At 71.4% G+C, this 191,821-nt stretch carries 173 protein-coding genes, 8 tRNA genes and 1 other RNA gene (1 of these 182 cut by a window edge); 123 read left to right on the forward strand and 59 right to left on the reverse strand.

Going from position 1 to position 191,821, the window contains the following annotated elements:
• The 4 genes from lnt to IEX37_RS01750 form a co-directional block, all read left to right on the forward strand.
• A protein-coding gene (gene lnt / locus IEX37_RS01735) for an apolipoprotein N-acyltransferase (RefSeq protein ID WP_188754513.1) crosses the window boundary here: on the forward strand, positions 1 to 1,542 show its 3' portion. Its footprint begins 105 nt before the window's first position; 1,542 of the gene's 1,647 nt are visible here — the last part of the coding sequence; the start codon falls outside the window, past its left edge; its stop codon occupies positions 1,540 to 1,542.
• A 49-nt stretch (positions 1,543 to 1,591) separates the two neighbouring features.
• Positions 1,592 to 1,837, forward strand: a complete 246-nt coding sequence (locus IEX37_RS01740; RefSeq protein WP_188754514.1) for an SPOR domain-containing protein — start codon at positions 1,592 to 1,594, stop codon at positions 1,835 to 1,837.
• 90 nt (positions 1,838 to 1,927) lie between these two features.
• Positions 1,928 to 3,262: a type I glutamate--ammonia ligase gene (gene glnA / locus IEX37_RS01745; protein ID WP_188754515.1), complete on the forward strand. Its 1,335-nt coding sequence runs from the start codon at positions 1,928 to 1,930 to the stop codon at positions 3,260 to 3,262.
• 43 nt (positions 3,263 to 3,305) lie between these two features.
• Entirely contained in the window at positions 3,306 to 6,305 is a 3,000-nt protein-coding gene (locus IEX37_RS01750; RefSeq protein WP_188754516.1) for a bifunctional [glutamine synthetase] adenylyltransferase/[glutamine synthetase]-adenylyl-L-tyrosine phosphorylase, read from the forward strand.
• Between the two features lie 157 nt (positions 6,306 to 6,462).
• Here IEX37_RS01750 and glnA (IEX37_RS01755) read toward each other — a convergent pair whose 3' ends face one another.
• Complete coding sequence (glnA, locus tag IEX37_RS01755) at positions 6,463 to 7,887, reverse strand: type I glutamate--ammonia ligase (protein WP_188754517.1); 1,425 nt, start codon at positions 7,885 to 7,887, stop codon at positions 6,463 to 6,465.
• A 139-nt stretch (positions 7,888 to 8,026) separates the two neighbouring features.
• Between glnA (IEX37_RS01755) and IEX37_RS01760 the strand changes: the two genes are divergently transcribed.
• Positions 8,027 to 8,431 carry an RDD family protein gene (locus IEX37_RS01760; protein WP_188754518.1) on the forward strand — a complete coding sequence of 135 codons (405 nt, stop codon included), beginning with the start codon at positions 8,027 to 8,029 and terminating at the stop codon, positions 8,429 to 8,431.
• 29 nt (positions 8,432 to 8,460) lie between these two features.
• Here IEX37_RS01760 and IEX37_RS01765 read toward each other — a convergent pair whose 3' ends face one another.
• Positions 8,461 to 9,168, reverse strand: coding sequence for a DUF4191 family protein (locus IEX37_RS01765; protein ID WP_188754519.1), 708 nt, complete (start codon positions 9,166 to 9,168; stop codon positions 8,461 to 8,463).
• Between the two features lie 156 nt (positions 9,169 to 9,324).
• Here IEX37_RS01765 and IEX37_RS01770 point away from each other — a divergent pair, with 156 nt between their 5' ends.
• Positions 9,325 to 10,701 (forward strand): hypothetical protein, encoded by a 1,377-nt coding sequence (locus IEX37_RS01770; protein ID WP_188754520.1) that lies wholly within the window; start codon positions 9,325 to 9,327, stop codon positions 10,699 to 10,701.
• Positions 10,702 to 10,765: 64 nt separating this feature from the next.
• Here the strand turns inward: IEX37_RS01770 and sucB are convergent, their stop codons facing one another.
• The 3 genes from sucB to IEX37_RS01785 all read right to left on the reverse strand — a co-directional run bounded on the left by sucB (position 10,766) and on the right by IEX37_RS01785 (position 15,421).
• Positions 10,766 to 12,469 (reverse strand): 2-oxoglutarate dehydrogenase, E2 component, dihydrolipoamide succinyltransferase, encoded by a 1,704-nt coding sequence (gene sucB, locus IEX37_RS01775; protein WP_188754521.1) that lies wholly within the window; start codon positions 12,467 to 12,469, stop codon positions 10,766 to 10,768.
• 94 nt (positions 12,470 to 12,563) lie between these two features.
• Complete coding sequence (gene lpdA / locus IEX37_RS01780; RefSeq protein WP_188754522.1) at positions 12,564 to 13,931, reverse strand: dihydrolipoyl dehydrogenase; 1,368 nt, start codon at positions 13,929 to 13,931, stop codon at positions 12,564 to 12,566.
• Positions 13,928 to 15,421, reverse strand: coding sequence for a leucyl aminopeptidase (locus IEX37_RS01785; RefSeq protein WP_188754523.1), 1,494 nt, complete (start codon positions 15,419 to 15,421; stop codon positions 13,928 to 13,930). Before IEX37_RS01785 ends, lpdA begins: the two co-directional genes overlap by 4 nt.
• A 114-nt stretch (positions 15,422 to 15,535) precedes the next feature.
• On the opposite strand from IEX37_RS01785, the gene IEX37_RS01790 reads away from it, so the two are divergent.
• From IEX37_RS01790 to IEX37_RS01800, 3 genes are all read left to right on the forward strand, one after another.
• The gene (locus IEX37_RS01790) at positions 15,536 to 16,468 is read left to right on the forward strand and encodes a PAC2 family protein (protein WP_188754524.1); all 933 of its coding nucleotides are present in this window, start codon (positions 15,536 to 15,538) and stop codon (positions 16,466 to 16,468) included.
• Positions 16,469 to 16,700: 232 nt separating this feature from the next.
• Complete coding sequence (locus tag IEX37_RS01795; RefSeq protein ID WP_188754525.1) at positions 16,701 to 18,083, forward strand: RNA polymerase sigma factor; 1,383 nt, start codon at positions 16,701 to 16,703, stop codon at positions 18,081 to 18,083.
• Positions 18,083 to 18,781, forward strand: a complete 699-nt coding sequence (locus tag IEX37_RS01800) for a coenzyme F420-0:L-glutamate ligase (RefSeq protein ID WP_188754687.1) — start codon at positions 18,083 to 18,085, stop codon at positions 18,779 to 18,781. Before IEX37_RS01795 ends, IEX37_RS01800 begins: the two co-directional genes overlap by 1 nt.
• 40 nt (positions 18,782 to 18,821) lie before the next feature.
• Here the strand turns inward: IEX37_RS01800 and IEX37_RS01805 are convergent, their stop codons facing one another.
• Positions 18,822 to 19,844, reverse strand: coding sequence for a sugar-transfer associated ATP-grasp domain-containing protein (locus IEX37_RS01805; protein ID WP_188754526.1), 1,023 nt, complete (start codon positions 19,842 to 19,844; stop codon positions 18,822 to 18,824).
• Positions 19,845 to 19,913: 69 nt separating this feature from the next.
• Between IEX37_RS01805 and IEX37_RS01810 the strand changes: the two genes are divergently transcribed.
• Both IEX37_RS01810 and IEX37_RS01815 read left to right on the forward strand, forming a co-directional pair.
• Complete coding sequence (locus IEX37_RS01810) at positions 19,914 to 20,621, forward strand: alanine racemase (RefSeq protein WP_229663003.1); 708 nt, start codon at positions 19,914 to 19,916, stop codon at positions 20,619 to 20,621.
• Positions 20,618 to 21,652 (forward strand): alanine racemase, encoded by a 1,035-nt coding sequence (locus IEX37_RS01815; protein WP_188754528.1) that lies wholly within the window; start codon positions 20,618 to 20,620, stop codon positions 21,650 to 21,652. The genes IEX37_RS01810 and IEX37_RS01815 overlap by 4 nt, the downstream gene beginning before the upstream one ends.
• A 73-nt stretch (positions 21,653 to 21,725) precedes the next feature.
• On the opposite strand, the gene IEX37_RS01820 is transcribed toward IEX37_RS01815, so the two are convergent.
• Complete coding sequence (locus IEX37_RS01820; RefSeq protein WP_188754529.1) at positions 21,726 to 21,941, reverse strand: DUF7455 domain-containing protein; 216 nt, start codon at positions 21,939 to 21,941, stop codon at positions 21,726 to 21,728.
• 208 nt (positions 21,942 to 22,149) lie between these two features.
• Between IEX37_RS01820 and IEX37_RS01825 the strand changes: the two genes are divergently transcribed.
• The 3 genes from IEX37_RS01825 (at position 22,150) to IEX37_RS01835 (ending at position 25,503) form a co-directional block, all read left to right on the forward strand.
• Positions 22,150 to 24,237, forward strand: coding sequence for a DNA gyrase/topoisomerase IV subunit B (locus IEX37_RS01825; protein WP_188754530.1), 2,088 nt, complete (start codon positions 22,150 to 22,152; stop codon positions 24,235 to 24,237).
• A 59-nt stretch (positions 24,238 to 24,296) separates the two neighbouring features.
• On the forward strand, positions 24,297 to 24,596 hold the full coding sequence (locus IEX37_RS01830) for a hypothetical protein (RefSeq protein ID WP_188754531.1): 300 nt from the start codon (positions 24,297 to 24,299) through the stop codon (positions 24,594 to 24,596).
• A gap of 166 nt (positions 24,597 to 24,762) precedes the next feature.
• Positions 24,763 to 25,503: a YidC/Oxa1 family membrane protein insertase gene (locus IEX37_RS01835; RefSeq protein ID WP_188754532.1), complete on the forward strand. Its 741-nt coding sequence runs from the start codon at positions 24,763 to 24,765 to the stop codon at positions 25,501 to 25,503.
• Between the two features lie 48 nt (positions 25,504 to 25,551).
• Here the strand turns inward: IEX37_RS01835 and IEX37_RS01840 are convergent, their stop codons facing one another.
• Positions 25,552 to 28,008, reverse strand: a complete 2,457-nt coding sequence (locus tag IEX37_RS01840) for a DNA gyrase/topoisomerase IV subunit A (RefSeq protein WP_188754533.1) — start codon at positions 28,006 to 28,008, stop codon at positions 25,552 to 25,554.
• Between the two features lie 77 nt (positions 28,009 to 28,085).
• Between IEX37_RS01840 and IEX37_RS01845 the strand changes: the two genes are divergently transcribed.
• Positions 28,086 to 29,213, forward strand: a complete 1,128-nt coding sequence (locus tag IEX37_RS01845; protein WP_188754534.1) for an alkaline phosphatase family protein — start codon at positions 28,086 to 28,088, stop codon at positions 29,211 to 29,213.
• Between the two features lie 9 nt (positions 29,214 to 29,222).
• Here IEX37_RS01845 and sepH read toward each other — a convergent pair whose 3' ends face one another.
• Positions 29,223 to 30,329 (reverse strand): septation protein SepH, encoded by a 1,107-nt coding sequence (gene sepH, locus IEX37_RS01850; RefSeq protein ID WP_188754535.1) that lies wholly within the window; start codon positions 30,327 to 30,329, stop codon positions 29,223 to 29,225.
• Positions 30,330 to 30,548: 219 nt separating this feature from the next.
• Between sepH and IEX37_RS01855 the strand changes: the two genes are divergently transcribed.
• Positions 30,549 to 30,845: a DUF4193 domain-containing protein gene (locus IEX37_RS01855; protein WP_188754536.1), complete on the forward strand. Its 297-nt coding sequence runs from the start codon at positions 30,549 to 30,551 to the stop codon at positions 30,843 to 30,845.
• Here IEX37_RS01855 and IEX37_RS01860 read toward each other — a convergent pair.
• Positions 30,820 to 31,371, reverse strand: coding sequence for a DUF3093 domain-containing protein (locus IEX37_RS01860; RefSeq protein ID WP_229663004.1), 552 nt, complete (start codon positions 31,369 to 31,371; stop codon positions 30,820 to 30,822). The two genes, IEX37_RS01855 and IEX37_RS01860, sit on opposite strands and share 26 nt — an antisense overlap.
• A gap of 12 nt (positions 31,372 to 31,383) precedes the next feature.
• Between IEX37_RS01860 and dut the strand changes: the two genes are divergently transcribed.
• The 5 genes from dut (at position 31,384) to dxs (ending at position 38,317) form a co-directional block, all read left to right on the forward strand.
• Positions 31,384 to 31,878 carry a dUTP diphosphatase gene (dut, locus tag IEX37_RS01865; RefSeq protein ID WP_188754537.1) on the forward strand — a complete coding sequence of 165 codons (495 nt, stop codon included), beginning with the start codon at positions 31,384 to 31,386 and terminating at the stop codon, positions 31,876 to 31,878.
• Entirely contained in the window at positions 31,875 to 32,477 is a 603-nt protein-coding gene (locus tag IEX37_RS01870; protein ID WP_188754538.1) for a DUF3710 domain-containing protein, read from the forward strand. The genes dut and IEX37_RS01870 overlap by 4 nt, the downstream gene beginning before the upstream one ends.
• A gap of 11 nt (positions 32,478 to 32,488) precedes the next feature.
• Entirely contained in the window at positions 32,489 to 33,286 is a 798-nt protein-coding gene (locus IEX37_RS01875; RefSeq protein WP_188754539.1) for a DUF3159 domain-containing protein, read from the forward strand.
• A gap of 167 nt (positions 33,287 to 33,453) precedes the next feature.
• Positions 33,454 to 36,270 (forward strand): aconitate hydratase AcnA, encoded by a 2,817-nt coding sequence (gene acnA, locus IEX37_RS01880; protein WP_188754540.1) that lies wholly within the window; start codon positions 33,454 to 33,456, stop codon positions 36,268 to 36,270.
• An 88-nt stretch (positions 36,271 to 36,358) separates the two neighbouring features.
• Entirely contained in the window at positions 36,359 to 38,317 is a 1,959-nt protein-coding gene (gene dxs / locus IEX37_RS01885; RefSeq protein WP_188754541.1) for a 1-deoxy-D-xylulose-5-phosphate synthase, read from the forward strand.
• Positions 38,318 to 38,375: 58 nt separating this feature from the next.
• Here the strand turns inward: dxs and IEX37_RS01890 are convergent, their stop codons facing one another.
• The 4 genes from IEX37_RS01890 to IEX37_RS01905 all read right to left on the reverse strand — a co-directional run bounded on the left by IEX37_RS01890 (position 38,376) and on the right by IEX37_RS01905 (position 43,642).
• Positions 38,376 to 40,517 carry a 3-hydroxyacyl-CoA dehydrogenase NAD-binding domain-containing protein gene (locus IEX37_RS01890; protein WP_188754542.1) on the reverse strand — a complete coding sequence of 714 codons (2,142 nt, stop codon included), beginning with the start codon at positions 40,515 to 40,517 and terminating at the stop codon, positions 38,376 to 38,378.
• A gap of 14 nt (positions 40,518 to 40,531) precedes the next feature.
• Positions 40,532 to 41,743 carry a thiolase family protein gene (locus tag IEX37_RS01895; RefSeq protein ID WP_188754543.1) on the reverse strand — a complete coding sequence of 404 codons (1,212 nt, stop codon included), beginning with the start codon at positions 41,741 to 41,743 and terminating at the stop codon, positions 40,532 to 40,534.
• 71 nt (positions 41,744 to 41,814) lie between these two features.
• Entirely contained in the window at positions 41,815 to 43,068 is a 1,254-nt protein-coding gene (locus IEX37_RS01900) for an HRDC domain-containing protein (RefSeq protein WP_188754544.1), read from the reverse strand.
• On the reverse strand, positions 43,061 to 43,642 hold the full coding sequence (locus IEX37_RS01905; RefSeq protein ID WP_188754545.1) for a DUF3000 domain-containing protein: 582 nt from the start codon (positions 43,640 to 43,642) through the stop codon (positions 43,061 to 43,063). The genes IEX37_RS01900 and IEX37_RS01905 overlap by 8 nt, the downstream gene beginning before the upstream one ends.
• A 25-nt stretch (positions 43,643 to 43,667) precedes the next feature.
• On the opposite strand from IEX37_RS01905, the gene IEX37_RS01910 reads away from it, so the two are divergent.
• Positions 43,668 to 44,855: an alpha/beta hydrolase family protein gene (locus IEX37_RS01910; RefSeq protein ID WP_188754546.1), complete on the forward strand. Its 1,188-nt coding sequence runs from the start codon at positions 43,668 to 43,670 to the stop codon at positions 44,853 to 44,855.
• 30 nt (positions 44,856 to 44,885) lie between these two features.
• On the opposite strand, the gene IEX37_RS01915 is transcribed toward IEX37_RS01910, so the two are convergent.
• Both IEX37_RS01915 and IEX37_RS01920 read right to left on the reverse strand, forming a co-directional pair.
• Complete coding sequence (locus tag IEX37_RS01915; RefSeq protein WP_188754547.1) at positions 44,886 to 45,329, reverse strand: SufE family protein; 444 nt, start codon at positions 45,327 to 45,329, stop codon at positions 44,886 to 44,888.
• 18 nt (positions 45,330 to 45,347) lie between these two features.
• On the reverse strand, positions 45,348 to 46,244 hold the full coding sequence (locus IEX37_RS01920; protein ID WP_188754548.1) for a sulfurtransferase: 897 nt from the start codon (positions 46,242 to 46,244) through the stop codon (positions 45,348 to 45,350).
• Between the two features lie 168 nt (positions 46,245 to 46,412).
• On the opposite strand from IEX37_RS01920, the gene zapE reads away from it, so the two are divergent.
• From zapE to IEX37_RS01935, 3 genes are all read left to right on the forward strand, one after another.
• Positions 46,413 to 47,432, forward strand: coding sequence for a cell division protein ZapE (zapE, locus tag IEX37_RS01925; protein ID WP_188754549.1), 1,020 nt, complete (start codon positions 46,413 to 46,415; stop codon positions 47,430 to 47,432).
• Between the two features lie 185 nt (positions 47,433 to 47,617).
• Positions 47,618 to 48,853 (forward strand): ammonium transporter, encoded by a 1,236-nt coding sequence (locus tag IEX37_RS01930; RefSeq protein ID WP_188754550.1) that lies wholly within the window; start codon positions 47,618 to 47,620, stop codon positions 48,851 to 48,853.
• A 168-nt stretch (positions 48,854 to 49,021) separates the two neighbouring features.
• Positions 49,022 to 49,097: transfer RNA gene (locus IEX37_RS01935), tRNA-Val, on the forward strand.
• Between the two features lie 53 nt (positions 49,098 to 49,150).
• Here IEX37_RS01935 and IEX37_RS01940 read toward each other — a convergent pair.
• Positions 49,151 to 49,342 (reverse strand): hypothetical protein, encoded by a 192-nt coding sequence (locus IEX37_RS01940; protein ID WP_188754551.1) that lies wholly within the window; start codon positions 49,340 to 49,342, stop codon positions 49,151 to 49,153.
• A 161-nt stretch (positions 49,343 to 49,503) separates the two neighbouring features.
• Here IEX37_RS01940 and IEX37_RS01945 point away from each other — a divergent pair.
• The 7 genes from IEX37_RS01945 to IEX37_RS01975 all read left to right on the forward strand — a co-directional run bounded on the left by IEX37_RS01945 (position 49,504) and on the right by IEX37_RS01975 (position 52,895).
• A tRNA-Gly gene (locus IEX37_RS01945) sits at positions 49,504 to 49,576 on the forward strand.
• Positions 49,577 to 49,626: 50 nt separating this feature from the next.
• Positions 49,627 to 49,697: transfer RNA gene (locus IEX37_RS01950), tRNA-Cys, on the forward strand.
• Between the two features lie 25 nt (positions 49,698 to 49,722).
• Positions 49,723 to 49,794, forward strand: a tRNA-Val gene (locus IEX37_RS01955).
• Between the two features lie 28 nt (positions 49,795 to 49,822).
• Positions 49,823 to 49,895 (forward strand) — tRNA-Gly (locus IEX37_RS01960).
• A gap of 17 nt (positions 49,896 to 49,912) precedes the next feature.
• Positions 49,913 to 50,296, forward strand: a complete 384-nt coding sequence (locus tag IEX37_RS01965; RefSeq protein WP_188754552.1) for an ankyrin repeat domain-containing protein — start codon at positions 49,913 to 49,915, stop codon at positions 50,294 to 50,296.
• Positions 50,297 to 50,370: 74 nt separating this feature from the next.
• Positions 50,371 to 52,347 (forward strand): threonine--tRNA ligase, encoded by a 1,977-nt coding sequence (thrS, locus tag IEX37_RS01970; protein ID WP_188754553.1) that lies wholly within the window; start codon positions 50,371 to 50,373, stop codon positions 52,345 to 52,347.
• The gene (locus IEX37_RS01975; protein WP_188754554.1) at positions 52,344 to 52,895 is read left to right on the forward strand and encodes an HIT family protein; all 552 of its coding nucleotides are present in this window, start codon (positions 52,344 to 52,346) and stop codon (positions 52,893 to 52,895) included. Before thrS ends, IEX37_RS01975 begins: the two co-directional genes overlap by 4 nt.
• On the opposite strand, the gene IEX37_RS01980 is transcribed toward IEX37_RS01975, so the two are convergent.
• A complete protein-coding gene (locus IEX37_RS01980) occupies positions 52,892 to 54,238 on the reverse strand; it encodes an aminotransferase class I/II-fold pyridoxal phosphate-dependent enzyme (RefSeq protein ID WP_188754555.1) in 1,347 nt (448 codons plus the stop codon). The genes IEX37_RS01975 and IEX37_RS01980 overlap by 4 nt on opposite strands.
• A gap of 96 nt (positions 54,239 to 54,334) precedes the next feature.
• Here IEX37_RS01980 and pdxS point away from each other — a divergent pair, with 96 nt between their 5' ends.
• Entirely contained in the window at positions 54,335 to 55,225 is an 891-nt protein-coding gene (gene pdxS / locus IEX37_RS01985) for a pyridoxal 5'-phosphate synthase lyase subunit PdxS (protein WP_188754556.1), read from the forward strand.
• Positions 55,222 to 55,827: a pyridoxal 5'-phosphate synthase glutaminase subunit PdxT gene (pdxT, locus tag IEX37_RS01990; RefSeq protein WP_229663005.1), complete on the forward strand. Its 606-nt coding sequence runs from the start codon at positions 55,222 to 55,224 to the stop codon at positions 55,825 to 55,827. Before pdxS ends, pdxT begins: the two co-directional genes overlap by 4 nt.
• 12 nt (positions 55,828 to 55,839) lie before the next feature.
• On the opposite strand, the gene pdxY is transcribed toward pdxT, so the two are convergent.
• Positions 55,840 to 56,691 carry a pyridoxal kinase PdxY gene (pdxY, locus tag IEX37_RS01995; RefSeq protein ID WP_188754557.1) on the reverse strand — a complete coding sequence of 284 codons (852 nt, stop codon included), beginning with the start codon at positions 56,689 to 56,691 and terminating at the stop codon, positions 55,840 to 55,842.
• Between the two features lie 72 nt (positions 56,692 to 56,763).
• Between pdxY and IEX37_RS02000 the strand changes: the two genes are divergently transcribed.
• Together IEX37_RS02000 and IEX37_RS02005 are read left to right on the forward strand one after the other, a co-directional pair.
• Positions 56,764 to 57,699, forward strand: coding sequence for a L,D-transpeptidase (locus IEX37_RS02000; RefSeq protein WP_188754558.1), 936 nt, complete (start codon positions 56,764 to 56,766; stop codon positions 57,697 to 57,699).
• A 125-nt stretch (positions 57,700 to 57,824) separates the two neighbouring features.
• Positions 57,825 to 58,586, forward strand: a complete 762-nt coding sequence (locus tag IEX37_RS02005) for a YebC/PmpR family DNA-binding transcriptional regulator (protein WP_188754559.1) — start codon at positions 57,825 to 57,827, stop codon at positions 58,584 to 58,586.
• Positions 58,587 to 58,650: 64 nt separating this feature from the next.
• On the opposite strand, the gene IEX37_RS02010 is transcribed toward IEX37_RS02005, so the two are convergent.
• Complete coding sequence (locus tag IEX37_RS02010; protein ID WP_229663006.1) at positions 58,651 to 59,817, reverse strand: ROK family transcriptional regulator; 1,167 nt, start codon at positions 59,815 to 59,817, stop codon at positions 58,651 to 58,653.
• A 192-nt stretch (positions 59,818 to 60,009) separates the two neighbouring features.
• Between IEX37_RS02010 and IEX37_RS02015 the strand changes: the two genes are divergently transcribed.
• The 14 genes from IEX37_RS02015 (at position 60,010) to IEX37_RS02080 (ending at position 75,935) form a co-directional block, all read left to right on the forward strand.
• Positions 60,010 to 60,834 (forward strand): sugar phosphate isomerase/epimerase family protein, encoded by an 825-nt coding sequence (locus IEX37_RS02015; protein ID WP_188754561.1) that lies wholly within the window; start codon positions 60,010 to 60,012, stop codon positions 60,832 to 60,834.
• Positions 60,835 to 60,941: 107 nt separating this feature from the next.
• Complete coding sequence (locus IEX37_RS02020; protein WP_188754562.1) at positions 60,942 to 62,102, forward strand: substrate-binding domain-containing protein; 1,161 nt, start codon at positions 60,942 to 60,944, stop codon at positions 62,100 to 62,102.
• Positions 62,103 to 62,166: 64 nt separating this feature from the next.
• Positions 62,167 to 63,348: a levoglucosan dehydrogenase gene (locus tag IEX37_RS02025; protein WP_188754563.1), complete on the forward strand. Its 1,182-nt coding sequence runs from the start codon at positions 62,167 to 62,169 to the stop codon at positions 63,346 to 63,348.
• A complete protein-coding gene (locus IEX37_RS02030; protein ID WP_229663007.1) occupies positions 63,329 to 64,867 on the forward strand; it encodes a sugar ABC transporter ATP-binding protein in 1,539 nt (512 codons plus the stop codon). Before IEX37_RS02025 ends, IEX37_RS02030 begins: the two co-directional genes overlap by 20 nt.
• A complete protein-coding gene (locus IEX37_RS02035; protein WP_188754564.1) occupies positions 64,864 to 65,841 on the forward strand; it encodes an ABC transporter permease in 978 nt (325 codons plus the stop codon). Before IEX37_RS02030 ends, IEX37_RS02035 begins: the two co-directional genes overlap by 4 nt.
• A gap of 2 nt (positions 65,842 to 65,843) precedes the next feature.
• The gene (locus IEX37_RS02040; RefSeq protein WP_188754565.1) at positions 65,844 to 66,950 is read left to right on the forward strand and encodes a Gfo/Idh/MocA family protein; all 1,107 of its coding nucleotides are present in this window, start codon (positions 65,844 to 65,846) and stop codon (positions 66,948 to 66,950) included.
• Positions 66,950 to 67,999, forward strand: a complete 1,050-nt coding sequence (locus IEX37_RS02045) for a sugar phosphate isomerase/epimerase family protein (protein ID WP_188754566.1) — start codon at positions 66,950 to 66,952, stop codon at positions 67,997 to 67,999. The genes IEX37_RS02040 and IEX37_RS02045 overlap by 1 nt, the downstream gene beginning before the upstream one ends.
• Before the next feature lie 75 nt (positions 68,000 to 68,074).
• Positions 68,075 to 68,659: a crossover junction endodeoxyribonuclease RuvC gene (gene ruvC, locus IEX37_RS02050; RefSeq protein ID WP_229663008.1), complete on the forward strand. Its 585-nt coding sequence runs from the start codon at positions 68,075 to 68,077 to the stop codon at positions 68,657 to 68,659.
• 27 nt (positions 68,660 to 68,686) lie between these two features.
• The gene (gene ruvA / locus IEX37_RS02055) at positions 68,687 to 69,319 is read left to right on the forward strand and encodes a Holliday junction branch migration protein RuvA (RefSeq protein WP_188754567.1); all 633 of its coding nucleotides are present in this window, start codon (positions 68,687 to 68,689) and stop codon (positions 69,317 to 69,319) included.
• Positions 69,312 to 70,346, forward strand: a complete 1,035-nt coding sequence (gene ruvB, locus IEX37_RS02060; protein ID WP_188754568.1) for a Holliday junction branch migration DNA helicase RuvB — start codon at positions 69,312 to 69,314, stop codon at positions 70,344 to 70,346. The genes ruvA and ruvB overlap by 8 nt, the downstream gene beginning before the upstream one ends.
• Positions 70,347 to 70,436: 90 nt before the next feature.
• Entirely contained in the window at positions 70,437 to 70,865 is a 429-nt protein-coding gene (locus tag IEX37_RS02065) for a preprotein translocase subunit YajC (RefSeq protein ID WP_188754569.1), read from the forward strand.
• Between the two features lie 42 nt (positions 70,866 to 70,907).
• Positions 70,908 to 72,647 (forward strand): protein translocase subunit SecD, encoded by a 1,740-nt coding sequence (secD, locus tag IEX37_RS02070; protein WP_188754570.1) that lies wholly within the window; start codon positions 70,908 to 70,910, stop codon positions 72,645 to 72,647.
• Positions 72,647 to 73,624, forward strand: coding sequence for a protein translocase subunit SecF (gene secF / locus IEX37_RS02075; protein ID WP_188754571.1), 978 nt, complete (start codon positions 72,647 to 72,649; stop codon positions 73,622 to 73,624). The genes secD and secF overlap by 1 nt, the downstream gene beginning before the upstream one ends.
• 64 nt (positions 73,625 to 73,688) lie before the next feature.
• Positions 73,689 to 75,935, forward strand: coding sequence for a RelA/SpoT family protein (locus IEX37_RS02080; RefSeq protein ID WP_188754572.1), 2,247 nt, complete (start codon positions 73,689 to 73,691; stop codon positions 75,933 to 75,935).
• Here the strand turns inward: IEX37_RS02080 and IEX37_RS02085 are convergent.
• From IEX37_RS02085 to IEX37_RS02095, 3 genes are all read right to left on the reverse strand, one after another.
• The gene (locus IEX37_RS02085; RefSeq protein WP_188754573.1) at positions 75,922 to 76,473 is read right to left on the reverse strand and encodes a hypothetical protein; all 552 of its coding nucleotides are present in this window, start codon (positions 76,471 to 76,473) and stop codon (positions 75,922 to 75,924) included. The two genes, IEX37_RS02080 and IEX37_RS02085, sit on opposite strands and share 14 nt — an antisense overlap.
• Before the next feature lie 87 nt (positions 76,474 to 76,560).
• Complete coding sequence (locus tag IEX37_RS02090) at positions 76,561 to 77,988, reverse strand: DUF349 domain-containing protein (RefSeq protein ID WP_373286238.1); 1,428 nt, start codon at positions 77,986 to 77,988, stop codon at positions 76,561 to 76,563.
• 115 nt (positions 77,989 to 78,103) lie between these two features.
• On the reverse strand, positions 78,104 to 78,445 hold the full coding sequence (locus tag IEX37_RS02095; RefSeq protein WP_188754574.1) for a dioxygenase: 342 nt from the start codon (positions 78,443 to 78,445) through the stop codon (positions 78,104 to 78,106).
• A 169-nt stretch (positions 78,446 to 78,614) separates the two neighbouring features.
• On the opposite strand from IEX37_RS02095, the gene IEX37_RS02100 reads away from it, so the two are divergent.
• From IEX37_RS02100 to IEX37_RS02235, 28 genes are all read left to right on the forward strand, one after another.
• Positions 78,615 to 79,964: a replication-associated recombination protein A gene (locus tag IEX37_RS02100; protein WP_188754575.1), complete on the forward strand. Its 1,350-nt coding sequence runs from the start codon at positions 78,615 to 78,617 to the stop codon at positions 79,962 to 79,964.
• Between the two features lie 141 nt (positions 79,965 to 80,105).
• A complete protein-coding gene (locus IEX37_RS02105) occupies positions 80,106 to 81,080 on the forward strand; it encodes an HlyD family efflux transporter periplasmic adaptor subunit (protein ID WP_188754576.1) in 975 nt (324 codons plus the stop codon).
• A 2-nt stretch (positions 81,081 to 81,082) separates the two neighbouring features.
• Positions 81,083 to 81,799: an ABC transporter ATP-binding protein gene (locus IEX37_RS02110; protein ID WP_188754577.1), complete on the forward strand. Its 717-nt coding sequence runs from the start codon at positions 81,083 to 81,085 to the stop codon at positions 81,797 to 81,799.
• The gene (locus tag IEX37_RS02115; RefSeq protein ID WP_188754578.1) at positions 81,796 to 83,034 is read left to right on the forward strand and encodes an ABC transporter permease; all 1,239 of its coding nucleotides are present in this window, start codon (positions 81,796 to 81,798) and stop codon (positions 83,032 to 83,034) included. The genes IEX37_RS02110 and IEX37_RS02115 overlap by 4 nt, the downstream gene beginning before the upstream one ends.
• Positions 83,035 to 83,231: 197 nt before the next feature.
• Positions 83,232 to 83,861: a 30S ribosomal protein S4 gene (rpsD, locus tag IEX37_RS02120; protein ID WP_188754579.1), complete on the forward strand. Its 630-nt coding sequence runs from the start codon at positions 83,232 to 83,234 to the stop codon at positions 83,859 to 83,861.
• 121 nt (positions 83,862 to 83,982) lie between these two features.
• Positions 83,983 to 84,180, forward strand: coding sequence for a hypothetical protein (locus tag IEX37_RS02125; protein ID WP_188754580.1), 198 nt, complete (start codon positions 83,983 to 83,985; stop codon positions 84,178 to 84,180).
• A 94-nt stretch (positions 84,181 to 84,274) separates the two neighbouring features.
• Complete coding sequence (gene alaS / locus IEX37_RS02130) at positions 84,275 to 86,935, forward strand: alanine--tRNA ligase (protein ID WP_188754581.1); 2,661 nt, start codon at positions 84,275 to 84,277, stop codon at positions 86,933 to 86,935.
• Complete coding sequence (gene ruvX, locus IEX37_RS02135; protein WP_188754582.1) at positions 86,932 to 87,399, forward strand: Holliday junction resolvase RuvX; 468 nt, start codon at positions 86,932 to 86,934, stop codon at positions 87,397 to 87,399. Before alaS ends, ruvX begins: the two co-directional genes overlap by 4 nt.
• An 8-nt stretch (positions 87,400 to 87,407) precedes the next feature.
• Positions 87,408 to 88,772 carry an endolytic transglycosylase MltG gene (gene mltG, locus IEX37_RS02140; RefSeq protein ID WP_188754583.1) on the forward strand — a complete coding sequence of 455 codons (1,365 nt, stop codon included), beginning with the start codon at positions 87,408 to 87,410 and terminating at the stop codon, positions 88,770 to 88,772.
• 1 nt (position 88,773) lies between these two features.
• Entirely contained in the window at positions 88,774 to 89,634 is an 861-nt protein-coding gene (locus tag IEX37_RS02145) for a shikimate dehydrogenase family protein (RefSeq protein ID WP_188754584.1), read from the forward strand.
• A 5-nt stretch (positions 89,635 to 89,639) separates the two neighbouring features.
• Complete coding sequence (aroC, locus tag IEX37_RS02150) at positions 89,640 to 90,863, forward strand: chorismate synthase (protein WP_188754585.1); 1,224 nt, start codon at positions 89,640 to 89,642, stop codon at positions 90,861 to 90,863.
• The gene (locus IEX37_RS02155; protein ID WP_188754586.1) at positions 90,847 to 91,452 is read left to right on the forward strand and encodes a shikimate kinase; all 606 of its coding nucleotides are present in this window, start codon (positions 90,847 to 90,849) and stop codon (positions 91,450 to 91,452) included. The genes aroC and IEX37_RS02155 overlap by 17 nt, the downstream gene beginning before the upstream one ends.
• Positions 91,449 to 92,573 carry a 3-dehydroquinate synthase gene (gene aroB / locus IEX37_RS02160; RefSeq protein ID WP_188754587.1) on the forward strand — a complete coding sequence of 375 codons (1,125 nt, stop codon included), beginning with the start codon at positions 91,449 to 91,451 and terminating at the stop codon, positions 92,571 to 92,573. Before IEX37_RS02155 ends, aroB begins: the two co-directional genes overlap by 4 nt.
• A 125-nt stretch (positions 92,574 to 92,698) precedes the next feature.
• Positions 92,699 to 93,259, forward strand: coding sequence for an elongation factor P (gene efp / locus IEX37_RS02165; RefSeq protein WP_188754588.1), 561 nt, complete (start codon positions 92,699 to 92,701; stop codon positions 93,257 to 93,259).
• Positions 93,260 to 93,278: 19 nt separating this feature from the next.
• Entirely contained in the window at positions 93,279 to 93,689 is a 411-nt protein-coding gene (nusB, locus tag IEX37_RS02170; RefSeq protein WP_188754589.1) for a transcription antitermination factor NusB, read from the forward strand.
• A gap of 73 nt (positions 93,690 to 93,762) precedes the next feature.
• Positions 93,763 to 94,356, forward strand: a complete 594-nt coding sequence (pyrR, locus tag IEX37_RS02175) for a bifunctional pyr operon transcriptional regulator/uracil phosphoribosyltransferase PyrR (RefSeq protein WP_188754590.1) — start codon at positions 93,763 to 93,765, stop codon at positions 94,354 to 94,356.
• Positions 94,353 to 95,330 carry an aspartate carbamoyltransferase catalytic subunit gene (locus IEX37_RS02180; RefSeq protein ID WP_188754591.1) on the forward strand — a complete coding sequence of 326 codons (978 nt, stop codon included), beginning with the start codon at positions 94,353 to 94,355 and terminating at the stop codon, positions 95,328 to 95,330. Before pyrR ends, IEX37_RS02180 begins: the two co-directional genes overlap by 4 nt.
• A gap of 30 nt (positions 95,331 to 95,360) precedes the next feature.
• Positions 95,361 to 96,683: a dihydroorotase gene (locus IEX37_RS02185; protein ID WP_188754592.1), complete on the forward strand. Its 1,323-nt coding sequence runs from the start codon at positions 95,361 to 95,363 to the stop codon at positions 96,681 to 96,683.
• Positions 96,680 to 97,228: a PH-like domain-containing protein gene (locus IEX37_RS02190; protein WP_188754593.1), complete on the forward strand. Its 549-nt coding sequence runs from the start codon at positions 96,680 to 96,682 to the stop codon at positions 97,226 to 97,228. The genes IEX37_RS02185 and IEX37_RS02190 overlap by 4 nt, the downstream gene beginning before the upstream one ends.
• Positions 97,225 to 98,403, forward strand: a complete 1,179-nt coding sequence (gene carA / locus IEX37_RS02195; RefSeq protein ID WP_188754594.1) for a glutamine-hydrolyzing carbamoyl-phosphate synthase small subunit — start codon at positions 97,225 to 97,227, stop codon at positions 98,401 to 98,403. Before IEX37_RS02190 ends, carA begins: the two co-directional genes overlap by 4 nt.
• Positions 98,396 to 101,713: a carbamoyl-phosphate synthase large subunit gene (gene carB, locus IEX37_RS02200; protein ID WP_188754595.1), complete on the forward strand. Its 3,318-nt coding sequence runs from the start codon at positions 98,396 to 98,398 to the stop codon at positions 101,711 to 101,713. Before carA ends, carB begins: the two co-directional genes overlap by 8 nt.
• Positions 101,710 to 102,573, forward strand: coding sequence for an orotidine-5'-phosphate decarboxylase (gene pyrF / locus IEX37_RS02205; RefSeq protein WP_188754596.1), 864 nt, complete (start codon positions 101,710 to 101,712; stop codon positions 102,571 to 102,573). Before carB ends, pyrF begins: the two co-directional genes overlap by 4 nt.
• Positions 102,554 to 103,498, forward strand: coding sequence for a guanylate kinase (gmk, locus tag IEX37_RS02210; RefSeq protein WP_188754597.1), 945 nt, complete (start codon positions 102,554 to 102,556; stop codon positions 103,496 to 103,498). Before pyrF ends, gmk begins: the two co-directional genes overlap by 20 nt.
• A 79-nt stretch (positions 103,499 to 103,577) precedes the next feature.
• Positions 103,578 to 103,832, forward strand: coding sequence for a DNA-directed RNA polymerase subunit omega (gene rpoZ / locus IEX37_RS02215; protein WP_188754598.1), 255 nt, complete (start codon positions 103,578 to 103,580; stop codon positions 103,830 to 103,832).
• Between the two features lie 9 nt (positions 103,833 to 103,841).
• Positions 103,842 to 105,029 (forward strand): methionine adenosyltransferase, encoded by a 1,188-nt coding sequence (metK, locus tag IEX37_RS02220; protein ID WP_188754599.1) that lies wholly within the window; start codon positions 103,842 to 103,844, stop codon positions 105,027 to 105,029.
• A 3-nt stretch (positions 105,030 to 105,032) separates the two neighbouring features.
• Entirely contained in the window at positions 105,033 to 107,039 is a 2,007-nt protein-coding gene (locus IEX37_RS02225; RefSeq protein ID WP_188754600.1) for a primosomal protein N' family DNA-binding protein, read from the forward strand.
• Positions 107,040 to 107,077: 38 nt separating this feature from the next.
• Complete coding sequence (fmt, locus tag IEX37_RS02230; protein ID WP_188754693.1) at positions 107,078 to 108,007, forward strand: methionyl-tRNA formyltransferase; 930 nt, start codon at positions 107,078 to 107,080, stop codon at positions 108,005 to 108,007.
• A complete protein-coding gene (locus IEX37_RS02235; RefSeq protein WP_188754601.1) occupies positions 108,007 to 109,437 on the forward strand; it encodes an RsmB/NOP family class I SAM-dependent RNA methyltransferase in 1,431 nt (476 codons plus the stop codon). The genes fmt and IEX37_RS02235 overlap by 1 nt, the downstream gene beginning before the upstream one ends.
• Before the next feature lie 25 nt (positions 109,438 to 109,462).
• Here the strand turns inward: IEX37_RS02235 and IEX37_RS02240 are convergent, their stop codons facing one another.
• The gene (locus tag IEX37_RS02240) at positions 109,463 to 110,632 is read right to left on the reverse strand and encodes a hypothetical protein (protein ID WP_188754602.1); all 1,170 of its coding nucleotides are present in this window, start codon (positions 110,630 to 110,632) and stop codon (positions 109,463 to 109,465) included.
• A gap of 70 nt (positions 110,633 to 110,702) precedes the next feature.
• Here IEX37_RS02240 and rpe point away from each other — a divergent pair, with 70 nt between their 5' ends.
• The 17 genes from rpe to IEX37_RS15905 all read left to right on the forward strand — a co-directional run bounded on the left by rpe (position 110,703) and on the right by IEX37_RS15905 (position 127,648).
• Positions 110,703 to 111,392: a ribulose-phosphate 3-epimerase gene (gene rpe / locus IEX37_RS02245; RefSeq protein WP_188754603.1), complete on the forward strand. Its 690-nt coding sequence runs from the start codon at positions 110,703 to 110,705 to the stop codon at positions 111,390 to 111,392.
• A 42-nt stretch (positions 111,393 to 111,434) separates the two neighbouring features.
• Positions 111,435 to 111,698, forward strand: a complete 264-nt coding sequence (locus IEX37_RS02250) for a phosphoribosyl-ATP diphosphatase (protein ID WP_188754604.1) — start codon at positions 111,435 to 111,437, stop codon at positions 111,696 to 111,698.
• Between the two features lie 40 nt (positions 111,699 to 111,738).
• On the forward strand, positions 111,739 to 112,578 hold the full coding sequence (gene hisG, locus IEX37_RS02255; RefSeq protein ID WP_188754605.1) for an ATP phosphoribosyltransferase: 840 nt from the start codon (positions 111,739 to 111,741) through the stop codon (positions 112,576 to 112,578).
• Between the two features lie 2 nt (positions 112,579 to 112,580).
• Entirely contained in the window at positions 112,581 to 113,342 is a 762-nt protein-coding gene (gene hisF / locus IEX37_RS02260) for an imidazole glycerol phosphate synthase subunit HisF (protein WP_188754606.1), read from the forward strand.
• A 19-nt stretch (positions 113,343 to 113,361) separates the two neighbouring features.
• A complete protein-coding gene (gene hisI, locus IEX37_RS02265; RefSeq protein WP_188754607.1) occupies positions 113,362 to 113,757 on the forward strand; it encodes a phosphoribosyl-AMP cyclohydrolase in 396 nt (131 codons plus the stop codon).
• Complete coding sequence (locus IEX37_RS02270; RefSeq protein WP_229663009.1) at positions 113,754 to 114,341, forward strand: Trp biosynthesis-associated membrane protein; 588 nt, start codon at positions 113,754 to 113,756, stop codon at positions 114,339 to 114,341. Before hisI ends, IEX37_RS02270 begins: the two co-directional genes overlap by 4 nt.
• Before the next feature lie 114 nt (positions 114,342 to 114,455).
• Complete coding sequence (locus IEX37_RS02275; protein ID WP_188754608.1) at positions 114,456 to 114,686, forward strand: DUF6704 family protein; 231 nt, start codon at positions 114,456 to 114,458, stop codon at positions 114,684 to 114,686.
• Between the two features lie 2 nt (positions 114,687 to 114,688).
• A complete protein-coding gene (gene trpC / locus IEX37_RS02280; protein WP_188754695.1) occupies positions 114,689 to 115,465 on the forward strand; it encodes an indole-3-glycerol phosphate synthase TrpC in 777 nt (258 codons plus the stop codon).
• A complete protein-coding gene (gene trpB, locus IEX37_RS02285; RefSeq protein WP_188754609.1) occupies positions 115,462 to 116,700 on the forward strand; it encodes a tryptophan synthase subunit beta in 1,239 nt (412 codons plus the stop codon). The genes trpC and trpB overlap by 4 nt, the downstream gene beginning before the upstream one ends.
• The gene (gene trpA, locus IEX37_RS02290) at positions 116,697 to 117,509 is read left to right on the forward strand and encodes a tryptophan synthase subunit alpha (protein ID WP_188754610.1); all 813 of its coding nucleotides are present in this window, start codon (positions 116,697 to 116,699) and stop codon (positions 117,507 to 117,509) included. The genes trpB and trpA overlap by 4 nt, the downstream gene beginning before the upstream one ends.
• A 10-nt stretch (positions 117,510 to 117,519) precedes the next feature.
• Positions 117,520 to 118,545, forward strand: a complete 1,026-nt coding sequence (gene lgt, locus IEX37_RS02295) for a prolipoprotein diacylglyceryl transferase (RefSeq protein WP_188754611.1) — start codon at positions 117,520 to 117,522, stop codon at positions 118,543 to 118,545.
• A gap of 118 nt (positions 118,546 to 118,663) precedes the next feature.
• On the forward strand, positions 118,664 to 123,250 hold the full coding sequence (gene gltB, locus IEX37_RS02300) for a glutamate synthase large subunit (protein ID WP_188754612.1): 4,587 nt from the start codon (positions 118,664 to 118,666) through the stop codon (positions 123,248 to 123,250).
• Positions 123,243 to 124,709, forward strand: a complete 1,467-nt coding sequence (locus IEX37_RS02305) for a glutamate synthase subunit beta (RefSeq protein ID WP_188754613.1) — start codon at positions 123,243 to 123,245, stop codon at positions 124,707 to 124,709. The genes gltB and IEX37_RS02305 overlap by 8 nt, the downstream gene beginning before the upstream one ends.
• An 86-nt stretch (positions 124,710 to 124,795) precedes the next feature.
• Entirely contained in the window at positions 124,796 to 126,241 is a 1,446-nt protein-coding gene (gene pyk / locus IEX37_RS02310) for a pyruvate kinase (RefSeq protein ID WP_188754696.1), read from the forward strand.
• 71 nt (positions 126,242 to 126,312) lie between these two features.
• A tRNA-Leu gene (locus IEX37_RS02315) sits at positions 126,313 to 126,395 on the forward strand.
• Between the two features lie 69 nt (positions 126,396 to 126,464).
• Entirely contained in the window at positions 126,465 to 127,085 is a 621-nt protein-coding gene (locus tag IEX37_RS15900) for an ANTAR domain-containing response regulator (RefSeq protein WP_229663010.1), read from the forward strand.
• 32 nt (positions 127,086 to 127,117) lie between these two features.
• Positions 127,118 to 127,648 (forward strand): GNAT family N-acetyltransferase, encoded by a 531-nt coding sequence (locus tag IEX37_RS15905; RefSeq protein ID WP_229663011.1) that lies wholly within the window; start codon positions 127,118 to 127,120, stop codon positions 127,646 to 127,648.
• Between the two features lie 6 nt (positions 127,649 to 127,654).
• Here IEX37_RS15905 and IEX37_RS02325 read toward each other — a convergent pair whose 3' ends face one another.
• Together IEX37_RS02325 and IEX37_RS02330 are read right to left on the reverse strand one after the other, a co-directional pair.
• The gene (locus tag IEX37_RS02325) at positions 127,655 to 129,004 is read right to left on the reverse strand and encodes an HNH endonuclease signature motif containing protein (protein ID WP_188754614.1); all 1,350 of its coding nucleotides are present in this window, start codon (positions 129,002 to 129,004) and stop codon (positions 127,655 to 127,657) included.
• A 43-nt stretch (positions 129,005 to 129,047) separates the two neighbouring features.
• The gene (locus tag IEX37_RS02330; protein WP_188754615.1) at positions 129,048 to 129,467 is read right to left on the reverse strand and encodes a PaaI family thioesterase; all 420 of its coding nucleotides are present in this window, start codon (positions 129,465 to 129,467) and stop codon (positions 129,048 to 129,050) included.
• A 63-nt stretch (positions 129,468 to 129,530) separates the two neighbouring features.
• Here IEX37_RS02330 and polA point away from each other — a divergent pair, with 63 nt between their 5' ends.
• The 5 genes from polA to IEX37_RS02355 all read left to right on the forward strand — a co-directional run bounded on the left by polA (position 129,531) and on the right by IEX37_RS02355 (position 136,550).
• Positions 129,531 to 132,158 (forward strand): DNA polymerase I, encoded by a 2,628-nt coding sequence (gene polA / locus IEX37_RS02335; protein WP_188754616.1) that lies wholly within the window; start codon positions 129,531 to 129,533, stop codon positions 132,156 to 132,158.
• A 76-nt stretch (positions 132,159 to 132,234) separates the two neighbouring features.
• Positions 132,235 to 133,281, forward strand: a complete 1,047-nt coding sequence (locus IEX37_RS02340) for an LLM class flavin-dependent oxidoreductase (protein ID WP_188754617.1) — start codon at positions 132,235 to 132,237, stop codon at positions 133,279 to 133,281.
• Positions 133,282 to 133,309: 28 nt separating this feature from the next.
• Positions 133,310 to 134,695 (forward strand): MFS transporter, encoded by a 1,386-nt coding sequence (locus tag IEX37_RS02345; protein ID WP_188754618.1) that lies wholly within the window; start codon positions 133,310 to 133,312, stop codon positions 134,693 to 134,695.
• A 32-nt stretch (positions 134,696 to 134,727) separates the two neighbouring features.
• Positions 134,728 to 135,528 (forward strand): SGNH/GDSL hydrolase family protein, encoded by an 801-nt coding sequence (locus tag IEX37_RS02350; RefSeq protein WP_188754619.1) that lies wholly within the window; start codon positions 134,728 to 134,730, stop codon positions 135,526 to 135,528.
• Positions 135,525 to 136,550, forward strand: a complete 1,026-nt coding sequence (locus tag IEX37_RS02355) for an LLM class flavin-dependent oxidoreductase (RefSeq protein WP_188754620.1) — start codon at positions 135,525 to 135,527, stop codon at positions 136,548 to 136,550. The genes IEX37_RS02350 and IEX37_RS02355 overlap by 4 nt, the downstream gene beginning before the upstream one ends.
• Before the next feature lie 4 nt (positions 136,551 to 136,554).
• Here the strand turns inward: IEX37_RS02355 and IEX37_RS02360 are convergent, their stop codons facing one another.
• The 5 genes from IEX37_RS02360 to IEX37_RS02380 form a co-directional block, all read right to left on the reverse strand.
• Positions 136,555 to 137,052 carry a pyridoxamine 5'-phosphate oxidase family protein gene (locus tag IEX37_RS02360; protein ID WP_188754621.1) on the reverse strand — a complete coding sequence of 166 codons (498 nt, stop codon included), beginning with the start codon at positions 137,050 to 137,052 and terminating at the stop codon, positions 136,555 to 136,557.
• Between the two features lie 10 nt (positions 137,053 to 137,062).
• On the reverse strand, positions 137,063 to 138,046 hold the full coding sequence (locus IEX37_RS02365) for an arsenic resistance protein (RefSeq protein ID WP_188754622.1): 984 nt from the start codon (positions 138,044 to 138,046) through the stop codon (positions 137,063 to 137,065).
• 36 nt (positions 138,047 to 138,082) lie between these two features.
• On the reverse strand, positions 138,083 to 138,571 hold the full coding sequence (locus tag IEX37_RS02370) for a VOC family protein (protein ID WP_188754623.1): 489 nt from the start codon (positions 138,569 to 138,571) through the stop codon (positions 138,083 to 138,085).
• 66 nt (positions 138,572 to 138,637) lie between these two features.
• Complete coding sequence (locus tag IEX37_RS02375) at positions 138,638 to 139,312, reverse strand: esterase/lipase family protein (protein WP_373286239.1); 675 nt, start codon at positions 139,310 to 139,312, stop codon at positions 138,638 to 138,640.
• Positions 139,309 to 140,085, reverse strand: coding sequence for an alpha/beta fold hydrolase (locus tag IEX37_RS02380; RefSeq protein WP_188754625.1), 777 nt, complete (start codon positions 140,083 to 140,085; stop codon positions 139,309 to 139,311). The genes IEX37_RS02375 and IEX37_RS02380 overlap by 4 nt, the downstream gene beginning before the upstream one ends.
• Positions 140,086 to 140,403: 318 nt before the next feature.
• On the opposite strand from IEX37_RS02380, the gene IEX37_RS02385 reads away from it, so the two are divergent.
• Together IEX37_RS02385 and IEX37_RS02390 are read left to right on the forward strand one after the other, a co-directional pair.
• Positions 140,404 to 140,883, forward strand: coding sequence for a TetR/AcrR family transcriptional regulator (locus IEX37_RS02385; protein WP_229663012.1), 480 nt, complete (start codon positions 140,404 to 140,406; stop codon positions 140,881 to 140,883).
• A 224-nt stretch (positions 140,884 to 141,107) separates the two neighbouring features.
• Entirely contained in the window at positions 141,108 to 141,794 is a 687-nt protein-coding gene (locus IEX37_RS02390; protein WP_188754699.1) for a transglycosylase family protein, read from the forward strand.
• Between the two features lie 71 nt (positions 141,795 to 141,865).
• On the opposite strand, the gene IEX37_RS02395 is transcribed toward IEX37_RS02390, so the two are convergent.
• Complete coding sequence (locus IEX37_RS02395) at positions 141,866 to 143,098, reverse strand: DUF418 domain-containing protein (protein ID WP_188754626.1); 1,233 nt, start codon at positions 143,096 to 143,098, stop codon at positions 141,866 to 141,868.
• A gap of 52 nt (positions 143,099 to 143,150) precedes the next feature.
• Here IEX37_RS02395 and IEX37_RS02400 point away from each other — a divergent pair, with 52 nt between their 5' ends.
• Positions 143,151 to 143,576 (forward strand): pyridoxamine 5'-phosphate oxidase family protein, encoded by a 426-nt coding sequence (locus IEX37_RS02400; protein ID WP_188754627.1) that lies wholly within the window; start codon positions 143,151 to 143,153, stop codon positions 143,574 to 143,576.
• A 57-nt stretch (positions 143,577 to 143,633) separates the two neighbouring features.
• Here IEX37_RS02400 and IEX37_RS02405 read toward each other — a convergent pair whose 3' ends face one another.
• Positions 143,634 to 144,515, reverse strand: a complete 882-nt coding sequence (locus IEX37_RS02405) for a sigma-70 family RNA polymerase sigma factor (RefSeq protein ID WP_229663013.1) — start codon at positions 144,513 to 144,515, stop codon at positions 143,634 to 143,636.
• Between the two features lie 19 nt (positions 144,516 to 144,534).
• Complete coding sequence (locus tag IEX37_RS02410; protein ID WP_188754628.1) at positions 144,535 to 144,993, reverse strand: carboxymuconolactone decarboxylase family protein; 459 nt, start codon at positions 144,991 to 144,993, stop codon at positions 144,535 to 144,537.
• 278 nt (positions 144,994 to 145,271) lie between these two features.
• Here IEX37_RS02410 and IEX37_RS02415 point away from each other — a divergent pair, with 278 nt between their 5' ends.
• The 3 genes from IEX37_RS02415 (at position 145,272) to IEX37_RS02425 (ending at position 147,148) form a co-directional block, all read left to right on the forward strand.
• Positions 145,272 to 145,538 carry a type II toxin-antitoxin system Phd/YefM family antitoxin gene (locus tag IEX37_RS02415; RefSeq protein ID WP_188754629.1) on the forward strand — a complete coding sequence of 89 codons (267 nt, stop codon included), beginning with the start codon at positions 145,272 to 145,274 and terminating at the stop codon, positions 145,536 to 145,538.
• On the forward strand, positions 145,532 to 145,921 hold the full coding sequence (locus IEX37_RS02420; protein ID WP_268236508.1) for a type II toxin-antitoxin system VapC family toxin: 390 nt from the start codon (positions 145,532 to 145,534) through the stop codon (positions 145,919 to 145,921). Before IEX37_RS02415 ends, IEX37_RS02420 begins: the two co-directional genes overlap by 7 nt.
• 63 nt (positions 145,922 to 145,984) lie before the next feature.
• Entirely contained in the window at positions 145,985 to 147,148 is a 1,164-nt protein-coding gene (locus IEX37_RS02425) for a DUF4232 domain-containing protein (RefSeq protein ID WP_188754630.1), read from the forward strand.
• Positions 147,149 to 147,227: 79 nt separating this feature from the next.
• Here IEX37_RS02425 and IEX37_RS02430 read toward each other — a convergent pair whose 3' ends face one another.
• Together IEX37_RS02430 and IEX37_RS02435 are read right to left on the reverse strand one after the other, a co-directional pair.
• Positions 147,228 to 147,488 (reverse strand): Txe/YoeB family addiction module toxin, encoded by a 261-nt coding sequence (locus tag IEX37_RS02430; protein ID WP_188754631.1) that lies wholly within the window; start codon positions 147,486 to 147,488, stop codon positions 147,228 to 147,230.
• A gap of 3 nt (positions 147,489 to 147,491) precedes the next feature.
• Positions 147,492 to 147,749, reverse strand: coding sequence for a type II toxin-antitoxin system Phd/YefM family antitoxin (locus IEX37_RS02435; protein WP_188754632.1), 258 nt, complete (start codon positions 147,747 to 147,749; stop codon positions 147,492 to 147,494).
• A gap of 274 nt (positions 147,750 to 148,023) precedes the next feature.
• Here IEX37_RS02435 and IEX37_RS02440 point away from each other — a divergent pair, with 274 nt between their 5' ends.
• Positions 148,024 to 152,496, forward strand: a complete 4,473-nt coding sequence (locus IEX37_RS02440) for a phosphodiester glycosidase family protein (protein WP_229663015.1) — start codon at positions 148,024 to 148,026, stop codon at positions 152,494 to 152,496.
• Positions 152,497 to 152,593: 97 nt separating this feature from the next.
• Here IEX37_RS02440 and IEX37_RS02445 read toward each other — a convergent pair whose 3' ends face one another.
• From IEX37_RS02445 to IEX37_RS02460, 4 genes are all read right to left on the reverse strand, one after another.
• Positions 152,594 to 154,954: an ATP-binding cassette domain-containing protein gene (locus IEX37_RS02445; protein ID WP_188754633.1), complete on the reverse strand. Its 2,361-nt coding sequence runs from the start codon at positions 154,952 to 154,954 to the stop codon at positions 152,594 to 152,596.
• Between the two features lie 63 nt (positions 154,955 to 155,017).
• Positions 155,018 to 155,425, reverse strand: a complete 408-nt coding sequence (locus IEX37_RS02450) for a VOC family protein (protein WP_188754634.1) — start codon at positions 155,423 to 155,425, stop codon at positions 155,018 to 155,020.
• Between the two features lie 4 nt (positions 155,426 to 155,429).
• Complete coding sequence (locus tag IEX37_RS02455; RefSeq protein WP_229663016.1) at positions 155,430 to 155,879, reverse strand: helix-turn-helix transcriptional regulator; 450 nt, start codon at positions 155,877 to 155,879, stop codon at positions 155,430 to 155,432.
• A 51-nt stretch (positions 155,880 to 155,930) separates the two neighbouring features.
• A complete protein-coding gene (locus IEX37_RS02460) occupies positions 155,931 to 156,521 on the reverse strand; it encodes an LOG family protein (protein WP_188754635.1) in 591 nt (196 codons plus the stop codon).
• Between the two features lie 112 nt (positions 156,522 to 156,633).
• On the opposite strand from IEX37_RS02460, the gene IEX37_RS02465 reads away from it, so the two are divergent.
• On the forward strand, positions 156,634 to 157,572 hold the full coding sequence (locus IEX37_RS02465) for an AEC family transporter (RefSeq protein ID WP_188754636.1): 939 nt from the start codon (positions 156,634 to 156,636) through the stop codon (positions 157,570 to 157,572).
• A 4-nt stretch (positions 157,573 to 157,576) separates the two neighbouring features.
• On the opposite strand, the gene IEX37_RS02470 is transcribed toward IEX37_RS02465, so the two are convergent.
• The 3 genes from IEX37_RS02470 to IEX37_RS02480 are packed head-to-tail and all read right to left on the reverse strand — an operon-like array spanning position 157,577 to position 160,135.
• Entirely contained in the window at positions 157,577 to 158,785 is a 1,209-nt protein-coding gene (locus tag IEX37_RS02470; RefSeq protein WP_188754637.1) for an anthranilate synthase component I family protein, read from the reverse strand.
• Positions 158,782 to 159,354, reverse strand: coding sequence for an anthranilate synthase component II (locus tag IEX37_RS02475; protein WP_188754638.1), 573 nt, complete (start codon positions 159,352 to 159,354; stop codon positions 158,782 to 158,784). Before IEX37_RS02475 ends, IEX37_RS02470 begins: the two co-directional genes overlap by 4 nt.
• 4 nt (positions 159,355 to 159,358) lie before the next feature.
• The gene (locus IEX37_RS02480; RefSeq protein ID WP_229663017.1) at positions 159,359 to 160,135 is read right to left on the reverse strand and encodes an SDR family oxidoreductase; all 777 of its coding nucleotides are present in this window, start codon (positions 160,133 to 160,135) and stop codon (positions 159,359 to 159,361) included.
• Between the two features lie 243 nt (positions 160,136 to 160,378).
• Between IEX37_RS02480 and IEX37_RS02485 the strand changes: the two genes are divergently transcribed.
• The 4 genes from IEX37_RS02485 to IEX37_RS02500 all read left to right on the forward strand — a co-directional run bounded on the left by IEX37_RS02485 (position 160,379) and on the right by IEX37_RS02500 (position 162,763).
• Positions 160,379 to 161,137, forward strand: coding sequence for a glycerophosphodiester phosphodiesterase family protein (locus tag IEX37_RS02485; protein WP_188754639.1), 759 nt, complete (start codon positions 160,379 to 160,381; stop codon positions 161,135 to 161,137).
• Between the two features lie 116 nt (positions 161,138 to 161,253).
• Positions 161,254 to 161,634 carry an RNA polymerase-binding protein RbpA gene (locus IEX37_RS02490; RefSeq protein ID WP_188754640.1) on the forward strand — a complete coding sequence of 127 codons (381 nt, stop codon included), beginning with the start codon at positions 161,254 to 161,256 and terminating at the stop codon, positions 161,632 to 161,634.
• A 107-nt stretch (positions 161,635 to 161,741) separates the two neighbouring features.
• Positions 161,742 to 162,497, forward strand: a complete 756-nt coding sequence (gene ppgK, locus IEX37_RS02495) for a polyphosphate--glucose phosphotransferase (protein ID WP_188754641.1) — start codon at positions 161,742 to 161,744, stop codon at positions 162,495 to 162,497.
• A 71-nt stretch (positions 162,498 to 162,568) separates the two neighbouring features.
• Positions 162,569 to 162,763, forward strand: coding sequence for a glycine zipper domain-containing protein (locus tag IEX37_RS02500; RefSeq protein WP_188754642.1), 195 nt, complete (start codon positions 162,569 to 162,571; stop codon positions 162,761 to 162,763).
• Between the two features lie 2 nt (positions 162,764 to 162,765).
• Here IEX37_RS02500 and rnpB read toward each other — a convergent pair.
• Together rnpB and IEX37_RS02510 are read right to left on the reverse strand one after the other, a co-directional pair.
• Positions 162,766 to 163,141, reverse strand: an RNA gene (gene rnpB / locus IEX37_RS02505) — RNase P RNA component class A.
• Between the two features lie 35 nt (positions 163,142 to 163,176).
• Positions 163,177 to 164,628, reverse strand: coding sequence for a helix-turn-helix transcriptional regulator (locus tag IEX37_RS02510; RefSeq protein WP_188754643.1), 1,452 nt, complete (start codon positions 164,626 to 164,628; stop codon positions 163,177 to 163,179).
• 141 nt (positions 164,629 to 164,769) lie between these two features.
• Between IEX37_RS02510 and aceA the strand changes: the two genes are divergently transcribed.
• Together aceA and aceB are read left to right on the forward strand one after the other, a co-directional pair.
• Positions 164,770 to 166,080 carry an isocitrate lyase gene (aceA, locus tag IEX37_RS02515; RefSeq protein ID WP_188754644.1) on the forward strand — a complete coding sequence of 437 codons (1,311 nt, stop codon included), beginning with the start codon at positions 164,770 to 164,772 and terminating at the stop codon, positions 166,078 to 166,080.
• 165 nt (positions 166,081 to 166,245) lie between these two features.
• Positions 166,246 to 167,820, forward strand: coding sequence for a malate synthase A (gene aceB, locus IEX37_RS02520; protein WP_229663030.1), 1,575 nt, complete (start codon positions 166,246 to 166,248; stop codon positions 167,818 to 167,820).
• 27 nt (positions 167,821 to 167,847) lie between these two features.
• On the opposite strand, the gene IEX37_RS02525 is transcribed toward aceB, so the two are convergent.
• The 3 genes from IEX37_RS02525 to IEX37_RS02535 are packed head-to-tail and all read right to left on the reverse strand — an operon-like array spanning position 167,848 to position 170,844.
• A complete protein-coding gene (locus IEX37_RS02525) occupies positions 167,848 to 169,611 on the reverse strand; it encodes a bifunctional 3'-5' exonuclease/DNA polymerase (protein WP_268236509.1) in 1,764 nt (587 codons plus the stop codon).
• A 7-nt stretch (positions 169,612 to 169,618) separates the two neighbouring features.
• Positions 169,619 to 170,098, reverse strand: a complete 480-nt coding sequence (locus IEX37_RS02530) for a reverse transcriptase-like protein (protein WP_229663018.1) — start codon at positions 170,096 to 170,098, stop codon at positions 169,619 to 169,621.
• A complete protein-coding gene (locus IEX37_RS02535; RefSeq protein ID WP_188754647.1) occupies positions 170,095 to 170,844 on the reverse strand; it encodes a zinc ribbon domain-containing protein in 750 nt (249 codons plus the stop codon). Before IEX37_RS02535 ends, IEX37_RS02530 begins: the two co-directional genes overlap by 4 nt.
• A gap of 160 nt (positions 170,845 to 171,004) precedes the next feature.
• Between IEX37_RS02535 and IEX37_RS02540 the strand changes: the two genes are divergently transcribed.
• The gene (locus IEX37_RS02540; RefSeq protein ID WP_188754648.1) at positions 171,005 to 171,970 is read left to right on the forward strand and encodes an LLM class F420-dependent oxidoreductase; all 966 of its coding nucleotides are present in this window, start codon (positions 171,005 to 171,007) and stop codon (positions 171,968 to 171,970) included.
• A gap of 16 nt (positions 171,971 to 171,986) precedes the next feature.
• On the opposite strand, the gene IEX37_RS02545 is transcribed toward IEX37_RS02540, so the two are convergent.
• The 6 genes from IEX37_RS02545 to IEX37_RS02570 all read right to left on the reverse strand — a co-directional run bounded on the left by IEX37_RS02545 (position 171,987) and on the right by IEX37_RS02570 (position 176,977).
• A complete protein-coding gene (locus IEX37_RS02545; protein ID WP_188754649.1) occupies positions 171,987 to 172,625 on the reverse strand; it encodes a response regulator in 639 nt (212 codons plus the stop codon).
• Positions 172,622 to 173,896: a sensor histidine kinase gene (locus tag IEX37_RS02550; protein WP_188754650.1), complete on the reverse strand. Its 1,275-nt coding sequence runs from the start codon at positions 173,894 to 173,896 to the stop codon at positions 172,622 to 172,624. Before IEX37_RS02550 ends, IEX37_RS02545 begins: the two co-directional genes overlap by 4 nt.
• 3 nt (positions 173,897 to 173,899) lie before the next feature.
• Positions 173,900 to 174,640 carry an ABC transporter permease gene (locus tag IEX37_RS02555; RefSeq protein WP_188754651.1) on the reverse strand — a complete coding sequence of 247 codons (741 nt, stop codon included), beginning with the start codon at positions 174,638 to 174,640 and terminating at the stop codon, positions 173,900 to 173,902.
• Positions 174,640 to 175,560: an ABC transporter ATP-binding protein gene (locus IEX37_RS02560; protein WP_188754652.1), complete on the reverse strand. Its 921-nt coding sequence runs from the start codon at positions 175,558 to 175,560 to the stop codon at positions 174,640 to 174,642. Before IEX37_RS02560 ends, IEX37_RS02555 begins: the two co-directional genes overlap by 1 nt.
• A 157-nt stretch (positions 175,561 to 175,717) precedes the next feature.
• Positions 175,718 to 175,948, reverse strand: coding sequence for a divalent-cation tolerance protein CutA (gene cutA, locus IEX37_RS02565; protein WP_229663019.1), 231 nt, complete (start codon positions 175,946 to 175,948; stop codon positions 175,718 to 175,720).
• Between the two features lie 228 nt (positions 175,949 to 176,176).
• The gene (locus IEX37_RS02570; RefSeq protein WP_188754653.1) at positions 176,177 to 176,977 is read right to left on the reverse strand and encodes a helix-turn-helix domain-containing protein; all 801 of its coding nucleotides are present in this window, start codon (positions 176,975 to 176,977) and stop codon (positions 176,177 to 176,179) included.
• Positions 176,978 to 177,055: 78 nt separating this feature from the next.
• Between IEX37_RS02570 and IEX37_RS02575 the strand changes: the two genes are divergently transcribed.
• Positions 177,056 to 177,544, forward strand: a complete 489-nt coding sequence (locus IEX37_RS02575; protein ID WP_188754654.1) for a VOC family protein — start codon at positions 177,056 to 177,058, stop codon at positions 177,542 to 177,544.
• 156 nt (positions 177,545 to 177,700) lie between these two features.
• Here the strand turns inward: IEX37_RS02575 and IEX37_RS02580 are convergent.
• Positions 177,701 to 177,773 (reverse strand) — tRNA-Val (locus tag IEX37_RS02580).
• Positions 177,774 to 177,868: 95 nt separating this feature from the next.
• Between IEX37_RS02580 and IEX37_RS02585 the strand changes: the two genes are divergently transcribed.
• Entirely contained in the window at positions 177,869 to 180,523 is a 2,655-nt protein-coding gene (locus IEX37_RS02585) for a cation-translocating P-type ATPase (protein WP_188754655.1), read from the forward strand.
• A gap of 30 nt (positions 180,524 to 180,553) precedes the next feature.
• Here the strand turns inward: IEX37_RS02585 and IEX37_RS02590 are convergent, their stop codons facing one another.
• Positions 180,554 to 181,369: an MOSC domain-containing protein gene (locus IEX37_RS02590; protein ID WP_188754656.1), complete on the reverse strand. Its 816-nt coding sequence runs from the start codon at positions 181,367 to 181,369 to the stop codon at positions 180,554 to 180,556.
• 127 nt (positions 181,370 to 181,496) lie between these two features.
• Between IEX37_RS02590 and aceE the strand changes: the two genes are divergently transcribed.
• From aceE to IEX37_RS02620, 6 genes are all read left to right on the forward strand, one after another.
• Entirely contained in the window at positions 181,497 to 184,223 is a 2,727-nt protein-coding gene (gene aceE, locus IEX37_RS02595) for a pyruvate dehydrogenase (acetyl-transferring), homodimeric type (RefSeq protein WP_188754657.1), read from the forward strand.
• Positions 184,224 to 184,231: 8 nt separating this feature from the next.
• Positions 184,232 to 185,473, forward strand: coding sequence for a PucR family transcriptional regulator (locus tag IEX37_RS02600; RefSeq protein ID WP_229663020.1), 1,242 nt, complete (start codon positions 184,232 to 184,234; stop codon positions 185,471 to 185,473).
• 89 nt (positions 185,474 to 185,562) lie between these two features.
• Positions 185,563 to 186,474 (forward strand): ACP S-malonyltransferase, encoded by a 912-nt coding sequence (locus IEX37_RS02605; RefSeq protein ID WP_188754658.1) that lies wholly within the window; start codon positions 185,563 to 185,565, stop codon positions 186,472 to 186,474.
• Between the two features lie 32 nt (positions 186,475 to 186,506).
• A complete protein-coding gene (locus IEX37_RS02610) occupies positions 186,507 to 187,508 on the forward strand; it encodes a beta-ketoacyl-ACP synthase III (RefSeq protein ID WP_188754659.1) in 1,002 nt (333 codons plus the stop codon).
• 81 nt (positions 187,509 to 187,589) lie between these two features.
• Positions 187,590 to 187,835: an acyl carrier protein gene (locus IEX37_RS02615; RefSeq protein WP_188754660.1), complete on the forward strand. Its 246-nt coding sequence runs from the start codon at positions 187,590 to 187,592 to the stop codon at positions 187,833 to 187,835.
• 79 nt (positions 187,836 to 187,914) lie between these two features.
• Positions 187,915 to 189,156, forward strand: coding sequence for a beta-ketoacyl-[acyl-carrier-protein] synthase family protein (locus IEX37_RS02620; RefSeq protein ID WP_188754661.1), 1,242 nt, complete (start codon positions 187,915 to 187,917; stop codon positions 189,154 to 189,156).
• A 79-nt stretch (positions 189,157 to 189,235) separates the two neighbouring features.
• Here the strand turns inward: IEX37_RS02620 and IEX37_RS02625 are convergent, their stop codons facing one another.
• From IEX37_RS02625 to IEX37_RS02635, 3 genes are all read right to left on the reverse strand, one after another.
• Positions 189,236 to 189,739 (reverse strand): DUF3145 domain-containing protein, encoded by a 504-nt coding sequence (locus tag IEX37_RS02625; protein WP_188754662.1) that lies wholly within the window; start codon positions 189,737 to 189,739, stop codon positions 189,236 to 189,238.
• A 159-nt stretch (positions 189,740 to 189,898) separates the two neighbouring features.
• Positions 189,899 to 189,973, reverse strand: a tRNA-Ile gene (locus IEX37_RS02630).
• A gap of 29 nt (positions 189,974 to 190,002) precedes the next feature.
• On the reverse strand, positions 190,003 to 191,625 hold the full coding sequence (locus tag IEX37_RS02635) for an NAD-dependent epimerase/dehydratase family protein (RefSeq protein ID WP_188754663.1): 1,623 nt from the start codon (positions 191,623 to 191,625) through the stop codon (positions 190,003 to 190,005).
• Positions 191,626 to 191,821 lie beyond the last annotated feature (196 nt).

Consider the following 191,821-nt stretch of genomic DNA (forward strand, 5'->3'; position numbering starts at 1 on the left):
GAGCTCGGGATCTGGCCGCTCGCCTTCCTCGCTGTGGGGCTCTCGCTCGCCTCGCTCATCGGACGCCGAGTCGGCGGCGCGCTGCTCGTCGGACTCGCCTTCGGCGCCGCGTTCTGGTTCCCGCACCTCGACTGGGCGGCCCGCTTCCTCGGCGACCACCCGCTCGCCTGGGTGCCGTGGACCGCTCTCGCCGGAGTCCAGACCCTGTTCTCGGCGCTCGGGGCGATCCCGATCTCCCTGGCCTATCGGTGGTTCCCCGACCGGCGCGTGCCCCGGCTCACGCTGCTGCCGCTCCTGGTCGGAGCGGTCTGGACCGCGCGCGAGCTGGTGATGGGGAACTGGCCATACGGGGGATTCCCCTGGGCCAGGCTCGGGATGACGCAGTCGGAGGGGCCCTTCGCCGCCGTCGCGTCGTGGCTCGGCGTGAGCGGCCTGTCGTTCCTCATGGCGGTGCTCACGGCCGCGCTGCTCGAGCTCGCGCGCGTCCGCCCGGTTCGCCTGCGGTCGCTGCTGCCGGCGGTCGCGCTCGCTCTCGTCCTGGTCCTCACGCCGCAGTGGCAGACGGGCACCGCCGGGACCATGCGCGTGGGCGCCGTGCAGGGCAACGGGCCCGCGGCGTACTTCGACGAGCGCAGCCGGGGCGACATCCTGGCGGCGCAGCTGGAGGCGTCCCAGCCGTTGCGGCACGAGGACGTGGACGTCGTCCTCTGGCCCGAGGGAGGCGTCGACTCCGACCCCCGCGCGGACCGGGCCACGGCCCTGACCCTGAGGGTGGCGTCGCGCGCGTTCGGCGCGCCGATCCTGCTCAACGCCGCCTCGGAGGAGGGGGACCTCGTCTACAACACGTCGATGCTGTGGACCGAGGACGGCCTCGACGCCGACGGCGGCCTGCAGACCCACGCGAAGCGGCATCCCGTCCCGTTCGGCGAGTACGTGCCGGACCGCGAATTCTACGGCGCGATCGTGCCCGACCTGATCGGCCTCATCGGGCGCGAGTACACGCCGGGAACGGACGCGCCCGTGGTCGACGTCGACGCGGTCCGCATCGGCCTCGCGATCTGCTTCGACGTCATCTACGACGACGTCATCCGCGAGGGAGCCCGCGAGGGCGCGCAGGTCTTCATGTTCCAGACGAACAACGCCGACTTCCGCGGCACGGACGAGAACCTGCAGCAGCTCGCGTTCGCGCGCATGCGCGCGATCGAAACGGGTCGCACCGTCGTGAACCTCTCCACCGTCGGCACGAGCCAGGTGATCGCTCCCGACGGTACGACGATGTCGGCGCTGGGCGTGGACGAGGCGGGGCTCCTCGTGTCCGAGCTCGAGCTGCGCGAGGGCCTCACGCCCGCGGTCGTGCTCGGACCCTGGGTGCAGGCCGCGCTGCTCGCCGGCAGCCTCGCCGCGCTGGTGCTGCTCGGTCTCGCCCGGGCCTTCCGCAGAGGAGGAGCCCGGGACGGACGCGGAGGATCCCGCCGACGGCCGCGCGCCGCGCCGCGACGTCCCCGGAGCGACGTCGACCGCGTCGTCGCGATGTTCCGCTGACTCCGCAAGCCCCTCCACCGGAGCGGCGGGCCTGCCTAGGATCGGGCACATGAGTTCTGACACCACGCGATTCGACGGTTCCTTCGGCGAGCCGGAGGAGAAGTACTGGTTCAACATGCGCACGCGCGAGGTCGAGCACGGGCCCGAGTCGCCCGCTCCGGACCGCGTGGGCCCGTTCGACTCCCGGGAGGAGGCGGCTCGCGCGCCGGAACGGCTCCAGGATCGGGCGAAGGCCTGGGCCGAGGACGAGGAGCGGGAGCGCGAGGCCGACTGGCCTACCGGCAACCCGGGATGACGCGGCCCGCGCGACGCTGTCGACGCCACCGCGGGCAGTAGGCTGAGCGGGCGGGGACGCCCCGTCACCTGTTCCTGCAGAGGGGAATCGATGGACAAGCAGAGGGACTTCGTGCTGCGCACGATCGAGGAGCGCGGCGTCAAGTTCGTGCGGCTCTGGTTCACGGACGTGATCGGCACCCTGAAGTCGGTCGCGATCGCGCCGGCCGAGGTCGAGGGCGCGTTCACCGAGGGGATCGGCTTCGACGGCTCGGCGATCGAGGGACTCACGCGCACGTACGAGTCGGACCTGCTCGCGCATCCCGACCCGACGACGTTCCAGATCCTGCCGTGGCGCGGCGAGATCGATCCCACGGCGCGGATGTTCTGCGACATCACGACGCCGGACGGTCAGCCGGCGGTCGCGGACCCCCGTAACGTGCTCAAGCGCACGCTCGCCAAGGCCGCCGACGCCGGCTTCACGTTCTACACTCACCCCGAGATCGAGTTCTACCTCCTGAAGGCCGGTGCGAGCCCCGAGGCGATCGAGCCGGTCGACCACGCCGGGTACTTCGACAACGTCCCCGGCGGCACGGCGCACGACTTCCGGCGGCGGTCGGTGCGCATGCTGGAGGACCTCGGCATCTCGGTCGAGTACAGCCACCACGAGGGCGGGCCGGGCCAGAACGAGATCGACCTGCGCTACGCCGACGGCCTGACCATGGCCGACAACATCATGACGTTCCGCACCGTGGTCAAGGAGGTGGCGATCGAGCAGGGCGTCCACGCGACGTTCATGCCCAAGCCCCTCTACGGCGAGCCGGGCAGCGGCATGCACACGCACATGTCACTGTTCGAGGGAGACACCAACGCGTTCTACGAAGAGGGCGCCGAGTACCAGCTCTCCAAGGTCGGGCGGCAGTTCATCGCGGGACTGCTGCAGCACGCCAACGAGATCGCGGCCGTCACGAATCAGTTCGTCAACTCGTACAAGCGCCTGTGGGGCGGCGACGAGGCGCCGAGCTACATCACGTGGGGGCACAACAACCGCTCGGCCCTCGTACGGGTGCCCATGTACAAGCCCGGCAAGAGCCAGTCGGCGCGCGTCGAGCACCGCGGCATCGACTCGGCGGCGAACCCGTACCTCGCGTACGCGCTGATGCTCGCGGCGGGGCTGAAGGGCATCCAGGAGGAGTACGAGCTGCCGGCGGAGGCGGAGGACAACGTGTGGGCCCTCAGCGAGGGGGAACGGCGCGCCCTCGGCTACCGGCCGCTGCCCTCGAGCCTCGAGGACGCGGTCGAGTACATGGAGGAGAGCGAGCTGGTCGCCGAGACCCTCGGTGAGCAGGTGTTCCGCTACGTGCTCAGCAACAAGCGCCGCGAGTATCAGCAGTACCGCTCGCAGGTCACGCATTTCGAGTTGAAGCACAGCCTCGACATCATCTGATGCGGCCCGAGAGCGGCGCACCGGGCGAGCGTAGCGGGTCGACGTGAGCACGCGCGATCGTTCGTCGGTGCTGACGGAGCTGGCGCGGCTGGGGTTCTCCCGGCTGGGTGAGGCCGAGGTCGCCATCCAGGAGCTGCGCGAACTGGTCGGCCTCGACCGGAGCGAACTGCTCGCCGAGGCCGCGGGAGCGGCCGATCCGGACGAGGCGCTGGCCGGTCTGGTGCGCATCGCCCGGCGGCGGGCCGAGCCGGTGCGCGACGTGCTCGCGGATCCCCGGGGGCAGCGGGTCGCGTGGCGGCTCCTGGGCGCCTCGCGCGGCTTCGCCGACTTCTACCTGCGACGCCCCGAGCGCTTCGAGGCGCTCCGCGGGGCGGGCGAACGGCTCCCCGGCGCCGACGAGCTGCGCCGCGTGCTGCTCGCCTCCGTCGGCGCCGACGCGGAGGGCTTCGCCGCATCGGGCGACGACTCCGCGTGGGTGGGGCTGCGCGTGGCGTATCGCGCCGAGCTCGCCGGCATCGCGGCGTACGACCTCCTGCATCCGGAGCCGGTCGCCGCGGTCGACGGTGTGACGGCGGCGCTCGCGGACGCGGCGGGGGCCGCGCTGGAGGCCTCGCTCGCCGTCGCGCGTGCCAAGGTCGCGGGCGCCGGGGCCTCGCGCTCGGAGGTCGCGGCGACGCGCCTGGCGATCATCGGCATGGGCAAGGCCGGTGCGCGGGAGCTGAACTACGTCAGCGACGTCGACGTGATCTTCGTCGCCGGCGTGGACGCCCAGGGGGCCGGCGACGACGGCGTGGGCGAGGGTCGCGCCATCGAGATCGCGACACGGCTCGCCGTGCAGACCATGCGCGGGATCGACGGGATCGAGGCGGAGCCGCCGCTGTGGGAGGTGGACCCCAACCTGCGTCCCGAGGGGAAGCAGGGTGCGCTCGTCCGCACCCTCGAGTCGCACGTGGCGTATTACGAGCGCTGGGCGAAGAGCTGGGAATTCCAGGCGCTGCTCAAGGCGCGGCCGTTGGCGGGCGACCCCGCGCTGGGGGAGGCGTACGTCGCGGCCATGCAGCCGCGCGTCTGGGCGAGCAGTGCGCGCGAGGACTTCGTGGACAGCGTCCAGGCCATGCGCGAGCGGGTGATGGAGCACATCCCCGCGGAGGACGTGCCGTTCCAGCTCAAGCTCGGCCCGGGTGGCATCCGGGACATCGAGTTCGCCGTGCAGCTCCTCCAGCTGGTGCACGGACGTGTCGACGAGTCGGTGCGCCAGCGCGGGACGCTCGGGGCGATCGCGGCGCTCGAGGAGGGCGGGTACATCGGGCGTGCGGAAGCGGCCGCGTTCGGGAGGGACTATCGCACGCTGCGGCTCCTGGAGCACCGGCTTCAGCTGGCCGGCCTGTCCCGCACCCATCTCATGCCGCGCGACGACGACGGACTGCGCGCGCTCGCGCGGGCGACGGGACTGGCCGAGTCAGCCGAGGGCCTCCAGCGCGTGTGGGACGACATCCGGCGCGAGGTGCGCGAGATCCACGTGCGCCTGTTCTATCGCCCGCTGCTGGCGGCGGTCGCGCGGTTGCCGCAGGACGAGGCCTCGCTCACGCCGGACCAAGCGCGCGACCGTCTCGCCGCGATCGGCTTCCGCGAACCGGCGGTCGCGCTGCGGCACATCGCGGCCGTGACGAGCGGGCTGAGCCGGAAGTCGACCATCCAACGCCACCTGATGCCCGTCATGCTCCGGATGTTCGCCGAGGGCGTCGATCCGGACTCGGGGCTGATCTCCTTCCGGCGCGTCAGCGAGCGGCTGGGTGAGACGCCGTGGTTCCTGCGCATGCTGCGCGATTCCTCCGGAGCGGCCGAGCGGCTGACGAAGCTGCTGTCGGGGTCACGCTACGTGGGCGAGCTGATGGAGTGGATCCCCGAGTCCGTAGCCTGGCTCGACAGCGACGACCAGCTGCTGCCCCGCGCGTCCGCCTCGCTGCAGGAGGAGGCCCGGGCGATTCAGACCCGGCACGCCACGATCGAGGACGCGATGCGCGCCGTGCGGGCCCTGCGGCGCCGTGAGACGCTCCGCGCCGCGATGGGGGCGATGCTCGGCGTGACCACGATCGAGCAGCTGAGCGCGGCGCTCACGGGCATCACGGAGGTGACCCTCCAGGCGACGCTGCGCGCCGTGCGGCGCGAGGTCGTGCCCGCCGACGCCGACGACCTCGACTTCGCGATCATCGGCATGGGGCGGTTCGGCGGCGCGGAGCTCGGCTTCGGCTCCGACGCCGACGTGCTGTACGTGTATCGCCCCGAGTCCGTCGAGCCGCAGCGCGCGGAGAGCCTCGCACGCAAGATCGTGGCCGAGCTGAGACGGGTCTCGGAGGACCTGCGCCTGCCGCTCGAGCTCGATGCCGATCTGCGTCCGGAGGGCCGCAAGGGGCCCATCGTGCGGTCGCTCGACGCGTACGGCGAGTACTACCGGCGCTGGTCCCTGTCATGGGAGGCGCAGGCGCTTCTGCGCGCGCGGGGCGTTGCGGGCTCGACCAAGCTCATCCAGGCGTTCGAGGAGCTCGCCGACGCCGTTCGCTATCCCGCGGAGGCCGACCCGCAGGCGCTGCGGGAGATCCGGCGCATCAAGGCCAGAGTCGAGGCGGAGCGCCTGCCGCAGGGCGTCGACCGCTCGCGCCATCTCAAGCTCGGCCCCGGCGGTCTGAGCGATGTCGAATGGCTCGTGCAGCTGTTGCAGCTGCAACACGCCCACGACGTCCCGGCGCTGCGCACGACGTCGACCCTCGGCGCGCTGGGCGCAGCCGTCGACGCGGGCCTCGTGGGGGAGGAGGACGCGGGACTGCTGACGGACGCGTGGATGCTCGCGGCGCGTCTGCGCTCCGCCAACACGCTCCTGTCGGGCCAGACGAGCGACGTGCTCCCGCTCGACCGCCGCCGCCTCGACGGCATCGGCCGCATCCTCGGCTACCCGCCGCGCAGCGCGACGCGCGTCGAGGACGACTGGCTGCGCACGGCCCGCCGCGCCCGCCGCGTCTTCGACCGCCTCTTCTACGGCGACTGACGCCCCGCCGCGACAATTCGTCCTCGCGCCGACAATCCCTCCCCGCGCCGACAATGCGTGTGCTCGACGCATTCTGGGCGCACGGACGGATTGTCGCGGGATGCAGGGACGGCGAAGGCCCCGCTCCCGAGGGAGCGGGGCCCGAGGCACGGCGGGGTCAGACGCCGTAGTACAGCTCGAACTCGAAGGGGTGCGGGCGCTGCGCCATCGGCAGGATCTCGTTCTCGTACTTGTACTCGATCCAGGTGTCGATGAGCTCGTCCGTGAAGACGCCGCCCGCGGTCAGGAACTCGCGGTCCTTGTCGAGCGCGTCGAGCGAGTCGACGAGCGAGTTCGGCACCTGCGGGATGCCCTTGGCCTCCTCGGCCGGCAGCTCGTACAGGTCCTTGTCGACCGGCTCGTGCGGCTCGATGCGGTTCTTGATGCCGTCGATGCCGGCCATCAGCTGCGCCGCGAACGCCAGGTACGGGTTGCCCGAGGAGTCGGGGGCGCGGAACTCGATGCGCTTGGCCTTCGGGTTCGAGCCCGTGATCGGGATGCGGATCGCCGCCGAGCGGTTGCCGGCCGAGTAGACGAGGTTGACCGGCGCCTCGAAGCCCTTCACCAGGCGGTGGTAGCTGTTGAGGGTCGGGTTGGTGAACGCCAGGACGGCGGGGGCGTGCTTCAGCAGGCCGCCGATGTACCAGCGGGCGATGTCCGAGAGCTGCGCGTAGCCCTTCTCGTCGTAGAACAGCGGCTTGCCGTCGCTCCACAGCGACTGGTGGGTGTGCATGCCCGAGCCGTTGTCGCCGAACAGGGGCTTCGGCATGAACGTGGCCGTCTTGCCCCACTCCTGCGCGGTGTTCTTGACGATGTACTTGAACTTGAGGATGTCGTCCGCGGCGTGGACCATCGTGTCGAACTTGTAGTTGATCTCGGCCTGGCCTGCGGTGCCCACCTCGTGGTGCGAGCGCTCGACCTCGAGGCCGACCTCGATGAGCTTGAGCACGATGTCGTCGCGGATGTCGGCCTGCTTGTCGACGGGGGAGACGGGGAAGTAGCCACCCTTGAACGGCGTCTTGTTGCCGAGGTTGCCGCCCTCCTCCTCGCGGCCGGAGTTCCACGCGGCCTCCTCGGAGTCGACCGCGTAGAAGCTCTTGCCCTGCGAGACCTCGTAGCGCACGTCGTCGAAGATGAAGAATTCAGCCTCGGGGGCGAAGAACGCCGTGTCCGCGATGCCGGTCGAGGCGAGGTACTTCTCCGCCTTCTTGGCGACCTGACGCGGGTCCTTCGCGTAGATCTCGCCGTTGCGCGGGTTGTAGATGTCGAACACCATCACGAGCGTCTTGGCCTCGCGGAACGGGTCGAGGTACGCCGTGGTCACGTCGGGGATGAGCTGCATGTCCGACTCGTTGATGTTCGCGAAACCGCGGATCGACGAGCCGTCGAAGAGCTGGCCAACCGTGAAGAACTCCTCGTCGACGGTCGAGGCCGGGATGTTGAAGTGCTGCTGCACGCCCGGCAGATCGGTGAAACGGATGTCGAGGAACTTGACATCGTTCTCCTTGATGAAGGTGAGCACCTCGGACGAGTCGTTGAACATTGAGACTCCAGGTTGGTGGGACTTTGGTGGCATCACCCCGAGGAGGGGTGACGCCACGACGCTACCGGCGCGGGATTGCCCGAGGGTGTCCCTCATGTTTCCGGGATGTTACGCGGGGCGCTCCGCCTAAGCTGTTTCGGTGACCTCCGATGCTGCTGCCCAGGAATACCCCGGCCGTGATCTCGGCCTTCCCGCGACCGGACGGGGGAGCATCGGTCGACCGGGGCGGCGCTTCGCGGCGCTCGCGATCGACCTCGCGAGCGCGGTCCTGATCGGCGTGGCGTTCTTCGACTACAACCCCATCGCCACGAACGTCACGTTCGCCCTGCTGCAGATCCTCTTCATCCCCACGATCGGTGGCAGCCCGGGGCACCGCATCATGCGCATGTACGTCGCGCCTCTGCGCGGCGGCTGGGTCGGCCTGTGGCGACCGATCGTGCGGACGGCGCTGCTGTTCCTCATCATCCCCGCTGTCGTGTGGGACAGCGATCAGCGCGGCCTGCACGACAAGATCGCGGGTACCGTGCTCCTGCGGTCGTCCTGAGGGGCGCCCGCGGCGGCGGACGCCGGGGGTCAGCGGGGGCGCGGCGCGCGCACGCGGGAGGGGTCGATGCCCTTGGGAATGGGCAGTGACGCGAGCGACTGCGACACCGACTCGATGCGCTGGACGACCGCTGCCATGGTGGCGCGGTCGATCGCCTTGGGGAGCGACTTGATCGTCTTCACGAGCTGCGAGATCGGCACGTCCTCGGGCTCATTGCCGACGTAGAACTCGTGCACCGGCACGCCCGAGGCGACACGGGCCACCTTCATCCGCTCGTCGCGCATCAGCCGACCGAGCCGGCTGCGTGAGCCCTCGCCGACGAGCACGACGCCGCCACGCCCGACGGCGCGGTAGACCGCCTCCTGCGTCTTCGGGTTGACCCCGACGGGCATCTCGCCGCTGCGCCAGCTCCGGCCCAGCATGGTCGACAGCACGTGACCGGTGGCACCCGGCATTCCCTCGATGCGACGGTACATCGCGCGCGTGGAGATCCGCGTGAGCGTGATCATCGCCGCGAGCACGCCGAGCATGAGGCCCGACAGCGCCCAGAGGATGATGCTCCAGACCACGGGGTTCAGCAGGAAGCCCAGGAGCACGCCGAGGCCCAGGCCGGCGATCAGGATGCCCAGCAGCAGCCATCCGAGCCAGGGGAACGCCTCGCGCGTGAAGCTGTACAGGGACCTGATCTGCCGGATGAGGCCCGGGCGCTTCTCGGCCTCGGGGGTGCGTGCTGCCATGCCTTCCAGCCTACCGAGTCACCGCCTGGACGCGGACCGCGACGTCGCCCGGAGACGGGCCGGGACCCGTCGTGCACAGGACCGCGACGGCGCCGTGTATCCCCAAAGTCCGCATCCGCGGGCGCACGTGACGTGCCGCACGCCGAGGATGTGGACATGGAGGACACGACCGGCTCCGAGGAGCGTCCGATGACCGCAGCGGCCCTGACGCACGCCTACCGGGCGATACGGTGCGTGGAGCCGCCGCAGGCGCCCGTCCGCGGGCTGCTCGCCGCTCAGGGGGACCGGCGGGTGCTGCTCGCCGACATCGCGGACGCAGCGCCGGCGATGCTGTCCGGCGGAGCCGGAGCGTCCGCCGCGGCTTCCCCACAGCACGTGCTCGTGCCGCTGGATCTCGTACGCCGCCCGGACGGACACGACGTCGAACTGCCCTGGTGCCGCGAACGACTCGACCGACTGATGGCCGCCCGGGCGACGGCCGGTCCGCCGCTGTCGGGCGGCGAGCTGGTGACGCTCACGGTGAGCGTGCTGCGGGGAACGTGCGAGGCGTGGGCTCGAGGCCCGCAGGACGACGCGGGGCCGCGCGGGGTCTGGTGGGTGACCGAGGAAGGCAGGCCGATGTTCGCGGCCGATCGCGAGCATGGGGAGCCGGCCGAGGTCGCGGCACGGGGCATCCTGGGTCTCGCGCTCGAGCAGACGTCGGATCGGGTGCTCGTGCGGAGCATCGAGGAGGCACGCGCGGCGCTCGAACGGCCGCGGGGGCTCGCGCGGACGCTGCAGCGCCTGGAGGACGCGCTGTTCGACGCCTGCGCTCCGCAGCCGGTGCAGCGTCCGCACGCCCGCGACGCGGTCGACGCGGCGGACAGCGCACCGGACGTCCGGGCGACCGCATCTGCGCCGCCGCCGGCCCTCTTGACCGGCCTGATCGAGCGGTTCGTCGACGCGGGCGTCGCCGAGCTGGTGCGCGACGCGCTCGATCGCCTCCGCGACGGCGCCCGTCGCCTGCTCGCAGGACGTCGTCGTGCGCCGCTCGTCGTCGGCGGCGCTGCGGCGGCGCTCGTGCTGGTCGGAGGAGCGCTGTGGCCCTCGGACGCGGGGCCCGCCGCAGGCGACGCACTCCCCGCGAGCGCGGAGACCGGAACCGTCGGCGGTGACCGGAGCCAGCCGGGCGGCGCGGAGGGCGGGGCTCTCCGCGACGAGGATCCCGCGCGCGGGGATCACGCCGAACGCGCGGGGGAGGACCCCGTGGCGGCGACCGGGCGGCTGCTCGCCGAGGTGGCGGCGTGTGCGGCCGCCGGGGACGATTCGTGCGGCCGGGCACGGGACGTGGAAGCCGAGCCCGTCGCGGAGGAGGCGCTCGAGGCCGCGTCGGTGCCGCGCGACGTGCACCTCTTGGACGACTACGGCGACGTGGCCGTCACGCGGGCGGACGACCCGTCGGGCGAGCGTGCGGCGCTGCTCGTGCAGCTGGTACGGCTCGACGGACGGTGGCTGCTGCGCGCTGTGCACCCCCTCGCGGGCGCGGACGGCTGAGCCGACCGAAACGGATCGGGCCGCCCGTGCGCGAACGCGCGGGCGGCCCGATGTCGGCTGCTCGTCAGATGCCGAGGTCGGCGGCGAAGGCCGCCTCCTCCAGCCGCGACTTGACGGCCGACAGGAAGCGCGCGGCGTCCGCTCCGTCGATCGTGCGGTGGTCGTAGGACAGCGCGAGGTAGACGTACGAGCGGATGCCGATCGCCTCCACGCCGTCGACCTTCACGACACCCGGGCGCTTGAACACGACGCCCGTGCCGAGAATCGCGGACTGCGGCAGGAACACCACGGGGGTGTCGAACAGCGCGCCGCGCGATCCGGTGTTCGTCAGCGTGAACGTGCCGCCGGCCAGCTCGTCGGGCTTCAGCTTGTTCTCCCGCGTACGCGCCGCGAGGTCGGCGATCTCGTGCGCGATCTGCGCGAGGTTCTTCGAGCCGGCGTCGCGGACGACGGGCGTCAGCAGACCGCGCTCGGTGTCGACCGCGATGGACAGGTTCTCCGTCGGCGGGTACACGATGTTCTCGCCGTCGAGCGTCGCATTCACGATCGGGTACGCCTGCAGCGCCTCCGCGGCCGCGAGCGCGAAGAACGGCAGGAACGACAGCTTGTCGCCCGTCTTCGCCTGGAAGTCGCCCTTCACCTGGTCGCGGAACGCGGCGAGCTTCGTGACGTCGACCTCGACGACCGTGGTCAGCTGCGCGGTCGACTGCATCGACTCGACGGCGCGCGACGCGAGCACCTTGCGCAGGCGCGACATCGGCTGCGTCGTGCCGCGCAGCGGCGAGGTCTCGGGCTTCGTCGCGGCGGGCGCGTCCTGCTCGGCCGGCGCCGCCGCGGCGCCCTTCGAGGCCTCGGCGGCCTTCAGGACGTCCTCCTTGCGGATCCGTCCGCCCACGCCCGTGCCCGTGACGGCCGCGAGGTCCACGCCGTGCTGCGCAGCGAGACGGCGAACGAGCGGGGTCACGTACACCTTGTCGTCGTCGCCGGCGGGAGCCGCGGGCTCTTCCGCCGCGGGCGCCTCCGCCTCCGGTGCCGGGGCCTTCGGCTCGGCCGGCTGTGCGGGGGCCGGCGCGGCCGGCTCCTCCTGGGCGGCGGGCTCCTCGGCGGCCGGCTCCGCGGGCGCCGAGGCCTGCTGGTCCGGCGCGGGCGCGCCGCTGCCGACGCGCGCGAGGACCGCGCCGACCTCGACGGTCTCGTCCTCCTGGACGAGGATCTCCTGGATCACGCCGGCGACCGGGGAGGGGATCTCGGTGTCGACCTTGTCGGTGGAGATCTCCAGCAGGGCCTCGTCGACGGCGATCTCGTCGCCGGCCTTCTTCAGCCAGCGGGTGACCGTCCCCTCGGTCACGCTCTCGCCGAGCTCGGGGAGCACGATGTCGGTGCTGTCGCCGCCGCCGCTCGCGGTCTCGGCGGCCGGCGCCTGCTGCTCATCCGCCTCGCCCGCGTCGGAGGGCTCCGGCTCGGCCTGCTCGGCCTGGGCCTGGCCGCTCTCCTCGGCTGCGGGCTCTTCGTCGGAGGGCGCGGCGCCCGAGCCGTCGCCGATCTTGGCGAGGACGGCGCCGACCTCGACGGTCTCGTCCTCCTGGACGAGGATCTCCTCGATCACCCCGGCGACGGGGGAGGGGATCTCGGTGTCGACCTTGTCGGTGGAGATCTCCAGCAGAGCCTCGTCGACGGCGATCTCGTCGCCGACCTTCTTCAGCCAGCGGGTGACCGTTCCCTCGGTGACGCTCTCGCCGAGCTCGGGGAGGACCACGGAAGTGCTCATGTCGGAGTCTCCTTCAGGATGTGATGACGTTTACAGCTTAGTGAGTCGGGGGCTCGGGTCAGCCCCCAGCGGCGGATGCGCCGGGCCGGCGGGGTCAGAGGGAATGCAGCGGCTTGCCGGCGAGCGCGAGGAACGCCTCGCCGAGCGCCTCGCTCTGGGTCGGGTGGGCGTGGATCAGCGGGGCGATGTCCTCGGGGTGCGCGTCCCATGCCACGGCGAGCTGGCCCTCGGTGATGAGCTCGCCGACGCGGTCGCCGACGAGGTGCACGCCCAGCACGGGGCCGGCGGTGCGCCGCACGACCTTCACGAGACCACTCGTGCCGAGGATCTCGCTGCGCGCGTTGCCGGCCAGGTTGTACTCGTAGGACGTCACGGCGTCCCCGCCGTACTGGGATACCGCCTGCGCCTCCGTCAGGCCGACCGACGCCACCTCCGGCCGCGAGTACGTCACGCGCGGGATGTGGGTCTCGGGGACCGGTGTGGGGTCCAGGCCCGCGATGGTCTCGGCGACGAACACGCCCTGCTGGAACCCGCGGTGCGCGAGCTGCAGCCCGGGCACGATGTCGCCCACGGCCCACACTCCCGGCGCGCTGGTGCCCAGCCGCTCGTCCACGACCACGTGGCCGCCCTCGAGCCGCACGCCGGCCTCCTCCAGCCCGAGACCGGCGGTCGCGGGGGCGCGACCGACGGACACGAGCAGGTAGTCGGCGCGCAGCTCGTCGCCGCCGTCCAGCGTGACGGTCACCCCGGCCGCGTCCTGCTCGGCGCGGGAGAAGCGGGTCGCGAGCCGCACCTGGATCCCGCGTTTGCGGTACGCGCGTTCGAGCGCCTTGCTCAGCGCGGCGTCCTCCTGCGGGACGAGGTGCTCCAGCGCCTCGACGATCGTCACCTCGGCGCCGAGCGAGCGCCACGCGCTGGCGAACTCGACGCCGATGACGCCCCCGCCCAGCACGATCGCGCTGCGAGGGATCTCCTCGAGGGCGAGGGCGGTGTCGCTCGTAAGGATGCGCCCGCCCGGCTCGAGCCCCGGCAGGGTCCGGCTGTGCGATCCCGTGGCCAGCACCACGTCCGTGCCGGTGTACGCCGCATCGCCCACGCGCACCGTGCGGTCGGCCTCGAGCCGTCCCTCGCCGGTGACGACCGTGATGCCGCGGCGTGCGATGAGCCCCTCGAGCCCCTTCGCCTTCTTCGCGACGACGCCCTCGCGGTAGGCGCGCAGGGCCCGCGCATCGATCCCCGTAAGGGAGGCTTCGACGCCGTACGCCGCCGAGTCCCGCACGGTGTCCGCGACCTCTGCGGCGTGGAGGAGTGCCTTGGTGGGGATGCATCCCCGGTGCAGGCACGTGCCGCCCAGCCGGTCCTTCTCGACGAGTGCGACGCTCTTGCCCAGCTCCGCCGCGCGAAGCGCCGCGGCGTAGCCGCCGCTGCCGCCGCCCAGGACGACGACGTCGAAGGCGGTCACTGCACCTCTCCGCCCGCGGCCACGAAGTCGATCAGGGCACGCACGGTGGCCCCCGTCGGTCCCTTGTCCGTGAAGCCGTACGCGCCGGTCGCGCTCATGGCCGAGCCCGCGATGTCGAGATGGACCCACGGGATCCGGGGGGCGTCCTCGCCCTCGCCCGTGCGGCCCACGAAACGCTGTAGGAAGAGCCCGGCGTAGAGAGATCCGCCCGCGCGCGACCCCATGTTGGCGTTGCGCAGGTCGGCGATCCGCGACTCGAGCTCCTCGCCGATGTACTCCGGCAGAGGGAGCGGCCAGGCCAGCTCGCCCGTGCAGTCGGCAGCGCGCAGGAACGCGTCCACGGCGTCGCCGTGACCCATGACGCCGGTGTGTCGCGTGCCGAGAGCCACGAGGATGGCGCCCGTGAGCGTCGCGACGTCGACGATCACGTCGGGGTGCTCGCGGCTCGCCGCGACGAGACCGTCGGCCAGCACGAGCCGGCCCTCCGCGTCGGTGTTGGTGATCTCCACGGTGGTGCCGTCGAGCACACGGAGCACGTCGCCGGGGCGGGTGGCGCGGCCCGACGGCATGTTCTCGGCGATGCACATCCATGCCGTCACGTGCACCGGCAGGCGCAGCTCGGCCGCGGCGCGCACCACGGCGAGCACCTCCGCGGCGCCCGTCATGTCCTCGTTCATGCCCATCATGGATGCGGCGGGCTTGAGCGAGAGCCCGCCGGTGTCGAAGGTGATGCCCTTGCCCACGAGCGCGACGTGGCGCTGCGCCCCGTCGGGGGCGTAGTCGAGGCGCACGAGACGCGGCGGCCGATCCGAGCCGCGTCCCACGCCGAGGATGCCCCCGAAGCCGCCCTCCTCGAGGTCCTTCTCGTCGTAGACGGTGACGTCGATGTCGAGTCCGGCGACCGCGTCGACGGCGGCCTCGGCGAGCTGCGCCGGGCTCTGCCGGTCGGCGGGGGTCGACACCAGATCCTTCACGAGCGCGACGGCGGCGGCGCCGGCGCGCACCGCGTCGAGCGCGCGGTCGTCGGCGTGCGGGGCGCCGTGCACCAGCACCTTCGCCGCTCGGCGCCGCTTCGCGGCCTTCTCCTCGTCGTCGGACTTGAACGAGTCGAACGAGTAGCCGCCGAGGGCCGCTCCCTCGGCGGCCGCGCGCCAGGCGTCGTCGACGTCGGCGGCCACCATCACCGACACGGTGTCGAAACCGGTCAGCTGTCGCGCCGCGGTGCCGACGGCCTCGCGGACCGCGGCGGCGTCGGGGGACGAGCCCAGGCCGACGACGGCGAGGGGACGGTCCGTCACGTCGGGGGCGTAGACCCGTGCGTACGCGTTGCGCGACCCCGTGAACCCGATGGCGTCGAGCACGGGGCGAAGGCCGGTGAACCCGCTCGGCTCGTCGCGGTCGTCGCCGAGCGCGGGCAGGGCCAGGATCGCGGCATCCGCGCTGTCGGACGGGAACGGGTCGGCGGTCAGCGCGAGAGCGGGGAAAGGCATGCCGTCCATCGTAGGCGCCGCTCGCGGGGCGAGCCGCGACCGGCCGGGACGAGCCGAGCGCGGACGTCACAGCGGAAAGGCCCGCGGAGCCGCCGCGGCTCGTAGCATGGTGGCATGCCCTCGACTGGTGACATCTACGAGCGGGTCGCGAACGGCCCGGTCGTGCCGCGCGGTCTCCCGCTGGTCGTGCTGATGACCGGCTTCACCGACGCGGGCGGCGCGGTGTCGGGCCTCATCGACTTCACGCGCGAGCAGCTCGATCCGCGTCCCGTCGCCGTGTTCTCCAACGACGTGCTGCTGGACTACCGCGCGCGTCGCCCGATCGTCACGTTCGAAGAGGACCACCTGACCGACTACCGTCCGCCGCGGCTCGAGCTCTCCCTCGTGCACGACACGCTCGGGCAGCCGTTCCTGCTGCTCTCGGGGTACGAGCCCGACTTCGCGTGGGACGCGTTCGCTGCCGCCGCACTCGACTTCGCCGAGCTGTACGACGTCGCCTCGATGACGTGGCTGCACGCGATCGCGATGCCGGTGCCGCACACGCGCACCCTGGGCGTGACGGTGAGCGGCAACCGGGCGGACCTGATCGAGGCGCACTCCATCTGGCATCCGCGCACGCAGGTCCCCGCCACGGTCGGGCACCTGCTGGAGTACCGCTTCGTGGAGGCCGGCCTCGACGTGGCCGGCTTCGTCCTCCTCGTGCCGCACTACCTCGCGGAGACCGATTACCCCGCCTCGACCATCGCCGGCCTCGACAAGCTGATGGCCGCGACCGGTCTGGTCTTCACGATGGACGAGCTCTACGCCGACAATCGCGACTATCTCGGAAAGGTCGAGGACCAGATCGCCGGCAACGAGGAGCTCGGCCGCATGGTGCAGGGGCTCGAGGAGCGGTACGACGCGTATGCCGCGGGCCTGTCGACGGGCGGCGCGACCGCGATGGGCATTCCCGAGGGGGAGCTGCCCAGTGCCGACGAGCTGGCCGCCGAGCTCGAGCGATACCTCGCCTCCCGCCGCAACGGCGACGAGGACAAGCGCGGATCCTGACGGTCGGAGACGCTCGTCCGGCCCGGCCGGGGAATACCGGAGCGGTCCCGGGAGTTGATCCCTGGCAGGACCGTTCGCGCGCGTCCGGCGTGCGGCCGGACCTGTGAGACAATGGACGTCCGACCCGTTGTCGAGACGGCGCACGACGCGGCGCCGGACTTGACAAGGGTCGTACTAGTGCCCGAACACACCCGGGGGCGCGGCGCGAGGCGCCGCCGGTGAAAGGCGAAACGTGACCACTGCCACGAAGACTCCGCGGACGACCGCGAAGAAGAACTCTACCGAGGCGGACGCGGCGATCGAGCCGACGGACGTCCTCACCTCCGCCGAGACGGCGGAGGGGGCCGCGAAGCCGGCCCGCAAGACCGCTGCGAAGAAGGCGGCGAGCAAGACCGCGACGAAGAAGGCGGCGCCCAAGAAGGCGTCGAAGAAGGGCGCCGAGGGCGACGACGAGGACGACGTCGTACTGGGCGAGGACGCCGAGCTGGAGGTCGCCGTCGACGACGAGGTCGGCAAGGGCGACGTTTCCGAGGGCGAGACGGAGGTCGCGGAGGCGGACGCCGCGGAACCCGACGTTGCCGAGGGCGACGAGGACGAGGCGCCCAAGAGCGTGGCGACCGAGCCTCTTCCCACCGGCGCCATCGTGATCACCTCGAGCGACGAGGACGAGATCCCCGTCTACTCGACCCAGATCACGGGCGCCACGGCCGACCCCGTCAAGGACTACCTCAAGCAGATCGGCAAGGTCCCGCTGCTCAACGCCGCGGAGGAGGTCGACCTCGCCATGCGGATCGAGGCCGGTCTGTTCGCCGAGGAGAAGCTGTCGAAGATGTCGGCGGCCGAGAAGTCGAGCCAGCTGGGCCTCGACCTGCAGTGGGTCGCCCGCGACGGTCAGCGCGCGAAGTCGCACCTGCTGGGTGCGAACCTGCGACTGGTCGTGTCGCTCGCCAAGCGCTACACGGGTCGTGGCATGCAGTTCCTGGACCTGATCCAGGAGGGCAACCTCGGTCTGATCCGCGCGGTGGAGAAGTTCGACTACACCAAGGGCTTCAAGTTCTCGACCTACGCGACGTGGTGGATCCGCCAGGCGATCACGCGCGCCATGGCCGACCAGGCCCGCACGATCCGCATCCCCGTGCACATGGTCGAGGTCATCAACAAGCTCGCACGCGTGCAGCGGCAGATGCTGCAGGACCTGGGTCGCGAGCCCACGCCGGAGGAGCTCTCCAAGGAGCTCGACATGACCCCCGAGAAGGTCATCGAGGTGCAGAAGTACGGCCGCGAGCCGATCTCCCTGCACACCCCTCTGGGCGAGGACGGCGACAGCGAGTTCGGCGACCTGATCGAGGACACCGAGGCGGTCGTGCCGGCCGACGCGGTGGGCTTCACGATGCTGCAGCGGCAGCTGGAGAGCCTGCTCGACTCGCTGTCCGAGCGCGAGGCCGGGGTCATCCGCATGCGCTTCGGCCTCGGCGACGGGCAGCCCAAGACGCTCGACCAGATCGGCGACACCTTCGGCGTCACGCGCGAGCGCATCCGCCAGATCGAGTCGAAGACGATGGCCAAGCTGCGCCACCCCAGCCGCTCGCAGTCGCTCCGCGACTACCTCGAGTGATGCCGGCCGCGGCGAACGAGGGGAAGGCCCTCGAGGTCGAGGTCGACGGCCGGCGCTTCCAGCGCATCCCGCTGCGGACGCGCGTGGTCATGCCGGACGACGATCTCGACGCGATCGTCACCGAGTACGCGCGCGACGCCGTGCAGCCGGGCGATCTGCTGTTCGTGACCGAGAAGATCGTCGCGATCACCCAGGGCCGGTCGTACCTGCTGTCGGAGATCCGGCCCCGCAAGCTCGCTCGGTTCCTGTCGCGCTATGTGGTCAAGACGCCGCACGGCATCGGCCTCGGGATGCCCGAGACGATGGAGATGGCGCTGCGCGAGTGCGGCACGCCCCGCATCCTCTTCGCGGCGGCCGTCGCCGCGGTGACGAAGAAGCTCGGGCGCAAGGGCGATTTCTACCGCATCGCGGGGGAGCGGGCGCGCGCGATCGACGGGCCGACGAGCGGCACGATCCCGCCGTACAACCAGGCGGTCGTGCTCGGACCCGAGCGACCGCGCGAGGTGGCGAGGCACCTGCAGGCTCTCCTCGGCGGCGGCATCGAGGTGGCCGTGGTCGACATCAACGACATCGGCGGCAACGTGCTGGGCTCCACGGTCGACAAGGCCGAGGAACGCCGTCTCGTGCGGATCCTCCGCGACAACCCGCTCGGCCAGGGCCACCAGTCCACGCCGATGGGCATCGTCCGCTCGATCTGACGCCCGCCCGCCCGGGGCCCTGTCCCCGGGCAGGCGTCGGTCAGAAGCCGATCGCGCGGCGGTAGCGCGGCTTGTGGCCCGTGCGGATGCCCGTGACGCTCGGCTTGTTCTCGTAGACGCCCGCGCCCCAGTTGCCCTCGACGAGCACGGGACCGTCGGGGGACACGACGACGTCCCACCCGACGTACTGCACCTCGGGGACCACGCGGGCCACCTCGTCGATGAACGCGCGCACCTCGTCCACGAGAGGCAGGCGGAAGTCGGCGATGCGGAATCCCGTGTCGGGGTGCTTCTCGTGCACGTGTCCGTGTGAGTCGTAACCGGGTCCGAACGCGCGGCCGTCGTCGTGGAGCATCGTGTAGAAGCCGCCGTACGACATCTGGTCGCTCACGGCGCCGCGGCCGAATTTCTGCGCGGTCGCGAGGACGTGGACGTCCCTGCCGTCGAAGAACGCGGTGATGCGGGTCGTGTTGACCGTGCCCGGACAGACCGCGGCGAGGTCCGGGTGCTGCCGGATGACCTCCTCCAGCAGCAGCTCGTCGCGCTCGAGCAGACCGCGGTGGAAGGTCACCCAGTCCGTGACGTCGGCCGCGTGATAGCGCCGGACGCCGAGCCCCATGTGGCTCACCGGCACCTTCGCGATGATCGTGCCATGCCGCTGCGCGAACTCACGCACGGCGTCGGCGTTCCCGGGCTCGACGACGAGCCAGTCGCGCTTCAGGAAGCGCGAGAACACGCGGTTGAACTCGATCTTGTTCTCGAACAGGACGCGCTTGTCCTTGCGGGCGTAGCGCGCCGCAAGCTGCATCGACACGGGGTGCGTCATGTACGTGGCCCGCTCCTGCTTGGACAGGATGGCGAAGTCGTAGTCGACGTAGTCCTGGAAGGCGACGTCGTGGCGCGCGGCCGACCACAGCATGTCCGCGAACACCCGCGGCGTCCAGGCGCCGTGCTGTTCGTGCACCTCCCGAGCGCGCTCGGCCACCGACTTGATGTCGATGCGACGGGCCCGCTCCGCGAGGTAGCGGAGCTTGGGGCCGATGGCGAGGCCTTTGGCGGGCATGGAACCTCCGGTTCGGGGCGGCGCGCCGACAGGGCGGCCGGGAATGCAATGCGCCCTAGTCTAGATCGGGTGGATCCGACGACCCTCAGCACGCACGGAGCCAGCGCCCCGCTGGCCCGCGTGTCGCGCACGGCGCTCGAGCGGAACGCCCGCCGGGCTCGAGAACGCGGCACGACGGCGGTGGATCTGCGCCGCGACGGCTGGGGACACGGCGCCGATGCGGTCGCGCGCGCGGCCGCGGCGGTCGGGCTCACGCACGCGGTCGTGGATGCGACGTCCGCGGCGGCCGCGCGGGAGGCGGGTCTTGCTCCCGCGCCTGGCGCGGACGCGTCGGGAAGCAACCTGGACGCGGCGCTCCTCTTCGGGTTTCCGGGCTCGGGAGGCACCCCCGTGCTGTCGCTGACGGCGCCCGTCCTGTCCGTCAAGGAACTGCGCGCGGGGGAGGGCGTGTCGTACGGCTACATCCACCGCGCCCCCGCCGACACGCGCGTCGCGCTCGTGGCCGGCGGGTACGCGGAAGGCGTGGTGCGCGCGCTCGGCAGCCGGGTCGACGTCGAGATCGCCGGCCGCCTGCACCCCATCGTCGGGCGTGTCGCGATGGACGTCTGCGTCGTGGACCTCGGCGACGCGGACGTGTCGCGCGGTGCCACGGTCACCTACTTCGGCGCGGGGCTGCGCCGCGACGCGATCGCCGAATGGGCGGCGGCCACGGGACTCAGCGCCGCGGAGCTCGTCGCCGCCGTGGGGCTGCACGTGCGGCGGGAGGTCGTCGAGTGAACGCCGAGCTGCGGGTCGATCTCGCGCGATTGCGCGCGAACATCACGGCGGTGCAGGACCGGCTTCGACCGGCGGAGCTGATGATGGTCGTGAAGGACGACGCGTACGGTCACGGACTGGAGCCGGTGGTCGATTCCGCCCTCGCGGTCGGCGTCACGTGGTTCGGAGCCTTCGACGTGCCCACGGCCGTGAGGACCGCGGCGGTCACGGGCTCGCGCGCGCGGGTGTTCGCGTGGCTGACCGTGGGGGAGGACGAGATCGCCGCGGCGCTGGCAGCGGGAATCGAGCTCGGCGTCGGCGATGCGGACTATCTCGAGCGCATCGCCCGTGTCGCACCCGCGCCGGCCGCCGTCCACCTCAAGATCGACACCGGCCTGCACCGCAACGGAGTCAGGCCCGAGGCGTGGCCGGCCTTCGTGCAGCGCGCGGCAGCCCTGGAGGCAGCTGGACGCGTGCGCGTCGCGGGGATCTGGAGCCACATCGCCGAGGCGAGCGACGCGGAGGACGATGTGTCGCGCGCGCTCTTCGACACCGCGGTCGCGGCCGCCCACTCCGCCGGTCTGGCTCCCGAGGTCCTGCACCTCGCCGCGAGCGCCGCGGGCTGGGCGCGCCCGGAGTTCCGCTACGACGTCGTCCGCGTGGGCGCGTTCTGCTACGGCGTGCGCTCGGCAGGCGGGCCCGATCTCGACGGCATCGCGCCCGCAGCCGCGCTCGTGGCGCGCGTGGAGGCGGTCGGGGCCGATTCCGTGCGTATCGGGGTCGGCGCGCTGGACGGTGTGCCCTCGACCCTCGGTGGCCGCATCGATGTCGGAACCCCGGCTGGCGCGCGCGAGCTGCGGGCCGTGGGGCCGGTCGAATGCGTCGTCGCGTCGTGGCCCGGCGCGGCCGTCGGGGACGAGGTGACGATCTTCGGACCGGGCACCGCGGGGGAGGGATCGGCCACCGACCTCGGTGAGGCGATCGACACCGTGGGGGAGGAGCCGCTCCTGCGGCTGTCCCCGCTCATCCCGCGCGCGTACGAGAACCGCTGACCCTGTCACAGGGAAAAGCGCCGCGCCCGCCGGCCTGGGAGGCACGGCGGGCGCGAAAGCCTGCGGGCTGCGCTCAGACGGTCTCGTCGAGCCGCGCCGTCTCGTCGTGCCACGAGGTCGCGACGGCGCGCAGCTTCTCCTCGTACTTGCGGCCGTGGTGAGCGCAGAACAGCAGCTCGCTGCCGTTGACCTCGGCGGCGATGTAGGCCTGCGCTCCGCAGGAGTCGCAGCGGTCCATCGCCGTGAGGCGGTAGGAGACAGCGGGGGCTTCGGTCGTGGTCGTCGTCATGTCTGCCTCCTCGTTCATTCGATCCATGCGTACGTGCCGGAGTCGTCACATATAACCACGACGCCCTGACAATCCTGCCCGAGAGGGGCCCCGTTTCGCTCTGCGCGTACGCGGGCGGGAAGGGCTTGCGCGCGGGCCCGCGCGCACCCCCGCGACGCTGGGAGTGTCAGCGCGGTCGCACGGCCGGCGGCGGATAGCATCGAGGATCGTGACTGCCGAGTACTCCGCCCATCATCTCCAGGTCCTGGAGGGCCTCGAGGCCGTCCGCAAGCGGCCGGGAATGTACATCGGATCGAACGGCTCGCCCGGGCTCATGCACTGCCTGTGGGAGATCATCGACAACGCGGTCGACGAGGCCGTCGCGGGCAACGGCGACCGGATCGACGTCATCCTGCACGCGGACGGCAGCGTCGAGGTGCACGACCGGGGTCGCGGCATCCCCGTCGACGTCGAACCGCGCACCGGCCTGACGGGCGTCGAGGTCGTCTTCACCAAGCTCCACGCGGGCGGCAAGTTCGGCGGCGGCTCGTATGCGGCCTCCGGCGGCCTGCACGGCGTCGGAGCGTCGGTCGTGAACGCCCTGTCGGAGCGGCTCGACGTCGAGGTCGACCGCGGCGGCAAGACCTACGCCATGTCGTTCCACCGCGGCGAGCCGGGCGTGTTCGCCGACGAGGGCGAGAAGCGGCCGGACGCGCCGTTCACGCCGTTCGACGAGCGGAGCGAGCTGCGCGTGGTCGGCAAGGCGGCCAAGTCGGCCACCGGCACGCGCGTGCGCTACTGGGCCGACAGGCAGATCTTCACGAAGGACGCCGCGTTCCAGCTCGACGACCTCGTCACCCGCGCGCGGCAGACGGCGTTCCTCGTGCCGGGCCTCGAGCTCGTGATCCGCGACGAGCGCAGCCTCCCGGACGGGGAGCCCGTCGAGACGTCCTTCCGGTACGAGGGCGGCATCTCGGAGTTCGTGGACTTCCTCGCGACCGATGCCCCGGTCACCGACACGTGGCGGCTCACCGGCTCGGGCACCTTCACCGAGACGGTCCCGACCCTCCAGCCGGACGGATCGATGCGCGCGACCGAGGTGGAGCGCGAGTGCGCCGTGGACATCGCGCTGCGATGGGGAACCGGCTACGACACGGCCGTGCGCTCGTTCGTCAACATCATCGCCACGCCCAAGGGCGGCACCCACCAGCAGGGCTTCGAGCAGGAGCTGCTCAAGCAGCTGCGGGCCCAGGTCGAGGCGAACGCCCGGCGGCTGAAGGTCGGCAACGACAAGCTCGAGAAGGACGACGTGCTCGCGGGACTCAGCGCTGTGCTCACCGTGACGGTTCCCGAGCCGCAGTTCGAGGGGCAGACCAAGGAAGTGCTCGGCACACCCGCCGTGCGCGCGATCGTGGCCAAAGTCGTGCGGGAGCAGCTCAAGGCCCGCTTCGCGTCGACCAAGCGCGACGACAAGAACCAGACGTCGATGCTGCTGGACAAGGTCGTCGCCGAGATGAAGGCGCGCGTGTCGGCGCGCGCGCACAAGGAGACGCAGCGTCGCAAGAACGCCCTCGAGAGCTCGTCGTTGCCCGTCAAGCTGGTCGACTGCCGCACGCAGGACGTCGCCCAGTCGGAGCTGTTCATCGTCGAGGGCGACTCGGCGCTCGGCACGGCGAAGCACGCGCGCAACAGCGAGTACCAGGCGCTCCTGCCGATCCGCGGCAAGATCCTCAACGTGCAGAAGGCCTCGATCAGCGACATGCTGTCGAACGCCGAGTGCGCGTCCATCATCCAGGTCGTGGGTGCCGGGTCCGGGCGGACGTTCGATCTCGACGCCGCGCGCTACGGCAAGGTGATCATGATGAGCGACGCCGACGTCGACGGCGCGCACATCCGGACCCTGCTGCTGACGCTGTTCTACCGGTACATGCGTCCGCTCGTGGAGGCCGGGCGCGTGTTCTCGGCCGTGCCCCCGTTGCACCGTGTGGTCGTCATCCACCCCGGCTCGAAGCCCAACGAGACCATCTACACGTACAGTGAAGCCGAGCTGCACCGGCTGCTGTCGCGGCTGCGCAAGGCCGGACGCCGGTGGCAGGAGCCGATCCAGCGGTACAAGGGCCTCGGGGAGATGGACGCCGACCAGCTCGCCGAGACCACCATGGCGCGCGAGGGGCGCCTCCTGCGCCGCGTTCGGCTCGAGGACGCCGAGGCCGCCGGGCGCGTGTTCGAGATGCTGATGGGCAACGAGGTCGCCCCCCGCCGCGAGTTCATCGTCGAGTCGGCGGACCGGCTCTCGCGGGAGGCCATCGACGCGTGACCCGCGTCGCGGGCCTCTCCGCGTCGTAGACTCGAGTCACCGAGCGGAGGAGGTCGAGCGTGTTCACACTGCTGTCCGTCCTCGCGCCGCTCGGCATCATCGCCGGCACCTACCTGCTGACGGGGCCCGAGCCGTCCGCGCTGGCCGCGGCGGCGATCCTCTCGCTCGGCGCGGCCTGGCTGCCGACGTCGACGCGCTCCCTGGCGAGCGAGCTGCTGCGCATGGTCGCGCCGCGCCCGCCCGTGCCGCGGCGTCGCTCGGCGGTCATCCCGGCCGTGGTGCTCCGCCTGGCGGAGAGCCCCGGGATCCCCGGCGCCGTGCGTTCCCGCGCGCCGTCGCGGTTCCGCGTCGCCGCCTGATCGTCGCGCTCTCCTCCGACCGCCGGACGTCGCTCCGGCCGTCGCCCGCGCGCCCGTTCACGGCGACGCGATCCGGATGATCTCGCGCCGTTCGCGCGGGGGCGGAGCGTCGCGTGCCGACGACTCCGACCTTCACGACGGCGCTCGTCTCGACGTGAAGGAACCCGTGAACATCTACGAATTCGCGCCCGTCCAGGTGCTGTTGTCCGCCGCCTCCTGGGTCGTCACGGCTCTCGGCGACCTGCTCGAGCCGGTCGCGGGCGGCGCAGCCTCCGCCCTCGCCGTGGTCATCCTGACGCTGCTCGTCCGCGTCGCGCTGATCCCCGTCGGCGTCTCCCAGGCCCGCGCAGCCGTGACGAGAGAGCGGCTCGCGCCCAAGATCGCGGAGCTGCGGCGACGCTACGCCAAGCGGCCCGAGGAACTGCAGCGCCGGCTCATGGAGCTGTATGCGCAGGAGAAGGCGTCGCCGCTGCAGGGCTGCCTGCCGGTGCTCGCCCAGGCCCCCGTGCTGCTCGCCGTGTACGGCATCTTCGCGCACCCCGCGATCGGCGACGCCCCGAACGACCTGCTGGCGCACGACCTGCTCGGTGTGGGGCTGGGAGACGCCCTCGCGTCGCAGCTCGTGACGGGCACCGTCACGATCGGCTCGGGAGCGGTCTTCGGCGCGCTCATGATCGTCATCGCGGTGGTGGCGCAGCTCTCGCGCCGGCTGCTGCCGATCGTGCCGCCGGCCCCTGCCGGGGATGGTCCCGACCTGTCGGGCGTGTTCCGCGCGATGACCCTGCTGCCGTTCGTCACCGCGGTCGTCGCGGCGTTCGTCCCGCTCGCCGCCGCGGTCTACCTCGCGACGACGACGACCTGGACGCTCGCCGAGCGGCTCGTGCTCAAGCGCCTGATCCACCCGTAGCGCGCGTCGTCCCGTCTCAGCCGGAGTCGACCCGGCCGGCGATGCCCGTCAGACGAGTGTGCGCCCGATCGAGCCGACCACGGCCTCGAGAGGCTGCCCCGAGGCGTCGCGGCGGGCGAGGGTCTCGGGCAGCTTCCGGACCGCGCCGGTCGGGTCCACGGCGCGCGCCGGATCCGGCCCGACCCAGGCGAGCGTGAGCCGGTCCTCGCCCTTCAGGAACGCGTGCGCGCGCACGCCGCCGGTGGCGCGTCCCTTCGCCGGGAACTCGGAGAAGTCGGTGATCTTCGCGCGGCCGGCGTCGGCCCCGGGGATCGTCCCGGATGCCCCCGAGACGGTGACGACGACGTTCTCGTCGCCCGTGGCGGCCCCGAAGAAGACGACGGAGGCGTCTGCGCCGAGCTTGATGCCGGCCATGCCTCCCGCGGGCGCGCCCTGGGGACGCACCGCGGAGGCGGCGAACCGCAGCAGCTGCGCATCGGACGTGACGAACACGAGCTCCGCGTCCTCGCCGGCCCGCGCGGCCCCTACGACCGTGTCGGACGGCTTCAACCCGATGATCTCGAGCTCGGTCTTGGGTGGCAGGGCCGCGGGAACGATCCTCTTGACGACTCCCTGCGCCGTTCCGAGCGCGAGGGGGGTGTCGTCGTCGAGGCGCATGAGCGCGACCACGCGCTCGGAGCGATCCGTCAGCCCGAGGTAGTCGTGCAGCTTCGCCCCCGCCCCCAGCTGAACGGAGTTGGCCGGCACGGAGGGCAGGTCGACGGGGCTGAACCGCACCAGGCGCCCGCGCGAGGTCACGGCGCCGATCTCGCCCCGCACGGTGGCCTCGACCGTCGCGAGGATCGCGTCGTGCTTGCTGCGCCGCGCCGGAGCCGCCAGTCGCTGCCCCTCGGGAACCTCGATCCGCACCGCGCGTCCCGTCGTCGACAGCGCCACGACCGTCGGCGCGTCGGCGATCTGCAGGTCGGGTGCGCCCTTCTTCGCCCGGGGAGCCGCGGGCTTGGCGTTCATCAGCAGCGTCCGGCGCGGCGTGCTGTACTTGTCGGCCGTCTGCTCGAGCTCGCGCGCCACCTGCTGGCGCAGCAGGGCGTCCGAGCCGAGCAGTTCCTCGAGCCGCGCGATCTCGGCGAGCAGGGCGTCGCGCTCCTGCTCCAGCTCGATGCGCGAGAACTTGGTGAGGCGGCGCAGCCGCAGCTCGAGGATGTACTCGGCCTGCACATCGTCGAGGTCGAAGACCGTGCACAGGCGGGTGCGCGCCTCCTCGGAGGTCTCGGACGAGCGGATCACCTGGATCACCTCGTCGACGTCGAGGATCGCGATCAGCAGACCCGCGACGAGGTGCAGGCGCTCACGGCGACGCGCGAGCCGGTGGCGCGAGCGGCGGGTAACCACGTCCAGGCGGTGGTCGATGTACACGCGCAGCAGCTCCTTGAGGCCGAGCGTGCGGGGCTGTCCGTCGACGAGTGCGACGTTGTTGATGTTGAACGAGTCCTCGAGCGGGGTGAGCTTGTACAGCAGCTCCAGGACCGCCTCGGGGTCGAAGCCCGTCTTGATGCCGATGACGAGCCGCAGGCCGTTGTGACGATCGGTCAGATCCACCACGTCGCTGATGCCCTGCAGCCGCTTGGACTGCACGGCGTCCTTGAGTTTCTCGATGACCCGTTCGGGGCCGACCATGTAGGGCAGCTCCGTGATGACGATCCCGGTGCGGCGCGGCGCGACCGGCTCGATCGACGCCTTGGCGCGCAGCTTGAACGCGCCTCGGCCGGTCTCGTACGCGTCTCGGACGCCGTCCAGGCCCAGCAGGATGCCGCCGGAGGGGAAGTCGGGACCGGGCACGAACTCCATGAGCTCGGCGGTGGTGGCCTCGGGATGCTCGAGGAGATGCGTGGCCGCCGCGATGACCTCGCTCAGGTTGTGCGGCGCCATGTTCGTGGCCATGCCCACGGCGATGCCGCTGGCCCCGTTGACGAGCAGGTTCGGGTACGCGGCCGGCAGCACGGCCGGCTGCTGGAACTGGCCGTCGTAGTTGGGCACGAAGTCGACGACGTCCTCGTCGAGGTTCTCCGTGAGGGACAGGGCCGGCGCCGCGAGCCGCGCCTCCGTGTAACGCGCGGCGGCCGGACCGTCGTCGAGGGAGCCGAAGTTGCCGTGCCCGTCGATGAGCGGGACGCGCAGCGCCCAGTCCTGGGCGAGGCGCACCAGGGCGTCGTAGATCGCCGAGTCACCGTGGGGGTGGAGCTTTCCCATGACCTCGCCGACGACGCGCGCGCTCTTGACGTGGCCGCGGTCGGGGCGCAGGCCCATCTCGGCCATCTGGTACAGGATGCGGCGCTGCACCGGCTTGAGCCCGTCGCGCGCGTCGGGCAGCGCGCGCGAGTAGATCACGGAGTAGGCGTACTCGAGGTACGACCCCTGCATCTCCGTCTCGAGGTCGATGTCCTCGATGCGCTCCTCGACCGGGGGGCCGGGGGGATTCGGGGATGCGGAACGGGTGCGCGCCATACTGCTCTTTCGACTCGATTGCGTCTCTCGGGCGGGACGCCGATGCGGGCGAAGCGCACTGTGCGAGACTTGCCCGGATGCCCTCCATCGTACCGACGGGTCCGCGTGCGGCCCGGAGCCTCACCGGAGTTGCGGCCGACCTCCTGTCCTCGCTCGGCGGCGACGCCGCTGAGCTTCCCGCGGCGCGCTCGGCCGTGCTGATCGTCATCGACGGGCTGGGCGCGCTCCAGTTGCGGGGGCACGCGGGTCACGCCCGGCGACTCGCGGCGCTGATGGGCAAGAAGGACGTGGCACGCACCGTCTTCCCCTCGACGACGGCCGCGGCGCTCACGTCGACCCTCACGGGCGTCGCGCCGGGCGAGCACGGTCTCGTGGGCTATCGCACGCTCGATCCCGCGCAGGGGCGCCTGGCGAATCAGCTCAACGGCTACGAGCGGGACGGGCTCGATCCGGCGACGTGGCAGCGCATGCCCACGGTCTTCGAGCGCGCCGCGGCGCATGGGCGGCGCACGTTCGCCGTCGGGCTCGCCGAGTACGCCCGCAGCGGCTTCACGGCGGCGATCCTGCGCGGCGCCGAGTACGTGCCCGCCGACGACACGCGGATGCGCGTGCGGCTGGCGTACGACCTGGCGGCGCGCGAGCCGGGGTCGCTCGTGTACTGCTACTTGCCCGAGGTGGACAAGGCGGGCCACCGGTACGGCATCGCGTCGGAGGAGTGGCTCGCGGCGCTCGAGGACGTGGACGCGGCGTTCGGCGTGGAGCCCCACGGCGACGTGGGTGTGCTCGTCACCGCCGACCACGGCATGGTGGACGTCCCGCGGCACCGGCACGTGCTGCTGGCCGACGGGGATCCGCGCCTCGACGGCGTCGCTCACCTGGGCGGCGAGCCGAGGCTGCTGCACGTCTACCTCGCCCCCGGCGTCGACGCGCGGGCCGCGGCGCGGGTGTGGTCCGCCGAGTCCGGGCGGGCCGCCGACGTGTCGACGCGCGAGCAGGCGATCGCCGACGGGCTCTTCGGCGACGTGCACGCGGACGTGCGGGCCCGCATCGGCGACGTGATCGTGGCCGCGCGCGGGACGTGGGCGTTCTACGACGATCGTCTCGAGGACAAGCACGCGCAGGACATGATCGGTCAGCACGGCTCGACGACGCCCGAGGAGACGATCGTGCCCTATCTGCGGCTGGGAGCGTACGCCGTCGGCTGACGCCGTGGCTCAGTCGTCGCTGCGGGCGCCGAAGACGATCTCGTCCCACGAGGGCATGGACGTCCGGCCTCGGCGCCGCGGCGACTCCTCGTGCTCGCGCGCCTCGGCGGATCCCCCCGCGGGGTGATCGGACGCGGCATGCCCGGCGGGACGCTCATCGGCGTGGCGTTCGGCCTGGCCTTCGGCGGATGTCTGCCGACTCGCCGAGCGTTCGACGGCGTCGAACAGCGTGACGGGCGCGACCGGCGTCGCGGGTGCGGGCGTGTCCGAGCCGGACCCGCCCGGCTCGGCGGTCGGGGGTGCCTCGCGCTGACCGCGGCGACGACGCAGAGCCTCCAGCAGGTCCGCGGTGTCGGGGTTGGCGACCTCGGCGCCGGGCGCCCGGTTGGTGGCGCGCTCGCGCGCGACCGGGGACGAATCGGGCGCCGGCTCGGGCTCGGGCAGGCGCCGGGGCCCGAACGCCGCGGGGTCGAAGCGGTCCTCCTCGGCGGGTGTCGGCTCCGTGGGGGCGACCGTGTCGAGGGCGCGCAGCCGGGGGATCAGCCCCTCCGGCATGGGGCCCTGGCGGGAGAGCTGGGTGGCATCGCCGTTGAGCGGCGAGAGCGCGCCGCGTCGCGGCTCGAAGCTCCAGCGCGCGTCGTGGTCGACGTCGTTCGCGGTGAACTCGAGCTTGACGATCCAGCCCGACGACTCTTTCCAGCTCGTCCAGCGTTCGCCTCTCGCGCCGAGGTCGGCGAGCTTGGCGCGGATGGCGACCCCGAAGGTGGGGTTCTCGTCCTGGCCGAGCTCGACTCCCATGAGCACGGGCACGGCCAGCGCCTGCGCGACGATGTGCTCGCGTTCGGCGATCACCGGGCCCTCGAAGCGCCGGATGTCCTCGATCCGCGCGCCGAGCAGCTGCGCGACCTCTTCGGCCGAGAGGCCCGAGCGGATGTGTGCCTGGATCTCCCGCGGGCTCGGCAGTGGCGGACGGTTCTCGGCGGGGGTGTCATCCCGGCGGGCGCGCCGGATCTCGGAGCGGAGGACGTCGTCGACGGCGAGCGTGAAGCGCTGACCCGACTCGGTCGCCAGGACGAGACGGCCGTCCTCGGTTCCGACGATGGTGAGCTGATCCATGCCCATGCTCCTCTGGCTCCCTGGTGCCGCTGGCGTTCACGACGCACACATGGTTTCACGCGGCGGTCGGATCCCCGGGAATACCGCGGGCGTGCCGCGAGTTTGGACGGCAGCAGACCGGGTGCATTTGCTAAACGTTCACCGGTCATGCAAACTATCGCCGCCCGCCGCCCGGCGCGGACGCACCACCCCCGTACGAAAGAAGCGTGACCCACTCACATGGCAACCGACTACGACGCCCCACGCAAGACCGAGGACGACGGCAACGAGTCGATCGAGGCTCTCAAGGCGCGTGTGCCCGACAACCTCTCGGGGTCGGTGGACGTGGAGGATGCCGACAACCCCTCGAGCTTCGACCTGCCCGGCGCCGACCTCTCGAACGTCGAGCTCGACGTCGTGGTGCTCCCGCCGCAGGAGGACGAGTTCACGTGCATGGACTGCTTCCTGGTGAAGCACCGCTCCCAGATCGACCACGAGGGCCCGTCGGGGCCTATCTGCCGCGACTGCGCAGCCTGAGCCGCTGGGCGTGACGCACCGCCGCCGCGAGACGGTCGGGGGTGCGTGACGACAGCGTCCACGACCTCACGGGATCGGCGGGATCGACGTTCGGAAGGACGACGATCCCGCCGATCCCTCCGCGTATCAGGTGCCATCCCTGCGAGTCCAGCCGCGGGCCGCGCGCGGCGTGCGCCTCGTCGTCCGTGAGCGGCACCGGCTCGCCCAGGAGCGTGACGTCGATGTGCGCCCGGCCGGCGCGAAGCTCCCCGTCGGCGACCTCGACGACCGGGGACGAGAGCATGAGCGCCGCGATCACGACGACCGCGACGGCCAGCCCGATCGCGAGGGACAGGGCGGGATCGACGCGCACGAACACGAGCGCCGCCATCGGGGCCACGATGGCGGCGGAGCCCAGGATCCACAGCGAGGGGGAGAGGCGCTCGCGGTACACGCGCGACGCGGGCGCGCCTCGCGTCGCGGACCGGGCGCCCGTGGATTGCCCGGCCGTGGATTGCCCGTCCGTCGATTGCATCGTGTTCTGCATTACCCTCGTGGAGTGACCGAAACCGTGGACGTCCCCATTATCGCCCCGGCGCTGCCTGCTTACGCGCACCCGGGGGACGCGGGGGCGGATCTGGTGGCGGCGGAGGCCGTGCGGCTGGAGCCCGGTGAGCGGGCGCTCGTGGGCACGGGGGTGCGCATCGCGCTGCCGGAGGGCTTCGCGGCGTTCGTGGTTCCGCGCAGTGGGCTCGCCGCCAAGCACGGCATCACGGTCGTGAACGCGCCGGGGACGATCGACGCCGGTTATCGCGGCGAGATCAAGGTGGCGTTGCTGAACACCGACCGTCGCGCGGCGTACGACATCGCGGTGGGCGACAGGATCGCCCAGTTGATCGTGATGCCCGTGCCGCGGGCACGGTTCGTCGCGGTCGAGGAGCTGCCCGACAGCGTGCGCGGCGCCGGCGGGTTCGGCTCCACCGGCTACACCGGCGACGGGTCCCGGACAGACGGGTCGCCGTCGGCGACCGGATCGAGTGAGGAATCGAAGTGACCGAGTCGAATTCACGCGGCGACGAGCTCGAGCCGGCGCGCAAGTCCGCCCCGGCCGACCGGGCGACGTCCGGGCCCTTCGACGACGCCGAGGCGAATCCCGTACGCCCGTACATCGACCTGGGCGGCATCAAGGTGCTGCCGCGGGACGGCCTGAACCTCCGGCTGGAGGTCGAGGAGCAGACCAAGCGCATCGTCGCCGTGGGACTGGACTACGCCGGGTCCACCCTGCAGGTGCAGCCCTTCGCCGCGTCGCGCTCCACCGGCCTGTGGGATGAGACCCGCGCCCAGATCCGGGATCAGGTCCGCCAGCAGGGCGGTCGCGTCGAGGAGCGCGAGGGGCCGCTGGGCGCCGAACTCCTGGCGGAGGTGCCGGTCGCGGGGGACGAGGGCCAGAAGCGCCTCGCCCGGTTCGTGGGCGTCGACGGACCCCGCTGGTTCCTGCGCGGCGTGATCGGCGGCGCGGCGACGAGCGATCCCGCGGCGGCCGAGCAGATCGAGGACCTGTTCCGCTCGATCGTCGTGGTGCGGGGCGGGGCGCCCATGCCCCCGCGCGATCTCATCCCCCTCAAGATGCCGTCGACGCCCGCGTCGGCCTGAGGAGGATCGCGATGGGCGAGGGGCGCCACGAGGCGCCGCACGGGCACGGCGCCGCCGGAGCGGCACCGGACGGGCGCCGGGCCGCCGAGGACGCGACGCGGGACGAGACCGAGGCGGAGACGCCGGAGCCGTCCGCGTCGGAGCTGCTCGGAGCCGCGGTCGGCGGAATGGCGCGCAAGGCGGGCATCGATCCGAGCGCGGAGGACACGACCGGGGGCGTCGTCTGGAAGGCCATGGGCGGCGTGCGGGGCGTGCTGGAGTCGGTCCTGCCGAGTCTGGCGTTCGTGATCGTCTACACCCTTCGTCCCGAGCCGCTGGTGCTCTCGCTCGGCATCTCCGTGGGGCTGGCGGCGGTCTTCACGGTCGTGCGGCTGGCCCAGAAGTCCCCGCCCGCGGCCGCGCTCGGGGGCCTGTTGGCCGCGGGGGCGGCGGCGGGGCTCGCGCTCCTGACCGGGCAGGGGCGCGACAACTTCGTGCTGGGGCTCGTCACGAACGGCGTGTACGGCACGGCCTTCCTGGTCTCGGCCCTGCTGGGCTGGTCGCTCATCGGGCTCGCCGCCGGCTTCCTGATGGGCGAGGGCACCGCGTGGCGAGACGACCGCCGCAAGCGGCGCGTCTTCTTCTGGCTCGCGATCGCGTGGGCGACGCTGTTCTTCGCTCGCCTGGCGGTCCAGCTCCCGCTGTACCTCGCGGACGAGACGACGCTGCTGGGCACGCTCAAGCTCGTGATGGGGCTGCCGCTGTTCGCGCCCCTGGTCGCCGTGACCTGGCTCGCGGTGCGTCCGCTCTACCCGCAGCGGGCCTCCTGACCCGTCACGGGAGTCGTGGTAGATTTATCTCGATATCAAGATAAATCGAACGCCACGCGCGCCGCGTCCGTCGGCCCCGGCGGGTTAGGTCGGCCTTGCTGGCCCAACCGCGCCGCCGGGGGCAAGATGAGAGCGCAAGTGCGCGGTCGACCAGGAGGAGACAGCCGGTGTCAACGGTGAACAGCTTCGGTGCCAAGAGCACCCTGACGGTCGGCAGCACCGACTACGAGATCTTCCGCATCGACGCGGTCGAGGGGTACCAGAAGCTTCCCTTCAGCCTCAAGGTGCTGCTGGAGAACCTGCTCCGCACCGAGGACGGCGCGAACGTCACCAAGGAGCAGATCGGCGTGCTCGGGGCCTGGGACCCGACGGCCGAGCCGAGCACCGAGATCCAGTTCACGCCCGCCCGCGTCGTGATGCAGGACTTCACGGGCGTGCCGTGCATCGTGGACCTCGCCACCATGCGGGAGGCGATCGTGGCCCTCGGCGGCGATCCCCGCAAGGTGAACCCCCTCTCGCCCGCCGAGCTCGTCATCGACCACTCGGTGATCGCCGACCTGTTCGGACGCCCCGACGCGTTCGAGCGCAACGTCGAGCTCGAGTACGAGCGCAACGGCGAGCGCTACCAGTTCCTCCGCTGGGGCCAGACCGCCTTCCAGGACTTCAAGGTCGTGCCTCCCGGGACCGGCATCGTGCACCAGGTCAACATCGAGCACCTCGCGCGCGTCACCTACACGCGCGACGTCGACGGCGTGCTGCGCGCCTACCCCGACACGCTCGTCGGCACCGACTCCCACACGACGATGGTCAACGGCCTCGGCGTGCTCGGCTGGGGCGTCGGCGGCATCGAGGCCGAGGCCGCCATGCTGGGCCAGCCCGTGTCGATGCTGATCCCGAAGGTCGTCGGCTTCAAGCTGTCGGGCGCCATCCCGACGGGCGTCACCGCGACCGACGTCGTGCTCACGATCACCGACATGCTCCGTCAGCACGGCGTGGTCGGCAAGTTCGTGGAGTTCTACGGCGAGGGCGTGGCGGAGGTGCCGCTGGCGAACCGCGCCACGATCGGCAACATGAGCCCCGAGTTCGGCTCGACCGCCGCCATCTTCCCGATCGACGACGTCACGCTCGAGTACCTGCGCCTGACGGGCCGCAGCGAGGAGCAGGTCCGGCTCGTCGAGGCCTACTCCAAGGAGCAGCACCTGTGGCACGACCCCTCGGCCGAGCCCGTGTTCTCGGAGTACCTCGAGCTCGACCTGTCGACGGTCGTGCCCTCGATCGCCGGCCCGAAGCGCCCGCAGGACCGCATCGAGCTGTCGCACGCCAAGGAGCAGTTCCAGAAGGACATCGTCAACTACGCCTCCCCGAGCGCGTCGACGTCGATCGTCGACCTGGAGAGCAAGGCGTCGTTCCCGGCGTCCGACCCCGGCAACTACTCGGTCGACGAGGACAAGGTCGACGCCCCGGTGCTGATCTCGAGCGGCGGCCCCGAGGACGTGTCCAACCCGGTCACGGTCACCCCGGCCGAGGGCGAGCCGTTCGTCATCGACAACGGCGCCGTGACGATCGCGGCGATCACGTCGTGCACCAACACGTCGAACCCCTCGGTCATGCTCGCGGCGGGCCTCCTCGCCCGCAACGCGGCCAAGAAGGGACTCAAGGCCAAGCCGTGGGTCAAGACCACGCTGGCCCCCGGCTCCAAGGTCGTGACCGACTACTACGAGAAGGCGGGGCTCACGTCCGACCTCGAAGCCCTCGGCTTCTACACGGTCGGCTACGGCTGCACCACCTGCATCGGCAACTCGGGCCCGCTGCCCGAGGAGATCTCGGAGGCCGTCAACGAGCACGACCTGGCCGTCACCGCCGTCCTGTCGGGCAACCGCAACTTCGAGGGCCGCATCAACCCCGACGTCAAGATGAACTACCTGGCCTCGCCGCCGCTGGTGATCGCGTACGCGCTGGCCGGTTCGATGAACTTCGACTTCGAGACCGACGCGCTCGGCAAGGACTCCGAGGGCAACGACGTCTTCCTGAAGGACATCTGGCCCGACGCCGCCGAGGTGCAGAAGACGATCGACGAGTCGATCGACACCGAGATGTTCAACAAGCAGTACGGCTCGGTGTTCGACGGCGACGAGCGCTGGCAGAACCTCCCCACGCCGACGGGCGACACGTTCGAGTGGGACCAGGAGTCGACGTACGTGCGCAAGCCCCCGTACTTCGAGGGTATGACGCTCGAGCTGACGCCGGTGCAGGACATCACGGGCGCCCGCGTGCTCGCCAAGCTCGGCGATTCGGTCACGACCGACCACATCTCGCCGGCGGGCGCGATCAAGGCCGACAGCCCGGCGGGCAAGTACCTCACCGAGCACGGCGTCGACCGCAAGGACTTCAACTCGTACGGCTCGCGCCGTGGCAACCACGAGGTCATGATCCGCGGCACGTTCGCGAACATCCGCCTGAAGAACCAGCTCCTGGACGGCGTCGAGGGCGGCTACACGCGCGACTTCACGCAGCCCGAGGGCCCGCAGTCGTTCATCTACGACGCGTCGATGAACTACCAGGAGCGGGGCATCCCGCTCGTGGTCCTCGGCGGCAAGGAGTACGGCTCCGGATCGTCGCGCGACTGGGCCGCCAAGGGCACGAACCTGCTGGGGGTCAAGGCCGTCATCACCGAGAGCTTCGAGCGCATCCACCGCTCGAACCTCATCGGCATGGGCGTCGTTCCGCTCCAGTTCCCGGCGGGCGAGTCGGCGGACTCGCTCGGCCTGGACGGCACCGAGGTGTTCTCGATCACGGGTCTCGAGAAGCTGAACGAGGGCGTCACTCCGAAGACGGTTCGCGTCGTCGCCGAGCCCAGCGAGCACTCGCCCGAGGGCAAGCAGACGGTCGAGTTCGACGCGATCGTGCGCATCGACACCCCCGGTGAGGCGGACTACTACCGCAACGGCGGCATCCTGCAGTACGTGCTGCGCGGCCTGGTCTGAACACGTCACGCGGACGGCCCCCGGTGCGGAACCGGGGGCCGTCCGTCGTTCGTGGGAATCCCAGCGGAGCGGGCGTAGGCTCGGACGCATGAGTGTTCTCGACGGGATCCGGGGTCCGCGCGACCTGGACGCGCTGTCCGCGGCGCAGCTCAAGGAACTGGCGGCGGAGATCCGGGGATTCCTCGTCGACAACGTCTCGCGCACCGGCGGCCACCTCGGGCCGAACCTGGGCGTCGTCGAGCTCACCATCGCGCTGCACCGCGTGTTCGACTCCCCGAACGACCCGATCATCTTCGACACGGGGCACCAGTCGTACGTCCACAAGCTGCTCACGGGACGCCAGGACTTCTCGGCGCTGCGCGCGCGCGGGGGTCTGGCGGGCTATCCCCAGCGGGCCGAGAGCCCGCACGATGTCGTGGAGTCCTCCCACGCGTCGAGCTCGCTCAGCTGGGCGGACGGCATCTCGCGCGCGTTCGGCCGCACGGGCCGCAGCGACCGCCACGTCGTCGCGGTCGTCGGCGACGGGGCGCTCACGGGCGGGATGACGTGGGAGGCCCTCAACAACATCACCGACGACAACGACCGGAACCTGGTCATCGTCGTCAACGACAACGGCCGCTCGTACGCGCCCACGATCGGCGGCATGGCCCGCCACCTGAACCGCGTGCGGATGGCCGAGGCGTACCGCGACATCTCGCAGCGATCCTCCCGCATGGCCGGCCGCTTCGGAGCGGTCGGACGGGCTCTCTACCGCGGCGTCCGCGGCGGCACGCACGGCTTCCTGTCCCGGTTCACGAACAACTCTTCGCTGTACTCCAACCTCGACATCAAGTACCTCGGACCCGTGGACGGCCACGACCTGCCGGCGCTGATCGAGACGCTGCAGCTGGCGAAGTCGTACGGCGCCCCGGTGATCGTCCACGCCATCACCGAGAAGGGCCGCGGCTATCAGCCCGCGCTGGACGACGAGGCCGACCAGTTCCACGCGGTCGGGCGCATCGATCCCGCCACCGGCGGCTCGCTCGGCGCCTCCGCGCAGGGCTGGACGGACGTCTTCGCGGACGAGCTCGTCCGGATCGGCGAGCGGCGCCCGGACGTGATCGCGATGACGGCCGCCATGCTGCGCCCCACCGGACTCGCGCCCTTCGCCGAGCGGTTCCCGGACCGGGTGTACGACGTCGGCATCGCGGAGCAGCACGCGGTCGCGTCCGCCGCGGGTCTGGCGTACGGCGGGCTGCACCCCGTGGTCGCCCTCTACTCCACGTTCATGAACCGCGCGTTCGATCAGCTGCTGATGGACGTCGCCCTGCACCGGGCGGGCGTCACCTTCGTGCTCGACCGGGCCGGCGTCACGGGCCCGGACGGGCCGAGCCATCACGGCATGTGGGATCTCGCGCTGCTGCACATCGTGCCGCAGGTGCGCATCGCCGCGCCGCGCGACGCGGCGCGGCTGCGCGAGGAGCTGGCCGAGGCTGTCGCCGTCCGCGACGCGCCGACCGTCGTGCGTTTCCCCAAGGGTGCCGTGGCCGAGGAGATCCCGGCGATCGAGCGCCTGCAGGACGGCGTCGACGTCCTCTCGCGCGGCGACGCGGAGGACGTCCTGATCGTCGGCATCGGGCCGTTCGCGCGGCTCGGGCTGGACGTCGCCGAGCGCCTGCGCGCGCAGGGAATCGGCGCGACCGTCGTCGACCCGCGCTGGGTCGTGCCGATCGCCGGGTCCATCGTTGAGCTCGCCGCGCGGCACCGCCTCGTCATCACGCTCGAGGACGGCATCCGCGTCGGCGGCATCGGCACGCGCGTGCGCCAGGTACTGCGGGAGGCCGGCATCGACACCGCCGTCGACGAGCTGGGTCTGCCCGACCGGTTCCTCGACCACGCCTCGCGCGAGCAGATCCTCGAGGACGCCGGGCTCACACCCGCGAAGATCGCGCAGGACGTCGTCTCCCAGGTGCTCGGCACGCGCGTGCCCGTCGCGCGCCCCGAGGAGGGCCGCGGTCTGCCGACCGTCACGGGGCCGATCGGCCGCCTCCGCACCCCCGGCCGCTGACGCGCGAGACCCCCGGGCACCGCGAGGTGCCCGGGGGTCTGATCCGGCCCCCTCGCTCCTAGCGGTGGGCGGCGCCGCGCAGCGGCGGGGTGTGGAAGGTCGCTCCCGTCGCGCGCTCGGAAGCGCCCGAGCGGTCGAGATACGGGCTCGCGCCGCCGTCGATGAAGGGCCAGCCGGCTCCCAGGATGAGACACAGGTCGATGTCCTCGACCTCGGGCACCACGCCCTCGTCGAGCATGAGCCGGATCTCTTGCGCCAGGCCGTCCTCGACGCGGTGCAGGATCTCCTGCTCGGAGGCGGGGGAGCCGCCGGTGACGAGCGCCTTCTGCGCCTGCTTGGTCCATCCCGTGACGCGGCCGTGCTTGTCCTTCTCGACGACCTCGTCCAGTTCCGCGAGGCGGTGCAGGTTGTCCGACGCGAAGTAGCGGTCGGGGAAGTGACGCACCATCGTGTCCTGCACGTGCGCGGCGACCTTCCACCCGACCAGGTCGATCAGCTGGAACGGCGTCATGGGCAGGCCCAGCGGGGCGAAGGCCTTCTCGACCGTGAGCAGCGGGGTGCCCTCGTCGACGGCGCGGGCCGCCTCGCCCATGACCTTGGCCAGCAGGCGGTTGACGACGAAGCCTGGCGCATCGGCCGTGAGCACCGCGTTCTTGCGCAGGTTCTTCGCCACCACGAACGCGGTCGACAGGGCCTCGTCGCTCGCCTGCGGCGTCTTCACGACCTCGATGAGCGGCATGACCGCGACGGGGTTGAAGAAGTGGAAGCCCACGAGCCGCTCCGGGTGCCGCAGGACCGATCCGATCTCCTCGACCGAGAGCGAGGAGGTGTTCGTGGCGAGGATGGCGTCCTCGGCGACGATGCCCTCGATCTCCGAGAAGACCTGCTGCTTGACCCCCGTCTCCTCGAAGACGGCCTCGATCACGAAGTCGCAGTCCGCGTACTCGCTCTTGTCGACCGTGCCGCGCACGAGCGCGCGCAGACGGTTCGCGGTGTCCCCGTCGATCCGGCCCTTGCCCTCGAGCTTCGCGATCTCCTCGTGGATGTACGCCAGGCCCTTGTCGACGCGCGCCTGGTCGATGTCGGTGATGAGCACCGGCACCTGCAGCCGTCGCACGAACAGCAGCGCGAACTGGCTGGCCATGAGGCCCGCGCCGATCACGCCGACCTTCGTGACCTTCTTCGCCAGGTCCTTGTCCGGTGCTCCCACCGGTCGCTTGGCGCGCTTCTGCACGAGGTCGAACGCGTACATCGACGCCACGAACTGGTCGCCGGAGATCAGCTCGGCGAGCGCCTCGTCCTCGCGCGCGAAGCCCTCCTCGATCGACCCCGACTTCGCCTTGTCGAGCAGCTCGAGCGCGAGGTACGGGGCGCGAGGCACCGTGCCGATGCGGCTCTCGAGCATGCCGCGCGCGACCTTGATCGCGATCGGCCACTTCGTGAGGCGCTCCATCTTGCCGGGCGCGTTCTTCCGCTCGACCTTGATGTCGCCGCTCAGCACGCCGTCGGCCCACCGCAGCGAGTCCTCCAGGTACGACGCGGGTCCGAAGACGGCGTCGAACATGCCGAGCTCGTAGGCCTGCTGCGGCTTGAGCGTGCGGTTCTGCTTGAGGGGGTTCGAGATCACGACCTCGAGCGCGTTCTCGATGCCGATCAGGTTCGGCAGGAGGGTCGCGCCGCCCCAGCCGGGGACGAGCCCGAGGAACACCTCGGGCAGAGCGATCGCCGCGGCGGACGAGTCGATCGTGCGATAGGTGGAGTTCAGCGCGATCTCCACGGCGCCGCCGAGGGCGAGGCCGTTGACGAACGAGAACGACGGCACCCCCAGCTTCGACAGCTTGCCGAGCACGTGGTGCCCCAGCTGCGCGATCAGGCGCGCGACGTCCTTCGACGGCAGGGCCGAGACGCCGGACAGGTCGGCGCCGGCCGCGAAGATGTACGGCTTGCCCGTGACGGCGACCGCGTCGATCTCGCCGGCCTTCGCGCGTGCGGCGAGCTCGTCCAGACGCTGACCCAACTCGAGCAGTGTCGCGGGGCCGAGCGTGTTCGGGCGCGTGTGGTCCTTGCCGTTGTGCAGCGTGACGAGGGCGAAGGTCCGCCCGCTGGCGAGGCGTACGTCGCTCACGAGCGAGCGGGTCACGACCTCGTCCTGCGAGAGCTCGACGAGGGGCGAGAAATCGATCCTGCTGTAGTCGGTCATGTTCTCTCCCGCCCTCACTTCTGCTTCTTCTTCTTGCCGGTGTAGTGGGGGTTCTCCCAGATGACGGTGCCGCCCTGGCCGAGCCCGACACACATCGCGGTGAGGCCGTAGCGCACCTCCGGGTGCTCGGCGAACTGCGCCGCGAGCTGGATCATGAGCCGGACTCCCGACGCCGCGAGCGGATGCCCGACCGCGATCGCGCCTCCCCACGGGTTCACGCGCGGGTCGTCGTCGGCGATCCCGAAGTGGTCCAGGAAGGACAGCACCTGGATCGCGAAGGCCTCGTTCAGCTCGAACAGGCCGATGTCGGAGATGTCGAGCCCCGCCTTCGCGAGGGCCTTCTCGGTCGAGGGGATCGGGCCGATTCCCATGATCTCCGGCTCGACGCCCGCGAAGGCAAACGAGACGAGCTTCATCTTCGGTGTCAGGCCGTGCTCCTTCACGGCGGCGCCGCTCGCCAGCAGGCTGACGGTCGCACCGTCCGTGAGCGGCGAGGAGGTGCCGGCGGTGACGCGGCCGTGCGGACGGAACGGCGTCTTGAGGCCCGCGAGCCCCTCCAGCGTCGTCTCGGGGCGGCGGCCCTCGTCCTCCGTCGCGAGACCCCACTGGCCGTCGGGACCCGCGATCGCCACGGGGGCGAGATCCGGCTGGATCTTGCCCGCCTCGTACGCGGCCTGGAGCTTGCGCTGGCTGAGCATCCCGTAGCGGTCCGCGCGCTCCTTGGTCAGGTGAGGGAACCGGTCGTGGATCCGCTCGGCCGTGACCCCCATGTTGAGAGCGCCGGGATCGACGAGCTTTTCGGCGACGAAGCGCGGGTTCGGGTCGGCGTTGGAGCCGATCGGATGGCGTCCCATGTGCTCGACGCCGCCCGCGATCGCCAGGTCGTACATCCCCACGCCGATCGACGCGGCCATGGTCGTGACGCTCGTCATGGCGCCCGCGCACATCCGCTCCACGGCAAGCCCGGGGACCGTCATCGGCAGGCCGGCGAGGATCGCGGTCGTGCGCCCGAGCGTGAGCCCCTGGTCGCCCGTCTGCGAGGTCGCGGCGATCGCGACGTCGTCGATCCGGTCCTTCGGAACCTCGGCGTTGCGTTCGAGCAGGCTCTTCATCGCCTTGACGACGAGGTCGTCCGCCCGCGTGTTCCAGTACATGCCCTTCTCGCCGGCGCGCCCGAAGGGCGTGCGCATGCCATCGACGAAGTAGACATCAGAGAGCTCGGCCACTCTGCCTCCCAGTGTTGGTTGCGTTCAGCCTAGGAGGCGCGGGGGCGGGCCCGGAACCGGTTGGATCGAACCTACGAAGCCTCTTCCGGCCCGTCGGCGGGCGGTTGAACGGCCCGCACAAACGCGTCGGCGATCAGCTCGGCGGTCTGGGCGATCTGCCATTCCCGCGCGCCGTGGGCGCGCAGCGCGTCCGCGATCGTCGCCGCGTCGGCGGGGACGGGCGGCTCCCACGCGAGGCGGCGCAGGGTGTCGGGCGTGAGCAGGTTCTCGGTGGGCATCGCGAGCTCCGCCGCGCGCTGCTCGACCACGGGGCGTGCGAGCTTGAGCCGTGCGTCGGCCTGGGGATTGCGGTCGGCCCATGCGCGCGGCGGCGGCAGCGTGTCGCTCGGCACGCGCTCCACCGGCAGCTCGGCGCTCTGTCGGCCCGCGACGATCGCGTCCCACCAGCGGTCGAGCTGGGTGCGGCTCGCGCGGCCGTTGAACGCCTTGAGCGCCGCGAGCTCCGCCTTCGTGGCGGGGGCCGCGAGGACAGCCGCCACGAGCGCCCGGTCCGGCACGAGGCGACCCGGTGAGACGTCCTGCTGCTGCGCGTACTCCTCGCGCGCGAGCCACAGCTGACGCGCGACGGCGAGGTTGCGTCGACCGCGTACCGTGTGCAGGCCGCTCAGGCGGCGCCACGGCTCGGCCCGCGGCGGCTTCGGCTCGCGATGCAGCGTGGCGACGAACTCCTCCTCCGCGAACGAGGTCTTGCCGGCCTCGTCCAGCGCCGCGACGAGCGCGTCGCGGACGTCGACGAGGTGCTCGACGTCGAGCGCCGCGTACTCGAGCCAGGACTGGGGCAGGGGCCGCGTGGACCAGTCGGCCGCCGAGTGCTCCTTCTTGAGGGTGATCCCGAGCGTCGCCTCCACGACCGCCGCGAGCCCCACCCGCTCCCACCCGAGCAGCCGCGCCGCCAGCTCGGTGTCGAAGATCCGCGGCGGCACCAGGTCGAGCTCCCGCAGGGACGGGAGGTCCTGGCTGGCGGCGTGCAGAACCCATTCCTCCGTGCCGATCGCCTCCTGGAGCGGGGCGAGGTCGTCGAGCGCGGGCGGGTCGAACAGGAAGACGCCGGCGCCTCGCCGGAACACCTGCACGAGGTACGCGCGCTGCGAGTAGCGGAACCCGGAGGCCCGCTCGACGTCCACCGCGACCGGGCCGTGTCCGGCCGTCAACGACGCGCACGCCGCGCGCAGGCGCTCCACCGTGTCGACGACCTCGTACTGCGCGGGGCCGTCGGTCCGTGCCCCGGCGTCGTTCGCGCCGTTCTGCGTCGGGCGGTCAGGCAAGGGGACCCCTCCGTTCGCCGAGGACGGCGATGCCCTCGGAGCCCGGGGGCAGTCCGGCCAGCATGCACACGAGTTCCGCCCACGCCTCGAGGTGCGCGCGGAACGGTCCCTCCGGGCTCCACGAGGCGCGCAGCTCGATCTGCGCGCCGTCGCCCTCGGCCGCGAGCGAGCCGAAGCCCGTGGACAGGATCTTCGTGGCCGTCCCCGACGCGGAGTGATAGCCGGCGCCGCGCGATTCGAGCGCGTCGACGAGCCAGGACCACGTCACGTCCGCCAGCAGCGGGTCCGTGCCGATCTCCGGCTCGAGGGGTGCCTGGGCGAAGGAGACGATGCGCCACGCCCCGCCCCACTGGTCGGGCTCGGCGGGGTCGTGCAGCAGGATGAACCGGCCGGTGCCGAAGGGCGAGTCCCCGTGCTCGGTCGGACGGACGTCGCCGGCGAGGGCCAGACTGTACGGCGCAACGCCCTGCGGAGAGGGGATCTCCCGCACGACGAGGTCGTCGCGGAAGGTCGCTGCGCGCAACTCCGCCGCGGCGTCGGCGAACGCCGGGGGAGCGCCTCCATCTGCAGTCACGCCGTCAGATTAGAGTGGGGGAGTCATGAAGCTCCTCAGGCGCGCCGCTTCCCCCGCCGCCGCATCGGCGCTCGTCTCCGTGCTGGGCCTGGGCGTGCTGTTCACGAGCGTCGCGGCCGCGGTCGGAGTGAGGATCGCGAGCGTCGCTCGCCGGGTCGTCACCCCTGCGCCCCGGGTCGCGGACGTGGAGGTGCTCGCGGTCGACCGCGGGGCCCAGACGATCACGCTCTCGCGCACGCCGGACACGCAGCTGCCGGGGCGCTACGGCGTGTTCACGAACGGCGCGGGCTACGTCAAGCTGGGCGCGGTCCTGAGTCAGGACGCGTCGAGCGTCACGCGCAAGCTGCTCAGCCACATCGACGCGGGCACGCGGCTGGGGCCGCACGCGTCGTTCAGCGGCTGGTATTTCGACGAGCCGGATCAGCTCCACCTGCCGTTCACGCACGAGATCGTCGAGACCCCGGTCGGTCCCAGTCCCGCGTGGCTCTTCCCGTCCGGACGAGGCGACGTCTGGGCGATCCTCGTCCATGGGCGCGGCACGACGCGGGCGGAGACGCTTCGCGCGGTGCCGCCGCTGCACGCCGCGGGCGTCTCCGCGCTCGTCGTCTCCTATCGCAACGACGGCGAGGCGCCCGCGAGCCGCAGCGGGCTGTACGGCCTGGGCGCCACCGAGTGGCGCGACATCGATGCCGCGATGACGTGGGCCCGCGAGCGCGGTGCGGAGCGCATCGTGCTGATGGGCTGGTCGATGGGCGGCGCGATCGTGCTGCAGACCGCCGTGAACTCGCCGGGCCGGGACGCCATCGTGGGCCTCATGCTCGACTCTCCCGTTGTGGACTGGCGCATCGTCCTCGACTACCACGCCCGCGAGCTGGGCGTCCCGGACTTCGCGGCGCGTGCTGCCATGGGCACGCTGTCGAAGCCCTGGACGGCGCGCGCCGCGGGCGCTGGCCGGGGCGTGCGCTTCGACGACCTCGACATGGTGGCCAGGGCCGGCGAGCTGACCGTGCCGATCCTGATCCTGCACAGCGACGACGACGGCTTCGTGCCGTCGGACGCGTCGCATGCGCTCGCGCGGGCGCGTCCGGACCTGGTGACCATGGAGACCTTCACCGTCGCGCGGCACACCAAGCTGTGGAACTACGACGAGGGACGCTGGACGGGCGCCATCCGGGCGTGGCTCACGGCGCGGGGACTGAACGCTCAGGCCTGACGGGCGCCGGTCGCCTGCGCGCGGGGCGGATCACCGGGCGTCGAGGCGGGCGCGCACCTGCCGCTGGGCGCGCATCAGCATTCCCGTCATGCCGGCGATCCGTAAGGGGGACACGGCGCGGGTCAGCCCGAGCGTCTGCGGGAAGTCGCCCGGCACGGCGAGCACCTCGGCGGCCCGCAGCCCGCTCAGGCCCTGCACGAGGATGCTCGCGAAACCGCGGGTCGTGGGCGCCTCGGCGGGCGCGACGGCGTGCATCGCCACGGTGTCGTCCGCCGACACCTCGACCGCGATGAACACGGGCGACTGGCACTCCGCGACGCGTTCCGTGAGCTCCGGGTGCTCGGCGTAGTGCGCGGGCAGCTCGGGGAGCTCACGCGAGAACTCGAGGAGGAGCTGCAGGCGCTCCGGCTCGTCCAGCGCGAGGAAGTCGTCGCGGATCCCGGCGAGCGCGGCGGGAAGCGTCTCGGAGGTCATCGCCTCATCATGCCACCGTCAGGAGGCGGGGGCTCCGCTCTCCGGACCCGTGGCGATCGGTACGCGCACGGCGGAGCCCCACTCCGTCCACGATCCGTCGTAGTTGCGGACGCGCTCGAAGCCGAGCAGGTGCTTGAGCACGAACCACGTGTGGCTGGACCGCTCGCCGATGCGGCAGTAGGCGACGATGTCGTCGTCCTCGGTCAGCCCCACCTCGTCGCGGTAGATGGCCTCGAGCTCCGCGCGCGACTTGAAGCCGCCGTCCTGGGCCACGGCCTTCGCCCACGGCACGTTGCGCGCCGAGGGAATGTGCCCGGCGCGCAGGGCGCCCTCCTCGGGGTACGCCGGCGCCGTGGTCCGCTCGCCCGTGAACTCCTCGGGGGAGCGGACGTCGATGAGCGGCCGGCCCAGGTGCTCCAGCACGTCCTCCTTGAAGGCCCGCAGCGTGCGGTCGTCGCGCTCGACCACGGGGTAGTCGGTCGCGGGCCGCTGCGTCGGCTCCGTCGTGAGCGGCCGGCCCTCTGCGATCCAGCGGTCGCGCCCGCCGTCGATCAGGCGGACGTCCTCGTGGCCGAACAGCGAGAAGACCCACAGCGCGTACGCCGCCCACCAGTTGTTCTTGTCGCCGTAGATCACCACGGTGTCGTCACGCGAGATCCCCTTCGCGCTCAGCAGCCGCGCGAAGCCCTCTCCGTCGACGTAGTCGCGCACGACCGGGTCGTTGAGCTCGGTGTGCCAGTCGATCTTGACGGCGCCGGGGATGTGGCCGGTCTCGTACAGCAGCACATCCTCGTCGGACTCGACGATGACGAGGCCCGGGGCTCCGAGTCGCTCCTCGACCCAGGCGGTCGACACGAGACGGCCCGGCTCGGCGTAGTCGGCGAAGGCGGGGGACGAGTCGAATTCCACGGGCATGGATGCTCCTCAGCGTTCGGGTGCCGACGCCGGCGATGAACCGGGCCGGGACGGTCGCGATGCGGGACGGAACTAGGCTGTGTGCGTCCCACTGTCGAGCGTAGGCGCCGCCGAGCACGCGCGCACCGGCGCCGGCGCTCAGCGCGTAACGATCGGAAACCTGCTGCCATGACCTCTTCCGCGACCGGCATCGTGCATCTCACAGAGCGCCAGCCCCAGCTGTCCGGCGAGGAGATGCTGGCGAGCCTGGTGCCGCCGCCGCAGTTCGACGACGCGACCTTCGAGTCGTACCGCGCCGATCCCGCCTACCCCTCGCAGCAGGAAGCCAAGGAGCTGCTCGTCACGTTCGCGGTCGGTGCGCCGCCCGCGAAGCGGGGCGGCCTCTTCTCCCGGCGGCCGAAGACGCCCGAGGTCAAGCCCGGGGTCTACCTGGATGGAGGGTTCGGCGTCGGCAAGACGCACCTGCTGGCATCCATCTACCACGCCGTGCCCGCGCGGCGGAAGTACTTCGGATCGTTCATCGAGTACACGGCGCTCGTGGGCGCGCTCGGCTACAAGAACACCGTGGATCTGCTGCGCGGATCGGCGCTGCTGTGCATCGACGAGTTCGAGCTGGACGACCCGGGCGACACGATGGTCATGACGCGTCTGCTCGGCGAGCTCGTCGCGAGCGGGACACGGCTGGCCGCCACGAGCAACACGCCGCCCAACGCCCTCGGCGAAGGGCGTTTCGCGGCCCAGGACTTCCTGCGGGAGATCCACGCCATGGCGGACAGCTTCCAGACGATCCGCATCGACGGCGTGGACTTCCGTCAGCGCTCGCTCGACGGGAGCGCGCCCGTGCTGGAGGACGGCGCGTACGCGGAGTCGCTGGCGCGTTTCGGCACCGCGAGCGACGATGCCTTCGACGCCCTCATCGACCACCTGGCACGCGTGCACCCCTCTCGCTACATCCGGCTGATCGACGGCGTCGACGCCATCGGTCTTCGCGCCGTCCGCCAGCTCCAGGACCAGTCGGAGGCGCTGCGCTTCGTCGCGTTCGTGGATCGCGTCTACGACGCGCAGCTGCCCGTGCGCGCCACCGGGCTGCCGCTGGACGAGGTCTTCAGCCCGGAGATGCTGGGCGGCGGCTACCGCAAGAAGTACCTGCGCGCGATCTCGCGGCTGGTCGCCTCCACCAACTCCTGATCCCCCTCATCGCACGGACCGCGTAACGCACTGTTTACGCGGGCGAGGGTTGTGTAACCGACGCGAAACACCGCAGGCACCGGGCGGGTAATGGCGCGTCGGAAGGATGGGGCCATCCGACGGGCACCCGTACCCGAGATCGCTCGTCGGTGTCCTGTTACACAACACTTGGATGAGGTTTTCTCATGGATGCTGGAAATACCGCGTGGCTGATCGCCGCGACGGCGCTCGTCCTGTTCATGACGCCCGGCGTCGCCTTCTTCTACGGCGGTCTGGTCAAGGCGAAGAGCGTCGTGAGCATGATGATGATGAGCTTCGGCTCGCTCGGCCTGGTGTCGGTGCTCTGGATCCTGTACGGAGCCAACATGAGCGCCGTGTCGGGGGAGTCCTTCTTCGAGTTCGCGGGGAACCCCTTCTCGGACTTCGGCCTGGCCGGTATCGCCGACAGCAGCGACGACCTCCTGAGCACGACGTTCGGCGCGACGTTCGCGATCATCACGGTCGCGCTCATCTCGGGCGCGATCGCGGACCGCGCCAAGTTCGGCGCGTGGATGATCTTCGCCGGCGTCTGGGCCACCCTCGTGTACTTCCCCGTCGCCGCCTGGGTCTGGGGCGACGGCTGGATCATGCAGCTCGGCGAGGCCATGTTCCCCGGCGCCGGCGTCGAGGTCCTCGACTACGCGGGCGGCACGGTCGTGCACATCAACGCCGGTGCCGCGGCACTGGCCCTGGCACTCGTGCTCGGCAAGCGCATCGGCTTCCAGAAGGGCGTCCACAAGCCGCACAACGTGCCGCTGGTGATGCTCGGAGCCTCGATCCTCTGGTTCGGCTGGTTCGGGTTCAACGCGGGCGCCGAGGGCACCGGGGCGCTGGGCACGGAGGACACGGTCGTGGGCCTCATCGTGGTCAATACTCTCGGCGCGACAGCGGCGGCCATCCTCGGCTGGCTGATCGTCGAGAAGCTCAAGGACGGCAAGGCGACCTCGGTGGGGGCTGCGTCGGGTGCCGTCTCGGGTCTCGTCGCGATCACCCCCGCGTGCGCCAACCTCGCGCCCGGCTGGGCCCTGCTGCTCGGCATCATCGCCGGTGCCGCGTGCGCCCTCGCGGTGGAGCTGAAGTGGAAGCTCGGTTACGACGACTCGCTCGACGTCGTGGGCATCCACCTCGTCGGCGGTCTGCTCGGCGCGCTGTACCTCGGGTTCTTCGCGACCGGCACGGGACTGTTCGTCGGCGGCGGCATCGAGCAGCTCGTGATCCAGTTCATCGCCGCGATCGTCACGCTCGTGTACGCCTTCGTGGTCGCCTGGATCATCGGCTTCGCGATCGAGAAGACGATCGGCTTCCGCGTGAAGAACGAGGACGAGATCGCCGGTGTGGACACGGTCGTCCACGGCGAGGAGGGCTACGCGCTGGTCGACTGACCGGCCTGCCCTCCCCGAGGGGCGTCGCGACGCAGGGTCGCGGCGCCCCTCTCGCGTGCGTCTGTGGGGATCGCCACGCCCGCGTTCCGTGACGGTTCGGCGCCGCGGTCGGCATCGGGTAGTATGACTTCTCGGCCCGCACGGCGCCGACTCACAATTTCACAGCACGGGCGATTGGCGCAGTTGGTAGCGCGCTTCCTTCACACGGAAGAGGTCATCAGTTCGAGTCTGGTATCGCCCACCACAGGAAAGGCCTCGGAGGAATCCGAGGCCTTTCGCGCACCCCCGCGTGACACGTCAGTGTGAGCCGGGGTCCTTGGTCGGGTCGCCGGGGCGCACGTCGGCGTCCTCGGCGATGTCGATGCGCTTGACGCCGTCCCGCTCGCTCACGACGATGCGCGGATCGGCGTCTTCCTCGGTGGCGTCGGGCGCCGCGGTCAGCTGGTCGCGGCGCTTCTCCTCGTCGGTCATCTCGTGCTCGGTGCCCATGCGTCGAGGCTACCGATCGGGCCGCGGCGGGGGAGCGGCTTGACAGCGCGCGGACACTCCCTCGGCGATCCCACGGACACGCCCGAAAACGCTCGGCGGTTTGGATCCGTCGTCCGCGTCGGCTAATGTGTAACAAGTGCCCGGTGCGAATCGGGCGCAATGCGGATGTAGCGCAGTTGGTAGCGCATCACCTTGCCAAGGTGAGGGTCGCGAGTTCGAGTCTCGTCATCCGCTCGAGTGCAGGGATCCCCTAGGATCTCGGCATGCGGGTTTCGATCCCCCGCGGTGGCGTGGCCGAGAGGCGAGGCACCGGCCTGCAAAGCCGTTTACACGGGTTCGAATCCCGTCGCCACCTCGTCATAACTGAACAGCTCTCACGAGCGCGATTGGCGCAGCGGTAGCGCGCTTCCCTGACACGGAAGAGGTCACTGGTTCGATCCCAGTATCGCGCACGAGTCGGATCACCTGGATCCGCCTCATGCGGATGTAGCGCAGTTGGTAGCGCATCACCTTGCCAAGGTGAGGGTCGCGAGTTCGAGTCTCGTCATCCGCTCTGTAAGACTGATTCGCATGAGCGAGAACCTGCCCGACGGCGTCGCCGCGTTCACGGAGCGCCTGTTCGACATGGCCCGTGCCGGCGAGACCGGGGCGGTCCTGGAGCAGATCGACTCCGGCGTTCCGGCCGACACCGCCGACAGCCAGGGGAGCACCCTGCTCATGCTGGCCGCGTACCACGGCCACGCCGACCTCGTCGCGGGGCTCGCGAAGCGTGGCGCCGACGTCGATCGCGTGAGCGGGCGCGGCCAGACGCCGCTCGCGGGCGCCGTGTTCAAGCAGCACGACGACGTGGTGCGCGTCCTGCTCGCCGCCGGCGCCGACCCGGACGCGGGGACGCCCTCGGCGCGCCAGACCGCCCAGATGTTCGGACGGGCGCTGCCCGACACGTCCGGCTGAGCGGGACCGCCGCACGGCCGGGACGAGGCCGCGCCCGGACGTGTCCGGCCAGCGGCGCAACCTAGGATGGGGGAGTGACCACCGGATTCGATCTGCACCCCGAGAAGAACGTCGTCGCCATCCGCGTCGACGGCGCGCTGAAGGACCTCGCGACCGAGGTCACGCCGGAGCAGACGGTCGAGCCGGTCACGATCGACAGCGCCGACGGCCTGAACATCCTGCGGCACTCGACCGCACACGTCCTCGCCCAGGCCGTGCAGCGGCTGCGCCCCGACGCGAAGCTGGGCATCGGGCCGTTCATCACCGACGGCTTCTACTACGACTTCGGCGTCGACGAGCCCTTCACACCCGATGACCTCAAGGGCATCAAGAAGGAGATGCAGCGCATCGTCCGCGACGCGCAGCGCTTCGTCCGTCGCGTCGTCAGCGACGACGAGGCGCGGGCCGAGCTGGCGGGCGAGCCGTTCAAGCTCGAGCTGATCGGCCTCAAGGGCGGCAAGAAGGAAGCCGCGGAGGGCGCCGGCGTCGAGGTCGGCGAGGGCGAGCTGACGATCTACGACAACGTCGACGGCCGCACCGGCGAGACCGTGTGGAAAGACCTGTGCCGGGGTCCCCACGTGCCGACCACGCGCATGATCGGCAACGGCTGGGACATCCTCCGCGTCGCGGGCGCCTACTGGCGGGGCGACGAGCGGAACCCGCAGCTGCAGCGCATCTACGGCACGGCCTGGCCGTCGAAGGACGAGCTCCGCGCGTACCAGGAGCGCCTCGAAGAGGCCGCGCGCCGCGACCACCGCAAGCTGGGCCGGGAGCTCGATCTGTTCTCGTTCCCGGACGAGATCGGCTCCGGCCTGTCGGTGTGGCACCCCAAGGGCGGCATCGTGCGCGGCGAGATGGAGCAGCACGCGCGCCGCCGCCACATCGCCGAGGGCTACAGCTACGTGTACACCCCGCACATCACCAAGAAGGACCTGTTCGTCACGTCCAACCACCTCGTGACCTACGCCGACGGCGTCTGGCCGCCGATCCGGATGGACGAGGAGCGCGACGAGGACGGAAACGTCACCAAGCCGGGCGTCGACTACTACCTCAAGCCGATGAACTGCCCGATGCACATCCTGATCTACAAGGAGCGCGCGCGCAGCTACCGCGACCTGCCCCTGCGGCTGGCGGAGAACGGCACCGTGTACCGCAACGAGCTCTCCGGAGCGCTGCACGGCCTCACGCGCGTGCGGGGCTTCACGCAGGATGACGCCCATTTGTTCGTCACGCCCGACCAACTCGAGGCCGAGACGACCAAGGTGCTCGAGTTCGTGCTGTCCCTCCTGAAGGACTTCGGTCTCACCGACTTCCGCCTCGAGCTGTCGATGCGCGACGACGAGAAGTCGAAGTGGATCGGCGACGAGGAGGTGTGGGAGACCGCGACGGACGCGTTGCGCCGCGTGGCGCTGTCGACCGGGCTGGAACTGATTGAGGAGCCGGGCGAGGCGGCGTTCTACGGGCCCAAGATCGACCTGAAGGTGACCGACGCGATCGGCCGCTCGTGGCAGCTGTCGACCGTGCAGCTCGATTTCAACCTGCCCGAGCGGTTCGAGCTGGAGTTCACCGACCGGGACGGCGAGAAGAAGCGTCCCATCATGATCCACCGCGCGCTGTTCGGGTCGATCGAGCGGTTCTTCGCGATTCTGCTCGAGCACTACGCCGGCGACTTCCCGCTGTGGCTCGCGCCCGTGCAGGTGGTCGGGGTGCCGGTCGCGGACGAGTTCGCCGACTATCTCGACGAGGCGGTCGGCCGCCTGCGCGCCGCGGGCGTGCGCGCCGACGTCGACCACTCGGACGATCGCATGCAGAAGAAGATCCGTACGCACACCACGTCGAAGGTGCCGATCCTGCTCATCGCCGGCGAGCAGGACCGGTCCGCGGGCACGGTGTCGTTCCGGTTCCGCGACGGAACCCAGCGCAACGGCGTCCCCCTCGACGAGGCGGTCGCGCTCGTCTCGCGCGCGATCGAGTCCCGGACGCTCGTGCGCACGGCGGAAGACCTGTCGTGACGGAGGGGGCGTCGCCGCTCGAGGACGCCGCCGGCTTCGCGGCCGTCCCCGACGAGTTCCAGCGCCTGTGGACGCCTCACCGGATGGCGTACATCACCGCGGGCTCTGACGTGAACCGCGGCGCGGGCTGCCCGTTCTGCGCCGCGCCCGGGAAGGACGACGAGGCGGGGCTCATCGTGCATCGCGGCCGCACCGCCTTCGTGCTGCTGAACCTCTTCCCGTACAACTCCGGACACCTGCTCGTGTGCCCGTACCGCCACATCGGGCTCTACGACGAGGCGACGCCCGAGGAGGTCGCGGAGATCGGGGAGCTGACGCAGGTCGCGATGCGCGTGCTGCGCGGCGTGTCCCGCTGCGACGGATTCAACATCGGGATGAACCAGGGGCACGTGGCCGGAGCCGGCGTCGAGGAGCACCTGCACCAGCACGTCGTGCCGCGGTGGTCGAGCGACGCGAACTTCTTCCCGATCATCGCCAAGACGAAGGCGCTGCCGCAGCTGCTGGGCGAGGTGCGGGCCGCGGTCGCCGGCGCCTGGCCCTCTCCCTAGGCGCGCACGGCCGCGACCGCCGCAGCCAGGTCCGCCGCCAGGGTGTCGGCCTCCGCGTCGTCGAGCGCGTGGACGGTCAGGCGCAGGTGGCGGGAAGGATCCGAGCGGTCGCCGAGCAGGAACTCGTCACCCGTGCGCGCCAGCCACCCTCGGCGCATGAGCTGTTCGGAGACCGACCGGGCGGCGGCGGGCAGCTCGACCCACAGACTCAGGCCGTCGCCCGCCGCGGCGGGGATGCCCCGGCGGACGAGCCGCGCCGCGAAGTCGGCATTGCGGGCGGCGTAGTGCCGCCCGGCGCGCGTGACCACCTCTCGCGCGTCCTCGTCGGTGAGCAGCGCGTGTGTCAGGCGCTGGAGCAGGTGGCTGACCCACGTGGTGCCGGGGCTCAGGCGGAGCGCGAGGCGATCCGCGGTCTCCGGATCGGATGCCGTGACCGCGAGGCACATGTCCGGGCCGAGGAACTTCGACACCGAGCGGATGAGCGCGAACCGCCGGTGAGCCGGCCCGATGATCGAGTGGTAGGGGTGCTGCGACAGCAGCGAGAAGTGATCGTCCTCGATCACGAGCACGTACGGATGGTCCGCGAGCACCGCCCGCAGCTGCTCGGCCCTGCGCCGCGTGAGGCTCGCGCCCGTCGGGTTCTGGGCGCGGGGCGTGCACACGACCGCGCGCACGCCCTCTGCGAGGGCGTGGCGCAGCCCCGGGACGGTCATGCCCTCGTCGTCCACGGGCACCGGCACCGCGCGGTAGCCGCCCAGGCGCACCGTCTGGATGCTGGCGAGGAAGCACGGGTCCTCCAGCGCGACCGCGTCCTCGCGCGTGAGCGCCTGGGCGAGCAGCCGCTCGAGGGCGTCGGACGCGCCGTTCGTGACCGTGAGGCGCACGTCTGTCGGACGGAGATCCTCCGTGAGCCAGGCCAGCGCCCAGGCCTCCAGCTCGCGATCGATGACGGGCTCGCCGTAGAGCACGGGGCGTCCGACAACGCGCGGGAGGACGTGCGAAAGGTCGGGGATCAGGGCGGGGTCGGGATTGCCCGTGCCGACGTCGCGGAGCACGCTGTCCCGGGCGTATCCCTCCTGAGCGACGGGGGCGAGGTCCGCGACGCGCGTGCCCGCGCGGCCCTGCGTGATGACGAGCCCCGACGCCGCGAGCTGGCGGTAGGCGGCGACGACGGTGTTGCGATTGACTCCGAGTCGCTCCGCCAGACCCCGCACCGGCGGGAGCGCAGCTCCCGGACCGAGCGCGCCGCGCTCGACGAGCGCCCTCACGCTGTCCGCGATCTCCGCGGCCGTGCGTCCCGTGATCGCCGGGCCCGCGGCGGTGGTGGAGGTCGTGGATGTCACGCCGCGAGTCTACGTTCCGCGGCGTGCTAGCGTTTGGCATAGACCAATAGCTTTCCGCGTCCGGACAGTATCCGGCGTCCACGAACGGAGATCCACGTGAGCACATCCCTCACGGGCACCGCCCGCGTCAAGCGCGGGCTCGCCGAGATGCTGAAGGGCGGTGTGATCATGGACGTCGTGACCGCCGAGCAGGCGCGCATCGCTGAGGACGCGGGCGCGGTCGCCGTCATGGCGCTCGAACGCGTGCCCGCCGACATCCGGGCGCAGGGCGGCGTGGCGCGCATGAGCGATCCGGATCTCATCGACGAGATCATCGCCGCCGTGTCGATCCCGGTGATGGCGAAGGCCCGCATCGGCCACTTCGTCGAGGCGCAGGTGCTGCAGGAGCTCGGGGTGGACTACGTCGATGAGTCGGAGGTGCTCTCGCCTGCCGATTACGCGAACCACATCGACAAGTGGCGGTTCACGGTGCCGTTCGTGTGCGGCGCGACGAACCTGGGCGAGGCGCTGCGACGGATCACCGAGGGTGCAGCCATGATCCGCTCCAAGGGCGAGGCCGGCACGGGCGATGTGTCGGAGGCGACCCGGCACATCCGGGCGATCACGGGCGAGATCCGCGCGCTCCGCGCGATGACCCGGGACGAGCTGTACGTCGCGGCCAAGGAGCTGCAGGCGCCGTTCGAGCTGGTGGCGGAGGTCGCCGAGACGGGCACGCTGCCCGTCGTGCTGTTCACCGCAGGGGGCGTGGCCACGCCAGCCGACGCCGCGATGATGATGCAGCTCGGCGCCGACGGCGTGTTCGTGGGATCGGGCATCTTCAAGTCGGGAGACCCGGCGAAGCGCGCCGCGGCGATCGTCAAGGCGACCGCGTTCCACGACGATCCGAAGGCGGTCGCCGACGTGTCGCGAGGTCTGGGGGACGCGATGGTCGGGATCAACGTCGCCGACCTGCCCGCGCCGCACCGCCTCGCGGAACGCGGCTGGTGAGCGACGGGCCCGGCGCGGCCGTCCGGGTCGGCGTGCTCGCGCTGCAGGGGGACGTGCGCGAGCACGTGCGCATACTCGGCGCACTGGGCGCCGAGGTCGTCCTGGTGCGCCGACCGGACCAGCTCGCCGCGGTCGACGGCCTCGTGCTGCCCGGCGGGGAGTCGACCGTCATCGACAAGCTCTCGCGCGCGTTCGGTCTCCGGGGCCCCGCCCGGGACGCGATCTCGGCCGGCATGCCGGTGTACGGGACGTGCGCCGGGCTGATCCTGCTGGCCGATCGCCTCGCGGACGGCATCGCGGGCCAGGAGACCTTCGGCGGGCTCGACGTCACGGTGCGGCGCAACGCGTTCGGCGCGCAGACCGAGTCCTTCGAGACGGACCTGCGCGTGGCCGCCCTGGGCGATCCGCCCGTGCGCGCGGCCTTCATCCGGGCGCCCGCCGTCGTGGAGTGCGGTGCCGGCGTCGCCCCTCTCGCCGCGCTGGACGACGGCACGGTCGTCGCCGTCGAACAGGGCCCGCTGCTGGCGACGGCCTTCCACCCCGAGCTCACGGGGGAGACCCGGTTCCACCGGCGCTTCCTGGAGAAGGTGGCGGCCGCCTGATCCCGCCCGGGCTCAGCGCACCTGTCGGACTTCGAACTCCATGCGGGGGTGCGCGTAGTGCTCCTGCGCCTCGACGAGCTGCAGCTCGCGCTCGCCCGAGGCGAGGGTCTGCTCCAGCAGGCCGAACACGCTCGACGCCGTGCGGGCGAGAGCATCGCTCGCCGAACCGGTCGCCCGGTAGTGCGCCGTGAAGAGCGCCGCGGTGACGTCGCCCGACCCGTTCGCCTTGAAGGGGAGGTGGGGCGTCGTGACGATCCACGCGCCCCGATCGTCGGCCGCGAGCATCTCGATCGTGCCCTCTTCGCGGTCGGGCCGCTCGACGCTCGTGACGAGGATCGTGCGCGGACCCATTTCCCGCGCGAGATCCACGGAAGCGAGCGTCGACTCGAGCGTGTCGGGCGCGGTGTCGGTGAGGTACCCCAGCTCGAACTGGTTGGGCGTGATGATGTCCGCGACGGGGACGACCCTGTCCCGCAGCAGGTCGGGGATGGCGGGCGCGACGAAGCAGCCCGACCTGGCGTTGCCCATGACGGGATCGCACGCGTAGATGGCGTCCGGGTTGGCGGCCTTCACACGGGCGACGGCGTCCACGACGACGTCGGCGATGCCCTCGCCGCCCTGGTAGCCGGACAGCACCACGTCGATGGCGGGGAAGACGCCGCGCTCCTCGATTCCGGTGATCACTTCTCGCACGTCCTCGGGCGAGATGAGCGGTCCGCGCCAGGCGCCGTAGCCCGTGTGGTTGGAGAAGTTCACCGTGTACACCGGCAGGACCTCGACGCCGATGCGCTGCAGGGGGAACACCGCCGCCGAGTTGCCGACGTGACCATAGGCGACCGCCGACTGGATCGAGAGGATCTTCATCCTCCGATCCTCCCACCGGTCGCGGCCGGGAGCGCGCTCGTGGCGAACCGTGTCTCGTGGTGAAATGGACGCATGCACGCGCGCGCCGGCGAACGTCGCGGAGGGCGGCCCGCCGTCCTCGCCCTCGCCGCGCTCGCCTGCGTGGCCGCACTGGTCGTCGCCGTGCTGACATGGGACGAGTGGGCATCGCCGCCCCAGGCGCAGACGCCGCCCGTTGCCGCGCCCGTGGTCACTCCTCCCGCGCCGACGCCGACTCCCACCCCGACGCCCACGCCGACCGCTCACCCCGAGAACCGCGAGCAGTACGACCTCGGCGCGCTGCCCGTCGTGGATGTGTTCGCCGTGAACCCGCAGCTACCCCTCGACGACGATCCGTTCGCTCCCACCGAGGCTCTGGTCGCGCAGCCCCGCGAGCAGGGGGCTCCGGTGTTCGCCGACCCGCGCGGGGAGCCGATCGCGCACCTGCCGCACGCGCAGCGGTTCGACGGCACCGTGGTGCCCGTGATCGAGCGCCAGGAGCACTGGGTGCGCGTGCTGCTCGTGGGGCGCCAAGGAGTTCCCGGCCAGGGTGACCCCGCCCAGGTCTCGGGCTGGATGCGCACCGCCGACGTGACCCTGTCACCCAACCCTCACCGCGTGGAGGTGAGCATCGCGGAGCGCACGGTGCGGATCGTCACGGAGGACGGATCCGGCAGCACGGAGGAGCTCGTCGCCGACGATTTCGCGTGGGGGACCGAGGCCACCCCCACGCCCCTGGGGCGGTCCTTCATCATGTTCACCGATGTGGTGGAGGAGTTCGCGTACACGCGCGGGTACCCGATCGTCTATCTGTCCGTGCAGTCGCCGACGCTCGCGGGCTTCGACGGGCAGTCCGTCGCCGTCACGGGATTCCACTACCACGACGCGCGCACCGGCGCGATCTCGAACGGGTGCATCCGGCTCTCCGGGGAGGCGGCCACGCGCCTGAGCGAGCTGCCCCGGGGCACGCCCGTGTACATCCGCGCCTGACCGGCCGTCGCGGCGGTCGTGGGCGCCCTGCGCCGGCACGTCGGTGTCCTCCCGGTGCCGTCTCCTAGAATGGTGTGCGGCCTCGTCGCCGAGCAGGCGCGGGACCACGACAGAGCGGGAGAGTTATGTCCGGGCATTCCAAGTGGGCGACGACCAAGCACAAGAAGGCCGTCATCGACGCCAGGCGCGCCAAGTCATGGGCGAAGCTGATCAAGAACATCGAGGTGGCCGCGAAGCTGGGCGGCCCGGATCAGGCCGGCAACCCCACGCTCTTCGACGCGGTGCTCAAGGCGAAGAAGACCTCGGTGCCCAAGGACAACATCGAGCGCGCCATCAAGCGCGGCGCAGGCATCGGCGGAGAGTCGGTCGACTACACCACGATCATGTACGAGTGCTACGCGCCCGGCGGCGTCGCGATGCTCATCGAGTGTCTGACCGACAACAAGAACCGTGCCGCAGCGGAGGTCCGTACCGCTGTGACCCGCAACGGTGGCAACATGGCAGACCCCGGCAGCGTGTCGTTCAACTTCGAGCGCAAGGGCGTCATCGTCGCCTCGAGCGAGGGCACGACTGAGGACGACGTCATGCTCGCGGCGCTCGAGGCGGGCGCGCTCGAGGTCGAGCCGCACCCCTCCGGCTACGAGATCATCACGGAGGCGAGCGACCTCGTGGCCGTCCGCACCGCGCTGCAGGAGGCGGGCATCGAGTACGAGTCCGCGGACGCGGAGTTCGTGGCCGGCGTCAAGGTGCCCGTCGACGCGGAGACCGCGCGCAAGGTGTTCCGCCTGATCGACGCGCTCGAGGACAGCGACGACGTCCAGAACGTCTTCACCAACCTCGACCTGAGCCCCGAGGTCCAGGCCGAGCTGGAGAGCGACGAGGACTGAACCCCCACTGCGGGCCGCGCGCACGACGGAGCCGCGCGCTGCGGCTCGCTGAGCGGGCCACGGGTCAGCGAGCGCCCCGGGTGCTCGCACCGTCCAGCATGGCGTCGATCGTGTCGGGCGCCAGGCGGTCCTCGATCACCATGAGCGCGGCTCCGCGAATGCCCGCGTCGACCCCGCCTTGCGCCGGCACGATGTTCAGATGCTGCGTGGCGAGCGGGATCGCGCGCCGGTAGACGACCTCGCGGATTCCCGCGATGATCTCCTGCACGAGCACGCCGAGCCGTCCGCCGATCACGACCGTCGAGGGATTGAGCATGCTCACACAGATCGCGGTGACCTCGCCGATCGCGCGACCCGCCTCGCGCGCTGCAGAGATCGCCGCCGGGTCTCCGACGCGGATCCGGTCCACCACGTCCCGGGGTGCGATGCGATCTCCGATGGCTCTGCTGAGTTGGGCGGCCAGGGCGGGAGCGCTGGCGGTGGCCTCGAGGTCGTCCTCGTCGCGCCCGTGCGGCACCTGGACATGACCGATGTCGCCCGCGGCGCCCTGTGCGCCCCGCTGCAGCACACCGCCGGAGATGATCCCGGCGCCGATGCCGGTAGACACCTTGATGAACAGGAGGTCATCGACATTCGGCCAGGTCGTGGCCCGCTCTCCGAGCGCGAGGATGTTCACGTCGTTGTCGACGAGCACGCTCACTGAGAATCGCCGCCGCACATACTCCGGGATGTCGAACCCGTCCCACCCCGGCATGATCGGCGGACGGATCGGGCGCCCCGACGAGTGCTCCACGGGCCCCGGGACGCCGACGCCGATCCCGAGCAGGTCCTCGGGATCGCGACCGATGTCTGCCAGCAATTGCTCTGCGGTGTCCAGCGCCCAGTCGAGTACGGGCTGCGGTCCGTCCGAAATGTCGAGGGGCTCCTGTCGCCGTGCGAGCACGGCACCGTTGAGGTCTGTGATCCCGACGCCGCCGTGCGTCGCCCCAAGATCCACCCCGATCACCAGCCGGCATGCCGGGTTGAACGCGAGCGTAGCCGGGGGACGCCCGCCCGAGGACGCGCCGATGCCGGCAGGGGAGACGAGCCCCAGTTCGATGAGGGCCGCGATCCGTCCGACGACGGTTGTGCGCGCGAGCCCGGTCTCCTCCATGAGCTCTCCGCGCGTCCTGGCACGGCCGTCGCGCAGCAGCTGGAACAGATCGCCGGCGCCGCGGGTATTGGTCTGCACTGCGTCCTCCTTTGGGCGTCGTGTGGGTCGATCCATCGATGAGAATACCTCGACTGCTCGCACTTCCGACTTAACGATGCGAGTCATTTGACTTATCAAAGTCAAAAGGGATACGGTGAGCGAGCCGGGACGGCGAGAACGTCGACGCGGTGAGGACGACCCCTGACGGGTGCTACGAGGAGGTAGGGGCGGATGAGGATCGCATACGAGGCGAACGCCTGGGGTGGCGTGGTGGGAACACCGGGTGCGGTGACGAGCATCTTCGCCGGCCACTATGTGACGCCCGGCTCCGTAGAAGAGGGCATGGCCGCGATCGCGCGCGCCGGATACACCGGCGTGGAACTGTTCGACGGGAACCTGCTGCCGTTCGAGGGCGATCTTGCTCCGTTCCGCCAGGCGCTGCACAACACCGGGCTCGAGCTCGCAGGCGTCTACTCCGGCGGCCACTTCATCTACCGCGACGCGCACGCGGACGAGTACGCGCGCTTCGAGCGCAGCATTGCGCTGGCCGCGGAGGCCGGCGCGCGGCACTTCGTCATCGGCGGCGGGGCGATTCGCCACGACGGCCGGCGGGACGAGGACTTCGACGTCATGGCAGAGCTGCTCGACCGGGTCGCCGACCGAGCACGCGGCGCGGGTCTCGTGCCGAGCTATCACCCGCACCTCGGCAGCCTGGCCGAGACGGGCGAGCAAGTCGACGCGCTGTTCAGTCGCTCGGGTATCGCCCTGTGCGCTGACGTCGCCCACCTGGCCGCAGCGGGCACCGACGCCGCGGCGCTGATCGACCGTTACGCCGACAGGCTCGCGTACGTCCACATGAAGGACGTGAGGCTCGTTGACGCAGCGTTCATGCCGCTCGGCGCCGGCGACATGGAGCTGGACGCGGTCGTCGAGGCGGTCGTCCGCGCGGGGTACGACGACTGGATCACCGTGGAGCTGGACGGATACACGGGCGATCTCGACGACGCCGCCGCACGCAGTCTCGAGTACCTGCGGAGCCGCGGGCTCGCCGGCTGAGACGGCCGGCGCTCGCGTCCACCGAACCACGGGCGCCGTCGCAGACAGCGCCCACCATCCGGTCCGCCTCCGCGGTCGGACACACGGCAAAGGAGCATGTGAGGAACATGAAACTGAGAGGTTCTTTCGCGGCGATCGCCGCGGTTGGGGCCATGCTCGCACTCGCGGCATGCAGCCCCGCGGGCGGTACGTCCGCCGGCGAGGTCGACCCCGAGGTCGCGGAGGAGATCAACGCCGCCCTCGAGGAGATCACCGGGCAGGTGTTGAGCAAGGGCCCCAACGGCGAGGAGCCGGCGCCCGCTTCCGCCGCCGAGGTCACCGACGAGCAGGCGGAAGAAGTCGCGGCTCTCGGACTGCGGGCGGCAATCGTGATGCACTACGGGGGCAATGACTGGGCCAACGCGCAGATCGCCGGCCTCAACGCGCAGTTCGAGCGTCTCGGGATCGAGGTCATCGCCACGACCGACGCGAACTTCGATCCGGCCAAGCAGGTCTCCGACATCGAGACCGTGCTTGCGCAGAACCCGGACATCATCGTGTCGATCCCGACCGACCCGGTCGCGACGGCCAGCGCCTACCGCCGCGCCAGCGAGCAGGGCGTGAAGCTCGTGTTCATGGACAACGTGCCCGACGGCTTCGTCGCCGGCGAGGACTATGTCTCCATGGTCTCGGCTGACAACTACGGAAACGGCGTGACCTCCGCCTATCTGCTGGCCCGCTCGCTGGGCGGTCAGGGCAAGATCGGCGTGATCTACCACGAGGCCGACTTCTTCGTCACCCAGCAGCGCTACGACGGATTCAAGTCGACGATCACGGAGGAGTTCCCCGACATCGAGATCGTCCAGGAGCAGGGAATCGCCGGCCCCGACTTCGCTGGCGACGCCCAGGGTGTGGCGAACGCGATGCTGACGCGGAACCCGGACCTCGACGGCATCTGGGCGGTCTGGGACGTGCCTGCAGAGGGCGTGATGGCGGCCGCGCGCGAGACCGGCCGCACGGACATCAAGATCGCGACCGAGGACCTCGGCACCAATGTGGCCATCGCGCTCGCCCGGCAGCAGATGATCGTGGGCCTGGGGGCCCAGCTGCCCTATGACCAGGGTGTGGCGGAGGCGAATCTCGCGGCTCTGAGCATCCTCGGCGTCGAGGTACCCCCGTACGTGGCGCTGAGCTCGCTCCCCGTCGACCACGACAACGTGCTCGAAGCCTGGGAGCAGGTCTACCACGCCGAGCCGCCGGCCGCGGTGCGGGACGCATACGTCGATTGACCCCGAGCGGGGGGCGGCCTCGGCCGCCCCCCGCCGCCAGCCCTCGATCAAACGGAGATCAAGCATGCAGGACCTCAACATCGCGCTCATCGGCGGCGGGTTCATGGGCAAGGCCCACTCCCTTGCCTATGCGGCGCTGCCCATGTACTTCTGGCCGGCCCCCGCTCGTCCGGTGCGCAAGGTGCTGGTGGACGTCACCGAAGAGCTCGCCGCCACCGCGGCCGACCGCTACGGCTGGGAGAGGCATGCAACCTCCTGGCAGGACGTCGTGAATGATCCGGACATCGACGTGGTCGACATCGCCACGCCGAACCATCTGCATGCCGACATCGCGATCGCCGCGGCCGAGGCGGGCAAGCACATCATCTGCGAAAAGCCCCTCGCCCCCAACGCCGGCGACGCCAAGCGCATGCTCGACGCCGTCGAGCGCGCCGGCGTCGTCAGCGCCGTGGCGTTCAACTACCGCAGGACGCCTGCGGTAGCGCTCGCCAAGAAGTACATCGACGAGGGCGCGATCGGCACGATCCTCAACTTCCGCGGCACCTACCTCCAGGACTGGAGCGCCGACCCCGACTCACCACTGAGCTGGCGTTTCCAGAAGAAGATCGCGGGTTCGGGCGCCGTGGGCGATATCGGATCGCACGTCGTGGACCTCGCACGCTACCTCGTCGGTGAGATCGCCGAGGTGAACTCGGTCGTGTCGACGTTCATCCACGAGCGTCCGCTCCAGGCGAGCGGCTTCGACGCGCTCGGGGCCGCGACCAAGTCGGACGGTCCGCGCGGAGCTGTCGACGTGGACGACGAGGCCATGACGCTGGTGAAGTTCCGGGACGGCGCCGTGGGCTCCATCGAGGCGACGCGCAACGCCTGGGGTCGCAACAACTTCATCACCTTCGAGATCCACGGGACCGAGGGCAGCATCTTCTTCAACTACGAGAACCGCGACGAGCTTCAGGTCGCGTTCAAGAACGACCCTGCCGACCGCCGCGGCTTCCGCACGGTCTACACCGGTCCCAACACGCCGTACGGAGAGCACCTCTGGCCGATCCCGGCTCTCGGCATCGGGTACGGAGAGACGAAGATCATCGAGGCGTACGAGTTCGTCAAGGCGATCGCCGAGGGCGGTTCCGTCCGCCCCGACTTCGCTGACGGCTACCAGACCGCGCTCGTCGACGAGGCGATCCTGGAGTCCGGCCAGATCGGTCAGTGGGTTCAGGTCCCGCTCCATGAGCGCGCCGGCGGCTGACGTGCCGGGCGGTGCGGCGGTGCCCGCCGTGCGCATGCGTGAGGTCGTCAAGGACTTCGGGCCCGTCAAGGTGCTGAAATCCGTCGATCTCGAGATCCACGCGGGCGAAGTCCACGCGCTCGCGGGCGAGAACGGGGCGGGCAAGTCCACGCTCATGAAGATCCTCCAGGGCGTGTACCCGATCACATCCGGCACCATCGAGGTCCGCGGTGAGCCCGTTGAGATCCGCGACACGAGCGATGCCGAGCGCGCCGGGATCGGCATGGTCTTCCAGGAGTTCAGCCTGATCCCGTCGATGACCGTGGCGCAGAACATCTTCCTGAACCGGGAGAAGCGCGGCCGCCTCGGACTGGTGGACGACCGCGCAGCGCAGGAAGAGTCGCGGCGCATCTTCCAGCAGCTGGGCGTCTCCGTCGACCCGGGCGCGGTCGTGGGCGACCTCGGCACGGCGTACTGGCAGCTCGTGGAGATCGCGAAGGCCGTGGTCAAGGACGCCAAGGTCCTGGTGATGGACGAGCCGACCGCGAGCCTCGCCAAGCACGAGGTGGAGAACCTGTTCGCGCTGATCGAACGCTTGAAGGCGCAAGGGATCGCGATCGTCTACATCTCCCACCGGATGGACGAGATCCGCCGCATCGCGGACCGCATCACGGTGCTCAGGGATGGCCGGGTCGTACTGAGCGACGCCGTCGACTCGCTCACGTCGGCCGAGATCATCGAAGCCATCATTGGGCGTCGCCTGGCGAGCGACCTGGTCTACCGCGACAGGGTCAGGGACACTGATGCGCCGGTGGTGCTCGAGGCGGACGGCGTCGCGAGCGAGAACGTGCTCCGGGGCGTTGACCTGAGCGTGCGGGCGGGAGAGATCGTCGGGCTCGCGGGGCTCATGGGCAGCGGGCGGACCGAGTTCGCCCGCGTCGTGAGCGGGCTCGACCGCGCTACGCGCGGCACACTGCGTCTGGCGGGACGACCGGTCGTCTTCCGCCATGCGCGCGAGGCGCAGCGGGCGGGGGTCGCGCTCATCCCCGAGGACCGTCGGGAGCAGGGGCTGGTGCTCGAGCACTCCGTCTCGGACAACCTCGTGCTGCCGGTTCTCGATCGCGTCCGTCGCGGTCCCCTCGTCAGCGTGCGCAGGACCAGGGAACTGACCGAGCGGCTCGTGAGCCAGTACGCGATCAAGGCCTCGGACCCCTATGCCCCGGTGAACCTCCTGTCGGGTGGCAACCAGCAGAAGGTCGTCGTCGCGAAGTGGATCAACACCGACCCGCAGTTGCTGATCATGGACGAGCCGACCGCGGGCGTCGACATCGGCACCAAGACCGAGATCCTCGAGATGGTGCGGGAGTTCGCCTCGCAGGGGAACGCGGTCCTGTTCATCTCGTCGGAGTTGCCCGAGCTCCTCGCGGTCGCGGACCGCGTCGTGGTCCTGCGGGAGGGCCGCACCCACCGTGTGCTCGATCGCTCCGCGATCACGAGCGAAGAGCACTTGCAACTCGTCATCCAGGGAGAGGCCGCATGAGCAGCCAGGCCACGACGGCATCGCCGTCGCCATCGCTCGTCCAGCGCATCGCATCGCGCATGGACTGGCGCAGCAACATCATCTACGTCGCCTTTGTGCTCGTCTTCATCCTGTTTGCGGTCATGCTCGGGGACGCAGGCTTCCTGTCCTCGAACAACCTGCTGAACATCGTGCGGCAGACTGCGACGATCTCGGTGATGGCCGTCGCCATGACGTTCGTGATCGCCAACGCTGAGATCGACCTCAGCGTCGGTTCCGTCGCCGGGCTGGCCTCCGTCGTGACGGCGATCACGATCTCGCACATGGGCCTCCTCCCCGGGATCCTCGCGGGCCTGCTGGCCGGTGCCGTCATCGGCGCGATCAACGGCGCGCTCGTCGCGCTGCTGAAGATCCCGTCCTTCCTCGTAACGCTGGGCATGCTCGGCCTCGCGGCGGGACTCGCGCAGTGGATCACGGGGTCCGCGCCGCAGCCCATCACGGACCCGACCTACGTGCTGATCTTCGGCGGCGGTGACTTCGGTCCCGTGCCCGGACTGCTCGTCTGGACGGTGCTGGCGGTCGGCGTCGGTTGGGTCGTGATGAACCGGACCCGCTACGGCCGGCAGGTGCTCGCCACTGGCGGAAACCCCACGGCGGCCGCTTACACGGGTATCCGCACGGCGCGGATCAAGTTCACCGTTCTCCTGACCTCCGGTGTCGTGGCCGCCCTCGCGGGCATGCTCTACGCGGGGCGCCTCGAATCGGGCCGGTTCCAGTGGGGCCAGGGCGATGAGCTCACCGTCATCGCGGCAGTGATCCTCGGCGGCACGAGCCTTTTCGGCGGCCGTGGCGCGATCATCGGCACGCTCTTCGGCTCGCTGTTCATGGGCCTGGTGAACAACGGACTCATCCTGGCGGGTCTGGACGTGGCGCAGCAGCAGGTCGTGCGCGGCGGGATCATCATCGCGGCCGTGGCCCTCTCGAGGAAGAAGTGAGTGTGCGCAAGCCGATCCGCAGCGGCATCATCGGCACCGGATTCATGGGCACCGTCCACACCCGTGCGGTACGCGCGGCGGGAGGCGTCGTCACCGCGTACGCCGGTCGCGACCCAGGACGCACCGCCGCGGCGGCTGAGGCTGCGGGGGTCGAGCTGGCGCTCACGCCGGCGGAACTCATCGCGCACCCGGACGTGGACGTCGTGCACGTGTGCACACCGAACGCACAGCACGTCGAGCTGGCTGCAGCCGCGATCGCCGCGGGGAAGCACGTCGTGTGCGAGAAGCCGCTCGCATTGAGCGCAGCGGAGGCGCGCACGTTGCTGACGGCGGCGGAAGCGGCGGGTGTGGTGCACGCGGTTCCGTTCGTGTACCGGTACTACCCGGTGGTCCGTGAGGCCAGGGCCAGGATCGGCGAGGCGGGAGAGAGGATCTGGCTCGCGCACGGCCACTACCTCCAGGACTGGCTCGCGGCACGTCATTCGTTCAACTGGCGCATCGACGAGGGCGAATCGCGCGCGTTCGCCGACATCGGTGTGCACTGGTGTGACCTACTGGAGTTCACGACGGGGCACCGGATCAGCCGACTTTCGGCGATAAGCTCGCAGCTGCACGAGTCTCGCCTCGCCGAGGGAGCGGAGGTGCCGGTCGCCTCGGAGGACGGTGTCACCATGCTGTTCGAGACGGACCGCGGAGCCACGGGGAGCGTGGTCATCTCGCAGGCGAGTCCGGGCCGCAAGAACCGTCTCTGGCTCTCCCTCGACGGTGAGCGGTTCTCGTACTCGTTCGACCAGGAGAACCCGGATCGGCTCTGGGTGGGGTCGATCGAGGACGTGTCCGTGACACCGAAGGGCGCCGAGACCACGCGCGCGGCGAGTGCGGTCGCCCCGTACGTGACGGTGCCCTCGGGTCATCCTCAGGGATATCAGGACTGCTTCACGCTGTTCATGTCGGAGGTCCACTCGGCCGTGCGCGGTCAGCCGATCGAGGGGATGCCGACGTTCGCGGACGGCGTGCGGGCCGCCGCGCTCACAGAGGCAGTGGTCTCATCCGCGGACAGCGCCAGCTGGGTGCAGGTCGGCGCTACGGAACCAGTTGGGAGGCTGTGATGGACGACGACACGAAACAGGCGGGGCGCGCCGCGCAGGCGCCGGGCACGCGCCCCGTGACGCTCTTCACCGGGCAGTGGGCAGATCTTCCGTTTGCGGAGGTCGCGCGGCTCGCGTCCGATTGGGGATACGACGGTCTGGAGATCGCCTGCTCGGGTGATCACCTCGACCTGCAGCGCGCGGAGGAGGATCCCGCGTACCTGGCTGAGCGCCGCGAGATCCTGGATCGTCACGGTCTGTCGGTATATGCGATCTCGAACCACCTCGCGGGCCAGGCAGTGTGCGACGCGCCCATCGACTTTCGCCACGAGGCGATCCTGCGGCCGTACATCTGGGCGGACGGGGACGACGAGGGGGTGCGCACCCGCGCGGCGGAGGACATGAAGCGCGCAGCTCGCGTCGCCCGTAAGCTCGGCGTCGACACGGTGGTCGGCTTCACCGGGAGCTCCATCTGGCAGTACGTCGCGATGTTCCCGCCCGTCCCCGCGAGCGCCATCGAGGCGGGGTTCGACGACTTCGCTGCGCGATGGAATCCGATCCTCGATGTGTTCGACGACGAGGGCGTGCGCTTCGCGCACGAGGTGCACCCCGGAGAGATCGCGTACGACTACTGGTCGAGCGTGCGGGCACTCGAGGCAGTCGAACGCCGCTCGGCCTTCGGGTTCAACTGGGACCCCAGCCACATGATGTGGCAGAACATCGACCCGGTCGGCTTCATCTGGGACTTCCAGGACCGCATCTACCACGTCGACTGCAAGGACACGCGTCTGCGACCGAGCAACGGCCGATCGGGCGTGCTGGGCTCGCACCTGCCCTGGGGCGACCCCCGGCGAGGATGGGACTTCGTCTCGGTGGGGCACGGGAACGTGCCGTGGGAAGACGCGTTCCGAGCCCTGGACGCGGTGGGTTACGAGGGGCCGATCTCCGTGGAGTGGGAGGACGCCGGCATGGACCGTCTCCACGGCGCCCCCGAGGCGCTGGGAGTGATCCGGTCGCTGCTGTGGCGCCGGCCTGAGGCTTCGTTCGACGCAGCCTTCTCGAATCAGTGAGTCACACCCGTCCGCGACCGGTCAACCGCCGCGCGTCCCGACGCCCGCCGGGACGACGCCGCCTACGCTGAGACGGTGTCCTCCCTGCGCGTGCTCGGCATCGACCCCGGCCTGACCCGGTGCGGGGTGGGTGTCGTCGAGGTCGCGCGCGACCGGAGCGCCTCGCTCGTCCACGTGGGAGTCGTGCGGTCGTCCGCCGACGCGCCCGTCGCCGAGCGCCTCGCGGCGATCGCTCGGGGCATCCGGGAGGTCCTCGACGCGCACAGGCCGGACGTGGTCGCGGTCGAGCGCGTGTTCGCGCAGCACAACCTGCACTCGGTCACGGGCACGGCCCAGGCGAGCGGGGTCGCGCTGTTCCTCGCCGCCGAGCGGGGGATCCCCGCCGCGACGCACACGCCGAGCGAGGTCAAGGCGGCCGTGACCGGGTACGGCTCGGCCGACAAGCGGCAGGTCCAGGCGATGGTCGCGCGCGTGCTTCGCCTCGATGCGCTGCCGCAGCCCGCCGACGCGGCCGACGCGCTCGCGCTCGCGCTGTGCCACGCCTGGCGCGGCGGTTCCTCGGCGCAGGCGCACACGGGCGAGGCCGCGCTCACCCCCGCGCAGCGCGCCTGGGCGGAGGCCGAGTCGCGCTCGCGGCGCACGCGTGTCGCTCGAACATAGGTGCGAAGCGGTGCGTAGGCTGGCCGCATGATCTCCTCCCTGCGCGGCACGGTGCTGCATGTCGCCTCGTCCGCGGGCGGCGCCGACAGCGTCGTCGTCGAGGTCGGGGGAGTCGGCTTCTCCGTGGCGGTGCCGCCCGACGTCGCACGCACCGCCCGCGTGGGGGAAGAGCTCGCGCTGCACACCACCCTCATCGTCCGCGAGGACGCGCTGTCGCTGTTCGGGTTCGCGTCGCGGGACGAGCTGGAGGTGTTCGGCACGATGCTGACCGTCTCGGGTGTCGGGCCGAAGTCGGCGCTGGGCGTGCTGTCGGCCCTCACCGTGGATCAGATCGCCGCGGCGGTGGCGGAGGACGACGACAAGCCGTTCCGGCGCGTGTCCGGGATCGGTCCCAAGACCGCCAAGCTCATCGTCGTGCAGCTGCAGGGCAAGCTGGCGCCGCCCGCGGCCGCGGAGCCGGCCGCGCCGCTCGCGGCCGACATCACGGCGCGCGTCGTGCAGGCGGTGGCCGGGCTGGGCTGGCCGGAGCGCGTGGCGGGCGACGCCGTGGCGCGGGCGGCGGAAGCCGCGTCCGAGGCGGATCGCGCGTCCGTGCAGGCGCTGCTGCGGTTGACGCTCGCGCTGCTCGGCCCCGCCGGGCAGGGAGCGACGCGTGGCTGACGACCGCGATGTGACATCGCCCGACGCGCTCGACGACTCCGAGCTCGCGATCGAGGGCGCCCTGCGCCCGGGCTCGCTGGCCGAGTTCGTCGGGCAGCAGAAGGTCCGGGGTCAGCTGCAGCTGCTGCTCGACGCCGCCCGCATCCAGCAGCGGCCCGCCGACCACATCCTGCTGGCGGGGCCGCCCGGGCTCGGCAAGACGACCCTCGCCATGATCGTGGCGCACGAGAGCGAACGGCCGCTGCGCATGTCCAGCGGCCCCGCGATCCAGCACGCGGGCGATCTCGCCGCGCTCCTGTCGAGCCTCACGCCCGGCGAGGTGCTGTTCATCGACGAGATCCACCGGATGGCGCGCTCGGCCGAGGAGATGCTCTACCTCGCCATGGAGGACTTCCGCATCGACATCATGGTGGGCAAGGGCGCCGGCGCCACGAGCATTCCGCTCGACCTGGCACCGTTCACGCTGGTCGGCGCGACGACGCGCTCGGGCCTGCTGCCGAACCCGCTGCGGGACCGCTTCGGCTTCACCGCACACCTCGAGTACTACGAGCCCGAGGAGCTCGAGCGCGTGATCGCCCGCTCCGCCGACAAGCTGGGTGTGCGGCTGGGGGAGGCGCAGCGCGCGGAGATCGCGCGCCGCTCGCGCGGCACGCCCCGCATCGCGAACAGGCTGCTGCGCCGCGTGCGGGACTGGGCGCTCGTTAAGTCGGGCGGCGGCGAGGCCGCGCTCGCGGACGTGCGCGCGGCGCTCGAGCTCTACGACGTCGACGAGATCGGCCTCGACCGGTTGGACCGCGCCGTGCTCGACGCGCTCGTCCGTCGCTTCCGGGGCGGCCCGGTCGGGCTGTCCACGCTCGCGGTCGCCGTGGGGGAGGAATCCGACACCGTCGAGAGCGTGGTCGAGCCCTATCTCGTGAGGATCGGGTACATGGGACGCACGCCGCGGGGGCGGGTCGCGACACCGGAGGCCTACGCGCACCTGGGCATCGCGCACCCGGACGGGGCGCTTCACCTGGATGACCTATAATCGCTGAAGGTCTGGGCGCCCGCGCCCCGAAATCCCCACCTGCAGCGTCGAGACGGCGCGTGCGCCCCCGCGAAAGGCTGTTCCCGCCCCATGCCTATGGATCTTCTGCTCATCGTCGTCCTGATCGCGCTGCTGATCTTCATGTTCGTCAGCTCGCGGCGCCGTCAGCAGAAGATGCGGGAGGAGCAGGAGCGCAAGGCCGAGCTCATGGTGCCGGGTGCGCGCATCATGACGCGTTCGGGGATGTTCGGCACGCTCGTCTCGTTCGACAAGGAGGATCTCTCCAAGCCGGCCGAGGTCGAGATCGCCCCCGGCGTGATCGTCGAGCTCCACACGCAGGCCGTGGACCTCGCCCCCGAGGAGAGCGCGCCGGTCGCCGACGAGGAGACGCCGGAGGAGGAGCTCGACGAGGCCGCTCCAGATGCACGTGAGGAGGACCGCGCGGACGCGGGACTCGAGCCGCCGTCCGCGGAAGGCCCCGACACCGATGCGCGTTCCGGTGACGACAAGAAGGACTGACCTCTCCGCCTCCGTCCGAATCGCTGGAGAAAGCTGACCCCCGTGGCGACTCCCACACCCGTGCGCCGTGCGTGGCGCGTCCTTACCGGCCTGCTGGTCATCACCGCCGTCCTCTTCGGGGTCAATGCCCTCGGAGTTCACGTCTTCAAGGGGGAGGGGTGGGTCCCCGAGCAGGGAGGCACATGGGTGCCCGAGCTCGCCCTCGACCTCCAGGGCGGCACCCAGATCGTCCTCGAGGCGCAGACCGAGGGCGCCGATCCCTCCGCCGAGCAGCTCAACCAGGCGGTGGCGATCATCCGCCAGCGCGTCGACGCCTCGGGCGTCGGCGAGGCTGACGTGGCGACGCAGGGCAACCGCAACATCGTCGTGCAGATCCCGGGAACGGCCGACGACGAGACCCGAGCGCGCATCGAGCAGAGCGCGCAGCTCGAGCTGCGTGCGGTCATCTACGCGTCCGGCCCCACGAACACCTTCGTGGGGGAGGACGGCGCCGAGACGCCCTATCCGTCGCCCGACCCGTCGCTGAACGCGACGCCCGAGGTCGAGCCGTCCCACGGTTCCGACCCCAACTGGGTCAGCGACTACCTGTTCGCGGAGTTCCTCGCGTACGACTGTGCGGACCCGTCGAACGACGCATCGTCGGCTCCCGCCGGTCAGCCGCTTATCACCTGCGACGCGCAGGGCGCCGCGAAGTACATCCTCGGTCCGGTCGAGATGGACGGCTCATCGATCAGCGACGCCACGAGCGGCATGAACGCCCAGAACGGCCGCTGGGAGGTGCAGATCAACTTCGACGACGCCGGTGCGCGCACGTTCGGGGAGATCAGCCAGCGCCTGTACGGTCAGCAGCCGCCGCTGAACCAGTTCGCCTTCGTGCTCGACGGCTCGGTGATCTCCGCGCCCTCGATGGACGCCGTCATCACGAACGGCCGCCCCAGCATCTCGGGTGGCGGGATCACGGAGACGACCGCGAAGACCCTCGCGGACCAGCTGAAGTTCGGCGCCCTGCCGCTCAGCTTCGAGGTCGTCAGCTCCGACACGATCTCGGCCACGCTGGGCTCACAGCAGCTCCAGAGCGGCCTGGTGGCCGGCATCATCGGCCTGATCCTCGTCGCCCTGTTCGTCGTGCTCATCAGCTACCGCTCCCTGGGCTTCGTGATCATCGCGTCCCTGGTCGTGATGGGCGTGCTGACCTACATCCTGCTGTGTCTGCTGTCGTGGCGCCTGGGCTACCGGCTCTCGCTCGCGGGCGTCGCCGGCCTGATCGTGACGATCGGCTTCACGGCGGACTCGTTCATCGTGTACTTCGAACGCATCCGCGACGAGCTCCGCGACGGCAAACCGGTCACGGTCGCGGTCGAGGACGGATGGGCGCGCGCCAAGCGCACGATCTACATCTCCAAGTCGATCAACGTCCTGGCCGCGGTCGTGCTGTACATCCTGGCCGACGCGACCGTGAAGGGCTTCGCGTTCACGCTCGGGCTCACGACCGTGCTGGACATCCTCATCTTCGTGATGTTCACGCATCCCGTCATGCAGATCCTGGTCCGCACACGCTTCTTCGGCGAAGGGCACCCCCTGTCCGGGCTGAATCCCGAGGCGCTCGGGGCCGTCTACCGGGGCCGCGCCCGCTTCCGGACCCCCGTGACCACCGGCACGCGCGTGAAGCGCTCCCGCGGCGAGGCGGAACGCCGACAGACGATCGCGGAACGCAAACAGGCGGAACTGGCCGCATCGCAAGCCGCGGGCAAGAGCGGCGCCGCCAAGGAGGAGAACGTCTGATGCGCTCCATGACCGAGCTCGGCAACGACCTCTACACCGGCAAGACGTCCTTCCCGTTCGTCCAGCGCCGTCGGCGGTGGTTCATCCTCGCGATCGTGCTCGTGATCGCCTCCGCGCTCGCGCCGTTCATCCGCGGCGTCGAGTTCTCCGTCGAGTTCACGGGCGGTTCGCAGTTCCTCGTCTCGGCCCCCGCATCGACGGACCAGTCGATCGCAACCGAGACCGTCAACGAGACGGTTGCCGGGACCACCAGCAAGGTCACCACGATCGGTGGCTCCGACATCCGGGTACAGACGTCGCAGCTCACGACGGCCGAGACGAGCGACGTCGCCCGCGCGCTGGCGGAGGCGTACGAGGTCGCCCCGGACGAGGTGACCACGTCGTTCATCGGTCCCAGCTGGGGCGCCGACGTGACGCGTCAGTCACTCTGGGGCCTGGGGATCTTCCTCGCCCTGACGTTCCTGATCCTGGCGATCTACTTCCGCACGTGGAAGATGTCCGCGGCGGCGATCGTCGGCCTCGTGGACGTGCTGATCATCACGATCGGGATCTACTCGCTGGCCGGCTTCGAGATCTCGCCCGCGGCGGTGATCGGATTCCTGACCATCCTGGCGTACTCCCTGTACGACACGACGGTCGTGTTCGACAAGATCAGGGAGAACACGACCGACGACGGCGAGGGCGCCGTGCGCACCTTCGGCGAGTCCGTGAACCTCGCGGTCAACCAGACTCTGGTGCGCTCGATCAACACGTCGGTCGTGGCGGCGTTGCCGGTGGCGGCGATCCTCTTCATCGGCTCGCTGTGGCTGGGCGCGGAGACGCTGTCGGACATCTCGCTGTCGATCTTCGTCGGCATCGTGGTGGCGACGTACTCCACGCTGTTCGTCGCCGCGCCCCTGTACTCGCTGCTGCGCGAGCGCGAGCCCGCGATCCAGCAGGCCGACGAGAGGGTTCGCGCGGCGCGTGCGGGCGTCTGAAGGTCCGCCCCGCGGGCGTAGGATGATGCAATCCGCGTCCGCACTCGGCGGGAGGAGGCGCAGCATGGCGGATTCCGTCACGTCGCAGGCACCGAGCCTGCGTCGTCTCGTGCCGCGCATCTTCTCGCGCGCGGCCCGACACGCCGACCTCACACGGCTGATCACGACCGTGCGCGCGAACCATCCGCGCGGCGACATGGCGATCATCGAGCGCGCCTACGCGGTCGCGGACGAGAAGCATCGCGGCCAGAAGCGTCGCAGCGGCGAGCCGTACATCACCCACCCCCTGGCGGTCGCGCAGATCCTCGCCGAACTGGGGCTCGGACCCCGGGCCATCGCGGCGGCGCTCCTGCACGACACGGTCGAGGACACGGGCTACGCGCTGACTGACCTCCAGGCCGAGTTCGGCGACGAGGTCGCGCTCCTGGTCGACGGCGTCACGAAGCTCGACAAGGTCAAGTACGGAGAGAGCGCGCAGGCCGAGACGGTCCGCAAGATGATCGTGGCCATGTCGAAGGACATCCGGGTCCTCGTCATCAAGCTCGCCGACCGGCTTCACAACGCGCGCACGTGGGGCTTCGTGCCGCCCGAGAAGGCGAAGAAGAAGGCGACCGAGACGCTTGAGATCTATGCGCCGCTGGCGCACCGCCTCGGGATCCAGACCATCAAGTCCGAGCTCGAGGACCTGTCGTTCGCGGTGCTGCACCCCAAGATCTTCAACGAGATCGACAGTCTCGTGAAGCAGCGCACTCCGCAGCGCGAGCAGTACGTGCAGCGCGTCATCGACGACGTCAGCCGCGACCTGCACGAGCTCCGCATCCGGGGCACGGTCGTCGGGCGGCCCAAGCAGCTGTACTCCGTGTACCAGAAGATGGTCGTGCGGGGCCGCGAGTTCGACGACATCTACGACCTCATCGGCATCCGCGTGATCGTCGGGACCGTGCGCGACTGCTACGCGGTGCTCGGCTCGATCCACGCGCGCTGGCGTCCCTTGCCCGGCCGGTTCAAGGACTACATCGCGACGCCGAAGTTCAACCTGTACCGGTCGCTGCACACGACCGTCATCGGGCCGGGCGGCCGCACCGTCGAGATCCAGATCCGCACGCAGGAGATGCACCAGCAGGCGGAGTTCGGCGTCGCCGCCCACTGGAAGTACAAGGAGCGGATGGCGGGCGGAAAGGCGTCGGATCAGAAGGCTCTCGACACCGACATGGCCTGGCTCGCCCGGATCTCCGACTGGGAGGCGGAGACGAAGGACCCGGGCGAGTTCCTCGACTCGCTGCGCTTCGAGATCGGCGCCAAGGAGGTGTACGTCTTCACGCCCAAGGGGCGCGTGATCGGGCTGCCCGCGGGAGCGACGCCCGTGGACTTCGCGTACGCCGTGCACACCGAGATCGGCCATCGGACGATGGGCGCCAAGGTCAACGGGCGCCTCGTGCCGCTGGAGTCGACCCTGAGCTCGGGCGACGTCGTCGAGGTGTTCACGTCGAAGAACCCGGACGCGAGTCCGAGCCAGGACTGGCTGACGTTCGTCAAGAGCACGCGCGCGCGCAACAAGATCCGGGGCTGGTTCACGAAGGAGCGCCGAGACGAGGCGATCGAACAGGGCAAGGAGGCCATCGCGCGCGCCATGCGGCGGCAGCACCTGACGCCGCAGCGCCTCAAGGAGCCGCTGCAGGAGGTCGCAGACCTCATGCACTACGAGGACCTGTCGGCGCTGTACGCGGCCGTGGGAGAGGGCCACGTCTCCAGCCAGTCCGTGCTGGAGAAGGTCACCGCGCTCATCCACACGAACGAGGAGCCGACGACCGGTCAGCTGGAGCTGCCTCCGACGGTCACCCAGCGCGCGCCGCGCGGCGGCGACTCCGGCATCCTCGTGCGCGGCGCCGACGACATCCTCGTCAAGCTCGCCAAGTGCTGCACTCCCGTGCCCGGCGACGAGATCCTCGGCTTCGTCACCCGCGGCAGCGGGGTCTCGGTGCACCGCGCAGACTGCACCAATGTCAAGGCCCTCAAGGACGATCCGGCGCGCATCATCGACGTCACCTGGGCCCCGACCAAGAAGAGCGTGTTCCTGGTGCAGATCCAGGTCGAGGCGCTCGACCGCTCGGGCCTGCTGTCGGACGTCACCCGCGTGCTGACCGAGCACCACGTCAACATCCTCTCGGCGACGGTCTCCACGACCAACGACCGCCTCGCCCTCAGCCGCTTCGTGTTCGAGATGGGCGACTCGGTGCATCTCGACCGCGTGCTCAACGCCGTGCGACGCATCGAGGCGGTCTACGACGTCTATCGCGTCACGTCGTCCTAGCGCCGGCTGCGTGTTCGGCGAGCTCGCGAAGGAAGCACCGGGCCGCGCGCGAGCCGGGCATGCGCGGGTGCGCGTCGAGCCAGGCGTGGGCGTCGCGCAGGGTCACCGGGCTCGCGAGGCGGCGCGCGGCGGAGGCGGAGGCGGGCTCGTCGCTCTCTCGCGCCAGGTCGACGAGCGTGCGCACGAGCGTCGCGATGCGCACACCGGCCAGGAGCGCCGCATCTGAGACTGCGAGAGGCGTGTCGCGGTAGCGGACGCGGCTCTGCACGGGGCGCGACAGATGCCTGCCCGCGAGGCGCTGCACGCGGTGCACCGCGGGCGGCTCGCCGACGCCCCCGTGCACCCAGGCCGCCGTGAGCCCGATGCCGACGAGACCGTCGCGCAGCAGCGGGCGCAGCGACGCCGCGCGGACCCACGGCGTGCTCAGCGCGTCGCTGGGCGCGTAGCCCTCTCCGAGCGCGACGAGCTCGCCGTCCAGGCACGCCGCGGACAGCTCAGCGGGCGAGAGGGGTTCGTGACCGAAGCGGACGATCGCCATGCCAGCAGTGTGCCCCACGGGGGAAGGCGCCGCACCGCGCGAGGCCTGAGGTGTGGATGATCCCGGCGGAGCACGCCGGACCCCGCGTCAGCCGCCGATCGCGCTGAGCCAGGAGCGCCGCGCCTCGAGGGCCTCGCGCGCCTCGGCCTCGCCCTTCGCGTCCCCCTTGGCCTGCGCGTCGGCCAGCTCCTTCTCGAGGCGGTCGATCGCCTCCTGAAGCTGCCGCGTCGCCTCGTTGGCGCGCGCCTTGGTCTCCGGGTTGTTGCGCTTCCAGTCGACGTCCTCGCGGGCGCGGAGGTCCTGCTCGATCTTCCGCAGCTGATCGTCGAGCGCGCGCTCGGTGTCGCGCGGGAAGATCCGGCCCACCTCGTCCCAGCGGCGCTGGATGCTCGTGAGCAGCTGGCGGGCCTTCGTCAGGTCGGCCGTCTCGGCGACGGCCTTCGCCTCCTCGAGCAGCGCCTTGCGAGCCTCGATGCGCGGCGCGGATTCGGCCTGTTCGGCCGCGTCGCGCTCGGCGCGCGCGGAGTACAGCGCGTCGCCCGCCGCCTTGAAGCGTGCCCACAGCGCATCGTCGGCCTTGCGACCGGCGCGTCCCGCCGCCTTCCACTCGTCGAGCAGCGCGCGATACGCGGGGATGCCGTCCTCGCCGCGCGGCGCGAGCGCTTCGGCGCGCTCGACGATCCGGGTCTTGAGGTCCCGGGCGGTCTTGTGCGCTTCGTCGAGCTCCGCGAAGAACGCCCGGCGGTGGCGCTCGACCGTGCCGCGCGCATCCCGGAACCGCTTCCACAGCGCCTGGGCCGTGGACTTCGGCAGACGCGGCCCGGTCTGCTGGTGCTGCTGCCACTCCTCGAACGCGGCGTTGAGGTCGGCCATCGCCTGCTTCCACTGCACGCTGCGCGGGTCCCGCGCGGCGAGCTCCTCGACGCGTTCGACGATCGACGTGCGGTGCGCGATCGCCTCGTCGACGGCGGCGCGCTGCGCCGCGGCCTCCTCGGCGCTGGCCTCGGCGAGCGTCCCCGTGAGGGCGTCGAGCCGGTCGGCCAGTCCCACCAGGTCACCGACCGCGGCGGCGCCCGTGACCTCGTCCTTCAACCGGCGGGCCTGTCCGCGCAGGTCCGAGGCGGACGCGCCGCCTCGGAGATGCCGCTGCTCGAGCGTGCGCACGCGCAGCGCGAGGTCGTCGTACTTGCGCCGGTAGTAGGCCAGCGCCTCCTCGGGGGAGCCGTCCGGGTACTCGCCGACGACGCGCCACTGCTCGCCTTCGCGCACCGACACCGCCCCGCCGGCGTCGACCCGGCCCCACTCGGTCTCGGCGACGATCGGACCGGACGGGGCCTCGACCTCGGCCTGGGGCGCGGGCGAAACGGCCGCGTCGGCCTCGACCTCGGCCTGGGGCGCGGGCGTCGGCGCTGCGTCTGCCACCGCGCTCTGAGGCACGGGCGCCGGCGTGGCTTCCTCGACCGGCGCGCCTGCGGCGCGCGTCTCGTCTGCGGGGGTGTGATCGGGGGTCGTCACGGGAGGCTCCTTGCGCGGTCATCGCGGGAGGGGACAGGACGGCCCCAGCCTATGGCATGTCCCGCCCTCGGCGGATGCGCCGCACATCGCCGTGCGGGTGCCTCTGTGAGGGGCGTCAGCCCGCCGGCGTGTCCTCGGGAGCCGGCGCGTCGCTCGGCTCGGGCTTGGGGCTCGCGTCCGGTGCGGGTTCTGTCGGCTCCGGCGCGTCCGCGGGCGTCGTGGCCGCGGGCGACGGCACCGGCTCGGGCGCACCCGGCCCCACGGTGTAGAACAGCGCCTGCCCTCCGATGGCCGCGGCCACCAGCGCGGCGGCGACCGAGACGGCGACGACGTTGTCACGCCGACGCCGGCGGCTCTGCGCTGCGTTCAGCTCCACGCGTGCGGCGTACAGACGGGCTCGCTCGCGCTCGGCGCGTGCCGCGCGCTCCTTCGCAGAGGCCTTGCCTCCTGCGGCCATGGCTCATGTTCCTCTCGACGATCGGCGCCCCGAGGGCAGCCGGATGCTCTCGGCGGCACCGAGCCTACGCATCGGGACGGCCCAATCGAAATCGCTCGCGGGCGTGTCCGCGTCAGCCGCGGCGGCTCCACCGGCGTCGATGGGGGAGGCCTGGCCTAGGGTGTCCCTGATGAACTCCGCCGGTGCTCTCTTCCGCGGCCAGACGCCGCTCGCTGTGCGCATGCGGCCCACCTCGCTCGACGAGGTCGCGGGCCAGGCGCACCTCCTGCGGCCGGGATCGCCCATCGTCGCCCTGGCGGATCCCGACGCGCAGGCACCCGGCACGGTCTCCGTCATCCTGTGGGGTCCGCCGGGCACCGGCAAGACCACGCTCGCCCAGGCGATCGCGCGCTCGTCGGGTCGTCGCTTCGTCGAGCTGTCGGCCATCACGGCGGGGGTGAAGGACGTGCGCGAGGTCATGCAGGAGGCCCTGAACCAGCGCGACCTGTACGGGCAGTCGACGATCCTGTTCCTCGACGAGATCCACCGGTTCACCAAGGCCCAGCAGGATGCGCTGCTGCCCGGCGTCGAGAACGGGTGGGTGCTGCTCATCGCGGCCACGACCGAGAACCCGTCGTTCTCGGTGATCTCTCCGCTGCTGTCGCGGTCGCTGCTGCTCACGCTGCGGCCGCTGACGGACGAGGACCTGGGGGCGCTGATCGACAGGGCCGTCGCCGACCCGCGGGGGCTCGCGGGCGCGGTGTCGCTCGCGCCGGAGGCGAGGGCGGCGCTGGTCCGGCTGGCGTCGGGCGACGCGCGCCGAGCGCTCACGGCGCTGGAGGCCAGCGCGGGCGTCGCGGCATCCGAGGGCGACGCGGACGATCAGGCGGACGAGTCGCCGCAGGACGTCGTCGTCACGGCGGATCACGTCGCGCAGGCCGTCGACCGCGCGCTGCTGCGCTACGACCGTCAGGGCGATGAGCACTACGACGTCATCAGCGCCTTCATCAAGTCGATCCGCGGCTCCGACGTCGACGCCGCCATGCACTACCTCGCGCGCATGATCGAAGCGGGGGAGGACCCCCGCTTCATCGCGCGGCGGCTCGTGATCTCGGCGGCGGAGGACATCGGCCTGGCCGATCCGCAGGCCCTTCAGATCGCCGTCGCGGCCGCCGACGCGGTCGCGTTCATCGGCATGCCGGAGGGCCGGATCCCCCTCGCGGAGGCCACCGCGTACCTCGCGACCGCGGCGAAGTCCAACGCCGCGTACAACGCGATCAACGCGGCCGTCGCCGACGTCAAGGCCGGACGCATGGGGCCCGTCCCGCTTCACCTCCGGGACGCGCACTACGCCGGTGCGAAGCGGCTCGGCCACGGCAAGGGCTACGTGTACCCGCACGACCACGATCTGGGGGTCGTGCCGCAGCAGTACCTCCCGGACGAGCTGCGCGGGCGCCGATACTACGAACCGAAGTCCCACGGCGCGGAACGGGAGATCGCGGCACGCCTGGAGCGCCTGCGGCGGATCCTGGACTCGTGAGGGGCGACCCCCAGCAGGCTCGGGGATGTCCCCGGTTTTCGCGCCGACACGTCCGGAATACCGTCTCGCGCCCTTGACGGCGCGGCCCGTCACCGCCGACGGTGTGTGAAGTACCCGTCCCCCGACGAAGCGAGGCCGCCCATGACCGTCTTCCGGCGCTGGATCCTGCCCATCGCGTGGCTCGCGGTGTTCGCCGTGATCGCTGTCGCGCTGGCGAAGATCGCGTTCTTCGACGAGTCTGCCCGCGCGTCCGCCGGTGACGGTATCGTGCCGACCGGCGAGCTCGACGAGCCGCTGATCGCCGCGTGGCGCGACACGGTCCGTCATGACCTCGAGCTCGCGGCGACGGTGCTGAACGACCCCGCCGCCGAGGTGAAGGTCACCGCGCCCGGAACCGTCGTGGACGTCTTCTTCGCGGTCGGCGATGCGGTCGCGACGGGCGACATCATCGCGAGCGTCCGGGAGGAGATCCTCAACGACGCGGGCGACGCGTACGGAGTGTGGAGCGAGATCCGGTCGCCGGCCGACGGCACCCTCTCGTCGTTCGCCGTGGTGAGCGGCCAGCGGGTCGCCGCCGGCGACGCCGTGGGCTCGGTCGCCCCGTCGACGTTCCGGGTGCAGGGGACGATCGCGCCGGCCGACCGCTACGGTCTGCTCGTCGAGCCGACCGAGGCGACCGTGGCGATCGCGGGCGGGCCCGCGCCCTTCACGTGCGGCGGGCTGGCGCTGGAGACGCCGCTTCCCGGGGCGGGGGCCGAGGGGCAGGACGCGGCGCAGCCCACGACGACCGTGCGTTGCGCGGTGCCGCCGGACGTGCGGGTGTTCCCCGGGCTGAGCGCCACGATGACGATCGCCGGCGGCCTCGCGGAGGACGTCGTGGTGGTGCCCGTGACCGCCGTCCTGGGCGCGGCGGACGCCGGCGTCGTGTACGCGCCGGGCGACGACGGAGAGCCGGAGGAGCGGCCCGTGACGCTCGGACTGAACGACGGCGTCAACGTGGAGATCCTCGAGGGGATCGTCGAGGGGGACACGGTCTTCGAGTACGTGCCGGGCACGGCCGTGAACGTCGATTGCCTCCTGGACCCCGGAGCCTTCGGCTGCGAGACGGCGGGCTGACCGTGGCGTTCCTGTCCGCGCGCGGCATCGCGCGCAGCGTGACGCTCCCCGACGGGGACGAGCTGCAGATCCTGCGCGGCGCGGATCTCGAGGTCGAGGTCGGGGAGCACGTGAGCATCATGGGGCGCTCGGGGTCCGGGAAGTCGACGCTGCTGAACATCCTCGGGCTCCTGGATGCCCCCACGGCCGGCGCGCTGGAGTTCGACGGCGTGCCGCTCGAGCGCATGAGCCTGGCTCGCCGGGACCGTACGCGCGGCGCCAGCGTGGGCTTCGTGTTCCAGCAGTTCAATCTGCTGCCCGGGCGCACGGCCCTGGAGAACGTCGCGATGCCCCTGCTCTACGACGGCGGCCCCGGCTTCTGGCGCCGCCGCGCGATCGCGACGGAGATGCTCGAGCGCGTCGGCCTGGGCGACCGGCTCGGACAGCGGCCGGAGCGGCTGTCGGGCGGCGAGCAGCAGCGCGTCGCGATCGCGCGGGCCCTCGTGCGCTCGCCCCGGCTGATCCTCGCCGACGAACCGACCGGGGCGCTCGACGTCGACACCGGCGCCACCGTCATGACGCTGCTCGACGACATCGCCTCGCAGTCCGGCGCCGCGCTGGTGACCATCACGCACGATCCGCACGTGGCCGCCCGCGCACAGCGCGTGTACCGCCTCAGCGACGGTGTGCTGCACGAGACGGCGCCCGTCCTCGAGCCCGCCGCCGGGGCAGGCGCATGAGGGCGGCGACGGGGATCGTCAGCGCCGTCGTGGAGGCGTGGCAGGAGCTGCGCGTCAACCGCCTGCGCGTGCTGCTGAGCCTCATCGTGGTCGCGGTCTCCGTCGCGGCGTTCACCGCCGTCGTCGCCCTCGGGCAGATACTGAATCAGGGCTATCAGGAGCAGATGGAGCGCAACTCGGGACGACCGGCGCTCGTGCAGCTCTCGGCGTTCGATCCCGCGAGCGGGAACAGCGTCGATCCGGCTGCGTTCGCCCGCGCGTTCGACGCCACCGTCGACCGCTACGGCATCGAGTGGTCGTCGCGCCGCGCGTGGCTGGAGGTGATAGCACCGGACGGGCAGTGGATGAATCTGCAGGCCGTCGACGCGGACTACGGCGTGATGCACCGCGTGCCGCTGGCCCACGGATCCTGGCTCAGCGAGAGCGACGCGCTCCGCTTCGTGCCCGTGGTCGTGATCAACGAGTTCTGGTGGAGATCGCTGGGCTCTCCGCCGCTCGCGTCGCACCCCACGGTGGAGTTCGGTGCGGTCGCGTGGGACCCGGTCACGGGCGAGCCGACCTCCGGGCGTGCCACGCAGGCGCTGGTCGTGGGGGTGATGCCGTCCGCCGCGTTCGATCAGTCGATGCAGGGGTATGTGCTGTTCGACGACGCCCTGGAGCTGAGGGGCGAGGAGCTTGCGGCGTCCACGACCTACGAGACCTGGATCCCGCCCGAGAGCGCGGAGCCGCTCATGGCCGCGATGCAGGCGTCCGTGCAAGCGCACCTGCCGGAGGGCGTCGAGGTGTACGCGTCGCGCACGGACTTCGCCGGCATGCAGACCTACAACCCGTACGACGCGGTCCTGCTGGTCTTCGGGGGCATCGCCGTCCTCGTGCTGCTGCTGGGCGCGTTGAGCCTGCTCAACATCACCCTGGTCACCGTGCGCTATCGCATCCGCGAGATCGGGGTCAGGCGCAGCTTCGGCGCGAGCGCCGGCCGGGTGTTCTTCTCCGTCATGCTCGAGAGCGTCGTCGCGACGGTGGTCGCCGGCGTCGTCGGGATCGTCATCGCGATCATGGTGATGCGGCTGCCGGTGGTCGCACAGGTGCTGTCGGGACTCCAGGACGTGCCGGCGTTCCCGATGTCGGCCGCTCTCGCGGGCCTGCTCATCTCCGCGGCCGTGGGAGCGCTCGCCGGGCTGGTGCCGGCCCTGGTCGCGGTGCGGGTGCGCCCGATCGACGCGATCCGCTACTGAGCCCGCGCTGCGGCTCCGGGCCGGGCCTGCGCGCTCCGCGAGCCCGCGGCGGTGGTCTGGTAAGCTGGATCGGCTCGTATTCCGGGCACATCCCTCTTCGCTGGATCCCTCAGGTGGGTAGACGTACGCCTGACCGGGATGGAGGGGGACTGTACGTCCGAGCGCCGCGACAGTCGCGGCCTCGTAGAAAGGAAACCATGGTCACCAAGTCCCAGGACCGCCGCAAGGTCCGCCTGTCGCGCGCGCTCGGCGTCGCGCTCACTCCGAAGGCGGCGCGCTACCTCGAGAAGCGCCCCTACGGCCCCGGCCAGCACGGCCGCACCAAGCGCAAGGCCGACAGCGACTACGCCGTCCGCCTGAAGGAGAAGCAGCGTCTTCGCGAGCAGTACGGCATCCGCGAGAAGCAGCTGCGCATCGTGTTCAACGAGGCGCGCCGCACCGAGGGCCTGACGGGTGAGAACCTGGTCGAGCTGCTCGAGATGCGTCTGGACGCCCTCGTCGTGCGCGCGGGCTTCGCCCGCACGACCGCGCAGGCGCGCCAGTTCGTCGTCCACCGCCACATCCTCGTGGACGGCAAGATCGTCGACCGCCCGTCGTTCCGCGTGAAGCCGGGCCAGACGATCGAGGTCAAGGCCAAGAGCGAGAGCCTCGAGCCCTTCCAGGTCGCGGCCGCCGGCGGTCACGCCGAGGTCCTGCCGCCCGTCCCCGCCTACCTCGAGGTGGAGCTGGACAAGCTGCAGGCGAAGCTCGTGCGTCGCCCGAAGCGCGCCGAGGTGCCCGTCACGTGTGACGTGCAGCTCGTCGTCGAGTACTACGCCGCGCGTTAAGCGACCCGCGCGTTCGGACGAAGGGCATCGGGGGATCCCGGTGCCCTTCGTCGTACCCGCCCCGAGGCGTCTACGATGGAACGACGCCGCGCGACGCGGCCTGGCCTCGAGGACGGGTGACATGAAGAACGTGCTGTGGTTCCTGCTCGGCATCGCCGGCGGCTTCATCGCCGCGCACTTCCTGAACAAGGACCCGCGCGGTCACGAGGTGCTGGCAGACATCGACGCCCGCATCGCCGAGTTCACGGAGCGGCTGACCGAGGCGTACCACTCCGAGGAGGCGCGCCGCGCCGGATCGGGTGGCGCTCCGGCCGCCTGATCGCCTCCGTCCCACCCGCCGCCCGCCGTGGGCGGCGGGTCACGCATGCCCCCCGCGCTCGCGCGGCCCCGACAGCCAAGGACGAATCCCCCACATGAAGACCGCCGAGATCGCGCAGCGCTACCTCGACTACTTCGAGAAGAACGACCACACGATCGTGCCTTCGGCGTCGCTCGTGAGCGACGATCCGTCGATCCTGTTCACGATCGCCGGCATGGTGCCGTTCATCCCGTACCTGACGGGCGTCGTGCCCGCGCCGTACCCGCGCGCGGCCGACCTGCAGAAGTGCATCCGCACGAACGACATCGAGGAGGTCGGGAAGACGGCCCGCCACGGCACGTTCTTCCAGATGCTCGGCAACTGGTCGTTCGGCGACTACTTCAAGGAGGGCGCGATCAGCTATGCGTGGGAGCTGCTGACCTCTTCCGAGAGCGACGGCGGCCTCGGATTCGCGGAGCGGGACCTGTGGGTGACCGTCTACGAGGACGATGACGAGGCGGCCGCGCTGTGGCAGCGGATCGCGGGGCTGCCGGCCGAGCGCATCCAGCGCATGGGGCGCGCCGACAACTTCTGGACCACGGGCCAGCCCGGCCCGGCCGGACCCTGCTCTGAGATCTACTTCGATCGCGGGCCCGCGTACGGCGCCGACGGCGGCCCGGCGGTCGACGACAACCGCTTCCTCGAGATCTGGAACCTCGTGTTCATGCAGAACTCGATCGACAACGTGCGCTCCAAGACGGAGTTCGACATCGTCGGCGAGCTGCCGAACAAGAACATCGACACCGGCATGGGGCTGGAGCGCGTCGCGTTCCTCAAGCAGGGCGTCGAGAACATGTACGAGACCGACCAGGTGCGACCCGTGCTGGATCGGGCGTCCGAGCTGTCGGGGCGCCGCTACGGCGCCGACCACGAGGACGACGTCCGCTTCCGGATCATCGCGGACCACGTCCGCTCCTCGCTCATGCTGCTGTCGGACGGCGTGACGCCGTCGAACGAGGGCCGCGGCTACATCCTGCGTCGCCTCATGCGCCGCAGCGTGCGCGCCATGCGCCTGCTGGGCGTCGAGGAGGCGACGTTCCCCGCGCTGTTCGCGGCGTCGCGCGACGCGATGAAGGAGTCGTACCCGGTCGTGGAGACCGACTGGGAGCGCCTGTCGGCCTACGCGTTCGCCGAGGAGGAGACCTTCCTGCGCACGCTGTCTGCGGGATCCACGATCCTGGACACCGCGGTCGAGAAGACCAAGGCGAGCGGGGGCGCGACGCTCGCGGGCGACGAGGCCTTCCTGCTGCACGACACCTACGGCTTCCCGATCGACCTGACCCTCGAGATCGCGCAGGAGGCCGGCCTCGGCGTGGACCGCGCGGCGTTCGACGCGCTCATGCAGGAGCAGCGTCAGCGCGCGAAGGCCGATGCCCGGTCCCGCAAGCGCGCCATCGCCGACGTGAGCGTGTACCGCGAGTTCCGCGCGCTGGGCGAGACCACGTTCACGGGATACACGGATCTCGAGACGGAGACCCGCGTGCTCGGCGTGCTCGTGGACGGGCAGGCGACCGGGCGCGCCGCCGAGGGGCAGATCGCGGAGGTCATCCTCGCCGAGACCGCGCTGTACGCGGAGTCGGGCGGCCAGGTCGCCGACCGGGGGACGATCGTGGGCCCCGGCTACGAGCTCGAGGTGCTCGACGTGCAGCGCCCGGTCGCGGGCCTCGTCAGCCACACCGTCGAGGTCACGCGCGGCGAGGTCGGCGTGGATCAGCCGGCCACCACGATCGTCGACGCCGCGAACCGGCGCGCCGCACAGCAGGCCCACTCCGCCACGCACCTCGTGCACGCCGCGCTGCGCGACACGCTCGGCAAGGGTGCGACGCAGGCCGGCTCGCTCAACCGCGCCGGCTACCTGCGCTTCGACTTCACGTGGGGCCAGGCGCTGAGCCCCGCCACGCGCAGCGAGATCGAGGAGATCGCCAACAACGCGGTCCGAGACAACCTCGAGGTCACCACGCGCGTCCTCTCGCTCGAGGAGGCCAAGTCCGCCGGCGCCGTCGCGCTGTTCGGCGAGAAGTACGGGGACACGGTGCGCATGGTCGACATCGGCGGTCCGTGGTCGCGCGAGCTGTGCGGCGGGACCCACGTGGCCCGCAGTGCGGAGGTCGGCCTGATCAGCCTCGTCGGCGAATCCTCGGTGGGCGCCTCGAACCGCCGCGTGGAGGCGCTGGTCGGACTCGACGCGTTCCGCGAGCTCGCCGCCGAGCGTGCCCTCGTGGCCGAGCTGACCTCCGCTCTGAAGACCCCCAAGGAGCAGCTGCCCGCTCGTATCGCGGAGCTGACGGCGAGCCTCAAGGCCGCGGAGAAGAAGATCGCCGCGTTCGAGGCGCGCGCCCTGGCGGAGCGCGTCCCCGCGCTCGCCCAGGCCGCGGAGCGGATCGGCGCGGTCAACCTCGTGGCGCAGTCGATCGGGTCGGTGGGATCGGCCGACGACCTGCGGAGCCTCGCGGCCTCGGTCCGAGAGCGCCTCGGCGCCGAGCCCGCCGTCGTCGTGCTGACCGGCGAATCGGGCGACAGGGTGCTGGCGATCGTCGCGACCAACGAGGCGGCGCGCGCCGAGGGCGCGAAGGCGGGAACGCTCGTGAAGACCGTCCTCGAACGCCTCGGCGGGCGCGGCGGCGGGCGCGACGACATGGCGCAGGGCGCCGGCACGGACGCGGCCTCCGTTCCGGCTGCGCTCGACGCCGTGCGCGCGGCGCTGCGGAGCGCATGACGGGCTTCCGACGCGGCGTCCGCCTCGGGATCGACGTCGGACGGGCGCGGGTGGGGGTCGCGCGCTGCGACCCCGACGGGATGCTCGCGGTGCCCGTCGAGACCGTCCCTCGCGACGAGCGATCCGTCGCGCGTATCCTCGAGCTCGTGGCTGAGCACGAGCCGATGGAGATCGTGGTGGGCCTTCCCCTGAACATGCGCGGGGAGGACACGCCTTCGACGGCAGACGCGCGCGTGTTCGCCGCCGAGCTGGCGGCCACCGGCGCGGCGCCCGTGCGGCTCGTCGACGAGCGCCTCAGCACGGTCAGCGCGCACACCGCCCTGCGGCAGTCCGGGCGCTCTCAGAAGCGTTCTCGTAGCATTGTCGATCAGGTCGCCGCGGTCGTGCTCCTCCAGCACGCCGTCGAGAGCGAGAAGCACACCGGGGTGGCCGCCGGTACCCCCGTCGGCGTCCCCGAGGAGTGAGCACGCTCATGACCGACCCCTCCCATCACGAGAACCCGCCGCTCACGCGCCGCGAGGCGCGCCGCGCGGCCCGCGCCGCCGACGAGCCGGCCCTTCCCGGATCGGCGGCTCGCGACATCGTGGGGGACCCGGGCGCGGCGGAGGCGGCGCCGGGGGAGACGGATCGGCCCGCGACGCTGTCCGAGGCGGCCGAGCGCTCGGGTTCCGCGGGAGAGGCGGGGCCGGAGCCCGCGTCGTCGTCCCTCGAGGACCTTTTCGTGCCCGAGGAGCCCCCGGCCGACGGCAAGCGCCGCCGCGGCCGCGGCTGCCTCGTGGCGCTGCTGGTCCTCGTCGTCATCGCGGGCGGCATGACGGTGGCCGGCTACTGGGCCGTGAACACCTATGGCGAGCGCGTCGCGGCGTTCTTCGGCTGGGACGGGCCCGACGACTACGAGGAGGGCGAGGCGACCGGCGAGGCGATCATCACGATCCAGGAGGGCGATAGCGGGGAGTCGATCTCGCGCACGCTCTACGAGGCGGGCGTGACGCTGAAGCCGCGATCGTTCTACTCCCACCTGCTCTCCCGCGACGCCATCCCGATCTTCCACCCGGGCGTCTACCGGCTGCAGCAGCGCATGACGTCGGAAGCGGCGCTGGCGGCGCTGGAGGATCCCGCGAACAAGCTCTCGAACGCGGTCGCGTTGCAGGAGGGCCTCACGGTCGACGCCACCCTGGAGGCGGCCGCGACCGGTCTGGAGATGCCGCTCGAGGAGCTCGAGGCCGCCGCGGCCGATCCGGCCCGGTACGGGGTGCAGGCCGACAGCCTCGAGGGCTGGCTCTTCCCGGCGTACTACACGTTCGACCCGGGAGTGACGGCGGAGGACGTCGTGCGGACCATGGTCGAGCGCATGCGCCAGGCGCTGGCGGAGGCCGGCGTGCCCGCGGGCGAGGAGCAGCGCATCCTGACGATCGCGTCGATCGTGCAGCGTGAGGGCGTCTCGGCCGAGGACTTCCGCATGGTGTCGCGCGTGATCTACAACCGCCTCGACCCGGAGATCTCGGACACGGGCGGTCTGCTGCAGATGGACTCGACGGCGCAGTACGGGTACCGGGAGGAGCACGGCTCCGTGTTCAGCTCGGCGGAGCAGCTGTCGGATCCGAACCCCTGGAACACGTACGTGCATCCGGGCCTTCCCGTGGGGCCGATCGCGAATCCCGGCGACGACGCCATCGTCGCCGCGCTCCAGCCGGCGGACGGTCCGTGGCAGTACTTCGTGACCGTGAACCTCGAGACCGGCGAGACCGTGTTCAGCGAGACGTACGCCGAGCAGGAGCGGGCGGAGGTCCGGCTGCGGGAGTGGTGCGCCGCGAACCCGGACTACTCGGCCTGCTGACATGATGCGCGCGACCCGTCTGGCCGTGTGGGGCGATCCGATCGCCCACAGCCGCTCTCCGCAGCTCCATGGCGCCGCGTACGGCGTGCTGGGCCTGCCGTGGTCCTTCGTGCGCGAGCGCGTCGGCGGCGGGGCCTTCGAGGAGACGTTCGCCGCTCTGGACGACTCCTGGCGCGGGCTCGCCGTGACCATGCCGCTGAAAGAGCACGCGTTCCGCGCGACCGCGTGGCGCGACCGGCGCGCCGAGCTGACGGGCGCCGTCAACACCGTGCTCCTGCCCGCGGCCGACGTGGCGCGCCCGGCGGGCGCGCCCGCGCACGCGCCGATCGGCTTCAACACGGACGTCGGGGGGATCGTGGCCGCGCTGGCCGACGAGGGCATCGACCGGCTCGCGCGCGTGCGCATCGTGGGCGCCGGGGCGACGTCGGCCTCCGCGCTGGTGGCGGCGGCCGAGCTCGGCGCCTCTTCCGCGGGGATCGTGGCGCGCCGCCCCGAGCGTGTGACGCCCCTCGCAGGCCTGGGAGCGCGGCTCGGCATGGCGGTCGACGCCGAGCCGTTCGGCGGACCCCACGATGCGGTCGATCTCACGGTGTGCGCGTTGCCGGGCGGTACCGAGCTCCCCGAGGCGCACGCAGAGGCGCTCGCAGCCGCCGGCGGCCCCCTCTTCGACGTCGCGTACGCGCCCTGGCCCTCGCACCTGGCCGGGCGGTGGCACGCCGGACCCGCGATCCCGGGTTCCGGGATGCTGCTGCACCAGGCCGTCCTGCAGGTGCGTGTGTTCGCCACCGGCGCTCCCGACGTACCGCTGGACGGCGAGGATGCGGTGCGTGCCGCGATGCGCGCGGCGCTCGTGGGAGACTAGGACGCATGCTCCGCGTGCTCACGGCCGGCGAATCGCACGGCCCCGAACTCATCGCCGTCATGGAGGGTCTCCCGGCCGGCGTGCCGCTGCTCGCCTCCGACATCCAGGCAGACCTGGCCCGCCGCAAGCTCGGCTACGGCCGCGGGTCGCGGATGAAGTTCGAGGCGGACGAGCTGACGATCTCCGGCGGCGTGCGGCACGGCCTCACGCTCGGCAGCCCGATCGCGCTGAGGATCGGCAACACCGAGTGGCCCAAGTGGACCGAGGTCATGAGCGCCGAGCCCGTCGAGCTCACCGAGAAGTCGCGCGGACGCGGCGCGCCGCTGACCCGTCCGCGCCCCGGTCACGCCGACCTGGTCGGCATGCAGAAGTACGGCTTCGACGAGGCCCGGCCGGTCCTGGAGCGCGCCAGCGCCCGCGAGACGGCCGCGCGCGTCGCGCTTGGAGCCGTGGCGCGGGCGTTCCTGTCCCAGCTGGGCATCGAGCTCGTCAGCCACACGCTCTCGATCGGGACCGTGCGCGTCCCGGACGGGACGCGCCTGCCCGCTCCCGGCGACGTCGCCGCCCTCGACGCGGACCCGCTGCGCTGCTTCGACCCCGACACGTCGGCGCGCATGGTGGCCGAGGTGGACGCCGCCCGCAAGGACGGCGACACGCTCGGCGGCGTCGTGGAGGTGCTGGCATACGGGCTTCCGCCCGGGCTCGGCTCCCACGTGCACTGGGATCGCCGCCTCGACGGCAAGCTCGCGCAGGCGCTCATGAGCATCCAGGCCATCAAGGGCGTCGAGGTCGGCGACGGCTTCGCGACCGCGACGCGCCGGGGATCCCAGGCCCACGACGAACTGGTCGGCACCGAGCGCGGCATCGCGCGCACGACCGATCGCGCCGGGGGGACCGAGGGCGGCATGTCGACCGGGACCGTGCTACGCGTGCGCGCGGGCATGAAGCCGATCGCCACGGTGCCGCGTGCGCTGCGCACCGTCGACGTCGCGACGGGTGAGCCCGCCTCGGCGCACCACCAGCGCTCCGACGTGTGCGCCGTGCCCGCCGCGGGAGTCGTCGCGGAGGCGATGGTCGCGATCACGCTCGCGGACGTCGTGCTCGAGAAGTTCGGCGGCGACTCCGTGTCGGAGACCCGCCGGAACGTGGCGGGATACCTCGAGGGGATCGCCGACACGCTCCGCACCGCCGCGGACGCCGCCGACATCGCGCATGACCTCGCGCTCTGACACCGGTTCCTCGCCTGCAGCGCCCGGCACCGTGTTCCCCGACGGCCGCGCGCTCGTGCTCGTCGGCCCCATGGGGGCGGGCAAGTCGAGCATCGGACGACGCCTGGCTCGCCAGCTCGGCGCCTCGTTCACGGATACCGACGCGCGGATCGCGAAGGCGCATGGACCCATCCCCGAGATCTTCGCGCAGCACGGGGAGGCCGGGTTCCGCGAGCTGGAGCTGGCGGCCGTCGCCGAGGCGGTCGCGCAGGGAGGCGTCGTGGCCGTCGGGGGCGGCGCGGTCGTGGACCCGCGCACGCGTGAGGTCATCAGCGGCCATCGCGTCGTGCTGTTGACGGTCGACGAGCACGTGGTGGCGGGTCGCATCGGCAACCAGAAGCGGCCGCTGCTGTCGGGCGAGGAGGATCCCATGGCGGCGTGGCTGCGGATCCGGGACCAGCGCGCACCGATCTACGCTGAGGTGGCCGAGGTGACGTTCGACACGTCGCGCGGCCCGCTTCAGGACGTGGTGCAGACGATCGCCGCGTGGGCCCGTGCCCAGGCGGCCGAGACACGCGCGGCGACGCCGCGGGAGGAGAGCGAGCGATGACCGAAAGCACGGCGGGCGACACCGTCATCCGCGTATCGGGTACCCCGGGCTACGACGTCACCGTGGGCCACGGCGTGATCGGCCGACTCGGCGAGGCGCTCCCGCCCGCGGCGCGCAAGGTCCTGATCGTGCACCCGCCGACCCTCGCCGCGCGCGCCGCGCAGCTGCGGGAGAGTCTGCTCGGTGAGCGGGAGGTGCTGCTCGCCGAGATCCCGGACGCCGAGGCCGGCAAGCGCATCGAGGTCGCGGCGTTCTGCTGGCAGATCATGGGCCAGGCCGACTTCACCCGGACGGATGCGGTCGTGGGCTTCGGCGGCGGCGCCGTCACGGACCTCGCGGGCTTCGTCGCGGCGTGCTGGCTGCGCGGCGTGGACGTGGTGCAGGTGCCGACCACCGTGCTCGGCATGGTCGACGCGGCCGTCGGCGGGAAGACCGGCGTGAACACGGCCGAGGGGAAGAACCTCGTGGGGGCCTTCTGGGCCCCACGCGCCGTGCTGTGCGACCTCGAGCTGCTCGCGACGCTGCCCGAGAACGAGGCGCTGGCGGGCTTCGCCGAGGTCGTCAAGGCGGGCTTCATCCGTCATCCGGAGATCCTCGACACGATCGAGGCCGACCCGGCGCGGGCCGTCGACGTCACGACCCCCGAGTTCCGTCGCTGCATCGAGCTGGCGATCGGCATGAAGGCGGAGGTCGTGGGGGAGGACTTCCGCGAGGCCGGGCTGCGCGAGGTGCTCAACTACGGCCACACGCTCGGGCACGCGATCGAGCACGCCGAGCGGTACCGGTGGCGCCACGGCGCCGCGGTCTCGGTGGGCATGATGTACGCCGCGGAGCTGTCGCGGCTGGCGGGACGACTGTCCGACGCCGCGGTGGACCGCCACCGGCGCGTGCTGGAGCTGCTCGGGCTTCCCACCACCTACCGCGCGGGAGCGTGGCAGACGCTGCTGGCGACCATGCAACGGGACAAGAAGGCGCGCGGCGGGATCCTGCGCTTCATCGTCCTCGACGACATCGGCAAGCCGGCCGTGCTGCAGGCGCCCGACGAATCGCTCCTGTTCGCCGCGTACCAGGAGATCGGGGCCGAGGACCAGGGCCGCATCATCAGCACCGGCGGCCGCTGAACCGCCCGAGGGCCGGCGGGCGCGGCGGCCGCGCAGGGTCCCGGTAGAATCGGTCCTCGGCCGCCTGCGGCCTCGAACTCCCGGCCCGCCGCGGCTGGTCCCTCAACGAACGGAATCCCCACCCCATGGCATCCACCGCAGACATCAAGAACGGCGTCGTGCTCAGCATCGACGGGCAGCTCTGGAGCGTCGTGGAGTTCCAGCACGTCAAGCCCGGCAAGGGCGGCGCTTTCGTGCGCACCAAGCTGAAGAACGTCGTCACCGGCAAGGTCGTCGACAAGACGTTCAACGCGGGCGCGAAGGTCGACATCCAGAACGTCGACCGCCGTGACTTCACCTACCTGTACAACGACGGCGAGAACTTCGTGTTCATGGACGCGAAGGACTACGACCAGATCAACGTCCCCGCCGCCACCGTCGGCGACGCGGCGAAGTTCCTGCTGGAGAACCAGGAGGTCACGATCGCGCTGCACGACGGCACGCCGCTGTACGTGGACATGCCCGCCTCGGTCGTGCTCGAGATCACGTACACCGAGCCGGGCCTGCAGGGCGACCGCTCCTCGGCCGGCACCAAGCCCGCCACGGTGGAGACCGGCGCCGAGATCCAGGTGCCGCTGTTCCTGGAGACGGGCACCCGCGTCAAGGTCGACACGCGCACCGGCGAGTACCTCGGTCGCGAGAAGTGAGCGCCGAGAGCGGAGAGCGATGAGCGCCCGCACCAAGGCGCGCAAACGCGCCCTCGACATCCTCTTCTCGGCCGACGTGCGCGGCGACGCGCCCGCCGTGGCCCTGGCTGCCGAGGCGAAGCGCGCGGCGTCCGAGCCGGCCCGGCAGAGCTCGTGGCTGTACGCCCGGGAGATCGTCGACGGCGTGATCGACCACGCCGACGAGATCGACGAGCAGATCACGACGCACAGCCGGGACTGGAAGCTCGAGCGCATGCCCACGGTCGACCGCGCGCTGCTGCGCATCGCGACGTGGGAGATCCTCTTCAACGACGAGGTCCCGACGGCCGTCGCGATCGACGAGGCGGTGGAGCTCGCGAAGGAGTTCTCGACGGACGACTCCGGCGCGTTCGTGCACGGCGTGCTCGCCCGCATCGCCCGCTCCAGCTGACCCCCGGGGCGGATAGGATGGACGGGACCTGCACCTTTAACACCGTCCCGTGAGGCGGAGAAGGGAGCGGTGGATGAGCACGCGCGCTGAAAGCGGACCTCCCGCGTCCGAACGGATCGTGCTGCACGACGCCGACATCACCCGGGCTCTGACCCGGATCGCCCACGAGATCCTGGAGTCGAACCGGGGTCCGGACGGGCTGGTGCTGCTGGGGATCCCCACGCGCGGCGTGCCGCTCGCGCAGCGACTGGCGGCGCTCCTCGAGCGCTTCGCTGGCGTGCCGGTCGCGACGGGCGCCCTCGACGTCACGATGTATCGGGACGACCTCGCGCAGCATCCGACGCGCGCGCCGCACCCCACCGACATCCCCTCCTCGGGCATCGACGGCCGTGTCGTGGTGCTCGTGGACGACGTGCTGTTCTCGGGCCGCAGCATCCGGGCAGCGCTCGACGCGCTGCAGGACATTGGACGTCCCGCGGCGGTGCGGCTCGCGATCCTCGTCGACCGCGGCCACCGCGAGCTGCCGATCCGCCCGGACTTCGTCGGCAAGAACCTCCCCTCCGCGCGCAGCGAGCGGGTCAACGTGAGGCTCACGGAGGTGGACGGGGTCGACGCGGTGTCCATCCAGGCTCCCGACGCGCGCGAGGGCGCGGAGGCGGACGCATGAGGCACCTGCTCGACACGCGCACTCTCGCCCGCGAGGACGCCGTGCGCATCCTCGACGTCGCGGAGGACATGGCCGACACGCAGTCCCGCGAGGTGAAGAAGCTCCCCACGCTGCGCGGACGGACCGTCGTCAACCTGTTCTTCGAGGACTCCACGCGCACGCGGATCTCCTTCGAGGCCGCCGCCAAGCGGCTGTCGGCCGACGTCATCAACTTCGCCGCGAAGGGCTCGAGCGTCTCCAAGGGCGAGAGCCTGCAGGACACCGCGCAGACGTTGCAGGCCATGGGGGCGGATGCGGTCGTGATCCGCCACGGCGCGTCCGGAGCCCCCCGCACGCTCGCCACGAGCGGCTGGATCGAGGCGGGCGTCGTCAACGCGGGGGACGGAACGCACGAGCATCCTACGCAGGCGCTGCTCGACGCCTTCACGATGCGCAAGCGTCGATACGGTGCGGCCAGCCGCGGTCGCGACCTGGAGGGATACCGCGTCGCGATCGTCGGGGACATCCTGCACTCCCGCGTCGCCCGGTCCAACGTGTGGCTGCTGCACACGCTCGGCGCGGAGGTGACGCTCGTCGCGCCGCCGACGCTGCTGCCGCAGGACCTGTCCGCCTGGCCGGTCGTCGTGCGCTACGACCTCGACGAGGCCATCGCGCACGGGCCGGAGGCCCTCATGATGCTGCGCATCCAGTCCGAGCGCATGAACGCCGCGTATTTCCCGTCGGAACGGGAGTATTCGCGGCGGTGGGGTCTCGACCCGGTGCGCCTGGCGGCGCTTCCGGCGGCTAGCATTGTCATGCACCCCGGACCCATGAACCGGGGGCTGGAGATCTCCGCCGATGCCGCCGACTCGCCGCGCTCGACCGTGCTCGAGCAGGTGAAGGCCGGCGTGTCCGTGCGAATGGCGGTGCTCTACCTCCTCCTGGCGGGGGAGAGGACCAGCCCGTCGACCTCCGCGACCGGCTCGGGCGAGTGACCGGAGCGAACGAGTCGAAATGAGAATGAAGTGACACAGACGACATCGCTCCTGATCGAGGGCGCCGCCATCGAGGGCGGCGAGCGGACGGATCTGCTGATCGAGCACGGCCGCATCGTCGAGACCGGCACGCGGCTGTCACGGGCCGGTGCGACGCGCATCGACGCCGACGGCCTCGTGGCCCTGCCCGGCCTGGTCGATCTGCACACGCATCTGCGCGAGCCCGGGTACGAGGCCAGCGAGACGATCCTCACCGGCACGCGCGCCGCCGCCGCCGGGGGCTTCACGGCCGTCTTCGCGATGCCCAACACCTCTCCCGTCGCGGACACCGCCGGCGTCGTCGAGCAGGAGCTCGCGCTCGGGGAGGCCGCCGGCTACGCGACCGTGCAGCCCATCGGCGCCGTCACCGTGGGACAGAGGGGGGAGCGCCTCGCCGAGCTCGGCGCGATGGCGGATTCCCGGGCGCGCGTGCGCGTCTTCAGCGACGACGGCTCCTGCGTGTGGGACCCGCTGATCATGCGCCGGGCGCTGGAGTACGTGAAGGCGTTCGACGGAGTCGTGGCGCAGCACGCGCAGGACCCCCGGCTCACCGAGGGCGCGCAGATGAACGAGGGCGTCGTGTCGGCGGAGCTCGGCCTGACCGGCTGGCCGGCGGTCGCGGAGGAGTCGATCATCGCCCGCGACGTGCTGCTCGCCGAGCACGTCGGGTCGCGCCTCCACGTGTGCCACCTCTCGACCGCGGGCTCGGTGGACATCGTGCGCTGGGCGAAGAAGCGCGGCATCGCCGTCACGGCCGAGGTCACGCCGCACCATCTGCTGCTGACCGACGAGCTGGTACGCGGCTACGACGCGCGCTTCAAGGTCAACCCGCCCCTGCGCACCGCGGAGGACGTGCACGCCGTGCGGGAGGGGCTGGCGGACGGCACGATCGACATCGTGGCGACCGACCATGCGCCCCACCCGGCAGAGACCAAGGCGTGCGAGTGGCACGCGGCCTCCCACGGCATGGTCGGCCTGGAGAGCGCGCTGCGCGTCGTGCACGAGTCGATGGTCGAGACGGGGCTGCTCGGCTGGTCCGACGTCGCCCGCGTCCTGTCGAAGGCGCCCGCCCGTATCGGGCGCCTGTCGGGCCACGGCACCGAGCTCGCCGCCGGAGAGCCGGCCGAGCTGACCCTGTACGACCCGTCGGTGCGCGGCACGTTCGGCCCCGACGACCTCCGGGGCCGGAGCGCGAACTCGCCGTACTTCGAGCGCGAGCTTCCGGGCCGGGTCGAGTGGACCATCCACCGCGGGTACGCGACGCTCGCGGAGGGCGCCCTCGTGGAGCTGCAGGCCGCGGAGGCCCGCGCATGACCCGGGAGACCGCGGCGCTCGTGATGGCGACCGTCGCCGCCCTCATCCTCGCGCTCATGCTCTGGGGCTGGCGGCGCCGCGTGCGGCGCGACGCCGGGATCGTCCCGCCCGTCGGGGAGCGACGCGGACTGACGCGCGCCGTCTTCGCCGGGTTCTACGTCGCGACCACGCGCCACGACGCGCCGCTCGACCGCCTCACCGTCCGCCACCTCGCGCACCGCTCGCGCGTTGTCGTGACGGTCACGGAGGAGGGCGTGACGCTCGACCTGCCCGGCGAGCCGACGCTGTTCCTCGACGCGGCGCGCCTCGCGGGCGTGGGGCGCGCGACATGGACCATCGACCGCGCCGTCGAACCGGACGGACTCGTCCTGGTGGCATGGACCGCCGACGACGGCACGATCTGCGACACCTACATCCGCCTGCAGGACGGAGATCCGGACGCCCTCGTCGAGGAGATCGCTCGGCTCCACGCCGGCGCCGCTCCCGATCCGCGGCCGTCCTCCCCGCCTGCCCAGGACTCCACCTCGACAGGAGACCCGCAATGACCACCCTTCTCGACCGCCCCTCGCTGCTGGACAGGGATCCCGCGGTCCTCGTCCTCGAGGACGGCACGCGGTATCCCGGCTATGCGTACGGGGCACTCGGCACGACGCTCGGCGAGGTCGTCTTCACGACCGGCATGACGGGGTACCAGGAGACCCTGACCGACCCTTCGTACGCGGGCCAGATCGTGCTGCAGACCGCGCCCCACATCGGCAACACCGGCGTCAACACCGAGGACCCCGAGTCCCGTCGCGTGTGGGTCGCCGGGTACATCGTGCGCGACCCCTCGCGCATCGTGTCGAGCTGGCGGGCCGAGGAGTCCCTCGACGACGCTCTCGAGCGCGACGGCATCGTCGGCATCGCCGGGATCGACACGCGCGCCATCACGCGGCACATCCGCTCCGCCGGGAGCATGCGCGGCGGGATCTTCTCCGGGGAGGCTGCCGCGCTCGACGAGGCCGAGCAGCTGCGCCTCGTGACGGAGGCCCCCGAGATGACGGGACAGAACCTGTCGGACCAGGTGTCGGTCGAGGTCGCGTCGGTCACCCCGGCCGTGGGGGAGAAGATCGGCAACCTCGCGGTGATCGACCTGGGCATCAAGCAGGCAACCGTCAACAACCTCGCCCGTCGCGGGTTCGAAGTGCACGTGCTGCCGCAGAGCGCCACGAAGGCGGAGGTGCTCGCGATCGACCCGGTCGCGGTGTTCTACTCCAACGGGCCGGGCGACCCCGCCGCGTCGGATCACCACATCGAGCTGCTGCGCGGCGTGCTGGACGAGGGGCTGCCGTTCTTCGGCATCTGCTTCGGCAACCAGCTGCTCGGCCGCGCGCTCGGCCTGGGCACGTACAAGCTGCCGTTCGGGCACCGCGGCATCAACCAGCCGGTCAAGGACAAGCTGACCGGCCGCGTCGAGATCACCGCCCACAACCACGGCTTCGCGGTGGACGCGCCGCTCGAGGGCGCGTTCGACAGCCCGGCCGGCTACGGCCGCGTCGAGGTGAGCCACGTGGGGCTCAACGACGACGTCGTGGAGGGACTGCGGGCCCTCGACATCCCCGCCTTCTCGGTGCAGTACCACCCCGAGGCCGCGGGCGGACCGAACGACGCCAACTACCTGTTCGACCGTTTCCGGGACATGGTCCTCGAACACCTCAGCAAGAAGGGCGCGAATGCCTAAGCGCGACGACATCCAGTCGGTCCTCGTCATCGGGTCGGGACCGATCGTGATCGGCCAGGCCGTGGAGTTCGACTACTCCGGCACGCAGGCGTGCCGCGTGCTGCGAGAGGAGGGCGTGCGCGTCATCCTCGTGAACTCGAACCCGGCCACGATCATGACCGACCCCGAGTTCGCCGACGCGACCTACATCGAGCCCATCACGCCCGAGGTCATCGAGACGATCATCGCCAAGGAGCGCCCCGACGCGATCCTGCCGACGCTCGGCGGCCAGACCGCGCTCAACGCCGCGATGGCGCTGCACGAACGCGGCATCCTCGAGAAGTACGACGTCGAGCTGATCGGGGCGAAGGTCGACGCCATCCGCAAGGGGGAGGACCGGCAGGTCTTCAAGGAGCTCGTCGTCGCCGCCGGCGCCGAGGTGGCGCGCAGCCGCATCGCCCACACGATGGAGGAGTGCCTGGCCGCGGCCGAGGAGCTGGGCTATCCCGTCGTCGTCCGCCCGTCGTTCACGATGGGCGGGCTCGGCTCGGGCTTCGCCTACGACGAGCAGGATCTGCGTCGCATCGCCGGGGCCGGCCTGCGCGAGTCCACCACGACCGAGGTGCTGCTCGAGGAGTCGATCCTGGGCTGGAAGGAGTACGAGCTCGAGCTGATGCGCGACACCGCGGACAACACGGTGGTCGTGTGCTCGATCGAGAACATCGACCCGGTCGGCGTCCACACGGGCGACTCGATCACCGTGGCGCCTGCGCTGACCCTCACCGACCGCGAGTACCAGCGCCTTCGCGACATCGGCATCGACATCATCCGCGCGGTGGGCGTGGACACCGGCGGCTGCAACATCCAGTTCGCCGTGAACCCGGAGAACGGGCGCATCATCGTCATCGAGATGAACCCGCGCGTGTCCCGCTCGTCCGCACTGGCGTCCAAGGCGACGGGCTTCCCGATCGCAAAGCTCGCGGCGAAGCTCGCGCTGGGGTACCGCCTGGACGAGGTGCCCAACGACATCACCAAGGTGACGCCCGCGTCCTTCGAGCCGACGCTCGACTACATCGTGGTCAAGGTGCCGCGCTTCGCGTTCGAGAAGTTCCCCGCCGCGGATCCCACCCTCACGACGACCATGAAGTCGGTGGGCGAGGCGATGGCCATCGGACGCAACTTCGCCACGGCCCTGCAGAAGGCGCTCCGCTCGATCGAGAAGCGCGGGTCCAGCTTCCACTGGGGCGACGAGTCCCGCACGGCCGACGAGCTGCTGTACGAGGCGCGCACCCCCACCGACGGGCGCATCGTGCTCGTGCAGCAGGCGCTGCGCAAGGGCGCCACCGCGGAGCAGGCCTTCGAGGCGACCGCGATCGATCCGTGGTTCCTGGACCAGATCGTCCTGATCAACCAGGTCGCCGACGAGGTCGCGGCAGCCCCGGAGCTCAGCGAGCGGGTGCTCCGCCTGGCGAAGGACCACGGGTTCTCCGACGCGCAGATCGCACAGCTGCGGGGCATGGAGGAGACCGCGGTGCGCGGTCTGCGTCACGAGCTCGGCCTGCGTCCGGTGTACAAGACCGTCGACACGTGTGCGGGGGAGTTCCCCGCGCTCACCCCGTACCACTACTCGAGCTACGACATCGAGACCGAGGTGACGCCGTCGGACCGCAAGAAGATCGTCATCATCGGCTCGGGCCCCAACCGGATCGGTCAGGGCGTGGAGTTCGACTATTCCTGCGTGCACGCGTCGTTCGCGCTGTCGGCGGCGGGCTTCGAGACGGTCATGGTCAACTGCAACCCCGAGACCGTGTCGACCGACTACGACACCTCCGACCGCCTGTACTTCGAGCCCCTCACGCTCGAGGACGTGCTCGAGGTGCTGCACGCCGAGGCGCAGTCGGGCGAGATTTACGGCGTCGTCTGCCAGCTGGGCGGCCAGACGCCGCTCGGGCTCGCGAAGGGCATCGAGGCGGCCGGCTACACGATCCTCGGCACGAGCCCCGCGGCGATCGACCTCGCCGAGGACCGCAAGCTGTTCGGCGAGATCCTCGAGCGCGGTGGCCTCGTCTCCCCGCGCAACGGAACCGCGACGGGCGAAGAGGAAGCCGTGCGCATCGCCGAGGAGATCGGGTACCCCGTGCTCGTGCGGCCGAGCTTCGTCCTCGGAGGCCGCGGCATGGAGATCGTGTACGACACGGCGAGCCTGCGCGACTACTTCGCGCGCATCGCGGAGCACGCGATCATCGGCCCGGACGCCCCGCTGCTGGTGGACCGCTTCCTGGACGACGCCGTGGAGATCGACGTCGACGCGCTGTACGACGGCGTCGAGCTGTACGTCGGGGGCGTCATGGAGCACCTCGAGGAGGCCGGCATCCACTCGGGCGACTCGAGCTGCGCGCTGCCGCCCATGTCCCTCGGGCGCACCGAGATCGATCGCGTCCGGGACGCGACGCTCGCGATCGCGGAGGGCGTGGGGGTGCGCGGGCTGCTGAACGTGCAGTTCGCGATCAGCGCGGGCGTGCTGTACGTGATCGAGGCGAACCCCCGCGCCAGCCGCACCGTGCCGTTCGTCTCGAAGGCGCTCGGGATGCCGCTCGCCAAGGCGGCGTCGCGGATCATGGCGGGCGAGACGATCGATGAGCTGCGCCGTGAGGGCCTGCTGCCCGCCGTGGACGGCTCGCGCGTTCCGCTCGACTCGCCCGTGTCGGTGAAGGAGGCCGTGCTGCCGTTCAAGCGGTTCCGCACGAGGGAGGGACTCATCGTCGACTCGATCCTCGGCCCGGAGATGCGATCGACCGGCGAGGTGATGGGCATCGACCGCGACTTCCCGACCGCGTTCGCGAAGAGCCAGGCGGCCGCGTACGGCGGCATCCCGCTCGAGGGCACCGTGTTTGTCTCCGTCGCGGACTCCGACAAGCGGGACGTGCTGCTTCCGGCGCACCGCCTGCAGCAGCTCGGCTTCTCGATCCTCGCGACGGAGGGCACGGCCGAGATCCTCCGGCGCAACGGCATCCACGCGGAGGTGGTCGCCAAGTACAGCGACCCGCACGACACGGACGTCGAGAACATCGTCGATCTCATCAACGCGGGCCGCGTGGACATGGTGGTCAACACGCCGAGCGGCATGTCCGCCCGCGCGGACGGGTACGAGATCCGCGCGGCGGCCGTGGGTGGCGACAAGGCGCTCTTCACGACGATCGCCACGCTCGGCGCCGCCGTGAGCGCGATGGACGCCGTGCGCGAGGGGTACCGGGTCAAGAGCCTGCAGGAGTACGCCGCCGAGCGTGCCGAGCGCACGGCGGCCGAGCATGAGGCGACGGAGGTCGCGTGACCGGTTTCGGCGAGCGGGTCCGCGCCGCCCTCGGGCGGTACGGACACCTGTGCGTCGGCATCGACCCCCACGCGTCCCTGCTCGCGTCGTGGGAGCTCACCGCGGACGCCCGGGGCGTGCGGGAGTTCGGCCTGCGCACCGTCGAGGCCGCGGCCGGGCGTGTGGGCTTCGTCAAGCCGCAGGTGTCCTTCTTCGAGCAGCACGGCGCCGCCGGCTTCGCGGCCCTCGAGGAGGTCCTCGCGGCGGCCCGTGCGGCGGGGCTCATCGTGATCGCGGATGCCAAGCGCGGGGACATCGGCTCCACCATGGACGCCTACGCGCGCGCGTGGCTGGCGCCGGGAGCGCCGCTGGAGGCGGACGCCCTGACCGCGAGCCCGTATCTCGGCGTCGGCGCCCTCTCGGGGGCGTTCGACCTCGCCCACGCGCACGGCAAGGGGGTGTTCGTGCTCGCCGCGACGAGCAATCGCGAGGCCCTGGGCCTGCAGCGCGCGGCCGCCGTGGGCGGCACGGTCTCCGCGGCGGTCGTCGCGGAGGTGTCCGAGCGCAACGCGAACACGGCCGCCGACGGCGCATGGGGGCACCTGGGGTTCGTGATCGGGGCGACCGTCGACTGGCACGAAGCGGGGCTCGCGCCGTTCTCTCCCGTCGCCCCCGTCCTCGCGCCGGGTTTCGGTCATCAGGGGGCGCGGCCGGATCGGCTCCGTGAGATCTACGGCCCGCTCTCGCACGCGGTGATCGCGAGCGAGAGCCGCAGCATCCTGAGCGCGGGGGCCGACGGCATCGGCGAGGCGATCGCGGCGGCGGCCGCCGCGTATCCGGCGACAGCAGAGGGGAGCTCGGATGTCCGACGCGAGCGATGACGTGCGCCAGACGCGAGCACCCGGGGGGCCGCCGCCGCCCGACGTCGATCGCGCCGCGGCGTCCCGCCGGGCGGTCGCGGCGCGACGCGCGCGCTCCAGCCTGAAGCGCGATCTCGCCACCCGCGTGATCTCCCCCCAGGAGGCGTTGCGCCGCGCCTTCGCCGATCCGGCGTCGGCCGCCGGGACGCTGCGGGTGCCGGAGTTCCTCACGGCGCTGCCGGCCATCGGAGAGGGCAAGCGCGACCGGATCCTCGCGCAGCTCGGGATCTCGCCCGTCAAGCGGCTCGGCGGCCTCGGCGCCCGCCAGCGCCGCGAGCTCCAAGCCTGGCTCGACCGGCGCATGCCGGAGCCCCGGCCTCGGCCCGGACGCAGCAGGCTGCTCGTGCTGGCGGGGCCGACCGCCGTCGGCAAGGGCACGGTCTCGGCGCGCATCCGCGCCGACCACCCCGAGATCCTCGTGTCGGTGTCGGCGACGACCCGGCCGCCGCGTCCCGGTGAGATCGACGGCGTGCACTACTACTTCGTCGACGACGCCGAGTTCGATCGCATGATCGCCCAGGACGCGCTCCTGGAGCACGCCACGGTGCACAACCGCTACCGCTACGGCACGCCGCGCGCGCCGATCGAAGAGGCGCTGGCGGACGGCCGCACCGTCCTGCTAGAGATCGACCTGCAGGGCGCGCGTCAGGTCCGCGCGGCCGAGCCGAGCGCGACGCTGGTCTTCCTGCTGCCGCCGAGTTGGGACGAACTCGTGCACCGGCTGGTCGGTCGCGGCACTGAGGACGAGGAGGAGCGGGCGCGCCGCCTGCGCACCGCGAAGGTGGAGCTGGCCGCGCAGGGCGAGTTCGACTTCCACATCGTCAACGACGACGTCGCCTCCGCCGCGCAGCAGGTCGTAGACTTGATCAGGGTGCCCGAGCGCTGATCGTCGCCGGCCCCGTGCGCCGCGACGTCCGGCGCCGCCGTCTTCCCGCGACAGCAGTCGCCCACCCAGGAGGTTTCGCATGACCACGGACAACAAGGGCATCATCGACCCGCCCATCGACGAGCTGCTCGAGAAGGTCGACTCGAAGTACCAGCTGGTCATCTACGGCGCGAAGCGCGCCCGGCAGATCAACGACTACTACACCGACCTGCACGAGGGGAACCTGTTCGACAACGTCGGGCCGCTCGTCGACTCGTCGGTCGAGGACAAGCCCCTCACGATCGCGCTCCACGAGATCCACCAGGACAAGCTGCGCCTTCGCCACACGGACTGACGCAGCACGATGACCCTGCGGCTGTTCACGTCCGAGTCCGTCACCGAGGGACACCCCGACAAGATCTGTGACCAGATCTCCGACAGCATCCTCGACGGGCTGCTGGAGCGCGATCGCGAGAGCCGGGTCGCGGTCGAGACGCTCGTCACCACGGGCCTCGTGCACGTCGCCGGCGAGATCCGCACGGAAGGGTACGTCGAGATCCCCGCGATCGTCCGACGCGTGATCAACCGCATCGGCTACACCTCGAGCGACATGGGCTTCGACGGCGACTCGTGCGGTGTGAGCGTCTCGGTGGGAGAGCAGTCCAGCGACATCGCCGCGGGCGTGGACAAGGCGCTCGAGACCCGCGAGGGCTCCGCAGACGCGTACGACCTGCTCGGCGCCGGCGACCAGGGCATCATGTTCGGCTTCGCGGCCAACGAGACGCCGCAGCTCATGCCCATGGCGGCGTGGGCCGCGCACCGGCTCGCCGAGCGTCTCACCGAGGTGCGCCGCAGCGGCGATCTGCCGTTCCTGCGCCCCGACGGCAAGACGCAGGTGACGCTCGGCTACGAGGGCTTCACGCCCAAGACCGTCGACTCGGTCGTGCTGTCGGCCCAGCACCACCCCAAGATGACGCAGGAGGAGCTGCGGGACGAGATCGAGGCGAAGGTCATCCGTCCCGTGCTCGAGCAGACCGGCCTCGACCACGGGGACGTCAAGCTCTACATCAACCCCGCCGGACCGTTCGTCACGGGCGGGCCCAAGGGCGACGCGGGGCTGACGGGCCGGAAGATCATCATCGACACCTATGGCGGGGCCGCGCGCCACGGCGGCGGGGCGTTCAGCGGCAAGGACCCGTCGAAGGTTGACCGCTCGGCGGCCTACGCCATGCGCTGGGTCGCGAAGAACGCGGTGGCCGCGGGACTCGCCGACCGGCTCGAGGTCCAGATCGCCTACGCGATCGGCAAGGCCAACCCGGTCGGCCTGTACGTCGAGACGTTCGGCACCGGCACCGTCTCCGACGACACGATCGTCGCCGCCATCCGCGAGGTGTTCGACCTGCGCCCCGCCGCCATCATCGAGCAGCTCGATCTCGCGCGTCCCATCTACGCGCAGACCGCGGCGTACGGCCACTTCGGGCGCGAGCTGCCCGACTTCACGTGGGAGCACACCACGCGCGTCGACGAGCTGCGCCGCGCCGCCGGCCTCTGAGCCATGCGCGGTGGGGGTGGGCGCGTCGCGCGCGTGCTGCTCGACTCGCCCCTGCCTCAGCTCGACCGGCTGTTCGACTACGCGATCCCGGCCGAGCTCCGGGACGCCGCCGTCCCGGGCGTCCGTGTGAAAGCGCCCCTGCGGACCGCGGGGCGCGTGGTGGACGGGTTCATCGTCGAGGTCGGGGAGGCGGAGGACAGCGGACGTCCCCTCTCCGAGCTCGACGGCGTCGTGTCGGCCGCCGAGGTGCTGCCGGCGCGACTGTACGCGCTCGCGCGCCGCGTCGCCGACCGCGCGGCGGGCTCGGCCGTCGACATCCTGCGGCTCGCGATCCCGAAGCGGCAGGTGCGCGTGGAGAAGCAGTGGCTGTCCGCCGAACGCGCGACGCCGCCGCGCGTGGCCGAGGATCTCCTCGCGGCCGCCGTGGAGTTCCTCGACGCCTACCCCGGTCTGCGGGAGCGGCTCGCCGAGGGAGCGCGCGTCGCCCTCGAGGCCCCGCCGTGCCTGCAGGCCGGGAGGCCCGCCTGGACGGCGCTGATGGCCTCCGCCGCGACGTCGGTGCTCGCCTCGGGCAGGTCCGCGGTGATCGCGGTTCCCGACCACCGCGACCTGGATCTGCTCCACAGCGCCCTCCGCGCGCTCGCTCCCGAGGACGCCGTGGTGCGGCACGACGCATCGCAGACGGGTCCGGACCGCTATCGCGGGTTCCTGAGGACGCTCGAGGACGCCCCGTGCATCGTGATCGGCAACCGCTCGGCCGTGTACGCGCCGGTTTCCCGGTTGGGCCTGATCGGGATGTGGGACGACGGGGATCCGCTGTTCGAGGAGCCGCTCGCCCCGTACGTCCACGCCCGCGACGCCGCGCTCGTGCGACAGGGGATCGACGGGGCCGACACGAGCGAGCCGCCCGCGCTGCTCCTGTCTGGGCACACCCGCACGACCGACGTCGAGCGCCTCGTCGCGGTCGGCTGGGTCGAGGAGGTGCGGGCGAGCCGCCGCTACGCTCCGAACGTGATCCTGAGCGCCGTCACCGAATCGGAGCGACCGGGCGCCCGCATCCCGTCGTCCGCGTTCCGCGCGGCGCGCGACGCGCTGGCCGAGGGTCCCGTGCTGGTGCAGGTGTCCCGGCCGGGATACGCGCCCACGCTGGTGTGCGCGGACTGTCGCGCCCCCGCCCGGTGCCGCCACTGCGCCGGCCCCCTGCACGCGCCGGCGCGCGGTGCCGTGCCCGTGTGCCGCTGGTGCGGGCGGTCCGCGACCGCGTGGGCCTGCGCCGCGTGCGCGTCGCCCCGCGTGCGCCTGGCGTCCTCGGGCAGCGAGCGCACGGCCGACGAGCTGGGGCGCGCGTTCCCGGGCGTGCGCGTCATCGTCGCCGACGGGTCGCATCCCGTGCAGCGCGTGGAGGACGCCCCGGCGCTCGTCGTCGCCACCCGCGGCGCCGAGCCGCTCGCGGCGGGCGATGGCTACCGCGCCGTGCTGCTGCTCGACGGCGACCGGATGCTGCAGGCGCCGGATCTTCGCATCGGCGAGGCGTGCCTGCGGTGGTGGTCGAACGCCGCGGCGCTGGCGGCCCCGGGCGCGCCCGTCCACCTCGTGGGCGTCGACGGCGCCGTCGCGCGCGCCCTCGCGAGCTGGACGCAGCCGGCGTACGCGCGTTCGGAGCTGCAGGAGCGCGCGCCGCTGCACATGCCGCCGGTGGCGCGCGTGGCGCGGCTCGAGGGCGACGTCGCGGCGGTGGACCGCGCGCTCGCGACTCTGCGCGAGGACGTGCCCGGCCTGCCGGAGCACGCGGTGCTCGGACCCGTCCCGATCGACCGCCAGGGATGGCCGGGCGCGCGCGCCCTCGTCCGGTTCGACTACGCGCGAGGCGCGGCGGTCACCGCGAGCCTGCGCGCGTCGGTGGTCGCGGAGGCCGTGGGCGCGCGGTCGGCACGCCGGGGCTCGGCGAAGGGCCGGGCGCCGCGGAATATACTCGCCGTCAGGGTCGACGTCGTCGACCCTGAACTGTGAGCGGACCGACCAGAGGGGTGGGCATGGCCGGGGAGCGCCTGAGGATCGTGTTCGGGGGAACGCCGGACGTCGCCGTGCCGTCTCTCCGCGCCCTCCACGCCGCGGGGCACGACATCGCGTGCGTCGTCACACGCCCCGACGCCCCGCAGGGACGCAAGCGCGTGCTGACTCCGTCGCCGGTCGCCGTCAGCGCCGCGGAGCTCGCGCTGCCCGTCGTCAAGGCGGCGCGCCTCGACGACGACGCCACCGCTCGCATCGCGCAGGCACGTCCGGATCTCGGCGTGGTCGTCGCGTACGGCGGTCTCGTGCGCGAGCCGCTGCTGTCGCTTCCGCCGCACGGCTGGATCAACCTTCACTTCTCGCTGCTGCCGCGCTGGCGTGGAGCCGCGCCGGTGCAGCGCGCCCTCATGGCGGGCGATCGGGTCACGGGCGCCGCGGTCTTCCGACTCGTCCCCGAGCTCGATGCGGGCGACGTGCTCGGCGAGCTGCGCTACGACATCCCGGAGACGCAGACGGCGGGGGACGTCCTCGCCGCCCTGGGGGAGCGGGGAGCCCACCTGCTCGCGGACGTCGCCCGCGACATCGCGGCGGGCACCGCGGTCGCGCGGCCCCAGCGGGGGGAGCCCACGCACGCGGCGAAGCTGACGATCGACGACGGCCTGATCGACTGGGACCAGCCGGCCGAGCGGGTGCTCGATCGCTTCCGCGGCGTGACGCCGGAGCCGGGGGCCCACACGCTGCTCGACGGTACGCGCTTCAAGGTGCTCGCGGCACGGCTCCCCGACGCGGATGAAGCGCTCTCCGGTCCGACGGCGCCCGGCGAGGTCAGGCCGAGCAAGGACGGAATCCAGGTCGGCACCGCGACCCGTCCGATCGTCGTCGAGCGCGTCCAGCCCGCCGGCAAGCCGGCGATGTCGGCGGCCGACTGGCTGCGCGGAGCGCGCGGCGCGACGCGGCTGGGGGCGTGATGGCGCACGAGCACGCGTCGGCGGCGGGCGGACGCGGACCGCGCCGAGGCCCGAACGCGCGGGCCCCGCGCCGGGTGCAGCCCGCGCGCCGCGTGGCGTTCGCGGTGCTCACGGCCGTTCGCGAGTCGGACGCGTATGCCAACCTGCTCCTCCCGCGCGAGATCGAGCGCGCAGGGCTCAGCGGTGCCGACGCCGCCCTGGCGACCGAGCTCGCCTACGGCACGCTGCGACGACTCGGGACGTATGACGCGGTCATCGGGATCGCGGCCGAGCGCGAGCCGTCGGCCATCGATCCGGCGGTGCGGGACGCGCTGCGCCTGGGCGTGCACCAGCTGATGGCCACGCGCGTCGCCTCGCACGCGGCCGTGAACGAGTCCGTCGAGCTCGCGAGGGAGAGCGCGGGTGCGGGAGCGGCCGGGTTCGCCAACGCGGTGCTCCGGCGGGTCGCGGCGGACGGTGCCGACGAGTGGCTCGCCCGGGTGTCGGCGTCGGCGCGATCGGACGACGAGCGCATCGGCCTGCAGACATCGCATCCCGTCTGGGTCGTGCGCGCCCTCCGTCGCGCCCTGGCGGCCGAGGACCGCGCGGACGAGCTGGGGGCGCTGCTCGACGCGGACAACGCGTCGCCCCGCGTGACCATGGCCGCGCTGCCCGGGCTTGCCGAGCCGCCCGCCGACCGCACGCTCTATTCGCCGGTCGGTTTCCCGCTGGCCGGGGGTGATCCCGAACCGGTCGTACGCGGGTCCGGCGGCACGGTGCGGGTGCAGGACGAGGGCTCCCAGCTCGTGGCGCTCGCGCTGGCTCGCTGCGGCCGGGTCGGGCCCGGAGAACGTTGGCTGGACCTGTGCGCCGGCCCCGGGGGCAAGACCGCCCTGCTCGCCGCCGAGGCGAGGTCGCGGGGCGCACGCCTCGAGGCGAACGAGCCCGTGCCCGCGCGCGCAGGCCTCGTGCGGCGCGCGATCGCGGCCGTGCCGCTCGATGTCCCCGTGCACGAGCGGGACGGGCGCGCGCTGGCCGCCGAGCATCCCGCCGCCTTCGACCGCATCCTCGTCGATGCGCCGTGCACGGGGCTGGGGGCGCTCCGCCGGCGCCCCGAGGCGCGGTGGCGGAAACGGCCCGAGGACGTCGCCGAACTCGCTCAGGTCCAGCGGGAGCTGCTGCGGGCCGCGATCGGGGCGCTCAAACCGGGGGGCGTCGTCGCGTACGTGACGTGCTCCCCGCACCTCGCCGAGACGGCCGCCGTCGTCGCGGAGGTCCGGGAGGAGCTGGGCGGGGACGTCGAGGAGCTCGATGCCCGTGCGGCGCTGCAGAGCGTGGCGCGGACGCCCCTCGACCTGCCCGCACGCGCGGGCGGGGCCCGTCACGCACAGCTGTGGCCGCACCGCCACGGCACCGACGCCATGTTCCTCGCGCTGCTGCGGCGCGCCTGAGCGAGAGCCCCGCCGCGCACGGCCGTCACTGCGGCAGCATGGCGCGCGCGAGCGACTCGAGGTCCGCGCGGGCCGCCTCGGCCTCCGCGCGGAGGCGAGCCGTCTCGGCCTGCCGCTCCGCCAGAGCGGACTGGCGCGCCTCGATGTCCGAGCGCATCCCCTCCAGTTCGTTGTGCCGCACCGTCAACGATTCGTCCCAGGGCAACTGCTCCGTGCGGCCGTCCGGGTACGTGAGCGTGACGGTGTAACGGGACCGCTCCTCGGGCGGCGTGCGGTTGAATTCGTCGGCGTCCGCGTTGTACCTGGCGAGGACCTCGTCGTACGCGGTCCTGTCGGCCTCGAGCTGGGCCGCGTCGTGCGCCTCGGCGTGCTCGCGCCCCAGGACGTCCTGCCACATCGCCTCGACGGCCGCCTGCACCTCCGGCACCACGGCCTGCGCCCGGACGTAGGTGTCCACGAGGGCGTCGCGGTCGGCGATGTAGCGCGCGTAGATCTCCTCGAGCTCCGGATCGAACCCGTCGGGCAGCCGGACCTGTGTGCCGAGGTAGGCGAAGCGCTCGGTCACCAGCGCCTCCTCGCGTCCGCCCACCGACGCGTCGATCTGGCCGTGCACCGGGTCGTCCGCGGGCACGCGAGCGACCTCCGCGGCCAGGAGCTGTTCGAGCCGCGCGCGCTCCCCGGGCTCCAGCACCTCGTACGCGGCGTGCAGCAGCTCGTGGACCGCGATCGTGACCATGCTGTCGCGCAGCCGGTCGTCCCCGGGCCGGAAGATCACGATCCCGATGCTCGCGCCGTAGCAGCCGACCGTGTGGTAAGTCTCCTCGTCGGTCGCCGCGTGCCCGTGTCCGGCGCACAGCTCCCGGATGCGCGGGCCGTCGACGATCTGAGGCGAGTTGACGAGGAACAGCCGACGTCCCTCCTCCGAGAGGTGGAGGCGCTCGAGCAGCTCCTGCACCTCCGGCTCGGGCTCGGGCAGGGGCGCATCCGGCTCGGGCTCCGGCGCCTCCATGCGGGGCGGCTCCGAGGGCGCCGCGTCGGCGGGCGGCTGCAGCCAGTCCGAGAGCACGCCCGTGCCGACCAGCGTGCCGCCCGCGAGCACGGCGACCAGCAGCACGGCGAAGGGCCACACGCGCCGGCCGCGGGAGCGTCGCTCGCGCCGCGGCGGGCCCTCCGGCGGCGCATCGAAGAGGGTCATCGGACCCATTCTCCACGGATGCGATGCGCGTGACGCAAGACGATGCGGACCATCCCGGGATAATGGCCGCATGGCCCCGTCCCTCGGATCACTTCCCGCTTCCCCCCGCATCAACCCGAGCATCCTCTCGGCCGACTTCGCCAACATGCAGGCGGAGCTCGCGCGCATCTCGGGGGCCGACTTCGTGCACGTGGACGTCATGGACAACCACTTCGTGCCGAACCTCACGTTCGGTCCCCAGATGGTCGAGCGGATCCAGGCCACGAGCCCCATCCCGCTCGATGTGCACCTGATGATCGATGATCCCGACCGCTGGGCCCCCGGCTACGCGGAGCTGGGCGCCGCGTCCGTCACGTTCCATCTCGAGGCCGCCGACGACCCGATCGCCCTCGCGCGCCGGCTGCGGGCGATCGGCGCCCGGGCGGGTGTGGCCGTGAAGCCGGACACCGCGGCAGATCCGCTCTTCGAGCACCTGGCGGAGTTCGACCAGATCCTCGTCATGACGGTGGAGCCGGGCTTCGGGGGCCAGGCCTTTCGGCCCGAGACGATGCCCAAGCTGCGCGGCCTCGCGGACGAGGCGCGCCGGCGCGGCGCGGACGTCTGGCTGCAGGTCGACGGCGGCATCTCGCTCGAGACGATCGGGGTGGCCGCCGAGGCGGGCGCCGACACTTTCGTCGCGGGATCGGCCGTGTTCGGATCCGCGGACGTCGACGCCGCGATCGCGGGCCTGCGGGACGCCGCGGCCGCGCACGCGCACTGAGAGCCGATCCGGAGCCGCCCGGGCGGGCGGTAGCCTTGACGGGTGAAGACTTTCGACGAGCTGTTCGCCGAGCTGAGCGAGAAGGCGCAGACGCGACCCGAGGGATCGGGCACGGTCGCGCAGCTCGACGCCGGCGTGCACGCGATCGGCAAGAAGATCGTCGAGGAGGCCGCCGAGGTCTGGATGGCGGCGGAGTACCAGTCGGACGACGAAGCGGCCGAGGAGATCTCGCAGCTGCTCTACCACGTGCAGGTGATGATGCTCGCGAAGGGCCTGACGCCCGCCGATGTCTACCGACATCTGTAGGCCGCCGACCCCCGACGTTCCCCTCCACCCGAAAGCCACCATGCTGCGCATCGCCGTCCCGAACAAGGGATCCCTCTCCGAGACCGCCGCCGAGATGCTCGCCGAGGCCGGCTACGCCGGTCGCCGCGACTCGAAGCAGCTCCACCTGATCGACGCCGCGAACGACGTCGAGTTCTTCTTCCTGCGGCCGCGCGACATCGCGACCTACGTCGCGCTCGGCGCGCTCGACGTGGGCATCACCGGCCGCGACCTGCTGCTCGACGTGCGCATGCCGGCGCGCGAGATCGAGGCGCTCGGCTTCGCGGACTCGACGTTCCGGTTCGCGGGTCCTCCCGGCCGCTTCGCCTCGCTCGAGCAGCTCGAGGGCGTGCGGGTCGCCACCGCGTACCCGGGCCTGGTGGACGCGTTCCTCGACGAGCGCGGCGTCGCGGTCGACATCGTGCCCCTGGACGGCGCGGTCGAATCGGCCGTCCAGCTCGGCGTGGCCGATGCGGTCGCGGACGTCGTCTCGACCGGCACGACCCTGCGTCAGGCGGGCCTGGAGATCTTCGGCCCCGTGCTGCTGGAGTCGGAGGCCGTCCTCATCGCCGGTCCCAAGGACGCCGACGGCACCGACACGCTGCTGCGCCGACTGCGCGGCGTCATGGTGGCGCGCCAGTACGTGATGGTCGACTACGACCTCCCGGCCGCCCTGGTCGACCGCGCGGTCGAGATCGCCTCGGGCATCGAGTCGCCGACGATCTCGCCGCTGCGGGATCCGGAGTGGGTGGCGGTGCGCGTCATGGTGCCCCGCAAGGGCGTCAACCGCGTCATGGACGAGCTGTACGAGCTCGGCGCGCGTGCGATCCTCGTCACCGCGATCGACAACGCGAGGCTCTGAACGTGGCGGTGATCACCCGCGTCATCCCGTGCCTGGATGTGGCCGCCGGCCGCGTCGTGAAGGGCGTGAACTTCGAGAACCTGCGCGAGATGGGCGATCCGGTCGAGCTGGCCCGCGCCTACTACGCGCAGGGCGCCGACGAGCTGACGTTCCTCGACGTCACGGCGACCGTCGACGAGCGCGCGACGATGTACGACGTCGTGCGCCGGACCGCCGAGGCCGTCTTCATCCCGTTGACCGTGGGCGGCGGCGTGCGGACCGTGACGGACGTCGCGCGGCTCCAGGAGGTCGGGGCGGACAAGGTCGGTGTCAACTCGGCCGCGATCGCGCGGCCGGAGCTGCTGGGCGAGATCGCCGATCGCTTCGGCGCCCAGGCGCTCGTGCTGTCCCTCGACGTGAAACGCTCGCCCCGCACGCGATCCGGGTTCGTGGTCACGACCCACGGCGGCCGCCGCGAGACGGACCTGGATGCGCTCGACTGGGCGCGCGAGGCGATCGAGCGCGGAGCGGGGGAGCTGCTGGTCAACTCGATCGACGCCGACGGCACGAAGCAGGGATTCGATCTCGAGCTCATCCGGCTCATGCGCGACGTCTCGAGCGTGCCGGTCATCGCATCGGGCGGCGCCGGCGACGCGACGCACTTCGCGCCCGCCGTGGCCGCCGGTGCCGACGCGGTGCTCGCGGCCAGCGTCTTCCACTCGGGGCAGCTCACGATCGGCGACGTCAAGGCAGCGCTCCGCTCGGCGGGCATCGAGGCGAGGTGAGCGGAGGATGGGAGACGTCATGAGCGACCCGGAGGAGACGGTCGAGGAGAGGATCGCCCGCGTCGCGTTCAACGCCGACGGCCTGGTCCCCGCGATCGTCCAGCAGTTCGACACCCGCGAGGTGCTCATGCTCGCGTGGATGGACGCGGAGGCCCTGCGGCGGACGCTGACGACGGGACGCGTGACCTACTGGTCGCGCTCCCGCGGGGAGTACTGGCGCAAGGGCGACACGTCGGGCAATGTCCAGCGGGTCGTCGGCGCGCGCCTCGACTGCGACGGGGACGTCGTGCTGCTGCAGGTCGACCAGACCGGCCCCGCCTGCCACACGGGCACGCGCACGTGCTTCGACGCCGACGACCTGCGCCCCGCGGTGGCCGACGTCGCATCCGGCGGCGGAGCGAGCGGGGCGGCGTGAGCCTGCGCTCGCGAGCCCGTTCGCTGTCTGTCGTCGCGATTCTCGCGGCGGGGGGCACCGGGCTCATCGGGTCCACCCAGACGTGGCTCGTCGCGCACGTGGCGCAGGAGGAGCTCGCCGTGCCCGGCGCCTCCGCCGTGCCCGTGCTGCAGCCGCTCATGCTCACGGCTCTCGCCCTCGGGCTCGTGCTGAGCCTCGTCGGGCCCGTGCTCCGGCACGTGCTCGGCGCGCTGGCCGTGCTGCTGGGCGCCGTCGTCGCGTGGCTCGTCGCGCCGGTCGCCGTCGCGCCCGGGGTCACGGCCGTCGCGTCGGCCGTGACGGAGCGGACGGGGATCGCGGGGGAGGGCATCGCCGACCTGGTCGGGCGCATCGACGCCACGCCCTGGCCGTGGGTCACGCTCGCCGCGTCCGTCATCCTGGTCGGCGCGGGCGGCTTCGTGCTGGCCACGGCCCGAGCGTGGCCGCGCTCCGGGCGCCGGTACGACACGGACCGGGCGTCCGCGGCACCGGCTGCCGCGAGCGGCCCGCTCGACGCGGTCGACTCCTGGGACGAGCTGTCCCGCGGCGACGACCCGACCAGATGACACGGGTCGAAGACACGGCTCCGACGACAGGGGCCGCGGCGCCGCTATCGGCGGCCTCCCCGCGGCTCCCGATAGACTTTCCGACGTCCCACCCACCGAAGGAGAACACACGAGATGAGCAACGCAACCGGCGACCCCGGCCACGGACACTCGCCCGCAGCCTGGACGGCGGTGATCATCATGCTGGTCGCGATCTCGATCGGCACCGCCGCTCTGTTCTTCGAACAGATCTGGCTCGTGTGGGCCTCCGCCGGCCTGGTCCTCGTCGGCGCGATCGTCGGGTGGATCATGACGAAGGCCGGCTACGGCGCCGGAGGCCCGAAGTCCAATCCGAAGGCGCACTGATGCTGCTCGCCGACCTGACGGCGGGCGCGGTCGAGGACGCGGAGAGCCGCCGCCTCAGCCGCTCTCTCGCGCAGGTCGAGCGGGACGCGCTGGCGCAGTCTCCCGCGCGCGACGCCCTGGCGGCGCTCGCTCCCGCAGACCGGGTGCGGATCATCGCCGAGGTCAAGCGCGCGAGCCCCTCGCGCGGTGATCTCGCCGCGATCCCGGATCCGGCCCGTCAGGCCCGCCTCTATGAGGAGGGCGGCGCGAGCGCGATCAGCGTCCTGACCGAGCAGCGCCGCTTCAAGGGCAGCCTCGACGACCTCGCGGCCGTGCGCGGCGCGGTGTCGCTGCCCGTCCTGCGCAAGGACTTCATCGCGACGCCCTACCAGGTGCTCGAGGCGCGGGCCGCGGGGGCCGACCTCGTGCTGCTGATCGTCGCGGCGCTCGACCAGCCGCTGCTCGCGGAACTGTACGCGCTCGTGCGCGAGCTCGGCATGACGCCGCTCGTCGAGACGCACTCGGCCGAGGAGGTCGACCGGGCCGCGGAGCTGGGCGCCGAGCTCATCGGCGTGAACGCGCGCGACCTGTCCACCTTCGAGCTCGACCGCGACCTCTTCGGCCGCCTCGTGGACCGCATCCCCGCGGGAGCGGTCAAGGTCGCCGAGTCCGCCGTGCTGCAGCCGGAGGACGTGGCCCACTATCGCGCAGCGGGCGCGGACGTGGTGCTCATCGGCGAGGCCCTCGTGACGGGAGGCCCCGTGGCGACCCTGCACACGTTCCTGGAGGCCGGATCATGAGCGAGCCAGTCAGCCGTCCCGAGACGAGCCTGCGCGATCAGCCCGGCCCGTTCTTCGGGGACTTCGGCGGGCGCTTCATGCCCGAGTCGCTCGTGGCCGCGATCGACGAGCTGGCGCAGGCCCACGCCGATGCGATGGCCGATACCGGCTTCCGCGCCGAGCTGGCGGGCCTGCTCGGCGACTACGCCGGCCGCCCCTCGGCGCTCACCGAGGTGCCGCGCTTCGCCGAGCACGCGGGCGGCGCGCGCATCTTCCTCAAGCGCGAGGACCTCAACCACACCGGCTCGCACAAGATCAACAACGTGCTCGGGCAGGCGCTGCTGACGAAGCGGCTCGGCAAGACGCGCGTGATCGCGGAGACCGGCGCGGGTCAGCACGGCGTGGCGACCGCGACCGCGGCCGCGCTGTTCGGCATGGACTGCACGATCTACATGGGCGAGGTCGACACCGAGCGCCAGGCGCTCAACGTCGCACGCATGCGTCTCCTGGGCGCGGAGGTGGTGCCCGTGACGACCGGGTCCCGCACGCTCAAGGACGCGATCAACGAGGCCTACCGCGACTGGGTCGCGAGCGTCGAGACGACCAACTACATCTTCGGCACGGCCGCGGGGCCGCACCCCTTCCCGGCCATGGTCCGTGACTTCCAGAAGATCATCTCGGAGGAGGCCCGCGGGCAGCTGCTCGATCGCGTCGGCCGTCTCCCGGACGCCGTGCTGGCCTGCGTCGGCGGCGGTTCGAACGCGATCGGCATGTTCGACGCGTTCCTGGACGACGAGGGCGTGCGCCTGTTCGGGGTGGAGGCCGCCGGCGACGGCGTCGACACCCCACGGCACGCCGCGTCCATCGGCCGCGGCCGTTCGGGCGTACTGCACGGCGCGCGCACGTTCGTCCTCCAGGACGAGGACGGGCAGACGCTCGAGTCCCACTCGATCTCGGCGGGGCTCGACTATCCGGGCGTCGGCCCCGAGCACGCGTGGCTGGCCTCGATCGGCCGCGCGGAGTACATCCCCGCGACCGATGACGAGGCGATGCAGGCGCTGCGGCTGCTGAGTCGCACCGAGGGCATCATCCCGGCGATCGAGTCGGCGCACGCGCTGGCGGGCGCCATCCGGATCGGACGCGAGCTCGGGCCGGACGCGATCCTGGCCGTGTGCCTGTCCGGCCGGGGCGACAAGGACATGGACACCGCGGCACGGTACTTCGACCTCTACGACCGCGAGGGAGCGGAGTCATGACCGCGGAGCGCACCCGGACGAGCAGCGTCGAACGGGCGATCGCCGCGGCGCACGCGCAGGGACGCGGCGCGTTCGTCGGGTACCTGCCCGTCGGCTACCCCGATCTCGCCACGAGCATCGAGGCGGCCGTCACGCTGGCCGAGAACGGCGTCGACGTCATCGAGCTCGGTCCGCCCTACAGCGACCCCGTGATGGACGGGCCCGTCATCCAGGAGGCGACGCAGGCCGCGCTGGCGGCGGGCTTCCGGACACGGGACCTGTTCACGGCGCTGCGGGAGATCACGTCGCGCGTCGACGTGCCCGTGCTCGTCATGACGTACTGGAACCCCGTCGTGCAGTACGGCGTCGACCGCTACGCCGACGACCTGGCGGCGGCGGGAGGGGCGGGGCTCATCACTCCCGACATCACTCCCGAGTCGGCTCCCGAGTGGATCGCCGCCAGCGAGCGCACGGGCCTGGACCGTGTGTTCCTCGCGGCGCCGACGTCGAGCGACGAGCGGCTCGGCCTCGTGGTGCGGAACACGACCGGCTTCGTCTACACCGTCTCCACGATGGGCATCACGGGAGAGCGCGCGCAGCTCGACGCCGCGGCGCGCACGCTGGTCGAGCGCCTGCGCGCGCACGGGGCGCCGCGCGCCTGCGTCGGCATCGGCATCTCCACGGCCGAGCAGGTCTCGGGCGTGCTCGAGTACGCCGACGGCGCGATCGTGGGGACGGCCCTCGTGCGGGCTCTGCGCGACGGCGGCCTCGAGCAGCTCGCGCGCACGACCCGTGAGCTCGCGTCCGGCACCGTGCTCCCGGCGAACTAGACTCGGCATCATGCTGTCTTCCGCCCTGCCATCGGGTGTCTTCGCCGCTGACGTCGTGACCCGTGTCGTCACGAGCATCCCCAGCCCTTCCGTGAGCTACATCGAGGTGGGTCCCCTGCGGATCCACTTCTATGCGCTGTGCATCATGGTCGGCATCGTCGTGGCCACCATCATGACGAACCGCCGCCTGGTGAAGCGCGGCGCCGAGCCCTGGGTCGTCATCGACATCGCCCTCCTCGCGGTGCCGCTGGCGATCGTCGGCGCGCGCGCGTACCACGTCCTCACGCACGCGAACTTCTACTTCGGGCAGGGCCGTGACTGGTGGAACCCCTTCGTGCCGGACGCCATCTGGAACATCTGGGACGGTGGAATCGCGATCTTCGGCGCCCTCATCGGCGGCGCGGTCGGCGCGTGGCTGGGCTGCCGCTGGACCGGTATCCGATTCTGGACGTTCGCGGACGCGCTGGCCCCCGGCCTCCTGCTGGCGCAGGCGATCGGGCGCGTGGGCAACTGGTTCAACCAGGAGCTGTTCGGCTGGCCCACGGACCTGCCGTGGGGCCTCGAGATCGACGCGGGCAATGCCGCCATCCCGGCCGGTCTGGAGCCCGGCACGCTGTTCCACCCGACGTTCCTCTACGAGGTGGTCTGGAACACCCTGGGCGTTCTCGTGCTCCTCTGGCTCGGTCGCCGGCTGCGTATGCAGTGGGGGCGCCTGTTCGCGACGTACCTCATCTGGTACGGCGCGGGACGGGTCGTCTGGGAGACCATCCGGATCGACCCGAGCGAGATCTACCTCGGCCTGCGCACCAACGTGTGGGCCGCGCTCTTCGGCATCGTCGTGGGCATCGTCATCCTGCTCGTGCAGCGTCGTCACCTGGGTCTCGAGCCCTCGCCGTACGTGCCGGGACGTCGGGGCGGCGGCGCCGACGCGCTACAATCGGAAGACCCCAGCGACTTCGTCGACGTCAGCGCACCGCCTGCGTCGGAGGTCGATCCCCACCCGGCCGCAGCCACGAGCACCGCAGCCGCGAAGTAACGCCGACGCCGGCATGAGCGCGCGGCAGACTTTGCCGGCGGCTCGCGGCCATGCACCTCCTGCAGCAGTACAGGGCCGACGTCGTCCCGGCTGAGCACCAAACCGAAGGACGGTAGTCATGTATTTCCAGCCCCCGTTCGGCGCCTCCGGTGCATACCCTCCGAAGCAGGGCATGTACAACCCGCGCTTCGAGAAGGACGCGTGCGGCCTCGCCATGGTCGCCACGCTGCGCGGCGAGGCAGGCCACGACATCGTCGACCTGGCACTCACCGCCCTCCGCAACCTCGAGCACCGCGGTGCGATCGGCTCCGATGCCGGCACCGGTGATGGCGCGGGGATCCTGACCCAGATGCCGGACGCGTTCCTGCGCGCGGTCGTCGGCTTCGAGCTGCCGCCCGTGAGCGAGTACGCGGCCGGCATGGTCTTTCTCCCGCGTGAGCCCGAGGCGCGCGCGGCGATGAAGGCCTCCATCGAGAGCATCGCCGCCGACGAGGACCTCACGGTGCTCGGCTGGCGCGAGGTGCCCACGGACGAGCAGCACCTCGGTCGGCTCGCCTACGACGCCCGTCCCGCGTTCGAGCAGCTCTTCATCGCGTGCTCCGCGGACGACGGCGCTTCTGCACTGTCGGGCATCGCGCTCGACCGCCGCGCCTACCGCCTGCGCAAGCGGGCCCAGCACGAGCTCGACGCCTACTTCGTCTCGCTGTCCAGCCGCACCCTCGGCTACAAGGGCATGGTCACCACCCTCCAGCTCGAGCCGTTCTACCCCGATCTGCAGGACGAGCGCTTCGCCACGGAGCTCGCCGTGGTGCACAGCCGCTACTCGACCAACACGTTCCCGTCCTGGCCGCTCGCCCAGCCGCTGCGCATGCTCGCGCACAACGGCGAGATCAACACCGTCGGCGGCAACCGCAACTGGATGCGCGCGCGCCAGTCGCAGCTCGCCTCCGACCTCCTCGGCGACCTCCGTCCGCTGCTGCCGATCTGCGAGGACGGCCAGAGCGACTCGGCCTCGTTCGACGAGGTCCTGGAGCTGCTGACCCTCACGGGCCGCAGCCTGCCCCACGCCATGCTCATGATGGTGCCGGAGGCGTACGAGAAGCAGGCGGACATCGATCCCGATCTGCGGGCGTTCTACGAGTACCACTCGCTGCAGATGGAGCCGTGGGACGGGCCCGCATCGCTGATCTTCACCGACGGCACGCTCGTCGGCGGCATGCTCGACCGCAACGGACTGCGCCCGGGGCGCTGGACCGTGACGAAGGACGGCCTCGTGGTGATCGGCAGCGAGACCGGCGTGCTCGACTTCGAGCCCGAGCGCATCGAACAGCGCGGCCGACTGCTGCCGGGCCGCATGTTCGTCGTGGACACCGCGGCCCGCCGGATCGTCAGCGACGAGGAGATCAAGCGCGAACTCGCAGCGATGCACCCGTGGCGGGAGTGGCTGGAGCGGGGCACGGTGCGCCTGGCCGACCTGCCCGAGCGCGAGCACATCGTCCACCCGATCGCCTCGATCAACCGTCGTCTGCGCACGTTCGGCTACACGGAGGAGGAGGTGCGCATCCTCCTCACCCCCATGGGGCGCACCGGCGCCGAGCCCATCGGCGCGATGGGCTCGGACACGCCCATCGCGGTGCTGAGCGAGCGCCCCCGCCTGCTGTTCGACTACTTCACGCAGCAGTTCGCGCAGGTCACGAACCCGCCGCTGGACTCGATCCGCGAGGAGGTCGTCACCAGCCTGCGCCTCGGCCTCGGCCCGGAGGAGAACCTGCTCGACTGGGGGCCGGATCACGCCCGCACGGTCGGGCTCGACTTCCCGGTGATCGACAACGACGAGCTGGCGAAGATCCAGCACATCGACACGGCGCTGCCCGGCCGCTCGTCGGTCACGATCCGCGGGCTCTACCGCGTCGCCGCGGGGCGCAAGGGGCTCCAGAAGCGCCTCGAGCAGATGTGCCGGGAGGCGGACCAGGCCATCGAGGACGGCGTCGAGTTCATCGTGCTGAGCGATCGCGACTCGAACCGCGACCTGGCACCCATCCCCTCGCTGCTGATGCTGTCGGCCATCCACCACCACCTCATCCGCAACGAGACGCGGATGAAGGTCGGCCTCGTCGTCGAGGCGGGCGACGTGCGGGAGGTGCATCACGTCGCGACGCTCATCGGCTACGGCGCTTCGGCGATCAACCCGTATCTCGCGATGGAGACGGTCGAGAACCTCGTCCGCTCGGGCACGATCCAGGGCGTCACCCCCGAGAAGGCGGTCCGCAACCTGATCTACGCGCTCGGCAAGGGCGTCCTCAAGATCATGTCGAAGATGGGCATCTCCACGGTGTCGTCGTACGCGGGCGCCCAGGTGTTCGAGGCCGTCGGCCTGTCGCAGGAGCTCATCGACGCGTACTTCACCGGCACCGAGAGCAAGCTCGGCGGCGTCGGCCTCGAGGCGATCGCGGCGGAGAACGCCGCGCGGCACGCGTTCGCGTATCCCGAGGACCGGGCGCCGCGCGCGCACGAGCGGCTGTGGACGGGCGGCGAGTACCAGTGGCGCCGCGACGGCGCGCCGCACCTGTTCAACCCCGACACGGTGTTCCGGCTGCAGCACTCGACGCGCACGCGCCGTTACGACATCTTCCGCGAATACACCCGGATGGTCGACGATCAGGCGGCGGAGCTGAAGACCCTGCGGGGCCTGTTCGCGCTGCGCACGGGGGTGCGTCCGCCCGTGCCGCTGGAGGAGGTCGAGCCCGTCTCGGAGATCGTCAAGCGCTTCTCCACGGGCGCGATGAGCTACGGCTCGATCTCGCGCGAGGCCCACGAGACGCTCGCGATCGCGATGAACCGTCTCGGCGGCAAGTCGAACACCGGTGAGGGCGGCGAGGACGTCGAGCGTCTGCTCGACCCGGAGCGCCGCAGCGCGATCAAGCAGGTCGCATCGGGACGCTTCGGCGTCACGAGCCTGTACCTCACGGAGGCGGACGACATCCAGATCAAGCTCGCGCAGGGCGCCAAGCCCGGCGAGGGCGGCCAGCTGCCGCCGGGCAAGGTGTACCCGTGGGTGGCGCGGACGCGTCACGCGACGGCGGGCGTGGGGCTCATCTCGCCGCCGCCGCACCACGACATCTACTCGATCGAGGATCTCAAGCAGCTCATCTTCGATCTGAAGCGCGCCAACCCGGGCGCCCGCATCCACACGAAGCTCGTGAGCCAGTCGGGGATCGGCGCGGTCGCCGCCGGCGTCGCCAAGGCGCTCAGCGACGTCATCCTCGTCTCCGGCCACGACGGCGGCACGGGCGCCAGCCCGCTCAACTCGCTCAAGCACGCGGGCACGCCGTGGGAGCTCGGTCTCGCCGAGACGCAGCAGACGCTCATGCTCAACGGCATGCGCGACCGCGTGGTGGTGCAGGTCGACGGGCAGATGAAGACCGGCCGCGATGTCGTGATCGGCGCGCTGCTGGGCGCCGAGGAGTTCGGCTTCGCGACCGCGCCGCTCGTGGTGAGCGGGTGCGTCATGATGCGCGTCTGCCACCTCGACACGTGCCCCGTGGGCGTCGCCACGCAGAACCCCGTCCTGCGGTCGCGCTTCACCGGCAAGGCGGAGCACGTCGTGAACTTCATGGAGTTCGTGGCGCAGGAGGTGCGCGAGTACCTCGCCGAGCTGGGCTTCCGCTCGCTCGACGAGGCGATCGGTCATGCGGAGCTGCTCGACGTCAACCGGGCGATCGAGCACTGGAAGGCGGAGGGCCTCGACCTGTCGCCGATCCTCGAGGGTCCGCGCTTCGCCGAGGCGGAGCCGCGCCGCAGCGTGCGCGCCCAGTCGCACGAGCTCGACGAGCACTTCGACGTGCAGCTCATCGAGCGCGCGCGCGACGTCATCGCGGACGGCCCGGAGAAGACCGGCCCCGTGCGCATCGAGCTGCCCGTGCGGAACACGGCGCGCGCGGTCGGGACGATGCTCGGCCACCACGTCACCAAGGCGCGCGGCGAGCACGGACTGCCCGCCGGATCCATCGACGTGTCGCTGACGGGGTCCGCGGGCCAGTCGTTCGGTGCGTTCCTGCCCAATGGGATCACGCTGCGGCTCGAGGGCGACTCGAACGACTACGTCGGCAAGGGGCTCTCGGGCGGTCAGATCGTGGTCCGTCCGCCCCGCGGCGCGACGTTCGACGCATCCGAGAACGTGATCGCCGGCAACGTGATCGGCTACGGCGCCACGCAGGGAACGATGTTCCTGCGCGGGATGGTGGGGGAGCGGTTCCTGGTCCGCAACTCCGGAGCGACGGCCGTGGTCGAGGGCGTGGGAGACCACGCGCTCGAGTACATGACGGGAGGCCTCGCGGTCATCCTCGGCCGGACGGGCCGCAACCTCGGCGCCGGCATGTCGGGCGGCACGGCCTATGTGTACCGCCTCAACACCGATCTCGTGAACCGCGAGGCGCTGGCCTCGGGTGAGCTGACGCTCACCGAGCTGGGCTCCGGGGACGCGGAGATCCTGCGCGACCTGCTGCAGCAGCATGTCGCCGAGACCGAGTCCGAGCTGGCACAGCGCCTGCTGGACGACTTCGACAGCGAGGTGGCGAACTTCGTGCGCGTACTGCCGCGCGACTACGCCGCCGTGCTGCAGACCCGCCAGGAGGCGGTCGCCGAGGGGCTCGACCCCGATGGCGACGTCGTCTGGAACCGGATCCTGGAGGTGACCGGTGGCTGACCCCAAAGGCTTTCTGAAGGTGACCGAGCGGGAGCTTCCCGACCGTCGCCCCGTGCCCGTGCGCATCCTCGACTGGAAGGAGGTGTACGAGCCGGGCGACTCGGCCGTGCTCCGCCGGCAGGCGGGCCGCTGCATGGACTGCGGCATCCCGTTCTGTCACCAGGGCTGCCCGCTCGGCAACCTCATCCCCGAGTGGAACGACCTGATGTGGCGTGGCGAGGGACGCACCGCGATCGAGCGTCTGCACGCGACCAACAACTTCCCGGAGTTCACGGGGCGCCTGTGTCCCGCGCCGTGCGAGAGCGCGTGCGTGCTGGGCATCAACCAGCCCCCGGTCACGATCAAGCAGATCGAGGTCTCGACGATCGACGAGGCGTTCGCCAACGGCTGGGTCGACCCCAAGCCCCCGGGGCGTCTCACGGGCAAGACCGTCGCGGTGGTCGGCTCGGGGCCCGCGGGGCTCGCGGCTGCTCAGCAGCTCACTCGCGCGGGGCACACCGTCGCGGTGTACGAGCGCGACGACCGCATCGGCGGCCTGCTGCGCTACGGGATCCCCGACTTCAAGATGGAGAAGCGCCACATCGACGCGCGCCTGCGTCAGATGCAGGACGAGGGCACCCGCTTCCGGGCGGGCGTCGAGATCGGCAAGGACATCAGCTGGAGCGACCTGCGCGCCCGTTACGACGCGGTCGTCATCGCCACCGGCGCCACGGTGCCCCGCGATCTTCCGCTGCCCGGCCGGGAGCTGGACGGAGTCCACTTCGCGATGGAGTACCTCGTCGAGGCCAACAAGGCCGTCGCGGGCGACCAGGTGCCGAACCAGATCTCGGCGGAGGGCAAGCACGTCGTCGTGATCGGCGGCGGCGACACCGGCGCCGACTGCATCGGCACCGCTCACCGTCAGGGTGCGCTGAGCGTGACGAACCTCGCGATCGGCAAGCGGCCCGCCGACGAGCGGCCCGAGGACCAGCCCTGGCCCATGACCCCGACCGTGTTCGAGGTGCAGTCGGCCCACGAGGAGGGCGGCGAGCGTCAGTTCCTCGCGTCCACGGTCGAGTTCGTCGGGAACGCCGCGGGCGAGGTGCGCGCGCTGCGGGTCGCCGAGACCGAGTTCGTCGACGGCCGCCGTGTCCCCAAGGCCGGCACCGAGCGGGAGATCCCGGCCGACCTCGTGCTGATCGCGATGGGCTTCACCGGCCCGGAGCGCACCTCGCTCGAGGAGCAGCTGCAGACGCAGTTCACCTCGCGCGGCAACGTGGATCGGGACGCCGCCTTCCAGTCGACCGCACCCGGCGTGTTCGTCGCCGGTGACGCGGGCCGCGGCCAGTCGCTGATCGTGTGGGCCATCGCAGAGGGCCGCTCGGTCGCGGCCGAGGTCGACAGCTACCTGATGGGCGAGACGGCGCTGCCCGCGCCGGTGCGCCCGACGGATGTCGCGATCGGTCTGCAGCCCGCGTAGGCTGACGAGCGAACCCGGGGGCGACGTCGCGAGGATCGGAAGTTCCGCGGCGTCGCCCCGACTCATCCTGTGCGGAAGGTATGAAGTTGAGACGTGCCAAGATCGTCGCCACCCTCGGTCCCGCGACATCGACACGCGAGAAGGTCCGTGAGCTCATCGAGGCGGGGGTGGATGTCGCCCGGCTCAACCTGAGCCATGGCGATTACTCCGTTCACGACGCGAACTACGCCAACGTGCGGGGCGCCGCCGACGACGTGGGCAAGCCGGTCGCCGTGCTCGTCGATCTGCAGGGTCCCAAGATCCGGCTCGGCCGCTTCGCGGACGGGCCGCACGAGCTCGCCGTGGGCGATGAGTTCAAGATCACGGCCGAGGAGGTCGAGGGCACGAAGGAGATCTGCGGCACGACCTACAAGGGCCTGCCGCACGACGTCAAGCCGGGCGATTTCCTCCTCATCGACGACGGTAAGGTGCGCGTGCGCGTGCGCGAGACGGACGGCGTGACGGTGACGACCGAGGTCGTCGTCGCGGGCCCCGTCTCGAACAACAAGGGCATCAACCTGCCGGGTGTCGCGGTCAACGTGCCCGCGCTGAGCGAGAAGGACGAGGCCGACCTGCGCTGGGCTCTCCGCACCGGCGCCGACCTCATCGCGCTGTCCTTCGTGCGCAATGCGAAGGACGTGCAGCGGGCCCACGTCATCATGGCGGAGGAGGGGCGGCGGGTCCCGATCATCGCCAAGATCGAGAAGCCGCAGGCTGTGGACGCGCTCGAGGAGATCATCGACGCGTTCGACGGCATCATGGTCGCGCGCGGCGATCTCGGCGTCGAGCTGCCGCTGGAGGCGGTGCCGATCGTGCAGAAGCGCGCGATCGAGCTCGCACGCCGCATGGCCAAGCCCGTCATCGTCGCGACGCAGATGCTCGAGTCGATGATCTCCAACCCGGTGCCGACGCGCGCCGAGACGAGCGACGTCGCCAACGCCGTGCTGGACGGGGCGGACGCGGTCATGCTCTCCGGGGAGACGAGCGTCGGAGCGTATCCCGTCGAGACGGTGGCGACCATGGCCCGCATCGTCGAATCGACCGAGGAGCACGGCCTCGAGCGCATCCCGCCGCTGACGACGAAGCCGCGCACGCAGGGCGGCGCGATCACGCTCGCCGCGATCGACGTCGCGAACTTCGTCGAGGCGAAGTATCTGTGCATCTTCACGCAGTCGGGAGACTCCGCGCGCCGGATGTCGCGGCTGCGCTCCCACCGGCCGATGGTCGCGTTCACTCCCGATCCCGCGATCCAGCGCCGGATGGCTCTGACGTGGGGCATTCGCTCGGCGCTGGTCGAGATGGTCGATCACACCGACCGGATGTTCAACCAGGTCGACGACTACCTCCTCGGCAGCGGCCTGGCGAAGATCGGCGACAAGGTCGTGGTGATCTCGGGCTCCCCTCCCGGCATCGTGGGGTCGACCAACGATCTGCGCGTGCACAAGGTCGGCGACGCCGCCCAGGGTGCGGCCCCCGTCTACCAGGAGAAGTGATCGGGGCGTCTCCGACGCGACTACCGCCTCGGCTGCGCTCCGCGCGCGCCGAGGCGGTAGTGTCTTTCGGGGCCGGTGTGGCGGAATGGCAGACGCGGCGCACTCAAAATGCGCTGTCCGCAAGGGCGTGTGGGTTCGAGTCCCACCACCGGCACGAACGTCCGTGGACAGGGCGCGGCGTGTGGCACGCTGTCTCCCAGACCGCACGAACTAGGATGGGCGAGTGACCGAGCAAGAGCAGACCGAGCAGGCGACCGCCGCCGTGCCGCGCCGCGTCGTCGTGGCCGAGGACGAGTCCCTCATCCGACTCGACATCGTCGAGATCCTGCGAGACAACGGCTTCGATGTCGTCGGCGAAGCCGGCGACGGCGAGACGGCCGTCCAGCTCGCGACGGAGCTGCGGCCCGATCTCGTCATCATGGACGTCAAGATGCCGCAGCTGGACGGCATCAGCGCGGCCGAGCGCCTGAGCAAGAACCACATCGCGCCCGTCGTGCTGCTGACCGCGTTCAGCCAGAAGGAGCTCGTGGAGCGGGCCACCGAGGCCGGCGCGCTCGCGTACGTCGTCAAGCCGTTCACGCCGAACGACCTGCTCCCGGCGATCGAGATCGCTCTCGCCCGCTACGAGCAGATCATCACGCTCGAGGCCGAGGTCGCCGACATGGTGGAGCGCTTCGAGACGCGCAAGCTGGTCGACCGCGCGAAGGGCCTGCTGAACGAGAAGATGGGCCTGTCGGAGCCGGAGGCATTCCGGTGGATCCAGAAGGCGTCGATGGACCGTCGCCTCACGATGCAGGACGTCGCGAAGGCGATCATCGAGCAGCTCGCGCCCAAGAAGGGCTGAGCAGGGCACCTGCTCACGCACGACGGAGCGCGGTGACGCACCTCCAGGACGGCGTGATCCTGCGTCCGGTCGCCGAGGGCGACGGGGCGGCCCTGGCGGACGCATACGCACGCAATCGCGACCACCTCGCGGCATGGGAACCGGCCCGCGGGGATTCGTTCGCGACCGCTCAGGTGCAGGAGCAGCTCGTGACGCGGCTGGGAGCGGCAGAGGCGGCAGGCCGCGGCCTCGGCCTGGTGCTCGAGCACGACGGCGCCATCGTGGGGCGGGTCACGCTGAGCGAGGTGGTGCGCGGCGAGTTCTGCAGCGCTCGGCTCAGCTACTGGCTGGATCGCGCATACACCGGGCGCGGCCACATGACCGGCGCGATCGCGTTCGCTCTCGGCCTCGCGCGAGACGAGCTGCGGCTCCACCGCGTCGAGGCCGCGACCCTCACGCACAACCGCGCGTCGCAGGGCGTGCTCGAGCGCACCGGGTTCGAGCGCATCGGCATCGCCCGCCGATACCTGCGCATCGCGGGGGAGTGGCAGGACCACGTGCTGTTCCAGCGACTGCTCGACTGAGCGGGATCAGAACGGCGGGGGATGCCGGTCCGGTGCGGTCGCCCTGCTCTCGGCGACGAATCGAACCGTGGGCGGAGGCCGGTCCTCGACTCGGCGGCCCGTCGGCGTCGTCCATTCGAGCACGCCGCCCGGGCGGTGGACCACCTTCCACGGCGAGTTGTGCTTGAGAACGTGATGTGCCTCGCAGAGGTGAGCGAGGTTACCGATCTCCGTGCGTCCGCCCCGGGCGAAGGCGACCGTGTGGTCCAGGTCGCAGCGCCGCACGGGCCGGCGACAGCCCGGGAAGCGGCAGTGCTCGTCGCGGGCGGCGAGGAAGCGCCGTTGCTCCGCCGTGGGCACATAGGCGTCGACCGTGCGCAGGCACCCGGTGCGGGGATCGACGAAGAGGCGGGCCCACATCGGCGCTCGGGCGCCGAGGCGGCGTGCCAGGTCGGGGGAGACCGGGCCGTGCCCCGCGAGGAACGCCGGGGCGTCCTCCGCGCCGGTGAGTGTGACCGCCGGCACGGTGATCTGCACGTTCGCCCTGATGGCGGCGAGCGCGTTCCCGCCGCTTGCGTCGGCCACGTGCGCCGTCGGGTGTCCGGTGAGCACCAGGTCCGCGAACACGTCCGCGCGGATCTGGTCGAGCGAGCGCTCGTCGGGCGCGTCTTCGACGTGCGCGTCGGATGCGAGCGCCGTGCCGCCCCGGGTCCGGACCGCACGGGCGACGCTCTCGGCCATCTGCGTGAGCCGATCCTGAATGCCTCGCACGATCACCGCATCACCGACCATGTGGAACTCGGCGAGGCCCTGGCCGAGGTCGTCGACCCAGGTGCGGCGTTGTGCACGCGCGGCCTCGTGCCGCTCGGCGATCGATGTGGGCTCGACGCGCTCGGCCACGGCGCGGGCGATCGGGCGCAGACGCTGCGGGGTCGTCCGCACGGCCTCGTCGAGCACCGTCCGCTCGTATCGCGCTCTGACCTCCTCGTCGGTGAGACGAGCGCCCTCATCCGCGATCACCGCGGCATGACGCATCGAGATGCGCGCCTCCGCGAGAGCGGTCAACGTTCGGGGGAACGCCTCCGAGAGGCGGGCGGCCTGCTCCATGCGCCCGCGGACCGACGCCCCCGACGCCCCGGTCGCGGCCGCGATGTCCTCCGCGATCGCCCGCTCCGGCAGACGGTACGACGAGGGGGCGCCCGTGCGCGCCATGATCTCCTCCGCCATCCCGTAGGCGGTGGCCAGCAGACGCGCCTTCACGGCCTCCGCGTGGGCGATGATCCGCTCCGCGCCCGCGATGCCTTCGATTAGGGCGGCCACGCCCGCGCGCTCGTCGTCGGTGAGCTCCCACCGCTCCGCGAAGCTGTCCCTGGCCATGACCCGATACTCCCACGGGCCTCGGACATTTGTTCGAACCGGGTCAGCCTGACGCGACGTCCTTGATGAGGTTGGTGATCCGCACCGTCGAGCAGCGCCGCCCCTGGTCGTTCAGCACCACGATCTCGTGCACCGCGGTGCTGCGTCCGAGGTGGATGGCGGTGCACGTCGCCGTCACCAGGCCGGAACGCGCGGAGGCGGTGTGAGTGGCGTTGATGTCGAGGCCGACTGCGAGGCGCCCCGGGCCCGCGTGGTAGTTGGCGGACATCGATCCCATCGTCTCGCCCAGCACCACGTAGGCGCCGCCGTGCAGCAGTCCGACGGGCTGCGTGTTGCCCTCGACCGGCATGGTGGCCACGGAACGTTCGGCGGAGAACTCGGTGAACGTGACGCCCATGCGCTCGGCGAGGACGCCGATCCCGCGTCGGTGCAGCCACTCGAGTCCGGGGGAGAGGTCGGACATCTCGGCTCCTCGGTGCTGTCCCTGACCGCCGGCGGCGTCGGTGGCGCTCGTTAGGCTGGCAGGGTGACGGACTCCGCAAAGCCTACCCTCCTGGTCGTCGACGGCCATTCGCTCGCCTATCGCGCGTTCTACGCGCTGCCGGTCGACAACTTCACGACCAAGGACGGCCAGCACACGAACGGCATCTACGGATTCCTCTCGATGTTCGTGAACCTCCTCAAGGCAGAGAAGCCGACGCACCTCGCGGTCGCCTTCGACACCTCGCGCGAGTCGTTCCGCACACGCGAGTACACGGAGTACAAGGCGAACCGCGCCGAGACGCCGGCCGAGTTCAGGGGCCAGATCCCGCTGCTCCAGGAGTGCCTCGAGGCGATGGGCGTGACCGTGCTGTCCAAGCCCGACTACGAGGCCGACGACATCCTCGCGACGCTGGCCACGCGCGGCGCGGCGGAGGGATTCCGCGTGCTGCTGTGCTCGGGCGACCGTGACACGATCCAGCTCGTCACGGACGAGATCACGCTGCTGTACCCGTCGGTGCAGGGCGTGTCGCAGCTCAAGCGCTACGACCCCGCCGCGGTCGTCGAGAAGTACGGCCTGCCGGCCGAGATGTACCCGGACATCGCGGCGCTCGTCGGCGAGACGAGCGACAACCTTCCGGGCGTCCCGAAGGTGGGCGAGAAGACCGCCGTGAAATGGCTCACCCAGTTCGGCTCGCTGGACGCGCTGCTCGAGGGCGCGGACACGATCAAGGGCGTCGTGGGCGGCAACCTGCGCGAGCACCTCGACGACGTCCGCCGCAACCGCAAGCTCAACCGCCTGCTGCGGGACGTGGACCTGCCCGTCGGGCCCGCGGACCTCGCGCGGAAGCCGCTCGACGCCCAGGCCGTGCGGGAGGTCTTCGCGCGGCTGGAGTTCCGGACGCTGCTGCCGCGCGTGTTCGAGGCCGCGGGCGCGGTCGCGGACGACGAGCCGGTGGCCGCGGGCGAGCAGGCCCCGGCCCCACGAGAGCTGGCTCCCGCCGAGCTCGCGGCGTGGGCCGCCGCCGCCGAGGGCGAGGTCGGCGTGACGGTGACGCTGCTGGGCGGGGCTCCCGATCGGATCGGTCTGTCGGCGGGGGGAGAGGCCGTGGAGGCGGCGTGGAGCGACGAGCTCGGCGCCCAGCTGGGGGCGTGGCTCGCATCGAGCGCTCCCAAGGTCATGTCGGACGCGAAGCCTCAGCTGAAGGCGCTGAGCCGTGCGGGGGCGCCCGTGGCGGGCATCGCTTTCGACGTGCTCCTGGCCGGCTGGCTCCTGCGCCCCAGTTTCCCCGACCGGACGCTGGCCCACCTCGTCGAGCGGTACCTCGGCGAGAAGCTGCCCGAGGCTGATCCGTCTCAGCTGGTCCCCGAGCAGGAGGGAGCGACGCCCGCGCAGCTGTCCTGGTACACGCTGCGCGTCGCCGACGGGCTCCGCGACGAGCTCCCGGAGGCCGTGTCGAGCGTGCTCACCGACATCGAGCTGCCGACGCTCGTGGCGCTGGTCGACATGGAGCTGGCGGGCGTCGCGGTCTCCCACGAGAAGCTGTCGGGTTTCTCCGCGGAGCTCGGCACGCGAGCCGAGGCGCTCGCACAGGAGGCGTACGCGGTCATCGGACGCGAGGTCAACCTCGGCTCGCCGAAACAGCTGCAGGAGGTGCTGTTCGAGGAGCTCGCGCTGCCGCGCACCCGGAAGACCAAGACGGGCTACACCACGGACGCGGGCGCTCTGGCCGATCTCCAGGAGAAGGCGCCGCACCCCTTCGTGGGCCTGCTGCTCCAGCACCGCGAGGCCACGAAGCTCAAGCAGATCATCGACGGGCTCGATGCCGCGATCGGGGCCGACGGCCGTGTCCACACCACGTACGTGCAGACCGGCAGCCAGACGGGACGCCTGTCGAGCACGGATCCGAACCTGCAGAACATCCCGGTCCGCACGGAGGAGTCACGCCGCATCCGCGCCGCCTTCGAGGTCGGCGCCGGCTACGAGGCGCTGCTGACGGCCGACTACTCCCAGATCGAGATGCGCATCATGGCCCACCTCTCGGGCGATCCCGGTCTCGTCGAGGCGTTCAACTCGGGGGAGGATCTCCATCGCTTCGTCGGCGCGCGGGTCTTCGGCGTCGCGCCCGAGGACGTCACGCCGGCGATGCGCACGAAGGTGAAGGCCATGTCGTACGGCCTCGTCTACGGGCTGTCGGCGTTCGGTCTGTCCAAACAGCTGCGCATCGAGCAGTCGGAGGCGAAGGCCCTCATGACCGAGTACTTCGCGCGCTTCGGCGCCGTGCGCGACTACCTGCGCTCCTCGGTGGAGCAGGCGCGCATCGACGGGTACACCGAGACGATCTTCGGACGCCGCCGGCCCTTCCCCGACCTCACCAGCCCCAATCGCGTGCTGCGCGAGAACGCCGAGCGTGCCGCGCTCAACGCGCCGATCCAGGGGAGCGCCGCGGACATCATGAAGATCGCGCTGTTCCGTATCCACGACGACCTGCGCGGCTACGCGTCGCGCGTCCTCCTGCAGATCCACGACGAGCTCGTGGTCGAGGTCGCACCCGGCGAGTGGGACGAGGTGGAGCGGATCGTGCGCGAGCGGATGGGCGGGGCGGCGGAGCTGACCGTGCCGCTCGATGTGCAGGTCGGGCGCGGGCTCGACTGGAACGAGGCGGCGCATTGACGGTCGGCACGCGCCACCGGGAATAGCGCGCTGCGTCGGCGGGTTCCATGCGGGTGAATAGGAAAGGATGGTCCGCATGGACATCGAGCTGGGCCTGGACACCTTCGGAGACGTGACGCGCGGTCCCGATGGCACGCCTCTGAGCGACGCGGCGACGATTCGGAACGTGGTGGAGCAGGCGACGCTCGCCGACGAGGTCGGACTGTCGTTCTTCGGGATCGGGGAGCATCACCGCCGGGAGTTCGCCGTGTCGAGCCCGGAGATCGTGCTCGCGGCGATCGCGTCGGTGACCGAGCGGATCAGGCTCGGAACAGCGGTGACGGTCCTTTCGAGCGATGACCCGGTGCGGGTCTACGAACGCTTCGCCACCCTCGACGCCGTCTCCCGGGGGCGCGCCGAGGCGATCCTCGGGCGCGGCTCGTTCATCGAATCGTTCCCGCTGTTCGGTTACGACCTGCGCGACTACGAGGCGCTGTTCGAGGAGAAGCTGGATCTGTTCGTCCGGCTCATGACGGAGAGCCCCGTCACCTGGACCGGCACGATGCGTGCCCCGCTCGACGACGCCGACGTCTTCCCGAAGACCGAACGCGGCCTCACGGCGTGGGTCGGAGTCGGGGGCTCGCCGGAGTCGGTCGTCCGAACGGCGCGTCACGGGCTCGGGCTCATGCTCGCGATCATCGGCGGATCGCCCGTGCGCTTCCGCCCGCTCGTGGACCTCTACCACCGGTCGCTGACGTCCTTCGGCCACGGGTCGGCGCCCGTGGGTGTGCACTCGCCCGGCCACATCGCCGAGACCGACGAGGAGGCGTGGGACGCGCTGTTCCCGGAGATGCAGGCGATGCACGAGAAGATCGGTCGCGAGCGCGGGTGGGCCGGTGGGTACAACCGGCTGACCTTCCAGAACGAGGTAGGGCCGCAGGGCTCCGTCTACGCCGGATCGCCGGAGCGCGTCGCCAGGAAGATCGCCGACACCGTCCGCACGCTCGGCCTGACGCGCTTCGATCTGAAGTTCGCCAACGGAGGCCTGGAGCACGACCGGCTCATGAGGAGCATCGAGCTGTACGGGACGAGGGTGGCGCCGCGTGTGCGCGAGCTGCTCGCGGAGGACGCGGGCGCGGCCTAATTGTCTGGGTGACCATTAGTATGACCGGATGACCTCACCCTCTCGCCGGATGGACGACCTGCCGTTCACGCGCAAGCACCTGCGTCTCCTGACCGGATCCGGCGTGGGCTGGGCGCTCGACGCGATGGACGTCGGATTGATCTCGTTCATCATCGCCGCCCTGGCGGTCGAATGGGACCTGACCCGCACCGAGACGTCCTGGATCGCCTCTGTCGGCTTCATCGGGATGGCCATCGGCGCGAGCCTGGGCGGGTTGCTCGCCGACCGCCTGGGTCGCCGGCAGGTGTTCGCGTTGACGCTGCTCGTCTACGGGATCGCCACCGGCGCGAGCGCGCTGGTCGGCGGCGTGGCGGCGTTGCTCGTCCTGCGCTTCCTGGTGGGACTCGGGCTGGGATCGGAGCTGCCGGTGGCCTCCACGTACGTCAGCGAGTTCGCCCCGAGCCGCATCCGCGGACGGCTCGTGGTGATCCTCGAGGCGTTCTGGGCCGTGGGCTGGACCGCCGCCGCCGTGATCGGCTACTTCGTCGTGCCGCTCGACGAGGGGTGGCGCTGGGCGTTCGCGATCGGTGCCGTGCCCGCGGTCTATGCCATCGTGGTGCGCTGGGCGCTGCCCGAATCCCCGCGCTTCCTGGAGAACAAGGGGCGCATCGCGGAGGCGGAGGCGATCGTCCGCGATTTCGAGCGCGCGGCCGGCCGCACGCACGACCCCCGCGCCGAGCCGCGCACGCGCGGAGAGGCCGCGGAGCGCGGCGTCGAACGCGCCGACACCCAGCCCGCCGCCCCGAAGAAGGGGCGCGGCCTCGCGGCCGTCGCACAGCTGTGGGTTCCGGGGATGCGCCGCCGCACCGCCGCACTCTGGGTCGTCTGGTTCTGCGTGAACTTTTCCTACTACGGTGCCTTCATCTGGATCCCCTCGATCCTCGTCGCCCAGGGCTACGAGCTGGTGGCGTCGTTCGGGTTCACGCTGATCATCACGCTCGCGCAGCTGCCGGGTTACGCCGCGGCCGCCTGGCTGATCGAGGTGTGGGGCCGCCGCGCCACCCTGTCGGTGTTCCTGATCGGGTCGGCGGTCTCGGCCCTGTGCTTCGGGAACGCCGGCGAGGAGTGGCAGATCATCGCGGCGGGCATGGCCCTGTCCTTTTTCAACCTCGGCGCGTGGGGCGCCCTGTACGCCGTGAGCCCGGAGCTCTATCCGACCTCCGTGCGTGCGACGGGCGCGGGATGGGCCGCCGGGGTCGGGCGGATCGCGTCGATCGTCGCGCCGCTGTTCGTCGCGTGGGCGCTCGACCTGGGCGGCGCGGCGCTGTTGTTCGCAGTGTTTTCGGCGTTCTTCGTGATCGCCGCTCTCGCGGTCATCCCTCTCGCCGACCGGAAGGGCGTACCGCTGGACGACGAGCGATCCGCGCACGTCTGACAGCCCCGCCCCGGCGGGCATAGGCTGAGGCGATGGCTGAGGTGCGGTTCGTGGCGATCGGCGACTCCTTCACCGAGGGAGTGGGCGACGAGCTGCCCGACGGCACCGTCCGCGGCTGGGCCGACCTCGCGGCGCAGGGATGGGCGGATGCGCGCGGCGAGGCGATCCAGTATGCGAATTTCGCGATCCGCGGAAAGCTCGCGTGGCCGATCGTCGAGGAGCAGCTCGAGCCGGCCCTCGCGCTGCGCCCCACCCATCTCTCCTTCAACGGCGGAGGCAACGACATGCTGCGTCCCCGCACACCGCTGTCACGGATCGCGGACGCCTTCTCTCAGGTGCTGCGGCGCTGCGATGAGGAGGGGGTGCGGCTGATCCTCCTCTCGGGCGCCGATCCCACCGGAGGCCTGCCGCTGGGGCGGGTCGTCCGGCGCCGCGGCGACGCACTGTCGGAAGCGGTCGTCGCGCGCATCGCAGAGCGGCCGGACGTCATCCGTGCGCTCAACTGGCCGGACAAGGAGCTGGCTCAGCCCGCCTTCTGGTCGGAGGACCGGCTGCACATGAACGCGCGCGGTCACCACCGTGTCGCCGCCCGCGTGCTCACCGCGCTCGGGCTCGAGCCGGATCCGTCGTGGTGGTCCCTCCCCGAGCAGGACATGCCGGGGCGCCTCGCCGGAGCCGCGTACTACCGCACGCACGTGGGTCCGTGGCTCCGGCGTCGGCTCACGCGCACCTCGTCCGGGGACGGGCGCACGCCGAAGTTCCCGGACTGGCAGACCATCCCGCCTTCATTCAGCGGAATGGAACCGGGGGAGAGTGGGTTGACGTCATCGTGAAGAAGATCGGGTTCCTGTCCTTCGGCCACTGGACGCCGCACCCGCAGTCGGGCACGCAGAGCGCGCGCGACATGCTGCTGCAGGCCATCGACCTCGCTCAGGCGATGGAGGACATCGGCGCCGACGGCGCCTACTTCCGCGTGCACCACTTCGCGCAGCAGATGAGCTCGCCGTTCCCGCTCCTGGCCGCGATCGGCGCCCGTACCTCGCGCGTCGAGATCGGCACGGGTGTGATCGACATGCGGTACGAGAACCCGATGTACATGGTCGAGGATGCGGGCTCCGCGGACCTGATCTCCGGGGGCCGCCTCCAGCTCGGCATCTCGCGCGGCTCACCCGAGCAGGTGATCGACGGGTGGCGACACTTCGGGTACCAGGCCGCGGAGGACGACGGCGACGGCGCCGAGATGGCGCGGCGCAAGACCGAGCTCTTCCTTCAGCTGCTCGAAGGGCGTGGCTTCGCGCAGCCGAACCCCCGGCCGATGTTCCCGAACCCTCCAGGTCTGCTGCGGCTCGAACCGCACGCCGACGGACTCCGGCAGCGCATTTGGTGGGGTGCGGGCTCCAATGCCACGGCGCGTTGGGCGGCCCAGCAGGGCATGAACCTGATGAGCTCGACACTGAAGAACGACGAGACGGGCGAGCCGTTCCACGTACAGCAGGCACAGCAGATCCGGCTGTTCCGCGAGGAATGGTCGCAGCACGAGTGGGGCTTCGAACCGCGGGTGTCGGTCTCCCGCTCGATCGTGGCGATCACGGATCACCGCGATCGCCGGTACTTCGCCGGCGGCGGCGACCGCGAGGACCAGATCGGCTACATCGATCACAGTACCCGGGCGATCTTCGGACGCTCGTACGCGGCCGAGCCCGAGGTGCTGATCGAGGAGCTACGCCGTGACGAGGCCATCGCGGAGTCGGACACGTTGCTGATCACGATCCCGAGTCAGCTGGGCGTCGACTACAACACGCACCTCATCGAGTCGATCCTGACCGAGGTCGCGCCCGCCCTCGGCTGGCGCTGACCGCTCAGGACGCGGCGGCGCCGCGGTAGCCGACCATCCAGTGCGGCTCGATGCGGTACATCCGGATGTCTTCGCCCCACGTGGTCGGATCCGAGCCGTAGTGGCGCACCCAGTGCGCGATCGTCTCCGTCCAGGCCTCGTCGTCGGGCGTGAGCCGTACGGCGCGACCATGGCAGAAGACGCCGAGGCGTTCGCCGTCCACGTGGGCGGCGCTCACGGCCGGGCGGGCGGCGAGATGGACGGCCTTCGCCGAGCGGCCGTCGGTGCCGAACGTCCAGCGGCCGTGGAGGAAGTGCCCGTCCACCGCGCTCACGCGCGGTTCACCGGAGGCCGTGACCGTGGCCAGGCTCAGCACCTTCATGCCGTCCAGCGCGGGCACGAGTGCGGCGGCATCCATCCGATGCTCGCCGCTGACGATGTCGCGCAGGTGCGCGGTGCCGCCCCGATGGGAGCGGTCCAGGAGGGACTGGAGCTCATCGAGCTCGTCGGGTGTCTCGTACATGCGCGCGACCCTACGCGCCGCCGCCGACATCGGTCCGTGTCGGGAGCAGCCGAGGAGCCACCCGGACCAGCACGACCATCACCACAAGCTCGATCAGCGTCTGAGTGACGACGACGAGGGGCGCGGGGGAGAGGCGCTCGGGCAGCGCCAGCACGAGCGGCAGCACGACCAGCGAATTGCGCGTGACGCCGCTGAACAGCACGGCGCGGCCATCGGGCATGCCCAACCCGGCGACGCGCGCCGCGACCACCCCGACGGCGGTCATGACGGCCGCGAACAGCACGAACACCGGGATCACGGGCGCCAGGCGCGCCAGGTCCCCGCCGACAGCCGCCACCTGAGAGGCGACCACGGCGCCGAGCGTGAGCATCATGAGGGGAACCATCGCGGTCGTTGCGGCGCGGCCCGCGTGCCGCGCAGCCGGGTGGCGCGTCGCGAGCGCCTGCGTGACGGCGGCCGCGGCGAGCGGCAGGACGATCAGCACCAGGAACGCCTCGAGGAACGGGCCCGGCACGATGGCCGAGACCAGCGCCGGGCCCGCCATCGCCCATAGGTAGAGCGGCAGCAGCACCATCTGGCCGAGCATGAGCAGGGGAGTGGCGGCCAGCAGTCGGTCGCGCGACCCGCCGGCCAGGCCGCTGAACGCGATCACGTAGTCGATGCACGGCGTGAGCAGCACGAACAGGACGCCGACAAGGAGCGCCTCGTCCGCGGCCACGAGGCGCGACACCCCGAACGCCACGACGGGGGCCACGACGAAGTTCACGACGGCGAGCGTCGCGAGGAAGCGCCGGTCGCGGAGCGCGGCGCTCACCCGCGCCAGCGGGACGCCGAGGAAGGTCGCGTAGAGCAGCAGGGCCAGCAGCGGCGTGATCGCGCGCTCGAGCGGCGCCGCGACGAGCGGGGCGGCGAGTCCCACCGCGGCGCCGACAGCCAGGGCAACCAGATAGAGCGCGACCTGATGGCGTTCCAGTGCCTGCGCGATCCGGTCCATCGGATCAGTCTGGCAGTGTCGCGGTGCGTACCTGTGTCACCCGGCGGTGCCGAAGCCCTCGCGCGCCTCGCGCTCGGCGAGCGGCTCGAGCTCCTGGAACAGCGTGACCTGCAGGTCGCCCGGGACCTCCAGGCGCGCGTTCAGGGACCGCCACGGCGTCTCCCGCGGGGCGGCCGTGAGCTCGGCTCCGCCGTCCACCAGCCGGCTCGTCATGGCCTGTGTGTCGTCCACCTCGAACGCGAGCCGGATCCGCGCGCTGCGCCCGCCGTCCGTCTCGACGCGGTCGATCATGCGCACCTGTGCGGGGTTCGCAAGCTCGAGCGTCGCGGCCCCGGCGTGCAGGATGGCGACGCGTGCGCCGTCCTCGCCCTGGAACGCCGCCTGCTCCGGCAGCCCCAGCGCGTCGCGGAACAGGGCGAGCGCGCCGTCGAGGTCTTCCACCTCCACCACCACGCGAAGCTGGCGGACGCGGGCGGGAGAGGCGGAGCTGCCGGGGAGCGACGAAGGCGCGAGATCATCGGTCATACGCCTACGGTACGAGCTGACAGAGGCGCGAGGGGCCGTACGAGCGACCGTCGACGCCGCTCCCGGTCAGTCGGCTTCCGCGAACGCCGCAACCTCGCCGATGACGCGCGGATCGGCCAGCACCCGGAAGTGTCCGCCGGTGTCCAGCACGACGTTCTTCGCCCCCGCCAGCTCGCTGCCCTCGGGGATGTGGGGGTCGAAGCGGGCGTAGATCGACACGATCCGCGCGTTGATGGCGATCTCCTGCGCGAGCGCGAGGATCGTGGCGTTGCGGGGCGCGAAGCTGCGCAGCGTCGGAAGCACCATCAGGCGCGCGTACCGCGACCCGCCGAACGGTGCCGCCACGGCGACCATGCCACGCACGCGGCTCGCCCCGGGGCCGAACGCCATCACGTGCTTGCCGATCAGGCCGCCCTTGCTGTGCGCGACAAGCACGACGTCACGCAGGTCGTGCTCGACGAGGTGCGCCGCCACGAGCCTCGCGCCCTCGTCGATCGGGCGACGGTTGTCGCGCAGCGGGTCGACGACGTGGACGGGGTGACCGCGCTCGTGCAACGCCACGATGAGCGGCTGCAGGAACTTCCACGTCTCGTAGACGCCGGGGATCACCACGATGGGCGTGCCGTCGCCCGAGCGGAACGTCTCCGGCTCGGTGCGATCCAGGAGCGCCCGCCCCTGCCACTGCACGGCATAGGCGTAGTCCCGGATCCACCAGCCGAGCCTGCGCGCCGGACCGATCACCGGCGGTCCTCTCCCCGCGCGAACCATCGCACGGCGCCGGCGACGGCTCGCGGCGCGGTGTGCTGAACGAGGTGCGGATGCCCCGGCACTTCGACGAGACGCGCATGGGAGGCCCGATCGCGGAGCCGGCCGCACCACTCGGGCCCGGCGATGGGGTCCCGGCCCCCGCGCAGCACGAGCAGGGGCTGGCGGAGCGCCGCCACGCGCTCCTCCATGGGGTACTCGAGCATGTGCGGCAGCTGCCGGAAGTACCAGACCGGCCCGCAGCGCAGGTACTCGGTCAGCACGCGTGCGTTCGCGGACGGGCTCTCGCGCAGGCAGTCGTTCCCGAGCGCAACGGACTGGGCGATGACGTTGCGATAGCGCTCGTCTACGACCGGCCCGATCGTGACGACCCGCGGCACCAGGTCGGGCCGCTGCGTGGCCAACTCCACGCTCCACTGCGTGCCCATCGACACGCCGATCGGGATCACCGGCCCGGTGCCGACCCGGTCCAGAACCCGACCAAGCCAGGCCGCCATCTCGGGAACGTCAGGCGACGTCGGCGGTTTCGGCATGCCGCCGAAGCCCGGCAGGTCGACGGAGTGCACGGTGTGGTGCTCGCTGAGGACGGCATGCAGGCGCGAGAACAGGCGGTGGGAGATCCCGATGCCGTGCACCAGGAGGAATGTCAGCTGGCTGCCGTCGGTCGCGCGTCGGCCGGTGTCCGCCTCGGCCGAGGTGAGGATCCGGAAAACGTGGCCGTCCAGATCGACGAGGCGCGCGGTGGGCATCCCCTCATTCTTCGCCATCCGCCGCACGAGCACCCGGGGATTGACGCCCGGACGCCGGCCCTGGCATGGCGAGGGCCCCGGCGATCAGCGAGACGGCGGTGGCGGGCAGGAAGGCGAGCAGCGGAGGCAGGGTCTCGAGCAGGACGCCCGTGCCCGCCGCGCCGAGCGCCTGACCGAAGATCAGCGTGACGAACAGCAGCGACGTTCCGGCGGACGCGCGGGCGGGATCGATCTCGCTGGTCCACGAGATCAGGGCGCCCGAGACTGCTCGACGCGGCTGACGAGCTGTTCTTCTCGCAGGCCATCGCGGCGACTCCCGTGGATGCGGTGCTCCGCCGGGCGGGCATCTCCACGGCGACGCTCTACCGGGGCTTCGACAGCAAGGAGGGGCTCGTGGCCGCGGCGCTGGAGCGACGCCAACGCGCGTGGATCGAGGTTAGGGACGCGGCGATCGCTCGCTCGCGCACCGACGAGGAGCGCGTGCTCGCCGTGTTCGATGCCCTGGACGAGTTCCGGGCCAGGCCGACGGGATCCCGCTGGTGCGCGTTCCTCGGCGCGGCGGCGGAGTACGCGGACGCCCCTCCCGAGATCGCTGCGGCCGTGCAGGCCGACACGGACGCGTTCCGCACACGCCTGTCCGCCCTCGTTGCCCCCCTGGTCGACGATCCGGACGCACTCGCGGATCAACTCCTCCTCGTCATCACGGGCGACCTTGCGATGCGTCTCCGGCGTCCCACCCACCCGACGTCCACGGCTCGCGCCATCGCTTCCGCACTGCTGGCCCAGGCGTCGCGGTGAGCACCGAGCTCACGCGCCGTGCTGATTTGAGGTTCCTGGCAAGAGCCTGGGAGGGATTGTTACTTCTTCGTGATCATGGCGTAGCGTGGCCCGTCGAACCGCGAGGGACCGCCGTCGGATCCGCCCCCAGAGTCCCTCGTGCCACGAAATCGAGATCGATTCCGGTCGGGCGGATCGGCAGGCGAACGTTCGCCCGCCAAGACGGGGCCGTGGAGTTCCGCGTGATGACGAAGAAGAATTCTCGACCCGACGCCGTGACCCGACGTTCCACCCGCGCGGCGCGAGGAGGCCTCGTCGCGGCCGGCGTACTGGCCGCCGCCGCCGGAGCGTTCATCCCGACCGCGGCCAACGCCGCCGACGAGAGCACGTGGGACGCGCTCGCGCAGTGCGAGTCGGGCGGCAACTGGTCGATCGACACCGGCAACGGGTACCGCGGGGGACTGCAGTTCTCGCAGTCCACGTGGGAGGCGAACGGCGGCTCGGGCAACCCTGCGGCCGCTTCCCGTGAGGAGCAGATCCGCGTCGCCGAGAACGTCCTGGCGACGCAGGGCTGGGGCGCCTGGCCGACCTGCTCCGCCAAGATCGGCGCGAGCGGTGCCGCCCAGCCCAGCGCGCCGGCCCCCGCCCCGCAGAGCGCGCCCGCCGCGCCGGCCCCGGCCACTGGGGGAGCCGCACCTCAGGCATCCGCGCAGGCGCCCGCGCCGGCGCCTGCGGCGCCGACCTACGCGCTTCCGGACGTGGAGCCCTCGGACGAGACGTACACGGTCGAGACGGGCGACACGCTGTTCGAGATTGCGGAGCAGGTCGGCGTGGAGACCGGCTGGCTCGGCATCTTCGCGGTGAACCAGGACACCATCTCGAACCCCGACCACATCGAGGTGGGGCAGGAGCTGGTGCTGCCGGCCGAGTAGCCGGCACAGAAGGGCGCGGGGCAGGATGCCTCGCGCCCTTCGTGTTTCCGCGCTCCGTCCAGCGTGGCGAATCAGCCCGAGACCGGCGTGGCGGAGGAGCGGCGGCCTCGGTACACGAGCGCACGCAGCAACCACTCGGCGGGCCCCCGGCGTCCGGTCCGCTCGAGCGCGAGCGCAAACCCCAGAGACAGCAGCCACACGGCGACGGCCACGAGCGCGACCTGCCATTCGCTGAGCAGGCCGCCGAGTCCGAAACCCCACGCGCTCAGGACCGGGGCGAAGAGCAGCGACTGCAGCAGGTAGCACGACAGCGACCGCTTGCCGACGGCCCGCAGGCCGCGGGTGAGGCCGCCGCGTGCGCCGGCGCGCGCGACCCGCTCCGCGATCAGCGCGAAGACCGCGGCGTACCCGAGCGCGCCGAACAGCCCCGTGAACGCATGCAGCATCGTGGGCGTCCAGTCGGGCACATCCCACACGCCGAGCTGGACCAGCACGGACGGGATCGCACCGATCCATCCGACCGGGATCCCGATGGCCGCCGTGCCGGTGAGCAGCCGGCGATGCTGCTCGGGCGATTCCAGGATCCGGCGGCGCGCGCACACGATCGCGAGGAGGACGGCGACGGGGACGACCAGGCCGAGGAGTCCCTGGCCGAGCACGAGCGGCAGCCAGAACTGCAGTCGCGGCAGGATCGACGCGACGTAGGGTTCGACCCCCGCGAGCTGCGGCAGCGGGAACTCGGTGAGCTCAGCGTACTCCGGGGGGATCATGATGCCGCCGATCACCGCGAAGCCCGCCATGAGAGCCAACAGCGCGGTGAGCACGATCGACCACACGATGAGGGTCTTGTCGCGGCGCCGCAGGAACAGCCAGACGACGACGAGCCCGATCAGGCCGTATGCGCCGAGGACATCGCCGTACCAGAGCAGCGCGGCGTGGACGGCGCCGAACACGATGAGCCACAGGTGCCGCAGCTGCAGCAGGCGGCGCGCACCCCTCTCGTCACCCCCGGTGAGCTGCTGCCGCGTGTACAGCTGCCACATGCCGTACCCGAACAGGAACGCGAACAAGGGATAGCTGCGCCCGTCCACCGCGACGATCGCGACCGTCTGCCACACCGCGTCGAGGCCCGTCGCCCCGGTCCGGTGCGCGTTCACCATCGACGTCTCGGCGCCGTAGAGGAACCACGGCGCGTTCGCGAGAGCGATGAGCAACAGCATGAGGCCGCGCGCGAGGTCCGGCGCTATCGCGCGCGGGGGAGAAGGGGACGTCGTCGTGGCGGCATCGATTCCGTCGCGCGTCATGCGGCCAGCCTAGGGTGTTTCGAATGTCCGCGCCCCGTGGCACCATCGCGCCATGAGCCTCTCCGAAACCGAACGACAGTCCTTCCTCGCCGAGCCGCACTACGCCACCATCAGCGTCTCGGCCGGTTCCGGCCGTGGGCCGCTGGCGGTACCGATCTGGTACGACTACGAGCCCGGCGGCCTGGTGCGGATCATCACGGGCCGCGACTCGCGCAAGGCGCGGCTGATCCGCCAGGCCGCCCGTTTCACCCTGCTCGTCCAGCGCGTGCACCCGAACCCCCGATACGTCAGCGTCGAAGGCCCGGTCGTCGAGGAGCGGGATCTCACCGAGGCGATCGATTCGGCGATGGCTCACCGCTATCTGCCTCCGGCGGCTGCGGCGGCCTACCTCGAGCGCTCGAAGTCCTTCGGCCCGCAGGTCGTGATGGACATGCGCCCGGAGCATTGGCTCTCCGCCGACCTCCCGCCGCTCGGCTGAGGCACGCGACGCACACGAACGCGTGTCGAGACAGCGGCCCTCGGTCCCGCCGGACGGCTACACGCGCATGAGCTTGATCGGGTTGCTCACCTGACGCAGTCCTCGCACACGCCCGGACGGCGCGACATCGACGTGGACGACATCGCGCCGCCCGCTGTGGACGATCTCGACGAGCTCCTCGCCGTTCGCGGCGAGCAATCGGAACCGCGGGGCCACCGGGCGAACGGCGTCCTGCGCGAACAGCACGCCCACGAGGAAGCGCACGATGCGCTCCGCACCGAAGATCGGATTGAGCGCGCTCCGCACGCGGCCGCCGCCATCGGTCCACAGGATGGCGTCGTATTCCAGAAGGCTCACGACGGTGGTGATGTCGCCGGTCTCGATCGCGGACACCAGCTGCCGGATCACGGCGCCGCTCCCGACGGACGCGCTCGCGGGCTCGGGCGATCCCAGTCTCCGCTCGCCGCGAGAGATGAGCTGGCGGACGGCGGCAGGCGAACGGCCCAGGATCGGCGCGATCTCGCTCGCCGTCATCGCGAAGGCCCGGTGCAGGACGATCGCCGCGCGCGCGTCGGGCGCCAGCTGCTCGGCGAGGTGCAGCACCGCGAGCGACAGCAGTTGACGGCTCGCGACGACATCCTCCGGCAACCGCTCGGTCGCCACCGGCTCGGGAAGCCACGGCCCGACGTAGTCCTCGCGCTGCCGGTGGCGCTGCCGCAGCCGGTCGATCGAGCGCCGCACACAGGCCGTCGTGAGCCACGCCGGCCACGACCGCACGGCCTGTTCCGAGGAGCGCTCCGCCGCCACGGCCTCGATGGCGACCTCGGAGACCACATCCTCCGCGTCGCCGTAGTCTCCGAGCATCCGATAGGCGATGCCGACGAGCCGATCGCGCTCGACCGTCCAGGCCTCAGCGGCGGGGGAGGGGGAGCGGGACACGTCCACCACGCTAGCCCCGTCAGGCCAGGGGATGCTTCGCGTCCAGCGGCGGCTCCATCTCGGTCGCGATCGCCACGCGGTTCCACACGTTGATGGTGGCGATGGCCAGCACGATCGCTCCCAGCTGAGCCTCGTCGAAGTGCTCGGCGGCCGCGCCCCAGATCTCGTCGGTCACCGTGTCGGGCCCCAGGCGCGTGACGGCGTCCGTGAGCGCGAGCACCGCGCGCTCCCGCGCATCGAGCAGCGCTCCGGCGTGCTGCCAGGCGGCCACGGCGGCGAGCTTCCGTTCCGGGATGCCGCGCTTGCGTCCATCGGTCGCGTGGATGTCCACGCAGAAGCCGCATCCGTTCACGATCGACGCGCGGAGCTTGATCAGCTCGTACAGCTCCGCATCGAGGGCACTGCGGACGTAGCCCTCCAGCCCGATCACCGCCGCATAGCCGAGCTTGTTCGTGCGCCCGATGTTGATGCGCGTCATGGTTCTCCTCGTGTCGCCCGCGGGCCCTCGGTGCCGACGCCGACGCGTCGCGATGCCGCGGCTACTTCATATGTCGACGGCACGGCGCGAAGTGTGACAGTCCAGCCCGTGGGTTGATTCCCGTCCTGGCCACCGGGACACTCGCCGCATGCGCGGCGATGCTGGCGTTCGTGCTGTACGGCGCGTCGGTCGGCAGCGCCGCCGCCCGCCGGGTCGAGGACGGCGCAGATTCGCCGCGCCCGCCGACATAGCTGCCACGCCGTGCTACGTTGTGCTACATGGAGACGGTCAGTCACCGCGAGATGCGCAACCGCAGCGGCGAGATCCTGCGGCGCGTCGAAGCGGGGGAGTCGGTGCGGGTGACGAACAACGGTCGCGTCGCCGCGCTCATCGTCCCTCCGGCAGGGGGAGTGCTCGACGGCATGATCGCCCGCGGCGAGGCTCGCGGGCCGATCGCTGACAAGGAAGCGCTGCTCGCCATCGATCCGGTCGCCTCGCCGACGCCATCCGACCAGTTGGTCGACGATGCGCGGGGGAGATGGTGACATCCGCGTATCTCGACACGTCCGCAGCGATGAAACTCATCGTTCTCGAGGACGAGACATCGGCGTTGCGGACATGGTGGGGCGGCACCGAGGCCACCATCGCGTCCTCCTGGCTGCTCCACACGGAGTTGCACTGCGCCGCCGGCCGTCGGCCCGAACTCGTCACGCCGACGTCCATCGCCGCGATCCTCGGCGCCGTCACGCTCATCGACATCACACGCGGCGATCTGCTCGCGGCGGGCACGCACGCGCCGCTCCGGTCGAATGACGCGATCCACCTGGCCACGGCGCTCCGGATTGGAGCCGACGAGCTGATCACGTACGACAGTGAGCTGGCCGGCGCCGCGAGGGCCGCGGGACTCCGGGTGTCCTCACCGCGCTGATCGCGTCGCGCTCGACTGCGTGAGGAGGACGGCCGCCGCGGTGCGTGCGAGACTTGCGCAGTGATGACGCAGGACCGACCCGCACCGCACCGCACAGGGGGACGATCGATCATCGGTCGGATCGGATGGGTGGCGTTCGCCGTGACGGGCGTGCTCGCTGCCGTCGCGGCCGATCTTCTGCATCGCGCGCTGGCCTGGCGCGGTTCCGTGGAGGTCTGGCGCGCGCTCGAACCCTGGGCACCGACGATCATCCCCGCCCACGCCGGCTACACCGTCGCTCCGTGGCCCCTGATGATCTGGCTGACGCTGCTCGTCACCCTCGGATTCGCACTGGCGGCAGTCTCGGTGTTCGTTCTCCGCATCCGGCCGAGTCAGCGCCGGTGGGTACGCGCGCTCGTGCTGTGGGGCGGCCTCGTGATCGTCGCCGTGGGCGTCGTCGGCGTTGCTCAGTTGGGGCAGTGGCTGCTCTGGACGGAGACGTTCGGGGGAGCGGGAGGATCCTTCGTGCGCACCTTCACGCTGCCCGCGCTGATGGAAGCGGCGCGCTGGGGGCTGCTCTGGGGGTGGATTCCCGCCGTCGCCACGGCTCTCATCGGGATCCCGAGCCCGCGCGGGCGCGCACGGGGGCTGCTCGTACGCGGCGGGGGACTGGTCGTGGCCGCCGCCGTCGCCGCGACATGTCTTGCCGTGGTGACGCGTGAGGCGGCCCGCTCGGCGACCACCGAGGTCGCGCAGCGCGAGCAGACGGAGCCGGCCGCATCGCCGGTGCCCACCGATCCGCCGTCGGAGGTCGCGTCCAGCGCCGCTCCCGACTTCCCGGGACGCTGCTCGCCCGACGACGTCGTGGTGACGATCGCCGGCTCGGACGCCGCCACGGGGACGCGGTATCTCGCGTTCGAGGCGCGCAACGTCTCCACCGAGGCATGCGACCTGAACGGTCTGCCCGACCTCGCGTTCGCGTCGGAGGACGGCAATGCGATCCGTCCGCTGATCGAGCCGCGGGAGCACTCGCCCGCCGGCGAGCCGATCGGGGGAGACGCGGTGACCCTCGAGCCCGGTCGCACCGCACGAGCCGATCTCGTGTGGCGCGCGCCGACGGGACGCCCGAGCGAGATCACGGTGCTGATGGCACCGTGGCCAGGTGCCGACCGGACGGCTGCGACGAAGACCCTCGACATCGTCGACGACGGTGAGATGACGCTGACGCCCTGGTACGTCCGGGAGTGAGCGGTCGACGGCGTCGTGGGGTTCGCGGTGGGGCGCGGTACATAGCTACGTTGACATAATGTGCATTATCGGCTGAAGGCTAGCGGCCGTAGTGATAGCGGCAAGCTGCGACACGAACCTCGGTCTCGGTGACCTTGTAAACGAGGCGGTGCTCGTCGGTGATGCGCCGTGAACAGTAGCCGGACAGGTCGTACTTCAGGGGCTCAGGCTTGCCGATTCCCTCGTTGCCGTTCCGTGTGACGTCGAGGATCAGCTGGTTGATGCGCCTGAGCACCCGGCGATCCTGCGCCTGCCACCACAGGTAGTCCACCCAGGCGCTCTCGTCCCAGACAAGCAGCATCGATCAGTCATCGTCCGCGAGGTTGTGCGCGGCGCCTCGTCCCGCCTCAAGGCGATCCATGGCATCGAGCAGACGGCGCGCGTTCGCAGGCGACCGCATCAGGTATGCGGTCTCGCGCAGGGACTCGAACTCCTCCAGAGACACGATCACGACGGGATCGTGCCCGGCGCGGGTGATGACGACCTCTTCCCGATCGTCGACCACGGCACTCAGCACCTCGGCATAGCGAGCACGCGACTCGCTGTAGCTCATCGTCTTCAACGCACACCTCCCCTGTACAAGATATTGTACAACGCCGCGTGAGATCCCCTTGCCGAGCACCTTTCCCGGCTGGGTGTCGACGCTCGGGGTCACCGATGGGACATCTGCCGCTTGCGCTCCTGCCGCCGGAGGCTCTTCTCCCCGTCACGCGTTGTTCACCGTGGGGCCTCTTCCGGTTCACCTGTGCTCGGGAGGGTCGAGAACGTCGTGCCCAGATTCCGACTCCGGTCGCGCGGGCCGACAGAACACCTATCCCCCCTACAGGAGATCCTCCATGCATTTGCGCTCACGCACGCGCGCCAGCGGTGTGTTGGCGGCGTTGACCGCCGCCACACTCGCCATCGCCCTCGCGCCGACAGCTGCCTTCGCGGCGCCGCTGCCCCCCGTCGTCGTCGACGGAATGAACCTCGACTCGCAGGGTGCTGCGGTCGTCAACAACCTCGAGCGCGCGGAGCTCGCTCCCGGCCTCGTGCACGTGAAGTACGAGCGCCTGGACGCGTCGGGCTGGCAGCAGGTGAACATCCTCAAGGCGCAGCTGAGCCCGGAGACGGTGCGCGTCGGCTACCTCAGCCCCGAGACGATCGCGGGTGACGGTGCGACGGTCACGGAGATGGTGGACGGCGCCGGCGCCGTCGCGGGGATCAATCTCGACCGCTTCGACATCAACAACTCGAACGCGGCCGCGGGATGGGGCGTGCAGAACGGGGAGATCCTGAAGTCCGGCAACCCGGACGCGGCGCCCTCGATCGTGATCGATCAGCACGGTCTGGGCTCGCTCACGGACCTCCTGCTCGAGGGCAGCGTGGCCTTCGGCGACAGGACGCTCCGCCTCGGCGGCATCAACGTCACCTCGCTCGGAACCGGCGTGGCGCTCTACACGCCGCGCTGGGGCTCCTACAGCCGTGCGCGCGTGCTCAACGGCGGCGCGGGCGTCGAGGTCCTTGTGGGCCCGGACGACCGCGTGCAGTCGGTCTCGGAGACCGTCGGCGAGGGCCAGCTGCCCGAGGGTGTGCGTGCGATCGTCGCACCGGCGTCGCGTGCAGAGGCCGCGGCGCTGCGCACCCTCCAGCCCGGCGACCTCGTCTCGATCGACTACCGCATCGACGCGGGAGAGCTCGAGGTCCAGGAGGCCGGCGGCGCCTGGCACCGCATCCTCCGGGACGGCGAGGTCGTGCGCGCGAGCAACAACGATCTTCACCCCCGCACGATGGTGGGCTTCAGTGAGGACGGCGCCACGGCGTACTTCGTGCAGGTGGACGGTCGCACCGCGATCGCCCGCGGCATGACGCTGACCGAGCAGGGCCAGTTCATGAAGGACCTCGGCGCGCACAACGCCACCAACGTCGACGGCGGCGGCTCGAGCCAGGTCAACGTCCGCAAGCCGGGTCACACGCTGAGCACGATCTCGAACACCCCGTCCGACGGCTACGAGCGACGTGACGGCGACGGCCTCGGGCTGTTCCTTGCGCAGCCCGGGTCCGGCAACCTCACCGGCTTCCGTCTCGAGGCCGCGCAGCAGACGCGCGAGGAAGCGCTCCGCGTCTTCCCCGGGCTCTCGCGCACCGTGCTTGCCCACGGTCACGACGAGATGAATGCCGCTGTCGAGGCCGTGGCGCAGTCCTGGTCGACGGCAGACGCCGACGTGGCGTCCGCGGCTGCCGCGGGCGCGCGGGGCATCGTCACCGGTGTCGCGACCGGCTCGACCGTCGTCACGGCCGGAGAGCGCGCGCAGGGCACGCTCGACGTGCGCGTGCTCGGACGGCTCGACCACCTCAGCACGGCGGAGACGAGCATCACGCTCGAGACCATCGGCTCCCGGACGATCATCGGCCTCACCGGCCACGACAAGGCCGGCTTCACGGCGCCCGTCGAGGCCCGTGACGTGACGGTGACGAACCCCACCCCGGACGTGTTCGAGGTCTCCCCCACCGATGACGGCCGTTTCGAGGTCACGGCCATCGGCGAGGAGGGCACGGCGCGACTCGTGTTCGAGGCCGACGGCGTCACGCTCGAGGTCATCGTCGCGGTTCCGCTCGAGGTGCGACTGATCGACGACTTCTCCGACATCAGCGGCTGGACCACGGCGCACGACCGCGCTCCGACCGGATCGGTGGAGCCGGGCGAGGGTCATGAGGGCAGCCCCAGCATCCGCGTGAACTACAACTTCACCGAGTCGACCGGCACGCGCGGCCGCTACGCCGTGGCGCCGGGTGCCGTTCCCGGCGGCTCGGGCGGCATCGACATCCCGGGTCGCCCGCAGAAGCTGTCGGTCTGGGTCAAGGGCGACGGCAAGGGCTCGCTCCTGCGCCTGCAGGTGATGCAGGCCAACGGCGTGCGCAACTGGATCGACGGCCCGGATGGGCAGCAGTCGCTCCACACCACGTGGACCGGCTGGGAGCGCCAGGACTTCATCGTCCCCGAGTCGTTCGAGTTTCCCCTGAAGCTCGAGCGCATCCGCGTGCTGGAGACGGTCGCGGCCAAGCAGTACACGGGCTCGCTCGAGTTCTCGAAGATCTACGCCTACCTCCCGCCGGAGGGCGTGGAGGCACCCGTCGTGAACCGGGTCGAGGACCCGGTGATCGCTCCCGCCGGCGCGACCGACGGCGACCCGCTGCGCGTGGCTGTGTTCTCCGACGCGCAGTTCGTCGCCCGCAACCCCAACAGCGGCGCGGTGCAGGGCGCGCGGGAAGCGCTGCGCGAGATCGTGGCGTCCGAGCCCGACCTCATGCTGCTGAACGGCGACTTCGTCGATGAGGCTGCCCCTGAGGACTTCGAGCTCGCTCGACGCATCCTCGACGAGGAGCTCGAGGGTGCGGACTTCCCGTGGTACTACCTCCCCGGCAACCACGAGATCATGGGCGCCTCGATCAACAACTTCCGTGCGGCGTTCGGTGACACGTACCGCACGGTTGACGTCGAGGGCACGCGCTTCATCATGATGAACTCCGCGACCGCCCGCATGGCCAGCGAGTTCGCGCAGGTGCAGATGCTGCGCGCGCAGCTGGACGACGCTGCCACCAACCCCGAGATCACGGGCGTCATGCTCGTGTCGCACATGCCGACGAACGATCCGCTTCCGACCAAGGGCAGCCAGCTGACGGATCGGAACGAAGCCGCGATGATCGACAACTGGCTGCAGGACTTCCGCGAGTCCAGCGGGAAGTCGGCGGCCTACATCGCCGGTCACGTGGGCGTCTTCCACAGCTCCAGCGTCGACGGAGTGCCGTACGTCATCAGCGGGAACTCGGGCAAGGATCCCGCGTCGACGCCTGCGAACGGTGGCTTCACCGGCTGGATGATGCTCGGTGTGGATCCCGCCCAGGGTCTGTGGCGCGACGCCGAGGGCTCGTGGCTCAAGGTCGAGACGAAGGCGCGCGTCGACGAGTCCGGCCTCACGGTCTCGGCTCCCGAGCGCCTCGTCTTCGGCGAGTCCGGCGAGGTGTCGGCGAGCTTCACGCAGGACGAGGGCCGGGTCGTTCCGGTCGCCTGGCCGGTGTCGAGCGCGTGGGGCGGAGACGGCGTGCACGTCGGGAATGCCCAGGACGCGCCCGAGGATGCCGTGGTCGCCATCGACCCGCGTGCCGGGACGATCGAGGCCGTCGGCGTAGGCACCGCTCGCATCGACGTCACGGTCAACGGCGAGACCGCCCAGGCCGACCTCGTGGTCGCGCCGAAGCAGTTCGAGCTGGGCGACGCGACCCTCGACGTCACGGGCACTGCGGCCGTCGGCGGCACGCTGACCGCCGCTCACGTGTGGTCGGTGCCCGAGGGCGCTGAGGTCTCGTACCGGTGGCTGCGCGACGGCGAGCCGATCGCCGGCGCCGAGGGCCTGACCTACGACGTCACCGCCGGCGACCTCGGGAGCGAGATCGTCGCCGAGGCGACGGTCACCGCTCGCGGCCACGCGCCCGCCGTCGTGCCCAGCAATGCGGTGGTCATCGGCGAGGGCGAGCTCGTGCTCGTCGCCGCCCCCACCGTGTCCGGCGAGCGCGCCGTCGGCGGACTGCTCACCGCGACGCTCGGCGAGTGGGATCTGGCCACGGAGACGCAGCTCGTGTGGCTGCGCGACGGCGAGCCGATCGCCGGCGCCGAGGGCACCGAGTACCGCCTCACCGCGGCCGACTCCCTCGCCGAGATCAGCGTCGAGGTCACCGCGACCGCAGCGGGCTACGGCACGGCCGTCGTCCGGAGCGCCGCTGCGCTGGTCGACCAGCGCCCGCTGATCGTCCAGCCGGCGCCGAACCCCGGCGCCGACGGTCTCGACGGCGGTAACCGCGGCGGAGTGTCCGCGACGCTGAACGGCTCGGTGGCGACCCTGACGCTGCCGAGCGGGATCGCCGTGGACGGCGAGTGGCTCTCCGTCTACGCGTTCTCCACGCCGCAGCCGCTCGGCTGGCAGGCCGTCTCGGCGGACGCCGTTCGGGTGGACGTGTCGGCACTCGCGGCCGGCGAGCACCGTCTCGCGCTGTACCGGGTCGACGGCACGCTGATCGGCTGGGCGCCGATCACGATCGCGGCCGCGCCGTCCGACGCCGATCAGGACACCGACGGCGCCACCGACGGTGCATCCGACGGCGCGACGGACCGCGACCCGTCCACGGGCGGCTCCTCGGCCAGCGACCCGCTGGCGACCACCGGGGTCGGCGACCCGACGGCGGTCTGGGTGGTCGCGGCGGTCGCGCTCCTGCTCGGCGGCGCCGGCCTCTGGCTCGCGCAGCGCGTACGCGCCCGCCGTCAGGAGGACTGAGGTCAAAAACGCCGCGGGGCGGGTCGTCGAGAGACGGTCCGCCCCGCGGTCGTTCCAGGCGCCGGAACCTCAGCGCTCAGCGCTCAGCGCTCAGCGCTCAGGCGCCGACATAGCGCGCCAGATGTTCCCCCGTGAGCGTCGACCGCTCAGCGACCAACTGCGCGGGCGGGCCCTGGAAGACGACCTTCCCGCCGTCGTGCCCCGCACCAGGACCGAGATCGATGATCCAGTCGGCGTGTGCCATGACGGCCTGGTGATGCTCGATGACGATCACGGTCTTGCCCGCATCGACCAGCCGGTCCAGGAGGTGCAGGAGGTTGTCGACATCGGCGAGGTGAAGCCCCGTGGTGGGTTCGTCCAGGACGTACACGTCAGACTTCTCCCCCATCTCGTTCGCGAGCTTGATGCGCTGCCGTTCACCTCCTGACAGGGTCGACAGAGGTTGGCCGATCGTGAGGTACCCGAGCCCGACGTCTTCCAGCCGGCCCAGCACGGCCGCCGCCGCCGGGATCTTCGCCTCACCGCTCGAGAAGAAGGCGCGCGCCTCCGCGACAGGCAGATCGAGCACCTCGGTGATGTCCTTGCCGCCCAGCTTGTAGTCCAGCACGGCGGGTTGGAACCGCTTGCCGCCGCAGTCCTCGCACGGCGTCTCCACGGTGTCCATGAAGCCCAGCTCCGTGACGATCACGCCGGCCCCCTTGCACGAGGGGCAAGCACCCTCCGAGTTGGCGCTGAAGAGCGCGGGCTTGACGCCGTTCGCCTTCGCGAACGCTTTGCGGATCGGTTCGAGCATGCCGGTGTAGGTCGCCGGATTGCTGCGGCGGGATCCCTTGATGGCGCCCTGATCGATCGACACGACCCCCTCGAGCCCCGCGATGTAGCCGTGGATGAGCGAGCTCTTGCCCGACCCGGCCACTCCGGTCACGACGGTCAACACGCCCCGCGGCACGTCGACGTCCACGTTCTGGAGGTTGTTCGCGGTAGCCCCCCGCACCCGGATCGCCCCCGTCGCAGTTCGCACGTCGGATTTCAGCTGCGCGCGGTAGCCGAGGTGGCGGCCGGTGAGGGTCTCGCTCGTCTTGAGGCCCTCCACCGGGCCCTCGTAGCAGATGGTGCCGCCCGCGCTTCCCGCGCCGGGACCGAGGTCGACGACGTGATCGGCGATCTCGATGGCCTCCGGTTTGTGCTCGACCACGAGCACCGTGTTGCCCTTGTCGCGCAACTGCAGCAGGAGCTCGTTCATGCGCTGGATGTCGTGCGGGTGCAGGCCGATCGTCGGCTCGTCGAAGACGTACGTCACATCGGTCAGCGCCGACCCCAGATGGCGCAGCATCTTGATCCGCTGCGCCTCTCCCCCGCTCAGCGTGCCCGAGGGGCGGTCGAGGCTCAGGTAGCCGAGACCGAGCGTCACGAACGCCGACAGGTTCGCACGCAGTGCGTCCAGCAGTGGTCCCGCTCCCGGGCGGTCGAGGCGCGCCACCCACTCGGCCAGGTCCGTCACCTGCATCCGACACGCGTCCGCGATGCTGATCCCGTCGATCTTCGACGACCGCGCCCCCTCCGTCAGCCGCGTACCGTCGCACTCCGGGCACGTCGCGAAGGTCGCGACCCGCTCCACGAACGCGCGGATGTGCGGCTGAAGCGAGTCCACGTCCTTGGAGAGCATCGCCTTGGTGATCTTGGGGATCAGGCCCTCGTAGGTCATGTTCATGTCGAGGGCGCGGATCTTCGTGGGCTTCTTGTAGAGGAAGTCCTCCCGCTGCCGCTCGGTGAAGGTGGAGATGGGCTTGTCGGGCGGGAAGAACCCGGACTCGGTGAAGCCCTTCACCATCCAGCCGTCGGGGGTGTAGCCGGGGACCTTGATCGCGCCTTCGAGCAGAGACTTGGACTCGTCGATCACCTGGCTCAGGTCGATGTCCGACACCTGCCCACGGCCTTCGCAACGCGGGCACATGCCGCCCAGGTAGACGACGTCCTTGACGACCTTCTTGTCGCCCTTCGCAGACGACATCACACCGCTGGCCTTCTGCGTGGGGATGTTGAAGGAGAACGCGGTCGGTCCCCCGATGTACGGCTCCCCCAGCCGGCTGAACAGGATCCGCAGCATCGCATTCGCGTCGGTCACCGTGCCGACCGTCGAGCGGGGGTTCGCGCCCAGGCGCTCCTGGTCGACGATGATCGCCGTCGTCAGCCCCTCGAGCACGTCGACGTCCGGGCGCGGCACCGAGGGCATGAAGCCCTGCACGAAGGCGCTGTACGTCTCGTCGATCAGGCGCCGCGACTCCGCGGCGATCGTGTCGAACACCAGCGAGCTCTTTCCGGAGCCCGACACGCCCGTGAAGACCGTCAGCCGGCGCTTGGGGATGTCGACGTCGAGGTCTTTGAGGTTGTTCTCGCGCGCGCCCTGCACGCGGATGAGGTCGTGGCTGTCGGCAGGATGCGGGGGTTGCTGGGTCATGCGGCTCTCCGGTCGGAACGGGTGGGTGGGACGGACGGGGTCCGCGACGGCGTCAGCGCGCCGTCACCGGCGCTCCTGCACGCGCAGCATGTTGCCCGCGGGATCGCGCACCGCGAAGTCGCGCACGCCATAGTCCTGCTCGATGGGCTCCTGGACGATGTCCGCTCCCCCGGCCTCGAGCGCCTCGAAGGCGGCGTCCAGGTCTGCGGTCGCGAGAAGGAGGCTGGCGAACGTGCCCTTCGCCATCATCTCGGCGATGGTGCGCTGCTCGTCCTCGGTGAGCGAGGGATCCGCGGCGGGCGGGTAGAGCACGACGGAGGTGTCCTGACCGGCGGGGCCCACGGTGATCCAGCGCATGGCGCCCTGGCCGACGTCGAGGCGGACCTCGAACCCCAGGAGGTCGCGGTAGAAGGCGAGCGACGCCTCCGGGTCGGTGTGCGGAAGGAAGCTGGAGAAGATGGTGATGTTCATGCGGTCACGCTAACCGCGGGGTCCGACGCCGCGCTTCTCGATTCCTGATCGGCCTCGTGACGTTCTTGACGACCAGCGACGGCAGACCGGGCATGCCATGGTCGTCAGCGGATCTCTTGTAGACGCTGGGCGGCATGCCGACGAGCTCGGTGAACCGCGTGCTGAACGTTCCGAGCGACGAGCACCCCACCTCGAAACACACGTCTGTGACGCTGAGGTCGCCGCGGCGCAGCAGGGTCATGGCGCGCTCGATGCGGCGGGTCATGAGGTAGCTGTAGGGCGATTCGCCATACGCGCGCTTGAACTGACGGCTCAGGTGCCCTGCCGACATTCCCACGCTTCGAGCGAGCGCCTCGACGTCGAGAGGGTGGGCGTACTCGCGATCCATGCGGTCGCGGACCCTTCGCAGCAGCGTCAGCTCGCGCAGGCGCGCCTGGCGTCTCGAATCGTCCACTGCACGATCGTGCCACGAGGCGCGCGTGGAGCGCAGCAGCACCGCACGGTGTCAGACCGGCGGGGCCTCCCCGCTCCCCCACTTCGGCGGGGGCGGCGTCCACGTCTCGAGCGAGTGGATCAGCGCGCGTGGCGTGTCGACGACCACGAGCGACTCGCGGAACTCCGCCGTGACGAAGCCCTCCTCGACCATGCGATCCACCATCGTGAGCATGGGTCGCCAGAACCCCCGCACGTCGTAGACGGCCACGGGCTTGCGGTGGATGCCGAGCTGGAGCCAGGTCCACACCTCGAAGAACTCCTCGAGCGTGCCGATGCCGCCGGGCAGGGCCACGAACCCATCGGAGAGCTCGGCCATCCGCAGCTTGCGCGCGTGCATGTCGGGCACGATCTCGAACGTGGTCAGATCGGGGTGCGCCATCTCCTTGTCCACGAGGGCTTCCGGCATGACGCCGTACACCTCCGCGCCGGCCTCCCGCGCCGCGGTGGACACGGCGCCCATCAGGCCGACGTTGCCGCCCCCGTAGACCACACCCACCCCGTGCGCCGCGAGCGCCTGCCCCACGTCGACGGCGGCGCGGGCGTACCCGGGATCGACGCCGGGGGACGAGCCGGTGAACACGGCGACACGTTGCAGCGTCATGAAGAGGTTTCTCCTCGCGGATCGGGTGACATCGGTGCTTCTGCCGCATCCCAGCCTAGGCAACGCCTTAGGTTGACAGGGTGCCCCTCGCCCCTTCTATGCCGTATCCGCGATGAACGGCGTCCTGATCGGCTTCGCCGTCGTGGGGCTCGCGATCCTCACCGGCTATGTGGTCGCGCGCATCGACCTCCTCGGCCCTCATGCGCGGTACGTGCTGAGCCGGCTGACGTTCTTCGTCCTCAACCCGTTCCTGCTGTTCTCCGTGCTCGCGGAGGCGGACCTCGAGCTTCTCTTCTCCGCGCTGCTGCCCGTGTCGGCCCTCGCGGCGCTCGCGACGTTCGCCGCGTACGCCCTCATCGCGCGTCTGGCATGGAAACGCCCGCTCGGCGAGGTGGTCGTCGGAGCGCTCGGTGCCGGCTATGTCAACGGGAACAACATCGGGATCCCGATCGCGACGTACCTGCTCGGGGACGGCGCGTACGCCGCCCCGGTGATCCTGGTCCAGCTGTTGGTCATCACTCCCGTGGTGTTGACGATCCTCGACGGCGTGTCCTCGCGCACGACGGACGGCCAGCACGCCGGTCACCTCGGCACCGTGATGCGTCGCACGCTGCGCAACCCGATGATCGTCGGCGCGGCCCTGGGCGTGCTGGTCGCTGTCACCGGGATCGAGTTGCCGCCCATCGTGGCCGAGCCGATCGGCCTGCTCGCCGGGGCTGCGGTTCCGATCCTGCTGCTGAGCTTCGGCATGTCGCTGCACGGCCAACGCGTGCTCACCACACGAGCGTCGCGGCCCGACGTGCTGCTCGCGACCGCGCTGAAGCTGCTCTTGATGCCGCTCGCGGCCTGGGGAATCGGCCTGCTGTTCGGGCTCGGCCCGCACGCGATGCTCGTGGTCGTAGTGCTCGCCAGCCTTCCGAGCGCCCAGAACGTGTTCAACTACGCGCAGCGCTACGACGTGGGCGAGGTGCTCGCGCGGGATGTCGTGTTCCTCACGACGTTCGGATGTCTGCCGGTGGTCTTCGCCGCGGCCGTGCTGCTGGGCGCGTGAGAGCTCAGGGCGCGAGCGCGCGCAGCAGCCGCTCCGCCTTCCAGCGCGACTCCGTGTACTCGTCGTCGACCTCGGACTGCACAGTGATCCCTCCGCCCGTCCCGAGGCGGTACTCCCCATCGCCATTGGTCGTCAGCGTGCGGATGATGACGCCCAGGTCGGCCCGTCCGTCCCCCGAGATCCATCCGAGCGCCCCCGAGTAGGCGCCTCGCGGCATGCCCTCGACGGCGTCGATGATCTGCATGGTGCGCAGCTTCGGGGCCCCCGTCATCGAGCCCGCGGGGAACAGCGCCCGCAGCGCTCCCAGCACGCCGATCTCCTCTCGCAGCGTGCCGCGGACGGTCGAGACGAGCTGATGGACGGACGCGTACGACTCGACGGCCATGAGTTTGGGCACCTCGACGCTGCCCACCTCGCACACCTGTGACAGGTCGTGGCGCAGGAGGTCGACGATCATGAGGTTCTCGGAGCGGAACCGGGGCTCGGTCGCCAACTGCGCCGCGGCGGCCTCATCCTGCTCGGGCGTCGCGCCGCGCGGCGTCGTGCCCTTGATCGGCTTTGCCTCCAGCGTGCCGTCGCGGTCGAGGCGCGCGTATCGCTCCGGGGAAGAACTGAGCACGAACGCCCGCGCGCCGGGCACGTCGTGCTGGACATACGCGGCATAGGGTGCGGGGTTGATCGCGCACAGGCGGGCGAACGCCTCGGCGGGCGGGAGACCGCTCGCCACGCTGCCGCGGTATGTCAGGTTCACCTCGTACGAGTTGCCGGCGTGCAGATGCTCCTGCACCGTCGCGAACGCCTCGGCGTACCACTGCGGCGTGGGCTCGGGCTCGAAGGCGGCGGGGGCGGCCGGGCGTGGGATGTCGGCGGCGGGCATCGGCAGTCGCTCGATCCGCGAGGGCCGCATCCAGACGGCGTCCGGCAGGAGATCGTCGCCGCGAGCGGGAAGGTCGGGTCGTGCCGCGTAGCCGAAGTAGCCGTACCAGCGGTCCGCGGGGCTCCCGCTCCGCAGCTCCGCCTCGAGCACGGCGAACACGTCGGTGCCGACGACCTCGGCGCGCCCGCTCGCGTGCCGCGTGACCTCGCGACGTGCGGCGTCGTACGTGAGCGACACGTCGTCCGGCTCGAGCCACGCGACCTGCGGACCCCCGTCCCCCGCCTGCAGCCAGACGCAGCGGGGATTCCGGATCGCCTCGTCGAACCGGCCGCTCACGCGGCGTCCAGGAAATTGCGCACGACCGCCTCGCCGTGCTCGGTGAGCACGGACTCGGGGTGGAACTGCACGCCCGATACCGGCAGCGTGCGGTGGGCAACGCCCATGACGAGGCCCGTGCGCTCGTCGGTCGCGGTCACCCGGACGTCATCGGGAAGCTCCAGCGCTGCCAGCGAGTGGTAGCGAATCGCGCGGAAACCGTTCGGCACCCCCGAGAACAGGCCGGTGCCGTCGTGCGTGATCGTCGCGTCGACGCCGTGCCCGGGCGCGACGCGCTCCACGACGCCACCGAATGTCGACACGATGCCCTGCATCCCCAGGCACACCCCGAGCACCGGCCGCTCCCCCGCGCGCAGCACCTCCCGTCCGACGGCGAAGTCGTGCGGGTCGGACGGATGGCCCGGTCCCGGCGAGAGCACGACGAAGTCGTGGCGCAGCACCTCCGCGGCCGTGCACTCGTCGTGCTCGACGACGCGCGGCAGCACACCGGTGACCCGGGCGATGAGGTGCACGAGATTGCCGGTGTAGCTGTCGTGATGGTCGACCACGACGACGTCGTGCGCGGGCATGCGCCTATTCTGCGGCAAAGCCGCTGGTGTCCCCGACGAGACGCGTGTGGTCCGCGGGCACCGGATCGACCACGGCCCGTGCCACCTCCGCGGCGAACTCGGCGACGTTGTAGAGCTTCCCGGCCGACTCACGGCGGTGGGCGATCGCGCCCGGGTTCGCGCGCTCCAGCAGCGTCGCCGTGATGGTGCCCTCGATCATGTCCCCCGAGACGACCGTGAAACCGATCCCCTTGTCCTCGAGCGACGGGATCAGCTCCCTGAGCGCGTCCTCGCCGGCGCGCTTGGACAACGCGACGGGCTCGTACTCGGGCATCGTCGGCGTCGTGCGGATGAAGTGGGCCTGGTGGCTCGTCACGAACACCACGCGCGACCCCTCCCTCAGCAGCGGCAGCGCGGACGTCAGCACACCGACCTGCGCATCCCGATTGAGCTTGAGCGCGTAGTCCTCGGGCATGCCCGACTCCATGCCGCCCGAGGCGTTGAGCACGAGGACGTCGAGGCGTCCGAGCTCTTCGGGCACCGCGGTGAACATCGCGTCGACCGTGGCCGGCTCCGTCAGATCCGCTCCGACGACCAGCGCCCGGACACCGAACTCGCGCACCTCCGCCGCGAGCTTCTCCGCGCGCGGTGCCTTGTTGCGGTAGTTGATGACGACGTCCGCTCCCGCCTGAGCGAGGTAGCGCACCGTGTCCGCCCCGATGCCGCGGGACGAGCCCGTGACCAGGGCGACCTTCCCCGCGAGGGTTCCGGGGGCGATGGGCAGAGCGGGTGCGTCGGTCACAGAGGACTCCTGAAGGACGAACGGGGCCGGATCGGCCGGAACGGGACTGTTCGACACTACCAACGAGCATCCCCGGAGCCCTGTCGAAAGGTGCCAACGTCGGCCGACCGGGATTGGAAACGGATCTCCCCAGGCCGCCGCGCCGGGACTGCTCGTCCTGCTACTGTGCGCGAGAGGTCATGGCCGGTCGACCCGCCGGCAAGAACCCTGTCGGCACGTCGAGCGGGCCAGGAGAGAACCAGAATGCCCCACCCGTACCTGTCAGGCACGCCACACCCTCGTGTGCTCGCGCACCGCGGACTGAGTCTCCCCGGAGAGCCGGCGGTCGAGAACTCCTTCGCGTCGATCGCGGCGGCCCACGCCGCCGGCGCCGTCTACGTCGAGTCGGACTGCCACGTCACGGCCGACGGTGTCGTGGTCCTGTTCCACGACGACACCCTCGAGCGCGTCACGGGGGATCCGCGTCCGATCGCCGATGTCTCGCTGCGCGAGCTGGAGCAGCTCATGTCCGACCGCGGCGGTCTGGCGACTCTCGAGCAGGCCCTCGAGGCGTTTCCCGCCACCCGCTTCAACCTCGACGTCAAGGCCGCGGCCGCCGCAGCGCCTGCGGGTCGCCTCGTCCAGGAGCATGCGGACCGGGTGCTCCTCACGAGCTTCTCCGACGCCCGCCGCCGTGAGGCGCTCGACGCCGCGGCTCCCGCGCGCCCCGCGACGTCCCCGGGCTCGGAGACCATCGCCCGCCTGGTGGGCACCGTGGCCCTCGGTCTGCGCCCTGTGGCCCGCCGTCTGCTCCGCGGACTCGACGCCCTCCAGATCCCGGAACGCCGCGGGCCGTTACCCGTGCTGACCTCGCGCTTGATCGCGTGGGCGCACGCGGAAGGCGTCGAGGTGCACGTCTGGACCGTGAACGATCCGGACCGCATGCGGTCGCTGGTCGCGCGCGGCGTGGACGGCATCGTGACGGACCGAGCAGACGTCGCACTCGACGTCCTGACCCGCTGAGGACGAGGACGTCTCGACGCTGGGATTCCGCTGAGAAAGCCGGCGGGCGGCGTGTGCTTCGGATGATGCGCTCAGCCGGGAACGTTATACCTGATCTCCGACGAGAGGACCACAAAATGGCAGATCGTAGCCTTCGGGGAATCCGACTCGGCGCCCAGAGCCTCCAGAGCGAAGAGGGCGTCGTCTTCATGGAGCGCACGCAGTACACCTACGAGTGTGCGAAGTGCGGCCGGGACACCGCCCTGACGTTCGCCGCGGACGCCGAGGCGCCCGAGACCTGGGAGTGCCGCACGTGTGGCGGCGAGGCCCTGCTCAAGCTCGACGGCAGCACCGTCGAGATCGATCGCAGTGGCGACAAGGCGCCCCGTACGCACTGGGACATGCTCCTGGAGCGTCGCACGATCCCCGAGCTCGAGGAGATCCTGGCGGAGCGCCTCGAGTACATCCGCGCACGTCGCGGCGCCGGTGAGGACCCGACCCGCGCGAAGTCCGCGTAAGCGGTCCACGACCAGGACGCCGGCTCATCGAGCCGGCGTCTTTCGTTGTGCCCGCGCGTGGGCCGCCGCGTCCGGACGCGGTCCGCGGCTCCCATAGGCTTGAGTCCATGGCGAAGAGCGTTCATCGTGCTGTCGGCGTGGACATCGGCGGGACCGGCATGAAGGCCGGCATCGTCGATCTCGAGAAGGGCGCGCTGCTCAGTGATCGCGTGCGCATCCCGACCCCCGAGGGCGCCAAGCCCAAGGACGTTCTCGCGACGGTCCGCGAGCTGCTCGACCTGCTCGGGCCCGACGCCGACTCCCTCCCTCTGGGCGTCTGCTTCCCCACGATCGTCAAGAACGGACGCACCCTGTCGGCTGCGAACGTCTCGAAGAAGTGGCTGAACTTCGAGGCCGAGAAGTTCTTCGAGGACGGTCTCGGGCGCGACATCCATTTCGTCAACGACGCCGACGCCGCCGGTCTCGCCGAGCTGCGCTACGGAGCCGCGAAGGACCGCCCGGGTCTGACGATCCTCACGACACTGGGGACCGGAATCGGCTCGGCCTTCCTGTTCGAAGGCGCGCTCGTACCGAACACCGAGCTCGGACACCTCCAGTGGGACGGCCACTCGATCGAGCGCTACGCCGCCGCGACCGCGCGCGAGCGCGACGGCCTGTCCTGGGAGCAGTGGGCGCACCGCCTGCAGAAGTTCTACGACCACGTCGAGTTCCTCTTCTCCCCCGACCTGATCCTCGTCGGCGGCGGCGTGTCCAAGAACCCCGAGAAGTTCATGCCGCTGCTCAAGACACGCGCGGAGATGATCCCCGCCGTCCACCGCAACAACGCGGGCATCATCGGCGCCGCCTCCCTCGCCCTGGCGTAGTCCCCGCGCGCCGCGGCACCGACACGTGGGGTCGGGATGCGGCTCCGGCCGTCGCCCCGTACCGTGGTCGTATGGCTGAGGACGGATCCTCACGGCAGGCTGACAAGCCCTCGCAGAACGGCGTGGCGATCGGCATTGCCCTCGGGTTGCCGTTCGGAGCGCTCATCGGCATGCTCTTCTTCGACAACATCGCCATCGGCGCCGGGATCGGCCTTTCACTGGGCATCGCCGTCGGCGCCGCGATGGACGCCAGCCGGAAGCGTTGACGCGAATGGGCCGGCCTGTACGCCGGGTTCTGTTCGGGGGCGTGTGCCCCGTTGACGGCCATCTCTCTCGGCGGCACGTTGCCGTGACGCTCTAGCGACCTACCCGGGGACTCGGCGGGCCGCGTCGACATCCCCTGTCTGGTCTTGCTCCGGGCGAGGTTTACCGAGCGGGCCGCGTCACCGCGACCCCTGGTGGTCTCTTACACCACCGTTTCACCCTTACCGGGACGCCCGAGGGCGCCCGGCGGTCTGCTTTCTGTGGCACTGTCTCGCGGATCGCTCCGGGTGGGTGTTACCCACCGCCCTGCCCTGTGGAGCCCGGACGTTCCTCGGCGCGCGACGGCGAACCGTGCGCGACGCGACCGTCCGGCCGACCCATTCGCGCTCCCAGTCTACGCCCGGCACCTGCGCGCTCACCGCGGGGCGTGCGCCTCCAGGAAGGCGTAGACCTCGGTGGTGTCGACGCCGGGGAACGAACCCGTGGGCAGGGTCGCGAGCAGCGTCCGGGGCGTGCGCGCATCCGGCCACGCGCGATCACGCCACGCACCCTCGAGCTCCGCCGGCGGCCGACGGCAGCACGTCTCCACCGCGTGACGGGAGACCCCCCGGTGGGCGGTGTCGCGACCGACGAACCACTTGGTGTCCTCGAAGCGCACGCCCACGCTGACCGAGTGGGCGCCCTGGCTCGAGTGCTCGACACGTGCCGTGCACCAGTACGTGCCGTTGCCGGTGTCGGTGTACTGGTAGTACGGGTTGAAGCGGTCGTCCACGTCGAACACGACGCGACTCGTCCAGCGCCGGCAGCACAGCTGTCCCTCGATCGAGCCGAGGCGGTCGGTCGGGAAGTTGACGTCGTCGTTCTCGTACGCCTTCGTGATGGTGCCCGACTCATGCACCTTGAGGAAGTGGACCGGGATGCCCAGGTGCTGGGTCGCAAGGTTCGTGAAGCGGTGCGCCGCGCTCTCGTACGACACCGCGTACGCGTCCCGCAGATCCTCGATGGAGATGGCGCGCCGGGCCTTCGCATCCGTCAGGAAGGGCACGGCGTGATCCTCGGGGATCAGCAGCGCCCCCATCAGGTAGTTCTGCTCCACACGCTGGCGCAGGAACTCGCTGTAGTCCACAGGCTCCGAGTGGCCGAGCACTCGGCTCGCGAGCGCTTGGAGCACGGCCGTGCGCGGGTCGCCTGCGACGCGCTCGGAGAGGTAGATGCGTCCGTGGCGCAGATCGGCGACGCTCCGGGTGGTCTGCGGCAGGTCCGGCACGTAGTGGAGGGTGAAGCCCAGATGCGCGGCGATGTCGCTCGCGCCGCGCTGCGTCAGCGGGCCGCCGGGATGATCCACCGCCGCCAGCAGATCGCGCGCGTGCTGCTCGAGCTCGGGAAAGTAGTTGTGCTGGCGGCGCATCAGCCGCCGCAGCTCGAGGTTGGCGCGACGCGCCTCCTCGGGCGTGGCGGAACGCTCATCGTGGAGCCGGTCGATCTCACCCGCGAGCTGCAGGATGGCCCGCAGCGCCTCATCCGGCAGCCCGCGACCGATCCGGAAGGGCGTGACGCCCAACGCCTGCATCCGCGGCGATCGCAACGCACGCTCCACCGCGATCTCCATGCTGGCGCGCTCGTCCAACTCCTCCGCTTCGAGGAGCGCATCGAGGCCCGTGCCCAGCGCCTTGGCGATCGCGCGCAGCATCGACAGGCGCGGCTCCCTGCGGCCGTTCTCCAGCATGGAGAGCTGGCTCGGCGCGCGGCCCACCGCCGCAGCGAGCTCTTCCAGAGTGAGGCCTCGCGCGGTGCGAAGCTGCCGGATCCGACGGCCGACAGCGAGGGCGTCGGGACCTTCCTCGGCCAGTTCTTCCGCGATGGTCATGCGCCGATCATGCCACACGGAATCTGCGGGACGGAAGAATCCATAAACTTCTCCGGCCTCCCGACCTGTGAAGGACTGATTCTTCACGCATCGTGGTCTCACGGCCCCATCGCCGACCGCACGAAGAAGAGGAGCACGACGATGAGCACCCCCGCTGAGCCCCGCGCCACCCGCCCCGGCGATCAGACGCAAACCGCAGAGGACCTGCGCCTCGAGTGGAGCGCGGACCCGCGCTGGAACGGCATCCGCCGCGACTACACGGCGGAGGACGTCATCCGGTTGCGGGGCACGGTCCGTGAAGAGCCGACGCTCGCGCGTCGCGGCGCGGAGACGCTCTGGGATCGACTGAACTCGGATGAGGCCGTACGAGCGCTCGGCGCCCTCACCGGAAACCAGGCGGTGCAGCAGGTGCGCGCCGGCCTTCGAGCGATCTACCTGTCGGGATGGCAGGTGGCCGCCGACGCGAATCTGTCGGGTCAGACCTACCCCGACCAGTCGCTCTACCCGGCCAACTCGGTGCCGGCGGTCGTACGCCGCATCAACAACGCTCTGCTCCGCCAGGACCAGCTGGAGCACGCCGAGGGCGGCACGACGCGCGACTGGCTCGCGCCGATCGTCGCGGACGCCGAGGCCGGCTTCGGGGGGCCGCTGAACGCGTACGAGCTCGCCCACGGGATGATCCAGGCGGGCGCCGCGGGCATCCACTGGGAGGACCAGCTCGCGAGCGAGAAGAAGTGCGGTCACCTCGGCGGCAAGGTGCTCGTGCCGACGCAGCAGCACATCCGCACGCTCAACGCGGCGCGCCTCGCCGCGGATGTCGCCGGCGTCCCCACCATCCAGATCGCGCGCACCGACGCCCTCGCCGCCGACCTTCTCACGAGCGACGTCGATGAGCGCGACCGCCGATTCGTCACGGGCGAGCGCACCAGCGAGGGCTTCTACCGCGTGCGCCCGGGCATCGACCCCGTCATCGCGCGTGGACTCGCCTACGCGCCGTACGCCGACCTGCTGTGGGTCGAGACCGGCACGCCCGACGTGGAGCTGGCGCGCGAGTTCGCCGCGGCGATCCACGCGGAGTTCCCCGGCAAGATGCTCGCGTACAACTGCTCCCCCAGCTTCAACTGGCGCCGGGCGCTGTCGGACGCGGAGATCGCCTCGTTCCAGGCGGAGCTGGCGGAGCTGGGGTATCGATTCCAGTTCATCACCCTCGCCGGCTTCCACGCGCTCAACCACTCGATGTTCGAGCTCGCCCGCGGCTACGCGGACAACGCCATGACGGCGTACGTCGAGCTGCAGGAGGCCGAGTTCGCCTCGGAGGCGCACGGGTACACCGCCACCAAGCACCAGCGCGAGGTGGGCACCGGCTACTTCGATCACGTGTCGACCGCGCTCAACCCCTCCAGCGCGACCCTCGCACTCGTCGGCTCCACCGAGGCCGAGCAGTTCCATTGACGCGCCGCGCTCGCCGACAGGGCGAGCAGAGCGCGCATCCCGCTCCCGCACCGACGTTCAGGAGAAGACATGACCATCACCCAGATCGCCCCCGCCGAGACCGAATCCCGCGTCAACGCGCGGCTGGCCGAGCGCACGCTGCCGACGCTGGAGGTCGCCGGCGCCATGCACGAGCGCTTCGCGGAGATCCTCACCCCGGAGGCGCTCGCCTTCCTCACCCAGCTGCACGAGCTGTTCGCGGGCCCCCGCTACGACAGGCTCGCCGACCGCCTCCGCCGCGGCTACGAGATCGGCAACGGGCGCGACCCCCGTTTCCGTGACGACACCGCGCGCATCCGCGAGGACGACACGTGGCGCGTCGCGGGTCCGGGACCGGGTCTCGAGCACCGCCGTGTGGAGATCACCGGGCCCACCGACCCGCGGATGACGATCAACGCCCTCAACTCCGGCGCCGACGTCTGGCTCGCCGACCAGGAGGATGCCACGAGCCCCACCTGGCGGAACGTGATCGGCGGGCAGCTCGCGCTCCGCGACGCGATCCGCGGGCGGCTCACCCACACGAGCCCCGACGGCAAGCGGTACGAGGTGACGGCCGAGCGCACGCCGACGATCGTCATGCGCCCGCGCGGATGGCACCTCGAGGAGCACCATCTGCGCTTCACCGACGCGTACGGACGCACGATGGCGGCGTCGGGCTCCCTGGTCGACTTCGGCCTCTACTTCTTCCACAACGCGACCGAGCTGATCGCGCGCGGACGCGGGCCGTACTTCTACCTGCCCAAGCTCGAGTCGTCGGAGGAGGCGCGGCTGTGGGATCAGGTGTTCACGTTCGCCGAGCAGTACGTGGGGATCCCGCACGGCACGATCCGCGCGACCGTGCTCATCGAGACGCTGCCGGCCGCGTTCGAGATGGAGGAGATCCTCTACGAGCTGCGCCATCACTGCGCGGGCCTGAACGCGGGGCGCTGGGACTACATCTTCTCCGCGATCAAGACCTACCGCGGGCGCGGGGCGCGGTTCGTCCTGCCCGACCGCAACGAGGTCACGATGACCGTCGGCTTCATGCGCGCGTACACCGAGCTGCTCGTGAAGACCTGCCACAAGCGGGGCGCATACGCGATCGGCGGCATGAGCGCCTTCATCCCCAGCCGCCGCGATCCGGAGGCGAACGCACGGGCGCTGGAGCGCGTCGCGGCGGACAAGAAGCGCGAGGCCGGCGACGGCTTCGACGGCACGTGGGTCGCTCACCCCGACCTGATCCCCGTGGCGCGGGCCGAGTTCGACGCCGTGCTCGGCGACCGGCAGCACCAGGTGGACCGGCGGCGCGACGACGTCGCCGTGACCCCGCGTCAGCTGCTCGACCTCTGGATCGGCCGCGCGATCACGGACGCCGGCGTGTACGGCAACGTGTCCGTCGCGATCCGCTACATCGAGGCGTGGTTGCGCGGCGTGGGGGCCGTCGCGATCGACGGCCTCATGGAGGACGCCGCGACCGCGGAGATCTCCCGCTCGCAGATCTGGCAGTGGATCCGGCAGGAGCAGGTCACCGAGGAAGGCACGCCGATCACGCGGGAGCACGTGTCGTCGCTGATCGATCGCGTGCTCGCGGAGGCGCCGCGCACCGACGGGGACCGGTTCGACGAGGCCGCCGAGGTCTTCCGGGACGTCGCGCTGAGCGAGACGTTCCGCGCCTTCCTCACCCCGAAGGCCTACGCCGAGCACCTCGTCGAGCTCGCCTGACTCCGGCGTCTCCCCGCTCGTTCCCGATCAATCCTTGGCCGCGCTCTCCGACACCGTGAGCTCGAGCGGGAAGTCGACCGGGAACGAACCGAACAGCAACCGCCCGGCCGCCGCGGCGGAGGCACGCATCGCCTCCGCCGCGGCGTCGGCGTGCACGGCGGGGGCGTGCACGATGACCTCGTCGTGCAGGAAGAAGGCCACGTGCGCACGGCGCGCGAACGCGGGACCGGATCGCGGGGCGGCCTCCTCCGGCGGCACGGGCGGCAGCTGCGCGAGTCGCAGTCGCAGATCCGCGAGCCACGCCAGGGCCCACTCCGCCGCCGTGCCCTGCACGACGAAGTTGCGGGTGAAGCGGCCCCGATCACGCGCCATGCGGCGCGCTCGCGTCTCCTCCCCCGGCGCGGCACCTGCGCGTGACGCGGCTGCCTGCGCCGCGCGCCAGCCGTCGTCGGGCGGCGGCGACGTCCGGCCCAGCCACGTGGAGACCGTGCCGCCCTCCTCCCCCACGCGGGCCGCGTCGTCGACGAGCGCCATGGCGCGCGGGAAGACGTTCCGCAGTCTGGGGACCAGGCGTCCCGAGTCGCCGGTCGTCGCGCCGTACATCGCCCCGAGCACGGCCAGCTTCGCCTCGGCGCGAGTGCCGACGGCGCCGCTCGCCACGATCCCGGCGTACAGATCGCGTCCGCGCGCCGCCTCGGCCATCCGCTCATCGCGTGCCATGGCGGCCAGCACGCGCGGTTCCAGCTGGGCGACGTCGGCGTCGACGATGCGCCACCCGGGATCGGCGCGCAGCGCGCCGCGGAGCTGGCGAGGCAGCTGCAGCGCTCCGCCGCCCGACGACGCCCAGCGCCCCGTGACGACCCCGCCCGGCACGTAGACCGGTCGGAACCGGCCGTCTCGCACCCACTCGTCCAGCCAGGACCAACCGTTGGCGGTGAGCAGCCGGGACAGGCGCTTGTACTCCAGGAGCGGCGGGATCGCGGGGTGCGAGATCTCGCCGAGCTCCCATTTGCTCGTCGACTCGACCATGATGCCCGCGGCGTGAAGAGCCCGCAGCAGACGGGGATGGGAGTCCAGGCTGACGGTCGGATCGCCGAGCGCTGCCCGCACCTCGGCGGCAAGCCGCGCCATCCGCTCCGGGAGGCCGCCCGCGCGGCGCGGACCGAGGGTCTCGGTGAGGATGCGGTCGTGATGCGCCGCATCCCAGGGAGCACCCGCCGCGCGCATCTCCTCCGCGAGCAGCGCGCCGGCTGATTCGGCCGCCAGGAGCAGGCGCAGGCGCCCGGCGTCGGGCGCGCCGTCGAGCGCCGCGTCCTGCCGCGCGAGTTCGGCGAGCACCTCGTCAGCGTCGTCACGCGGGCTGCGAGCGCCGGGTGCGTCCAGCTCGAACAGCACCTCGCCCTGGGAAGGCGCCGGTGCGACGTCCGGCGCATCCCAGGGCCGCGCGGCCTCGTCACGCAGTGACGCCACCGTCGGGCGGGCGTCCCGCAGGATCGCGTGGGAGAGGCGCAGATCGTGGCATCGCTGGACGCGCACACCCGCTGCGAGCAGGACCGGATACCAGCGCGCGGTGCTCGCCCACACCCACCGGACGGAGCGATCGGCCTCGCGCGCCGCGACCCACGCCGGCAGCTCCCCGGCCGTCAGCGGGCGGCGGCCGCGTTCGTCAGCGCCGTCGAGCGCGATCGCGACGATGCCGGAGTCCCGCGCGTGGGCCAGCACGATGCGGTCGGCGTCCGCCCACGGCGACGGCCGTTCCGCCCGCCCCGTCTGGCAAGGTGGCTCCGCCACCGGCGGCTCAGAAGAGGAAGCCACCGTCCACGGGCTCGGGCGCCGGGGCGGGAGCGACGGAATCGTGGTCACGCCGGAAGCTCTGCTGGGCGTCCATCGACTCGTTCGCGGCGGCGTCCGCGAGCCTGTTGTCGTTGCGGGGCACCCATTCGAACGTGACCGTTCGCCCGGCGATGAGCGCCTGGGCGCGCCGCGCCAGCACCTGCATGTCCGGGTGCTTGATCTTCCAGCGGCCCGTCATCTGCTCCACGACCAGCTTGGAGTCCATCCGCACGTGCACGGCGTCGGGCTCGCGCTCGAGCGCGGCCTCGAGGCCGGCGATCATCCCGTTGTACTCGGCGACGTTGTTCGTCGCGATGCCGACGTACACGCCCAGCTCGGTGAGCACTGAACCGGTGGCGGGGTCGATCACGACCGCGCCACCGGCGGCGATGCCGGGGTTTCCGCGCGATCCGCCATCTGCCTCCACGATGAGGGAGCCGCTCACGATGCGGACTCCGTGCCGAGGCCGGACTCGGCCGTGCGCACCAGGATGCACCCGCATTCCGGGCAGAAGGCCACCTGGTCCTCGGGCGTGGCACGCAATGTGGCGAGGTCGCTCCCGGCGAGCACCATGTGGCACCCCCCGCACATCCCGCGGGTGAACAGCGCCGCTCCGGGTCCCCGTGCGGCGAGTCGGTCGTAGAGGGCAAGAAGCTCTGCGCCGACCTTGCCCGCCACGGCGGCACGGTCGCGTGCGATCGTCTCGAGCTCGGCCGTCGCCGACGCGACGACCTGCTTCGCCTCCGCGCTCAGTCGCTGGCCCTCGGAGGTCGTCTCGTCGAGTAACGCCTGCTGTTCGGCCAGGGCGGCCTCGGCCTGCTCGAGCCGCTCCATCAGGTCGAGCTGGGCGTCCTCGAGATCGCTGCGGCGCCGGTCCAGGCTCGCGAGCTCGCGTTCCAGGCCCTGGGCGTCCTTCGGGCTCGAGGTGGCGGCGAGCCGTTCGGCGTCGCGGGCACGACGCGCCTCCACGACGGCGACATCGCCCTCGACCCGCGTGAGCTCCGCACGCAGGTCGTCGCGCACGCCCGCTCGCGCCGCGAGCTCACGACCCTGGGCCGTGCGCTGCGCGATCAGCTCCTGCACGCGAGTGGCCTGGGGCGGGTTCTTCCGCGTGGCCTCGGCCTGCGCGCGGCGGCGATCGAGGTCGGCGACATCGAGCAGGTGGCGCTGTTCGGCGGGGCTGGCTTTCACGCTCCCAAACCTACCTCCCGGCCCGCGCGAAGGCGTGTGCGCGGTGCGCAGGGCACCGCGTGGCGCATCCGCGTGCCGTCCGCAAGCCCTGTGCGTGCGAGTCGGCCGGCCCGTACGGTCGGAACCGTCCACGGACGACAACCGCACAGGAGGACTGGCGATGACGCGTTTCGGATACACCCTCATGACCGAGCAGAGCGGTCCCCGCGAGCTGGTGCGCTACGCGCAGCAGGCGGAGGATGTCGGCTTCGACTTCGAGGTCTCGAGCGATCACTACTCGCCCTGGCTCACGAGCCAGGGCCACTCCCCGTATGCCTGGACCGTGCTGGGGGCGGTCGCGCACGCGACGTCGAGCGTCGAGCTCATGACGTACGTCACGTGCCCGACGCTGCGCTATCACCCCGCCGTGGTGGCGCAGAAGTCGGCCACGCTGCAGCTGCTGTCGGAGGGCCGGTTCACCCTCGGCCTCGGCTCCGGCGAGAGCCTGAACGAGCACGTCGTCGGCGAGGGGTGGCCGGGCGTCGACACGCGTCAGGAGATGTTGGCCGAGGCGATCGAGATCATCCGCGAACTGCACACGGGTGAGCTGACCACGTTCGACGGCGCCTACTTCCGCGTCGACTCGGCGCGCATCTGGGACGCCCCGGACGGCGGCGTGCCGATCGGCGTGGCGGTGTCGGGCGAGAGCTCGCTGTCGCGCTTCGCGCCGCTCGGCGACCACCTCATCGCCGTGCAGCCGGAGGCCGAGCTCGTGACGGGCTGGGACCAGCTCCACGAAGGCGAATCGCGCAAGATCGGTCAGGTGCCCGTCTCCTGGGACCCCGACGAGGACGCCGCCATCGCCCGCGCGCACGATCAGTTCCGGTGGTTCGCCGGCGGCTGGTCCGTCAACGCCGATCTGCCGACCCCCGCGGGCTTCGCGGCCGCGACGCAGTTCGTTCGTCCGCAGGACGTCGCCGCGTCGATTCCGTGCGGCCCGGATCTCGACAAGCTCGCCGAGGGGGTCCGCCCCTTCCTGGACGCGGGCTTCACGGACATCGCGATCGTCCAGATCGGCGACGAGAGGCAGGACGACTTCCTCCGCGAGGCGGCCGGGCCGCTCCTCGAGCGCCTCCGCGCCCTGTGAGCTGTGCAGGCGCGGGTCAGTCGTTTCGGGTGCCGGGCGCAAGGTAGCCGCGCGAGAATCCCGCGGCGACCGCCGCCGCCCGGTCGTTGACCTCGAGCTTGGCGTAGATGTGCAGCAGGTGCGTCTTGACGGTCGCCTCGCTGACGAACAGGCGCTGAGCGGCCTCCCGGTTCGTCGAGCCCTGCGCGACGAGTTCCAGGACCTCTCGCTCGCGCTGGGTCAGCGTCCCCGGCCCGGTACGACGCACCTGGCCGAGCAGTCGCGTCGCCACCGACGGCGCGAGAGTCGACTGCCCGCCGGCCGCTGCTTCGACGGCGCGGAACAGCTCCTCCCGCGGCGCGTCCTTGAGCAGGTAGCCGGTCGCGCCCGCCTCGATGGCCGGAAGCACGTCGCTGTCGGTGTCGTACGTGGTCAGCACGAGCACGTGCGAGGCAATCCCGCGCTCTGCCAGCGCCCGGATCGCTGCGACGCCGTCCATGCGGGGCATTCGCAGATCCATGAGGATGACATCGGGTCTCAGCCGCTCCGCCTCCGAGACCGCCGAAGCGCCGTCCGCCGCCTCGCCGATCACGGCGAACCGCGTGTCGGCCGCGAACATGCCGCGCAACCCGTCCCGCACGACCGGGTGGTCGTCGACGACCAGCACGGAGATCACCGCGGAGCCCCCGCCGGGATCGCCGGAACGGCCGCGGACACCGCGGTTCCCGCGCCGGGCTCGGACTCGACGACGAGACGACCCGCGAGCCGCTGCACGCGAGAGCGCATGCCTGCCAGCCCGAAACCGCTCGCGCCGTCGTCGCGCACACGGGCCGCGGGGTCGAACCCCACGCCGTCGTCGCGGACATCGAGCGTCACGAGATCGTCCATGTACGACAGTGTGATGCCGACCCGCGCCGCACGTGCGTGCTTGGCGACGTTCGTCAGCGCCTCCTGCGCCGCGCGCAGTAGCGCCGACTCCACATCCGGGTGCATCGGCCGGGCGTCGCCGGTGACGGTCAGGTGCACGGGCACGCGGTGATGCGCCTCCCACCTCCGCGCGACCTCACCGATGGCCTCGGGAAGCTCGGCCTGCGCCAGCATCTCCGGCTCCACGGCGTGGATGGTGCGTCTCGCCTCGGCGAGACTCTCGCGTGCGAGCTCCCGCGCGTTGGCCATGTGGCGCCGCATGTCCGCGTCGCTGCGCGTCTGCTCCGCCGCCTGAAGCTGCGTGAGGATCCCCGCCAGCCCCTGCGCGAGCGTGTCGTGGATGTCCCGCGCGAGCCGCTGGCGCTCGTCACGGACGCCCGCTTCCCGGGCCTGCACCAGCAGCCTCGCGTGCAGCGATGCGTTCTCCTCCAGCGCCGCCTGCAGTCGGGTGTTCGCCTCGTGCAGTTCGACGAGGGCCCGCTTCTGCTGCCGCCCGAGACGGTGGGTGCTGTCGGCGAAATAGAACGACGCGCCGGCCAGCAGGAGCGTGACGAGCGTGATCGCGCCCCAGAGCGCCCACCGCCCTTCGAGGATCACGTCCAGACCGCCCACATACGACACGGCCATGATCGACGACGTCGCGGCGACCCCGGCGTATCGCCACCGCCCCGGAAGCAACAGGAAGGCCTGCACATATCCGACGAAGGCGAAGATGCCGTACGCCGGCGCGAGCGCGACGAGCCACGCGGCCGTCGCCAGGAGCCCCGCGTAGTGGAGTCCGGGTCCGACTCCTCCCCGATCCCGTCCGGAACGGAGGACGGCCGGCAGCAGCAGCCACAGCGAGGCGAAGGCGGTCAGCGCGAGCACGAGGGGCAGATCGACATCGGCGCCCCACACCCATTGCAGCAGGGTCAGCAGCGTGCTCCCGGCTAGCAGCGCATACGGCAGCGCGGTGTAGAAGAGCAGCTCCCGGCGTTCGCGCCGCACGGATTCCTCGTGCAGCCCCGCCTGGACGCTCATCCGCTACTCCCACCGGAACAACCGCGCGGCCGATCCACCGGCCACGATCGTCCATCCCATCAGAACGAGGATGCTCAGCAGCGACGGCCAGCCGCCCGCGGCGGCGTCCTGCAATGATTGCACGCCGGCACCGACGGGCGTCAGGTCGCTCGCCGCGCGCAGGACATCGCTCATCCGGTCGCGCGGGATCCACAGCCCCCCGAAGAAGGCGAGCGAGAAGAACAGCACGAGACCGACCGCGCTCGCGCTCGTCGCGCTCGGCGCCAGCGCCGCCACGAGCAGCCCGAGGGAGAACAGCGCCAGTACCGTGAGGAGGTACGCGCTGGCGTAGGCGAGGGGTGCGGCGGGCAGCGGCACACCGTACGCCAGCCGGGCCAGCACGAGGACGAGCGCCAGCGTGCACACGCCGAGTGCCGTGAACAGGAGCAGCAACGCGCCCAGCAGGGCCGGCGGACGAACCGGCGTGGTGCGCATGCGCCGCAGCACTCCCCTCTCGCGGTATCCGGCGAACTGCTGGGGCAGGCTGTAGACCGCCAGGATCGTCACGCCGACAGCGACCAGGATGGGCGCGTACAGATCGATCACGCGCAGGCCGCCGAGAGCGGGGTCGGCCTCGCGGAACGCCGGGATCGCGCCGAAGACGATCAGCAGGAGGGGCGGCACCGCGAGAGCGAAGATCCACGTCATCGGCTCTCGGAAGAAGAGCTTGGCCTCGGTGAGCGCCAATCGCAGCAGCACGGGCATCAGGACTCGCTCCCCTCGGACGGGGACCGACCGGTGAGGGCGAGGAACGCGTCGTCGAGCGTCGCCCGCCCCACGGAGAGCTCCTCGGCCTGGACGCCCGCGTCGGCGAGGGCTGCCGTCACACGGTGCAGGATGCCGTCCGCGCCCGTGACCCGGACGTGCCCTCCCCACTCCTCGACCGACGCCACGTCGGGCAGCGCCCGCAGGATCTCGAGCGCGAACGGGCGTGAGGTGCGGAAGCGCAGCCGCTGGGGAGCGCCGACGCGACTGATCAGCGCCGAGGGGGTCCCCGAGGCGACGACCCGGCCCCGGTCGATGACCGCGAGCCGGTCGCACAGCCGCTCGGCCTCCTCCATGAAGTGCGACACCAGGAGCACCGTCACCCCGCGCTCTCGGATCCCCTCGATGAGGCCCCGCACGTCGCGGCGCGACTGCGGATCCAGCCCCGTCGTGAGCTCGTCGAGCACGACCACCTTCGGCCGGCCCACGAGCGCGAGCGCGACCGACACTCGCTGCTTCTGCCCTCCGGAGAGCCGCCGGAACGGCGTGCCGAGCCTGTCTGACAGGCGCAACCCCGCGACCAGCTCACGCCAGTCGACTGGGTCCCCGTAGAAGGAGCTGTACAGCGCGAGCGCCTCCCCGACGCGCAGCTTGGGCGGCAGTTCGCTCTCCTGCAGCTGCACGCCGAGGATCTGCCGGAGCTGCCGCTCGTCCCGCGCCGGATCGAGGCCGTCGACCCGGATCCGGCCGCTGTCCGGCGTGCGCAACCCCTCGATGCACTCCACGGTCGTCGTCTTCCCGGCCCCGTTCGGACCGAGAATCCCGAAGATCTCGCCCGGCTCGACGGCGAGATCGACGCCGTCGAGGATCGTGCGCCTCCCGTACCGCTTCGTGAGCCCGTCCACCTCGATGATCGCCATGGCCCGAGTCTGGCCGCCGACCCCCCACGGGCGAATCCCCTGGGCGGTCACATCCACCGCGCGTCACGGTGGATCGCCGCATCCACCGATCGGCTGATGCGCGCGGCGCGGTGCACCACGGCTCCGAGCGGCAGACGCCCTCGTCGCGCCGCGCCGGCTACGGCCCCGGCGCGGTCTCGGTTTCGATCCAGGCGAGGTAGCCGTCGCTGCCGTCCACGATCGGCTGGACGATGAACTCGGGCTCTTCGTAAGGGTGCATGCGGAGGATCAGGTCTCGGAGCGCCGGCACCGCAGCCGCCGTGGTCTTGCACGTCACGAGCTGCTCACGGTCGTTCTGCACGGCGCCGTCCCAGCGGTAGAGGCTCCGGACCTCGGCGATCTGCAGCACGCGGCGAGGCGGGCGTCCAGCACGGCGGCGCCCAGAGCCTCCGCGTCCTCGACCCGCGCCGTCGTCGTCTGAACGGTCACGAAACGGTGGTCCATGACACCAGCCTGACGGACCGCGCCACGTCGCGGTCAACCCCCGGATCGACTTCCGTGGCGGTGTTCCCGCAATCGGGGACCGACCTGGGCCCAGAGTGGCGAATCGTTCACGCTGCCCAACGGGGCTCGGCGCTTACGTTGCGGATACTGAGTGCCGGTAGGCACTGGGATTAAAGCCGAGGACGGCGCGAAAGTTGTTGCTCAGGTGAGCGTGGTCGACGTATCCGAGTTCGTGAGCAAGCGCGGTCAGGTCGAGGTCGGGCTTGTGGCGGAGCCGTTCGGCGGCTTCTTGAAGTCGACGGCGGCGGATCAAAGCGAGAGGTGGGAGGCCGACGTACTTGGCTGCGAGCCGTTGCAGGGTGCGAGTCGAAACATCCAGACGTGCGGCAAGGTCGCCTACGCTCAGCACACTCGGGTCGGTCTCGGCAACCTCAACCATCCGGTTGGCGAGCAGACCTTCCTCACTGGGCGCAACCAGTCGGTCACTCAGCCATTCGGTGAAGGCCGCGATTGCGGCAACGCGGCGCTCCTCAAACGAGGTATCTGCATTCATGACCGCTCGGACGGAGGTGGCAAGCTCGGGCTGGTCGACTTGCCGGTAGGCATCACGCAGTGCCGCCGGGTCACCGACTATCGCCGGTACGGCGGCGGGTCGTAGCAGCGCGCCGACCGCCCAGCCCTTGCCGGTCAGGTCGCGGTAGGAAGCGCGACTCGTCGGGCCAGAGAGTCCCGTCATGGCGTTCTCCACCACGAGGTTGCAGGCAGGGAACCCGATCACATGCTGGCGGGAGGTGCGACCTGGGTCGATGTTCCACTCGGGAACCCAAAACCAGCGCACGAAGACCGCCAGCTCGGCGGTTACAGGCTCCCGGTGGAAAGTCGGCAGCCGGGCCGGATACAGCACCCCGCGCGATGCCGCCGAAGTGTCGGACATGGCACCGTACTTTATCTGCTCGGAATGTGGCGCGAATCTACAAGCACCGTCAGCGGTGAGGGCCGTAGGTTCGGCGTCATGGCAACAGCAGCACATGGAGAGCACACCGTCCACGGGACCCCCAAGGGTGCCAGCAGTATCACCCCGTTCCTCGCGATCCCGAGCGCCGGTGACGCGATCGGCTTCTACCGCGACGTGTTCCACGCGCGCGTGGTCGATGTGACCGAGATGGGCGGGATGGTGGTGCACGCTGTGCTCGACTTCGGGCACGGTCAGCTCCAGCTCGGGGAGCCGATGCCGGACTACAACCTCGTCGCTCCGCCTGCCGGGGACGACGACTGCTACTCCCTGGGCCTGTACGTGCACGACGTGGACGCCGTCGTTGCGGCAGCAGAGGAAGCCGGAGCAATCATCCGCGAGCCCGTAGCTGATTTCGTTTCCGGGGATCGTTACGCTTCCATCCGCGATCCGTTCGGCATCCGCTGGTCGATCATGACCCGCGTTGAAGACTTGTCTGAGGAGGAGAGCACCCGCCGTGTCGCCGAGTGGGCCGCCAACCGGCAGTGAGGCGGACGTCAGCGTGTCTGTTGCGCTGCTGGCGCGGTGAGTGCAACACCATATGCAACCCGTAGGTCGAGGCCACCACGTTACGCCGTCAGGCGGACAGAGACCCCACTGGCATTCACTCCGGTGGTGTCGGCGGTTCGAACAACGCCGATCTCGTGGGCCCTGCCGGGATCGAACCGACGACATCCACGGTGTAAACGTGGCGCTCTACCAGCTGAGCTAAAGGCCCTCGCCCCGAGTCTATGCGTGGCGGTCGCTTCGCCGCGCGTGGCGCGACCCGCGGCGACCGCGATAATGTGCGACCACGCTCGTCGAGAGGCTCGCATGACGAAAACCTCCACGTCCCCCGCGTGGCATGCCCTACCCGCCGAAGATGCGCTGGCGCGCCTGAGTTCGAGCGAGGCAGGGCTCGAACCGGTCGACGTCGAGGAGCGACTCGAGCGCTTCGGGCGGAACACGCTTCCCACCGCCCCGCCCACGCCCTGGTGGCGCGTGCTGGCACGGCAGTTCGTCAGCCCGCTCATCGCGATCCTGTCGGTGGCCGCGGTGATCACGGCGTTCCAGCGTCACTGGGTCGACACGGGGGCGATCGTCATCGTGCTGATCCTCAACGGGGCACTGGGCTTCTGGCAGGAGCGGAAGGCCGAGCGGGATGTGCGCGCGCTGCAGTCGCTCGCCGGCGACACGGCGCACGTGCGACGCTCCGGGGCGACCACCGTCGTGCCGAGCGCCGAGCTCGTGCCGGGAGACATCGTGCTCCTGGAGAGCGGAGAGCGCGTGCCCGCCGACCTGCGCCTGCTCGAGGCGAACGCGCTCCTGGTCGACGAGTCGATGTTCACGGGCGAGACGGTCCCGGTCCACAAGAGCGCGCCGGCGGTCGCGGCCGACGCGGCCATCGCGGAGAAGCGGAGCATGGCGTTCAGCGGCACGCTCGTGACGAGCGGGCGCGGCGTCGGACTGGTCGTCGCGACGGGGCTCGACACCGAGCTCGGGGAGATCACGGAGCTCACACGCGGCCCCGCTCCCACCACTCCCCTGCAGCTCCTGACGCACAGCCTCGAACGCCGCATCGGGATCGCGGTTCTCGTCGCGGTCGCCTTCGTGTTCGCGACCGGTCTGGTCACGGGCTATTCGCTCGAGGACATGTTCCGGGTGGGGGTCGCTCTCGTGGTCGCCAGCATCCCGGAGTCGCTGCCGATCATCCTCACGGTCGCGATGAGCGTCGGGGTGTCGCGGATGGCGCGACGCGGCGCGATCGTGCGCACGCTTCCGTCGGTCGAGACGCTCGGTTCGACCACCGTGATCGCCTCGGACAAGACCGGGACGCTGACCCAGAACCGACTGACCGTCGAGCAGCTCTGGACGCTCGACGACGAGGGACCCGCGGACCGATGCACCGGCCCCGTCGCGCGCGAACTGCTGCGGGGAGGCGCGCTCACGAACGAGGCGTCGCCGGGCGCGGACGGCGTGCTCCACGGCGATGCGGTGGACGTCGCGATGGCGACGGTCGCCCTGGACGCCGAGGCGGTGTCCCCGCGCGAGCGGGCCGCCCCGCCGGTGGCGCACATGCCCTACGAGCCAGCCCTGCGGTACTCGCAGACGGTGGTGCGTGATGCCGACGGCCGCAGGGTGCTGTACGTGAAGGGCTCGCCCGACGTCGTCGCCGGCATGTCGGATCGGATCGCGACCGCGGAGGGCCCGATCCCGCTCGACCCCGAGATCCTCGGCGCGGTCAACGAGCGCTTCGCGACCGGCGGGCTCCGCGTCATCGCGGTCGCATCCCGCGTCCTCGACGCGGACACGCCCATCGCGGAGCCGCTCCCCGCACCGTCGGGGCTGATCCTGCAGGGACTCCAGGCCATGACGGACCCGCCGCGCGAAGGCGTCGCCGAAGCCGTCGCGAACTGCCGGCGCGCGGGCATCGCGGTCAAGATGGTCACGGGCGACCACCCCACGACCGCGGAGGCCATCGCGCACCGCCTGGGCATCGACACCGGAGGGCGCGCCCTCACGGGCGCCGAGATGGCGACGCTGGACGACCGCATGCTGGCGGCGCGACTCGAGGAGACGGGCGTGGCCGCGCGTGTCGCGCCCCGCGACAAGCTCCGCATCGTGAAGGCGCTGCAGGGCCGCGGAGAGGTGGTCGCGGTGACCGGCGACGGCGTCAACGACGCGCCCGCGCTCAAGTCCGCGTCGATCGGCGTCGCGATGGGCGCCTCAGGCACCGACGCCGCTCGCGAGGCCGCGGACATCGTGCTGACGGACGACAACTTCGTCACGATCGTCGACGCGGTCGAACAGGGCCGGGTGACCTTCGCGGCGATCCGGAAAGCGACCTTCTTCCTGCTGTCGACGGCCGTCGCCGGGCTGCTGTGCATCTCCCTGAACGTCCTGCTCGAACAGCCGCTGCTGTTCCTGCCGGTCCAGATCCTCTGGATCAACCTGGTCACCAGCGGCATCCAGGACATCGCGCTCGCTCTCGAGCCCGCGGAAGGCGACGAGCTGCGCCGTCCGCCGCGCGCCCGCACCGAGGGCATCCTCTCGCGCGTGCTCTGGTTCCGGACCGTGATCACCGGCATCTGGATGGGCCTGATCGTGCTCCTGGTGTTCGACTGGGCGCTGCGCAACGACTACCCGCTCGATCACGCGCGGTCGCTCGCCATGGCGGTGTTCGTGCTGCTCAACTTCTTCCAGGTGGGCAACGCGCGCGCCGAGCACCGCTCGCTGCTGTTCCTGAACCCGTTCCGCAACAAGGTGCTGCTGGCCACGTCGATCGGCGCGATCGTGCTGCTGTGGGCGGTCATGGCATGGCCTCCCGCTGCGGGCCTCCTCGGACTGACCTCCCTCGCCCCTGTGGAATGGGCGGTGCTGGCTCTCATCGCCTCGAGCGTGCTCGTGCTGGTCGAGGCCGACAAGCTGATCCGCCGGCTGGCCGCCCGCCGCCGTGTGCGGACGCGTCCGGCGGGCGCACGTGCCTGACCGACGCGACGGCGGGTTTCGGCCCCGCCGCTACTGAGCCGCCGTGAGCGCGTCGCCGATGCGCACCTCGTCGCCGACGCGCACCGTCCCGCCACGTCCGACCGGGAGCAGCAGGATGCCGAGCGTCGGCGCGTCCTGACCGAACTCGCGCGTCAGGGTCGGCAGGAGGCGCGCGTCGCGCTCCCCCGTGTCCGGGTTCGCGTGCACCGCGAGGCAGCGACCGATCGACTGCTGCACCGTGAAGACCACCTCGCCGATCCGCACGCGTCCCGACCAGCCGAGCTCCTCCCACGGTCCGAGCCCCTCGATCACCACGTTGGAGCGGAAGCGGCGGTCGTCGACGGGCGCGGCGACGGCGCCGTCGAGCGCGGCCACGGAGGCGCTCCCGTGCAGTGACACGAAGCCGCGCGGTCGGTCCTGGAAGCGAGAGGTCTCGCCGTCACCCACCAGCTCGAGCGGCAGACGTCCCTCACCGCGCAGCCGGTCCCCGTCCGAGCTGCCCAGCACGTAGGAGGCGACGGCGTCGCACAGGCGGCGCCGCCCGGCGTGGTCGATGCCGGCCTCGACCAGCGGCTCGCCCTCGAGCGTAACGCTCATGCGCTTCGCGGCACCGTCCCACGTCAGCTGCAGCCGCGCCAGCGAGGGGAAGTCCATCAGCGCGAGCCCCCGGCTCTTCGGCCAGTAGTCGAGGCCGTCCCGCTCCTCGGGCTTCGCGGCGTTCGCGAACCGGAACGCCAGCACGCGGTCGCCGAGGATGCGCCCGTCGTCGCCCACCTCCAGCGCGTCGCGGCGCTCGGGCGTGAAGCCCTTCACGGGATACCTGTAGAGGGCCGAGACGTGAGGCACGGCTCCATCCTGCCCTGCCCGAGGCGGCTAGGCTGAAGGACGATCAGCGTGCGCGCCCGGAACACGTCGCCGCACGCGCAGCACGTTCGCGAGGCATGACCTGCCCCGCTCGACGAAAGGGCGTCTGGTGGCTGTTCACGACCAGGATCCGTACTCGCAGGGACCGCTCGACAGTGATCCCGAGGAGACCAGCGAATGGCAGCAGTCGCTCGACGAACTCGTCGGGGCCAAGGGGCACCAGCGGGGCCGCGAGATCATGCTGAGTCTGCTCAAGCGCTCCAAGGAGCTGCACCTGGGCGTACCGATGGTGCCGACGACGGACTACGTCAACACCATCGCCCCCGAGGACGAGCCCGACTTCCCCGGTGACGAGGAACTCGAGCGCCGCTACCGCTCGTGGATCCGCTGGAATGCCGCGCTCACGGTGCATCGCGCCCAGCGCCCCGGCATCGGGGTCGGCGGTCACATCTCGACCTACGCCTCGTCCGCGTCGCTGTACGAGGTCGGCTTCAACCACTTCTTCCGCGGCCTGGACCACCCCTCCGGCGGTGACCAGATCTTCATCCAGGGCCACGCCTCGCCCGGCCCGTACGCGCGCGCCTTCCTCGAGGGCCGCCTCTCCGAGGCGCAGCTCGACGGCTTCCGCCAGGAGAAGTCGGCAGCCCCGAACGGCATCCCGTCGTACCCGCACCCGCGGCTCATGCCCGAGTTCTGGCAGTTCCCGACCGTGTCGATGGGCCTCGGCCCCATCAACGCGATCTACCAGGCGATGACCAACCGCTACCTCACCGACCGCGGCATCAAGGACGTCGGCGACAGCCACGTCTGGGCGTTCCTCGGCGACGGCGAGATGGACGAGGTCGAGAGCCGCGGACAGCTGCAGGTCGCCGCCAACGAGGGCCTCGACAACCTCACGTTCGTCGTCAACTGCAACCTGCAGCGCCTCGACGGCCCCGTGCGCGGCAACGGCAAGATCATCCAGGAGCTGGAGAGCTTCTTCCGCGGCGCCGGCTGGCACGTCATCAAGGTCATCTGGGGCCGCGAGTGGGACGACCTGCTCGCCCGGGACACCGACGGGGCCCTGCTCAACCTGATGAACGTCACGCCCGACGGCGACTTCCAGACGTACAAGGCCGAGTCGGGCGCGTTCGTGCGCGAGAACTTCTTCGGACGCGACCCGCGCGCCCTCGAGCTCGTCAAGGACTACACCGACGAGCAGATCTGGAACCTGCGCCGCGGCGGCCACGACTACCGCAAGGTGTACGCGGCGTTCAAGGCGGCCCAGGAGCACAAGGGCCAGCCGACCGTCATCCTCGCCCACACGATCAAGGGCTACGGCCTCGGGCCGCACTTCGAGGGGCGCAACGCGACGCACCAGATGAAGAAGATGACGCTGGACGACCTCAAGCTGTTCCGCGACACGATGCACATCCCGGTCACGGACAAGCAGCTCGAGGAGGACCCGTACCGTCCGCCGTACTACCACCCCGGCCCCGAGGACGAGACGATCCAGTACATGCTCGAGCGGCGCCGCGCGCTCGGCGGATTCCTGCCGGAGCGGCGCAGCAAGTACACCCAGATCCCGCTGCCGGAGGACAAGGACTACGCCCTCCCGAAGAAGGGCTCGGGCACGCAGGAGGTCGCGACCACGATGGCGTTCGTGCGCCTCGTGAAGGACCTGCTGCGCGTGAAGGGCTTCGGCAACCGGATCGTGCCGATCATCCCCGACGAGGCCCGCACGTTCGGCATGGACTCGTACTTCCCGACCGCGAAGATCTACAACCCGCACGGGCAGAACTACGTCTCCGTCGACCGCGAGCTGCTCCTGGCCTACAAGGAGAGCCCGCAGGGACAGATCCTGCACGTCGGCATCAACGAGGCCGGCGCCGTCGCCGCCTTCACCGGCACCGGGACGTCGTACTCCACGCACGGCGAGCCGCTGATCCCGATCTACATCTTCTACTCGATGTTCGGCTTCCAGCGCACCGGCGACGCCCAGTGGGCCGCGGGCGACCAGATGGCGCGCGGCTTCATCATCGGCGCCACCGCCGGCCGCACCACGCTCACCGGTGAGGGCCTCCAGCACGCCGACGGGCACTCGCACCTCCTCGCGTCGACCAACCCCGCCACCGTGTCGTACGACCCGGCCTACGGGTACGAGATCGCACATATCGTGCAGTCCGGCATCGAGCGGATGTACGGGGGCCAGCACGAGGACCCCGACGTCATGTACTACATCACGGTGTACAACGAGCCCCTGGTGCAGCCGGCCGAGCCGGAGAACGTCGACGTCGAGGGCATCGTGCGCGGCATCCACCGCGTCTCGGAGGGCAACGGCGACGGCCCCCGCACGCAGCTGCTCGCCTCGGGCGTCGGCGTGCCGTGGGCGCTCGAGGCGCAGGAGCTGCTCAAGAAGGACTGGGGCGTGATCGCCGACGTGTGGTCGGTCACGAGCTGGACCGAGCTGCGCCGCGACGGGCTGGCCGCCGACGAGCACAACTTCCTGCACCCGGACGAGGAGCCGGTCGTCCCCTACGTGACGCGTAAGCTGCAGGACGCGGAAGGCCCCGTGGTGGCCGTCAGCGACTTCATGCACGCCGTGCAGGACCAGATCCGGCCGTGGGTGCCGCAGCGCTTCGCCACGCTCGGGGCCGAGGGCTTCGGCTTCTCGGACACGCGCGCGGCCGCGCGCCGGCACTTCAAGATCGACGGCCCCTCGGTGGCCGTGCGCGCGTTGCTCTCGCTCGCCGAGGAGGGCGCGGTCGACCGTTCCGTGGTCGCGCAGGCGATCGAGAAGTACCGACTGCACGACGTGAACGCCGGCACCTCGGGCAACGCCGGCGGCGAGAGCTGAGAGCCGGCGTGGCGGACGGGCAGGACGCCGCAGCCCCGCTCGACAAAGCCGCGACGCTCGCGTGGCTCCGTCGGATCTCGGGGGATCTGGCGACGGCGACGACGACGCGTCTCGAGGAGTCCCTCCCGTGGTACGCCGACATGCCACCCGCACGGCGCTCAGCGGTCGGTCTCGTCGCCCAGGCCGGCATCACATCCTTCATCCAGTGGTACGACGATCCGACGTCGACTCCGTGGATCGCGGCGGACATCTTCGCCGCGGCTCCCCGTGAGCTGCTGCGGAGCGTGAGCCTGCAGCAGACGCTGCAGCTGATCCGGATCACGGTCGAGGTCGTGGAGGAGCGCGTGGCGGCCAAGAGCGAGCCGCTGCGCGAGGCGATCCTGCTGTACTCCCGCGAGGTGGCGTTCACGGCGGCCGACGTCTATGCGCGCGCGGCGGAGTCGCGCGGACTGTGGGACGCGCGACTCGAGGCGCTCGTGGTCGACTCCATCCTGAGCGGCGAAGCCGACGAGGAGCTGCCGAGCAGGATCGCGGCCCTCGGGTGGCACGGTCACGGCGAGGTCTGCGTGCTCGTGGGCACGACGCCGCCGCAGTTCGACGTCGACCAGGTGCGCCGCACCGCCCGCAAGCTCGGCGTGGACGTGCTCATCGGCGTGCAGGGATCGCGGCTGGTCGTCGTGATCGGCCGCGCCCAGGTCGCGGGCGGCGAGGAGCCCGACGCGGACGCGCTGCCCTTCGGCGACATCGCCCGCCACCTCGAGCCCTCCTTCGGGGACGGATACCTCGTGTTGGGGCCCACGGTCCCCGCGCTGGTCGACGCGAGCCAGAGCGCCCGGGCGGCTCTCGCCGGGTTCGCCGTGGCGCGCGGCTGGCGGCACGCCCCTCGGCCTGTCGAGGCCGACGACCTGCTGCCCGAGCGCGCCCTCGCCGGAGATCCGGTCGCCAAGCACACGCTCGTCGAACGGATCTACAGGCCGCTCGAGGCGCACTCGACCGACCTCGTCACGACGCTGTGGAGCTACCTCGACAACGGCCGGTCGCTCGAGGCGACCGCGCGGGAGCTGTTCGTACACCCGAACACCGTCCGCTACCGCCTCAAGCGCGTGAGCGACGTGATCGGCTGGGATGCCACCGGGCCCCGCGAGGCGCTCATCCTCCAGACGGCGCTCATCCTCGGGTCGATCGGGTCGGCCGACGTGGCCCGTCGGCGCGCGGCGGTGCGCCGGCCTCGCGAGGGTGCCGCGCGCTGAGCCCCGCTGTCCGCCACGCACAATCGTTCGGCGTTTTCTTGTGAGGTCGTCGCCAGCGCATCGTGGGGTTCCGTTGGCAGACTTGTCGGGTGATCGTCGTCGTCTGCCCTGGACAGGGCTCCCAGACCCCCGGCTTCCTCGCGCCCTGGCTCGAGCTGGACGGCGCCGCCGAGCGGATCGCCGCGTTCTCTGAGTCGGCTGGCGTCGACCTGGCCGCGCACGGCACGGAGTCCGACGCGGACACGATCCGCGACACGCGCATCGCGCAGCCGCTCATCGTCGCCGCCAGCATTCTCGCGTGGGAGCGCCTGACGGACGGCGGCGCCCGCCCTGCCGGCGTCGCCGGCCACTCCGTGGGCGAGATCGCCGCGCTGGTCGCCGCCGGAGTCATCGACGCCGCTGCCGGCATGCGGCTCGTCGGGGTCCGCGGCCGCGCCATGGCCGATGCCGCGGGACGGGTCGAGACAGGGATGAGCGCCGTCGTCGGAGGCGACGCGGAGCGGGTGCTGCAGGCCATCTCCGATGCCGGGCTCGCCGCCGCCAACCACAATGGGGCCGGGCAGATCGTCGCGGCGGGCGAGCTCGCGGGGCTCGCGGCGCTGGCCGAGCGGGCGCCGCGGGGCAGTCGCGTGATCCCCCTCCAGGTCGCCGGAGCCTTCCACACCCCGTTCATGGACCCCGCGCGCGAAGCGCTGCAGGCAGCCGTCGACGAGATCGACCGCGTCGCCGACCCCGAGCTCACCCTGTGGAGCAACAGCGACGGCGGCGCCGTCGACTCCGGAACGCGGGCCCTCCGCCTGATCGTGCAGCAGATGGTCTCGCCCGTGCGCTGGGACCTCTGCATGGAGTCGTTCGCCGCGGGCGGCGTCACCGGCATCGTCGAGTTGGCACCCGCCGGGGCCCTCACGGGGCTTGCCAAGCGCGCGCTGCGCGGCGTTCCGAGCGTCGCCGTGAAGACGCCCGATGACCTCACGGCAGCGCGCGAGCTGCTCGCGGCGTGACCCGCAACGCGCCCGGAACCGAAAGAAGCAGGATGACCGTCACTCTGAAAGAGGCCGTGGGAGCCGCCCACTCCCGGATCTACGCGTATGGTGCCGCGCGCGGCGAGAACGCCGTGCCGAACGAGGACCTGATCGGTCCGATCGACTCGAGCGACGAGTGGATCCGCCAGCGCACCGGCATCGTCACGCGGACGCGCGCGGTCCCGGAGACCACGGCCGTCGATCTGGCGACCCTCGCGGGAAGCGAGGCGATCGAGCGTGCCGGCATCGACCCCGCCGAGGTGGACCTCGTCATCGTGGCGACCATCAGCAACCCCAAGCAGACGCCCTCCGTGTCCGCCATCGTCGCCGATCGCGTCGGGGCCAACCCGGCCGCCGCCTACGACCTGAACGCCGCGTGCGCCGGATACTGCTACGCCATCGCGCAGGCGGACGCGCTCATCCGCGCGGGCGCGGCACGCTATGCCCTGGTCATCGGTGCAGAAAAGCTGAGCGACATCGTCGACCCCGCCGACCGCAGCATCTCGTTCCTGCTGGGCGACGGCGCGGGCGCGGCGCTGCTGGGCCCCAGCGACACGCCCGGCGTCTCCGCCTCGATCTGGGGCTCCGACGGCTCGAAGGCCGACGCCGTCGGCATGAACCACACGCTCACCGAGTTCCGCGACGGCGCCGCGCCCTGGCCGACGCTGCGGCAGGAGGGGCCGACGGTGTTCCGCTGGGCCGTGTGGGAGATGGCCAAGGTCGCCAAGCAGGCGCTCGAGGCCGCGGGCGTCCGAGCGGAGGACCTCGCCGCCTTCATCCCCCACCAGGCCAACATGCGGATCATCGACGAGTTCGCCAAGCAGCTCGGCCTCCCCGACACGGTCAAAGTCGCGCGCGACATCGAGACGACCGGCAACACGTCGGCCGCCTCGATCCCGCTCGCGAGTCACCGCCTGCTCGAGGAGCACCCCGAGCTGAGCGGCGGACTCGCTCTTCAGATCGGCTTCGGAGCCGGACTCGTGTTCGCGGCACAGGTGGTCGCGCTCCCGTGAGCACGCCGCGCGCGTGCCTAGACTGATCCAGGTTCCGTCGTCCCCGACATCCCGTCACCATCCTGAGAAAGAGGAGTACCCATGGCATTCACCACTGACGAGGTTCTCGCCGGCCTGGCCGAGCTGATCACCGACGAGACCGGCATCGCCGCCGAGGAGGTCGCGCTCGAGAAGTCGTTCACGGACGACCTGGACATCGACTCCATCTCGATGATGACGATCGTCGTCAACGCCGAGGAGAAGTTCGGCGTGACGATCCCCGACGACGAGGTCAAGAACCTCAAGACGGTGAAGGACGCCGTCGACTTCATCACGTCCAACCAGTGACACCGACGGTGCCGCATCCCGGCTCGGAACCGAGCGGATGCGGCACCGGCACATTCAGCGGAGCACGAGGAACCAACCCATGAGCAAGCGCATCGTCGTGACCGGAATCGGCGCCACCTCGGCGCTGGGCGGCACCGCCCCCGAGAACTGGCAGAACCTGCTGGCCGGCGTCTCCGGCGCACGCCCGCTCACGCACGACTGGGTGGCCGAGTACGAGCTTCCCGTCACGTTCGCCGCCGAGGCGGTCGTGCGGCCCGAGACGGTGCTCGAGCGCCCCCAGGCCAAGCGCCTGGACCCGGCATCGCAGTTCGCGCTCATCGCCGCGATGGAGGCATGGGCCGACGCGGGCGCGCCCGAGGTGGATCCCGACCGGCTGGGTGTCGACTTCGCCACCGGGATCGGCGGCGTCTGGACGCTGCTGGACGCGTGGGACACGCTCCGTGAGAAGGGACCGCGGCGCGTCATGCCGATGACGGTGCCCATGCTCATGCCGAACGCGGCGGCCGGGAATCTCTCCCTGCACTTCGGCGCGCGCGCCTTCTCGCGCACCGTCGCCTCCGCCTGCGCCTCGAGCGTCGAGTCGATCGCCAGCGCTTACGAGCACATGCAGCTGGGGCTCGCCGACGTCGTGATCGCGGGTGGCACGGAGTCCGCGATCCACCCGATCACCGTCGCGGCGTTCGCGTCGATGCAGGCGCTGTCGCGCCGCAACGACTCCCCCGAGACGGCATCGCGCCCCTTCAGCCTCGGGCGCGACGGCTTCGTCATGGGCGAGGGCGCCGCCGTGCTCATCCTCGAGACCGAGGAGCACGCGCTCGCGCGCGGAGCGAAGATCTACGGACGCCTCGTGGGCAGTGCGGTCACGGCCGACTCGCACCACATCACCGCGCCCGACCCGGAGGGCATGGGCGCGAGCCGTGCCGTGCGGCAGGCCCTGGAGCAGGCGGGCGCGTCGCCCGACGACGTCACCCACATCAACGCGCACGCCACCTCGACGCCGGTGGGCGACGTGGCGGAGTACACCGCCCTGCGCTCGGTCTTCGGGGAGCGCGTGCACGACATCCCGATCTCCGCGACCAAGGCGTCGACCGGTCACCTGCTCGGCGGCACGGGCGCGCTCGAGGCCGTCTTCGCGCTGCTCGCGGTGAAGGAGCGCGTCGCACCGCCCACCATCAACCTCACGGAGCCGGATCCGGACATCCCCGTGAAGGCTTCGGTCGAGCCGCAGCCCCTCGCCGAGGGTCCGCAGCTCGCGATCACGAACTCGTTCGGCTTCGGCGGGCACAACTCCGTGGCGGCGTTCGCGTCGTACGACGACTGACCCGCCTTTCCCCGCAGAACGCAGGACGCCCCGGAGGTTCTCCTCCGGGGCGTCCGCGGTCTCACGGGGCGGGCGCGGGTCAGCCGACCTTGTGCAGCCAGACGACCGGCGCGTCGTCGCTCGCGTGGCGGAATGGCTCGAGCTCCTGGTCCCACGCCGAGCCGAGAGCGATGTCCAGCTCCCGCTGCAGCTCGATCGGGTCGCCGGCGGCGACCTCCATCGCGTACCGGATGCGGTCCTCGGGCACGACGACGTTGCCCGCCGTGTCCATCTGGGCGTAGTGGATGCCCAGGTCGGGCGTGTGCATCCAGCGGCCGCCGTCGCTTCGCGGTGTCGGGTCCTCCGTCACCTCGAAGCGCAGGTGCTCCCAGCCGCGGATCGCCGTCGCGAGGGCAGCGCCGGTACCGGCGGGGCCCTCCCAGTAGAACTCCGCGCGCCGCGATCCGCTCAGCACAGGCTGGTCGGCCCACTCGAAGTTCACGGCACGGCCGAGCGAGCGGCCGACCGCCCACTCCAGGTGGGGGCACAACGCACGTGGCGCTGAGTGGATGTACACCACTCCGCGCGCCATTGGTGTCGCCATGATCTCTCCGTTTCGTCAGGTGCGTCTTCCCCTACGACCTGACCGGCGATCCGGCTGACGAGTATTCGGTTCTGGAAGCATTATCACCCGCGCGGGGGACAAATCACAAGCTTGTCATTTCGCGCCGCCATGCGGGCGAATCTCACGCGGAGGCTTCCGTGGGGCAGGCGGGACTCGAACCCGCGCGTCGTTGAGTTATGAGCTCACTGCCTTAACCAGCTTGGCCACTGCCCCGTCGCCATCGAGCCTAGCGCGCGGGCGCTTCAGTCGATCTCACCCTCGCGGAAGGCCTCCGGAACGACGTGCGCGTGAAGGCGCTCGAGGATCGCGATCTGCGCGCGGCTGCGCTCCACGAGGTCGGCGAAGACCTCCTCGGGCAGGCCCAGGTCGGGCGCAAGCGTGCGCATCGTCTCCCAACCGCTGAGCTTGCCCGCCACCGCGCCGCGCAAGAGCTCGATCTCCAGCACGGGCGTCATGGGCGAGCCGAGGGGGCGACCGTTGGTCTTGAGCCGGCCGACACGCTCCGCGATCCACGCCGCGGCCTGGCGGTGAGGCCGGCGGCGGAACTCGAGCGTGCCGATGAGCCGGTGGAGGAACTCGCGCTCCTCGCCGATCTCTCGCGAGATGCGCGCGATGTCCGGGCCGAGATCCGTGTCGGCGTAGGCCTCGGCCATCCGCTCCAGCCGTTGGACGCCCGCGGTCGCCCCCGTGAGGTGATCCGACAGGTAGAGGCCGAGGATGTCGCGCTCCAGCTCCACCGGCGCCCGCGGCCCCGACGACTCCGCGCCCGGGCCGGCGACGCTGTCAGGAGCGTCATCGCCGTCGGGTCGCTGGTCGTGCGGCCACTCGGTGCGGGGACGCATCGGCGGGCTGGCGGTCCCCGCCCCGTCCGCCATGCCCTGCAGCATCTCGCGCAGCGTCGCGTGCGCGTCGTGCCTCGGCGCCCAGCCCAGCTCGTGCCGCGCGCGCTCGGTCGACATGACGGGCACGCTCATCGCCATGTCCAGCCAACCCGGGTCGGCAGCGAGCGCCCGAGCGCGCCACGCCGCGTGCATGACGGGCCGGAGCACACGAGGCGGCAGCGCCACACGCCGCCCGCGGGCGATCACGTCGGCGAGATCCTGCTCTCGCAGGACCGGATCCGTGGCGATGTTGAAGGCACCGGTCGCCCGCTGCAGGATGATCCGACGGTAGGCGTCGGCGAGGTCGTCGCCATGGACGACCTGTACGCGCACTCCCGCCGGCAGCGCGATGAGCGGCATCGCGCCCGGGCGCAGCAGCGCGGGCGGCACCAGCGCCCCGACGAACAGACGCACGATGTGGGCGCCCGCCTCGGCATCGAAGACGAGCGCCGGGCGGACGCGCGCGACCGACAGGCCCCTGCGCTCGGCTTCGTCGAGAAGGCCCTCCTGGGCCACCTTGTCGACCGAGTAGTGCGCGGTGGGGACGCCCCGGGTCGGCCACGACTCAGCGCGCGGAGCGTCATCCGACACGCCCGCGTAGACACCGACCGACGAGGCGCACACCAGGTGCGACACACCCGCGCGCACGCAGGCCTCGATCACGCGACGCGTGCCGTCCACGTTCGCGCGTCGCAGCAGGTCGCGCTGGCGGTTCGGCTGGATGAGCCACGCGAGGTGCACGACCGTGTCCGCCCCGGCGATGGCGTCGGCGAGCCGGTCGACGACGCGGTCGTCCGCCGCGCTGTCCACAGACGGCATGGCGATGTCGACAAGCTCCCAGCGCGCCGCGTCGTACGGGCGCGCCCCCGTGTCCGGAGAGCGGCGCGCGATGCCGACGATCTCGTCGATCTCAGGCTCCCCCCGCAAGGCCTGCAGCAGCCCGGTGCCCGAGTTCCCGCTCGCACCGACGATCGCTATCCTCATCGCTGCCCCCATCCGTGTCGCACGCCCGGGAGTCGAAGCTCACCCGATCCGTGCACCCGATCCTGGCCCGGCGGACGAGGGCGGTCCACGGGGTTGCGGTCACGCCCCGCAGAGCCTAGGTGTGATGTCCAGGGACGTTGTTTCCCGACACGGGGCTGAGCTTGTGCTGGGGTGAGGGCCTCCGGTTGTGAAGTGG

This window comes from Microbacterium album, assembly GCF_014643695.1.
In the GTDB taxonomy this organism is placed as follows: Bacteria; Actinomycetota; Actinomycetes; order Actinomycetales; family Microbacteriaceae; genus Microbacterium; species Microbacterium album.

Excerpts from the sequence above, each read along its gene's own strand:
- IEX37_RS02460 (WP_188754635.1), bottom strand. The coding sequence starts at position 156,521 with ATGACGCTGCAACGTGTCGCCGTGTTCACCGGCTCGTCCCCCGGCGTC.
- IEX37_RS02030 (WP_229663007.1), top strand. The coding sequence starts at position 63,329 with ATGAGCGCGCCGGCGGCTGACGTGCCGGGCGGTGCGGCGGTGCCCGCC.
- aceA (WP_188754644.1), top strand. The coding sequence starts at position 164,770 with ATGAGCACCCCCGCTGAGCCCCGCGCCACCCGCCCCGGCGATCAGACG.
- IEX37_RS02065 (WP_188754569.1), top strand. The coding sequence starts at position 70,437 with ATGCCTATGGATCTTCTGCTCATCGTCGTCCTGATCGCGCTGCTGATC.
- IEX37_RS01875 (WP_188754539.1), top strand. The coding sequence starts at position 32,489 with ATGGGCGAGGGGCGCCACGAGGCGCCGCACGGGCACGGCGCCGCCGGA.
- ruvA (WP_188754567.1), top strand. The coding sequence starts at position 68,687 with ATGATCTCCTCCCTGCGCGGCACGGTGCTGCATGTCGCCTCGTCCGCG.
- aroC (WP_188754585.1), top strand. The coding sequence starts at position 89,640 with ATGCTCCGCGTGCTCACGGCCGGCGAATCGCACGGCCCCGAACTCATC.
- IEX37_RS01940 (WP_188754551.1), bottom strand. The coding sequence starts at position 49,342 with ATGGGCACCGAGCACGAGATGACCGACGAGGAGAAGCGCCGCGACCAG.
- IEX37_RS01965 (WP_188754552.1), top strand. The coding sequence starts at position 49,913 with ATGAGCGAGAACCTGCCCGACGGCGTCGCCGCGTTCACGGAGCGCCTG.
- IEX37_RS02125 (WP_188754580.1), top strand. The coding sequence starts at position 83,983 with ATGAAGAACGTGCTGTGGTTCCTGCTCGGCATCGCCGGCGGCTTCATC.
- rpoZ (WP_188754598.1), top strand. The coding sequence starts at position 103,578 with ATGACCACGGACAACAAGGGCATCATCGACCCGCCCATCGACGAGCTG.
- dxs (WP_188754541.1), top strand. The coding sequence starts at position 36,359 with ATGAGTGTTCTCGACGGGATCCGGGGTCCGCGCGACCTGGACGCGCTG.
- trpB (WP_188754609.1), top strand. The coding sequence starts at position 115,462 with ATGAGCGAGCCAGTCAGCCGTCCCGAGACGAGCCTGCGCGATCAGCCC.
- pdxY (WP_188754557.1), bottom strand. The coding sequence starts at position 56,691 with ATGAAGATCCTCTCGATCCAGTCGGCGGTCGCCTATGGTCACGTCGGC.
- nusB (WP_188754589.1), top strand. The coding sequence starts at position 93,279 with ATGAGCGCCCGCACCAAGGCGCGCAAACGCGCCCTCGACATCCTCTTC.
- hisI (WP_188754607.1), top strand. The coding sequence starts at position 113,362 with ATGAGCGACCCGGAGGAGACGGTCGAGGAGAGGATCGCCCGCGTCGCG.
- IEX37_RS02445 (WP_188754633.1), bottom strand. The coding sequence starts at position 154,954 with ATGACCCAGCAACCCCCGCATCCTGCCGACAGCCACGACCTCATCCGC.
- IEX37_RS01890 (WP_188754542.1), bottom strand. The coding sequence starts at position 40,517 with ATGACCGACTACAGCAGGATCGATTTCTCGCCCCTCGTCGAGCTCTCG.
- IEX37_RS02410 (WP_188754628.1), bottom strand. The coding sequence starts at position 144,993 with ATGACGCGCATCAACATCGGGCGCACGAACAAGCTCGGCTATGCGGCG.
- IEX37_RS02465 (WP_188754636.1), top strand. The coding sequence starts at position 156,634 with ATGAACGGCGTCCTGATCGGCTTCGCCGTCGTGGGGCTCGCGATCCTC.
- metK (WP_188754599.1), top strand. The coding sequence starts at position 103,842 with ATGACCCTGCGGCTGTTCACGTCCGAGTCCGTCACCGAGGGACACCCC.
- IEX37_RS01770 (WP_188754520.1), top strand. The coding sequence starts at position 9,325 with ATGGAGGACACGACCGGCTCCGAGGAGCGTCCGATGACCGCAGCGGCC.
- IEX37_RS02400 (WP_188754627.1), top strand. The coding sequence starts at position 143,151 with ATGAGCCTCTCCGAAACCGAACGACAGTCCTTCCTCGCCGAGCCGCAC.
- IEX37_RS02235 (WP_188754601.1), top strand. The coding sequence starts at position 108,007 with ATGGCGCACGAGCACGCGTCGGCGGCGGGCGGACGCGGACCGCGCCGA.
- IEX37_RS01790 (WP_188754524.1), top strand. The coding sequence starts at position 15,536 with ATGCCCTCGACTGGTGACATCTACGAGCGGGTCGCGAACGGCCCGGTC.
- IEX37_RS02615 (WP_188754660.1), top strand. The coding sequence starts at position 187,590 with ATGGCATTCACCACTGACGAGGTTCTCGCCGGCCTGGCCGAGCTGATC.
- IEX37_RS02370 (WP_188754623.1), bottom strand. The coding sequence starts at position 138,571 with ATGACCGATGATCTCGCGCCTTCGTCGCTCCCCGGCAGCTCCGCCTCT.
- IEX37_RS02005 (WP_188754559.1), top strand. The coding sequence starts at position 57,825 with ATGTCCGGGCATTCCAAGTGGGCGACGACCAAGCACAAGAAGGCCGTC.
- IEX37_RS01765 (WP_188754519.1), bottom strand. The coding sequence starts at position 9,168 with ATGGCAGCACGCACCCCCGAGGCCGAGAAGCGCCCGGGCCTCATCCGG.
- IEX37_RS02035 (WP_188754564.1), top strand. The coding sequence starts at position 64,864 with ATGAGCAGCCAGGCCACGACGGCATCGCCGTCGCCATCGCTCGTCCAG.
- IEX37_RS02430 (WP_188754631.1), bottom strand. The coding sequence starts at position 147,488 with ATGCTGCTTGTCTGGGACGAGAGCGCCTGGGTGGACTACCTGTGGTGG.
- IEX37_RS02540 (WP_188754648.1), top strand. The coding sequence starts at position 171,005 with ATGACGCGTTTCGGATACACCCTCATGACCGAGCAGAGCGGTCCCCGC.
- IEX37_RS01805 (WP_188754526.1), bottom strand. The coding sequence starts at position 19,844 with ATGCCCGCCAAAGGCCTCGCCATCGGCCCCAAGCTCCGCTACCTCGCG.
- IEX37_RS02585 (WP_188754655.1), top strand. The coding sequence starts at position 177,869 with ATGACGAAAACCTCCACGTCCCCCGCGTGGCATGCCCTACCCGCCGAA.
- glnA (WP_188754517.1), bottom strand. The coding sequence starts at position 7,887 with ATGTTCAACGACTCGTCCGAGGTGCTCACCTTCATCAAGGAGAACGAT.
- trpA (WP_188754610.1), top strand. The coding sequence starts at position 116,697 with ATGACCGCGGAGCGCACCCGGACGAGCAGCGTCGAACGGGCGATCGCC.
- IEX37_RS02420 (WP_268236508.1), top strand. The coding sequence starts at position 145,532 with ATGGTGACATCCGCGTATCTCGACACGTCCGCAGCGATGAAACTCATC.
- IEX37_RS02115 (WP_188754578.1), top strand. The coding sequence starts at position 81,796 with ATGAGGGCGGCGACGGGGATCGTCAGCGCCGTCGTGGAGGCGTGGCAG.
- IEX37_RS02510 (WP_188754643.1), bottom strand. The coding sequence starts at position 164,628 with ATGACCATCGCGGAAGAACTGGCCGAGGAAGGTCCCGACGCCCTCGCT.
- aceB (WP_229663030.1), top strand. The coding sequence starts at position 166,246 with ATGCACGAGCGCTTCGCGGAGATCCTCACCCCGGAGGCGCTCGCCTTC.
- IEX37_RS02550 (WP_188754650.1), bottom strand. The coding sequence starts at position 173,896 with ATGAGCGTCCAGGCGGGGCTGCACGAGGAATCCGTGCGGCGCGAACGC.
- IEX37_RS02045 (WP_188754566.1), top strand. The coding sequence starts at position 66,950 with ATGGACGACGACACGAAACAGGCGGGGCGCGCCGCGCAGGCGCCGGGC.
- IEX37_RS02365 (WP_188754622.1), bottom strand. The coding sequence starts at position 138,046 with ATGGACCGGATCGCGCAGGCACTGGAACGCCATCAGGTCGCGCTCTAT.
- IEX37_RS02555 (WP_188754651.1), bottom strand. The coding sequence starts at position 174,640 with ATGCCCGTGCTGCTGCGATTGGCGCTCACCGAGGCCAAGCTCTTCTTC.
- IEX37_RS02000 (WP_188754558.1), top strand. The coding sequence starts at position 56,764 with ATGCACGCGCGCGCCGGCGAACGTCGCGGAGGGCGGCCCGCCGTCCTC.
- IEX37_RS02095 (WP_188754574.1), bottom strand. The coding sequence starts at position 78,445 with ATGGCCGCAGGAGGCAAGGCCTCTGCGAAGGAGCGCGCGGCACGCGCC.
- efp (WP_188754588.1), top strand. The coding sequence starts at position 92,699 with ATGGCATCCACCGCAGACATCAAGAACGGCGTCGTGCTCAGCATCGAC.
- pyrR (WP_188754590.1), top strand. The coding sequence starts at position 93,763 with ATGAGCACGCGCGCTGAAAGCGGACCTCCCGCGTCCGAACGGATCGTG.
- IEX37_RS01740 (WP_188754514.1), top strand. The coding sequence starts at position 1,592 with ATGAGTTCTGACACCACGCGATTCGACGGTTCCTTCGGCGAGCCGGAG.
- IEX37_RS01820 (WP_188754529.1), bottom strand. The coding sequence starts at position 21,941 with ATGACGACGACCACGACCGAAGCCCCCGCTGTCTCCTACCGCCTCACG.
- IEX37_RS02340 (WP_188754617.1), top strand. The coding sequence starts at position 132,235 with ATGGACATCGAGCTGGGCCTGGACACCTTCGGAGACGTGACGCGCGGT.
- IEX37_RS02425 (WP_188754630.1), top strand. The coding sequence starts at position 145,985 with ATGACGCAGGACCGACCCGCACCGCACCGCACAGGGGGACGATCGATC.
- IEX37_RS01910 (WP_188754546.1), top strand. The coding sequence starts at position 43,668 with ATGAAGCTCCTCAGGCGCGCCGCTTCCCCCGCCGCCGCATCGGCGCTC.
- IEX37_RS01840 (WP_188754533.1), bottom strand. The coding sequence starts at position 28,008 with ATGGCGCGCACCCGTTCCGCATCCCCGAATCCCCCCGGCCCCCCGGTC.
- IEX37_RS02570 (WP_188754653.1), bottom strand. The coding sequence starts at position 176,977 with ATGTCCGACACTTCGGCGGCATCGCGCGGGGTGCTGTATCCGGCCCGG.
- IEX37_RS02325 (WP_188754614.1), bottom strand. The coding sequence starts at position 129,004 with ATGGCCAGGGACAGCTTCGCGGAGCGGTGGGAGCTCACCGACGACGAG.
- ruvX (WP_188754582.1), top strand. The coding sequence starts at position 86,932 with ATGACGGGCTTCCGACGCGGCGTCCGCCTCGGGATCGACGTCGGACGG.
- gltB (WP_188754612.1), top strand. The coding sequence starts at position 118,664 with ATGTATTTCCAGCCCCCGTTCGGCGCCTCCGGTGCATACCCTCCGAAG.
- IEX37_RS02390 (WP_188754699.1), top strand. The coding sequence starts at position 141,108 with ATGACGAAGAAGAATTCTCGACCCGACGCCGTGACCCGACGTTCCACC.
- IEX37_RS01930 (WP_188754550.1), top strand. The coding sequence starts at position 47,618 with ATGGATGCTGGAAATACCGCGTGGCTGATCGCCGCGACGGCGCTCGTC.
- IEX37_RS02635 (WP_188754663.1), bottom strand. The coding sequence starts at position 191,625 with ATGAGGATAGCGATCGTCGGTGCGAGCGGGAACTCGGGCACCGGGCTG.
- IEX37_RS02475 (WP_188754638.1), bottom strand. The coding sequence starts at position 159,354 with ATGCCCGCGCACGACGTCGTCGTGGTCGACCATCACGACAGCTACACC.
- IEX37_RS01785 (WP_188754523.1), bottom strand. The coding sequence starts at position 15,421 with ATGCCTTTCCCCGCTCTCGCGCTGACCGCCGACCCGTTCCCGTCCGAC.
- IEX37_RS02395 (WP_188754626.1), bottom strand. The coding sequence starts at position 143,098 with ATGACGCGCGACGGAATCGATGCCGCCACGACGACGTCCCCTTCTCCC.
- carB (WP_188754595.1), top strand. The coding sequence starts at position 98,396 with ATGCCTAAGCGCGACGACATCCAGTCGGTCCTCGTCATCGGGTCGGGA.
- IEX37_RS02155 (WP_188754586.1), top strand. The coding sequence starts at position 90,847 with ATGACCTCGCGCTCTGACACCGGTTCCTCGCCTGCAGCGCCCGGCACC.
- IEX37_RS02105 (WP_188754576.1), top strand. The coding sequence starts at position 80,106 with ATGACCGTCTTCCGGCGCTGGATCCTGCCCATCGCGTGGCTCGCGGTG.
- IEX37_RS02490 (WP_188754640.1), top strand. The coding sequence starts at position 161,254 with ATGGCAGATCGTAGCCTTCGGGGAATCCGACTCGGCGCCCAGAGCCTC.
- aroB (WP_188754587.1), top strand. The coding sequence starts at position 91,449 with ATGACCGAAAGCACGGCGGGCGACACCGTCATCCGCGTATCGGGTACC.
- IEX37_RS01860 (WP_229663004.1), bottom strand. The coding sequence starts at position 31,371 with ATGCAGAACACGATGCAATCGACGGACGGGCAATCCACGGCCGGGCAA.
- IEX37_RS02225 (WP_188754600.1), top strand. The coding sequence starts at position 105,033 with ATGCGCGGTGGGGGTGGGCGCGTCGCGCGCGTGCTGCTCGACTCGCCC.
- IEX37_RS01845 (WP_188754534.1), top strand. The coding sequence starts at position 28,086 with ATGCCCTCCATCGTACCGACGGGTCCGCGTGCGGCCCGGAGCCTCACC.
- IEX37_RS02345 (WP_188754618.1), top strand. The coding sequence starts at position 133,310 with ATGACCTCACCCTCTCGCCGGATGGACGACCTGCCGTTCACGCGCAAG.
- lgt (WP_188754611.1), top strand. The coding sequence starts at position 117,520 with ATGCTGTCTTCCGCCCTGCCATCGGGTGTCTTCGCCGCTGACGTCGTG.
- IEX37_RS02275 (WP_188754608.1), top strand. The coding sequence starts at position 114,456 with ATGAGCAACGCAACCGGCGACCCCGGCCACGGACACTCGCCCGCAGCC.
- IEX37_RS02560 (WP_188754652.1), bottom strand. The coding sequence starts at position 175,560 with ATGGCGATCATCGAGGTGGACGGGCTCACGAAGCGGTACGGGAGGCGC.
- IEX37_RS02625 (WP_188754662.1), bottom strand. The coding sequence starts at position 189,739 with ATGGCGACACCAATGGCGCGCGGAGTGGTGTACATCCACTCAGCGCCA.
- IEX37_RS02380 (WP_188754625.1), bottom strand. The coding sequence starts at position 140,085 with ATGCCCACCGCGCGCCTCGTCGATCTGGACGGCCACGTTTTCCGGATC.
- IEX37_RS02440 (WP_229663015.1), top strand. The coding sequence starts at position 148,024 with ATGCATTTGCGCTCACGCACGCGCGCCAGCGGTGTGTTGGCGGCGTTG.
- alaS (WP_188754581.1), top strand. The coding sequence starts at position 84,275 with ATGAAGACCGCCGAGATCGCGCAGCGCTACCTCGACTACTTCGAGAAG.
- IEX37_RS02610 (WP_188754659.1), top strand. The coding sequence starts at position 186,507 with ATGACCGTCACTCTGAAAGAGGCCGTGGGAGCCGCCCACTCCCGGATC.
- IEX37_RS02145 (WP_188754584.1), top strand. The coding sequence starts at position 88,774 with ATGATGCGCGCGACCCGTCTGGCCGTGTGGGGCGATCCGATCGCCCAC.
- IEX37_RS02450 (WP_188754634.1), bottom strand. The coding sequence starts at position 155,425 with ATGAACATCACCATCTTCTCCAGCTTCCTTCCGCACACCGACCCGGAG.
- sepH (WP_188754535.1), bottom strand. The coding sequence starts at position 30,329 with ATGGATCAGCTCACCATCGTCGGAACCGAGGACGGCCGTCTCGTCCTG.
- rpe (WP_188754603.1), top strand. The coding sequence starts at position 110,703 with ATGGCCCCGTCCCTCGGATCACTTCCCGCTTCCCCCCGCATCAACCCG.
- glnA (WP_188754515.1), top strand. The coding sequence starts at position 1,928 with ATGGACAAGCAGAGGGACTTCGTGCTGCGCACGATCGAGGAGCGCGGC.
- rpsD (WP_188754579.1), top strand. The coding sequence starts at position 83,232 with ATGGTCACCAAGTCCCAGGACCGCCGCAAGGTCCGCCTGTCGCGCGCG.
- IEX37_RS02080 (WP_188754572.1), top strand. The coding sequence starts at position 73,689 with ATGGCGGATTCCGTCACGTCGCAGGCACCGAGCCTGCGTCGTCTCGTG.
- IEX37_RS02360 (WP_188754621.1), bottom strand. The coding sequence starts at position 137,052 with ATGTACGAGACACCCGACGAGCTCGATGAGCTCCAGTCCCTCCTGGAC.
- IEX37_RS01915 (WP_188754547.1), bottom strand. The coding sequence starts at position 45,329 with ATGACCTCCGAGACGCTTCCCGCCGCGCTCGCCGGGATCCGCGACGAC.
- ppgK (WP_188754641.1), top strand. The coding sequence starts at position 161,742 with ATGGCGAAGAGCGTTCATCGTGCTGTCGGCGTGGACATCGGCGGGACC.
- gmk (WP_188754597.1), top strand. The coding sequence starts at position 102,554 with ATGTCCGACGCGAGCGATGACGTGCGCCAGACGCGAGCACCCGGGGGG.
- carA (WP_188754594.1), top strand. The coding sequence starts at position 97,225 with ATGACCACCCTTCTCGACCGCCCCTCGCTGCTGGACAGGGATCCCGCG.
- zapE (WP_188754549.1), top strand. The coding sequence starts at position 46,413 with ATGACCTCTTCCGCGACCGGCATCGTGCATCTCACAGAGCGCCAGCCC.
- hisG (WP_188754605.1), top strand. The coding sequence starts at position 111,739 with ATGCTGCGCATCGCCGTCCCGAACAAGGGATCCCTCTCCGAGACCGCC.
- IEX37_RS02025 (WP_188754563.1), top strand. The coding sequence starts at position 62,167 with ATGCAGGACCTCAACATCGCGCTCATCGGCGGCGGGTTCATGGGCAAG.
- IEX37_RS02085 (WP_188754573.1), bottom strand. The coding sequence starts at position 76,473 with ATGGCGATCGTCCGCTTCGGTCACGAACCCCTCTCGCCCGCTGAGCTG.
- IEX37_RS02015 (WP_188754561.1), top strand. The coding sequence starts at position 60,010 with ATGAGGATCGCATACGAGGCGAACGCCTGGGGTGGCGTGGTGGGAACA.
- IEX37_RS02330 (WP_188754615.1), bottom strand. The coding sequence starts at position 129,467 with ATGTCCGACCTCTCCCCCGGACTCGAGTGGCTGCACCGACGCGGGATC.
- IEX37_RS02485 (WP_188754639.1), top strand. The coding sequence starts at position 160,379 with ATGCCCCACCCGTACCTGTCAGGCACGCCACACCCTCGTGTGCTCGCG.
- IEX37_RS02575 (WP_188754654.1), top strand. The coding sequence starts at position 177,056 with ATGGCAACAGCAGCACATGGAGAGCACACCGTCCACGGGACCCCCAAG.
- secF (WP_188754571.1), top strand. The coding sequence starts at position 72,647 with ATGCGCTCCATGACCGAGCTCGGCAACGACCTCTACACCGGCAAGACG.
- IEX37_RS02350 (WP_188754619.1), top strand. The coding sequence starts at position 134,728 with ATGGCTGAGGTGCGGTTCGTGGCGATCGGCGACTCCTTCACCGAGGGA.
- IEX37_RS02020 (WP_188754562.1), top strand. The coding sequence starts at position 60,942 with ATGAAACTGAGAGGTTCTTTCGCGGCGATCGCCGCGGTTGGGGCCATG.
- IEX37_RS02415 (WP_188754629.1), top strand. The coding sequence starts at position 145,272 with ATGGAGACGGTCAGTCACCGCGAGATGCGCAACCGCAGCGGCGAGATC.
- IEX37_RS02620 (WP_188754661.1), top strand. The coding sequence starts at position 187,915 with ATGAGCAAGCGCATCGTCGTGACCGGAATCGGCGCCACCTCGGCGCTG.
- IEX37_RS02190 (WP_188754593.1), top strand. The coding sequence starts at position 96,680 with ATGACCCGGGAGACCGCGGCGCTCGTGATGGCGACCGTCGCCGCCCTC.
- mltG (WP_188754583.1), top strand. The coding sequence starts at position 87,408 with ATGACCGACCCCTCCCATCACGAGAACCCGCCGCTCACGCGCCGCGAG.
- IEX37_RS02100 (WP_188754575.1), top strand. The coding sequence starts at position 78,615 with ATGAACTCCGCCGGTGCTCTCTTCCGCGGCCAGACGCCGCTCGCTGTG.
- IEX37_RS01920 (WP_188754548.1), bottom strand. The coding sequence starts at position 46,244 with ATGCCCGTGGAATTCGACTCGTCCCCCGCCTTCGCCGACTACGCCGAG.
- IEX37_RS02180 (WP_188754591.1), top strand. The coding sequence starts at position 94,353 with ATGAGGCACCTGCTCGACACGCGCACTCTCGCCCGCGAGGACGCCGTG.
- IEX37_RS01855 (WP_188754536.1), top strand. The coding sequence starts at position 30,549 with ATGGCAACCGACTACGACGCCCCACGCAAGACCGAGGACGACGGCAAC.
- IEX37_RS02240 (WP_188754602.1), bottom strand. The coding sequence starts at position 110,632 with ATGACCCTCTTCGATGCGCCGCCGGAGGGCCCGCCGCGGCGCGAGCGA.
- IEX37_RS01800 (WP_188754687.1), top strand. The coding sequence starts at position 18,083 with ATGCCGGCCGCGGCGAACGAGGGGAAGGCCCTCGAGGTCGAGGTCGAC.
- sucB (WP_188754521.1), bottom strand. The coding sequence starts at position 12,469 with ATGAGCACTTCCGTGGTCCTCCCCGAGCTCGGCGAGAGCGTCACCGAG.
- IEX37_RS02500 (WP_188754642.1), top strand. The coding sequence starts at position 162,569 with ATGGCTGAGGACGGATCCTCACGGCAGGCTGACAAGCCCTCGCAGAAC.